The sequence below is a fragment of the Vibrio sp. QJM3NY_35 genome, assembly GCF_057785915.1.
Genome location: NZ_CM173507.1, coordinates 1,267,172 through 1,497,857, shown reverse-complemented (window position 1 = coordinate 1,497,857; position 230,686 = coordinate 1,267,172). Strand labels below are relative to the sequence as shown.

Annotated in this window: 194 protein-coding genes and 9 pseudogenes (2 of these 203 cut by a window edge); 89 read left to right on the top strand and 114 right to left on the bottom strand. The window is 43.8% G+C overall.

The genetic code is table 11. The features are described 5' to 3' along the window. Positions 1 to 33 carry the end of a cytidine deaminase gene (cdd, locus tag AC3CH3_RS06790; RefSeq protein WP_488538029.1) on the top strand. The gene continues 855 nt to the left of window position 1, outside the view, so the window shows 33 of its 888 coding nt (coding positions 856-888); its start codon lies off the left edge, out of view; the stop codon is at positions 31 to 33. A 167-nt stretch (positions 34 to 200) separates the two neighbouring features. Next, complete coding sequence (gene purT, locus AC3CH3_RS06785; RefSeq protein ID WP_017077980.1) at positions 201 to 1,376, top strand: formate-dependent phosphoribosylglycinamide formyltransferase; 1,176 nt, start codon at positions 201 to 203, stop codon at positions 1,374 to 1,376. A 151-nt stretch (positions 1,377 to 1,527) separates the two neighbouring features. Here the strand turns inward: purT and AC3CH3_RS06780 are convergent, their stop codons facing one another. Together AC3CH3_RS06780 and AC3CH3_RS06775 are read right to left on the bottom strand one after the other, a co-directional pair. After that, positions 1,528 to 2,850 carry an IS4 family transposase gene (locus AC3CH3_RS06780; RefSeq protein WP_488537318.1) on the bottom strand — a complete coding sequence of 441 codons (1,323 nt, stop codon included), beginning with the start codon at positions 2,848 to 2,850 and terminating at the stop codon, positions 1,528 to 1,530. 140 nt (positions 2,851 to 2,990) lie between these two features. Continuing rightward, positions 2,991 to 3,644, bottom strand: a complete 654-nt coding sequence (locus AC3CH3_RS06775) for a thiopurine S-methyltransferase (RefSeq protein ID WP_488538028.1) — start codon at positions 3,642 to 3,644, stop codon at positions 2,991 to 2,993. A gap of 324 nt (positions 3,645 to 3,968) precedes the next feature. Between AC3CH3_RS06775 and AC3CH3_RS06770 the strand changes: the two genes are divergently transcribed. Together AC3CH3_RS06770 and AC3CH3_RS06765 are read left to right on the top strand one after the other, a co-directional pair. Next, positions 3,969 to 4,745, top strand: coding sequence for a RelA/SpoT domain-containing protein (locus AC3CH3_RS06770; RefSeq protein ID WP_017059130.1), 777 nt, complete (start codon positions 3,969 to 3,971; stop codon positions 4,743 to 4,745). A gap of 194 nt (positions 4,746 to 4,939) precedes the next feature. Continuing rightward, positions 4,940 to 5,935, top strand: coding sequence for an ABC transporter substrate-binding protein (locus AC3CH3_RS06765; protein ID WP_488538027.1), 996 nt, complete (start codon positions 4,940 to 4,942; stop codon positions 5,933 to 5,935). Positions 5,936 to 6,107: 172 nt separating this feature from the next. Here the strand turns inward: AC3CH3_RS06765 and ihfA are convergent, their stop codons facing one another. Then, entirely contained in the window at positions 6,108 to 6,404 is a 297-nt protein-coding gene (gene ihfA, locus AC3CH3_RS06760) for an integration host factor subunit alpha (RefSeq protein WP_004734853.1), read from the bottom strand. A 446-nt stretch (positions 6,405 to 6,850) separates the two neighbouring features. On the opposite strand from ihfA, the pseudogene AC3CH3_RS06755 reads away from it, so the two are divergent. Then, positions 6,851 to 6,991: pseudogene (locus tag AC3CH3_RS06755) on the top strand (GTP-binding protein); the annotation flags it as partial. 270 nt (positions 6,992 to 7,261) lie between these two features. Here the strand turns inward: AC3CH3_RS06755 and AC3CH3_RS06750 are convergent. Continuing rightward, a complete protein-coding gene (locus AC3CH3_RS06750; RefSeq protein WP_488538026.1) occupies positions 7,262 to 8,158 on the bottom strand; it encodes an EamA family transporter in 897 nt (298 codons plus the stop codon). A gap of 103 nt (positions 8,159 to 8,261) precedes the next feature. On the opposite strand from AC3CH3_RS06750, the gene AC3CH3_RS06745 reads away from it, so the two are divergent. Beyond that, a complete protein-coding gene (locus tag AC3CH3_RS06745) occupies positions 8,262 to 9,644 on the top strand; it encodes an aminotransferase-like domain-containing protein (RefSeq protein ID WP_488538025.1) in 1,383 nt (460 codons plus the stop codon). Between the two features lie 275 nt (positions 9,645 to 9,919). Next, on the top strand, positions 9,920 to 11,101 hold the full coding sequence (gene cqsA, locus AC3CH3_RS06740) for an alpha-hydroxyketone-type quorum-sensing autoinducer synthase (RefSeq protein ID WP_488538024.1): 1,182 nt from the start codon (positions 9,920 to 9,922) through the stop codon (positions 11,099 to 11,101). Between the two features lie 150 nt (positions 11,102 to 11,251). Here the strand turns inward: cqsA and AC3CH3_RS06735 are convergent, their stop codons facing one another. The 3 genes from AC3CH3_RS06735 to AC3CH3_RS06725 form a co-directional block, all read right to left on the bottom strand. Continuing rightward, the gene (locus tag AC3CH3_RS06735) at positions 11,252 to 13,300 is read right to left on the bottom strand and encodes an ATP-binding response regulator (RefSeq protein WP_488538023.1); all 2,049 of its coding nucleotides are present in this window, start codon (positions 13,298 to 13,300) and stop codon (positions 11,252 to 11,254) included. Between the two features lie 253 nt (positions 13,301 to 13,553). Next, a complete protein-coding gene (locus tag AC3CH3_RS06730; protein ID WP_019826015.1) occupies positions 13,554 to 14,369 on the bottom strand; it encodes a TauD/TfdA dioxygenase family protein in 816 nt (271 codons plus the stop codon). 293 nt (positions 14,370 to 14,662) lie between these two features. Beyond that, on the bottom strand, positions 14,663 to 15,562 hold the full coding sequence (locus AC3CH3_RS06725; RefSeq protein ID WP_019826017.1) for a Vmh family MBL fold metallo-hydrolase: 900 nt from the start codon (positions 15,560 to 15,562) through the stop codon (positions 14,663 to 14,665). A gap of 160 nt (positions 15,563 to 15,722) precedes the next feature. Between AC3CH3_RS06725 and AC3CH3_RS06720 the strand changes: the two genes are divergently transcribed. Continuing rightward, positions 15,723 to 16,616: a LysR family transcriptional regulator gene (locus tag AC3CH3_RS06720; protein WP_488538022.1), complete on the top strand. Its 894-nt coding sequence runs from the start codon at positions 15,723 to 15,725 to the stop codon at positions 16,614 to 16,616. Between the two features lie 166 nt (positions 16,617 to 16,782). Here the strand turns inward: AC3CH3_RS06720 and AC3CH3_RS06715 are convergent, their stop codons facing one another. Next, on the bottom strand, positions 16,783 to 18,375 hold the full coding sequence (locus tag AC3CH3_RS06715; protein ID WP_488538021.1) for a S8 family peptidase: 1,593 nt from the start codon (positions 18,373 to 18,375) through the stop codon (positions 16,783 to 16,785). 477 nt (positions 18,376 to 18,852) lie between these two features. Between AC3CH3_RS06715 and AC3CH3_RS06710 the strand changes: the two genes are divergently transcribed. Next, the gene (locus tag AC3CH3_RS06710) at positions 18,853 to 19,254 is read left to right on the top strand and encodes an ACT domain-containing protein (RefSeq protein ID WP_102543846.1); all 402 of its coding nucleotides are present in this window, start codon (positions 18,853 to 18,855) and stop codon (positions 19,252 to 19,254) included. A gap of 14 nt (positions 19,255 to 19,268) precedes the next feature. On the opposite strand, the gene AC3CH3_RS06705 is transcribed toward AC3CH3_RS06710, so the two are convergent. Further along, positions 19,269 to 20,105 (bottom strand): LysR family transcriptional regulator, encoded by an 837-nt coding sequence (locus tag AC3CH3_RS06705; protein WP_488538160.1) that lies wholly within the window; start codon positions 20,103 to 20,105, stop codon positions 19,269 to 19,271. A gap of 143 nt (positions 20,106 to 20,248) precedes the next feature. Here AC3CH3_RS06705 and AC3CH3_RS06700 point away from each other — a divergent pair, with 143 nt between their 5' ends. Continuing rightward, positions 20,249 to 21,094, top strand: coding sequence for an alpha/beta fold hydrolase (locus tag AC3CH3_RS06700; RefSeq protein ID WP_488538159.1), 846 nt, complete (start codon positions 20,249 to 20,251; stop codon positions 21,092 to 21,094). A gap of 120 nt (positions 21,095 to 21,214) precedes the next feature. Here the strand turns inward: AC3CH3_RS06700 and AC3CH3_RS06695 are convergent, their stop codons facing one another. Both AC3CH3_RS06695 and AC3CH3_RS06690 read right to left on the bottom strand, forming a co-directional pair. After that, positions 21,215 to 23,101 (bottom strand): methyl-accepting chemotaxis protein, encoded by a 1,887-nt coding sequence (locus AC3CH3_RS06695; RefSeq protein ID WP_488538020.1) that lies wholly within the window; start codon positions 23,099 to 23,101, stop codon positions 21,215 to 21,217. 342 nt (positions 23,102 to 23,443) lie between these two features. Then, on the bottom strand, positions 23,444 to 24,160 hold the full coding sequence (locus AC3CH3_RS06690) for a DUF1826 domain-containing protein (protein ID WP_488538158.1): 717 nt from the start codon (positions 24,158 to 24,160) through the stop codon (positions 23,444 to 23,446). Positions 24,161 to 24,437: 277 nt separating this feature from the next. Between AC3CH3_RS06690 and AC3CH3_RS06685 the strand changes: the two genes are divergently transcribed. The 6 genes from AC3CH3_RS06685 (at position 24,438) to AC3CH3_RS06660 (ending at position 30,063) form a co-directional block, all read left to right on the top strand. Beyond that, positions 24,438 to 25,010 (top strand): YceI family protein, encoded by a 573-nt coding sequence (locus tag AC3CH3_RS06685; RefSeq protein WP_488538019.1) that lies wholly within the window; start codon positions 24,438 to 24,440, stop codon positions 25,008 to 25,010. 327 nt (positions 25,011 to 25,337) lie between these two features. Beyond that, positions 25,338 to 26,033 carry a VC0807 family protein gene (locus tag AC3CH3_RS06680; RefSeq protein WP_019826031.1) on the top strand — a complete coding sequence of 232 codons (696 nt, stop codon included), beginning with the start codon at positions 25,338 to 25,340 and terminating at the stop codon, positions 26,031 to 26,033. A 383-nt stretch (positions 26,034 to 26,416) separates the two neighbouring features. After that, positions 26,417 to 26,692: an HU family DNA-binding protein gene (locus tag AC3CH3_RS06675; protein ID WP_017059113.1), complete on the top strand. Its 276-nt coding sequence runs from the start codon at positions 26,417 to 26,419 to the stop codon at positions 26,690 to 26,692. 25 nt (positions 26,693 to 26,717) lie between these two features. Continuing rightward, the gene (locus AC3CH3_RS06670; protein WP_019826034.1) at positions 26,718 to 26,861 is read left to right on the top strand and encodes a hypothetical protein; all 144 of its coding nucleotides are present in this window, start codon (positions 26,718 to 26,720) and stop codon (positions 26,859 to 26,861) included. Positions 26,862 to 27,189: 328 nt separating this feature from the next. Further along, positions 27,190 to 28,092 (top strand): VirK/YbjX family protein, encoded by a 903-nt coding sequence (locus AC3CH3_RS06665; RefSeq protein ID WP_488538018.1) that lies wholly within the window; start codon positions 27,190 to 27,192, stop codon positions 28,090 to 28,092. A 267-nt stretch (positions 28,093 to 28,359) separates the two neighbouring features. Then, positions 28,360 to 30,063 (top strand): FAD-dependent oxidoreductase, encoded by a 1,704-nt coding sequence (locus tag AC3CH3_RS06660; RefSeq protein ID WP_019826039.1) that lies wholly within the window; start codon positions 28,360 to 28,362, stop codon positions 30,061 to 30,063. Positions 30,064 to 30,215: 152 nt separating this feature from the next. On the opposite strand, the gene AC3CH3_RS06655 is transcribed toward AC3CH3_RS06660, so the two are convergent. The 3 genes from AC3CH3_RS06655 to pnuC form a co-directional block, all read right to left on the bottom strand. Beyond that, complete coding sequence (locus tag AC3CH3_RS06655) at positions 30,216 to 30,896, bottom strand: Crp/Fnr family transcriptional regulator (protein ID WP_019826041.1); 681 nt, start codon at positions 30,894 to 30,896, stop codon at positions 30,216 to 30,218. A 126-nt stretch (positions 30,897 to 31,022) separates the two neighbouring features. Then, positions 31,023 to 31,751, bottom strand: coding sequence for a nucleoside phosphorylase (locus AC3CH3_RS06650; protein ID WP_019826044.1), 729 nt, complete (start codon positions 31,749 to 31,751; stop codon positions 31,023 to 31,025). Between the two features lie 8 nt (positions 31,752 to 31,759). Then, positions 31,760 to 32,494 carry a nicotinamide riboside transporter PnuC gene (gene pnuC / locus AC3CH3_RS06645; RefSeq protein WP_017069647.1) on the bottom strand — a complete coding sequence of 245 codons (735 nt, stop codon included), beginning with the start codon at positions 32,492 to 32,494 and terminating at the stop codon, positions 31,760 to 31,762. Between the two features lie 365 nt (positions 32,495 to 32,859). Here pnuC and AC3CH3_RS06640 point away from each other — a divergent pair, with 365 nt between their 5' ends. Continuing rightward, positions 32,860 to 33,063 (top strand): hypothetical protein, encoded by a 204-nt coding sequence (locus AC3CH3_RS06640; protein ID WP_017065471.1) that lies wholly within the window; start codon positions 32,860 to 32,862, stop codon positions 33,061 to 33,063. Between the two features lie 42 nt (positions 33,064 to 33,105). Here the strand turns inward: AC3CH3_RS06640 and AC3CH3_RS06635 are convergent, their stop codons facing one another. Together AC3CH3_RS06635 and AC3CH3_RS06630 are read right to left on the bottom strand one after the other, a co-directional pair. Next, positions 33,106 to 34,197: a transporter substrate-binding domain-containing protein gene (locus tag AC3CH3_RS06635; protein WP_488538017.1), complete on the bottom strand. Its 1,092-nt coding sequence runs from the start codon at positions 34,195 to 34,197 to the stop codon at positions 33,106 to 33,108. Between the two features lie 220 nt (positions 34,198 to 34,417). Continuing rightward, the gene (locus AC3CH3_RS06630) at positions 34,418 to 34,855 is read right to left on the bottom strand and encodes a PaaI family thioesterase (protein ID WP_019826046.1); all 438 of its coding nucleotides are present in this window, start codon (positions 34,853 to 34,855) and stop codon (positions 34,418 to 34,420) included. A gap of 34 nt (positions 34,856 to 34,889) precedes the next feature. Between AC3CH3_RS06630 and AC3CH3_RS06625 the strand changes: the two genes are divergently transcribed. Further along, the gene (locus tag AC3CH3_RS06625; RefSeq protein WP_019826047.1) at positions 34,890 to 35,168 is read left to right on the top strand and encodes a DUF134 domain-containing protein; all 279 of its coding nucleotides are present in this window, start codon (positions 34,890 to 34,892) and stop codon (positions 35,166 to 35,168) included. Between the two features lie 52 nt (positions 35,169 to 35,220). Here the strand turns inward: AC3CH3_RS06625 and nqrM are convergent, their stop codons facing one another. Then, complete coding sequence (nqrM, locus tag AC3CH3_RS06620) at positions 35,221 to 35,418, bottom strand: (Na+)-NQR maturation NqrM (protein WP_488538016.1); 198 nt, start codon at positions 35,416 to 35,418, stop codon at positions 35,221 to 35,223. Next, positions 35,415 to 35,861: a NifB/NifX family molybdenum-iron cluster-binding protein gene (locus tag AC3CH3_RS06615; protein WP_019826048.1), complete on the bottom strand. Its 447-nt coding sequence runs from the start codon at positions 35,859 to 35,861 to the stop codon at positions 35,415 to 35,417. Before AC3CH3_RS06615 ends, nqrM begins: the two co-directional genes overlap by 4 nt. Positions 35,862 to 36,337: 476 nt before the next feature. Here AC3CH3_RS06615 and AC3CH3_RS06610 point away from each other — a divergent pair, with 476 nt between their 5' ends. The 11 genes and pseudogenes from AC3CH3_RS06610 to tsgA all read left to right on the top strand — a co-directional run bounded on the left by AC3CH3_RS06610 (position 36,338) and on the right by tsgA (position 48,098). Then, entirely contained in the window at positions 36,338 to 37,060 is a 723-nt protein-coding gene (locus AC3CH3_RS06610) for a DUF1007 family protein (RefSeq protein WP_488538015.1), read from the top strand. Between the two features lie 77 nt (positions 37,061 to 37,137). Then, positions 37,138 to 38,235, top strand: coding sequence for a nickel/cobalt transporter (locus tag AC3CH3_RS06605; RefSeq protein ID WP_488538014.1), 1,098 nt, complete (start codon positions 37,138 to 37,140; stop codon positions 38,233 to 38,235). Between the two features lie 858 nt (positions 38,236 to 39,093). Further along, positions 39,094 to 39,309: a hypothetical protein gene (locus AC3CH3_RS06600; RefSeq protein WP_488538013.1), complete on the top strand. Its 216-nt coding sequence runs from the start codon at positions 39,094 to 39,096 to the stop codon at positions 39,307 to 39,309. 12 nt (positions 39,310 to 39,321) lie between these two features. Beyond that, entirely contained in the window at positions 39,322 to 41,304 is a 1,983-nt protein-coding gene (locus tag AC3CH3_RS06595; RefSeq protein WP_488538012.1) for a choice-of-anchor X domain-containing protein, read from the top strand. Positions 41,305 to 41,771: 467 nt separating this feature from the next. Beyond that, entirely contained in the window at positions 41,772 to 42,266 is a 495-nt protein-coding gene (locus AC3CH3_RS06590; RefSeq protein ID WP_488538011.1) for a YcxB family protein, read from the top strand. Positions 42,267 to 42,345: 79 nt separating this feature from the next. Continuing rightward, positions 42,346 to 43,071, top strand: coding sequence for a metallophosphoesterase family protein (locus AC3CH3_RS06585; RefSeq protein WP_488538010.1), 726 nt, complete (start codon positions 42,346 to 42,348; stop codon positions 43,069 to 43,071). Positions 43,072 to 43,532: 461 nt separating this feature from the next. Then, positions 43,533 to 44,441 carry a LysR family transcriptional regulator gene (locus AC3CH3_RS06580; RefSeq protein ID WP_488538009.1) on the top strand — a complete coding sequence of 303 codons (909 nt, stop codon included), beginning with the start codon at positions 43,533 to 43,535 and terminating at the stop codon, positions 44,439 to 44,441. 128 nt (positions 44,442 to 44,569) lie between these two features. Continuing rightward, positions 44,570 to 45,289, top strand: a pseudogene (locus tag AC3CH3_RS06575) (MFS transporter); the annotation flags it as partial. 75 nt (positions 45,290 to 45,364) lie between these two features. After that, positions 45,365 to 46,285, top strand: coding sequence for an IS5 family transposase (locus AC3CH3_RS06570; protein ID WP_488538008.1), 921 nt, complete (start codon positions 45,365 to 45,367; stop codon positions 46,283 to 46,285). Positions 46,286 to 46,338: 53 nt separating this feature from the next. Continuing rightward, positions 46,339 to 46,848, top strand: a pseudogene (locus tag AC3CH3_RS06565) (phosphorylase family protein); the annotation flags it as partial. A gap of 77 nt (positions 46,849 to 46,925) precedes the next feature. Next, the gene (gene tsgA / locus AC3CH3_RS06560; RefSeq protein WP_488538007.1) at positions 46,926 to 48,098 is read left to right on the top strand and encodes an MFS transporter TsgA; all 1,173 of its coding nucleotides are present in this window, start codon (positions 46,926 to 46,928) and stop codon (positions 48,096 to 48,098) included. A 118-nt stretch (positions 48,099 to 48,216) separates the two neighbouring features. Here tsgA and AC3CH3_RS06555 read toward each other — a convergent pair whose 3' ends face one another. After that, a complete protein-coding gene (locus AC3CH3_RS06555) occupies positions 48,217 to 48,891 on the bottom strand; it encodes a Crp/Fnr family transcriptional regulator (RefSeq protein WP_065112309.1) in 675 nt (224 codons plus the stop codon). Between the two features lie 219 nt (positions 48,892 to 49,110). Beyond that, positions 49,111 to 49,449, bottom strand: a complete 339-nt coding sequence (locus AC3CH3_RS06550; RefSeq protein WP_009846986.1) for a hypothetical protein — start codon at positions 49,447 to 49,449, stop codon at positions 49,111 to 49,113. Positions 49,450 to 49,618: 169 nt separating this feature from the next. Here AC3CH3_RS06550 and folK point away from each other — a divergent pair, with 169 nt between their 5' ends. From folK to folM, 4 genes are all read left to right on the top strand, one after another. Beyond that, on the top strand, positions 49,619 to 50,116 hold the full coding sequence (folK, locus tag AC3CH3_RS06545) for a 2-amino-4-hydroxy-6-hydroxymethyldihydropteridine diphosphokinase (RefSeq protein WP_488538006.1): 498 nt from the start codon (positions 49,619 to 49,621) through the stop codon (positions 50,114 to 50,116). A gap of 96 nt (positions 50,117 to 50,212) precedes the next feature. Further along, the gene (folX, locus tag AC3CH3_RS06540) at positions 50,213 to 50,590 is read left to right on the top strand and encodes a dihydroneopterin triphosphate 2'-epimerase (protein ID WP_017096429.1); all 378 of its coding nucleotides are present in this window, start codon (positions 50,213 to 50,215) and stop codon (positions 50,588 to 50,590) included. Positions 50,591 to 50,600: 10 nt separating this feature from the next. Then, the gene (folE, locus tag AC3CH3_RS06535) at positions 50,601 to 51,239 is read left to right on the top strand and encodes a GTP cyclohydrolase I FolE (protein WP_017080608.1); all 639 of its coding nucleotides are present in this window, start codon (positions 50,601 to 50,603) and stop codon (positions 51,237 to 51,239) included. After that, entirely contained in the window at positions 51,236 to 51,952 is a 717-nt protein-coding gene (gene folM, locus AC3CH3_RS06530; RefSeq protein ID WP_019826095.1) for a dihydromonapterin reductase, read from the top strand. The genes folE and folM overlap by 4 nt, the downstream gene beginning before the upstream one ends. Positions 51,953 to 52,191: 239 nt before the next feature. Here the strand turns inward: folM and AC3CH3_RS06525 are convergent, their stop codons facing one another. From AC3CH3_RS06525 to AC3CH3_RS06515, 3 genes are all read right to left on the bottom strand, one after another. Beyond that, positions 52,192 to 53,112 (bottom strand): IS5 family transposase, encoded by a 921-nt coding sequence (locus AC3CH3_RS06525; RefSeq protein ID WP_488537951.1) that lies wholly within the window; start codon positions 53,110 to 53,112, stop codon positions 52,192 to 52,194. A gap of 542 nt (positions 53,113 to 53,654) precedes the next feature. Further along, a complete protein-coding gene (locus AC3CH3_RS06520) occupies positions 53,655 to 54,620 on the bottom strand; it encodes a viperin family antiviral radical SAM protein (RefSeq protein ID WP_488538005.1) in 966 nt (321 codons plus the stop codon). Positions 54,621 to 54,744: 124 nt separating this feature from the next. Beyond that, entirely contained in the window at positions 54,745 to 56,916 is a 2,172-nt protein-coding gene (locus AC3CH3_RS06515; protein ID WP_488538004.1) for a hypothetical protein, read from the bottom strand. 492 nt (positions 56,917 to 57,408) lie between these two features. Here AC3CH3_RS06515 and AC3CH3_RS06510 point away from each other — a divergent pair, with 492 nt between their 5' ends. Next, on the top strand, positions 57,409 to 58,563 hold the full coding sequence (locus AC3CH3_RS06510; RefSeq protein WP_102461521.1) for an IS110 family RNA-guided transposase: 1,155 nt from the start codon (positions 57,409 to 57,411) through the stop codon (positions 58,561 to 58,563). Between the two features lie 362 nt (positions 58,564 to 58,925). On the opposite strand, the gene AC3CH3_RS06505 is transcribed toward AC3CH3_RS06510, so the two are convergent. The 3 genes from AC3CH3_RS06505 to AC3CH3_RS06495 all read right to left on the bottom strand — a co-directional run bounded on the left by AC3CH3_RS06505 (position 58,926) and on the right by AC3CH3_RS06495 (position 60,604). Next, positions 58,926 to 59,294, bottom strand: a complete 369-nt coding sequence (locus tag AC3CH3_RS06505; protein ID WP_474355578.1) for a hypothetical protein — start codon at positions 59,292 to 59,294, stop codon at positions 58,926 to 58,928. Positions 59,295 to 59,309: 15 nt separating this feature from the next. Continuing rightward, complete coding sequence (locus AC3CH3_RS06500) at positions 59,310 to 60,182, bottom strand: patatin-like phospholipase family protein (protein ID WP_488538003.1); 873 nt, start codon at positions 60,180 to 60,182, stop codon at positions 59,310 to 59,312. An 83-nt stretch (positions 60,183 to 60,265) separates the two neighbouring features. Continuing rightward, positions 60,266 to 60,604, bottom strand: coding sequence for a hypothetical protein (locus AC3CH3_RS06495; protein WP_017074550.1), 339 nt, complete (start codon positions 60,602 to 60,604; stop codon positions 60,266 to 60,268). 496 nt (positions 60,605 to 61,100) lie between these two features. On the opposite strand from AC3CH3_RS06495, the gene AC3CH3_RS06490 reads away from it, so the two are divergent. Further along, positions 61,101 to 62,609, top strand: a complete 1,509-nt coding sequence (locus AC3CH3_RS06490; RefSeq protein ID WP_488538002.1) for a DUF3360 domain-containing protein — start codon at positions 61,101 to 61,103, stop codon at positions 62,607 to 62,609. 117 nt (positions 62,610 to 62,726) lie between these two features. On the opposite strand, the gene AC3CH3_RS06485 is transcribed toward AC3CH3_RS06490, so the two are convergent. The 12 genes and pseudogenes from AC3CH3_RS06485 to AC3CH3_RS06430 all read right to left on the bottom strand — a co-directional run bounded on the left by AC3CH3_RS06485 (position 62,727) and on the right by AC3CH3_RS06430 (position 80,490). After that, complete coding sequence (locus tag AC3CH3_RS06485) at positions 62,727 to 63,653, bottom strand: hypothetical protein (protein WP_488538001.1); 927 nt, start codon at positions 63,651 to 63,653, stop codon at positions 62,727 to 62,729. A gap of 298 nt (positions 63,654 to 63,951) precedes the next feature. Then, positions 63,952 to 64,817, bottom strand: a pseudogene (locus tag AC3CH3_RS06480) (alpha/beta fold hydrolase). Positions 64,818 to 64,932: 115 nt separating this feature from the next. Next, on the bottom strand, positions 64,933 to 66,027 hold the full coding sequence (locus AC3CH3_RS06475; protein WP_488538000.1) for a reverse transcriptase family protein: 1,095 nt from the start codon (positions 66,025 to 66,027) through the stop codon (positions 64,933 to 64,935). Positions 66,028 to 66,130: 103 nt separating this feature from the next. After that, positions 66,131 to 67,261: an ISAs1 family transposase gene (locus AC3CH3_RS06470; RefSeq protein WP_261875708.1), complete on the bottom strand. Its 1,131-nt coding sequence runs from the start codon at positions 67,259 to 67,261 to the stop codon at positions 66,131 to 66,133. Positions 67,262 to 67,530: 269 nt separating this feature from the next. Further along, complete coding sequence (locus tag AC3CH3_RS06465; protein ID WP_488537999.1) at positions 67,531 to 69,702, bottom strand: retron Eco8 family effector endonuclease; 2,172 nt, start codon at positions 69,700 to 69,702, stop codon at positions 67,531 to 67,533. Between the two features lie 195 nt (positions 69,703 to 69,897). Then, entirely contained in the window at positions 69,898 to 72,285 is a 2,388-nt protein-coding gene (gene pheT / locus AC3CH3_RS06460; RefSeq protein WP_488537998.1) for a phenylalanine--tRNA ligase subunit beta, read from the bottom strand. 18 nt (positions 72,286 to 72,303) lie between these two features. Beyond that, positions 72,304 to 73,287 (bottom strand): phenylalanine--tRNA ligase subunit alpha, encoded by a 984-nt coding sequence (gene pheS, locus AC3CH3_RS06455; protein ID WP_004734764.1) that lies wholly within the window; start codon positions 73,285 to 73,287, stop codon positions 72,304 to 72,306. A 332-nt stretch (positions 73,288 to 73,619) separates the two neighbouring features. Beyond that, a complete protein-coding gene (locus AC3CH3_RS06450) occupies positions 73,620 to 74,729 on the bottom strand; it encodes a diguanylate cyclase (protein WP_488537997.1) in 1,110 nt (369 codons plus the stop codon). Between the two features lie 245 nt (positions 74,730 to 74,974). Beyond that, positions 74,975 to 76,207: a hypothetical protein gene (locus AC3CH3_RS06445; RefSeq protein ID WP_019822508.1), complete on the bottom strand. Its 1,233-nt coding sequence runs from the start codon at positions 76,205 to 76,207 to the stop codon at positions 74,975 to 74,977. A 9-nt stretch (positions 76,208 to 76,216) separates the two neighbouring features. Continuing rightward, positions 76,217 to 77,023, bottom strand: coding sequence for an outer membrane lipoprotein-sorting protein (locus AC3CH3_RS06440; RefSeq protein ID WP_488537996.1), 807 nt, complete (start codon positions 77,021 to 77,023; stop codon positions 76,217 to 76,219). Positions 77,024 to 77,067: 44 nt separating this feature from the next. After that, complete coding sequence (locus tag AC3CH3_RS06435) at positions 77,068 to 79,521, bottom strand: efflux RND transporter permease subunit (RefSeq protein ID WP_488537995.1); 2,454 nt, start codon at positions 79,519 to 79,521, stop codon at positions 77,068 to 77,070. 183 nt (positions 79,522 to 79,704) lie between these two features. Further along, positions 79,705 to 80,490, bottom strand: coding sequence for a TetR/AcrR family transcriptional regulator (locus AC3CH3_RS06430; RefSeq protein WP_488537994.1), 786 nt, complete (start codon positions 80,488 to 80,490; stop codon positions 79,705 to 79,707). A gap of 499 nt (positions 80,491 to 80,989) precedes the next feature. On the opposite strand from AC3CH3_RS06430, the gene AC3CH3_RS06425 reads away from it, so the two are divergent. Together AC3CH3_RS06425 and AC3CH3_RS06420 are read left to right on the top strand one after the other, a co-directional pair. Next, positions 80,990 to 81,790, top strand: a complete 801-nt coding sequence (locus AC3CH3_RS06425; RefSeq protein ID WP_488537993.1) for a hypothetical protein — start codon at positions 80,990 to 80,992, stop codon at positions 81,788 to 81,790. Then, positions 81,711 to 82,493 (top strand): hypothetical protein, encoded by a 783-nt coding sequence (locus AC3CH3_RS06420; RefSeq protein ID WP_102321035.1) that lies wholly within the window; start codon positions 81,711 to 81,713, stop codon positions 82,491 to 82,493. Before AC3CH3_RS06425 ends, AC3CH3_RS06420 begins: the two co-directional genes overlap by 80 nt. Before the next feature lie 155 nt (positions 82,494 to 82,648). Here AC3CH3_RS06420 and AC3CH3_RS06415 read toward each other — a convergent pair whose 3' ends face one another. From AC3CH3_RS06415 to AC3CH3_RS06405, 3 genes are all read right to left on the bottom strand, one after another. Then, positions 82,649 to 83,143, bottom strand: coding sequence for an outer membrane beta-barrel protein (locus AC3CH3_RS06415; protein WP_010441347.1), 495 nt, complete (start codon positions 83,141 to 83,143; stop codon positions 82,649 to 82,651). Positions 83,144 to 83,286: 143 nt separating this feature from the next. Continuing rightward, positions 83,287 to 87,387 carry an ATP-dependent RNA helicase HrpA gene (gene hrpA / locus AC3CH3_RS06410; RefSeq protein WP_488537992.1) on the bottom strand — a complete coding sequence of 1,367 codons (4,101 nt, stop codon included), beginning with the start codon at positions 87,385 to 87,387 and terminating at the stop codon, positions 83,287 to 83,289. Positions 87,388 to 87,585: 198 nt separating this feature from the next. Beyond that, the gene (locus AC3CH3_RS06405; RefSeq protein WP_171314631.1) at positions 87,586 to 88,902 is read right to left on the bottom strand and encodes a MipA/OmpV family protein; all 1,317 of its coding nucleotides are present in this window, start codon (positions 88,900 to 88,902) and stop codon (positions 87,586 to 87,588) included. 81 nt (positions 88,903 to 88,983) lie between these two features. On the opposite strand from AC3CH3_RS06405, the gene AC3CH3_RS06400 reads away from it, so the two are divergent. The 3 genes from AC3CH3_RS06400 (at position 88,984) to AC3CH3_RS06390 (ending at position 92,211) form a co-directional block, all read left to right on the top strand. Beyond that, a complete protein-coding gene (locus AC3CH3_RS06400) occupies positions 88,984 to 89,544 on the top strand; it encodes a VC1380 family protein (RefSeq protein WP_488537991.1) in 561 nt (186 codons plus the stop codon). A 6-nt stretch (positions 89,545 to 89,550) separates the two neighbouring features. After that, complete coding sequence (locus AC3CH3_RS06395; RefSeq protein WP_488537990.1) at positions 89,551 to 91,614, top strand: metallophosphoesterase family protein; 2,064 nt, start codon at positions 89,551 to 89,553, stop codon at positions 91,612 to 91,614. A gap of 147 nt (positions 91,615 to 91,761) precedes the next feature. Beyond that, positions 91,762 to 92,211, top strand: coding sequence for a tellurite resistance TerB family protein (locus tag AC3CH3_RS06390; protein WP_146458138.1), 450 nt, complete (start codon positions 91,762 to 91,764; stop codon positions 92,209 to 92,211). Between the two features lie 126 nt (positions 92,212 to 92,337). Here AC3CH3_RS06390 and AC3CH3_RS06385 read toward each other — a convergent pair whose 3' ends face one another. The 6 genes from AC3CH3_RS06385 to AC3CH3_RS06360 all read right to left on the bottom strand — a co-directional run bounded on the left by AC3CH3_RS06385 (position 92,338) and on the right by AC3CH3_RS06360 (position 97,451). After that, positions 92,338 to 92,775 carry a hypothetical protein gene (locus tag AC3CH3_RS06385; RefSeq protein ID WP_171307716.1) on the bottom strand — a complete coding sequence of 146 codons (438 nt, stop codon included), beginning with the start codon at positions 92,773 to 92,775 and terminating at the stop codon, positions 92,338 to 92,340. Positions 92,776 to 92,777: 2 nt separating this feature from the next. Beyond that, a complete protein-coding gene (locus AC3CH3_RS06380; protein ID WP_488538157.1) occupies positions 92,778 to 93,482 on the bottom strand; it encodes a winged helix-turn-helix domain-containing protein in 705 nt (234 codons plus the stop codon). 418 nt (positions 93,483 to 93,900) lie between these two features. Continuing rightward, positions 93,901 to 94,596 (bottom strand): hypothetical protein, encoded by a 696-nt coding sequence (locus AC3CH3_RS06375; protein ID WP_004734745.1) that lies wholly within the window; start codon positions 94,594 to 94,596, stop codon positions 93,901 to 93,903. Positions 94,597 to 94,612: 16 nt separating this feature from the next. After that, a complete protein-coding gene (locus AC3CH3_RS06370; protein WP_004734744.1) occupies positions 94,613 to 94,969 on the bottom strand; it encodes an antibiotic biosynthesis monooxygenase family protein in 357 nt (118 codons plus the stop codon). 325 nt (positions 94,970 to 95,294) lie between these two features. After that, positions 95,295 to 95,825: a 3'-5' exonuclease gene (locus AC3CH3_RS06365; protein WP_004734743.1), complete on the bottom strand. Its 531-nt coding sequence runs from the start codon at positions 95,823 to 95,825 to the stop codon at positions 95,295 to 95,297. 87 nt (positions 95,826 to 95,912) lie between these two features. After that, on the bottom strand, positions 95,913 to 97,451 hold the full coding sequence (locus tag AC3CH3_RS06360) for a sensor domain-containing diguanylate cyclase (protein ID WP_114633305.1): 1,539 nt from the start codon (positions 97,449 to 97,451) through the stop codon (positions 95,913 to 95,915). 350 nt (positions 97,452 to 97,801) lie between these two features. Here AC3CH3_RS06360 and AC3CH3_RS06355 point away from each other — a divergent pair, with 350 nt between their 5' ends. From AC3CH3_RS06355 to AC3CH3_RS06345, 3 genes are all read left to right on the top strand, one after another. Continuing rightward, the gene (locus tag AC3CH3_RS06355; RefSeq protein WP_488518719.1) at positions 97,802 to 98,434 is read left to right on the top strand and encodes a DUF2760 domain-containing protein; all 633 of its coding nucleotides are present in this window, start codon (positions 97,802 to 97,804) and stop codon (positions 98,432 to 98,434) included. Beyond that, positions 98,434 to 100,398 (top strand): Hsp70 family protein, encoded by a 1,965-nt coding sequence (locus AC3CH3_RS06350; RefSeq protein ID WP_488537989.1) that lies wholly within the window; start codon positions 98,434 to 98,436, stop codon positions 100,396 to 100,398. Before AC3CH3_RS06355 ends, AC3CH3_RS06350 begins: the two co-directional genes overlap by 1 nt. 138 nt (positions 100,399 to 100,536) lie before the next feature. Beyond that, positions 100,537 to 103,377, top strand: coding sequence for an Hsp70 family protein (locus tag AC3CH3_RS06345; protein ID WP_488518717.1), 2,841 nt, complete (start codon positions 100,537 to 100,539; stop codon positions 103,375 to 103,377). 156 nt (positions 103,378 to 103,533) lie between these two features. On the opposite strand, the gene AC3CH3_RS06340 is transcribed toward AC3CH3_RS06345, so the two are convergent. From AC3CH3_RS06340 to AC3CH3_RS06305, 8 genes are all read right to left on the bottom strand, one after another. Further along, positions 103,534 to 103,749 (bottom strand): hypothetical protein, encoded by a 216-nt coding sequence (locus AC3CH3_RS06340; RefSeq protein ID WP_171307720.1) that lies wholly within the window; start codon positions 103,747 to 103,749, stop codon positions 103,534 to 103,536. Between the two features lie 256 nt (positions 103,750 to 104,005). After that, the gene (locus tag AC3CH3_RS06335) at positions 104,006 to 104,479 is read right to left on the bottom strand and encodes a DUF2947 domain-containing protein (protein WP_004734736.1); all 474 of its coding nucleotides are present in this window, start codon (positions 104,477 to 104,479) and stop codon (positions 104,006 to 104,008) included. Between the two features lie 140 nt (positions 104,480 to 104,619). Next, positions 104,620 to 105,207 carry a ribosomal protein S5-alanine N-acetyltransferase gene (rimJ, locus tag AC3CH3_RS06330; RefSeq protein WP_488518716.1) on the bottom strand — a complete coding sequence of 196 codons (588 nt, stop codon included), beginning with the start codon at positions 105,205 to 105,207 and terminating at the stop codon, positions 104,620 to 104,622. Between the two features lie 18 nt (positions 105,208 to 105,225). Then, complete coding sequence (tyrR, locus tag AC3CH3_RS06325; protein WP_017077872.1) at positions 105,226 to 106,770, bottom strand: transcriptional regulator TyrR; 1,545 nt, start codon at positions 106,768 to 106,770, stop codon at positions 105,226 to 105,228. 164 nt (positions 106,771 to 106,934) lie between these two features. After that, the gene (locus AC3CH3_RS06320) at positions 106,935 to 107,987 is read right to left on the bottom strand and encodes a YcjF family protein (protein ID WP_102453013.1); all 1,053 of its coding nucleotides are present in this window, start codon (positions 107,985 to 107,987) and stop codon (positions 106,935 to 106,937) included. A gap of 14 nt (positions 107,988 to 108,001) precedes the next feature. Next, the gene (locus AC3CH3_RS06315; RefSeq protein WP_488537988.1) at positions 108,002 to 109,375 is read right to left on the bottom strand and encodes a YcjX family GTP-binding protein; all 1,374 of its coding nucleotides are present in this window, start codon (positions 109,373 to 109,375) and stop codon (positions 108,002 to 108,004) included. Positions 109,376 to 109,579: 204 nt separating this feature from the next. Beyond that, positions 109,580 to 109,765: a hypothetical protein gene (locus AC3CH3_RS06310; protein WP_004734731.1), complete on the bottom strand. Its 186-nt coding sequence runs from the start codon at positions 109,763 to 109,765 to the stop codon at positions 109,580 to 109,582. Between the two features lie 163 nt (positions 109,766 to 109,928). Further along, positions 109,929 to 111,446 carry a fumarate hydratase gene (locus AC3CH3_RS06305; protein WP_488537987.1) on the bottom strand — a complete coding sequence of 506 codons (1,518 nt, stop codon included), beginning with the start codon at positions 111,444 to 111,446 and terminating at the stop codon, positions 109,929 to 109,931. 254 nt (positions 111,447 to 111,700) lie between these two features. Between AC3CH3_RS06305 and pabB the strand changes: the two genes are divergently transcribed. Next, on the top strand, positions 111,701 to 113,080 hold the full coding sequence (gene pabB / locus AC3CH3_RS06300) for an aminodeoxychorismate synthase component I (RefSeq protein ID WP_488537986.1): 1,380 nt from the start codon (positions 111,701 to 111,703) through the stop codon (positions 113,078 to 113,080). A gap of 162 nt (positions 113,081 to 113,242) precedes the next feature. Here the strand turns inward: pabB and AC3CH3_RS06295 are convergent, their stop codons facing one another. Together AC3CH3_RS06295 and AC3CH3_RS06290 are read right to left on the bottom strand one after the other, a co-directional pair. Further along, positions 113,243 to 114,961, bottom strand: coding sequence for an ATP-binding protein (locus AC3CH3_RS06295; RefSeq protein ID WP_488537985.1), 1,719 nt, complete (start codon positions 114,959 to 114,961; stop codon positions 113,243 to 113,245). Between the two features lies 1 nt (position 114,962). Next, positions 114,963 to 115,505, bottom strand: coding sequence for a heme NO-binding domain-containing protein (locus AC3CH3_RS06290; RefSeq protein ID WP_146491313.1), 543 nt, complete (start codon positions 115,503 to 115,505; stop codon positions 114,963 to 114,965). 302 nt (positions 115,506 to 115,807) lie between these two features. Between AC3CH3_RS06290 and AC3CH3_RS06285 the strand changes: the two genes are divergently transcribed. The 3 genes from AC3CH3_RS06285 (at position 115,808) to AC3CH3_RS06275 (ending at position 119,453) form a co-directional block, all read left to right on the top strand. Further along, a complete protein-coding gene (locus tag AC3CH3_RS06285) occupies positions 115,808 to 116,407 on the top strand; it encodes a CoA pyrophosphatase (protein WP_488537984.1) in 600 nt (199 codons plus the stop codon). A 310-nt stretch (positions 116,408 to 116,717) separates the two neighbouring features. Further along, the gene (locus AC3CH3_RS06280) at positions 116,718 to 117,971 is read left to right on the top strand and encodes an aromatic amino acid transport family protein (protein WP_048658418.1); all 1,254 of its coding nucleotides are present in this window, start codon (positions 116,718 to 116,720) and stop codon (positions 117,969 to 117,971) included. Between the two features lie 120 nt (positions 117,972 to 118,091). Next, positions 118,092 to 119,453, top strand: a complete 1,362-nt coding sequence (locus AC3CH3_RS06275) for an L-serine ammonia-lyase (RefSeq protein WP_060981746.1) — start codon at positions 118,092 to 118,094, stop codon at positions 119,451 to 119,453. 135 nt (positions 119,454 to 119,588) lie between these two features. Here the strand turns inward: AC3CH3_RS06275 and AC3CH3_RS06270 are convergent, their stop codons facing one another. Continuing rightward, positions 119,589 to 120,731, bottom strand: coding sequence for an amino acid permease (locus AC3CH3_RS06270; protein ID WP_488538156.1), 1,143 nt, complete (start codon positions 120,729 to 120,731; stop codon positions 119,589 to 119,591). Between the two features lie 842 nt (positions 120,732 to 121,573). On the opposite strand from AC3CH3_RS06270, the gene AC3CH3_RS06265 reads away from it, so the two are divergent. Then, complete coding sequence (locus AC3CH3_RS06265) at positions 121,574 to 123,196, top strand: methyl-accepting chemotaxis protein (protein WP_019822569.1); 1,623 nt, start codon at positions 121,574 to 121,576, stop codon at positions 123,194 to 123,196. Positions 123,197 to 123,281: 85 nt separating this feature from the next. Here AC3CH3_RS06265 and AC3CH3_RS06260 read toward each other — a convergent pair whose 3' ends face one another. Then, on the bottom strand, positions 123,282 to 124,772 hold the full coding sequence (locus AC3CH3_RS06260; protein WP_488537983.1) for a SulP family inorganic anion transporter: 1,491 nt from the start codon (positions 124,770 to 124,772) through the stop codon (positions 123,282 to 123,284). Between the two features lie 558 nt (positions 124,773 to 125,330). On the opposite strand from AC3CH3_RS06260, the gene asnS reads away from it, so the two are divergent. Beyond that, positions 125,331 to 126,731, top strand: a complete 1,401-nt coding sequence (asnS, locus tag AC3CH3_RS06255) for an asparagine--tRNA ligase (RefSeq protein ID WP_488537982.1) — start codon at positions 125,331 to 125,333, stop codon at positions 126,729 to 126,731. A 134-nt stretch (positions 126,732 to 126,865) separates the two neighbouring features. On the opposite strand, the gene AC3CH3_RS06250 is transcribed toward asnS, so the two are convergent. Next, entirely contained in the window at positions 126,866 to 127,072 is a 207-nt protein-coding gene (locus tag AC3CH3_RS06250) for a hypothetical protein (RefSeq protein ID WP_004734707.1), read from the bottom strand. A gap of 126 nt (positions 127,073 to 127,198) precedes the next feature. Continuing rightward, positions 127,199 to 128,602, bottom strand: a complete 1,404-nt coding sequence (locus AC3CH3_RS06245; RefSeq protein WP_488537981.1) for an aminotransferase-like domain-containing protein — start codon at positions 128,600 to 128,602, stop codon at positions 127,199 to 127,201. A 218-nt stretch (positions 128,603 to 128,820) separates the two neighbouring features. On the opposite strand from AC3CH3_RS06245, the gene AC3CH3_RS06240 reads away from it, so the two are divergent. The 3 genes from AC3CH3_RS06240 to AC3CH3_RS06230 all read left to right on the top strand — a co-directional run bounded on the left by AC3CH3_RS06240 (position 128,821) and on the right by AC3CH3_RS06230 (position 132,305). Beyond that, the gene (locus tag AC3CH3_RS06240) at positions 128,821 to 129,120 is read left to right on the top strand and encodes a hypothetical protein (protein WP_017060414.1); all 300 of its coding nucleotides are present in this window, start codon (positions 128,821 to 128,823) and stop codon (positions 129,118 to 129,120) included. 250 nt (positions 129,121 to 129,370) lie between these two features. After that, entirely contained in the window at positions 129,371 to 130,912 is a 1,542-nt protein-coding gene (locus tag AC3CH3_RS06235) for an HD-GYP domain-containing protein (RefSeq protein ID WP_488537980.1), read from the top strand. A 202-nt stretch (positions 130,913 to 131,114) separates the two neighbouring features. Beyond that, a complete protein-coding gene (locus AC3CH3_RS06230) occupies positions 131,115 to 132,305 on the top strand; it encodes an amino acid aminotransferase (protein ID WP_019822582.1) in 1,191 nt (396 codons plus the stop codon). A 124-nt stretch (positions 132,306 to 132,429) separates the two neighbouring features. On the opposite strand, the gene AC3CH3_RS06225 is transcribed toward AC3CH3_RS06230, so the two are convergent. Continuing rightward, positions 132,430 to 133,071 (bottom strand): outer membrane beta-barrel protein, encoded by a 642-nt coding sequence (locus AC3CH3_RS06225; protein WP_029405474.1) that lies wholly within the window; start codon positions 133,069 to 133,071, stop codon positions 132,430 to 132,432. A gap of 150 nt (positions 133,072 to 133,221) precedes the next feature. On the opposite strand from AC3CH3_RS06225, the gene AC3CH3_RS06220 reads away from it, so the two are divergent. Both AC3CH3_RS06220 and AC3CH3_RS06215 read left to right on the top strand, forming a co-directional pair. Next, positions 133,222 to 135,111, top strand: coding sequence for a DUF294 nucleotidyltransferase-like domain-containing protein (locus tag AC3CH3_RS06220; protein WP_019822585.1), 1,890 nt, complete (start codon positions 133,222 to 133,224; stop codon positions 135,109 to 135,111). 5 nt (positions 135,112 to 135,116) lie between these two features. Further along, positions 135,117 to 135,833, top strand: coding sequence for a 3'-5' exonuclease (locus tag AC3CH3_RS06215; RefSeq protein ID WP_019822587.1), 717 nt, complete (start codon positions 135,117 to 135,119; stop codon positions 135,831 to 135,833). A 210-nt stretch (positions 135,834 to 136,043) separates the two neighbouring features. Here the strand turns inward: AC3CH3_RS06215 and AC3CH3_RS06210 are convergent, their stop codons facing one another. From AC3CH3_RS06210 to AC3CH3_RS06195, 4 genes are all read right to left on the bottom strand, one after another. Beyond that, complete coding sequence (locus AC3CH3_RS06210) at positions 136,044 to 137,933, bottom strand: GGDEF domain-containing protein (RefSeq protein ID WP_019822591.1); 1,890 nt, start codon at positions 137,931 to 137,933, stop codon at positions 136,044 to 136,046. 20 nt (positions 137,934 to 137,953) lie between these two features. Further along, positions 137,954 to 139,102, bottom strand: coding sequence for a sugar ABC transporter substrate-binding protein (locus AC3CH3_RS06205; protein WP_029405475.1), 1,149 nt, complete (start codon positions 139,100 to 139,102; stop codon positions 137,954 to 137,956). A gap of 351 nt (positions 139,103 to 139,453) precedes the next feature. Continuing rightward, positions 139,454 to 140,548, bottom strand: coding sequence for a 3-phosphoserine/phosphohydroxythreonine transaminase (serC, locus tag AC3CH3_RS06200; RefSeq protein WP_488537979.1), 1,095 nt, complete (start codon positions 140,546 to 140,548; stop codon positions 139,454 to 139,456). Between the two features lie 163 nt (positions 140,549 to 140,711). After that, positions 140,712 to 141,974: a DUF945 family protein gene (locus tag AC3CH3_RS06195; protein WP_488537978.1), complete on the bottom strand. Its 1,263-nt coding sequence runs from the start codon at positions 141,972 to 141,974 to the stop codon at positions 140,712 to 140,714. 182 nt (positions 141,975 to 142,156) lie between these two features. Here AC3CH3_RS06195 and AC3CH3_RS06190 point away from each other — a divergent pair, with 182 nt between their 5' ends. From AC3CH3_RS06190 to AC3CH3_RS06180, 3 genes are all read left to right on the top strand, one after another. After that, positions 142,157 to 144,100 (top strand): ATP-binding protein, encoded by a 1,944-nt coding sequence (locus AC3CH3_RS06190; protein ID WP_488537977.1) that lies wholly within the window; start codon positions 142,157 to 142,159, stop codon positions 144,098 to 144,100. After that, positions 144,093 to 144,590 carry a response regulator gene (locus AC3CH3_RS06185; RefSeq protein WP_017065410.1) on the top strand — a complete coding sequence of 166 codons (498 nt, stop codon included), beginning with the start codon at positions 144,093 to 144,095 and terminating at the stop codon, positions 144,588 to 144,590. Before AC3CH3_RS06190 ends, AC3CH3_RS06185 begins: the two co-directional genes overlap by 8 nt. Before the next feature lie 287 nt (positions 144,591 to 144,877). Then, entirely contained in the window at positions 144,878 to 145,420 is a 543-nt protein-coding gene (locus AC3CH3_RS06180; protein WP_017065409.1) for a hypothetical protein, read from the top strand. A gap of 150 nt (positions 145,421 to 145,570) precedes the next feature. On the opposite strand, the gene AC3CH3_RS06175 is transcribed toward AC3CH3_RS06180, so the two are convergent. Continuing rightward, positions 145,571 to 146,152 (bottom strand): TfoX/Sxy family DNA transformation protein, encoded by a 582-nt coding sequence (locus tag AC3CH3_RS06175; protein WP_017060401.1) that lies wholly within the window; start codon positions 146,150 to 146,152, stop codon positions 145,571 to 145,573. 357 nt (positions 146,153 to 146,509) lie between these two features. On the opposite strand from AC3CH3_RS06175, the gene AC3CH3_RS06170 reads away from it, so the two are divergent. From AC3CH3_RS06170 to AC3CH3_RS06150, 5 genes are all read left to right on the top strand, one after another. Then, entirely contained in the window at positions 146,510 to 147,430 is a 921-nt protein-coding gene (locus tag AC3CH3_RS06170; RefSeq protein WP_065675162.1) for an HDOD domain-containing protein, read from the top strand. A 54-nt stretch (positions 147,431 to 147,484) separates the two neighbouring features. After that, positions 147,485 to 148,390, top strand: a complete 906-nt coding sequence (locus tag AC3CH3_RS06165; protein ID WP_488537976.1) for a LysO family transporter — start codon at positions 147,485 to 147,487, stop codon at positions 148,388 to 148,390. Between the two features lie 173 nt (positions 148,391 to 148,563). Beyond that, the gene (locus AC3CH3_RS06160) at positions 148,564 to 149,091 is read left to right on the top strand and encodes a hypothetical protein (protein WP_488537975.1); all 528 of its coding nucleotides are present in this window, start codon (positions 148,564 to 148,566) and stop codon (positions 149,089 to 149,091) included. Positions 149,092 to 149,209: 118 nt separating this feature from the next. Continuing rightward, positions 149,210 to 150,853, top strand: a complete 1,644-nt coding sequence (panP, locus tag AC3CH3_RS06155; RefSeq protein WP_488537974.1) for a pyridoxal-dependent aspartate 1-decarboxylase PanP — start codon at positions 149,210 to 149,212, stop codon at positions 150,851 to 150,853. Positions 150,854 to 151,212: 359 nt separating this feature from the next. Next, on the top strand, positions 151,213 to 152,067 hold the full coding sequence (locus AC3CH3_RS06150; RefSeq protein WP_004734686.1) for a MurR/RpiR family transcriptional regulator: 855 nt from the start codon (positions 151,213 to 151,215) through the stop codon (positions 152,065 to 152,067). A gap of 123 nt (positions 152,068 to 152,190) precedes the next feature. On the opposite strand, the gene AC3CH3_RS06145 is transcribed toward AC3CH3_RS06150, so the two are convergent. Then, the gene (locus AC3CH3_RS06145) at positions 152,191 to 153,483 is read right to left on the bottom strand and encodes an iron-containing alcohol dehydrogenase (protein ID WP_488537973.1); all 1,293 of its coding nucleotides are present in this window, start codon (positions 153,481 to 153,483) and stop codon (positions 152,191 to 152,193) included. A gap of 406 nt (positions 153,484 to 153,889) precedes the next feature. Between AC3CH3_RS06145 and AC3CH3_RS06140 the strand changes: the two genes are divergently transcribed. After that, the gene (locus AC3CH3_RS06140; RefSeq protein WP_009847069.1) at positions 153,890 to 154,153 is read left to right on the top strand and encodes a GrxA family glutaredoxin; all 264 of its coding nucleotides are present in this window, start codon (positions 153,890 to 153,892) and stop codon (positions 154,151 to 154,153) included. A 249-nt stretch (positions 154,154 to 154,402) separates the two neighbouring features. Next, positions 154,403 to 156,085 carry an aspartate:alanine antiporter gene (locus tag AC3CH3_RS06135; RefSeq protein ID WP_019822610.1) on the top strand — a complete coding sequence of 561 codons (1,683 nt, stop codon included), beginning with the start codon at positions 154,403 to 154,405 and terminating at the stop codon, positions 156,083 to 156,085. Positions 156,086 to 156,488: 403 nt separating this feature from the next. On the opposite strand, the gene fabV is transcribed toward AC3CH3_RS06135, so the two are convergent. The 4 genes from fabV to AC3CH3_RS06115 form a co-directional block, all read right to left on the bottom strand. Continuing rightward, on the bottom strand, positions 156,489 to 157,691 hold the full coding sequence (gene fabV, locus AC3CH3_RS06130; RefSeq protein WP_029405477.1) for an enoyl-ACP reductase FabV: 1,203 nt from the start codon (positions 157,689 to 157,691) through the stop codon (positions 156,489 to 156,491). A 209-nt stretch (positions 157,692 to 157,900) separates the two neighbouring features. Then, positions 157,901 to 160,183, bottom strand: coding sequence for an acyl-CoA dehydrogenase (locus AC3CH3_RS06125; RefSeq protein ID WP_048609220.1), 2,283 nt, complete (start codon positions 160,181 to 160,183; stop codon positions 157,901 to 157,903). Positions 160,184 to 160,238: 55 nt separating this feature from the next. Further along, positions 160,239 to 160,868 carry a TetR family transcriptional repressor PsrA gene (psrA, locus tag AC3CH3_RS06120; protein WP_488537972.1) on the bottom strand — a complete coding sequence of 210 codons (630 nt, stop codon included), beginning with the start codon at positions 160,866 to 160,868 and terminating at the stop codon, positions 160,239 to 160,241. A 444-nt stretch (positions 160,869 to 161,312) separates the two neighbouring features. Next, positions 161,313 to 165,122, bottom strand: coding sequence for a VCBS domain-containing protein (locus AC3CH3_RS06115; RefSeq protein WP_488537971.1), 3,810 nt, complete (start codon positions 165,120 to 165,122; stop codon positions 161,313 to 161,315). A 301-nt stretch (positions 165,123 to 165,423) separates the two neighbouring features. Here AC3CH3_RS06115 and AC3CH3_RS06110 point away from each other — a divergent pair, with 301 nt between their 5' ends. Both AC3CH3_RS06110 and AC3CH3_RS06105 read left to right on the top strand, forming a co-directional pair. After that, entirely contained in the window at positions 165,424 to 166,731 is a 1,308-nt protein-coding gene (locus AC3CH3_RS06110) for a TolC family outer membrane protein (RefSeq protein ID WP_019821320.1), read from the top strand. Further along, positions 166,731 to 167,342 (top strand): OmpA family protein, encoded by a 612-nt coding sequence (locus tag AC3CH3_RS06105; protein ID WP_029405367.1) that lies wholly within the window; start codon positions 166,731 to 166,733, stop codon positions 167,340 to 167,342. The genes AC3CH3_RS06110 and AC3CH3_RS06105 overlap by 1 nt, the downstream gene beginning before the upstream one ends. Before the next feature lie 191 nt (positions 167,343 to 167,533). Here the strand turns inward: AC3CH3_RS06105 and nhaA are convergent, their stop codons facing one another. The 5 genes from nhaA to AC3CH3_RS06080 all read right to left on the bottom strand — a co-directional run bounded on the left by nhaA (position 167,534) and on the right by AC3CH3_RS06080 (position 174,712). Further along, complete coding sequence (gene nhaA / locus AC3CH3_RS06100; protein ID WP_029405366.1) at positions 167,534 to 168,697, bottom strand: Na+/H+ antiporter NhaA; 1,164 nt, start codon at positions 168,695 to 168,697, stop codon at positions 167,534 to 167,536. Positions 168,698 to 168,972: 275 nt separating this feature from the next. After that, complete coding sequence (locus AC3CH3_RS06095; RefSeq protein WP_488537970.1) at positions 168,973 to 170,121, bottom strand: lipocalin-like domain-containing protein; 1,149 nt, start codon at positions 170,119 to 170,121, stop codon at positions 168,973 to 168,975. Next, a complete protein-coding gene (locus tag AC3CH3_RS06090; protein ID WP_488537969.1) occupies positions 170,111 to 172,564 on the bottom strand; it encodes an ABC transporter permease in 2,454 nt (817 codons plus the stop codon). The genes AC3CH3_RS06095 and AC3CH3_RS06090 overlap by 11 nt, the downstream gene beginning before the upstream one ends. Next, positions 172,545 to 173,216: an ABC transporter ATP-binding protein gene (locus AC3CH3_RS06085; protein WP_017060385.1), complete on the bottom strand. Its 672-nt coding sequence runs from the start codon at positions 173,214 to 173,216 to the stop codon at positions 172,545 to 172,547. Before AC3CH3_RS06085 ends, AC3CH3_RS06090 begins: the two co-directional genes overlap by 20 nt. Before the next feature lie 122 nt (positions 173,217 to 173,338). Continuing rightward, complete coding sequence (locus AC3CH3_RS06080; RefSeq protein WP_488537968.1) at positions 173,339 to 174,712, bottom strand: MATE family efflux transporter; 1,374 nt, start codon at positions 174,710 to 174,712, stop codon at positions 173,339 to 173,341. Positions 174,713 to 174,808: 96 nt separating this feature from the next. Between AC3CH3_RS06080 and AC3CH3_RS06075 the strand changes: the two genes are divergently transcribed. Then, complete coding sequence (locus AC3CH3_RS06075) at positions 174,809 to 176,239, top strand: DUF2867 domain-containing protein (RefSeq protein ID WP_488537967.1); 1,431 nt, start codon at positions 174,809 to 174,811, stop codon at positions 176,237 to 176,239. 134 nt (positions 176,240 to 176,373) lie between these two features. On the opposite strand, the gene AC3CH3_RS06070 is transcribed toward AC3CH3_RS06075, so the two are convergent. The 3 genes from AC3CH3_RS06070 to rsuA form a co-directional block, all read right to left on the bottom strand. Further along, positions 176,374 to 177,033, bottom strand: a complete 660-nt coding sequence (locus AC3CH3_RS06070; protein WP_010441495.1) for a DUF2913 family protein — start codon at positions 177,031 to 177,033, stop codon at positions 176,374 to 176,376. Further along, the gene (locus tag AC3CH3_RS06065; protein ID WP_019821313.1) at positions 177,033 to 178,250 is read right to left on the bottom strand and encodes a Bcr/CflA family multidrug efflux MFS transporter; all 1,218 of its coding nucleotides are present in this window, start codon (positions 178,248 to 178,250) and stop codon (positions 177,033 to 177,035) included. The genes AC3CH3_RS06070 and AC3CH3_RS06065 overlap by 1 nt, the downstream gene beginning before the upstream one ends. Before the next feature lie 200 nt (positions 178,251 to 178,450). Next, on the bottom strand, positions 178,451 to 179,146 hold the full coding sequence (gene rsuA, locus AC3CH3_RS06060; protein ID WP_029405364.1) for a 16S rRNA pseudouridine(516) synthase RsuA: 696 nt from the start codon (positions 179,144 to 179,146) through the stop codon (positions 178,451 to 178,453). Positions 179,147 to 179,243: 97 nt separating this feature from the next. Here rsuA and radD point away from each other — a divergent pair, with 97 nt between their 5' ends. From radD to AC3CH3_RS06040, 4 genes are all read left to right on the top strand, one after another. After that, entirely contained in the window at positions 179,244 to 180,986 is a 1,743-nt protein-coding gene (gene radD, locus AC3CH3_RS06055; RefSeq protein ID WP_488537966.1) for a DNA repair helicase RadD, read from the top strand. 180 nt (positions 180,987 to 181,166) lie between these two features. Beyond that, positions 181,167 to 181,565, top strand: a complete 399-nt coding sequence (locus AC3CH3_RS06050; protein ID WP_017066076.1) for a PepSY domain-containing protein — start codon at positions 181,167 to 181,169, stop codon at positions 181,563 to 181,565. 61 nt (positions 181,566 to 181,626) lie between these two features. Then, positions 181,627 to 182,286: a response regulator transcription factor gene (locus AC3CH3_RS06045; RefSeq protein WP_017060377.1), complete on the top strand. Its 660-nt coding sequence runs from the start codon at positions 181,627 to 181,629 to the stop codon at positions 182,284 to 182,286. Positions 182,287 to 182,390: 104 nt separating this feature from the next. Beyond that, the gene (locus tag AC3CH3_RS06040; protein ID WP_019821310.1) at positions 182,391 to 183,737 is read left to right on the top strand and encodes an ATP-binding protein; all 1,347 of its coding nucleotides are present in this window, start codon (positions 182,391 to 182,393) and stop codon (positions 183,735 to 183,737) included. Between the two features lie 77 nt (positions 183,738 to 183,814). Here AC3CH3_RS06040 and AC3CH3_RS06035 read toward each other — a convergent pair whose 3' ends face one another. Both AC3CH3_RS06035 and AC3CH3_RS06030 read right to left on the bottom strand, forming a co-directional pair. Then, positions 183,815 to 185,122, bottom strand: coding sequence for an LssY C-terminal domain-containing protein (locus tag AC3CH3_RS06035; RefSeq protein WP_488537965.1), 1,308 nt, complete (start codon positions 185,120 to 185,122; stop codon positions 183,815 to 183,817). A 14-nt stretch (positions 185,123 to 185,136) separates the two neighbouring features. Beyond that, positions 185,137 to 185,865 carry a glycosyltransferase family 2 protein gene (locus AC3CH3_RS06030; RefSeq protein WP_488537964.1) on the bottom strand — a complete coding sequence of 243 codons (729 nt, stop codon included), beginning with the start codon at positions 185,863 to 185,865 and terminating at the stop codon, positions 185,137 to 185,139. 369 nt (positions 185,866 to 186,234) lie between these two features. Between AC3CH3_RS06030 and rplY the strand changes: the two genes are divergently transcribed. Continuing rightward, positions 186,235 to 186,513, top strand: a complete 279-nt coding sequence (rplY, locus tag AC3CH3_RS06025; protein ID WP_010441516.1) for a 50S ribosomal protein L25 — start codon at positions 186,235 to 186,237, stop codon at positions 186,511 to 186,513. A 1,175-nt stretch (positions 186,514 to 187,688) separates the two neighbouring features. Here rplY and AC3CH3_RS06020 read toward each other — a convergent pair. Beyond that, a complete protein-coding gene (locus AC3CH3_RS06020) occupies positions 187,689 to 188,015 on the bottom strand; it encodes a hypothetical protein (RefSeq protein WP_488537963.1) in 327 nt (108 codons plus the stop codon). 587 nt (positions 188,016 to 188,602) lie between these two features. Here AC3CH3_RS06020 and AC3CH3_RS06015 point away from each other — a divergent pair. Beyond that, positions 188,603 to 189,631: an IS110 family RNA-guided transposase gene (locus AC3CH3_RS06015; RefSeq protein ID WP_017041084.1), complete on the top strand. Its 1,029-nt coding sequence runs from the start codon at positions 188,603 to 188,605 to the stop codon at positions 189,629 to 189,631. A 341-nt stretch (positions 189,632 to 189,972) separates the two neighbouring features. Here the strand turns inward: AC3CH3_RS06015 and AC3CH3_RS06010 are convergent, their stop codons facing one another. Continuing rightward, complete coding sequence (locus AC3CH3_RS06010; RefSeq protein ID WP_488537960.1) at positions 189,973 to 190,239, bottom strand: hypothetical protein; 267 nt, start codon at positions 190,237 to 190,239, stop codon at positions 189,973 to 189,975. A 176-nt stretch (positions 190,240 to 190,415) separates the two neighbouring features. On the opposite strand from AC3CH3_RS06010, the gene AC3CH3_RS06005 reads away from it, so the two are divergent. Further along, on the top strand, positions 190,416 to 191,570 hold the full coding sequence (locus tag AC3CH3_RS06005; protein ID WP_102461521.1) for an IS110 family RNA-guided transposase: 1,155 nt from the start codon (positions 190,416 to 190,418) through the stop codon (positions 191,568 to 191,570). 916 nt (positions 191,571 to 192,486) lie between these two features. Here AC3CH3_RS06005 and AC3CH3_RS06000 read toward each other — a convergent pair. The 3 genes from AC3CH3_RS06000 to AC3CH3_RS05990 all read right to left on the bottom strand — a co-directional run bounded on the left by AC3CH3_RS06000 (position 192,487) and on the right by AC3CH3_RS05990 (position 194,624). Continuing rightward, positions 192,487 to 193,101, bottom strand: coding sequence for a hypothetical protein (locus tag AC3CH3_RS06000; protein WP_488537962.1), 615 nt, complete (start codon positions 193,099 to 193,101; stop codon positions 192,487 to 192,489). Positions 193,102 to 193,236: 135 nt separating this feature from the next. Then, entirely contained in the window at positions 193,237 to 193,707 is a 471-nt protein-coding gene (locus AC3CH3_RS05995; protein ID WP_488537961.1) for a GNAT family N-acetyltransferase, read from the bottom strand. Between the two features lie 650 nt (positions 193,708 to 194,357). Continuing rightward, positions 194,358 to 194,624 (bottom strand): hypothetical protein, encoded by a 267-nt coding sequence (locus tag AC3CH3_RS05990; RefSeq protein WP_488537960.1) that lies wholly within the window; start codon positions 194,622 to 194,624, stop codon positions 194,358 to 194,360. 176 nt (positions 194,625 to 194,800) lie between these two features. Here AC3CH3_RS05990 and AC3CH3_RS05985 point away from each other — a divergent pair, with 176 nt between their 5' ends. Next, complete coding sequence (locus AC3CH3_RS05985; RefSeq protein ID WP_102461521.1) at positions 194,801 to 195,955, top strand: IS110 family RNA-guided transposase; 1,155 nt, start codon at positions 194,801 to 194,803, stop codon at positions 195,953 to 195,955. 430 nt (positions 195,956 to 196,385) lie between these two features. Here AC3CH3_RS05985 and AC3CH3_RS05980 read toward each other — a convergent pair whose 3' ends face one another. The 5 genes from AC3CH3_RS05980 to AC3CH3_RS05960 all read right to left on the bottom strand — a co-directional run bounded on the left by AC3CH3_RS05980 (position 196,386) and on the right by AC3CH3_RS05960 (position 201,380). Then, positions 196,386 to 196,982: a DJ-1/PfpI family protein gene (locus tag AC3CH3_RS05980; RefSeq protein ID WP_488537959.1), complete on the bottom strand. Its 597-nt coding sequence runs from the start codon at positions 196,980 to 196,982 to the stop codon at positions 196,386 to 196,388. Positions 196,983 to 197,601: 619 nt separating this feature from the next. After that, positions 197,602 to 198,048 carry a GNAT family N-acetyltransferase gene (locus AC3CH3_RS05975; RefSeq protein ID WP_150878564.1) on the bottom strand — a complete coding sequence of 149 codons (447 nt, stop codon included), beginning with the start codon at positions 198,046 to 198,048 and terminating at the stop codon, positions 197,602 to 197,604. 684 nt (positions 198,049 to 198,732) lie between these two features. Further along, complete coding sequence (locus tag AC3CH3_RS05970; protein WP_488537958.1) at positions 198,733 to 199,116, bottom strand: 4-fold beta flower protein; 384 nt, start codon at positions 199,114 to 199,116, stop codon at positions 198,733 to 198,735. 154 nt (positions 199,117 to 199,270) lie between these two features. Then, positions 199,271 to 199,705: a GNAT family N-acetyltransferase gene (locus AC3CH3_RS05965; protein ID WP_488537957.1), complete on the bottom strand. Its 435-nt coding sequence runs from the start codon at positions 199,703 to 199,705 to the stop codon at positions 199,271 to 199,273. Positions 199,706 to 200,969: 1,264 nt separating this feature from the next. Next, a complete protein-coding gene (locus tag AC3CH3_RS05960) occupies positions 200,970 to 201,380 on the bottom strand; it encodes a DUF1330 domain-containing protein (protein ID WP_102286336.1) in 411 nt (136 codons plus the stop codon). A gap of 231 nt (positions 201,381 to 201,611) precedes the next feature. Here AC3CH3_RS05960 and AC3CH3_RS05955 point away from each other — a divergent pair, with 231 nt between their 5' ends. Together AC3CH3_RS05955 and AC3CH3_RS05950 are read left to right on the top strand one after the other, a co-directional pair. Next, positions 201,612 to 202,586 (top strand): integron integrase, encoded by a 975-nt coding sequence (locus AC3CH3_RS05955; protein WP_488537956.1) that lies wholly within the window; start codon positions 201,612 to 201,614, stop codon positions 202,584 to 202,586. A gap of 427 nt (positions 202,587 to 203,013) precedes the next feature. Further along, complete coding sequence (locus AC3CH3_RS05950; protein WP_488537955.1) at positions 203,014 to 203,958, top strand: nuclease-related domain-containing protein; 945 nt, start codon at positions 203,014 to 203,016, stop codon at positions 203,956 to 203,958. Here the strand turns inward: AC3CH3_RS05950 and tnpC are convergent. The 8 genes and pseudogenes from tnpC to AC3CH3_RS05910 all read right to left on the bottom strand — a co-directional run bounded on the left by tnpC (position 203,948) and on the right by AC3CH3_RS05910 (position 210,036). Beyond that, on the bottom strand, positions 203,948 to 205,495 hold the full coding sequence (tnpC, locus tag AC3CH3_RS05945; RefSeq protein ID WP_488537954.1) for an IS66 family transposase: 1,548 nt from the start codon (positions 205,493 to 205,495) through the stop codon (positions 203,948 to 203,950). The genes AC3CH3_RS05950 and tnpC overlap by 11 nt on opposite strands. Positions 205,496 to 205,554: 59 nt before the next feature. Then, positions 205,555 to 205,908 (bottom strand): IS66 family insertion sequence element accessory protein TnpB, encoded by a 354-nt coding sequence (gene tnpB, locus AC3CH3_RS05940; RefSeq protein WP_261893880.1) that lies wholly within the window; start codon positions 205,906 to 205,908, stop codon positions 205,555 to 205,557. Next, complete coding sequence (gene tnpA, locus AC3CH3_RS05935) at positions 205,905 to 206,216, bottom strand: IS66 family insertion sequence element accessory protein TnpA (protein ID WP_488537056.1); 312 nt, start codon at positions 206,214 to 206,216, stop codon at positions 205,905 to 205,907. Before tnpA ends, tnpB begins: the two co-directional genes overlap by 4 nt. 243 nt (positions 206,217 to 206,459) lie before the next feature. After that, positions 206,460 to 207,721 (bottom strand): annotated as a pseudogene (locus AC3CH3_RS05930) (site-specific integrase). Beyond that, a complete protein-coding gene (locus AC3CH3_RS05925; protein ID WP_488537953.1) occupies positions 207,722 to 207,931 on the bottom strand; it encodes a MerR family transcriptional regulator in 210 nt (69 codons plus the stop codon). A 335-nt stretch (positions 207,932 to 208,266) separates the two neighbouring features. Next, a pseudogene (locus tag AC3CH3_RS05920) lies at positions 208,267 to 208,398 on the bottom strand (NTP pyrophosphohydrolase); the annotation flags it as partial. A gap of 60 nt (positions 208,399 to 208,458) precedes the next feature. Continuing rightward, positions 208,459 to 209,221, bottom strand: a pseudogene (locus AC3CH3_RS05915) (nucleotidyltransferase domain-containing protein). A gap of 152 nt (positions 209,222 to 209,373) precedes the next feature. Beyond that, positions 209,374 to 210,036 (bottom strand): DNA alkylation repair protein, encoded by a 663-nt coding sequence (locus AC3CH3_RS05910; protein ID WP_488537952.1) that lies wholly within the window; start codon positions 210,034 to 210,036, stop codon positions 209,374 to 209,376. A 239-nt stretch (positions 210,037 to 210,275) separates the two neighbouring features. Here AC3CH3_RS05910 and AC3CH3_RS05905 point away from each other — a divergent pair, with 239 nt between their 5' ends. After that, on the top strand, positions 210,276 to 211,196 hold the full coding sequence (locus AC3CH3_RS05905; protein ID WP_488537951.1) for an IS5 family transposase: 921 nt from the start codon (positions 210,276 to 210,278) through the stop codon (positions 211,194 to 211,196). 107 nt (positions 211,197 to 211,303) lie between these two features. Further along, positions 211,304 to 211,825 carry a type II secretion system protein gene (locus AC3CH3_RS05900; RefSeq protein WP_488537950.1) on the top strand — a complete coding sequence of 174 codons (522 nt, stop codon included), beginning with the start codon at positions 211,304 to 211,306 and terminating at the stop codon, positions 211,823 to 211,825. 87 nt (positions 211,826 to 211,912) lie between these two features. Here AC3CH3_RS05900 and AC3CH3_RS05895 read toward each other — a convergent pair whose 3' ends face one another. The 6 genes and pseudogenes from AC3CH3_RS05895 to AC3CH3_RS05870 all read right to left on the bottom strand — a co-directional run bounded on the left by AC3CH3_RS05895 (position 211,913) and on the right by AC3CH3_RS05870 (position 214,989). Next, complete coding sequence (locus tag AC3CH3_RS05895; RefSeq protein WP_488537949.1) at positions 211,913 to 212,446, bottom strand: GNAT family N-acetyltransferase; 534 nt, start codon at positions 212,444 to 212,446, stop codon at positions 211,913 to 211,915. A gap of 2 nt (positions 212,447 to 212,448) precedes the next feature. After that, entirely contained in the window at positions 212,449 to 212,985 is a 537-nt protein-coding gene (locus AC3CH3_RS05890) for a GNAT family N-acetyltransferase (RefSeq protein ID WP_488537948.1), read from the bottom strand. A 50-nt stretch (positions 212,986 to 213,035) separates the two neighbouring features. Next, positions 213,036 to 213,125: pseudogene (locus AC3CH3_RS05885) on the bottom strand (DUF3465 domain-containing protein); the annotation flags it as partial. Between the two features lie 47 nt (positions 213,126 to 213,172). Continuing rightward, positions 213,173 to 213,421, bottom strand: coding sequence for a TIGR03643 family protein (locus tag AC3CH3_RS05880; RefSeq protein ID WP_488537947.1), 249 nt, complete (start codon positions 213,419 to 213,421; stop codon positions 213,173 to 213,175). A gap of 126 nt (positions 213,422 to 213,547) precedes the next feature. Then, positions 213,548 to 214,360, bottom strand: a complete 813-nt coding sequence (locus AC3CH3_RS05875) for a hypothetical protein (protein WP_488537946.1) — start codon at positions 214,358 to 214,360, stop codon at positions 213,548 to 213,550. 203 nt (positions 214,361 to 214,563) lie between these two features. After that, positions 214,564 to 214,989: a hypothetical protein gene (locus tag AC3CH3_RS05870; RefSeq protein WP_488537945.1), complete on the bottom strand. Its 426-nt coding sequence runs from the start codon at positions 214,987 to 214,989 to the stop codon at positions 214,564 to 214,566. Between the two features lie 529 nt (positions 214,990 to 215,518). Here AC3CH3_RS05870 and AC3CH3_RS05865 point away from each other — a divergent pair. The 6 genes and pseudogenes from AC3CH3_RS05865 to AC3CH3_RS05840 all read left to right on the top strand — a co-directional run bounded on the left by AC3CH3_RS05865 (position 215,519) and on the right by AC3CH3_RS05840 (position 217,741). Then, positions 215,519 to 215,710, top strand: a complete 192-nt coding sequence (locus AC3CH3_RS05865; RefSeq protein ID WP_004734640.1) for a hypothetical protein — start codon at positions 215,519 to 215,521, stop codon at positions 215,708 to 215,710. Between the two features lie 206 nt (positions 215,711 to 215,916). After that, positions 215,917 to 216,336 carry a BLUF domain-containing protein gene (locus AC3CH3_RS05860; RefSeq protein ID WP_102310818.1) on the top strand — a complete coding sequence of 140 codons (420 nt, stop codon included), beginning with the start codon at positions 215,917 to 215,919 and terminating at the stop codon, positions 216,334 to 216,336. A 96-nt stretch (positions 216,337 to 216,432) separates the two neighbouring features. After that, complete coding sequence (locus AC3CH3_RS05855; protein WP_261875691.1) at positions 216,433 to 216,942, top strand: helix-turn-helix domain-containing protein; 510 nt, start codon at positions 216,433 to 216,435, stop codon at positions 216,940 to 216,942. Beyond that, positions 216,939 to 217,442, top strand: coding sequence for an IS3 family transposase (locus tag AC3CH3_RS05850; RefSeq protein WP_488538155.1), 504 nt, complete (start codon positions 216,939 to 216,941; stop codon positions 217,440 to 217,442). The genes AC3CH3_RS05855 and AC3CH3_RS05850 overlap by 4 nt, the downstream gene beginning before the upstream one ends. Further along, positions 217,436 to 217,522: pseudogene (locus AC3CH3_RS05845) on the top strand (hypothetical protein); the annotation flags it as partial. The gene AC3CH3_RS05850 and the pseudogene AC3CH3_RS05845, both read left to right, overlap by 7 nt. A 60-nt stretch (positions 217,523 to 217,582) precedes the next feature. Beyond that, positions 217,583 to 217,741, top strand: a complete 159-nt coding sequence (locus AC3CH3_RS05840) for an IS3 family transposase (protein ID WP_488538154.1) — start codon at positions 217,583 to 217,585, stop codon at positions 217,739 to 217,741. 102 nt (positions 217,742 to 217,843) lie between these two features. On the opposite strand, the gene proX is transcribed toward AC3CH3_RS05840, so the two are convergent. The 3 genes from proX to proV are packed head-to-tail and all read right to left on the bottom strand — an operon-like array spanning position 217,844 to position 221,129. After that, on the bottom strand, positions 217,844 to 218,851 hold the full coding sequence (proX, locus tag AC3CH3_RS05835) for a glycine betaine/L-proline ABC transporter substrate-binding protein ProX (protein WP_488537944.1): 1,008 nt from the start codon (positions 218,849 to 218,851) through the stop codon (positions 217,844 to 217,846). Continuing rightward, positions 218,844 to 219,938 carry a glycine betaine/L-proline ABC transporter permease ProW gene (proW, locus tag AC3CH3_RS05830; protein ID WP_371713229.1) on the bottom strand — a complete coding sequence of 365 codons (1,095 nt, stop codon included), beginning with the start codon at positions 219,936 to 219,938 and terminating at the stop codon, positions 218,844 to 218,846. Before proW ends, proX begins: the two co-directional genes overlap by 8 nt. Before the next feature lie 3 nt (positions 219,939 to 219,941). Next, positions 219,942 to 221,129, bottom strand: coding sequence for a glycine betaine/L-proline ABC transporter ATP-binding protein ProV (gene proV, locus AC3CH3_RS05825; protein ID WP_488537943.1), 1,188 nt, complete (start codon positions 221,127 to 221,129; stop codon positions 219,942 to 219,944). Positions 221,130 to 221,827: 698 nt separating this feature from the next. Here proV and AC3CH3_RS05820 point away from each other — a divergent pair. After that, a complete protein-coding gene (locus tag AC3CH3_RS05820) occupies positions 221,828 to 222,565 on the top strand; it encodes an HAD-IIB family hydrolase (protein ID WP_488537942.1) in 738 nt (245 codons plus the stop codon). 49 nt (positions 222,566 to 222,614) lie between these two features. Here the strand turns inward: AC3CH3_RS05820 and AC3CH3_RS05815 are convergent, their stop codons facing one another. The 3 genes from AC3CH3_RS05815 to AC3CH3_RS05805 form a co-directional block, all read right to left on the bottom strand. Next, positions 222,615 to 222,827, bottom strand: coding sequence for a TIGR02450 family Trp-rich protein (locus tag AC3CH3_RS05815; protein ID WP_019824233.1), 213 nt, complete (start codon positions 222,825 to 222,827; stop codon positions 222,615 to 222,617). Positions 222,828 to 222,970: 143 nt separating this feature from the next. Beyond that, positions 222,971 to 225,418, bottom strand: coding sequence for a molybdopterin guanine dinucleotide-containing S/N-oxide reductase (locus AC3CH3_RS05810; RefSeq protein ID WP_488537941.1), 2,448 nt, complete (start codon positions 225,416 to 225,418; stop codon positions 222,971 to 222,973). Positions 225,419 to 225,440: 22 nt separating this feature from the next. Beyond that, complete coding sequence (locus tag AC3CH3_RS05805; protein ID WP_132935848.1) at positions 225,441 to 226,535, bottom strand: NapC/NirT family cytochrome c; 1,095 nt, start codon at positions 226,533 to 226,535, stop codon at positions 225,441 to 225,443. Between the two features lie 306 nt (positions 226,536 to 226,841). On the opposite strand from AC3CH3_RS05805, the gene AC3CH3_RS05800 reads away from it, so the two are divergent. Both AC3CH3_RS05800 and AC3CH3_RS05795 read left to right on the top strand, forming a co-directional pair. Next, a complete protein-coding gene (locus AC3CH3_RS05800) occupies positions 226,842 to 227,117 on the top strand; it encodes a nitrogenase-stabilizing/protective protein NifW (RefSeq protein ID WP_065112208.1) in 276 nt (91 codons plus the stop codon). Between the two features lie 137 nt (positions 227,118 to 227,254). Further along, the gene (locus AC3CH3_RS05795; protein WP_488537940.1) at positions 227,255 to 228,379 is read left to right on the top strand and encodes a M14 family metallopeptidase; all 1,125 of its coding nucleotides are present in this window, start codon (positions 227,255 to 227,257) and stop codon (positions 228,377 to 228,379) included. Between the two features lie 155 nt (positions 228,380 to 228,534). Here AC3CH3_RS05795 and AC3CH3_RS05790 read toward each other — a convergent pair whose 3' ends face one another. Together AC3CH3_RS05790 and AC3CH3_RS05785 are read right to left on the bottom strand one after the other, a co-directional pair. Continuing rightward, a complete protein-coding gene (locus tag AC3CH3_RS05790) occupies positions 228,535 to 228,891 on the bottom strand; it encodes a hypothetical protein (protein ID WP_054546628.1) in 357 nt (118 codons plus the stop codon). 218 nt (positions 228,892 to 229,109) lie between these two features. Next, entirely contained in the window at positions 229,110 to 229,736 is a 627-nt protein-coding gene (locus tag AC3CH3_RS05785) for a LysE family translocator (RefSeq protein WP_488537939.1), read from the bottom strand. A 209-nt stretch (positions 229,737 to 229,945) separates the two neighbouring features. On the opposite strand from AC3CH3_RS05785, the gene AC3CH3_RS05780 reads away from it, so the two are divergent. Further along, positions 229,946 to 230,686, top strand: partial view of a DEAD/DEAH box helicase gene (locus AC3CH3_RS05780; protein WP_488537938.1) — the 5' portion only. 498 nt of this gene lie beyond the right edge of the window; the window shows 741 of its 1,239 coding nt (coding positions 1-741); it begins with the start codon at positions 229,946 to 229,948; its stop codon lies off the right edge, out of view.

The following is a 230,686-nucleotide window of genomic DNA, read 5'->3' as shown; positions in this document are numbered from 1 at the left end:
CCCGACATTCCAGTGACTTACTTAGCAATCTAAGTACATCTAATTAACAATATTTTAAATAAGCAGCCCTATTTAACGGGGCTGCTTTTTTTATACCTGTAATTAACACAACAACTTGCGCAAACGTTTGCTTTTATCATTGAAATAAGTATGATCACCCCGTTTTCAATCAATCGCTCAAAAGATCGGAAGGAATTTCTATGTTTGGTACTGCTACTCGTGAAAATGCTACTCGTGTACTTCTATTAGGTTCAGGTGAACTCGGCAAAGAAGTTGCTATCGAGTGCCAACGTTTAGGCTTGGAAGTTATTGCATGTGACCGGTACGCAGACGCACCCGCGATGCAAGTTGCACATCGTAGCCATGTATTAGACATGTTAGACGGCGATGCACTGCAAGCAGTCATTGAACTTGAAAAACCAGATTATGTGGTTCCTGAAATTGAAGCTATCGCCACCAGTAAGTTGGTAGAGCTAGAAGCACAAGGCTTAAATGTCGTTCCCACTGCAAATGCGACTAAGCTAACGATGAACCGCGAAGGTATCCGTCGCCTAGCTGCAGAAGAGCTGAAGCTGAGCACTTCTCCTTACCGCTTTGCAGACACCTTTGAAGACTTCGCTGCCGCTGTTGAATTCGTGGGCATGCCTTGTGTTGTTAAGCCAGTAATGAGCTCTTCAGGTAAAGGCCAAAGCGTTATCAAAACAGAAGAAGACATTCAAAAGTCTTGGGACTACGCACAAGAAGGCGGTCGTACTGGCGCGGGTCGCGTAATCGTTGAAGGCTTCATCGACTTTGATTACGAAATTACGCTTCTAACCGTTCGCGCTGTTGACGGTGTGCATTTCTGTGCGCCTATCGGTCACCGCCAAGAAGATGGTGATTACCGTGAATCATGGCAGCCACAAGTGATGTCAGACAACGCACTTAAAACCGCGCAATACACCGCTGAACAAGTGGTTAATGCACTAGGTGGTCACGGTATCTTCGGCGTCGAGCTGTTTGTTAAAGGCGACCACGTGATCTTCAACGAAGTGTCCCCTCGCCCACACGATACTGGCTTAGTGACTCTGATGTCTCAAGACTCATCGGAATTCGCACTGCACGTACGCGCCTTTACTGGTATGCCGATCAAATCAATCACGCAATACGGTCCATGTGCATCAGCGGTTATCCTAGGCCAAGGCACTTCAACCAACATTCGTTTTGAAGGTCTTACAGAGGCGCTAGACGCACCACAAACGCAAGTTCGCTTGTTTGGTAAGCCTGATATCGATGGTCGCCGTCGTCTAGGTGTAGCGCTTACTCGTCGTAACAGCACTGAGACAGCGATTGAAGATGCAATTGAGAGTGCTTCTAAAGTAAAAGTAATTTACTAGCTGTTAATTACCATTTTCTAGCTAATGACTACTAATTGGTAACGACTAACTCAGATCTGAACCATTACGTTCTCGCATCTGAACAATCACGACTTCAAATCTGAACAATAAAAAAGACGGGCTATCGAGCCTAATGCCGTTCGGATAAGCATTACTGCTTGAACCTAAACGGATATTTGGCTGGAACAAAGAGGACTGAACGTGGAAACGTTCGGTCCTTTCTTTTATCTGGAAGAATGAAGTGACTCAGACTTTCTCTCATTCTTTTAAGTTTGACTGGTAGGGTTCCGTCTGGACTTAAAGCTAGCCAACGTAATTGCGCATCAATAAGGTTAATTGCGGCGGTAAAACTGACCCTAGTAGCTCGAACCCCGGCTTCTGAAGCTATATTAACCATCTCTAATCGCACTAAGTTATAGGCAAGTAATACGCCCCAAAGCTCTTGCTTCACTCCGGCAGAAAAACGACTTCGTAAAGTGACGTGACTTTGCAGTTGAGTCTGTTTAATTTCACCATAACCTTCTTCTATCTCCCAGCGTTGCCAATAAATACGCAGCAGGCTTTCTAACGAGTATCTACTAGGGTCTGTAAGTGAAGTAATAAAACCTTTTATCTCACCTTTTGGCTCTTGATATAGGACTAATCTGGCTTCCCAACGTGCGGGTAAATTTGGGTTCTGCCGTTGAGCTTGAGGAGAGATAGGCATTGAAATGAGCATGTCGTTCTCAGCATATTTCTCCAACACTTCATAGCGTAGCTTACGTTTTGTAGGCATTAACCAGTGAGCATTTTCCGCACTCTCTTGCCACGACAACAAAAGGTCTGCCGAGAAATAACAACGATCAAATAAGGTCAATGAATGTGCGGGGACATCATTGAATAGACGCTTAGCTAAGGTCGTTTCACCGACATGACAACCATCAAAAGCTGCCCCCATAATCATTCGAGTTTCTGTTGACATCAAAGCGACTAAACGAAGTTGAGGATAAGGTTTTAATTTTTTAGAGATGAACCCAAATTCTTCAGCGTTCTCTGTGGAATCTTGACACCTAAATGTTGTCCCATCGACAGCAAGAACATTAAGCCCTAAGTCTTTGTCTTGTTGAAGGATATCTTCGCGCCAAGCCTTTACCGTTGTGTGAAACAGAGCCGCTAACGGACTCTCATCTAGACGTCGACGTGAATCAGTTAGGACACTGGGTGCAACACGAGACCAGCTATCTTCAGGTTTAGGCTGAAGTGCGATGTCTAATGAACTGCATACTTCTTTGATAGACATGTTGCGTTGCAGCCCCATCCAAATAACTAACCAGACAGCTTGCTGAGCGGGAAGTCGGCGTCGTCTTATGCTCGCTTTATTGGTTTCAAGAAGAGCTTGTTCTATCCACTCAATCTGAATGGCGTCGACGACAGATTCATAATTGTCGGCATCTTCAATGGTCTCGTGTGCCATTGCTAATTCTTGTTCAAGCATAAAAAATCCCCATCAACGTTGTTGATGGGGATTATCTGCTAACTGCAAGATCGTTCAAGTCTTCTTAAACGATCGGCATTAGGCTATAGAGCCCGTCTTTTTGTTGGTGTTATCTGTTGGCTTAACTAAGCAGACTGAACTTAAGCGTCTGACTCAATCAAATACACTTCTTCACAGAAGCGAGACAAACCTTTCTTCGCAATCTTGGGATGTTCATCGTCCGCTATATCTTGATTCAACAATGTGATTTTGTATCCAGCGAACAACTGAGTGATCTCTAGTTTAGGCACGCTAAACGGAGGGCCCACCATCTCGCTTTGGTCATAATCTAGAGTCACCAGAAGGATCTTACCACCCGGTTTCAGCAGTTGTTTTAAACGCTCTACATACTGCACTCGCATCTCTTCAGGCAATGCGACTAAAGACGCGCGATCATAAATGGTATCGACAGGCTGGATTGGCGCTGTAAAGTAATCGCCCGTGTAGATGTTCAGTTCATCGAATTGGTAGAGCTCGTGCTGACCGCTAATTTGAGTCACAGTCGGGGTGTAAAGGTGCTCTGCAAAAAATGCGCGAACCGCAATCTGGCTTAACTCGACACCTTGAACATCCTCATGCTTTGAAGCTAGCCAAATCAGATCTTCACTTTTGCCACAAAGTGGAACAAACACACTCTTCTCGTAGCTAGGCTCAGTCTTTTCCCAAAATTTAATCAGAAGTGGGTTTACATCTTCGAGGTGGAAACCAATTTGGTTGGCTGCCCATTTATTGGGCCAAAATTCAGGATTATTCATCTTTCGTTCATGTTAAACAGTCATAATGCAAGGGTACAGTATAGAGAAGTAAGAGCAACCTTAGCTTGGTTTAAAGTACCAAATTGGTTTCGATAAAATCAGAAACTGGCTAAGTTCAAAGTTCTGATAATTGCGGAACTAACGCTTGGATTATTTGTCTATATCTTCACATTTTAAAGCAATATTAAACGTTAGAGTTGGTTTCTGTCTTAGCTAGCCCCATTTAATATGTAGTGAGTTTAGTTAAGCTGTTTTTACTCTTGTGCGTTACTGGTTACCCCTTTTGACTACCCGTTTTTTGTAACCTTGTATTTTGGAGTTTGAATGAGTGTATTTCTCCGTACGACGGCCCTAATGCTTCTAGTATTGAGCCGAGCGCCTGCATTCGCAGCAGCACCTGTTTCAACAAGTTCAACTGATCAAACGCGCACTCCTGCGCAAAACCAAGTATCTTCAAACGTATTCCGTCATAGTTTGAGCGGCCTTTACGGCATCAAAGCCTTCGATTCACGCCCGACTCAGCCTTACACCGACTTCGATATTCTGTACAGCAAAGCGCATCAAGGCCAAGCTGAATTAGAAACTATCTGTAAAAGTACTGCCCTACTCACCAATTCTGAAGCGCTATTTGCTGGCGTTAAATCTCAAGCTCGTGCAGAAGAAAAAATCGCTCTTGAGCTTGATGGTGACGTAACAAAAATTACCGACTTAGCCCGTGCAACTATCATCGCGAACGATGTAGAGAGCTTGGTTGAAGTTTACGAAGCGCTAAGCCGCGAAGCAGACGTTGTTAAGCTGAAGAACAAGTTTAAATCACCAGCTGACTCTGGCTACCGTGACCTTAACTTATTGGTTCGCTTACCTAAAACCAACATCATTGCAGAGGTTCAACTTCACTTAAAAGCGATTGCTGATGTGAAAAGTGGCCCTGAGCACGAGCTGTACGAAATTATCCAAGGTATTGAGCGTCACGCAATTGCAGAACATCGCCCCATCAACGATATCGAAGCGGCACAAATTAATAGCCTAAGACGCCAATCTTTAGAGCTTTACCAACAAGCATGGCAACCGTACATTACAACGCACATTAAAGCGGCTTAACTGACTAAGCTATCATAAACAAGAACGACAAAGGGCTGCATAATCGCAGCCCTTTTTAGTATTTGTTGAGTAGCCTCTACACTTCCTATCCCAAATAATCAGATCGTTTAAATTTAGATCTCAGTCTCTTTTCTCCGTCGAACATTTCTGTTTCTATAGCGAATAAGCTTCTGACAAGAAAAGGAATTACGTCAATGCAGAATAACAAATCCATGCTTTCAATCGCGCTACTTGCTGCGTTTTCTGCACACGCTAGTGCTGACGAATGCGGAAAGATGACCATTGCAGACATGAACTGGAACTCGGCGAGCCTTATTGCTCATGTCGACCAATTCATTTTGAATAACGGCTATGGCTGTGAAGCGGATTTGATCCCCGGTGATAGCGTCCCTACAGGCACGTCAATGATTGAAAAAGGTCAACCTGATGTTGCGCCAGAGCTTTGGACTAATGGCATCAAAGAAGCGTTGGATAAGGGCGTTGCGGATATGCGTCTACGTTACGCAGGCAAGTCTTTGGTCAACGGCGGTGAAGAAGGTTTCTGGGTACCAAACTACCTTGTTGAACAGTACCCAGAGCTTACAACCATTGAAGGTGTCATCAAACACGCTGAGTTATTCGAACACCCAGAAGGCGATGAAAAGTTCGCATTCTATAGCTGCCCGGCAGGATGGACATGTCAGATAACTTCCGAACACTTGTTTAATGCGATGGGGTTAGATAAACATGGATTTGAAATGGTGGATCCGGGTTCAGGTGCTGCACTGGCAGGAACCATTGCCAAAGCTTATGAAGGTGGGAAACCATGGTTTGGTTACTATTGGTCACCAACACCTGTGTTGGGTAAATACGATATGGTGAAGGTTGATTTCGGAAGTGGTACCGACATTCAAGAGTTCCGTAACTGTACGACACAACCCGATTGTGAATCTCCTAAAGTGACCATGTATCCACCAGCACCGGTTCACACAATCACCACAGAAGCCTTTGCTAATAACGAACCTCTTGCCTACCAATACTTTGAAAAGCGTGGTTTTACCAATAAACAAATGAGTGAGTTGCTGGCCTGGATGGAAGACAACCAAGCCGACGCCGAAGAAGCCATGTATTACTTTCTAGAAAGCTCACCACAGGTATGGAAGCCTTGGGTGTCTGAAGACATCGCAAGTAAGGTTCAACAAGCCCTTTAGAGTGAAGATTCAAAGTCAGAGGCCTAGCCTCTGTTTTCGCATCTAAAGCAAGTTCTTACAGGACAGTAAATAGATGGAGTTTGAGAAAGGTTACTAAAAGTTAAAGAAATGCGTTTAGCTTAAACTCTATGCAGATACAAAAAGACCACGCTAGGCGTGGTCTATTGCTTGGCTACTTCTCGATTTTAATATTTTCGACACGGGCCTTTAGTTTTTGTCCCGGTCTAAAAGTAACAACACGTCGAGCAGAAATTGGAATGTCTTCACCAGTTTTCGGGTTACGACCAGGTCGCTCGTTTTTCTCGCGAAGATCAAAATTACCAAAACCAGACAGTTTTACCTGTTCGCCATTTTCGAGCGCCTTACGAACTTCTTCGAAAAACACTTCCACCGTTTCCTTGGCATCCCGCTTGCTGTATCCGAGTGTCTCAAACAGGTTCTCAGCCAAATCGGCCTTCGTGAGTGCCATAAAACTTTCCTCAAAGCTATGTTAAACATTGCTACCATCGCCAGTAGCGCCAAAGCATTTACCCTATTCAATCAATGAGATAAGGTCATTTACAAGGAAAGTGTATGCCAAGCTTCTGATTTTCGCCAACTTTTTTATCTTAACTATTTAATTATTCTTTCAAATCAGAAAGATAACTCGCTTCAAATTTCACATATATAGCTAAAAACCATCTACTCAACAGTAACTAAATGGAGTTATATTCTACACAAGCAACCCTTAATAGAATTTAAAACTTTAGCGAACTAAATAATAATTTTTGAGACTTTTCTCCGATACCCAATAAAATCAGCCACTTGATTTGATATGAGACTCAACAGAGGTTACTAAATAAGCGTTATTAAATATAAGATTTGTATCATTTCAGAATTTAATTCGAATTCACTTATAAAAGCCTATGTTCTTTTGGGGTTTTCGATTACAACTTAACAGAGGATGGCTTGACGGAATCAGAACTCGATGAGTGTATCGAAACCAGAATAGAAATGATCGGTCTAGAAATAGACGATTATCTTGAGAGCCAGTTACTTGCGTGTATGGTTAGTTGATTGCTTAGGGCGGGTTGACCTTTCGTGGTTAAATTTTGTTCGGGTGGGGACGCCTAGTCAAAAGCGTTTTAATCGCAGCGAGGGGAGATTTGCCTAATCACTCTAAGCAAATCTCCCCCAACAAAGAGTAAAACGCTTTTTGCGGGGGCGCCCAGCTCGAACCCTTCGGGCAGCGTTTGCTGGTCACTTCTTCGACATAGAATAAGACCTCACAAGTGCGAGGTCTTATTTGTCATTCAAAGCTGCTCATGCAATATCAGCTTTCTTCAATCATTTTTGTTCAGCAAGTGTTTGTGTCGCTTTGGTATTCGTTACATTCGCAGGTTTCACAATCAAACCAATCCCGACAAGAAACAGTATTGATGCAACAACCTGAGCCACAGACAGCACCTCATCATACATAAAGTAACCGCTAATCAATGCGAAGATAGGCACTAACAAGGTTAACGGCGCGGTCGTGCTTAAAGGGTATTGGATTAGCAGCTTATTCCATACCCAATAACCAAATAGCGTGGTTGGGTAAGCCTGAAACAGCACCGCAATCGTCGTGTTCCAATCCCATTGTTCGATGCCCTGCCAGATAATTTGGTCACCATGTAACATCACAGCAAACAACACCAACGGCACTGGCGCAAACAGCATTCCCCACACATTGAATGCAAAAGCCTGTTTAGTTTTAGACGCCTTAACAATCACGCCCATCAAGGTCCAACTGCACGCCGCAATCATAATCAAGATCACGCCATTAACGGTGACATTGCCCGTTGCTGCAGATACCAATACCGCCAACGCACACATGGCTAGCATCGCACCCAATAATTTACGAACGGAAGCACTCTCCTTGAACACCCACACGCCAACCGCCATGCCGATTAATACGTTGGTTGAAAGCAAGACCGATGAAAGCCCAGACGATAAACCAGATGTGATCGACCATGAAGCCATACCCCAGATACCCACACCGAACACAAAGCCATAACTGACTAAGTAGCGCCAAGCGACATTAGGTCTCGCTACAAAACATATCACCGGAATCACCGCTAGCGAGAAACGCGCGGCGGTTGCTAACAACGGATGAACATTAGTCACACCCATTTTGATCATCGAGAAGTTGAATCCCCAAATCGCCATGACGAATACCGCTAACAACAAATCATTTCTTTTCATACTGACCCCTCCTTTGTTTCGAATGAGTATCCCTTGAACAATAAAACCAGTACAGATACAATTTTTACAATTAAAACCAGTACAGTTAATAACGGTCGTGACAATGAGTATCTACAGAAAGCTAGCCAATCAGTTTATCGATGAGATAGAAACAGGCAAAAGACCGGAAGGCGGACGCATGCCTTCGCTACGTCAATTGGCCAAGCAACAAGCCATCAGCATGTCGACCGTGGTGAGCTGTTACCAAGAACTGGAATCACAAGGCTGGATACATTCTCGACCGCAAGCAGGGTATTTTGTCTCGCCTCACAAGCCGTCTCACTCAACGCCTGAGTGGGCACAGTTTGAAAGTAAGATATCGAGTGTTAAGCAAACCTCTTCGACCCACAACTCAATCAACGGGCCGTTAGGGGTTTCGAGCACCACCAATGATGAGCAGTCGATCGTAGAATTGGAACGAAGTTTTCGTCGCACTATCAAACGGATGGGAAGTAGGCTCAACCATTACCCAGATACACAAGGTGAGCCGATCTTGCGACAGGCATTATCCACTCACTTTGCCAAGCTCGATGTGCACTTTTCACCTGAAGAGATGGTGATCACCACTGGATGTATGTCGGCGATTAAAGCTGCACTTGAATCGTGTACCAAAGAAGGCGACACCATTGCGATTAGCTCGCCTTGTTTCAACGGTATTCTGGAGTTGCTTGGCAAGATGTCACGCCAGATCATTGAGATCCCGTCTTTGGATGATGGTGTCGACCTACAACAGTTGGAAACACATCTGAAAAACAAGCGTGTGGATGCCGCTATCTTCTGTACCTCACATATGAATCCTCAAGGGATCAATATGTCGGCCAGTCAAAAACAAAAACTGGCTGAATTGGCGAATCACTATCGAGTACCAATCATTGAAGACGATGTGTATCTAGAGCTCTCATATTCTTCACACACACCACTACCTGCAAAATACTATGACAAAGGTGGGTACGTGCTGTGGTGTGGTTCAGTATCGAAAAGCCTGTCGCCAAGTTATCGTTTAGGCTGGTGCTTGCCAGGAAGGTACATAGACGAGTACAAGGCTCAGTTTTCTGCTGCGAGTTATGGCGTTGCCCTGCCGACTCAGCTTGCGGTTGCTGACTTTATCAAATCTGGTCAATACGCAAAACACGTTCGAAGAAGGTGTGCTCAAATCCTTTCATTACGCCAACAATACCTAAGTTATTTGTCTCAGCACCTTCCTCAAGATGTGAAGATAAGTAACCCACAAGGTGGCATGGTGCTTTGGCTGCAAATCCCAAACTTGAACCAATCAACCTTTGCTCAGACAGTTGCCGACCAGAACATTGATATCAGGCTTGGACACCTGTTCAGCACTCTCGACCTTTACAGTAACTGCTTACGCATCAATATTGGGTATCCGTTAGAGGGTGAAACCAAGCAGCAATTGGATGCCTTAATAGAGCTTATCCACATGTACAGCTAACAGCTAACAGCCCGTAGCCTTTCAAATCAGCTTTTTTTAAAGCCTTTCGAACACCGAATTTTAATAGCCTTTTGTCATAAAAAAGAAGGCTATTATTCCTATCTTAATTCGGGTAAAGCCCCGAACCGTAAGGAAACCCACTCGCCTCAAAACCCTTAAATACTGAGTTTGCAAGCACCCACAAATTTATGCAACTTGGCTAATGACACATCACTTTTTATCGTCAATATACAGCCGTCAGCGCTGGCGTTTTCCTGTATTTGAAGAGAACTATTATGAGTGATAAAACAAAAAACAAACCACTACCTTCCTTTATCGAAGAACGCTTGAACTTCTATATTCAAGACCTGATTACCCAAAACCAAAGTCAGAAACACTTGGTGTTGGGTAAACGTCCACCGTGCAACGCCGTTGTCATGCAGAGCAATGATTACCTAGCCCTGTCGCACAACAAGCAGATCCAACAAGCTCACCAAGCGGCGATCAGTGAAAACGATGACAACGTGGTGATGTCTGCCATTTTCTTACAAGATGATCAGTCTAAACCTGCGTTCGAAACTGAGCTTGCGAACTATGTTGGAATGGAGAGCTGTTTGCTTTCTCAATCAGGCTGGGCGGCCAATATTGGGCTATTGCAAACCATCTGCCCACCGGGGACACCTGTGTATATTGATTTCCTTGCACACATGTCACTCTGGGAAGGCATTCGCGCCGCCGGCGCAGTTGCCCATCCGTTTATGCATAACAATATGAATCACCTACGCAAACAGTTAGAGCGCCACGGCTCAGGCGTCATTGTTGTCGACTCTGTTTACAGCACGATAGGCACCATTGCCCCACTACGCGACATCTACGAAATGGCGCAAGAGTTTGATTGTGCGGTCGTCGTTGATGAATCCCATTCACTGGGTACACATGGAGAAAATGGTGCAGGCTTAGTGCAAGCATTAGGACTCACCAACCAAGTCGACTTCATCACCGTTAGCTTGGCAAAAACCTTTGCTTATCGCGCCGGCGCAATCCTTGGTCCTAAACAACTGTCTAGAACCTTGCCGTTTGTCGCGTACCCTGCGATTTTTAGCTCGACGGTGCTACCACAAGAGGTGGTTCGTTTAGAGAAAACGTTGGAGGTGATCAAAGGTGCGGAAGACAAACGAGAAGCCTTATTCAATCGGGCAAAATCGCTGACTACGGGGCTAAAGCGAATTGGCTTTAATATCCGCAGTGAGTCTCAAATTGTAGCGCTAGAGTGCGGCAATGAAAGAAACACTGAACGGGTACGTGACTTCCTAGAACAGCGTGATGTGTTCGGTGCAGTATTCTGCCGCCCTGCGACTGGCAAGAACAAAAACATCATCCGTTTTTCAGTGAATGCCGACATGACACCAAGAGACATTGACCATGTGCTCACGGTTTGTCACGAAGCGTACCATCACCCCGAATTAGAGTTCGTGTAACCTTGTTCAAACCATATTTATAACCAACACCAACGGCAGGACTGAATGGACGCTATCATGTCGCGATACAAAAAGAGCCCAGCCATTCGCTGAGCTCTTTCTTGTATCTATATCTACCCAATGGCCGTGAACTTCAGACGATTACATCCGCTAAATCCAGTGAGCAATTTTATCGAATAGTCGGTTTTTGTCGGCAGGTTTAACAATAAAGTCCGACATACCTGACGATTCCATCTTTTCCAAGGTAACGGGAGAACTGTCACCCGTGTGAGCAATAATCGGCACCGAAGAGTATTCTTTGTCGGCACTTCGAATACGGCGAGAAGCTTCAACACCGTCCATGATTGGCATTTCAATATCCATTAAGATCAAGTCGATATCGTCAGTATCAAGCGCATCTAAGGCTTGTTGGCCGTCTTCTTTCTGCACAACATCAAAGCCCTGTTTTTCCAATAACATTGCCGTAAATCGGCGTAGAGACTCGTTGTCATCGACCACCATGATCGTACGTTTAGTGGTGGCCTCTAGCGGTTTTACAGCAATCGATGGCATCACATAGTTGGAGTCAAACAGTAAACGATCAATGGTCGCTTTGGTATTCAGTAGCCAAACTTGCGTTTCCACCCAAATAGGCTCGAAAGAGATGTTACGCACACGCTTGATAGGATGACGTTCATACAAGTAAATGATTCGAGCCTCAGTAAACGAAAGTAACGATTCAATCTTATCGAGGCAATTGGCTCTTAAATCCAAGCTCTCCATATCAACGAAAATCAAGTCGAACTCAAACTGATATTCCTTATTCTGTAGCGCTGACGCCACATCCAAAATCTCTAGGTCAAAACCCATAAAGCGAGAGATTTCAGTCATTTTCCTGGGAAGCACTGTCTGATCACTGATCATCAGCACCGTCTTGAGTTTAGTCAGTTCGCTCTTGATTTCCTCTACCGAATTGGAAGTCAAAGATGGGAAAATCATCGTGAACTGTGTCCATTGAGCCACTTCAGACTGGCATTTAATCTCACCACCAAACGAGCGCATGACCTTCTGACAAAATGGCAAACCTAAACCGTAATTACCCGACTGGCCTGTGGTGTAAAAGTCTTGGAAAATACGACGAATGATATCGCTCGAAATACCAGAGCCGTTATCCGTCACCATTATCTGGTTCGTCACTTCATCACTGAACATGGTGACATGAATATGAAAATCTTCAGGGCTACGATGATGGAACGCATTCTTGAACAGATTATACATGACGTATTTCAACAAGGTGTCACTACCCAAGAACTCAAAGTTACTCTGCACATCCAAGGAGATTGCTGACTTATCAGCAGAGCGCTTGTAATTGAAACTGTCTATCGCATCCTCAACCACCGCTTGCGCTGAATGCTTCTTAAACGTAGATCGAGAGACTCGGTTTTCATCAATTGAAGTCAGTAACAGATCTATCGTTTCGTTACCGGAATGAATGATCTCCATCGCTTCATCGCCCACTTCACGTAGCTGAATCACTTCCTCATTGCTTAACGCATATTGCCCTTTTTGATCGCCACTTTTAGGGTTCGGCAATATGGACTGCATGACATCAATAGAGGTAAGTAAACCGCTTAGAGGGTTTCGCATCTCATGGGCGATACCTGCACCAAAAGACTTCGCCAATGACACCTTGTTTTCATGTTCCACCTGATTGCGGAAGTAGAACAAGTTGCCGAATAAGTAGATAAACAAAAAGATTGGCACATGCGTCCAATCCATTGTGAGTTCGAGGTAGAAGCCTTGTGCAATCCAAGCGCACAAGGTAGCAATCCCAATACCTGCAAAGGTTTGTGCAAACATCACTCTCGTCACGTGCACTAATAAAATATGGAGAAAAATAGCCGACATGAATGACATAACCCAAACGTTGGACCAATTATTCATTAACAGCATGTAGAAGAAGAAACCGGGCAAACAGATAGTTACAGCAACTTGATAATAAGCCGGAAGGTATTTTCGCCATTCAAATGGGACGCGATTGCGAAATATAATGCCAAAGAACAATACCGAGCAAAACAGGCGGAGTGCCAAGTTTTCGTAGGGTTGCGGAAACAAAAACTCCCACACAATGTAGTAAATTGGAAAACCGACAAAGCCCATCCAACCCACGAGGGTTAGATTCGGTTCTGCGTACTGGTAAACTTTACGAATCGCGTTCATACGAAATACTTTGTTCTCTAAGCCCTGACGTTTATTAATTCTATGATTTAGTTTTTATACTTATATTTTGGCACCGATTATATTACACATCACCTCCGAGCAGTGAGGTTTCAATCAAATAACCAACGGATTCGTTTTTATTATTAAGCTTAGATGAATAAAGCCTCAGTTTTATAGTTTAATTCAGACACTAAACCTGAGTTCCTGAGACTTGTCCGCTAGCGCCTGCACCAATTACCCCTCTTACTTACTATTATGTCACTGTTACTCGATGCATTTTTCTTGGAGTATCACCGTAATCTATCACTGCGTAATGTTGCGTTACCCTGTTATCCCAGATCGCCATTGAGCCGTTGTCCCATTTGAAACGAACTTGAAACTCAGGGCGTCTCGCAATTTCAAACAGTTGGCTGAGTAAAACATCACTCTCTTGACGAGGCAGTTCGTTGATATAGCGAGTAAACTGCTCATTGATATACAGCGTTTCCTTACCCGTTTCAGGATGAACTTGAACAACCGGGTGAACCACTGGCGGATTATCCTGTGCTGTTTTAAGCAAGGATTTGTGCCAATCAAGCTCAATGTCTTCTGACTCTATACCTTCAAAGGCCACCAGCGAATGAGTCGCCGATAAGCCTCTCAACTTAGCTTTCATATCTTCATTTAGAGATTCAAAAACCGCCGTCATAGAACACCAGATCGTGTCACCACCGACGCTTGGAATGTGTTGAGCATGCAACAGGGAAGCTTTCGACGGCAAGCTGCGCCACGTTAAGTCGGTATGCCAATAACTTTCCATTGGCGCATTGCCTAGGGTTGTTTCAATCACACTCACCTGAGGCGCACTTTCCACGCGAGGGAAGAAAGGATGTGCAGGTTCTAACGTTCCAAAGCGTTCTGCAATCATCAAGTGTTGTTCTGGAGACAAAGTCTGCCCGTCGAGAAAGATCACTTGATGGGTTAGAAGCGCCTGATACACCTTATCGAGTTCATCAGCACTGCATGTAGAAATGTCTAATTCGTGGATGCGAGCTCCGATGTGAGGAGTAATGGGTTCTATTTTCAACATACTTTCGCTTATTGATGATATTGAGTTGCGGGACGGATCTGGCTACTAACAGTAAACCGGATAAATGCAGATTTTCTTTCCCACTTGAAATAGAAAATCGTCTCTCCGAAACAAAAAAAGAGCCCCTAAGCTGGAGCTCTTTTCGTTTTTTGATACTTCCTGTATCCATAGACAAGTCCAATCTGTAGTACTTTCACTGAAAGCCAGATCATCGATATCTCCAGTTGTGTATCACTAATAAATCTAGCATACAATCTTCAGACTGTTCTGCGACACAACCGAGATAATCAACTCTAGTGCCAAACCATCTCGCCACTCAGCACTTTCGCGCCAAGTTCTAAATCACCTTCCGTAGCCTCAAATTTCGAGTAGGCTTTCTTCATATAATCACTGATCTCGACCGATGTTGAATTACTTTTGCTCACCAATGCTTTTTCAATATCAGCCACATAATCCTGCGTGAACTGAACTGCATTTATCCCAGTTGGCATTTCACCTAAATAGTGACCCGGAATTACAACCTCTGGCTCAAGTGCTTTCATACGATCCAACGATTGTGACCACTGGCTACGAATCTCTTTCGATGCGGCATCTGCCATCCATACATGCACACCGCTATACACCGACACGCCACCAAATACAGTCTTTTCAGACGGAACCCAAAGGTAAGCTTGGTGTGTATTTATCTCTTTCACTTCGATGGTTTCACCTTCGATGCTTAATGTTGAGCCGTTCATCACGGTTGGAACAATCACCTTAGAGGGCGCATTGCCTGCTAATTTAGGCCCCCAGTATTCAAGCTTTGCATCTTTGGTGCGTTTGATATGTGCGACAACAGCTTCACTGGCAACGACCTTAACGTTAGGAAATGCCGAAACTATCGGTTCCAAACCAAAGTAGTAATCTGGGTCGCCGCTGCTGATGTAAACCATCGATAATTTTTTGCCTGTGGCTTTGATTTGCTCCACCAACTTTTGCCCGTCTGCGACACTAAATTGCGCATCAAACAGAATCACTTCTTTCTCACCCGAAACCAATACCGAGCTTGCGGGGAATATCGCGTTCTCGCCGGGGTTATAGTGAGTGATATTCAGATCCGCAGCTAAAGCAACACTTGATGCCAGCACCGTTCCTAGGCTTATGGTTCCTAAAAGCATGCTTTTTGATAACAGGTTTTTCGATAATGTATTCATGGCTTTATTCCGGTATTTGGAGTTGAACACCTGCCAACTCGCTGAATGTCCAAATATCTTATTTGATTGTTTTTAGATGAAATAGACATCAAATTGACTTTAACTGTTGCAGTTTTCGGACATATACTGAGGTCGGTTCAATTCTCTAGGCAATAAAACAATGGATAAACTCGAGGCAATGAATGTCTTTGTCACCATAGTGGAGCGTGGTAGTTTGAGCGCAGCTGCAGAGCACCTTGATCTCTCACGAACAAAGGTCACTCGTTATTTGGGTGAGTTAGAAACATGGATGGACACACGCTTGCTTCACAGAACAACACGAAGCTTAAGTTTAACCAGCGCAGGTAAAGAAACACTTGAGGTCGCCAGAGAACTTTTGGCTCTGGAAGCATCCCTAACTGGAATCAGAAACCAAAACCGAGAGCATTTAAAAGGTCAGCTGCGTATTACCGCGAGCTACTCGATTGTCGATAGCTTCTTGATGGACGTGATCGGTCGCTTCATCGATAAATGGCCAGAGGTCTCGATTGACATAGTTTCTACCGATCAAACGGTCAATCTTGTTGAGTCACGCATCGATTTAGCCATTCGCATAACCAACGAACTGACACCCAATATTGTCGCGAAGCAGATCGGTGAATGCCGCTCCGTGATTTGCGCATCGCCTCAATATCTAAAAGAGAACGGCACACCCACAGAAGCCCAAGATCTAGCGCACCACAACTGTTTATCGTTCAGTTACTTTGGCAAAACCGCTTGGACGTTCAATGGCCCCAATGGGCTGGAATCAGTCCCAATTAAAGGGAACATCAGTGCAAACACTTCAGAGGTTCTGCTTTCTGCCACACTCAAAGGCAACGGGATCTGCTTACTACCCTTTCCTTCGGTCGAAGGCTTAATTCAAGACGGATTGTTGGTTCCTCTGCTCTCCGAATGGAAACCTAAAACGCTGGGTGTACATGCGATTTATGGAACGCGTAAGCAAGTCACTCCACTGTTAAGAGCCTTTATTGATCACCTATCTGACGATATGGAACAGTCTAAGAGCTGGTAATGTCGCAACTCAACGTCCTCATAAATAACACGGCGACACAGTAGTAAGAATTACATTAGGACTCAAAAATAAAGCCCACAACAAGGTGGGCTTTAGCTACCAGTCTTTTGAACTGACTAAACTAGTGAGTAACTTGGCTTCCTTAAGCTGTGATTCAAACCTAAAGTTAAAAGTTTGCTTGGAGCGTCAAGCCACTGTAAGCCGAGTAAGCGTTCAACATCACATGATATCTGCCGCTTTGGGTGACATTCACCGTACAAGTCTCACTGTTACCCGAACGATAAGGTCGACAGTCCCAAGTACTGAGCGTTGGTTTGTCTCCAAAACGTAGATACAGATCCGCGTCGCCTGTGCCACCAATGGTGACCACTGTTAGCTGCTGGCCCTGTTGTAAGTCCATGTAGAAGTAATCCTTTTGTCCTCGGCTGCCACTTAATCCATTAACCGGCACGCCAGAGACTAGCTTTCCATCTGGATCCGGTCCAGGTGTTGGACCACCGCAATCCGGCTCACAACCACTGTCTGCCAAGCTATATAGCAGTTTATTGGTGGTGCCTCTTGTGTCAGAAACCTTATTCTCCGAGGCTCTTGAGTTCAGTAACCCTGTAAGCTGAAGCGGAGTTAAGCCGTTGTTTTCTTGTAAGTACAAGGCTGCAACGCCGGCAACATGTGGCGTCGCCATGGAGGTTCCGCTAATCGTTTTATAGCCGCCATCATACCAAGCTGACTTAATTTGAGACCCAGGTGCGAATAGGTCAACACAACTGCCCCAGTTCGAGAAACTTGAACGCGAATCAGAGCTGGTCGTTGAGCCTACCGTTACACCACTTGGTACACGAGCTGGTGATGTATTACACGCATCGGCATTTGAGTTACCTGCCGCCAACATAAAACTCACTCCAGATTGAATCGCGCCTTGCACCGCGCGATCTAATGCAGTGGATTGACCTCCACCTAAACTCATGTTGGCGACCGAAGGCCCTGATGCATTTTGTGCTACCCAATCCACACCAGAAATCACGCCGGATGTGGTTCCTGAACCCGAACAGCTAAGTACTCTTACCCCAACAATATTAACGTTTTTAGCCACACCATACTGGCTGCCGCCAATCGTTCCTGCAACGTGGGTACCATGCCCATTACAGTCACTCGAATCAGCATCATTATCTACGAAATCATAGCCAGAAACCGAGCGCCCGCCGAATTCCTCATGGTTGTTATTAACTCCCGTATCAATCACGTATGCTGTGACGCCAGAGCCATCAAAGTTAGCATTATAGTTTCGATCCAAAGGAAGGTTTCTCTGATCTATTCGGTCTAGCCCCCAAATCGCGTTGCTTTGAACGGCTTCATTTGAAACAACAGGATCGATACTGAGTATTTGGTCTTGTTCAATGTATTCCACCCGAGAATCACGTCTGAGTTGCTTTAATTGAAGTGCGTCTAGATTTGCCACAAAGCCAATAATGGAACTATCAAAAACATCGTCTGTTTTGATTGAAAACGAATTGGCCATGAGGCCTACTGTTTGTTGAGTGAACTGCTGTAATCCAGCCGCGTCATTCATTAGCATCTGCGGTTGTTTCAATACAACAATATAGCGATCAGTGATCGCATCATCTGATGAAGCCAACACCAGTGGAGCAATAGGTTGTTGTGAGTTTTCAGTCGAATTTATAACAGAACTTTGAGCCAGACTTGATGCGGAATAAATACCAAATGTGGCTGCAATACAACAACTTAATACTTTCTTTAACATAGCTTGTTCCTTGATATTTTAGGTTTGTTGGTTGTTACCTACGACAAACACGAAAATGCAGACAGCTAGCGTTATACGCTCAATACGTGAAGCAACAGTGTTACAAATTCAACCTAAGACAATACCAATGAGGTTGCTTATTAATTTATATTCATCTCACTAGGAACTTCGAGTTGGAACAAATTATTTTGAAAAGCTTATGCAAGCGCAATTTATATAATTTGATCAAAAGCTCTAATTTCAATAAAAGTTGAATGCATAAATAAAAATGGTGTATGAAAGCGGAATGATCTTCACTATTGACACATAACACACCAAAACGCTGCAAAATCCGGAAAATACAGAATTAAAATTACGGACGATTAGTCATGCTTATAGTGAATAAATATTATTAATTGTACTCGCCGACAGCTTACCTCTATCTTGGCTGCACTATCCAACACCATAAACAAACGCGATTACGCAGGGAAAAAGACGATGACCGCCATTACCGATTTAGACATTTTGTTAAAGTCCATGTCACCAGAGCTCATTGAAGGTGATTATGTTTTTTGTACTGTAGACGGGGGATTAGCAGATTATGTTCAACTCGAACCAATCGCGACGTTTCGTGAAAAAGAAGGCTTAACCTTGGTGCTCACTGAGGATACCGCACGACAAACTCAACTCGATTTCGATGGTGTGTTTAGCATGATCACTTTATCGGTACACTCGAGCCTAGAAGCGGTTGGACTAACCGCAGCCTTTGCCACCAAGCTAGGCTCATATGGCATTAGCGCCAACGTGATTGCTGGCTTTTATCACGACCACATCTTCGTTCAGAAAGACAAAGCTGAAGCCGCAATGAGTGCGCTTAGAGAGTTTTCAGAAGCCGAATAACTCGATCAGTTTACTCATTCACGTATGAAGTTGATTAACAGCTTAGTTAGATGTGTGTGATAACTCATCGAACGGTAATGAATATATATCGTCAAGGGCGCTAATTGGTGATCCAAGTGTTGTTCAACCAATGTGCCCTGCTCTATTTCCTCACGACAAAACTCTTTCGGTAACGCAACAAAACCAAGCCCGCGAATCGCAGCGGCTTTCGCAATAAATCCACCATCAACATTAATGTTTGACTTGATATTCAGCCCCTTTGAGTCGTCTTTTACCCCACTAAATACCCAAGGATTGCCACCAAAAGCTTTATAACTAGAGATACATGGCAACGAGATTAAGTCTTCAACTTTACTTGGTGTTCCATGTTCCTCCAAACAAGTTGGAGAAGCCAAAACTACGCTCTCCCATTGGCATAAAGGGCGAGAAACCCAATCCCTATCATCAAGCGCTCCTCTCTCAAAGCTGATCACGATATCAGGGTCACTATTGAGAGCACTTTCTAAGGACGTACTGTGTTCGCAGAACAGAGAGATATTGGTATAGTCGACCACAAAGTCAGCAAGAATATCGCCAATAAACGGAACGTCCGGCGTGCTTAAGCGAATACTTCCTTTTACTGATTCAGTGGAAGTGGTGAGATTTTGCAACGTCTGGCTCAAGTGGCGAAGCGGCTCTCTTATCTCGTTATACAAAGTCTCACCAGCCGAGGTTGGCGTAACCTTACGTGTAGTCCGATAAAACAGTTTATTACCAATCTCATTTTCTAGTTGTTGAACATGACGACTGACCGTAGAGCTCGGAATTAGCAAGCGCTCCGAAGCCTTGATGAAGCTGTTCTGCTCATACACACAAAGGAATGAGTTTAACCAAGCGTTATCGATTCTTTCCAATCCTATTATCCCAAAACCATCAATAGTGAATCTTATATTAGCTTATTTATCAGGATTATCTATCACGATAAAATTCGAAAAAATGATGGGAGTGAATAATGATGAAAAGTAAGAGCCAAGCAATTTTCGAGCGCGATGGGTATCAGCTTAAAGCCGAACAACACGGCGAAGGACCAAACTTATTAATTATTGGTAGTGTTGATTACTACAAGCGAGTGATACCGAAGGCGCTACACGACCACTTTACTTGCCTATATCTAGATCATCGTGGGTTTGCTTTAACGGGAAAAGATAACCAGACAATTAATTTGGATATTATCTCTGACGATATTGAAGCTATCTGCGAGAGTTTTAATATACAGAAAGCCAGTATTCTTGGTCATTCAGGACATGCTTACATGGCTCTTCACTTCGCCAGTTCTACCAATATTCGTATTGAGAAGGTTATGGTTGTTGGAGCACCACCAAGCTTATCTGAAGAGATGAAAGCCAATCAGTTTTCACACTGGGAAAGCCATGCGTCAGATGAACGAAAGCGCCTATTTGAACAAAGTATTGAAAAGCTCGAACACGACATAAACAAAGAACCACATAAAAAGTTTGTCCATCTATGTAATCGATTAAGCCCTATGCGCTGGGCAGATCCTAGCTTTAATGAGCTTTCTCTCTGGGACCAAGTACCCACCAATACAGCGCTACTTGACACACTTTGGGGAGATATTTTTAGCAGTATAGATTTAACAACTCTACCTAAGGCTAATCAACTGGAGGTTATTGTTGCTATTGGTGCACTCGACTTCAGTATCGCACCTTTGAGCACTTGGCTAGAGGTAGAGGTAGCGTTTAAATCATTAGAGCTTATTGAGCTTGAAGGTGTGTCGCATACCCCAATGCTTGAATCTCCAACCCGTTTTGTTGAACTGAGTTGCCACCATCTACTCGATTAAGTCAGCGACTTACCTTGTTCTACCATCTAACAATCGCCACAAAAAAAGCGACGTAATCTACGTCGCTTTGGCTTATTGCTTACTGTTCATTCACTGATCAGGCATCAGAGAACAAGACCATTAAGCAAGCTTAAAAGTCGCCACTTTGTCACTTAAGCCAGCGGCTTGACTCTTAAGTTCGTTCGACTCAGTTAAGCTGTCCTGTGCGCCCACAACTAGGTGGTCAGTGACATCTTTAATGGTCGTAATGTTCTGGGTAATTTCACCTGTCACGTGTGTTTGCTCTTCAGCAGCCGTCGCGATTTGAGTCGCCATGTCGCTGATCAAAGCAACTGCAGTATTGATCTCTTCAAGCGCATGCGAAGCTCGATCGGCATCTTCTACTGAATGTATCGCCAGTTTAGAACTGCTCTCCATAAGCTCAACCGCTTGCGCCGTTGTGCGCTGCAAGATATCAATGGTTGATTTGATCTCTTCCGTTGAAGAGTGGGTACGCTGCGAAAGCACACGTACTTCATCTGCTACCACAGCAAAACCACGACCTTGTTCACCAGCACGAGCCGCTTCAATCGCCGCATTCAAAGCAAGCAAGTTGGTTTGCTCTGCAATGCCTTGGATTGTCGCTAATACTGTTGAGATCTCTTGAGCGTGCTTGTTAAGTTCGCTGATCACATTGCCCGCTTCGTTCACTTCATTGGCCAAGTTATTAATCGAACCTTTAGTGTCGACTACCAGAGCGTGACCACTGTTAGTGCTTGTCGCTGAGTCTTGTGCCGCTTTTGCTGTTTGCTCGGCATGCGAGGCAATCTCTTGAGTTGCACAGGCCATTTCCGTTACAGCCGTTGCCACCATTGTGATTTCTTGCTGTTGATGATTAAGCTCGTCCACAGAACGGTTCGCACGTTGAGTACTTTGCTCTGACTGGCTATTTAGCTGTTCTGACTGCCCACGGATATGGCCAATCAACTGCTGTAAGCTTCCAACAAAGGTATTGAAGTTATGAGCCAACTCGCCCACTTCATCTTGGTTTTCTACATGAATACGTTGAGTTAAATCACCACTACCATTCGCGATTTGCGCCAATGCTTGAGATACGTGGTTCAACGGACGGAATAGAATCGTACACAAAAGGTTAAACAGTATGGTACATACAATAACGACCAGCAGTGTCGCCAAAACTTGACCAATCACAGCATCAAATAACGGTGCAACCAGAGAGTCATGATTAACAACACTCACTGTAATCAGGCTCGTTCCGTCAATAGCACGTGCGTACAGAACATAGTCGCTGCCATTCAGTTCGATAGAAGTATCTTTACCGCTAGTCAGAGCCTTTTGTACATCGGAGAAATTTAACCCAAGTGAACTGATATTCTTGTTCAGTAACTTAGTGTCAGGGTGCGTGTAAACCGTGCCTTTGTTGGTCGCGATGAACATGTAACCTTCACCTGGAAGAATCACCTGCTCTAGACTGTTTAAAATGTCTGTAATTTCTACATCAGCACCCAACACAACCTGTTGCCCATGCAGTTGCATTGCTGTTCCTAATGAAACAACGTTCGCCCCAGTTGCTGCAGCAACCGTTGGGTTATCCATGAATACCTTACTTGGGTTCGCTACCGCATTGGTGTACCAACCCCATAAACGGGGATCATCATTGCCCAGCGGCAGTACTACTCCGTTCGCGTTCTTTTGCGAACCATCAGGAAATGCCAAGAAGACATTATCAAAAGAGGCTGAGTCACGAACCTGTTTTAGATGAGTCACCAAGCTGTCTTGTTTGGACTCTTTCGAAAGAGAAGTAAGCGCACGCTCTTTGGATAAGATCCAATCCGATACATATTGGTTGTACGAAGCCGATGCGCCCTCTAAGCGCTGTTCAACTTCAATATCCAACCTTTGCAGTGAAGCACGAAAAGAAAGGGCCTCAACCAAAATCCCCCCCAGGATAATGGCCATACTGGCTGAAATCGCCAGTTTATTTTTAAGCGAGAGTTTCTTGAACATAGGAAACCTATAATTTGGAAGTAAAGAACCGTGGCGAACAAGTTGGTTGCCAAAGCGGTTTGCAAGCGGGATATATTTTACGCTTTAAAATAAATTAAGAAACCGATGAGGAACTGAAATCTTGATATATGTGAGTAAGTGCACGCATCATATCCATTGATTTAGAGAATGGTGAACTCTAAGTTTTGAATTCATACACTAATTGAGGTCGGCTGATGGGTGTCTTTATTTGGGAGTAACAACGGCATAGATCGCCCTATACCGTTAGCTCATTAGGAAGTTATTTAAATGAGTTGAACGTCTGAATAGAAACAGGTTGCGGACTAAATAGTCAAAAGTTGATCAACCAAAGTCCAACGTTAACAGCAATCGTGTCTCGTCAGATGAAGTGACTGGTGAACGGTGAACAAGGCCTCTATTCTCATTGCCACTCCAACGCTCTCCTTTTAATAACGCAACATCACCACTGGTCATTTTCTGGATGTCAGATTCGTCGTTGTACAGGCCTGAAACAGAATCAGGCTGTCCGTTACTTCCACGACCAAGCTTAGAACGGTCGACTAAGTCGTTTGGCAACCATTGAGTCGCAACACCATGATAAGTTGTCACCAAGCGGCAAGGCACTTGATCAAAATGGAAACGTGGGCACATCGCTTTGTTCAAAACCGCTAAACGCAACCCGACTTCTTCAAGATCGAACAAACAACAGAACATATCCACCAGCTCTGCCATGTTTTCTAATAACGCTTTAGAAGCGGTTCCATCGGTGGCAAATTCCAATTTATCGAGAGCATTTTCAGGTGACACGCTAACAGACTTACTAAAGTTTGGATTCAATGCGATAAATTCACTGATTGCCGTCCTTAAGCCTTCATCAAACTGTCGCTGCCATACCGCTATATTAATATCGCTTTGGTAGATATCCGCTAATACCGTTGGCTGCTCAGAAGCACTAAAGCTTGGCTTGTGATTCGCCGGTTCCTGAATACTCACAGCTGAACTAATGTTGAGTGGCTGGTTGCTATTGGTTGCCAACGGCTTGGTTAACACGGCATTCATTACGTCGTCTCCTTGATACATGCTCATCGCTTCCCTTTTACCAACAAAATAATTATTCTTGGCAAGAGTGATTTTTAGTTATGTTATAACATAACTAAAAATAAACAAATCACTTCGTCGATCATGATTACAGTAATACAGCAACGCCCTTCTTTGCCTGCGGTAATTTTTCGAATGCTGAACTAAGCTTCTATCAATTACTCTTTCCAAAAAGTCATTTTAAAAACGTACGACTCAACAACGTTAACCTGTGAATTCATCAATCTGGTGACAACTTATGAAAAAACTAATCTCTACATTCGGCCTCTTATGCGCCGTTATCTCCGCTCAATCTTTCGCGGAGTCGGGCTACACATTAGATCCGAAGTTATCGAACATCACATTCGCGACCATTAAAAAGCAGTTTGTTGTCGAGCCTGCATCCATCAAGCCAATGTCTGGAGGGCTTACCGAAGAGGGTCATTTTTCAATAGTATTGGACTTGAAAAGCGTGAGCACCGGAGTCGCTATTCGTGACCAGAGACTCAATGAACTCTACTTTGAATCGATGACTTTTCCTGAAGTGAAGATCTCTGGGAAGGTTGAACCGTCGATGCTATCTGGTGATCCAAAAAGAACAACAGTAGCAGCGGAAGTTACTTTACACGGCGTAACCAAAACGATCGATTTCCCAGTTGTGGTGGTTCCATCAGAAGGATTTGTCATGGTTAGCTCAGCCTCGACAATCATCGTCAACGGCGCTGATTTCGGGATATCGACAGAGAATTTAAACAAACTTTCAGCAACCGTGGGGGGATTAGCGATTTCCGACAAAATTCCCTTAAACTTCAATCTACTTTTTGACCAGTAATGGTTTATATCTCTCCTTTTGGACCACCTCATTTCACATTCACCAATCGTTTAAGAATGGTGAATGTGAGTAACATACCGATCCATACGAGAAACTCGCCTGCTTCAGGCTAAGGTTTGAATCGACTTAACCGACTCCTCCGTTCGATTCCCCTAAACAGGTCGATAGACACCTTTCACAAAGCGTAAAATTGAGCATTAGTTAAGCTCTGAGATATCGTTGATGTCACATGTCGTTACACAGCATGACGCCTTAAGGCTTTACATCTTGGGCGAGGTAAACAACAATCCCTGAGAATAAATCCATAACATAATGTATTTAGAAATTATGAGTAGCACAGAAAACAAAAAATCGAGTCCTCTTTTTGAAGTCGTGTTTAACGTCTTCCTCCCTTCATTCATCTTAATGAAGTTCAGTGGAGAAGAGCACCTTGGAACAGGCTTAGCACTGCTTGTCGCCCTTGCCTTCCCTATTGCTTACGGTGGCATGGAGTTAATCCGTAATAAGAAGTTCAACTTTATCGCAGCGCTTGGCTTTGTCAGCGTGCTATTAACCGGCGGTATTGGTTTCTTTGAGCTAGACACTCGTTGGTTAGCACTAAAAGAGGCATTAATCCCCGGTCTAATTGGTTTGGCGGTTCTTGGCTCAACCTTCACCCGCTACCCGTTTATCCAGAAAGTTATCTTCACACCGGCCCTGTTAAATATCTCTCTTATTGAAGAGCGCCTAAAGCAGTTCGGTAACCAAGCAAAGTTTGATCGTTGTCTAATGACATCGAACTACCTATTCGCAAGTACCTTCGCTTTCTCTTCTGCGATGAACTATTTCCTAGCGACTTGGATTGTGACAAGCCCTGCCGGCACTGCAGCCTTTAATGAAGAGTTGGGCAAACTCACGCTATACAGCTACCCAGCCATAGCTATCCCTAGCATGCTGATGATGTTAGGTATTTTCTATTACATTTGGCGCCAAGTTCGCGCTATGACTTCGCTAGAAACAGAACAAATCTTTATTACTAAGTAGTTCTCGTTACGTTAGCTTTAAATACAGAACCGCTTCAAATACTAGATTTTTTTAAACGCTATAAAGCCCAGCCCTGTCGCTGGGCTTTATAGTTTTTGCTATCTAAATTCATGAACTCAATCGGCGCACGTTTGATTGATACTCTCAATCAACCAAGACATTCACCGCCACTTATCCGTCGTGAACTCAACTAACTCGCTTTAAATCCATAATAATCAATGAATTCCATTGATTGAGCCGACAGATGCTTTTATAGTCGATTCTGTTGGTTACTTTACAAAGCTCTACCCAACCACTGACAATATTTCAGTTGCCGTTGATAAGATCGCATAAGCTAGGTGCTAAAGGTAGACGCCAGCCGTACTCAATAAGGAATATAGATTATGAACAAATCTCAATTAGTTGAACACATCGCGACTTCTGCAGACATCTCAAAAGACCAAGCAGGCACGGCGCTCAATGCGCTTGTTGAAGGTATCTCTACTTCGCTTGCTAACGGTGATGACGTATCGATCCTTGGATTTGGTAGCTTTAAAGTTAACTCTCGTGCCGCTCGAACTGGTCGCAACCCGCGTACCGGAGAAGAGATTCAAATTGCAGCGTCAAAAACGCCAGCATTTAAAGCAGGCAAAGCACTGAAAGAGACGTGCAACCTGTAATACAAAAAATACAAGGAAGGTTACGATGACGACTAAGGAAAAAGCGAAAACGAGCCGAAGCAAAAAAGCAGGTAAGTCGACTAAAGCGCAAGCCGAAACGCCTAAGACTCGTCAACGCATTGAAGAGCTTCTCGAACAGCGTGAATTGGCCAAACTGTTAGAGCTATAGTTTATATAAGAACTAAAGTTTAGGTTTGAGCAAAGTGATAGTTTGTTATCGTTCTAATGCCACTGCAGATTTGTAGTGGCATTTTTGGTTTTAGAAACAGATTCCTAAAGTAAATACCAATCGCGACCTACGCCTTCTATCTACTAAGACACAAACACATCTGCCCAAAATCTGAGCTCTAAGTAACTGATTAAGTTACATAGCTATACATATCCATACTTACCCAAATCGCCTTTTTCACTATCATCATTTTCTTGTTATTGGTGAGATTATTGGAAGGGTTCGTGACACGACTGTGTTCGAGCAATCCTTCTTCTTTGAGGTGATTATGAATGTCGTTCGCATGGGGATTGAAGCAAATACCCATAAAAATAAGGGTAAGTACAAAGCGATACTTAAGTTTACTATTCGAGCCCTGTTTTATTATTCAGCCACTCGAAAAATGAGTGATAATTTCAACTCTGAAGAGAGAAAGTTGTTATTTATCAAGCAACCCAACTTCCTTTCTAAATTTGTCACTCCCTACTTATGCACTGGCTTTAGCAATAAAGAAAAGATAGAAATCTTATCCAAGCACTACGACTGGTTTGAAGAAACCTTCGCAACAGAAGCTAGACACCAAATCTATAATGAAAGACTCAATCTTTTAAAACTAGAGATAGATGACAACGTTTATCTGGTTAATCTCAGCTTTGAAAGAAACGCGAGAAAAGAAGGTGAACTGACAATTTCATTGACCAATTCTCTACTCGAAAAAATGTATAGCATCTCGTTCACTGTTTTCGACAACAGCATCTACATCGGTGGTATTCAAGGTGGGGCCAATGACAATGGATTTAGCCGCACATTCACAAAAGCTTTCTACGGTTTAAGACCTAAATCCTTCATGGTAGAAACACTAAGACTGTTAGCCATTAACTTAGGTATCAACAATATCTATGCGGTAAAAGAGTCTGGTCATGTGTCGAACTCATTACGCTACGGCAAGAAAAACAAAGACATCAGCCTTAAGTACGATAGTTTGTGGGAGGAGCACGATGGACAGGTGCATAATGACTATTTTTATCGTCTACCAACCAACCCCAACAGAAAAGATCTTGAGGCTCTAAAACGCCAAAAGCGCAAGTTGTATCGCGAGCGTTACGCTTGGTTAGACCAATATGAACTAGATCTAAAGAACGTAATCAGTCAGCACATCCATGATCCTATTCATTATGCTCATGACAGTTAATTTGGCTAACCTTTACTCGACTCGCTAACGCGTATTACCTTTACTAGCGTGCTTTAGTCTAATCACAACCCTTGGACCAAACGCTCAATCCCGAGGTGATAGCTTTAAATTAATATTAGACAATGCTAATTTACATCTTTATAGTATCTAGGTATTTCGAAAACTACTCAATCGCCGGCGACCAGCCAGTACTGATCATTAAGAAGATACAAGCTCTATGCTCGGCAATTTGTATAGTTAAACTTAGAGACAGTAATAGGTAAACGTATGACTAAAATTGTAATCATCGGTGGCGTAGCTGGAGGTGCTTCAGCTGCTGCACGCGCTCGTCGTCTTAGTGAAGAAGCCGAAATCATAATGTTTGAACGAGGACCATTCGTCTCTTTTGCCAACTGTGGATTGCCATACCACATAGGTGGCGATATCGAAGATAGAAGCAAGCTTCTGTTACAAACACCTGAAAGCTTCTTAGCTCGCTTCAACGTTGACGCACGAGTGATGAACGAAGTTACCTCTATTGATCGCACCAATAAAACCGTTACAGTCAAAAATCTTGTTGATGGTAATCACTACAGCGAGAGTTACGACTTCTTATTACTCAGCCCTGGAGCCGGTGCCGTCGTTCCTCCCATCTCAGGAATCGATAACCCCCTCACCCATTCACTACGCAATATTCCAGATATGGACCGCATCATCGAAACAATCCAAATGAATAAACCTGAGCACGCGACAGTTGTTGGCGGTGGCTTTATCGGCTTGGAAATGATGGAAGCGTTTCATCAGCTTGGGATCAAGACTTCGTTGATTGAGATGGCTGACCAAGTAATGACGCCTGTAGACCGGGAAATGGCCGGCTTTGCCCATGCGGAGATTCGTGACAAAGGCATCGACCTAAAACTCGGCGTCGCGCTTGAGTCTGTGAAATATATACCTAACGAACACATCGCCAGTTTTGATTCAGGCGAGAGCGAGAAGCACCAACACATAGAGGGTGAATTAGAATTAACACTTAATAATGGCGAGTCATTAACTACTGATATCTTAATCATGGCTATCGGTGTGCGTCCTGAGACTAAGTTAGCAAAAGAAGCAGGACTTCAAATTGGCGAACTAGGTGGTATCTACACCAATGAAATGATGCAGACTAGCGATCCTAGCATCTACGCTGTGGGGGATGTGGTCGAAGAAAAAGACTTTGTCACAGGTGCACAAACTCTAGTTCCGCTTGCTGGCCCTGCTAACCGTCAAGGTCGTATGGCTGCCGACAACATGCTCGGACGCAATGAAATCTATCAAGGTACACAGGGCACAGCTATCTGTAAGATTTTTGACCTAGCCGTTGCCTCAACAGGGAAAAACGAAAAACAGTTGAAGCGTGAAGGCGTCGACTATGAAAAAGTCTATGTGCATACCGCAAGCCACGCTAGCTACTATCCTGGCGCTGAGATTGTCTCATTCAAGATGTTATTCGCCCCTAAGACAGGGAAAATACTAGGTGCGCAAGCCGTCGGTAAAGATGGCGTTGATAAACGCATTGATGTTATGGCAGTAGCTCAACGTGCAGGTATGACCGTTGATCAGCTTCAACACCTTGAATTAACCTATGCACCACCTTACGGGAGTGCCAAGGACGTGATTAACCAAGCCGCATTTGTTGCCAACAATATTATTAAAGGTGACGCGACACCTATTCATTTCGATGAGATTGCAACATTAAGCGACAACCAACTCCTACTCGATGTTCGTAACCCTGGCGAACTAGAAAATGGTGGCTTTATTGAAGGCGCAATCAACATTCCTGTCGACCAACTGCGTGATCGAATGAGTGAGCTCCCAGCAGACAAAGAGATTGTAATCTACTGCCAAGTCGGGTTACGTGGTAACGTGGCTTATCGCCAACTCGTCAACAACGGCTTTAAAGCACGCAACTTAATCGGTGGTTATAGAACGCTCATGTATGCAAGAGCTTAAGGATTAATACTTAGTCGCCGGTAATGGTGCGCGGACACTTACGGGCTAGTTGCTAGTTGCTGAGAGAAAGTCGCTCATATATAGATGCGAGTAGTTAATAGTAAACATTGAAAAACCGAGCTTGGCATTTAAGTAAGTGCCAAGCTCTTTTATTATTCGTAGGAGTCAATAAAAGCTTGCAGTGCTCGCTGATCGACAATTTCTAACCCTTGATCTCCTTTTCTGATGAACCCCTTGTCTAGTAGGTCTTTAACCGCTCTTCGATACACTCTGCTCGATGTACCAAATCGTTCTGCTTCTTGATTCACTTTATCGAAACCGCCTAACACAGTGTTAGTCTCGCTTTGAACCAATAAATCATAGGCAATATTGTAGGTAATTGAGTGTAAAAGACGGTTAGTATAAATACCCATAGAGTCTTGATAATCTTCCGCTAATGCAGAGGCAAAGAAGAACATCATCTCCGGATTTTCATGTAGTGCTTCTGCTAATCTCTGAATGCAAATAACATCAACTTGCATGTGTTCATCAGCCACTACGTTCCACTGACAAGGGGTCTGCGTGAAAAACTCCATCTCACCGAAGATATGGTAATCACAATTCACTTCGCCCAATTGAAAGCGTCGCCCATTAGCCGCGGAAATACTCATAGAGACTCTTCCTGCGGGCACGACATAAAGATACTGAAGCTGCTCACCTTGACGTAGGATTTCATCATTTTGATTGAAGTAACGAGAGTTAACTTGGTGTTGGTAGATGAGATCTCTAAATTCAGAGCTTTTTTGTTCTAAGTAGTTTTTAAAGCGTCCGCTTGAGTATGGTGCAATCTTCATACTTACTCTCTCATTACATTACTGCTGTTTATATTCAAACGATTGTAACCACTTAAACCACAGGAGAGAACACAATAAAAAAGCGACGGTCTCCCATCGCTTTTATTGTTGTTTTTCGCCAGAACCTTATTGTGCAATTAATGCTTCCAGTGCCGCTAAAGATGCTAGCCGCTCTCCTTGCATCATTGCCTCTGCCTCATCGACATATTGCCCAACGCCCTCTTTTACATCTTGTTCATACAAGACAACATTGTTCAAGATAGAAGCTACATTAAGCCCTCTCAAGCGTCCAACGGTAAACAGCGCGGATGTTTCCATGTCTGCACCTAAAATGCCTTTGCCATTCCAGTACTGACAAAGCGCCTGTTCATCATCGGTATAAAAACTGTCGTGTGAGCGTACCGTGCCCAAATAGTAAGGTGTTATTTGCTGCTGCAAGAACTTGTCTAGCTCTTTAAGCAGAGAGAAGCTTGCATAAGCGGGATACGACGGTTTAACGTAAGCCGCAGATCCCCCCTCATCACGAACCGCGCCCTCTGCAATAATTAGCTCACCAAGCCCGATATGTGACTGCATTGCGCCTGCAGACCCTACTCGGACAATATGAGTCACACCACAAAACTTAAGCTCTTCTACCGCAATGATCATTGAAGGTGCGCCAATGCCAGTGCTACAAACCGATATCGCTTTCCCTTGATAGACACCCGTGAAGATTCGATACTCTCGGTTCTCAGAAACCAACTCTGCCTCTTCAAGTAAGCTCGCGATACGATTCGCTCTATCAGGCTCACCACAAACAATGACCAACGAAGCAATTTGCGTTTCATCAACGCCGATATGAGGTTGCTTTGCCATCTTCACTCCTAAGAAGCCGTTGCTTGAGTGAGTGATTTATCACTGTTTCGTTTTGCAGTTCGCGCCCACTCACGAGTACCATTTGCCGCAATAAACATTAAGATTGCGTATTGAACAGACATTGCGTAAACGCCCTGTGTCGCATAAATACCAACACTAATAATGTTAATCACAATCCACAGTATCCAGTTTTCAACATACTTACGTGTCATAAGAACTTGAGCAACAATAGATAGAATGGTCATCGTTGCATCCCAGAATGGGAACGCATCCGGTTCAAGCACTGGCTCCGCTAAATCCGCACCAAATAGATTCAGGCTATCTACCGCGATGTTTGCTAGCGCAAAGAAGAATGGGTCGATGTACATAGTTAACAAAGCAATAGAAATCGCACACGCTACGGCCGTTGCTACTAGTTTATTTTGGCTCAACCAACGAACTTCTAGCGTTTCACCTTGCTCATTAGGACGTGTCCATGCGTACCAACCGTAAATGTTGGCGCAAAAGAAAAAGAGTTGTAGAAGTAACAGTCCGTATAACTGAATTTGGAAAAAGATAACCGCGAATAAGGTGACATTCAGCAATCCGAACAGGTAGTTAATGGTTTTTTCTTGGCTTGCAAACCAAATACACAACAAACCAAACACGGTGCCGAATGCTTCAATCCAGCTCATTGCGTAGCCATCCCCTATTGGGATATTGACTAGAGTATTGTTGATATCAAGTAGGGCGAATAGGTCCATAGGGATGTCCTTTATTATTTGATTTTTGTAGCACCTATCTTATTGCGCCGATAGAAACAAAGAGGAGGACATTTGTCCCCCCTAGAATGCATGCGATCATAAATCAGAATATTAATCCGGAAAATCAATTTCACGGGAAGGTGTCATAGCCCTACCACAGTCTCGAACTCGAAACTCCAGCACCAGAACAGCCCCCCTTCCAAAAACGAAATTTTAGCTTACTGGCTTAACGCCGATATCGCGTTGACGATACCATTTGAGAAGCGCATGCTTTTATTTCGAGCAGAATAGTTGTCTAGGGTGTTAACCGTGTAATCGCCCCATAACTCGTTCTGTCCAACGTACTCAATTGAATGGCAGGTCACATGAATAAAATTATTATGTTAGTAATGGGGCTGCTTTTTACCAGTCGATTGTTTGCCAGTATTGTTCCGCATGTTGGTCAGCTTGAGCATGATGCGCCTATTCTCCTTCGCTCGGCATTGATTGTGGGTGTTGCGGCTTACGCGGTTTGGAGTGCATTCAAATACTTCAAAAAGACCAAGGCCTCAGGTTCAGATCAACTGTAACGGCGAAAGTCCAAAAGCTTTTGAATAAACCTCTAATTTCGATTACTGATCCGCGAAATAATCGACCAAGATTTTACGCCACTTTCGTGACTCACGAATCTTCAACAGGGCGCGGTTAATCTCTTCTTCGTACACGTTATTTTCAGTGATGATAAAGCCATAATTCTGCTTTTCTAGCTGATACGGCAACACTTCCAGATCTTCAAACTGCCCGCTTATTCTGCCATTACCAATCATATATTTGAGCACCACATCATCGGCAACAATCGCTTCTACTTCACCGTCCTCTAAAGCCGCCAGAAGCCTTGGCATATCGACGTAACTCTTGTGTCGAATACCGAAGCTTGTGAGCATCAAAGAAGACGTCGTTGCAACCTTTGCACCCACCTCCACATTTGCAAGATCATTCACACCTTCAATATGGGAATAGCCTCGGCTGAGAGTCAATTTACTTGCTAAAACAGCGGTAATACTGGCAATAAACAGCATACTAAACACACCAATGAACACCGTGGCAATTCGTCCAGTTAAGCTCTTAAACTCAAAGTAATTGAAAGGGCCTCGTGTGATAAAAAGTAAGCCCATAATAAAGCTTTCCAACAAACGTCCCGTTCGGCTTTTCATCGAGTAGAGCTTTTCATTCTCGCCATGCTCCAATAAGTAGAAAAACGCGCCAATTACGCCAGAGATAAAGACGACGGCACCAATGATCAACCACAGCGCGGGATTGAAGAAAATGGCATGTAAGGTTTGAAGGTAGCCCTGTTTTTTAACTGCAATAGCGAGGTGAGTTTCGTAAAAAGAGTGAGAAAAGTCAGCAAATAACTCTCGCTCTGGGGTGATTGAAATACAAGATACACCGACATCAATTTGCTCGGTTTCAATCGAATTGAGTAAGTTATCTAAGCGGTGAGTCTCTAGCGTGTACTCAACGCTCATCTCTTTGGCGATCTGCTCCCAGAGCTCGACACTAAGACCACTCCACTCGCCTTCCATAGAGCTGATGACAAAAGGAGGACATGGATAAACGCCGACTTTAAGCGGGGCGGAAGAAGCATAGCTACTGAAGAATGGAAAAAGTAAAACGATTGATAGAGCACAATATTGGAATGTCGATTTGAAGAATTTTGGCATCAGCAGCCCTCCCAAAAAAGGCAGTGATGAATTGAATCGAGTGCGGGGAACTCGCTCTAATGAACGGATTCAAGCGTGCTCAGGAAGCTCAAAGATGGATAGTGAATTCAATACTGCCTTACTAGTTTTTTCGTTATTACATTAACTATAGAAAACCTCTATTTATTGTGCAAAACAGCGGAATCAACAAACTAGCACCATCCAAGCTGTCGCTCGATAACTAGGGTGATGACATGAACTGACTTTGTGCCGACGAACATAACTTTCCGCACTGCGTAATTTGGCTTTCTAGGAAGTAGATATTACGTCTGCTTTTGACCCATTGGGCGCAAACTTCCAGTTCTTGACCAATCAAAATCGGATGGTGAAAACGAGACGTTAAACTCACCGTCATCGCTTTGATACTGTTCTGAAATAGACAATGCAGCATCGCGCTATCATGCAGTGTGGTGACTATGCCACCCTGCATAATGCCATCGTAGCCCTCAGCTTTATCTGTTGGTACAATCTTGGCCTTGGTTTTATATTTAACTACTGCCTCATGCTTAGTTAAAGTCTCATGCTCGCCAACAGCTTCAAAACAAATGGCGCTGTCGTTGAAAAAACCTTGGCTGCACACTTGGCAACGCCGATGATTGTGTGGAATGAAAACCTTCATACTTACCTTTACCCATAGATTGCTAGAGATTGATATGGCTCGACCAAAAAAACATCGCCAGTTGTGTACCCGTACGGCTTACTCTTGTTTTAAGCCCAATGGTGTTCCTATGGACGAGCTTCATAAAGAAGAATTGCTATTAGAAGAGTTAGAAGCCTTACGCTTGGCTGATCAAGAAGGATTGAGCCAGCTTGAAGCCGCCGAGCAGATGCAGGTGTCTCGCCAAACGTTCGGCAACATCATCAAGCGTGCAAGAGCCAAAGTCGCCAAGTGCATCGTCAACGGCCATGCGTTGGTGATTCAAGGCAGTTAATTCACGTGTTAGCCAGAAGTTATTTAACTCAGCGAGCGAGAACTCTTGATACTTAGCTTGATGGCTCAGTAATCTGAGATAACTTTCGGCTTTGCCCTTCACACACATCCTTGCAATTGCATTCGCGCTCAATGTCTAACTGTGCGAGTCCTCCACAACTGCCTTTGATTGGCTTGCGCGAAAAAATCACGCCTATCGCCATCAGTGTAACGACTCCGACAAACCCCAATAGCGTCAACAAAAAGGTCATTTACGGAACCCTCGAATAGCGCCTAACTGATTAGGCTGTGCCATTAAAATCGAAGCTTGTTTTTTGTGCCCTTTCTCGCCGCACATTTTATTGCTACACCCGCTATTTCGCGACTCGCGACCATAATCGAGGTCGGTTACTTCTTGTAGATTGCTAAAATCCAGAGTGGTAACTTCGGCTTTTCCTTTAGATTTAAAAACGCGAACATCATGATTGAACAAGTGCGACAGCATTTTCTTCCCGATGTGACGAACCACAACAGCTTTCACATCATAAGATTTAACTACGGACATCCATTGCTTCTTCTTATTGCACGGGCTGTCTGACTCAACCAAAGGAATAAGATGCTTTATTTGTTGTTGCTCATCGACAATCGCGATCTGTGGAGAACGGGCAAAATGGTTGCCGACATGAAGGTCACGACAAGGTATTGCGTATAACATAGTAACTTCCTGTTATTGATGATCAGAAGTTCAGCATACGCCCCGTTATTGGCATATGCCAACAACTATCATGTGAAAAATAAGATTTACTGGATCGATAGCTAAGATCACAAGCACCCAAACTTACCGTCATCTTCAGCCTATCTCAGTTACCTTTCAAATAACCATATATACTAGGGGGTAGTATTTTATGCTGGGGGTATTTTTTGCGTTGTTAATGCCTGTTATCAAGAGCCAAGCTCAAACCCATTACAAAAAGGCCTCGCACAACCGAGAGCTTAATCGACTATTCAACGTCACACACTAGTCTGAATAATGTCGAATCAGGGACCAATCAAAGATGTTTATAGGAAAAATAGGTTGGATTGAAAATCAAGGATTACAGTCGGCTTCAATGTAAACAAGCTTATAATTTGAAGTGAACAACGCATCGAGTTGTTATAGTATAACATCACACTAAATTACCATCATTTCTTATGAAACAGCCATTTATTCTAATCGATGTCATCAATCGCCTCTCCACACGCTATGTAAGCCGTTTCTCGACATGCTTTCGCTCTCTCAAGGGCTTGACTGTTGGCCTAGCATTATTGTGTTTTGCGCCAAATCTATATGCCCACCCTCACTCTTGGATAGAGATGAAAACTCACATTGAGGGCGAGAATGGCATGATTACCGGATTCTCAATGGAGTGGTCTTTTGATGCAATGACCTCGATGTACATGTTGGATGGAGAAGACGTCTCTACCGATACAGAAACTGAAACATTCAAAAAGCTCGCTGCGTCTGTAATCGAAAACATGATGTACGAGCACTACTTCACGTATTTTTATGATGGTGAAGAGCCCATCAAATATCAGGTGGTTGAGAACGCAAAGTTTGAGCGTGATAAAGCCAAGATGGTTCTAACATTTGACCTACCACTTTCTAAACCTAAGCCAGTGACACGAGACTCGCTTCGCGTATTGATTTTTGACCCTAGTTACTTTGTCGACATGTCGTGGCTATCCAATAGAGACGTGACATTGTCACCTAAACTAGCGAGGCAATGTCAGTTGGAACTAATCGAGCCCAACACGACGCCAGAACAGATGAGTTATGCGATGTCTTTACCTGTCGATGCAGATCCAGATAACACGTTAGGCCAACTGTTTACTCAATCGGTCAAGCTTCATTGTGCGGCAGTTCCTACACCCTAATAAAGCAACTCTTTACCGCCATGACGTAAGCCTCTCAATTCATTTAGAGAAAAATATCTGATATAGGTTCTTGTGAAATGCAGACAAATCAAATTAAAACAAACTATTACCTTATTAGCGCCGGAGCTTTATTGCTTGTTGCTGTCGGTGCATATCAACTGTGGTCTATGTGGCCATCGTTAGTTATCTCTAGCATCCAATGGCAAAGAGAAATCAATTCAGAGCTTGCAGACCTACTCTATGAAGCTAAGTCCAACCCTTGGGGTGCAGGCAGTTACCTTATCGGGTTCAGCTTTATCTATGGCATGCTTCATTCTCTGGGGCCTGGGCATGGCAAAGTTATCGTGTCTACTTACTTAGCGACTCACCCAACCAAAGCCAAGGCGAGTTTAGTGCTGACAATCGTATCTGCATTTTTACAAGCATTAGTCGCAATCTTATTAGTAAGCGTGTTGCTATGGGGCTTTAGCGCTTCTATGCGAATGGTGAATGACAAAGCAAATATGTTTGTTTCATTAAGCTTTGCCTTAGTCTCGGTCGTCGGCGCGCTTATATGTTGGAAGACTTTGAAAATTATCTATACCACGTTTCGCAAACCTAAACTGAAAGTGAAAGCGATCACCACATTAGCTGCCGATACGTCTTCGCCAATTACAGTCCAATCCCCAATGGCGCTTCGCTCATCAGTACCAGCTGGTTCAATGATGTTGACCCCATCAAACGCATTACAACCTGCAGAACACACTCATTCCGACCATTCACATGCCAACTGTGGGTGCGGCCACCAGCATGTTGCCGATGCAGACTCAATCAACAAAGCCTCAACGCTCCGAGAATATGCGGGAATCATCGTGACGATAGGCGTGAGACCATGTACTGGCGCGATTATGGTTCTGCTTTTCGCAAACATGATTGGTCTATATTGGATGGGTGTTGTCAGTGCTTTTGCCATGGCGATTGGTACTGCTTTCACAACCTCGGCGATTGCTATAATGACACTAACAGGCAAGAACTTGGTAAAACGCTATTTGGCAGCAGGTAACAAGAATAACAGTGCTTCACTAAAAGCCGCAGGTCATTATTTACAGCTATTCGGGGGTGTTTTACTTGTCTTAATTGGCTTGTTGCTAATGAGTGGACAAGACAGCGGTATGTCGCCTGTTTTCACTATGTAGCGAACGATGTAATAACAAACCTCAGTTTGTTGCGACCTTTACCATTTTTACTAAAAAACACTAGCCCTTATCTCTCAAATCTGAATTAACAGCCACATAATTTCTACTAACCTAACTTTGCACTGCCAGTTAGGTTAGTAGTCAGCCATTCAGAACAGCGCGCTCTATGTAGTTCTGTAACAAACCTACATCCAACTTTGATTTTCCTATTCTTAGCTACTCTTTCATAAACTAACTTAGATTGTTCTAACAATATTAGAGCACTATCCCCCTCCTTTTGAAAATAAGGACATAACTTCCGCAATCCAGAAACTGCGATCGCACTCTTCCTATTTTGAAAAAAATAGAGCAGCAGTTTTATCAATTGAGTAACAAGCCGAAATTATACCCAATAAATTTCACATCAAACTCCAAACCTTTACCTTACAACTACAGATAGAGCTTTCTTCAACCAAATTCTTGGATAACCTATACTCAAAGGTAATCAAATGAAACTATACATTCCGAGCGCCACGCTCAGTGTTTTGTTACTTTCTCCGAGTTTCGCGAGTGCCGAAGATATACCTGATTCATACGAATTGCGTAATTTTTCGATGCGCTCACAAAGCTCTGGGATAGCCCCACCGCAAGAAGAACTCGGCGTTTATGTTGTGAATTCGGGTCCTTGTCTGGATACCGGTTGTACCTATGCTTCTGGCGGACCTCTACTTATCTCTTTACCTGTTCCTATGGTCGTCAGCCCCAACGTTTTACAAAGTGACGGGAGAATTGCTCCGAGTAAACTGGGCGATATGCAGCAAAAAGGCGTTATCGGTTCTAACGCAAGGATCAGCATGCCGGTCTTCGACATAGACTCCAATGCCAAGTGGGTATGGACCACAAGCTCATCCAATCACCATAGTCAGTTACCAAGCCATTCAAACAGTACCGCAAGAAAATGATGTTGTTGTAACCTTGGCAAGCGCTAACCCAAGTTATACCAATGCATTGGGTAACGTATTGGCTAACCACTCAACAATGAAAACGGGACAAAACGTTGAACGTTTTCTACAACAAATTATTTCAATGCGCTAAGGAGTGGCCACAATGAAATTCATCAAGCAATTAGTGATGGTGTTCAGTCTTTTCTGTACCTTCATCACACCGGCTATCGCCAGTAATGCAATACCCGTTGGGATGAGTACAAGCACGACACTATCTCAACCAGTGACTAGTAACGATAACGAAGTCACAATGCTATTTACCATCGACAAAGCGGAAGCCCTAAAAGCAGAAATCATCGTGCCGTTGGATGATGCAACCGTATATTTAGTCAAGCCTAACGGGCAAGTCGCAACATCATCCAATGATGTGCAAGCGAACATACTTTCAGGTGACACACAAAGTCCGCCGCTACCGGGCAGCTATTTATTTTTGCCTGAAGTAACTAACCCTGAACCTGGCGAATGGAAGATCGTCGTTGATTTTCCAAACCCAAGTTACAACACAGTAATTATTGCTCAGGTTGCGATCCAATCCCCTATTGCGTTTGGCATGGCGATAGCTGCAAACCAATTTGTGGTCGGTGAACCAGTTCCCGTTTCTGCATTACTGACAAACAAAGGGAATCCAATCACAGGTGCCCAAACCAGCGCAGTGATCATTGATGAAGCTGGAATAAAAACACGCCTGACGCTTAAAGATGAGGGTGTCAATTTCGATGCTATTGCTAAAGATGGTGTCTACAGCAATATTTTCGTTCCACCCGCTGAAGGGGATTATCTAATTGAAGGCATAACGTCTTTTGAAGAATATGGAACAACTATCACTCGCCAGACAAGTAAAAAAATCCACGTACTACCCTCTGACATTGAATTTGTCAGCCTCTCACTCGCTCCACTGTTTTCCTCTGAAGGCTGTGTTATTGCCTTAGAGCAGCGCTTGGAACTTGATGTTAAATCCGCGGGGGATTTTGCCATTCATGGTTACCTCACCGATGGAATTGACGAGCTGAACACAAGCAAACGTCTGCAACTCAAACCTGCGAAGCAAATCGTCAATCTACAGTACTCAACTGAAGATATTTTTGGCGCGTTTGATTCAGCGTCTACTTTGACCTCCAACCCGACGATCATCTACGCAATCACTCAAGATGACATACGAATTTCAGCTCCTCGAATTCAGTTTGAAGAATTTATTGATTTAGCATCTTTTGAGCGTTGCCGCGAACCGATTGAAGTCACGGGGAGTTTAGTCACCACACCGACTATGTCGCAAGATGGAACCTACATTGATTCGCTTAGTTTTGAGTTTCCTATCCATGTTACGCGCAGTGGAACTTACACAGGTTCGGTAAATATCGTTGGTGCAGCCGGAGAGTATTTAGAGCTAGTGAGTTTCCAAGAACCGCTTGAGGCTGGCGAAAACACCATCAAGTTTACCGTTCCTGGTGACACGTTTAAGCAAGCCGATGGTCCTTATGAACTGAACGCACTGCTAATCTACAGTGGCGTTGACTCCTATCGACAAGGAGTTCTCGGTCAAACTCCACCATACCAAGCCTCTGATTTCAGTCCGCCAGTGAATGTGACCCTCCCCTCTAACCTATTCGGTTTGGAAAGAGAAAACTGGCAAGCAACCCCGGCAACACAAGTCACGCAACATCGTGTCGGTGGTTACTTAAGAGCGGGGGCTTCAATCCCATACGACTACGAAACACTAGCGAGTTTTGACTTAAGTGAGGTTCGAGGGAAAATTAAACAGGCAACGCTTATTGTTGATTTCGGAGATTCAACTCTTCAATTTCCATTCTACAATGTAACTGCGCATATCGTTAATCAAACTTGGTCTCCAAACACACTGGATTACGACACGTTCTGTGAGTCTTTTACAATATGTGCAGCATGGAGTAATCCACTCACTACATTCAACAACGTAGAAGCAAGGTTTACCAACTCTAAACTATTAGAAGCATTAAATGAGAAGAGAGTGTCTGGGTTGAACAAACTAGATATTGCTCTTACCTCTTCTCCCTATGAAAGAAGTTTCTTCATTAACGTTAAGCAGGTGTCATTATTCATCGAGTACTGATCCTAAAACTGAAATAGAATAAGGCCATGCCCAAGGTATCGCTTTGGGCATGGCCTCTCAGAGTGAACGGTGATGAACTTTGCAAGCTTCATATGTTTATTCTGTTAGAGCAGACTATGCCAGCCCCTCAACAGTAGTGATAAAACACGCTAATCACTATAGACTCCATCAACCAACAAAATGAGATCGAAGTTTTATCCAAAAAGGCCAGTAGTCCCAACAACCGGGTGACTCCACAGATCTATCCATCCCATCACCAATTTTTTAGGTGACTTAAAAGATGCCCCTACACTAGTCTGATAGCTAAAGTTAGAATAGACTCGTTAAGTATCATCGATTTACAAAACAGAGCCAAAATATCTAAATAAAAACAGTGAGAAGCGATACAATAATCAAGTTGCAAAATTGCAGCGTGGGACACCTGCCCACTGACAGCCCATTCACAGAGAACCATAAAGTAGCCTCACATGTCTAAAGAACCCGGTTTCACCACAGAATACACCCTCGACAAGACGTTTTTTGCAGAGTGTTATGATCAAACTAGCCTTCCGACTCAGTTTCCAAAAGCCTATCTAAAGGGAATATTGTTTCTTATTTTTGGTGTGGTTCTACTAGAGTTTGAACTATTACCTAATGGCTACGTTGGTTGGTTCTTCATTGTTTTGAGTGTGATTGAAGCATTCAGTGTGTACTGCAAAAGAACCTGGTGGTTATGGCGACAAAAGATCAGCTCAGGTGCAGGCAGCAAAATCGTCTTTCAAGGTGATGCTAACGGAGTAAGTTACAAAAACCACAAAGCGACCAACACCATCGCGTGGAGTGACATCGACCAACTTGAGCAGACCGATCTTGGTTTTATCCTGCATATCGGTAAACAGCGCCAATATGTGAGTAAATCTTGTTTAAGCGATGAAGCCATTGCCTTCATGATTGAACACCACGCCGCATCAAAAGCGAGCTAACACCAATAAATGCCTGCTGACTTAGCAGGCATTTTTCTATCACCTTTAATTCTATATATCGAATGACCAGACCATAACAATGAATACCGTGTACCAAATCAGTGATTGTCACCTTTCCGATGATTCCAGCTATGAGAACCTGCGTAGAGCTCTGGAATACGTCAGCAAAGACACAGCATGCAAGACAATTTTTCTGACTGGTGATATTTGTTGTAACCCAAAGTCTGGCGACTACGTTCGATTAGAGGCGTTCATTAGGCAACACATTAGCGACCAATCCATTTACGTGATTGCGGGTAATCATGATGACTCTCGCTTAATGCGCACAGAGCTAAAAGGCTCGACGATTTATGTCACCGACAAAGCCACCATCGGTGAACGAGAGTTTGTGTTCCTAGACTCAAGCTTCAAGCCGCTAGACAGCCGCCACCCACTTGGTTCAGGGCGTATTGATAACCGCGGCATGGCTCAGCTAAAACAACAATTGAGAAAGGCCAATGATCCTATCGTGGTTGTTCACCACCCTGTTATTCCAGTCGGAGCTGAGTGGATGAAAGCCATCCGTCTAGAGAACGATACTGATGTGATGAACATGCTTCGGAAATATCGCGTTCGTGACGTGATCTGCGGTCATGGCCATGATGGAATAACGGCGACACAACAAGGCATAACTCAATATATGGGCCCTTCGACAGCCTATGGCTTTGACCACTCGATCAATGAATACAATCGCAGCGAGAGGATAGGATTAAGTCGAATTTCGTTCTCTGCTGATTCCATCGACTACCAAGCTGTCTATTTTTGAACCCTCTGTCTTACTGTCTTAAACCTTATAGATTCGCTTTCAAATAAACCAAGCTATATAGAGAGCTATACCAATAGAAGAGACTTACAGCGATTCAATTATGAATCTGTGATTGAAGCCCACACCCCAACTTCCACAACGGGTCAACGTTCAGTAGAAGAAATTATCTGGTTAGCACTGATGACAGTAAAACAAATGCACGATTTAGTTCGGCACAATCTCGAAAACGAAAAGTTTAACAACGAAGAACTTGAAAACTAAAAGCTCGAAAACGAATAAGCGAGAAAACAGAAAGCTTGAAAGCTGAATACGTAGGATTATCGCCCCACTCTCACAAGTGACCAAAGCCTTGCAAACGTTGTTACCCTAAGGTTTGCTAGCAAGGTCTTTGTGATTGATAATAAAAGCAATATAGGCGCACGTAAGCGCTTTTTTATCACCTAGGTTTATATTGAGGCTATATGGAAATCAAAGTACTAAAAAGCTTTGTGGCTGTCGCGACACATTGCAGTTTTTCAAAAGCCGCAAAAGAGTTGAATACCGTTCAACCTGCCATTAGCCGCCATATCACAAGCCTTGAACACGAACTTGGAGTGAGCCTATTTTTCCGTACATCTCGCGAAGTCGTTATTAGCGCAGCAGGGCAGCACTTACTTAAAGATGCGATTAGACTCATCGAACAAACGGAACAAGCAAAACAGTCCGCGATTCGAGCTTCTTCTGGTTGTATTGGTACTTTAACGATTGGTTATCTTGGAGGCGCAACTCTGAGTTTTCTGCCTCGTTTAGTTCGACAGTATATTGCTGAAAACCCCAATATAGATGTTGATCTTGTTGAGATGACGGCTTCTGAACAGATCGAAGCTCTGGACAAAAGAGAGATCGATATTAGCTTCTCTCGTCCACTGCCGAACCTGCTTGTGGATGATTACACCTCGGTGACGATTTATACAGATAAGCTTGTTGCTGTTTTGCCCGTCACCCACGAGCTGGCGCAATACTCCACCATTCAAATAAAACAACTGCAGCAAGACCCTTTCATCTTATTTGAACGTGAACAAGCGCTAGGATTATTTGATTCCGTCATTACTCAATGTGACCTATCTGGCTTCTCTCCAAATATAAAAAAACAACCCAACAACATGCAAACCGTGTTAACCCAAGTATCTTCTGGCTTAGGTGTCTCTATCGCTCCGCATGCAATTCGTGATTTACGCAGTGAGGGCTGTGTATTTGTTAACCTTGAATCTGTGGATGTACAAATGCCATTAGTGATGACACACCATTCACACACTCTATCCCCAACGGCCAGAGTATTTGTTGCCGTAGTACAGAGTGAAATTGAGGCGATTCAACAAAACATGGCTTAGAAAGTTATCTATACCTGATTCGTATAGAATTTAAATCAAATGGTTATTTTTGTTATTCAATCGCTAACCTTAGACTTAGCTCATCGAAATCATTCATTAAAACGATGAACCAAAGTTAAGGTGTCACCATGTCAAAAGCGACTACAGAAGTGTTGAGCACAGGACGTTTGTTACTGATGTCGAGCGCTGTCTCGGCAACTGCTGCAAACCTTTATTATAACCAACCCATCTTACCTAAGATCGGCGCAGAGCTAGGGTTAACAAGCGAACAGCTAGGCGCAGTGCCAGCTGCCGGTCAGATTGGTTATGCCGTGGCACTGCTGTTCTTATCGCCCTTAGGAGACACGTTACCCCGCAGACGCCTAATTGCGATCTTGTCTGTCATGTTGGTGTTGTCATCTTTTGTCGCGTTTACTGCATCTAACTTAGTGGCTCTGGTTGTTGCGTGTTTTGCGATTGGCTTGAGCGCCAACATCACTCAGCAACTGATTCCATTTGCAGCTTCACTAAGTACTCCAGAAACGAAAGGGAAAGTCATTGGCACATTAATGACAGGCCTAACTGTGGGCATCTTGCTTTCGCGTACACTCAGTGGGTTCATCGGTGAGCAATTTGGGTGGCGCGCGGTATTTATGATGTCAGCAAGTATTGCGATGGTCTTTGGTGTGTTGCTGTATGCCTTTTTACCGACGAACACGCCGACAACTAAAATACCTTACCTTAAACTGGTTGCGAGCATGGCCACGTTAATCAAGCAGCATGCGACATTGCGTACTTCCGCTTTAACTGGCGCGCTTTGGTTTGCTTCGTTCAATGCGCTGTGGGCGACGTTAGCTCTGCATGTGGCTTTGTTGCGTAATTCAATGGAACTAAATCAAGAGCCTACGATCTGATCAGCTACGTTCACTCCTTCTCGTAGCTCTATGCCTAAACCTCGTTACAAAACAACCAACTGGAAGCAATACAACCAATCACTTATTAACCGTGGCTCTCTGACCTTTTGGATTGATGAAGAGGCAATAAACGGGTGGGCGCAAAGCAAACAGAGTAAGCGCGGGAGGCCACGTCGGTTCAGCGATTTAGCTATCACGACAGCGCTCATGGTGAAACGAGTTTTTTCTATGCCACTGAGAGCTCTGCAAGGGTTTATCGACTCAATATTTAGGCTTGCCCATGTTCCATTAAGTTGTCCGCATTACACCTGCATCAGTCGTAGAGCAAAGCAAGTTGAGGTCTCATTTAAGACTAAAGCGAGAGGAGCAATACAGCACCTGGCCATTGATGCAACTGGCCTAAAGGTTTATGGCGAAGGTGAATGGAAAGTCAAAAAACACGGGACAGATGGTAAGCGTAGAGTTTGGCGAAAGCTGCATATTGCCGTTGATACAAGCACTCATGAAATTATCGCAGCCGAGCTAAGTTTATCGACGGTTACAGATGGAGAAGTCCTCCCGAACTTACTGAAACAAACACGCCGAAGTATCCTTGAGGTGTCTGGTGATGGAGCTTACGACACGAGATTGTGTCATGCTGCTATTAAGATTAAGGGAGCCATTGCGCTTATTCCCCCAAGAGAAGGGGCAGCCTTCTGGGAGCGTGGTCATCCTCGAAACCTCGCCGTGGTTTGCCAGAAGTTATACGGCTCAAATAAGTATTGGAAAGAGCGGTATGGGTACCACAGACGTTCACTATCAGAAACAGCGATGTATCGAGTAAAACAGTTACTAGGAGGACGATTGAGCTTAAGACATTACAATGCGCAGGTGGGTGAGACTTACGCGATGATAAAAGCGTTGAACAAGCTTACTGGGTTAGGTATGCCTGAAACTTGTCGTATTGACTAAGAAACACACGAAATGGGGTAGCTCTATCTATAAATTTAATTACGCAACAAAGCCCATCCATGGTGCTTTACGGACACGAGTTAATTAATGATTTCGACGTGAAACGTATTATTCGCATTGGCAGTGTGGGCGCTACGCAAAAAGACGTACACATGCGTGATGTAATTCTGGCTCAAGCGGCAGGTACCGATTCGCCAACCAACGCAAAGCGCAGCAGTGGTTACCATATGGCGACATCAGCAAGCTTCGAATTACTACACAACGCGTATATGTCGGCGAAAGAAAAGAACATTGATGTCAAAGTTGGCAACGTATTTACTGGCGATCTTTACTACGATCCAGATGAAGATTTGATCCCTGCCCTAGAACGTTTTGGCGTATTAGGTATAGATATGGAAGTGGCTGGTTTGTACGGGCTAGCCCACCAATTTGGTATTGAATCTTTAGCGATATTAACTGTATCTGACCACTGCATAACGGGCGAAGAAACCACTGCAGAAGAGCGTCAACTTTCATTCAATAACATGATCGAGATAGCGTTAGAAACTGCGATTAAAGCCTAACTCTACATTGAGAGCCAATAGATTTGGCTCTCCATTATTCTAATAAAATCTTACCCTACGAGCCCTCGGAGTAATCAATGAACAACAAAATGATACTCACTGCAATAAGCTTCCTTGCCAACTTCATTATGGCAGGCTTTGCGACCCAATTTGGCATGCTAGTTGAACCGATTGCTAATGCTTTCAATGCCAACATTAATGAAGTAGCATCGATTTTCTCGCTATTAAATGGTGGCGCACTCGCCGGTACCATTGCTGCTTTCTTCCTAATTGAAAAAGTTGGCATCAAACGCATGACCGTGCTTTGTTACGGCGCAATCGCTGTGTCTGCTTTTAGCCTGTACATAGCACCATCATTATTTATTGTAATGCTATGCATGACTGTGATCGGCTTCTGTGGTGGCGTAGGTCTTTGTATTGCTGGCACAATTGTTGTTGCACTGTGGAAAGAAAAAATCCAGAGCACCATGTTGGTGGTACAAGACGCGACCTTTAACATTGCAGGTGTCGTGTTCCCAATGATCACCACTTATGTACTCACGAACTCAATGAACTGGAGTATCAGTTACTTAAGCGTAGGTATTGTGGCATTGGCAACCATGTTTGTTGCACTGCTGACTAACTTTAACCAATGTAGTGGTGAAAGTGGCGATGAGCAAGAAGTAAAGTCGGAGTGGAACTTCGGTATCATCAGTGGTGGTGTCGGTTTATTTCTGGGTATGTTGGCACTGTATACCTTCCTAACGTGGGCACCAATATTCGTAAAAGAGAAGTTCGATATCCCATTTGAGCAAGCGGGTAACATCATTACACAATATTGGTCAGCAGCACTGATTGGTGCATTAATTTCGACTGTGATTGTGTCTCGCATGAGGATTCAATACTTCCTATTGACGATAATTTCACTGGCAATGATTGTCACCAGCGTCATCGTGACGACAGGTAAATTAGAATGGTTGTCATATCTGACCTATGGTTACGGGTTCGCTTGTGCAGCTTTATACAATGCATTTATCGCTTATGGTGTGTCTTTTGTACGCAATGCAACAAGTAAAAATGTTTCTTACATTCTAATCAGTGGTAGCGCAGGTGCTATGTTTAGCCCAGCAATCAATTCTGTAATGAAGAGCATTGTTGGCTTGCAAACGGTAATGTATGCGATTCCTGTTATTTACGCAGCGGTTCTCGTGATGTTGGTTTTTTCAATGAAATACAAACCAACCGTTGGGAATCAAACGCAAGCGGCATAATCACCCATAAGTCAGCTTGTAAAAAGAAAGGTCTACACGCTGTAGACCTTTACTTAAATCGCTCCAATAGTCTTTTACTGCTTTTCTAGAAGCGGTTATAACTCTCTGCAATCTCGCCTTACTCTTCTACGAACTTTCGCAAACCTTCTAAATTCAGGATGCGAAAACCATGTTTTTCTTTCGCAATAAACCCTTTAGCCTCAAGATCTTTTACTGCACGCCTGTAAACACGATCAGATGTGGCAAATCGCTCCGCTTCAAGGTAGTTCTTTTGAAAGCCATCAACAGGAAGATCATTTAGATATTGGTGGTAAATGTCATACGCCACATTGACGCTGATAGGATGGAGTAACCGTCGAGAAAGGATCTCCACTGTATCTTGATAGTCAATTGCGATAGCACTGGCGAAATAAAGTGAGAGACGTGGTTGTTCTAGCAAACAACGCTGCAACTTTTGTGAGTCGATGATCGCCACTTCAACGGGTTCAATAGGTACTATATCCATCTGGCAACGATAACCAGTAAAAAACTCCATCTCTCCAAATACTTGCTGTTCACACTCTAGTGTTCCAAGCAAAAACGTCTTCCCATTACGAGCCGTCACACCCATAGAGATTCGGCCTGATTCAACAAGGTAAAGATTATCAACATGCTCACCTTGAGTCAGGAGCTTTTCGTTCTCATCGAAAATACGACGTGTGCAGATACAGTCACGAATAGCCTGTTCAATAAGCTGTTTATCTTCTTTCCATTCGGCTTCGAAACGTCCTTTGCCTAAAGTTTGTAATTGCATTTATTTACCATGAAAACTGAATTCAGCATACCACGCACATGCTACCACAGTATGATGTTACTACTGATATAAGAGGTAGTAAGGCACCGATGACTTTAATATCTACGCTTCCATTTAATAACCAACACCACCCTACTTCAATGGTTTATTCGCTTTCATCAGCGTTGTAATGAACGGCTAGAGCTACCAATCAACCGCTCTAAAACTACTGAATCACTCTCAGTCCATTCGAGTAATGAAGGTTTGTTCGTCATCGACAAAAGCCACATAGTCGCCGTGATAAATAAACACTCGACCTCGCCCTTCAACGATACACGCAAGCTGTGGGTTCAAATCTTCGTCAAGATTTTCACTTTGATACGTGCCAGTATCGGTGATCACACCGCGGAGTTTAGGTAAAAATCCGTAGCTGCGCTTGGCTTGATCAATCAGGCTCAATTCACTGGCGGTCGAGAAGTAAGATGGGATTGGGCCTGCATCTTCGATAAACATAGTTTTCAGTTCTTCAAAAGCTGTAATCACCAGCCAGTCGATGCCGTTAACGTGATGGATAAACATTGTCTATAAATACCTAGATTCTCGATAATTCTGATGCGGGGATTCTATCACTATCAGAGGCGATTTGCGGCAGAACCCTATTTTCTTTTATCTTCCTGTCTCTAAGAGGATGCATTTCTGATCTTCATCGCGAGTTGGACGTATAGGCTGATTAAAAGGAAGGAAAACTATGGCCACTGTCTATGTCAGCATCGGAAGCAACATTAACCGCGAACATCACGTCACAGAGTCTCTCAAAGCATTGCATGACCGCTTTGCACCGCTGCACATTTCCAAATTCTACGATTGCGAGCCTGTCGGTTTCAAAGGGGATAACTTCCTCAACCTCGTCGTTGGGTTCGAATGTAACCTGCCTGTCGCAGAGCTGGTTAAGGTTCTGCATCAAATCGAATTAGAGAACGACCGCAAGCGTCAGACCAAAGCCTATGCTTCACGCACGATGGATATCGACATCCTTCTTTATGGTAATCAAGTGGGCGTTATCGATGGTGTAGAGCTGCCTAGAGGCGAAATCACCGAGTACGCTTTTGTGCTCAGGCCATTAGTCGATATTGCTGCGCAAGAACGCCACCCCACTCTAGACATCTCATATCAGCAGCTATGGGAAAGCTTCGATCAGTTGAGCCAGAAAACCGAACCTATCCCTTTCGAGCTTAATTTTACTTAGCCTTCACATTACGGCAGAAAGAACGACTGAACTTTACTGATCTTTTCTCAAAACAATCACGTAACTGACTTCACTTTCTAAGGAATGGACACTGTTATGAACCACAACGCCATTATCACCATTACAAACCTGAGACTAAGAACCTTCATCGGCTTCAACGAAGAAGAAAAGTCTAAGCAACAAGACATCGTTATCAATGCAGAAATCCACTACCCCGCTAACAACCTTTGTCTCTCAGATGATGTGGAGAACGCACTTAACTACAAAAACATCTGCAAGAAGATCATTCAACACGTCGAATCCGGAAGGTTTCTTCTTTTAGAAAAATTGACCAGCGACGTACTCGGCATCTGTATCGATCATCCATGGGTGAAATACGCTCAAGTGAGAATCGACAAGCCTCATGCGCTACGTTTTGCTGACTCTGTTTCGCTCACCCTGAGTTATGAAGCAGACAACGACAATAATTCATAAGGATAGAGTCATGCTGAATACAGAAGCCGAAAAAGTAAGAGAAGCTTTGCTCGCAAAAGGACTTGAAACCCCAATGACTCCGAGCGAAATGAACCCTAGTCAGAAGTACAACCGCATCAAAGGGCTTTTAACAGAAGTGGTCAGTACGCTTGGGCTGGATTTAACCGATGACAGCCTTGCTGAAACACCTCATCGCATTGCAAAGATGTATGTCCATGAGATATTTTCAGGACTAGATTACGATAACTTCCCGAAAATCAGTGTTATAGAAAACAAAATGTCGGTTGATGAAATGGTCAAGGTATCGAACATAGATTTAACGTCGACGTGCGAACATCACTTCATTACCATCGATGGTTTAGCAGAAGTGGCCTATATACCTGAAAACAAGATTCTTGGGCTGTCTAAAATCAATCGTATCGTTCGATTCTTTGCTCAGCGTCCTCAGGTACAAGAACGCCTTACTCAGCAAATCCTAGTCGCGATACAGACTCTAGTGGAAACAGAAAACGTGGCCGTGACGATTAAAGCCACTCACTATTGCGTTAAATCCAGAGGCGTCATGGATGCAAACTCTGAAACCTCAACAACTGCACTCGGTGGTATTTTCAAAACTAACCCTCAAACCAGAGCTGAGTTTTTACGATGAGCGAAACGATACTAATAACCGGCGTGGGAAAGCGACTCGGCTTCGCACTGGCGGAGCAACTTTTAGCGGATGGATACAAAGTGGTTGGCACTTACCGAAGCGACTACCCTCAACTGCAATTACTGCGCGACAGTGGAGCCGACTTGCAGCAGGTAGATTTTTATCAACAAAGCAGCTTAGAGGGCTTTCTTCATTACGTGGGTCAAGAATATAAGACACTTCGAGCCATCATACATAACGCTTCTGACTGGAAGCCGGAGAACAAGAAAAACCCCAGTGAAAATGCATCCCAAATCATGCATCAGATGATGACGATTCACGCTACCGTGCCTTATTTGTTCAATTTAACACTCAAAGACCAACTGATGTCTGGCGATAAAACGTCAGACATCATCCACATCAGTGATTACGTTGCGGAAAAAGGCAGTAAAAAGCACATCGCTTACGCGGCCAGCAAAGCTGCGCTCAACAACCTAACGTTGTCATTTTCAGCAATGCTGGCTCCCAAGGTCAAAGTAAATACCCTCTCCCCAGCCATGATTAAGTTCAATGAACATGACGATGAGGCATACAAAACTAAAGCGCTGCAGAAAGCTCTGATCCCTACAGAAGCGGGCTTTGAGGAAATAATAGACGGCATCAAGTATGTTTTGGCCAGTCACTACATGACAGGAAGAACCTTACACCTTGATGGCGGAAGACATTTGAAGTGAAGCTCTTGAATTGTCGGCTTACGGTAGCATCGCAAACGTATAAACCTGATTGACTGAGCACAATCCAACATAAGGCTAAATACTATGCCGTGTCAGGAGGAACTGAACCAGGCAAATTTCCAACATGAAAAGGGCCGAGTTAGAGTTAGAGTTAGAGTTAGAACACTCCACTAAAAGCAAAAAGGGGCTTTGTTGCGTAATTAAATTTATAGATAGAGCTACCCCATTTCGTGTGTTTCTTAGTCAATACGACAAGTTTCAGGCATACCTAACCCAGTAAGCTTGTTCAACGCTTTTATCATCGCGTAAGTCTCACCCACCTGCGCATTGTAATGTCTTAAGCTCAATCGTCCTCCTAGTAACTGTTTTACTCGATACATCGCTGTTTCTGATAGTGAACGTCTGTGGTACCCATACCGCTCTTTCCAATACTTATTTGAGCCGTATAACTTCTGGCAAACCACGGCGAGGTTTCGAGGATGACCACGCTCCCAGAAGGCTGCCCCTTCTCTTGGGGGAATAAGCGCAATGGCTCCCTTAATCTTAATAGCAGCATGACACAATCTCGTGTCGTAAGCTCCATCACCAGACACCTCAAGGATACTTCGGCGTGTTTGTTTCAGTAAGTTCGGGAGGACTTCTCCATCTGTAACCGTCGATAAACTTAGCTCGGCTGCGATAATTTCATGAGTGCTTGTATCAACGGCAATATGCAGCTTTCGCCAAACTCTACGCTTGCCATCTGTCCCGTGTTTTTTGACTTTCCATTCACCTTCGCCATAAACCTTTAGGCCAGTTGCATCAATGGCCAGGTGCTGTATTGCTCCTCTCGCTTTAGTCTTAAATGAGACCTCAACTTGCTTTGCTCTACGACTGATGCAGGTGTAATGCGGACAACTTAATGGAACATGGGCAAGCCTAAATATTGAGTCGATAAACCCTTGCAGAGCTCTCAGTGGCATAGAAAAAACTCGTTTCACCATGAGCGCTGTCGTGATAGCTAAATCGCTGAACCGACGTGGCCTCCCGCGCTTACTCTGTTTGCTTTGCGCCCACCCGTTTATTGCCTCTTCATCAATCCAAAAGGTCAGAGAGCCACGGTTAATAAGTGATTGGTTGTATTTCTTCCAGTTGGTTGTTTTGTAACGAGGTTTAGGCATAGAGCTACGAGAAGGAGTGAACGTAGCTGATCAGATCGTAGGCTCTTGATTTAGTTCCATTGAATTACGCAACAAAGCCGCAAAAAGGCCTCGCAATCGAGACCTTAGTTTTATTTAAAAACTACCGCATTATCTCGTTGATTTAGCTGTTTTGTCATGGCAACTCATTGAATTGATATTGATACCTTGTCAGTAATTTCGTGTTTTGGTTAGATGCCAACCGTTACCATGCCTGCACTTATAAACATCTAACGCAATGCCTTGCTCTTCGTAAATTATACTTGCTCTGATTTTCGCTTCCTTGCTTGTTAAGTACGAATTTTTATACTCATTGGTAGCAGATGTACACTTGCTACACTTTTGACTGGGAGTCATTCTGCATTTTGGCGATAAATGCCAGTAATTGCACCTTTGACATTTATACGGTGCTAACTCATTGTCATAAACATTCTTGGAGTATTCAGCTGCGCTTTGTGCTTCAAACTCCGTGTAATAAAATCTTAAAGGTTTGCCGGATACTTTCCCTAAGCACGTTTCACTTTTCATGCCAGCACCTCACCACGAATGTTGGATGGGTTTCCAGCATAGTAACGAGACTTAAAACGATTACAATTGAAGTTTATTTGGTTCAATGCAGTCTCTACGCCCACATCAGTAATGCGTTCACTGTAACTATAACGACCAGACATACCTTTAGAGTTTTGATAAAAACGTCCGTTTGGGTCAACCATCAAGTATGATTCAGTCATTGTATTGTTTGATTCAGCTGAGATTGGTAAGCCTTTGCCTGAATGTCGTTCAACAAAACTACTAAATTGTTCATCTGAAACTAGCAAGTCACTCCTACCAGTCGGCATGACTTGAAGAACTTTCCATTTATATAACGATATGCTGGAGATTAGCTGAGAAAAGTCTTCTTCCCAATTTAGAGCATTTACAACGGTGTTTATTTTGGTCTTTAAACCTTTTTGGGTGCGCGATAGATGTTGGATTGCGAGCTTAAGTTCATCTATGTTTAACGAATTGCCTTTTCTATCAATACGACCTAACTCTCTTCTTACTGGATGTTGTTGACTATCGAAGCTGATACCAACCATATCTAAAGTATTAAGAGGTAACTCAAAACGGCTTCTTAGCAGGAGGTAGCTGCCGTTAGTGATGATTGAAGTTTTGAATCCTTTTTGTTTTGCCATTACTAAGGCCGTAGAGAACGAACTACCTAGCATCATTGGCTCACCGCCAGCGAAATTTAAACGTACATCTTGGTAACCAAGAATTCTTTTGATCTCTGGGTCATCATGAATGAAATAGTTAGCTAACTTGTCGAGCAGTTTTTCAATTGCATCCAATGATTGATGCAATTCATTGGGTCTTCCCCACTTAGCAAAGCAATAGGTACAGTTATAGTTGCACGCCTCTGTTATGTGCCAGTTGATTACGAGTTCATTTAACTGACTAGAGGTCGTTTCGTTCGTTGTGTTAATAACAAGGTGGTTTTCTGTAGACATACGTATACTCCTTGACAGGCCTACTCTTGTAGGCCGTAAAGTTTTTACATGGCGGACGGTAAGCGTCAGAGTAGGAGCATCGGGCTCCAGTACACCAAGATTGGATGAATGAATTAAATGTAGTTTATGGGTTGCGCATTAAGTTGCGTCTCGCTTTGAGGGCGCCCTCATGGTTTATTACCATACCAAGTTTTTGTCGTTGGCAGATAAGTAGCCACCATTCAGCTGCAATAATGCCTCGCTTCAAATCAGGAATAGTAGAATTCTTTTTTGTTCTTCTGCGGACTGCTTTGTAACATTCACTTGCGATTGCACGTACATCAGGATCAGGATCTGATTGTTTGATGAAATACACTGCCTTATGAACTTGACCGTTAAGGTCAACCCCTAATTCAGTTAATGCCTTTAAGTACCCTTGTCGCCAAACTGAAGACTGCTCAACTATTTGTTCAACTGTGTATTGTTTATCTCTCGCTTTTTCACCTTTACGAAGGCGTAAACGACTTAGGCAGAACTCTGCTAACTCATTAGTGCATGTGACATAAGGTTCCATCAAAGCTTTCAAACGGCTTTCAGCTGGTTCGGTCAACTTAATATCTAGGTGTTTCTCAAACAATCGAGTAGCTAGATCACTTACTGGAATATACCATTGAGTTAAATTACTTTGGTTCAATGAGTTCCCCAAAGAAATCGATTCATCAGATAGCGGTAGAGTATAGGAGCGCATTAGTAACAACCTATGACGAAAGGATTTGTTAGGATGTAAACGATCAAGCTCTTCTAGTAGTTGTTTGAGCTGGTTATCATGCCTTTTCTGCTCTTCAGGCTGACATGCTCTGGTTACTTCTTTTCTTAAAATACCTATACTTTTATCGATATATGGAAGCAAGTTATGCTCGCGTAAACAACGAGTGGCGGTGATTGTCCATTCCGGGATTAACGTTTTAAGAAAGTCATCTGTTTCTGGAAGCTGGCTAAACAGCCCGCGCCACCATTCAGAACAGGCACTGATAAACTCGGATGATTCTCCCCTTCTTGCAGGAGAAGTAGCAGATAAAACATGAAGTTGTTCACTAGCTTCTAACGTAGTCAGGTTTGCTAAGAAAAGAGCTTTCCAAACACCAAAGAAAGATTCACACACCCATTTCTCAGAGCTATTAGACAATTCTGGCAACCGTTGTTTATTGTTCAAAATACGGTCAAAATCTTGCTGGATTGACCATTGGATCCATGCTTCTAATTGTTCACGAGTTAACTGAGAACATAAATCCTCGAGCTCTTTTTTCAGACGAATATCAAACTTATCGTGTTCGTATGTTTTCCAGTCAATATCGCTCTGAATATGATGGTAGATATCACTAAAATATCGGTCTATGTGGTTAGCCCACTCTTTCGCTTCTAGACCTTCAACATTGTCTGCGTTAAAATTAAGAATTAGAACCTTCTTAAGATCTCGCTTTATGGTGCTGAACCAGTTAGTTAGAGAGCTTTTGACCTCTTCGTCATCAAAGTCTTTCTGCCAAACTAGTGACTCAAGCTGTTCCCATGGGGTGCCCCAAAAAAAACTAGATAAGTCAAAAGAAATTCGTCCCATTTCAGCATCATATTTGATCCATACTCGTAAGAATTCTAGGCCTAGTTGGATTGATTGAGCGTGTTCGCAAGGGAAGCTAGAATCATCGTTTGATGAAGCTAGTGATAGTAATCCATTAACTAAGGTCGAGTCGTCTGTACGATATTTTAAACAGTCAAACGGTGGTGCGATAAAGTGGAAGCAATCCCAAAGAAAGCGCATTCTCTCGTTTTCATTTAGAGAGCTAAATGTTTCATCACTAAAGAACTCTTTGGTGAAAAAAAGATCATCACCATAGTGATTTCGAACAAACCAAGCATATGAGTGAAGATGTTTTTCTATCCCCGCCTTATAGAAACCGTAAGGAGAGGTTGGAAAATATGCGCTTGCCACATCAGTCAAAAACTTGAAAAGTAATGACTCTCTATAAGATTCGTCAACACGAAATGGCTGTAACTGAAAACGTATGTTTACGTTTTGGCAAAACGCTAGCGCTACGCATTTTTCTGGTTCAGAGTTCTGCTCGTTAGCAGTAGTCAACGCTTCTTCAAGACGTGAAGAGTTGTCAAAAATATCAATCCAGTTTTCTGAAAAGTGTTTAATCAATAACGTTCGAAAATTGCCTTGAACTTCAAATTCGTCAAGTGCTTGCACGAAACGTTCGACGGGATCTTTTTTTTCATCGAGGGAGCGATTGCCAAATGGCGCATCTATCCTGCACATAGTTTTCTCCAATAAGAATGGGAGTTAGGTTTCACATATAGAATTAACCGGAGCAGTGTCCGGGTTTGCAGCTGAAACCTCCCGTGCAATAGAGGGGAGCGGAAAAGTGAGTAACGTACTCGATAGCCGACTGCAATTTAGTCATATTCACCATAAATCGTATTGTGCTGCATTGTCAATAGCTTAGGTCATTTAATATCTATACGTGTTACCTTGGTTTGAAGTGAGGGAAAGGGGTGAGTTTGTACTTCGATTCCAAAAAGCTTGTTGCAAGTTATGAGTTAAACCCTTACTCCTTTCCCATATCGAAAAAAAGCCTCGCAAACACGAGGCCTTAGTTTTATCGAACAATTACAACCACCCTACTTCACTTACTTAACTGCTTTCATTAGACATAATGACCCCCACGAGGTGCTAGCCTCCAATTTCGTGGGTTAGCGTAAAGCCAGAGCCATAATTAGTGTGTTCAAACAACTAAATTTGGAGGCTAGCATGAATAACGATAGCATAATTTTCATTGGCTTAGATACGCATAAGTCATTTATCCAAGTCGCCGTCTTGCAAGAGCAACGCGGGGCTACACCTGAACATTTGGGACGGATAAAGTCTAACAAGTCCGCCCTCATTAAACTCACACAACAACTGCAATCTAAATATCCAAAAGCCACCCTCCATTTTGTCTACGAGGCTGGGCCATGTGGATACTGGACATACCGATTGCTCACCAGCCTTGGCCACTGCTGCTGTGTCATCGCTCCTTCCCTTATTCCAAAGAAATCAGGGGATAGAGTCAAAACAGATAAGAGGGATGCTGCAAAACTTGCCAAGCTTTTTAAGGCTGAAGAGCTTACGCCTATTTATGTGCCTGAATCTGAAGACGAGGCGATAAGAGATTTATCAAGGGCTCGAGAAACCGCGATGAAAGATCTTAAAGATGCAAAATTCCAACTCAAAGGCTTTCTTCTACGTAATAATGTACAAGCGACGGTGAATGATAACTGGTCTAAAAAGCATCTACGGTGGCTAACCGACCTCATTCTTCCCCATCACAGCCAACAGATTGTATTGCAAGAAATGATCATCACCATCAGTGAGCGGATGCAAAGATTACAACGGTTAGATAACGAGTTATTACACCAAGTCAAAAACTGGCGTTACTACCCTGTTGTCAAAGCCATTCAAGCTATGCGGGGGGTGCGACTCCTTGTTGCTCTCGGCACCATTGCCGAGCTCGGCGACCTACGTCGCTTCGACCATCCCAGAAAACTTATGGCTTATGTTGGCCTCGTACCGACTGAAAGCTCCAGTGGCGGTAAAACGAAGCGAGGGAGCCTCACCAAATGCGGAAACAGTCGAGCACGACGGTTGCTTATTGAGGGCGCACATACTTATAAGCACAAAGCTAATATCTCCGTCGAACTGCAACTGCGACAAGAAGGACTGCCCAAAGAAATTGTCGATATTGCTTGGCATGCTCAGCAACGATTATGTCGCCGCTATCAACGATTACTACAAAAAGGCAAACATCGAAACGTTGTCGTCGCCGCTATCGCAAGAGAAATGATCGCGTATATCTGGGCTATCGCAAGAGAGGTGGTCGTTAGCGCAGTCGAACCAAAAACACGGATTGCAAGGCTGCCTGTATGAGAAAAGAATTAGTGTTAACGCATTGGATAGAGCATCGGGTGTGGCACAAACACCGACGGCGTTAGGATGGCAATAAAGCTCGCGCTTTATTGAACCACGAGCATAGACTGAAGACAGGTGCCACGACGAAATAAGTAAGGTAGGCGCTGCTCATCTCGCGATGAGTAATCCACGTATATCAGCATGAGAACCGACGAAATTACTTGCTTCATCTATGCGTTAACACTATCTCAAAATAAACAAAAGGCTCTGAAATGTGGGAGCAGAAACTTCTACGTTTTAATTGACAGTGGGGGTCATATCAACGTTTCGTTGAGCTGCACTAGTTGCTCTAGCATTAGGAAGCCAGAAGCTACTATGACCTAGAAACTGCTAAAAGAGTGAGGAAGGCGTTTTTCTTCGTCCCAGCCGGATAACTCAATATTGGTCAATGACTTGCGCTTCTCATTACACAGTGAAGCGAGATTGATGATAGGCAGTTGGCTGCGAAACTGCGCGGTAAGTATTACCTTTTTACTTTCACTCAGGCTGTTTCGACATTGCGCCAAAATCGCTTCAGTATCTAGCTGCTGTGCGTTCTCGATAATTTGGATATCAGCGTTCTCTTGATAGCAATCTATCAGCCAAGATACAGCAGGCTCTTCTATGCTGGTGAGCACGATGACATCTTTTGTTGCCATAAGCTCGTGGAGTTCAAGCTCTTTTAGTTCAGTTTCCATAAATACTCTCATTCAGCAGCAAATACATTAAAGCCGGTTGCCCAGTTTAGCCTGTGCCAAATGGTAGCCTCTGTCTATCATCTCTTGTGAGCGATCAAACTCTAAGGTGCCACAAGCATTACGTGGGATCTCAAGCGTAATATCGGCGGGATAAGCGGCCAGCTTCTGGCGAGCAATGGTCGATTGCATCGCATCAAACGCTTGGTTGGCAATGTCGTAGGCAGCAAAATTGAAGCTCATTTTACTTTTTACACTACTACCTAGATTATCGATAAAGTGAACAACCTTCTCATGCAGGTTACTCTCTTTTGTTGGTAGGGAAACCGGTATCACTTCCTGTTGAAGCATCTCAGGTTCACCACCTAAGTTCACAGCTAGCGTAAAGTCTGTCTTATCACTAAAGGTAGGCGCAATCGGTACGGGATTGAGTACTCCGCCATCAATCAGCACTTCACCATTGATGACATGAGGTGTGAAGAACAGTGGCAAAGAGATGGAGGCGCGAATGGCATCAAACAGAGAACCTGATTGCAGCCAAACCTCTTTTTCATCGGCGACGTTGGCAGCAACTGCGGTATAAGGGATAGGCAGATCTTCAATTGAAATCTCGCCGATCAATCCACGCAGTGTGTCGATGATCTTGTCCCCTTTGAAGATACCACTCGATTGCCATGAAAAGTCCAACAACATCGCCATATCCGATTGGTCGATACTGGTGACCCACTCTTCAAATTCATCCAACTTGCCCGCCGCATAGACACCACCGATAAGTGCGCCAATTGAACAGCCAGAGATGGATTTTATCTGATAGCCATGCTCGATTAACCAACGGATGATTCCAACGTGAACCAAGCCTCTTGCGCCACCACTGCCCAGTACCAATGAGACCGTTTTTGCCATCGTATTAATCCTTTAGTTTTTAATTCTAGGGGAGCTAACTCGCCGATTTACCAATTCGTCGATCTCAACTCACTGAATCACTCTCAGTTCATTCGGGTAATGAAGGTTTGCTCGTCATCCACAAAAGCCACATAGTCGCCGTGATAGATAAACACCCGGCCACGCCCTTCCACTATACACGCAAGCTGTGGGTTCAAATCTTCTTCAAGATTTTCACTTTGATACGTGCCGGTATCGGTGATCACACCGCGGAGTTTAGGCAAAAATCCATAGCTACGCTTGGCTTGATCAATCAGGCTCAATTCACTGGTGGTAGAGAAGTAAGCTGGGATAGGACCAGCATCTTCGATAAACATCGGTTTCAGTTCTTCAAAAGCTGTAATCACCAGCCAGTCGATGCCGTTTACGTGATGGATAAACATTGTTTATAAATACCTAGTTTCTCGATAGTTCTGATGCGGAGATTCTAACACTATCAGGGGCCAAACGTAGGAGAAATTGAGTTACTAGAGGCAATCCCTCCCCCTGCTTATTACCCAATATATCCAGCATAAAACTGGAAAAGATGTTCACCATCAAATCACACAAAGAATGCAGCCAAACGTAAGTCGTTGGACTTTTTTCTGGGTCTTTAGAGTCGAACTATTTGTTGTTGAAAGTGACTTTGTTGTTCCTGAGATTAAGAGCCTACAAATAAACAGACACATACAATCTACAGCGTCTAATACTCGTCGGCTTGCTCTACGACTAATGTCTAACTACCTGAGACTATTTGTTTTTTTTGGTTTGGTATAAGGTACTAACAACCAAATGTTAATGAATTTTTAATGATAAGTTGACGCATTGTTTGCACCTCTGCGTGAGTCAACAACGTTTGTTGGAATAACACACCTCAGAGTGTGAACGAAAGGAATCAACATGAGCAGTACTTTAGAGTCCGTACATATACAAGCAGATAAGCCTCAAGCCAATGAGGATGAACTCACTTATGAACAACAACACAAACCAAGATCGGAATTTGATTCCCGCGACCAATATTTAGAGCATGAATTACAAATCATGGCGCCTAAACGCTGGCGTCCAAATTTACCGTTTAAAGATTATCGATTCGAGATAGAAGACACCATCCCAGCGATGGCCGCGACCATTGGTAAAGTTGTTATGGTAGGCGCGATTGCTGCTACCTTTGCGGGGGCTCTCGGATTAAATGAAGACTTCATTCTAGAAAACGTTCGTTATGAACTCCTTATCGCCTCTGTTTTCATTATTATTTTCTCTGGCTTCCTATTGCCGACCGCGAACCTCGCAGGTACACACGGCCCACTCATCCCTTTAATTCCCATTGTCGTTGCAGCAGGCGGACACCCTATGGCCTTTGGGTTACTGATTGGTGCTTTTGGCCTCATCTTAGCCATCAGTAAAGGTGGCAGTATGTTGGCCAACCTCACCAGTAAAGGCGTGTGTGGCGGCTTATTACTCTACCTCGGCTTTGTTGGAACCGCCTCTCAAGTGAAAAAGCTGTTCGCTTGGGCTGAAGGAATCGGCATGAGCCACATCGCGTTTGTCGTGATCTTTTGCACCATTATCTTGTACGCACTATTGGAACACTTCCGCAAACGTTGGTTAGCAGTACCTCTTAGCTGCTTATTGGGTGGTACGATTGCATTTGCCATGGGTGCACCATTTGCTTTCCACACCGAGCCAGGCTTACCTAACATGAACCCTATGTATTGGTGGGGCGAAGATACAGGTTGGATGCTAGGCCTACCGACGATTGAACACTTCATGGTGGTATTGCCGTTTGCTATTTTAGCCGTGGCGATGTGGTCGCCAGATTTCTTAGGGCATCAAGTATTCCAAAAGATCAGCTACCCAGAACGTACCGAAAAAGTACACATGAACATTGACGACACCATGACCACGGCTTCAATTCGTCAAACGTTCGGTTCTCTGCTTGGTGGTACTAATTTTACGTCTTCATGGGGTACTTATATCGTACCGGCGGCGATTGCTAAACGCCCTATTCCTGCTGGCGCTTTGCTAACGGCTCTGTTCTGTATCATCGCCGCGGTTTGGGGCTACCCGATGGATTTAGCTATCTGGCAACCTGTACTGTGTGTGGCGCTAATTGTTGGGGTATTTGTGCCATTGCTAGAAGCTGGAATGGAAATGACTCGTGAAGGAAAAACCACACAATCAGCAGCGATTGTTGTATTTTCTTCAGCGCTCGTTAACCCAGCATTTGGTTGGGCTCTCACCATGCTGTTGGATAACTTAGGCTTAGTCGGTTGTAAAGAACGTAGTAGTGAGCTGAGTAAAATGAGCCGCTGGGTGTTGCCTGGCACTATGTTTATTGTGCTAAGTGGCGTAATGGCGTTGGTTGGCCTTCTACCGGGGATTCCAGCGATTATCCCGAGCTTTCGTTAACCTCGATTAATATTGAGTTTTAGTCGGAACACAAAAAGGCCTCGCAATCGCGAGGCCTTAGTTTTATCTAAGTTTCAATGAACGAGCAGCGAAGCAATTTACGATGGTAAAACCAAATCAACTAGAGAGCCATTCATCCAATACTGCAATAAACTTGGGGTTAATGAGATAATCGATGGAAGCATGGGGATTGCTTTTTCCGTTGCGAATATTGAGGTTGTAAATGGGGTGGATGTCTTCCATTCCGCCGGGTATCAGATCCAGTTTGAGCATATCTTTAAAGTCATTTCTAATTTTGCTGTCATGAGAGATAAAATCATCTTCTGCCGATATGTTTATCCATTGCTGAATGTTTAAAGGGTACTTCTTCTCATCTTTCAAGCGGCTCCCTTTTAGCCTATCTTTTACGTTTTCATCGCCTAACGGTGACCCGAGCGTTAGCAATAAGTTGACCTTCTTGTGCGCACCATAGTCGTGTCTATACTCTCCGTAATGAGACAGCTTCCATAACACGTCATAACTGATCATCGACCCGAGACTGTGCGATATAATCATCACATCATCTTGATTATCGAGCGCTTCCTTCAGTTCAACCATTAGCCTATGCCTAACATCGCTGCCAAAATAGGTATCTTCATACCAATAATGCGCCATGTCCGGCGCGACCTTAGTTATGAGTGTCTCAGCCACTCCCAGCTTTCCAAATAGTGACGAAAAAGTATCTGCTAACGCCTCTTTTAGAAAACCAATTTTAGATACCTTGTTATACGTTGTTTTATTGAACTGGCTTGTCTTGTACTTTTTGAGTTCAGACAGCGCTTGCTGTCGACTTTCAGGGTATTCCGTTGGTTTCTCTAACAATGTGTTCGATAGTTCACCGTAATAGACAAACCGTTTATCGACATCTTTAAAAGCTTGTAATGAACTTGAGTCTCCACAATCTCGCTGCAAGCCATGTTCTATAGCCTCGTACCAGAGTGCTTGAAGGGGAGCTTTATCGGGCTTTTGAGCGCGACCATGAATGAATATTATTTTTTTAGCCATAGCAGGACATCCTAAACACATAGTTAAAGTGATTATCAGTAGAAAGCGCCACTAGATTCGGTCAGCCCTTGCTAATAACAGTGCTGCTAATTACGTATCTAGGAGTGGTTGATAGAGCATTTATATAACTATGAGGCCGTCGTTTAAGGACCATAAACGAGTGAACGATGCGATCATTACTCGCAAATTGAAATGAATGTAGCTAGCAAAACCTCCAACGAACAAAAAGGCCTCACACACGCGAGGCCTTAGTTTTATCTATCAACGATTACATTCATCCTTTAACAACTACAGCGCCCTACTTCACTGACTTAACCGCTTTCATCAACGTTGTGTTGCACTGCTGTGATTGCTCTAGCATTGGGAAGTGGCCTGAGTCTTCAATGTAGTAAATGCTGTAATCCTTAATGTGTTTCTTGTTCGCTTCTGAATCCGTTGGCCATAGGCGAGCGTTCACTAAGATTACTGGCACATTCACGTTCTCATACACGCGGTGGGCTTCACCTGTCACGTATTGGCCTAGATAATGGCGGAACTGGTTTATCGCGATAGCTGGCGGTGCTGATGCCATGTCTTGCGTTACCCAGTAAAGTAAATCTGCGTCTACGTCTTTTGGTAGCGAGTCTTTCACGAACATAGCAATGCCCGCTTGGAATTCTGCTTCAAACGGTTTGGTCATTGCATCTAGGTCGCTTTGTGAAACCGCTAGCGCGACGTTTTGCGATGTATCGACACCAATAATGCCCTTCACTCTTTTCGGCATCAGTTTAGCGGCTTCTGCAATAACACCACCCGCCATGGAGTGGCCAACTAAGATGACTGAATCGAGTTGTTCTTTCTCGATTACCGCTTTGATGTCTTCAGCGAATGCAACCATGGTGTACTCTTCGCGATTAAACGATGAGTTGCCGTGCCCTGCTAAGTCCATTGTGATGACTTGGTACTGCTTTGAAAACTCACTCACTTGGTTTTGCCACAGCCTACTGTCTAAGCTCCAACCGTGAATGAAGATCAGTGCCGACTCCCCACTCCCACTCGTGCCATACGCAATTTGCTCACCATCGTGAGATATCGCAATACCGTACTTAACTGTTGAGTCATGGCATTCATGCTACCAAGCGCCATGAATACCAAGAGTGTAATTTTTAGAATTAAACGTTTCATAGTGTCTCTCTACTTACTTTAAAGGGAACACAGAAAGCGCCCCTCTCAATCAATATAGCGACTATAAAGTGTGAAGTTGTCGACGGGTCAAGAGCTATTACCACCAGCGGTGAGTTTAGAAAGTGTACTTATCTATAACTAATTCTAAGCGCCTGACTAATTTAGAGTACTTATTTATATAATTTTCTTCCACACACTTATTTTTAGAGTCATAAATAATTAAAGAAAGTAAATAAGATCGATAACCTCTAGCTTTATTTAAAACTTGATCATTACAATATTTCGTATAGAAATCGACATTAACACCATAGATAATATTGTTCTTGCTTGGTGTTATTTTCAATACTTTATTGGCTATATAATCTGAAGAGTGTCCTTTCTCCATCAAGTAAATTAACTTAGAAATGTTTTTTGTCTTTTTATTTGAAACCCACAAACTTCCCGTAAAGTACCTCTTCTTTTTAGAAAAAAACCAAGGCTGATCTGGAGATTTATTACATATGACGTAACCGTTAAGTGAAATGAGACCTTTTTTTCTCTTTGTTTTTCTTACATTTAGTTTCAGAGATAATATTGAAACAAGTTTTGATATTTCGTTAATAAATTTATCGTCTAATATTTCAGGGTTATTACTTGAAGAAAAAAGTAAGTCATCTGCATACCTAGTGTACTTCACATTCTTGTCCAAACAAAGCTTTTCAATCAATACATCAATTTTTCTAAATATAATATTAGACAGTATTGGAGAAGATGAAAAGCCAACCGGAAGAAAAGGAGTAGATTTAGGTTCAACGCTATGCGTAATTAAATTCATCGCATAATCGAGTGTTGATATTTTATCTTTCTTATTAACTTTATAAGAAAGGTATTGACTTAAAATATTTCTAATATTAACGTGACTAATTGAAGGGAAAAACTTTTTAATATCAAGCCTTAAAAAATAATATCCATCTTTATGCTCATATAAAAAGTCTAAATATGATTTACCTTTAACAAAGCCTTTAGCTGAGCTATTAACGCTAATCTTAGATAAGATATTCTCATTTATTGCTTTGTTAGCATAATAATGTAATGTTTTTTCAACGATACTATAGGTATCTTGATTCTTAATTTTATGATATTTAACTGAGAGCGTAGGCGAATCTAAAGATGTGGATACACTTAAGCCTAATATATCTTTTACAAAATCATCTCTGCTAATTTTTTTCATAATGTTGCTTCAACCCGATACAAAAGAACAAAGTTACACCGAAGGTGACCATATGATAACATTTACAAATTGTAATCATTTGATAATTCTGGGCAGGGCAAGATTACGAAGCCCCTTGTACTGCAAGGACTTGCGAAAGGTAGCTATTGCTACGGTTTGCTTTTTTCTGCTTTCTTTTGATCCCTGCTTTGAAGCTAGTTTCTTCCGTCAGCAGATTTAAAGCTATATGTCTTATAACTGCTAAATTCTCACCAGCTTGCTCTCGACGAATCCGACATTCATCTTCTTTAAAACCTACGTCTAATCGCCAGTGCATCTGATTTTCAATGCTCCAATGTGCTCGCGTGCTCTCTAGTAAAGCTTTAGCCGTCAGTTTTGCTGAGCTTATGTAGTGCTTGATTTGCATTGTTTCTGCTGGCTTATCACCTTCTTGACGAATTGAAACGACCATACCAATGGTGGAGAGTCCCGCCCAATCAAGCGCTATATCGCCTAAGAAATCTGTATTGTGAACAACCATACTCAAACGCGTTTCTGTACGACCATGTCCTTTCTCTTGAGTGACGTATTTATCACCTTCAAAACTATTAAGCATACTAGAATTAAACACTTGGCTAATCGCTTGCTCCAATCGTTTTTGATTACCTTTTACCGCTAAGAGGTAATCTGCATCTTGGCCGACTATCTTTTCAGCTATATCCTTCTGGCATCCCATAGCATCAATCGTCACTAAGCAACCTCGTAAGGAAAGCATTTCAAGCAGTTCGGGGATCGCTTTGATTTCATTGCTTTTGTCTGCTGTTTTAACCTGCCCTAACACAACTTGATTTGCAGCACTAAACGCACTAACCATATGGATTGCACCACAACGCTTGTCTTTGTTGTATGTGCCTCTGAGAGTTTTGCCGTCGATAGCAATCACTTCACCCTCAGTCACCTCATGACAGTCTTTCATCCACGCTGTAAAGCATCGTTGTAGTTGCTTGGCGGAAATAAGATTGATAACTCGGGCAATGGTATCGTGTACTGGTATGCCTTGTTTGAAATCACCATACTGTCTAAGCCATTCCAAGTTATCTTCACCAAAATCTTCAATATCCTCCCAACCTTCAGCACCAGCAATCACTGCTGCAATTGTTAAGAAGATAATGTCGGTTAGCGTGTGCTCTATTTTCCAAGCTTGGCGAGGGTCTCGAATAACTGAAATATGGTCCAAAAGGCTTAATCCGTTCATTAGGCTAAATATCTGCTGTTAAAAAACAGTATATGATCACACCTAAATCTGATCATCAAATCGATCTTGGATGTATTGAGATTATTGTGACTTCAGTGTACAAATTAGTGGAAACATTACTTCACGCTACCCCTTATTCCATATGGGTTTTTCATGATCTTGCCCTGTAATTCTGGGACTCGGAGGAAAAAACAACCTGAATGAAGGTTATTCTAACCTCGTGGAAGGGCTTTACCCTCAAATGGGTGGAGTAAACCACTCGTTTCCCTTTAACTATCGGGTTGAAGCCTCCGCAATATATCATGCAACTCAGGAAAGTAAAGCTTAAATTCATCTTTAAAATCAATGCCTTTTGATCTAGCACTCAGTTCAATCTCTTTTATGGAGAAGTCCATAAATCGACTAACCCACCCATTCGTTTTTTTAAGAGAGGCATTTTTTATAGTCTTTTTTTCGAGTTGCCCCATCAACAATTTCGAAAGATAGCTTGTCTTTCTAAGCTTATCATTTTCATATTTGTTACTCATTCCTAATGAACACTTAGCACAGTTGCAGTTACAGTTACATTGTTGGGTTAACTTATCATTTTCAGCTTTCCACTTATTATAAAGTCCTATATTAAAAAGTTTATAATCAGTTAGTGTTTCACTCTTCCCGTTGAATATCACTCTCATATATTCAAAAAGAAGATCATCTGTAATATATTTTCTATTTTCTAATCTTTTTCTAATGTCACTTAAATCTACGCTGATTAAGCTATCTAAAGCCATCCATTTAGCAAACAAATCCTTTGCATTTTTATTAATTAGAACACCTTCTATCGTAGTACTAATCAAGTAGCAATTTTTCATTAACGCATATTTTTTTACGTTATTTTGAAATTGCTCATAAACCGATCTATCTTTGAAAGATTGCTTTGTTTTACATATTTCTGGGGGGGTTACCCCAAACTCAATGATTTCGTAAACTAATTTAGAATTATCTCTTGCCTCTCTACTATATCCTTTATTTAGTTTATTAAAATCATTTAACAAATTATCATTCTTGAAGTTTAGTAACGTGCCGTTTTTTTTGAAATTAATCTTTGGCTTTGAGTTAGATTCAAACTTAAAATCCCAAGCTTTATCAGAATCGAATAAAAACAAATATGGTATAGAAGTATTCAAATAACTTGGGTTTATTTTTTCAGAAATATTATTATTTGAAGATGCATATATATCTATATCTTTAAGGTTATCAAAATGTTTAGAAAGAAATTTATTCCCGAACAACTCCAACTCGGTTGCTCCCTCTACAAATAAAATAAACTTGCTGAAAAACAACCTAGATTCATTATCACTGAAAATATTTTTAAATGTCGTATCTTCATAATTTGAATTCATCACATGTAAACGGGTATGGGGCTTTGATGAGTTCTTATCTAAATCAAATGATATAACTTTTTGTTTATCATCAAAATTTAAAATTACTTCTTTAACTATATTCGGAGAATGTGTTGTAATGAAAACACTAGGTTGCCTTACCGACAACTTCACGCCTTCTGGATAATTATAGCTATCACAGATGTTTTGAATTAGCTTTTCACACATTTTAGGGTGAAGGCCCACTTCTGGCTCATCAATGAACACAAAAGGCGTAATGTACTCCCTCTTTGAAATTCTAATTAGAATATTTAGGTATGTTTCAATATAATGGTATGAGTTTGTACCATCTGACTGAACCATTAGAGACGAATTATTTATTTCAAACTCTCGACCTTTAATCCCTGCATTGATATAAGACATAATTCTTTCTTTATGGGAACTATTTTTTGTCGACATAAAATTGTCAATGAAGGATAAATATTCACTATAAGACTTCTTGTTTCTTTGATTTAGGTGATCATCAAAAAAACTGTGTATTTCTTTCCTATCAACATGTTTCAGGTTAAAAGACTTAATCCTCGAAACAAGATCCCACAAATTTTCCCAGTTATGTAATGACATATGACGAGGTTCAATATAAAAAAATGGATATAGATAGGATATTAAATTTAAAACTTGATTATCTCTAGTCGACCAGTATGTGGATTGGTCATTTTTTATGTATAAAGAAAGAGTAAACTCTGTAGAAAGCTCTGAACGAAACAAGTCATCGGTAGGAGTCAACTTTCTGACAGCAAAGCTATAAAATGGGTTCGCTATGTTTGCCTTGTGAATCTTAATCATTCTAGATATATCAAAGGTCATTGATATACAACCTTGAATATCGTAATTGGAGAACAGTTCAGGAGGAAGCTCTTTTACTCCCTCTAATTTTTTATAAAAGAAAACAATAGACTTTAATAGATTAGATTTTCCAACATTGTTTTTTCCTACAATGCAATTCATATCACCAACATCATCAATCACAATACTTTTAAATGATAATACATTAGTAATTTCTATTTTCTTTATCGCCATTAGTCGATCTTTAAATAATTATTCTGGTATGCAATATTAACACTATACAAGTCATTTTATATAGAGTCGGACTAGATATTTAGGTTTTGTTCTTATGGTCTGTATCGCAATATCTCTGTTTTGGGGATAAATTAATAACAAAAACAAAAAGGCCTCGCAATGCGAGGCCTTTGATTTTCTATCTATCAGAAGAGATTAGTCGCGAAGTGCTGCGCCGAATTTCTCTGAGATTGAAGCTACGATAGCATCTACTGAACCAGCGATGTCTGCATCTTCAAGTGTGCGCTCTACAGACTGTAGGCTAAGTGCGATAGCTAGGCTCTTCTTACCTTCTTCAACGCCTTGACCAACGTATACGTCGAACAGTTTAGCGCCTGTTAGGAATTCACCACCAGCAGCGATACACGCTTCTACGATGTCGCCAGAAGCAACTGCTTCATCAACAACAACGGCGATATCACGACGGTTTGCAGGGAACTTAGATACTGCTACTGCTTCTGGAAGCACGCGAGTGTTGATAGCTGCCCATTCGATTTCGAATACGATAGTACGGCCGTTAAGACCAAACTTACGCTCTAGTTCTGGGTGAACAGTACCAATGATACCCACTTCTTTGCCGTCTACTACGATAGCCGCAGTTTGACCTGGGTGAAGTGCTGGGTGCTTAGCTGCTTTGAAGCTGTATGCGATTTCGTTTGCAGAAAGCTCAAGAACTGCTTCTAGGTCACCTTTAAGATCGAAGAAATCTACAGTGTTAGTTGCAATGTCCCAGTGCTCTTCGCCACGAGTACCAGAGATAACGCCCGCAAGCATCATTTCTTGGCGCATGCCGTTTTCAGCCGTTGCTTCAGGGATGAAACGTAGGCCTGATTCGAATAGACGAACGCGAGACTGTTGACGCTTCTGGTTGTGAACAACTGTGTTTAGTAGACCTTGGATTAGGCCAAGACGCATTGCTGACATGTCCGCAGAGATTGGGAATGGCAGGATTAGCGGCTCAACACCAGGTACAACAAGTTTTTGCTGTTCTGGTTCTACGAAGCTGTATGTGATTGCTTCGTGGTAGCCACGGTCTACAAGAAGGTCACGAACGCGCTTAAGCGGTTGGTCAGCTTCTTTGTGGTCATTCATTTTAAGTGCCGCTTTAGGCGCTTGGTTTGGAATGTTATCGTAACCGTAGATACGACCTACTTCTTCAATTAGGTCTTGCTCGATTGCGATATCAAAACGCCAAGATGGAGACGTTGCCGTCCAACCTGCGTCTGTCGTTTCAACGTTACAACCTAGGCGAGTAAGAATTTCCACTACGTCTGTAGATGGGATTTCGTGACCTAGTAGGCTGTCTAGCTTAGCGCGACGTAGAGCAACTACGTTTGCTTTAGGAAGATCAGCTTCAGATTCGCTGCCGTTTACTGGCGCAACTTCACCGCCGCAGATTTCAACTAGAAGCTGCGTTGCACGCTCCATTGCTGCTGCTTGAAGTGTTGAATCAACACCACGTTCGAAACGTAGAGAAGAATCTGTGTGAAGGCCGTAAGCACGCGCGCGACCACGGATGTGATCCGGTGCGAAAAATGCAGCTTCAAGAAGTACGTCTGTTGTTTCAGTAGTCACACCTGAATCTTGACCGCCAAAGATACCAGCGATTGCTAGTGCTTTGTTGTGGTCAGCGATAACAAGTGTGTTGCTGTTTAGTTCAGCTTCGTTGCCATCTAGAAGTGTTAGCTTTTCGCCCTGCTCTGCTAGACGAACCACGATACCGCCTTCGATCTTAGCTAGATCAAATGCGTGCATTGGTTGGCCTTGCTCTAGCATCACGTAGTTTGTGATGTCTACAACTGGGTCGATTGAACGGATACCACAACGGCGCAGTTTTTCTTGCATCCAGATTGGAGTGTCCGCTTTCACGTTTACGTTCTTAACCACACGGCCAAGGTAACGTGGACAAGCATCAGCTGCTTTGATTTCAACAGATACTGTGTCTTCAATGCTTGTTACAACAGTTTCAACTGTTGGCTCTGTAACGTCTGCGCGGTTTAGTACGCCAACTTCACGAGCAAGGCCACGGATGCTGAAGCAGTCTGCGCGGTTTGCTGTTAGGTCTACGTCGATAGTTACGTCGTTAAGCTCTAGAAGCTCACGTACGTCCATACCTAGCGTTATGCCTTCAGGCAGCTCAAGGATGCCGTCTGACTCTACGTCGATACCTAGCTCAGAGAAAGAACAAAGCATGCCGTTCGATGGAACGCCACGTAGTTTTGCTTTCTTGATTTTGAAGTCACCAGGAAGTACTGCGCCAACTGTTGCTACTGCTACCGTTAGGCCAAGACGACAGTTAGATGCACCACAAACGATATCTAGCAGCTCTTCTTCGCCGATATCAATTTTTGTAACTTGTAGTTTGTCTGCGTCTGGGTGCTGACCGCACTCAACCACTTTACCTACTTTAACGCCGGTGAATTCACCAGCAACAGGTTCTACATCGTCAACTTCCAAACCAGCCATAGTGATTTGGTGAGCTAGCTCTTCGCTGTTAATTGCAGGTTTAACCCACTCGCGTAGCCAAGATTCACTGAATTTCATAGTTTTGACTGCCCCGGATTACTTGAATTGTTTAAGGAAACGAAGGTCGTTCTCGAAGAACGCACGAAGGTCATTTACGCCGTAACGAAGCATCGTTAGACGCTCTACACCCATACCGAATGCAAAACCAGAGTATTTCTCAGGGTCGATGCCAACAGAGCGAAGTACGTTAGGGTGAACCATGCCACAGCCTAGAACTTCTAGCCATTTGCCATCTTTGCGTTTCACGTCCACTTCAGCTGAAGGCTCTGTGAACGGGAAGAATGAAGGACGGAAACGCACTTCAACTTCTTCTTCAAAGAAGTTACAAAGGAAATCGTTAAGAATGCCTTTAAGTTGTGCGAAGTTTACGTTCTCATCAACTAACATACCTTCCACTTGGTGGAACATTGGCGTGTGAGTTTGATCGTAGTCGTTACGGTAAACACGACCCGGAGCAATGAAGCGGAATGGCGGTTTGCCGTTTTCCATCGTACGGATTTGAACACCAGAAGTGTGCGTACGTAGCATTAGATCAGGGTTGAAGAAGAAAGTATCGTGATCAGTACGAGCTGGGTGATCGTCTGCGATGTTTAGTGCATCAAAGTTGTGGAATGCATCTTCGATCTCAGGGCCAGACTCAGTGCTAAAGCCAAGCTCACCAAAGAACTGTTCGATACGCTCAACAGTGCGAGTCACTGGGTGAAGACCACCGTTCTCAATGCGACGACCTGGTAGGCTCACATCGATAGTTTCTTCAGCTAGTTTCGCTTCAAGCTCTGCACGTTGAAGTGCGTCTTTGCGAGCTGCGATCGCTTGTTGAACAGCACCTTTCGCTTTGTTGATCTCTTGACCAGCAGTGCGACGCTCTTCAGGTGGAAGTTTACCTAGGCTTTGTAGTTGAAGAGTTAATTCACCCTTCTTACCTAAATACTGAACTCGCACTTCATCAAGTGCGACTAACGAATCTGCTGTATCAATAGCAGTCGTTGCATTAGCAATGATCTCTTCTAGATGTTGCATCATTTCCTCATCTACCAGTTGGTAGTGTCCGTATCGGATGATTAGTTTTTTTAGATAGCTACACATACTAATCAAACACGCAACCAATGCCAAATTGAATCGCTAAAAGAACAAGTTATTGACTAAAAACACGGCAAATTTAACAGGATATTAATGAGGAGGAAGAAGAAGTGGCACAAATACGGGTGCCACTTGTTTATTTTGAAGTGGATAGCGCTTAAAAACTAAAGCGAGCTAGGTTTTAGATTTAAAGCTGCTAGGTTCCAGACTTGAAGTGAGTAGCGATCAAAGACTAAAGCGAAAGGTGCTCTCGTTCTCAAGTAAACCGAGCTCTAAATCTGAATCGAACAAACGCTGTTTTTGCCTGCGTTTTTCGCTAAATAGACGGAGTCATCGGCGGCTTTAATCAAATCGTTCATTGAGCCGAATTCTTCGGTTATTTCAGCGACACCGACACTAATACTGCCAATCCAAACTTGATTACTGGTTTCAACCTCTAATTCAGACACTTTCTGTCGAGCGGTTTCCGCGATGTACATCCCACCTTTAAGGTCGGTGTCAGGGCAAATAACCAAGAACTCATCGCCACCTAACCGGCAAACAATATCATCATTACGGAACGTGTTTTTCAGTTCACGGGAGAGGGTTTTTAGCACCAAGTCGCCTGCATCATGGCCGCTGGTGTCATTAATGCGCTTGAAGTGGTCGGCATCAATCATAATGCACACTAAAGGTATGCCCAGTTCTTTGGAGTCTTGCCAATGCAGCGCTAACTGTTTAAAAGCACTACGACGGTTATGCAAATTAGTAAGAGAGTCGGTTAATGACAGCTCTTCAAGTCTCTTGTTCGCTCGTTTTAATTCTGCCGTCCGTTCTTCGACTTTGTCTTCGAGTAGCTGGTTGAACCGTAACAACTCTTTATTACGTTCGGAGACTTGCTCAAATAGGCCTTTAAGAGCAGCTAATAGAGGAATGGTTGAAGAATCGTTCTGTTTTCCTTCGGCTTCAAACGCTTGTTTAGGGGTCGCTCCTTCCTCTATCGCGGCCACTTGTCGAGCCATGTTTTGGTCAATACCGAGGATATGATACGCAAGCCAATGAATTAAGAAATCGAGTAGCTGCCGTGCAGACGCCTGATCTTCTTCTAAAATGAAAGCTTGCATGCTGTAGATATCTTGCATAAAAACACGATGCACTTTGATGTGTTCTTCGATGTGAGAGCGATATAAATTACGAGCTCTCATCAAAGATTCTTCTTCTTTAAAGTGAAACTCTGCATAGCTCGTAAGATCGAGTAAAGCGATGCTAATATCTTCGATTGAGATAGTGTTTTCAGACAGCAAATTGCCATAGTGGTTGATAAAACCGACGAGGTATTGATGTTGTTCATCTACGACACCAATGCCTGTTTCGAAGTATCTATTCCAAGTAAATGAATTCATAAATCCCTTAACGCCCAAATCACACTTGTTTACCGGCAGTTACCAGTAGTCAAAAGCGTGCATATGTAGAGGTTATATATACATGTAAAATATAACCATACTACCTGTAGGCCTACCTGATTGCTTACTCCTTTTATAAAAAGACGACTTCGATCTCTACAAATATAAATTAACACTGGGTTTGGGGCGTTCAATTCAACAAGAACACCCCAATAAACCAACATTAACTTAACTTATTGAAAATACTAAAAGTAATATTCCAACGCCATCTCAACAAAATCATCTTTGCGAGCGAAGAACAATAAGTCTTCTGGGGTTTCGTTCTCAAACAACCACGCGTTCAGTCGCCACTTTAGGTTGTTGTTGATGCGGCTTGATGCTTCGAGCTTTGCACTGTAAACATCACTGTTATCTAGATCCTGAGTGATGCCCGTTAACACCTCGGTCCCGTCTTCATCATTTAAGGCGAAACGCGCCCCAAGGAACACGTCGTTTTGACCGACACTCTGCGCATTGTTGCCTCGACTGTCGTACAAGTATTCAGCAATAAAACCGATATCCCAATACGACTCTAGCGCCCCAACCCATGTATACTCAAAGCCTGTTGCTACGCCTGTGTGGTTGTCGTAGCTGTCGCGATAAATGCTTTCAAGCTTCCATAACCAATCACCCATAATCCCCTGAACATCAAGGCCGAAATGCTGCATTTGCGCGTAATAGGGCTTGAGCTCATTACTTTCAACACGGTAATAAGGGTCACGGTTCGTACCTCCTAAATAGCTTAAGCCGACATCCCAATCGCCGTACATTTGGCTATAGCGCAGCGCTACATCGACATGCTTTTCTTCTCGCGAGGATTCATAAAGCGCATCGTCCGAAACTGGCACCGTTGGCCTTAGTCGACCGTCTTCCCCTGCAAAGGTGCGTTCACGAAAATACGGCAGTAACATGGCATCGATGGTTCCCCAGTCTTTAATCGAGGTAAAGTGCACCATAGGCTGACCTAACTTGGATTCACCATCGACCGATTCAATGGCATCGGTTTGGTTTACTACATCGACCAAGTGCGCCGATTCGGTTACGCCCCAAAACACCTTACCGACACCGGCTCGCAGTTCATAATCGTCCCAATAATTGAGATACAGAGCTTCACGAACGTCGCCATGGGTACGCTCATCATCTTCGCTGTCTAGGCGATAAAACGGGGTGAAGGTAAAGCTGCCGCTGCCTTCTTGTTGCTCCCAGTAAAACTCCGGTTGTAACACCAGTGAGCTTTGTCCTTTGTTCTGCCCCTGTAAACCCTCGCTAAAGAACTGTCTGTGTTCAAGGTTAACTTGCCCTGCGAGTTCTGGGGTGATCTGTTCTACGAATTCAGAGCTAAAGCCTGCCGCCACACATGGCAACGACACCTGCATAAGCCCGACGGTCGCTGCCAAAGTTAAGGATAACTGGGTTCCTGTTGCCACAATCCTTTTCATATTCCTGCCTTACTTTGCACGTTTTAGTGTGTTCTTTTGGAAATCCTTGTCTTTAAGACCGGTCTGGAACGCTAAATCTGTCGTAGTTAATACCGTACTTTTGCCTGTTTGGTGGTTTTGCATCGACATGGTGTGTGCGCGCCAGTATTGGTTTAGGTATTGTTTGTAGTCTTGGAACGATAGAGTTTTCAGCAATGCGCCTTTACGGTCGTAAAATTCGACTTTCATTGGGCGGTAGTGCTGTTGGTCTAGCCATACTTTTTGCATGGTGTAACCGGAGTTTTTGTCGGTCGGTACTTGCTCCAATACAAAGGTATCCACACCTTCAATTTTGGCGTCTTCAATGTAGTTGAAGGTGTACTTTCCTAACTCGAACGAGCTCAAATCTTCGTAAGCAAATTCACTGCCCATAAACGGGCCCGATTTGTTGCGTGAAGATATGCGTTTTACACGTTTCAATGCAGGAAAATACAGCCATTGGTCATCAGATTTAGTGATGTGTGAATGGTTTAGAAAAGCCGTGCCTTTTACGTCGCGTGGCTCATCAAAAATAGTCAGCCCTTTATCACCATCGTCGTCAACCTCTAGCGACTTCAATCGCATTAGACGAGAGCTGCTTTCACCTTGTTTATTGCGAAGTAGCATTTCCATGGTCGCGACAGAATCGCCCCACCCAACATCGACCGCTTTACGTTGCTCGGCAATTTCTAAGCCTTTCGCTGGGTCTGCTAATGCTGGGAAAGCGGCGAATGTGCTGATGCTTAACGTGCTCACAGCAAATAATGTAGTAACGAATGATTGTTTAACGCTTTTCATAAATATCTCCTTGAGTCAGCCCACCGCAGCAGGCTGACGATTCCTTATTTGGTCGATGTAGTCAGTTCGCCTGTCGAGCTAGGCTGCGACTTGGTGTCAGGCTTTGATTCGTGCTGAGTTTGAACTGAATAGTGGGTCTGCTTGTCGAAGATCATCAGTAAGCTTGGTAACAAGATGAAGTCGACCACCAGCGCAATGAAAATCACAATCGCGCTGATTAAGCCCATGTCGGAGTTGAGTCTGAAGCTCGACATCGCCAGTACAGAGAAACCCGCCACGAGTACCACTGTGGTGATCCACAATGCACGCCCAACCGTGTGGAAAGCGTATCGCACCGCTTCTTCTGCAGATTTCCCTTCAATTCTTGCGCGCTGGTATTTGCTTAAAAAGTGCACCGCATCATCAACTACGATACCTAGAGTGAGCGTCACAACTACGGACAAACCAAGGTTGATCTCACCAGAGATAAGCGCCCATAAACCAAAGCCAATAATCGCAGGCGCAATGTTGGGCACTAGGCTTATCATGCCTAAGCGAACCGATCGCAATGCGAAGATCATCAAACCAGAGATAAGCACTAAGGTGATTGGCAGAGTCGATAGCATGCTCGCCATGTTGGTTTCACCAATGTGAGCAAACATCAATGATGGGCTCGACGCGACCACTTCATACTGAGGTGCATTGGCGGCAAACCATGAGTAGATACGCTCTTCGAGTTCAACCAATTCCACACTGCCGAGGTTGTCTACCGTCAGTACCATTTTGATCGATGATTTATCGACGTTGATCTGGTTATTCAAATCCAAACCGTACGGCAGAGACATCTCGTAAAGCAGTAGATATTGCGCGGCTAACTCTCGGTTAAGTGGCAGTTGGTAATAGCTGTCATCATCGCCATGCATGTTCTTATTCAGACGCATGTAAACATCAGAAAGCGTAGCAACATGGTCGGTTTCTGGTTGAACACGTAGCCAATCGGTAAAATCACCAATCGCTTGTAAGAACACAGGATCAGCAATCGCTTGAGACTCGTTAGTTTTGACCGCAATACTGATGGTCGTCATACCGCTTACAGTCTGTTCCATGAAGTCGGCTGCTTGTCTGAATTCGCTAGAGGTATCGAAATACTTCACCGATTCATCATTCACTTTGTTCAGTGGAATTAATGCCGCGGCGCCGACGATAACTAGAGTAGAAATAGGCAATAACGCTTTGCGATTAGTTACCACAAAGTCACCGAGCTTATCCATGAAGGTCACTTTACTTTGTGCCACTTCATTCGTTGGTAAAGTCTTAACTGGTAGCAGTTTTAATAGCGCAGGCAGCATAGTCACGGATAGGAAACATGCGATGATCACGCCCAATGCCGATAAGTTACCGAAGTCTCGTAATACGGGGGAGTCCGACATGTTCATCATCAAGAAACCAATCGCGGTGGTCACTGAGGTAATCAAAATCGGCATCGCATTAAGCTTGATGCTGTATTGAATAGCTTGTGCTTTTTCCATGCCACGCTGCATGGCTTGTCTCATGGTCACAATCACATGAACACAATCGGCCACCGCCAAAGTTAAAACCAAAGTTGGGACGTTAACCGTTGCGGTGCTGAGGAACATCCCTGCCCAGCCAGACAACCCCATGGTCGCGACAATCGAAGAGATAATCACAACTAAGGTCGCCACCACGCTAAAGAATGAGCGCAGCATAAAGGTCAGGAATACCAACACCACCAATAGCATTAATGGCACCAGTGTTGAGCTGTCTTCTTGAGCCGACATCATGAAAGCATTGTTCATAGCAATGATGCCCGCTTTATGGAATTCGACGTTAGGATAGTCCGCTTGATACTTGGCGATCATAGTGTTGATTGCTGCTATGACTTCTTGCACTTCCGCGGTTTTATCTACTTCAGGTAATTGCACGGTCACGTTAACAATGGTCACATCACCAGAAGCCGACACCAACGCATTCTTAAGCAGAGGTTCGTTTAGCGCGATCTGTTTCACTTTGGCGATTCGCTCGGGCGTATGTTCGTATTCTTCATACAGCAGATCTTCCACCAATAAGTCGTCTTCAACAGCTTCGGTGTGCTGATAATTGGCCAAAGAATCGACACGGCTTGAGTACGGGATCTGCCACGCATCAACGGTGAGATTTTGAATCAGGGTGAGAGTTTCAGGGGTGAAGACGTTGCCATCTTCAGGGGCGACAACAATCGCAAGGTTGTCGGTTTTTGCAAAGGTGGTTTGAATCTCATCGAACGCCATCAACTGCTTGTTGGTGCCTTCGAAGAAGATGTTGTAATCCCCTCTAAAGTAGAGGTTCTTAGCCCCTAATGCAGAGAGAATGATGATTGAAAACACCACCAGCAGAACGATAAACGAACGCTTGGTCGGTATTGAGTGCCAACTGTTATCTAGATCTGCGTTTGCGTTATCGGCATTACGGTTATCTCGATTTTGCTGATCGAAAGCGGGCTTCTGGCTGTCATGTTTCATCACAGTCTCCATTTGTGACGATTCGTCATATATGTGTCATAAAAAGCCAGCCGAAGCTGACAAAAGACACAATGCTTAGTCAAATACTCAAGAAAACAGCAACCACAGTCGGTTAATCTCAAGTTTGTGACGAATCGTCAAAAATGGTTATTAATAAACCCACATGTGTGGGCTTAATGGAAGTTATCGACCTACAGATTCTAAGTAAGCGATCTCTTCACTGAACAGTTCTTGTTCTACACGACGCCACGTTTTGCGGTAATCCCAATCGCTAGAAAGGGGCTGCCAATTGAGGCCGTCTAGAATCATGTTCGCATTGTGTAATACTGAATACGGGTCTTGTAACCGCTTAATACAATGACTGTTTGATGCATTCTGTGACAAGGCATTTGAACCAAATGCAATTGACCAGTTAGCAAACACGATGGCATCAGAACCCACACCAGAAGAGAACTTTAGGTCGCCCGCCTCTACCGCTTGGTTAACCATAGTGTCGGCTTGTTCAATCACCAACTCTTCCAGTTCATTCATCTCGGCTACGCGTGCACTAGACGCTTTCTCTAGTACCCACGGGCTTTTCGCCATGATCGCACAGGTTGATAAAACCGGTTCCATGCGTGCATAGATTCGGTAAGCAACGTGCAGTGCGACGATCTTTTCACGTGTATTGCCTTCAAACTCTCCAGAGCGAGCAAACATCACTGCTTCTGTTTTAAGAGAATGAATACATAACGCCAAAACCACGTCTTCTTTGCTGCAAAAGTGATTGTATATCGTACCTTTAGAATAAGAACTTGCTGCCGTTAGCCTATCCATCGTGAGGTTTCCGAACCCTTGTTCTCGAACCAGATCTTTCGCCAACAACATCAACTCTACTTCTCGGTCTGCAATAGACTGCTGCTTTTTAGACAACACGCCTTTGCACCCAAAGATACCTTGTTTATCGCCTTTACAACCAAAGCCAAACATAATTTCTCAGTCCGTATTTGAGCTTAGCTATCATCTAAGCTTCGCCAGTATTTGAAACACTCCTATTCAATATATTAACACGAATAGTAAATTCATGTAGTTAACCATTTTGTGACGCTTCGTCATTTTTGACTCATCGTCATAATAGCGCAAATATTGATCATATCAAGATGTTTTATAAATTAAATTCAACTTGTGAATGGGTAGGTAAATGAATGGGGAGTCGATAAGAAAAGAATCAATAGTCGATCTTAGGGGAAAACCTACACTTTGTTGTAGAGATAACGAAGGTTTCAGCGCTGTTTTTAAGTTGCAAATGAGCCTTACTATCTAAAGCTGATATGCCTATTCAAGTCCAATAACTCCAAGCGTAACCCACGAGAATGAATGAGTGTAGGCTTACTTTTTGGGGCAGACCTCTCCTTATGGTCAATATTTGGCTTACTAATGTCGTTTTCTGTTAAGTTGCTATAAATTCGGTAAGGGGTGACTTACAATAGTGACAACGACTTACCTTTTTGAGAACACGATATTGAGCGCCAAATATTCTTATTTAGCTTGGCAAGTGAATACTTCTAGCCCAGCAGAAAAACTGGTTTTATTGATGCTTGCAGATGGTGCTGATGAGTTCGGTTTCACCAATGTGTGCCTGCAATCAGCAAGTCAACTTTGTGCTCTCTCGACGTTCGGTTTAGCCGATTGCCTTAAGTGTCTAGTCGACCAAGGTTTCCTCGATAAAGTAAAAGTAGATTATCGAGACAAGAAAGAGATACACGTTTTCAAAATGCTCATTGAGCAAGAGCAAGCTGCGGTTCAAGTTGAAACTCAACCGGTCAATAGTATTCCGGTTTACTCTACTGCACCTGCACCTGCACCCAAGTTTCAGCCTGCTCCGGCACCAATGCAAAACACGCAATATGCTCCTCGCCCACAAGGCCGAGGCTCAATGAACAGCAACACCGTTTCTACTCATGATCTCAACGAAGAAGAGATCCCATCATGGGCAGAACGTGCGTTTAAATTCTCCGGCTTGGCCGGTGACCATAGTTTAGTATGGAAGAAATTTGTCCTTTGGTATAAAGCCAAAGCTAATGAATTAATGCCACTATCTCGGATTGAATCCAAGCTGCAGTACTGGCTAGTTAACGAGAAGCAAAATGAAAGACAACAACAGCAGAAGACCTCTCAATATTCAGGAAATGCAGGACAAGCTAAAGGAAATGGGTATAGACAAAAGCTTAGCCCATCTGAACGCTTCAGGCAGCAGCTCATTCAAAAAGGCAAAAAGCCAACCTTCTGAGCCAGCTCAACCTGTTGTACCTGACGCTACAGGTCCATTAGTACCTGAAGTGATTGAAGCGCAAAGTACCGAAGTGAAAGTAGCGGCTGCACAAGCTGCGGATTCTGGTGCGTCTCAACAAGTGCCTGTTGTTGATCAAGATCCTGCAGAGCTGGAACTAACCGATTGGTGTATTCACGTATTTGGCTCTTTCTTGAGCGTTTACGAAACACAATGGGAATACCAATACGGGAGCGAGCCGAGCGGCAAGTTTATTGAATTTGCTAACTCAGTCGATTCAGACGGCCTTAACCGCGTGCTAATGCACTGTCATGAACGTATTCAACTTGGCAACAGTTGGCCGCCGCAAATGGGTGAGCTTTGGATCCTGAAAGATTCTTTGACTGAAGAAGAGTTGTTGGATAGCCGTATTCGAGTGTTGTCACGCTCTGCAGATAATAAGATTGAGCAATGGTTAATCCAGAATAAACTGTACGATTTAAAGCGTACGGCTGAAAACAAACTCGATGGCCTGTTCAAGAAGTATTACTTGGAAGCGAAACGTTTAGATGAGAAAGGCATGCTTGAAACTGAGTTACCAGAATTCCTTCTTGCCGCTAACTCTGTAAAGAACCTGAACGATTTAAAACGCGAAGAGTACGAAAGTAAACACGGTAAAGCGATTAACCCAAGAATTCAGCGTATTCTCAACAGTAAAAAATAACCATCCGCTTACTATCTGTTATAAGAAAACAGAGTAGCGATTACACGGTTAACAGATACAAAAATGCCAGCTATCAAGCTGGCATTTTTTACGAATTCTTACGAACTCTACAAATATCCGTGACCAACGGTACGTCTGTCACTGACTGCAAGTAATTACAGTAGGTGGATAGTTGCGTTTAGCGTGAATACGCCAGAGTCGTCATCTTTCATTTTGAAGTTTTGGTAGCTAGCGCCTACAGATAGTGGACCAAAGATGAAGTATTCAGCGCCTACACCGTACATGATATCAACATCGTCTTGCTTGAAGCCATCAGCTTTAAGCTCGTAAGAGTGAAGACCACCCTTCGCGTATACGTGAAGAGGACCAAAATCGATGCTTGGTTTAATCGCTAGGTAAGCAGTGCTTGCGTCTAAATTCTTAAGATCGCGGTTGCCGTAATTAACGCTGCCGAAAGAACCAAGATCCCAATAACCCGCTTCAACGCCGATTAATGGAAGAATACCAGTACCTACGTGGATACCCATCGCTGTCTCTTCTTTATTGCCTAATGAGTTTTGACCACCCATTACACCACCGTACAACCAAGAATCAGCCATTGCTGTTGAAGATGCACCTAGTAGTGCTAATGCCAATAACGTTTTTTTCATATTCGACCTTTTTCGTCCTAGTGGCAGGCCTTGAGTGGTAATAAATTGCCACCAAGTCGCCCTGTATGTAATAACTATTCAATTAGTAATGCAATAAGCAAGATTTATACCCAAACCTTGCTATTGCGTCTAGCTTTATTCCTTTAGCAAGCATCAATCGCGTTTTTAACACGCTTATCTGATACTGGGTAAGGCGTACCGAGCTGCTGTGCGAAGAAGCTTACACGAAGCTCTTCAATCATCCAACGCACCTCTTTTACATTTTCTGGAACCGCGATCCCTTTTGGAATTTTATTCAGCAATTCTTTGTAATCATTCATTACCGACTCAACTTTGATCATATGTAGGCGATCTTTGTTAGGGTCAATCGGCAGTTTTTCCATTCGACGCTCAATAGCTTTCATATAGCGTAGAATATCCGGCAAGCGTTTCCACCCGCATTCTGTGGCAAACCCCTTAAAAATCAAACCTTCTACCTGAGCTTTGATGTCTGAAAGTGCAAATGCCATCGAAAGATCTACGCGGCCCTTCAGCTTCTTACTGATACTGAACGCCGTAGTTAGAATAGTTTCTACCTGTTGAGCAATCTCAACAACCGTATCGCCTAACTCTGCACGTACGTGTTCTTTCAGTGCTTCAAACTGCTCTGGTTCCCAAACCAAACCGCCCTTCTCTTCAATTAGCTTATCAATACCACAAGCGATACAGTCATCGATTAAATCAAGCACCTGTCCGTATGGATTGAAGTACAAGCCAAGTTTCGATTTGTTCGGTAGGTTCGAGTGCAAATATTTGATCGGCGATGGCACGTTCAACAAGATTAAACGACGCTGACCCGATTTCATTGCCGAGATCTGCTCTTGCTCGGTTTCGAACAGTTTGATCTCTACGCTGTCTTTGGTATCCACCAGCGCAGGGAAGGCTTTAACATCGTAGCCGCCGCGCTTCTGTTGATAGACTTTTGGTAGCTCACCAAAGCTCCACGTGTGCAGGTTCTGCTGCTCAATGTCATCATCTGCGACTTTAGAAAGCGTTTCTTGAACTTTGTCTTTCAGGCTCTCTTTAAGTTCATGCAGGTCTTTCTGTTCTTTCAGCTTACGCTTTCGATGATCTACAGCGCGGAATGTTACCTTTAAGTGCTCTGGAATCTGGTCTAACTTCCAGTCATCACGCACCACTTCCACACCCGTCATGCGGCGAAGCTCTTTCTCAAGAGAATCCAATAACGGTGCTTCAAGTGGTGTCACACGTGCCAAGAATGCATCCGCGTAGTTTGGCGCAGGTACAAAGTTACGGCGTAGCGTTTTAGGTAACGACTTAATCAGGCTAATCACTAGCTCTTGACGTAGACCCGGGATCTGCCAGTCAAAGCCGTTCTGGTCGATCTGGTTCAAGATAGGTAACGGAATGTGTACCGTTACACCATCGTTGTCGTCGCCCGGCTCAAATTGGTAGCTCAGCTTCAGCTTGATACCGTTTTGGTGCCAGAAGTTCGGGTAATCCAAATCGGTAACGTGGCTAGCATCGCCTCTGAACAGCATCGACTTTTCAAAGTTGAGTAGCTCTGGTGTTTTCTGGCTAGTCTTTTTCCACCATGTATCGAAATGACGGCCAGAAACTGCCTCTTCACCAACACGTTGGTCATAGAAATCGAACAACTCATCATCGTCGATTAAGATGTCACGACGACGCGATTTATGCTCAAGCTCTTCCACTTCTTGCAGTAGCTTGCGGTTCTGCTTGAAGAAAGCGTGCTTGGTTTCCCACTCACCTTCTACAAGTGCACTGCGTACAAACAACTCACGGCTGATGGTTGCATCAATCGCGCCGTAGTTAACTAAGCGTTTTGGAATGATTGGGATTCCGTAAAGCATCACTTTTTCGTGTGCCATTACCGCCGCTTGCTTCTTCGACCAATGTGGTTCGCTGTAGCTACGTTTAATGAGGTGTTTCGCTAGCGGTTCAATCCATTCAGGTTGAATTTTAGCGATAACACGACCCCATAGTTTTGAGGTTTCCACCAGCTCAGCAGACATGATCCACTTAGGCTGCTTCTTGAATAAGCCAGACGCAGGGAATATATGGAAGCGTGCGTTACGAGCACCTTGATATTCATTCTTCTCTTGGTCTTTCATACCGATGTGCGAAAGCAGACCTGATAGCAAAGACATGTGAATGCCATCGTAGCTACCCGGTTCAGTGTTCAGCTTGGTATCCAATTCACGCATCGCTTGGTGAATTTGGAAGTACACATCTTGCCATTCACGAATACGTAAATAGTTCAGGTAATCCTGCTTACACTGTTTGCGGAACTGGTTACTCGACAGCGCTTTTTGCTGCTGCTTGATGTAATCCCATAGGTTCACAAACGTGATGAAATCAGATTCTTTATCGAAGAAGCGTTTGTGCTTGTCGTCAGACGATTGTTGCTTGTCTGACGGACGCTCACGTGGATCTTGAATCGACAACGCAGACGCAATAACCATCACTTCATGCAAACAGCGGTTGCGTGGCGCTTCAATCACCATACGCGCTAAACGTGGATCGATAGGTAACTTCGCTAGCTTACGACCAATTGCTGTTAGCTTCTTCTTATCGTCGCCATGATTCTTGTTTTTATTCGCTGATGGTTCAACAGTCGCGATCGCACCAAGCTCTTCAAGCAGCCTTACACCATCTTGAATGTTGCGCTTATCTGGCGCTTCAACAAATGGGAATGCTTGAATGTCGCCTAAGCCAAGCGCTGTCATCTGAAGGATTACAGACGCTAGGTTGGTACGAAGAATCTCTGGATCAGTAAACTCTGGGCGTGACTCGAAATCTTCCTCTGAGTACAGACGAATACAGATACCTTCTACCACACGACCACAACGACCTTTACGCTGGTTAGCACTCGCTTGAGATACTGGCTCAATCGGTAGGCGTTGTACTTTGGTGCGGTAGCTGTATCGGCTAATACGTGCTGTACCCGGATCGATTACGTACTTGATGCCCGGCACTGTTAACGAGGTTTCTGCCACGTTGGTTGCCAGAACGATGCGTCGACCAGTGTGAGACTGGAAGATCCGGTTCTGCTCGCCCGCCGATAGACGTGCGTAGAGCGGAACAATTTCAGTATCACGCAGGTTACGTTTACTTAATGCATCTGCGGTATCACGAATCTCTCGCTCACCGTTCATGAAGATCAAGATATCGCCTTGCCCTTCATCACACAGCTCATCTACGGCTTCAAAAATGCCTTCGATTTGGTCACGGTCTGAATCACTTTCATCACCACCTAATGGGCGGTAACGCGTATCTACAGGGTACGTTCGACCTGATACTTCAATGATCGGTGCATTGTTAAAGTGCTTCGAGAAACGCTCTGGATCGATGGTCGCCGATGTAATGATAACTTTAAGATCAGGACGCTTTGGCAGCAACTCTTTCAGGTAACCCATGATGAAATCGATGTTCAGGCTACGTTCGTGTGCTTCATCGATGATGATGGTGTCGTACTGATTTAAGAATCTGTCGTGTTGAATTTCCGCCAGTAGAATACCGTCGGTCATCAATTTGATTTGGGTGTTGTCAGAAATCTGGTCGTTGAATCGAACCTTATAACCAACGAACTCACCAAGCTGTGTTTCCATCTCTTCAGCAATACGGTTCGCAACCGAACGCGCCGCAAGACGACGAGGCTGAGTGTGACCAATTAAGCCAAAGCGGCCGCGGCCAAGCTCAGAACAGATTTTTGGTAACTGAGTGGTTTTACCCGAACCCGTTTCACCCGCCACAATAACCACTTGGTTTTCGGCGATGGCTTTCGCGATGTCGTCGCGTTTTTGGCTAACAGGGAGAATTTCTGGGTATTCAATCGTTGGTTTTTGCGCAGCACGCTGAGTTGCCGTCATCATCGACTTAGCAATGTCTAACGCAATCTCATCAAAGACAGCATGCTTAGATTGTTCGTTCTTAATTTTGCTCGCACCAGCAATTCGCTTACTCAAACGGAAGCGATCGCGCATCATACATTCGTTGAGCGCTTTACGAAGAGAGGCTGGGCTATTCTGAGATGCTTTTGTATTGGCTGCTGCTGAATGATCGGCAGGTTTAGCTTTTGGTTGATTAGTTTTTGGTTGTTTAGCTTTTAAATGCTTAGCAGGTCGGTTCGATGCAGGTTTGTTCGATTGCGCTTCGTTCTTTGGAGAACTCGGCTGTGCTGCATTCTTGTTGTTGTCTGCTTTTTCCGGAGACGAAGTCAAAGCGTGTCCTATTCTTGTACTTATTAAACTCGCGCGATTGTACCACAAGTCTCAAACAAAAAAGCCTGACAACAAAGGGAAAACCTTTTGCTATCAGGCTGATTCTTTAAGCTAACACTAGCGAAGGCTATGAAAGCAAGGTCAAATGTAAGTCGTTCTTTGTAAACTACGGCTAAAAGCCACCGTTACAAACTGCGCTTAGAACTCATATTGGAAGTAAACGGTGTTGTAGTTACTGCCGCCTTTGATACGCCCGAACTGGGATGCGTTTTCAAAGATTGCAGAACGGTGATGCAATGAGTAACCGAACCATAAATTGTTCAAGTCATTCTTACCAATCAAGTCGCCGACGTTTACATCGAATGAGAAGTCTAAGTAATTCAACAGATGGCTTGCTGTGTAACCTTTACGGTCCATCTCAGAGCCTTCGATATAGGTAATCGAATCGATGTAAGACATACCTTCTGCCACACCAACACGCCACTGGGTTGGCCAATCAAAGGTGTAATACGCTTTGATCGCAATAATGTACTCGGTGCTACTCGATTGAACCTCTGAACTCCAGTGGTGCGCGATACCTGGCGTTAAGTAGATGTCCAATGGGAAGCCGAAGATCTCATCGGTTAACGGGTGGCCATAGAAGAACGAGGTCAACTGGTTGTTGTATTCGTCTTTCTCTCTATTGAACTTCATGATGTCGCCAATATTGGATGGCGTAGCCCAACCGTGTGCGACACGTAAATACGGCGCATTGCTCAGCTTAGGTTTCGGTGCTTTCTCTTTGTCGTTAAAGAAACCAAAGCCAAGGTAAAGTTCGCCTTGATAACGGTCTTCTACTATCGACGAGTCGTAGGCGTTGTCGTCTAATCGAGTGACACTGGTTGAACCCAATAAATACAAGTTTGAAACCACGTGGTAACGCGCTTCAACGCCAACATTAAGGTCTACACCCGCACCAATCGACTCGCCTGCCGAAGAATAGTACTCACTATTGAAGTCCGCGCTTTTGTAACGAAGTGTCGCACTCGGAGTGAACTCCCAATCGCCCGTTTCATATTTTGCTTTTGCACGCAGGTTACCGTGGAAGTTGTATTCACTGTCACTCATGATCTCCGTTTCAACAGCCCATTGCTCATCAAGTTGATAAGTAAATTGAGCACCGAAATCGGCGGTATCACCTTCAATGGCGTTCTGCTCTGAAGCTGGAATATCAATAAAACGCATACGAGAAATAGCGTTCAGTGACCACTTTTCATCATCGGCTTGATACAGGTATGCGCCCATTTCAGTGCCGTCGATAAACACGTAATCGTTCTTGAAGAATAACATCGGTACAAACGAGTTAACCGATTGGTCACCGCCAGACGTGTCGTAAGGAATACTCGCAGTACGGAACATTGCGGCAATGCCCCACTCTTGCTCTTCCGCAGCCCACGCCACGCTATTACCTAAAAAAGCGTTACTTAATAAAACCGCTCCATACGAAATGAGCTTCGGTGAAAATTTGTGCTTCATTCTTGTGTAATTACTCTTTGTAATAAATATTGTGTTACTGAATAGACATTTATTGGCCATGCCAGCCAACTAATTTTAGGTTTGATCGACATTGACCGTTACAATGTAGAATATTCTCGGTTAAATGAAAGTATTGTGAAAGTCTCCGAATTACAAAACATTATAGATCAGTTACCCAAAGATTCCGATCCAGATATTGTTGTGGGTGAGGCATGGCTGCCTGAGCGTTTGGTGGATACCAACCTAGACGGCGACATGCTATTTCTTGAATTCGATAATGCCCCTGAAGACAATCAAGGGGATGAAGAAGGCCGTGGCTTTGTTGAGCACGAGATTGCTATGATTCGAGAAAAGCTCGAACTGTTGTTAGACGAGCCTTCCGATACCAAGACCAAAGCCGATGCCCTATTGGCAATATTTCTAATGGGTCATGAACTTTCTAGCTCGGAAGTTATCGAAGTACTTGAATCAACAGAGCTTGAATCAACAGAATCTGAAATGACAGAATTTGAACCGTTCGAGTTTGAGATTGCAGAGCATAAAACAACAGAATCTGACTCAGTAGAACTTGAAGCATCAAAGCTTGAAACCACAAAGCCAGACACGAACAAGCTCGAAACAAAAGAACTCCACGACGACTAACCACCAATGATTTTAGGTACCGTATTGAAACCCTCTACGACATCATCTCTTCCCCTGTTACTCGCCGGACCCATTTTAAGAAAAACCACCGCGACTGAAGTGGTACTTTGGTTAGCCACCAGCTCGTCTCTTGTTGGCCGGGCTGATCTTTATATTCGAGAAACTGAGCATAGTCGTGAAACAGGCTTTTCTAACGAAAAAGAGTATTCTGACGTAGAGCAAGACCAACCGTTTTACACCTCATCGCTTGAAGAGCATGATTCGATTCAAATCGGTACACATGCGTGGATAACGCTAATTCGCTTACAAGGTGAGTTTCCGACTAATACGCTTCTTGAATATGACATTCACACAGAGTCAGGTTCACTAAAAGAGCTCGCCCCTCACCTTGTTTACAACGGTAAATCTCGCGTTGAGTTTAAAATATCTACATCGGCTGATTACATTCTGCATGGCTCTTGCCGTAATCCGCATCATCCAAGCAAAGACAGCCTAGTCGCAGCCGATAACAAGATCGCCGATCAAACCGTCGCTGAAAGACCTGACATACTGATGATGAGCGGCGATCAGATCTACGCTGACCATGTGGCAGGCCCAACACTTGATGCTATTCAGCAAGTGATTCAACTGCTTGGCCTTGTTGGTGAGAGCTTACCGACCGACTCACAAATTAAGCAAATCAACAATAGTGACGCGCTGTATAACAGTGAGTATCACTTATATCAGCGTCATCATTATTTGCCGCACCACACCGTTTCAGAATCCATGATCGATAAGTTATTCCCGAATCGTGGCGTGCCGATTTTTAGTTCTACCGATTGTGAAAACCACTTGGTCACGCTGTCTGAGTTTATCGCGATGTACTTGTTGGTTTGGTCTCCAACACTGTGGCAATGCGTCAATCGAGAACGTTTGATTGAGAATAACTTCACTCAAGGTGGACGCCAATTAACACCGACTGAGCAGCAACAGTGGCGTGATGAAAGCGTCATCATGGATGATTTCATTGCTGGCTTGCCGCAAGTGCAACGTCTGTTCGCGCATATTCCAACGTACATGATCTTCGACGATCACGATGTGACTGATGATTGGAACCTTACCGTAGGCTGGGAACATGCCGTCGACCAAAACCAGTTCGCAACTCAAGTCATTGGTAACGGGCTCGCGGCCTACTGGATGTGTCAGGGTTGGGGTAACAAACCGGAGAGTTTCGACGAAACGTTTATCGAGCAAGGAAAACAGCTTTTTGTCGATCAACCGCGCATTACTAAACAAGCGCATAATGAAGCCGATGATAGCAATACTATTCACTCTGTTAGCAATATCGAGCCAGATAAGCATCAAGCCTTTATTGAGATGCTGAGTCGCTTTGAAGAGTGGCATTACACGATAGACACCTCACCCAAAGTCATTGTGTTGGATACTCGAACGCGTCGTTGGCGTTCAGAGTCTCGCATGAATAAGCCTTCGGGTTTGATGGACTGGGAGGCCTTAATTGAGTTTCAACATCAATTGTTGCATCAAGAGAAAGTGGTCATCGTTTCTGCTGCGCCTATGTTTGGCGTGAAGTTTATTGAAACACTGCAAAAAATGGCGACCACAATCGGCAAGCCATTAGTGATTGACGCTGAAAACTGGATGGCACATCCGGGCAGTGCCAATACGCTGATCAGTATCTTTACCCACACCAAAACACCGACCAACTTCGTAGTGCTTTCTGGTGATGTTCACTACTCCTTTGCTTACGATATCAAGCTTAGGTATCGTCGCAACAGTCCGAACATCTATCAGATTACCTGTAGTGGCATTAAAAATCAGTTCCCTGCTTCGCTGCTTAAATTCTGTGATGTGTGGGACCGCCTATTATACAGCCCTCGCTCAGTTTTGAACTATTTCACCAAGCGTAAGCGCTTGAAGATAGAAAAGCGAAGCCCTGATAATCAGACCTTCTATCGCCTTTCAAACCGCAGTGCGATTGGGGAATTAAGGCTAGATGGGGATGGTAAACCACAGTCGATCACGACACTCAGTGGTGATGGTAAAATTACCCGTTTCCCAGAGCCAGATTGATAAAGTGCTCCTTATCGCTCGCCTATCCGTAATGTCAGTTTTTAGTAAAGACGCTTGCGATCACAGTCTGTAGACCCAATAGTTGTAGTTATAGTTGATAGCTATCAGCGTTACGGAACCCGATACAAATTTTAACTGGAGCTCGTTATGTTCAATTCTCTCACATCAATGTTTAAACAATTGATTGAAGGCCAGGACCTAAGCAAAAACCAAGGCGCATCACCTAATGTCGCCATTGCGAGTTTATTGTGTGAAGTCGCGGGAGCCGACCATCAGATCAATGAATCAGAAAGAGTCGCTAAGCTACAGCTTCTGCAACGTTTGCTGGATTTAGATGAAGAACAAGCAAAGGTTCTGCTAGCGCAAGCAGAACCGAAAGTAGAGCAATCAGTATCGCTGTATGACTTTACATCACAACTCAGAGACCTATCTCAGCCAGTCAGAATCGACTTAATCAAAGCAATGTGGGAAGTGGCGCATGCCGATGGAGAAATTGACCCTATCGAAGATTCTGTGATCCGTAAAACAGCGGAACTGCTCTACGTTGACCACAGTGACTTTATCAAGACTAAGCTGAACGTCCTCGGTAAAAGCTAACCAAAGGCTCTTTAATCGTGTTAATGGTCGCTAATCGTGTTAATGGCACCAATAGCGTTAATGGCCGTCAATAGAGCAAAAAAGCTCTACTAGGCAGTTAACTATCGATTAAACCGACGGTATCTATCAGCGTAATCGATCGCCATGCATGATGCCTTTGAGCTCTAACGGCGTGCCCTTCTTAGTGACATAAAGACCGCGCTGATTTGATACCAACACACTGCGCTTGCCTTCCGTTTGTTGAATGTATAAGTGCTTGATATTGAATGTCTGCTTATCTTGGGCCTGATCCTGGTCCAATTGATAAAGGTAGTAATGATTCCCCCAGCGCAAGAACACACCAAACATCTGCTTAGTTTGAGCGACATTCCCATCCATGTCATAGCCAATGTACTGCATTTTGACTCGACCATTTTCCAATCGGAGCGAGATTCTCTCCCACCCGACCATCGGGTATTCCGCAGAAAATCGATAGGTACTTTTGGTTGCGAGCCCAGAGATCAGACCTACATTTAGAATCACAAACAGCGTCAATAAGATAGGCATCCAAAACTTACGATTCATACTTATTGCCCTCGCTCATTGTTATTGTCGCCTTCGCAAGAGACAGTTTTAAACTGATGGCTTATCTCTCTCCAATGTCCATTTATCAAGGCGACGGCTTGGATATTTTGACACCCAACGCCAATGCGATGCAGATAGAGCGAATCAACACCGAGCTCTGACACGGTATCCAACTCTTTTATGACGGCTTCATCAAAATTCAAACTGTCGTGATAAACATCCATACCTCGGTAGGCACTCTTATCTATAAAAAATGCAAACTGATAAAACAGCATGAGAAGAAGCGCGCTGACTACAATTCCGGCAATACGAGATTGGTGACGAGCGATAAAGTGCTTCGCCTTAAACTGACGTGATAGTGAACCCTGTTGCTTTGATTGCCCAGCTTGTTGGTTCATGCCAGAAGGCTTAAACGGTGTCGCTGATGTTAACTCATCGACGATGGCACCTTTCTCTGAAAACGCAGCTTCAACATGCGCTTCAGCGGTAGATGTTGGCATCGATAAATAACTACCTACCTGTTTCAAACCATTGAAGCTGTACCCTTCCTTTTGAACCGTTAAGATTTTGCAATCACACTCAAACGAATTTAATGCAGTGCGAATGTTCTTAACCGCGACATTAAGTGAACTGCCCGTCACAACCCTGCCCGGCCAGCAATGCTCAAGTAAAAAGTCTCGACCAACGGCTTTTGGGCTGTTCTTCACTAGATGCTCAAGGATCAGACCTTCTGAGGGGGATAAGGTGACCCGCTTACCAGATTCCGAATCAATGAGTGTGTTATTAATCAACTCGATGCCCGAAGCGTCTAAGGTGATTTTTTCATGGCTATTGGCGTTCATTTCGCGAGGTGTTCATAAATAAAAAGGTCATCAAAAAAGTGTTTGTTTGGTCGAACTAATAGCAAACCATACATAGAAAAGAGTAGTGACAAGTTTAGCCAATAATTAAGCCAAATATAAGCTCAGCGAGTAACAATATAAAATAACAACAAAGTGAGTCAGTCACGTAAACTAACTCACCTTTGAACATAGCCAAGGTTTAACTCTAAACTGGTCATGCCCTATATTAAAACCTCGTCGTTACGCAATCTAAAAACGAGGTCACAATTCTGTTCTAGCGAAATTAGAGTTCCAGTTTGAATCCAAGTTCACTTACCATAACTTCAGCGAAGCCTAACTTTACTGCATTCAACTGATTGGCAACTTCGCGCGCTTGCTCTTCGTTTTTAGCCAATATTGCCATTGAATAGACTGGCCTGATCATCGCTTTTTGGTTTGGCTTCTCTTCTGCTATTTCTTGATGTTTTAAATAAGCAGACGTAATCACACCTTGAGCACTCCAATCGACAACCATTTGTAAATCTTTGCTAATAACCTCATCGACAATGAATTGATTCTCAGGCTCTTTCCAAGCGAGTTCTACTGCGTAGTTTGTGAAAGCTACGTCCGTGTTCAACCACTTATTACCGATGTCTCGGATTTCAGTCACCTCTACAAGCTCTTTAAATTGGAATGGTAAGTTACCAATCAAGTCTCTAACGTGCTGCTCACTGTCCGCTTCAATCACAAACTTAATCATCGGAAACTTTTTATCCCCAATAAAGCTTTGTGATACGAACATATCGTGGACCAAGCCCGCATCAATCAGGTTGGCAAATGCTTTTTTCTGATGAGGCATTGCTTCAAATACGGCTTGGGCGTCATCGGTTTTCCAAGCCACTGACACGCCGTATGCCGCTGCGTGGGCATGGGTTGAAAAAAGAATGGCTGAAAATAGAAAGCTAAAAATAGCTAAAAAGGTTCCTAGAGTTGTTTTCATTGTGGTGGCTTCCTAATTAGTCGCGAATAATTTCATACAAGTTAGGGTCAGCAGAAACCCCTTCAATTTTTAAAGGTGGTAATTCTTTTCTCATCGCCTGTATCGCATCATGGAAATGCTTTTTACTTTCCCACTCTGCAACATTAATAAAACGGTATGTCGCATCCGAGCTTAACGAGCGGTGCAATTTGGTAGAGATATATCCTGGTTGCTTCACCAATACGTCTCGCGCATCTTCCCAATACGTTAACGTAGCGGCTTCATGGGCTGGCTCGACTGAAAAAGTGTTTATCAATACAACGGGTTGTGCCGAAACCAACGCACTTACGCTTAGCGCCCCCAGTGCCAATCCATACTTAATAATGTTCTTCATCCTATTCTCCTTGTTTTGGGTGAGCTAACGCTACCACCTAGCCCTACCCAATCAAGGTCGAAACCTGAGATTTAATATTAATTAAAAAGCTAAATTTCAAACGAATATTATTCACTCGTAAAATAAGCGATGTAGCCATTCACTATTGATAAACCACTTGTTGAAATTAGGTTTTTGAGGATCGTCATTACCCTCAAATAACAGGCACAAAAAAACCACCTAATAAGTAGGTGGCTCTTCATTTTAATAACTCACAAGATTCAGGCTAACTTTAAGTGTTTAACCTTTCAGTATTTAACCAAGCGCCTCTCTGAAATACAAACGATCACAACATCGTCAGCGCAAGCTTTGCCAAGTTATAAGCGTCAACATAACCAGAGTGCTGACGACCTTCCCACTCAATGTTTTTCGCTTCTTGAGCAGCACGGTGACCAATACGTTTCTCTTTCAATCGATTCTGAACTCGATAAAGTGTGGCGATGTTCAAGAACTCGCTAAATGGCGGTTCGATGCCTTTCTCAATACACTCTTTGTGTAAGATAAGGTCGTCACGTCCCCACGCTGCATAGATTTTCTTTGGGCCACCGAAGTTCTTAATCATCGACTTGATAACAGACTCTAATGGGCGACCCTGTTTTTCGATTTTACGAGGTGTAATACCCGTTAACTCGGCGCAGAATAGAGAGACTTCGTCTTTTTCGGGCTTAACGTAATATTGCGCGCGCTTCACGATGGTTCCAGATACAAGATCGATCTCAGCAAGACCAATTTCAATGATCTCCCCTGTTGTTCCTACACCGTCTTCGCTCCAACAGCACATTTCCAAATCGAAACACACCACTCGATTGTGATTCATACGTCGCCTAATTCTCTCGTCAAAAATTTCGTGAAATTGTACATGAGCCTAATAAAGAACTCGACCCCAGTTGCATCAAGTGCTCATTTAGCCTGCAATTGTGACTCGATTTCGGCCATTTGACTTACTTAGGTATAACATGCTGTCAGTTTTTTGAAGGAGCGCTTCAATGTCTTCATTAGTGCGGATGGTAGCCCCGATGCTTAGAGTACAACTCAATAGCTGGCCAGAATGCTCGCAATGAGACTCACTCACCGTCTCCAAAATACATTCTAAATAGCGAGACAATGAGTCATGTTCAGTGATGCTCGAAATGATACCGAACTCATCCCCTCCCATCCGAAATAGGTTATCTCCAGACTTCAAGCTCACTGAGATAACCTTAATCACATGGATAAGTAACGCATCACCGGCTGGGTGCCCAAACTTATCATTGATCTCTTTAAACTTATCAACATCAAACACTATTAAGCTAAACGGCTTATCGCTTTGTATCGATTGACCAAGCATCTTATTAAAAGCTCGGCGATTATAAATTTCCGTTAAACTGTCATGATTGGCAAGAAAGCGAAGTTCTTCTGTTCTTTCATCAATCATTCGATACAAGCGCTCTTTCTCTCGAATTTGCAGGTTCACAATATAAGCAAGCAGTAACGAGATAGTAGTACCAACTATGCCGATTCCCGCCAACACTAAGTAACCATTAAATGAAATACATGCATCTATCTTGAAGTCGATGATCCATTCACGATTAGTTAATGTAATCGTCTTTGTAATGTGCTGCCCAGTTACCGCTTCATAACCATTGGTTTCGAACATTATCGGGGCATCTTCAGCTTCAAAACCGCTATCGGTAACACGCACATAAACGTCCATATCGCCGACAGTAGATGCCAGAAGTTTCTCAAAATAGTATGTGGTACGAACAACACCAATCACAACCCCTAACAAATTGTCAGTTTGACCATCAAACACAGGGTGGTAAACCAACATTCCGCTCTTAGGTGTATTGCTGTCTAAACCATCTTGCAATAGACGAACTTTGTCTGAAATATTCGCTTCACGTGTTTTTTTAATGTTATCAATGATCAGATTAAACCGCTCACGAGAAGAGTAAAAACCCAAAACACCGTTGTTCACTGGATCATTCGGATATATATCTGTCGCGATAAATACGGGCTCGCCATCCAAGATATAACCATAAGTTTTTGGCCCATGTTTAGGGATAGTAAACATTCTATAGGATGGGTATTGAGCTTTCATTTTGGCGGTGTGCTCGGCAAGATCTTCTACCGCTACTTTTTGCATCCACTGCAATCCGATCAGGCTTTTCGAACCGTTAATCGTTTGCTGAGCAAAACGATCAAATCGATCCCGACTATCGACATCATTAGAATAGAAAAAATTTGCACCGGAACCGATATAAGCAACATCGTTATCAATAAACGCTTTTAAACTGAGCGTTTGATGCTGTGCAAAGCTATCTAGATTCTCATTCAAAGACCTATTTTGATTCAACGCAACCAAAACAAAACACAACACCGTCATCAAAAATGTGGCAAAAAAGACAACTAACGGCAAAGTTCGTTTCTTCAACCCTGTTATAGGGTCGGTAGTGTGGGGCATACAGCTTCCCATATGATGTTATTTTGAGTCGAAAGTATACACTGCCGGAATGCTAGGCTCTATTTATCTTTGACTCTCACAATGGGATAAAACTAACACTATTTACAACCCATGGACATTTGCGGCTAATAAACCAACAAATCTCGATTAACTTTCAAGCTAACTCACCAAAAAGCCAGTTTATTGAAAACATTAAATAAAGCCCTTAAGCCTTGAATATGCTAGTATCCACCCATATTTATAGCTTGAAAGTGACCATTTCGGCCTTATGCGACTGAGTTTCTTTCCAACCTGTATATTCCTTTAAACCGACGAATATACCGTTAAATCAATTTTAAAGAGAAATCACTATGATCGTTGATTTGAACCTAATCCCACAAACGTTTGATATGCTTCACGCAGGCCTAACGGCATCAAGCGTTTTACTACTGCTAATTGCCGTTTCTCGTAAAACCAAAGTGGTTGAGAAAGTCGTAGAAAAACCAGTAGAAAAGATCGTTGAAGTTGAAAAGCCAGTTGAGAAAATTGTCGAAGTAGAGAAAGTTGTTGAAGTTGAACGTGTGATCGAAAAAGTAGTAGAAGTTGAATCTAAGCTGGCAACAGCACCAACAGATTCTGCAATGCAGCTACTGTCTATCATGCAGCAAGAAGCTCGTTTAATTGACTTCCTAAAAGAAGACCTAGCGTCATTCTCTGATGAAGAAGTTGGCGCAGCTGCTCGTGTTATTCACACTGGCGGTCAAAAAGTATTAGCTGATTACGTAACGCTTTCTCACATCCGCACTGAAGATGAAGAAACACGTATCACTATTGCTGAAGGTTTCAACCCTCAAGAAATTCGCCTAACAGGCAACGTAACGGGTAACGCACCGTTCAATGGCACATTGGTTCACAAAGGTTGGAAAGCAACTGACATGAACCTGCCTAAGCTTGCTGAGAACTACGATGCGTCTGTGATTGCACCGGCAGAGGTGGAGCTATAATGGAACACCAAAGTCATTCAGCTCAAGAGCTATCTTCTCAAGAGCAACATCAAGCGCCTAAGTTCAGTATTGGTATCGATTTAGGTACCACACACTGCGTTTTGTCTTACATCGACACAACCAATGAAGATGCTCGTGTAGAGGTGATGCAAATCCCTCAGCTAACGGCACCAGGTACAGTAGAAACTCGCAGCCAACTTGGCTCGTTCCTATACCAGCCGCACGAACATGAAATGAATGCGGGCTCTCGCGTTCTTCCTTGGTCTTCTGAGCCAAAAGCGCTAGTCGGTGCGATTGCTCGTAACCTTGGTTCTAAAACCCCAATCCGTTTGGTAGCAAGTGCAAAATCTTGGTTATGCCACGGTGGTGTGAATCGTCGCGATGCGTTCCTTCCTGCAGGCAGCCCTGAAGAAGTTGAAAAGGTATCTCCGCTTAAGACAACTGAGTTGTACCTTGAGCACCTTAAAGATGCTTGGAACCACGCTAACCCAGAACACAAACTGGCAGACCAAGATGTAACGATCACGGTTCCTGCTTCGTTTGATCCTGCGGCTCGTGACCTAACGGCTGAAGCTGCGCGTAATGTTGGTTTTACTCACCTAACGCTTCTAGAAGAGCCACAAGCGGCTCTTTACAGCTGGATTGATAACAGCAACGACACGTGGCGTGATGAAGTGAACGTTGGTGACATCGTTCTTGTTGTCGATATCGGCGGTGGTACGACTGACCTTTCGTTAGTTGAAGTCACACAAGATGAAGGCAACTTAAGCCTGAACCGTATCGCTGTAGGTGAACATATCCTACTGGGCGGCGACAACATGGACTTAGCTCTGGCTTACCGTCTGAAGATGAAACTGGCTCAAGAAGGCAAAGAACTGGCTCCTTGGCAGGTTCAAGCGATGACTCACGCGTGTCGTGATGCGAAAGAAGCATTGCTTAATGATGCTGAGTTGCAATCAGTGCCAATCGTTGTACCTAGCCGCGGTTCTAAACTACTGGGCGCAACACTGAAAACAGATCTGACTCAGCAAGAAGTACAACAAACATTGGTTGATGGCTTCTTCCCGAAAGTAGCGGTGACTGATCACCCAGTACAAAAGACGCGTGGCGCACTGACTCAAATGGGTCTGCCTTACGCTCAAGACGCAGGTATTACTCGTCACATTGCTGCATTCCTTTCTAAGCAAGCGAACGCGCTTTCTGGAAATAGTGAAACCGCTCAACAAGATTTCAACCCGTTTGCAAATATGCCCGGTATGCCCGGTACAGAAGCGCAAGGGTCAGAAGCGCCGGCGGCAGACTTCATCAAACCAACAGCGGTATTGTTCAATGGTGGTGTTCTAAAATCTAATCTACTTGCTGACCGTCTATCAGACACGATCAATGAATGGTTGATTAACGCAGACGCAGAATTCGCTAAACAGCTTTCAGGCCTAGATCTAGATCTAGCAGTTGCAAGTGGCGCTTCTTACTACGGCGCAGTACGTCGTGGTCAAGGCGTTCGTATCCGCGGTGGTATCGCTTCTTCTTACTACGTAGGAATTGAAAGTGCGATGCCAGCTATCCCAGGTATGGCTCCTCCGATGGAAGCTTTGTGTGTTGCACCATTTGGCATGGAAGAAGGTTCAAGCGTTCAAGTTCCTAGCCAAGAGTTTGGCCTCGTGATTGGTCAGCCAGTACACTTCCAATTCTTCGGTTCAACAACACGTCGTGAAGACCAAGCGGGTACGCACCTTGATCACTGGGCTCCAGAAGATCTTGATGAGCTTCCTGAAATCCAAGTGACACTGCCAGTTTCTGAAGGTCGTCGCGAAGGTGAAGTGGTTCCCGTGACTTTGGCTTCTCGCGTTACTGAACTAGGCACGTTATATCTAGAAGCCATTGCGACTGACAATGGTCAGAAGTGGCACGTTGAGTTCGATGTTCGTGAAGACTCGAATAACGACTCAAACGAACAAGCATAATGAATCAACGGCACCTTAACGGGTGCCGTTATTTTATCAATGCGATTCCCTAGCCCTGTATTAAAAGCATTCCAAAGACAATAATAAGACCAAGACTATCCATTAACTGGTCATCACTTTGGCAGAATAAGGTTTTGTATGGCATCTCCTCGTTTTTTAGTCGGCATTGACTTAGGCACAACCAATACCGTTGTTGCTTACTGTGAAATCAACGACGACCTACAACATGCTCCCGTTTCTCTTTTCGATATTGACCAACTCATCGGCCCCGGTGAAGTGGTTCGCAAACCGCTACTTCCATCCTTTCGTTACCATCCTGCACAAGGTCAGATCTCCCCTTCCGATCTCACTATGCCTTGGGAACCGAGCTTGGTTGAAGGCGATATTCAAAACGTCATCGTAGGTGAATGGGCACGCGAACTGGGCGCAAAAGTTGAAGGCCGCCAAGTATCGAGTGCTAAGAGCTGGTTATCTCACCAAGCGGTTGATCGTAACTCCGACATTCTGCCTTGGGCAGGCGCAACTGACGTCGATAAGGTGTCTCCTGTTGTCGCAAGCGCAAGCTACTTAAACCACATCCGCCAAGCATGGAACTACCGTAACCCAAGCAACAAGCTTGAAGACCAAGATGTTGTAGTCACCGTTCCCGCTTCATTCGATGAGACAGCACGCAAGCTGACACTCGAAGCGGCAGAACTGGCGGGCTTAGGTAAGATTCTGTTACTCGAAGAGCCGCAAGCCGTTTGTTATGACTGGTATGCACGTCATCAACAAACCGCTGCCGATGAACTTCAGCAAATCCCGCTGATTCTAGTGTGTGATGTCGGCGGTGGTACCACCGATTTAAGTTTGATCGAAGCAAGCTTCAACTCAAACAATGGCGATGACCAAAAACTCGCACTCGACCGTATCGGCGTTGGTGAACACTTAATGCTCGGTGGTGATAACCTAGATTTAGCCCTTGCCCACCTTGCAGAGCAACGCTTCAATCAAAACAAAAAGCTGAATGCCTCAAGCTTAACCAAACTGATTCAACAGACTCGCGCCGCAAAAGAGAGCCTGCTTTCTGCTAACGCGCCAGACGATGTGAAGATCACCATGCTGGGCAGCGGTTCAAAACTACTTGGCGGTACCAAAAGTATTGGTTTAACGAAACAAGAAGTTCATCAGATTGCACTGGAAGGTTTCTTCCCACTTTCTGAGTTTACGGAAGTACCCGACAAACGACGTAGCGCGGTGGTTGAGTTCGGCCTACCCTACGCTGCAGATCCTGCGGTAAGTAAGCACGTTGCCGAATTCCTAGCGACACATCAGCAAGTATCAAAAGCGGCACTAGAAAAATCTGGCGCAATCGAATTTGATGAGACAAAACCAGCGATACCTGTCGGTGTACTACTCAACGGCGGTGTATTCAACAGTGAGCTTGTTACTGAACGTATTACTCAGTTACTTGGCAATTGGAACGGTGCGCCAATCACCGTCTTAGATAACCCTCATCCTGATTGGTCTGTAGCATTGGGCGCAGTGGCCTTTGGTAAGGCTCGCCGCGGTGCGCAACTTAAAATTGGTGGCGGTGCGGCTCGTTCTTACTTCTTACATCTGCAAGAGAAGAACAAGATGGGTAAAGCACTTTGTCTGCTTGCCAAAGGGACTGAAGAAGGCCAAGAAATACGTTTGAACAGTCGTCGTTTCTCACTAACTTTGGGTGAGCCGGTACGTTTCAATCTACTGACTTCAACGCACGATCAAATTGCTCATGACACTGCCATTCAAAATGGCGTGATGGTCAATGTCGACGCTGACTTGTTCTCCCCTCTTCCACCGTATATTTCTACGCTAGAAGGTTCAGGTACTGCAGAGCTCCAAGCCAACCAAAAAGAACGCGTCGAAGTATTGCTCGCGTGTCAATTAACAGAAGTCGGCACACTGAAAATGGAGTGTGTGAGCACGGAAGATGACACTAAGCGTTGGTTGCTTGAATTTGAAGTAAGAAACAAGCAAGGCGATGAGTCTGATACCGCTAAACTTCATCCAAGACTGGATGAATGTAAGGAATTGATTTCTCGTCTGTACAGCGGCAACAAGAAGAGTGCTGAATCGAAAGAGATCAAAACACTATCGAAAGATCTTGAGAAGCGACTTGGTAAGCGTGATGAATGGGATTTCACGACCCTTCGCCATCTGTTTGATACCTTTTCATTAGGTCGTAAACGCCGCCGTCGCTCTGAAGCACACGAGAAGAACTGGCTGCGTTTGGCGGGTTACTCGCTGCGTCCCGGCTTTGGCGATCCGACTGACTCATGGCGTATCGAACAAATTTGGGGGCTTTACCAACAAAACATTCAGTTCCAGAACCACCAAGGTTGGACAGATTGGTGGGTATTCTGGCGTCGTGTTGCGGGTGGCCTGAATCAAGAGCAGCAAGAGACCATCTTGGCTGATATCGCGAAGTACCTTCACCCAGGTGCAATGAAGAACCCTAAAACGGCTAAAGATGCGCAAGACAATGGCTATGAAGCCATGGTTCGTTTAGCGGCGTCACTTGAGCAACTTGAAGTGGAAGACAAAGTGCTGCTGGCAAGCTGGTTCTTGAGCAAAGCGATTAACCATAACCAATTTGAACAAGCTCACTGGTGGGCGCTAGGTCGATTAGCATCAAGAACGCCTTTGTATGGCAGCCAACACAGCGTAATTCCTAGAGAGCAAGCTGAACAGTGGTTACCAAAACTGCTTGAACAGAACTGGCAGAAAGAGCAGATGATCGCCTTCGCTGCTGTGATGATTTGCCGTAAAACCGGTGACCGTCAATTTGATATCTCTGACGACTATCGTAATCAAGTGATTGAGAAGCTGAAGCAAAGCAAGGTACCTGATTCATGGCTAACGCTAGTGAGTGAAGTCACTGAACTTTCTGAGAGCGAGTCTAAGCGCGTATTTGGTGATGCATTACCAAGCGGGTTAAGCCTGATTAATAACTAGTTTCAGGGGTCATTAGATTGGATCTCTAACTAGTAAAGAAAAAGCCACTTTCGATTCGTTGAAAGTGGCTTTTTTATTGGTGGCTTAAGGCTGGTATGTTTAGTCGACTTATCGCATCTTGGTTAAGAGCCTTAGCCGTATTGCAGTTCATCATTGTTAATGTTTCGTTCCTGTTGGGTTAATAGGAAAATCCGTATTTTCATAAATATCAGATAACTTTTTCGGTTTCTTCTCTTTAGCTCCTTTGTTCGATTGATTATGAGTTTCGCTTAAAAGCCATTGCTCATGCATTTTTGCTGAATCCAAAAACTCTGGATCTTTCATTGCTTCCTTGCGAAGTTTATTTACACGTTCGAGAGTATCCCAAATCATAATACTTCACCTCCACTAAGGCAGTACTATAAAGATAACCCAAACCCACAAAACTTCAACCAAGCCAATGAGATAGCGATCTCAATTTCGAAAATTACTAGCTCTAAGCTAATGAAAACCCTCGTCAGAAATCGGCTTCAAATGGCGTGTATTTATCGATGATCCTCGACGATCTTTAGCCACAAAAAAAGCGAGCTCAGAGCTCGCTTTTTATCAATCTTTTGTTCAACATTCGCTTGATTAAGTAGTGTCTTACTTAAGCTCTGTTGCCAATTTTAACGGTACCATTTGTTGCAAACCAAAGTGCTTCTGAACGGCGGCGGCCTAGTAGAATCGGGCCATCATCGTAGAACAAAAAGTTCTTCCAGTGTTTCTTGAAAACTGACCACTTGGTTTCTAAAACATTGTATTTTTCGTAACAAAAATAAACAGTTACGTCATCTTGCCAATCAATAAAGTTCAGAATCTCTTCTGGCATTTCAGGCTCATCCGCTTCCCAATTCGCCATCCAGCTAATCTCTTCATTCCAGTTCGATGCTTTGCTTGGCCAATCTTGCGAACTTAGTCTTTCCGCATCAGGGCTTTGAGGGCTCACGTTCTCTTTCCAAAACTGAGATGCTCTCGCCTGTGTCATTGGTTTAATCTTTTCCAAATCTTCTGCCGGCAGCGGCATTGACTGGTGAGTGAAAATCCATTTTCTTTGGTATTCGTCCAAAGTTGTGTATGACATCAAAATTCCTCAAATATCTTCTCAGGCTGATGGATCTACCATGCCTATATGTTCTTTTTGATACAGCGGCGACTAGAGGTCGCTTGATATTCGCTGCCTTTAAATTCATTACCTGTTCTTACGCCTAGATACTATTTAGTCTAGACATTGCGTTTGTCTTCCCAGTTAGGGTTAACTAACGCGGTCAGTATATGGTCTTCCCATTTACCGTTAATCTGTAAGTAATCTTTGGCGAAGCCTTCTCGAACAAAGCCAAGATGTTCCAAGACATCCGCACTGCGTTCATTGTGAGGCATGTAGCCCGCCATTAAGCGGTGCATGTTCTGCACATCAAACATGTAGTCTTTTGCCATGCTCAAGCCTCTGCGCATGTAACCGTGGCCTTGTGCACTTTCAGCAAGCGAATAGCCCACGTTACACGCATAGAAAGGGAATCGAGACAGATTGCTGAATGAAATGGTGCCCAACATTTCGTTAGTGTCATCATTAACAAGCAAACAGTAATAACCTAGCCCCATTTTATGAAGCTCATTTAGCTTAATCAGGCGCTGCGCCCAACCCGTTCTATCAAAAAACACATCTTCACGAATTGGTTCCCAAGGCTTAAGGTACTCTCGGTTAGTTTGAAAGTAATCACTGATCATATTCGCATCGTCTATCTCTGCGGTGCGTAGAATCAGGTTTCCATCGCGCTTATAAATGCGTTCTGGTGTGCTCAAATCTTCCATAATCTTGTTCTTATTCGATCAGTTCTTTCTAATACCGTAATCACGAAGCTTATTCGCAATTGAGGTGTGAGATACATTCAAACGTTTTGCAAGCTTACGGCTTGATGGGAAAGACTGGTAGAGCTTCTCTAGAATCTGAGATTCATAGTCTTTCATGATCTCGTCAAGCGAGCCGTCTAAGCTCAAGTTCGCCATTCCAGCCGTCATGGTTTCAAGCTGTGGCAGGTGGAATTGCTCAACCGTTAACGTATCTGAATCCAACTCTGTTAGAGCACGTAGAACCATGTTGTCTAACTGACGAATGTTGCCCGGCCATTGGTAGTTACCTAATTGGTCGATTAGTTCTTGAGTCAGCTTTGGTTTCAACATGCCTAATTGCTGTGCGTACTTTGCAACGAATAGCTCCAGTAATGGGGCAACATCGTTTGAACGTTCACGCAAAGCAGGAATCGATAAAGTCAGCACGTTCAAGCGGTAGAACAGATCTTCACGGAACGAGCCCGAGTCGGCTAATTCAGAAAGACGGTGGCGCGTTGATGCGATAATACGAACATCCGCGTGCATCTCTTCTTCTTCACCAACACGACGGAATGAACCATCTTGTAGGAAACGCAGCAGTTTGATTTGTAGATGCGGGCTCATCTCGCCAATTTCATCTAAAAATACGGTACCGCCATTCGCTTGTTCGAAAATGCCTTTATGACCTTGTTCATGGTTAAATGAACCCGGTGCATGACCAAACAATTCCGTCTCCGCTACGTCATCAGGCATCGATGCACAGCTTAGAATCAAGAATGGGAATGACGCTCGGTTCGAACGGTTATGACACGCTTTAGCCAGCATCTCTTTACCCGTGCCTGTATCCCCTTCAATAAGCAGAGGTTGATCCAGCATAGCCAGTTTCTTAGCTTGGCTGATCAAGGCTTTATGGCGATTAGAGACACCAACAAAGTGTTCAAAACCTAGGTTATTCTGTTCAGGGATTGCGTCTGGCGTGTTCATCTCTTGGTTGCAAGAACGAATTGTCATTACCGCGCTAGCCAGTACCGCTTCGTTCACATCACCACCAAGGTAAATCGGCAGGATCTCAATAGAGAAATCTAAACCATCTAACACCACAACTTCACGATGGCGCGTTACATCGCCTTCAATCCAACGAGCGAAGTTAAAGCTAGGAACGAACGTCGCTAGCGGCTCACCGATCACTTCGTCTTCTTGCTTGTTAAAGAGGTTCAATGCAGCGTGGTTTGCCATATCGATTGAGCCTTTAAGGTCAATCGCTATCACAGGGTCAGGTAGGTTTGCCAGCAGAGCAATCAACTCTGTGTTATGCCTTTCGCTTGGCATAAATTGGATTTTACGTACATCCTTCACACCTGAAATTCGGCGAATTTCAGCCATAAGTTCACTAAAAGCATCAAAATTAATATCAGGGCAGTTTAAGTAAATAATGCCTTTAACATCAATTTCGATTCCTCTTAAATCAATGCTTTTTGAGGCCAAGATATCGAGCAACTCACGCGTTAAGCCGAGTCTGTCTTCACACAATACTTCAAGACGCACAAATAGTCCTATTATAAGTGTCAGGATAAGTTGACAGTAGTGTGGATTAAGCTCTGAGTTCAGTCAAGAAGAAGAGTAAACATATGTTTACTCTTCACTCGCAAACGACTCAATGTCATACACTTTGTTGGTCAGTAGATCGCTTTGTTGATAAGCAACTCACTCTATTTAAGCGTAATGCGCTTTATTTCAGAAAGGACGGCTTTGCGAAGATCTGATATTTTTACTTTTCGCTCATTATGCCAAGGCATAGGACGCAGCAATGTCATGGCTTTTAAACCCAGTCTCGCAGTGAGAATACCGACACCGAGCCCCTGCCCTGCTCGAGCTGAAACCTTGCCTGCAAGATCCATCGAAACGAGGTCCATACTCGCGTCTATCGCGAGTTCACTAGCACCTGCCGCTGCCATGTTGATCAACACCAACTTGAACAACTTAATACGCGACCAGTAACCAAGCTCAATGCCATACACATCAGCAAGCTTGTCTATCATGGTGAAATTGCGCCACGCCACCAGCAACATATCGGCAGCCGCCAATGGGCTCACAGCAACCAAAGCGGCCGATTCGGTCGAGAATTTAGTGACAATTTGAGTCGCCACTTTATCTTGTTGGGCAACAACGAGTGCATCATACATATCCAAGACTTCAGCATCGCTGTGCGCAGGGTTAATGCTGTTTCGCCATTTATCATAAGCGGGTGATTCAGCGACAATACCGCCCTGCTTCGCAATGTGTTCACAGAACGCTTTGCCTTTACCGACACTCTGGCTTTGCAGTAGCTCTTCACTCTGCTCTTGGACACTGAAATGGTCTTTCAGCGAACGCAGCTTCCACAACTCTTTGCCTATTGCGCCTAAACCTAATGAAGCAATGGCAGCGATAAAGCCAGCCCAGCCTAAAGCTAGCCAGTCAGCGGTTTGAATAGCAGTAATGACAGAGTCAATCGCCTGCCAGCCCACCAGACCGGAGAAAGCGACAAGTAAGCCCGTTCCAAACCACTTCTTCTTTTTGCTCGGTCGAATCACTTGCTCCAATTGCTGCTCAGCTTCACCATCAAGATCGGCTTCCACTTGCGGTGCGACAGGAACAAATTTCTCTTGCTCTGTGAACAGTTGTTGAGCGCCTAAATCCGGGCTAACTTCGCTCTTGTCTTGCTCATCAAAAGAGGTCTTCAACGGTTCATTAAAGACCTGCTTTGTTTTTAATTCACTCATTTTGATTGCCTCAATTACTTCAACTTGTCGCCAATGAGATACTCTAAAACCTTGTCGACTCTTAGATGTTGGCAAGGCTCATCGGAATGTTGCTCCATCGGCCTAAAGCTCGTGAAATCAAACTGGTTGGTTTCCCAATACTGTTTATTGGGCAACTTACGCGGCACCTCTCCCGGATACATGGTTTGAGGTACGTTATCTAAAGTCACACCTTGCAACGCCGGAACATTGTCTGAGCCCGACGAGATATAACCCGCGCTGGTCGCTTGAATAGACGCGATGCTCATGCAACTCATGTCGATGTGTTCAAACGCCGCCTGTTGCCAAGCCGGATGTACCATCTGTTGTAACAGCGATACCAAGTTCGGATGTTGATCCGGTGTCACGTGGTCAGCCTTGGTGGCTGCAAATAAGATCTTGTCGATCTTCGGCGCGAATAAGCGTCTTAGCACATTGCTTCGACCATACTTAAAGCTTTTTAGTAGCTGCTCTAATGCGCCACGCATATCCATGAAAGAGTCATAGCCCGCATTGAGCGGCTGTAAGCAATCCACCAGCACGATTTGTCTGTCGAACGTCGCGAAGTGATTCTTGTAGAACGCCTTTACGACCTTTTGTTGATACTCTTCATAACGCGCTTTTAAAACCGCATAGTTACTTGTTTTAGAGAACTTGCCCTCAGGTGCGGTGCACGGGAAAAATTGCAGCACAGGCGCACCTTCAAGCTCACCCGGCAATACGAATCGACCCGGCTGCACCCAGTGCAACCCGTTATCCTTACAAGTGTGAAGGTACTGAGTATAGCTATCGGCAATGGCGACCAGTTTCTTTTCGTCTGCTTCGGCTAACAAGTCAACGTCACCACGCATGGCGTTCCACTGTTGCGAGTAGGTTTCCCTGTCGCCTTTCAACGCTGCAAATTGAGACTGACTCCAAGTATCAAAATCCATATCCAGTAAAGGTAAATCAAGTAGCCACTCTCCCGGATAATCAACAATATCGAGATAAAGGGTGCTGTTTTTGCTCAGTAGCTTCTTTGCGCCTTTGGCTGGCTTATATTTGATTGCTAGACGAATCTCACTGACATCACGCGTCGGCACTGGCCATTCTGGTGGCTGAGCATTCAACGATTCCATAGCTTCATCATAAGAGAAACGTGGGATCATCATGTTGTGTTGAGGAATGCGCTTAGCGCCAATAATTCTTCCGTCTCTCGCTGATGCAAGTAGAGGCAGATTTTTGTGGGTAGACGTATGAAGAAGCTGATTAACCAGCGAAGTAATGAATGCTGTCTTACCCGCACGAGAAAGCCCCGTGACCGCGACTCGAATGTGAGAATCCGTTCCTCTGCTTATAAAGTCACTCATTTCTTGAGTTAGGTGTTTCATTTGAACGACTCCGTGATAGTTAGGCTAGCTGATTATGATAATAGAGAGGCAGCCTATGTTCTTTCCCTGTTGGGATAGTATGTATGCTTTTTCTTTTTCTAATAGTAGTGAGTATGCAATACACATTCTTAATGCTAGATGAATAAAAGCCCCTGACTACATTCATAATCAGGGGCTTTAGAATTTTTCTGCGGTATCCGACGTTTAATCGTCTTCAATCAACTTGTAGATAACAAACAGTGCAATCTCTGCAATTAGCCAAAGCGCACAAGTAATTGTCACGTATTTATTATCAAAGATACTGATCCCTTTCAAGATCAGGTCATATCCAACAAAAGCACCAATCACCACTGCCAAGATAATCTGTAGGATCTGAATAAAACGAGGCATTCCTCTCTCCTATATTCTTATATCAAACGATGTGTTTATCACTATATCATTGATAATAAGACAAAAGTGCAAATAATGCTGCACTTTTGTCTTCAACTTTCTGTCAAGAATTGCAATTCAAACGCTGAAGCTAGCGCCTGTTACGACTTTTGACTTCGGTAAATTATGCTTTTTCAGCTTCAGCAATTTTCACTTTCCACGTATCAGGGCCGATCTGGTGCGCGTTCACGCCGTTAGAGTCAACCGCGACCGTTACCGGCATGTCTTCAACTTCAAACTCGTAAATCGCTTCCATACCGAGATCTTCAAACGCAACCACGCGTGCTTTTTTAATTGCTTTCGCGACTAAATAAGCTGCACCGCCAACCGCCATCAGGTAAACCGATTTATGTTGTTTGATTGACTCTACCGTTGCAGGGCCACGTTCTGCTTTACCAATCATGCCCATAATGCCTGTTTCTTCTAGCATCATGTCAGTGAACTTATCCATACGAGTAGAGGTTGTTGGGCCAGCAGGACCAACCGCTTCATCGCGTACCGCATCAACAGGGCCTACGTAATAAATGAACTTACCTTTCAGGTCGACGCCTTCTGGTAAACCTTCACCACTTTCAAGCATGCCTTGAATACGCTTATGAGCAGCATCACGACCGGTTAATATCTTGCCTGATAGAAGAACCGTTTCGCCAGTCTTCCACTCTTGAACGTCTTCTTTGGTAATTTCATCAAGGTTAACACGGCGTGTATTCGCGCCAGCTTCCCAAGTAATGTCTGGCCACTCTTCTAACTTAGGTGGTGTTAGCTCTGCAGGGCCGCTGCCGTCTAGCGTGAAGTGAACGTGACGCGTTGCTGCACAGTTCGGGATCAAGCAAACAGGCTTTGAAGCTGCATGCGTTGGTGCTGTTTTGATTTTTACGTCCACGACAGTGGTTAGACCGCCAAGACCTTGTGCACCAATACCAAGCTTGTTTACACGGTTGAAGATGTCTAAACGAAGCTCTTCTTCTGCGTTCTCTGGACCTTTCTCGATAAGCTCTTGGATATCGATATGTTCCATCAAAGATTCTTTCGCTAGAACTGCTGCTTTCTCAGCCGTACCGCCGATGCCTATACCTAGCATACCCGGTGGACACCAGCCCGCCCCCATTGTTGGCAGCGTCTTCTCTACCCACTCTGCAATATCATCAGAAGGATTCAGCATAACCATCTTGGTTTTGTTCTCAGAACCGCCGCCTTTTGCCGCGATTTGAATTTCAACTTTGTTGCCTGGAACCATATTAATGTGAACAACCGCTGGTGTGTTGTCTTTGGTATTAATACGCTTACCTGCAGGGTCCATTAGGACAGATGCACGCAATGGGTTATCTGGATTGTTGTAAGCTTGACGAACGCCTTCATCAACCATCTGTTGTACTGTTTGATCCGTTTCCCACCTAACATCCATACCGATGTTCACGAAACAAGTAACAATACCCGTATCCTGACAAATTGGACGATGGCCTTCCGCAGACATGCGTGAGTTGATAAGAATCTGAGCAATAGCATCTTTAGCTGCTTGGCTCTCTTCTTTCTCGTGCGCTTTTTCTAGGGCTTGGACAAAGTCTAAAGGGTGATAATAAGAAATGTACTGAAGTGCGTCAGCGACACTGCTGATCACATCTTGCTTACGAATAACCGTCATTGCATGCCTCTTTATTGTTCTGGTTCCATGTGGGGTCTTGGTTTGACTGTTTTTGTCTAACCGGATTAGTTGGCTTAGCTTTTTATTATGTTGAGCTGTATTTAGTTGCTTTAGCAATCGCTTGCATAGCTGTAAACTAAACCATGTAGTTTGCACCGTTCTAATCAAGAACCCATTTTATTTTCAATTTATGATACTCTTGCTTCCTCTCACACGCCATGCAGTGATCGAACTCTTTGTCACAAATTAAACAAATGAATAACAACGAATTTCGCTCTATCCAAATCAAGCCGCTTGAATATCAATCAACTTTAGCTAAACAGCTGTTTTCCCATATTGAAAACCTGCCGTGGGCAATGCTATTACGCTCCGCTTCAGAAAGCCACGTTGATAGTCGATACGATATTTTAGTTGCTCAACCCATCGCCACCTTCGAGACAATCGGTGCAAAAACGACCGTTAATGTTAATGAGACGTGCGAGGTTTCAGACTCCGATCCTTTCGAACTACTCGACCAATATCAGCAACAGTTATTACCTGCGACTAAAGAGCACACTGAGTTACCATTCGTTGGCGGCGCTTTAGGCTATTTTAGTTATGATTTAGGGCGCAGAGTCGAGACACTTCCTTCACTCGCAACGCGTGATATTGAAGCACCTGACATGGCGGTTGGCTTATATGAATGGGCTGTTATCGTTGATCACCAACTGAAAACGGCGTGTATTGTCGGCAGCAATATCGATGAACATCATGATTGGCTGATGCAGAAAATGGGTCAATCACACCTAACACATGCGCCCTTTGGATTAACCACACCGTGGAAATCCAATATGAGCGAAGAAAGCTACGCCACTAAGTTCGATAGTGTTCAAGAGTACCTGTTATCCGGGGACTGCTATCAGATCAACTTAGCTCAGCGCTTCAATGCTCAATACCAAGGCAGTGAATGGTTGGCTTATGACAAGTTAGAGCAGTACAACTCAGCGCCCTTTTCGGGTTTTATCCGTTTGGCCGACTGCGCAATCATCAGTGTTTCGCCAGAGCGTTTCTTAGAACTCAAAGACAACGTCATTGAAACCAAGCCAATCAAAGGCACACGACCTCGTTCTGATGACCCGATGATTGATGATGCCAACGCGCAAGACCTAGCAAGCGCCGATAAAGATCAGGCCGAGAACCTGATGATCGTCGACCTGCTTCGTAATGACATTGGCCGAGTGGCAAAACCGGGCACAGTGCATGTACCAAAGTTGTTCGATATTGAGAGCTTCCCTGCCGTGCACCACTTAGTAAGCACGATACGAGCAGACCTTGATGATCAATATTCTGCGACTGACCTTCTGAGGGCTTGTTTCCCTGGAGGGTCGATTACTGGCGCACCAAAAGTTCGCGCGATGCAGATCATTGAAGAGTTAGAACCGCATCGACGTTCAGCGTACTGCGGCAGTATTGGCTACATCAGCCGAAATGGCAGAATGGATACCAGTATTACCATTCGTACATTAGTCGCCGAGAACAATACGCTTTATGCATGGGCTGGCGGTGGTGTGGTGTTTGATAGTGATTGTGCTTCTGAATACCAAGAAACACTGGATAAGCTGAGTCGAATTCTACCGGTACTTGAAGATTGCTAAACCTAATGTCATTAACTGCTAGTTCCGCTACTTAATGACGAGTTCCGCTGCTTAACGGCCAGAAAAAGCTTTATATAAGAAGAAACCGAAGGATCGCAAGATCACTTCGGTTTTTTAGTCTTTAAGTTAGAGTACATGACTCACAACGCTTTATTCGCGTGTTTAAGCGACCTTCGCCGCAGAGAGCCCCCACCTCTTAAGCATCTCTTTAAGATCGTTGGCGGTGTAAGGTTTACTCAAAATGTCATCCATTCCACACTGAATACAACGTTCGCGTTCTTCAAGTGTCGTTCCGGCGGTCAGAGCCACAATAGATTTAACGTAACCCTTCTCTCTTAGCTTCTCTGTCGCTTCAAAGCCGTCCATAACGGGCATTCTGCAATCCATGAATACAATGTCGTATTCATTGTCTGACGCGAGCTCAAACCCTTCGACACCATTACTTGCAATAGCAGGTTCAATTTCATGTTTACGGAGCATCTGTTGGATGATGATCTGGTTCATCTTAATATCATCAACCACCAGCACTTTAAGTAGTGACAATTCCGCCTCAGACTCAAAGCCCTTGGTAACACTATCACTCTCAGCCGGAACATCGACAACTTGAAGAGGAATCGAGATGGTAAACGTCGTGCCTGAACCAACGACACTGGTCACCCCAATATCACCATTCATCAGAGCCACCAGCTTGCGACAAATCGCCAACCCAAGCCCGGTGCCTTCATAGTTCCGGCTACTTGAGTTATCTGCCTGCGTAAAAGGTTCAAATAGCGTCTTATGCGCCGATTCAGCAATTCCGACTCCGGTATCTTCTACAGAGAAAACAAATTGGTTTTTGTCCCACTTAATATCAACATTCACATGCCCTTCTTCTGTAAATTTAATCGCATTACCGATTAAGTTCACAAACAGCTGAGTGATGCGCTCTAAATCGCCTTGAAAATGGGAAGGAACGTTCGACGCAACACTGATATTGAATTCAAGCTGCTTCTCTTTGGCTCGATTAATAAAGATGCTTTCAATGGTATTTCTTAAATCAAGCAGTGCAAACTTCTTTGGAATCAACTCCAACATTCCCGCATTGATTTTACTGTAATCCAGTAGGTCATTAATGATGGTTCTGAGAAACTCTCCAGACTGGCGCAGGTTGTTCACTATTTCACGTTGAGAGCTGTTCAGTTCCGTATCACTGATCAATTCTGCACTACCTAACAAGCCATTAAGCGGAGTTCTTAACTCATGGTTAATCATGGCCACAAAGTCACGCGTTGCCCTTTCGGACTCTTCCGCTCGTTTACGTGATTCAATATTTCGGTTGATTGCTAGTTGATGGGTTAAGGCACTGCAGATAAGGTCCGTTACTAACAACAGTTGGCTTTGTATAAACTCGTAGTCTTGGTCTAACAACCTGACTCTGACGATTAACGCGCCAACTATGACTTTTTCAACCTCTAAAGGCACGGTCAGCAGGTCGTCTTGCCAATGAGGTTCTTGAATGTCTTGATCTAACACCTCGACAGTCTCATCGCCATAATCATAGGTCTGTAACTGAGGGATGAGCTTGGGAGGTAGAATCAAACGACTGGCTTCGATTAAGTAACTGCTGGTCACGTTGGTCGTTAATTCAGATAGCATGACATCATCGAGATCATTTCTTAGAAACGCGCGCCCAAAATCAATCAACAGGTTATCAATCTGTTCTTGGAATTCAATCCGACGTAAATTTGCGTTGGAGCGCTTTTCTAACTGACGCAGCGCAAGCTCAAGTTGTTGGTTTGCCTCAAACAGTTCGAGACTTTTTTGTTCCAACAATGCTTCGGCCACTTTCCGTGCAGCAATTTGACGTTTAAGCTTTTTCTCTAGGGCTGATACCAGATCCATATCACTTTTCTACTTTGAGATTAAACCTAACCACGCTTTGGTCATCATTTTGTGGCGTCATTTCTACCACAATAGATTCACCATGGTATTCAGCACACCCTTCGATAAGCCCTAAACAAACGTGAGACATACACCTTGCGCTTTTGTAGTCAAAAACAAGTTGTGCTTCGGTCGTAGTAATAAAACTGAATTCAGGTGGCTCAGCATCCGGATAGAGCTTCTTCACTTCAACGTGAATGTAGCGCTCTACGTGCTGAATAAATTGAAAGGTGGTATTGCTATGAGCAAGGCTCGCTTTATTAGGTAAAGAGGCGAGTAAGTTCTTAAATACAGACTGCCCGAAAACGCGTTGCAAGCTTGCAGCATCGATATCCGTTTTTTTGCTCAAGTTAATGATGAGCTTAACCAGATCTCTGTGATCATAACTACCAACGGACGTGTAGATCCCTTCATCTTCTGACATTTCTAGAACTTCTTCCAAAAGCTCTAAACCAAACTTGTCTTCAACAAGCTCTAAAAATTCGGTGAATATGATTCCTTTCATCTCATACCTTTTCTTCTATTTCTTTTTAGAATGGGCCACTAAGTTATTGTTATCAAATTATTAAACGAAAAATCTACGTTTCGTCACCCAATTTTATGACATGGATAACGCTTGCTCGCCTGTATACACATATTGAATATAGCAAAAATCGTCATTTCGAGGAGATTCATCGGTAAACAACCCCTCATGACGCCCAATTCATAATTAAAGAGGGAAAGTAAATGAAGAAAAACTCAGTATTGGTAATCAACCCACTGTTATGTCTATACTTAAAATCATAACAATCAATATATTGGCTTGATATGAATAAAGAAAACTTCCTTCAACAATTCCAACTTAACCCTACCGTTGGCTATCACCCAGAGTCAGTAGAGCGTGTTTCGCATATCAATGGCGATCAATTACGTAAAGCGGCGGTGGTGGTAGGTTTAGTTGAAAGAGAAGATGGTTTACATGTCATTTTTACTAAAAGAGCGGCTCATTTAAAGCATCACCCCGGCCAAGTCAGCTTTCCTGGTGGTAAACACGAACTTTCTGACCCTTCTATGCAATTCACTGCACTCAGAGAGCTCCATGAGGAGGTGGGAATTCGATCGGATCAAGTTAAAATTGTTGGGCAATTACCTGCATTGAGTACTATTAGTAAATTTTCTGTGACGCCGATTGTTGCCATGGTCGATCCTGACTATAAAGCCATCATCGATGAGAACGAAGTTGCCTCAATTTTTGAGGTGCCCGCTACCTATGTTTTAGACCAAGCCAAGTTACACAGCCACACTGTTAACTTTAAACAAATCAAGCATCGAGTTTTTGCTATGCCCTTCCAAGAGCACCTAATTTGGGGCGTTACGGCGCAAATCATCCAATCAATGCAGCAACATGTAGTGCAACAGATTACATAGCAACTACGTTTTGTTTAATCTCTGTTAACAAAAACCAGTCTTTCCATGGAACAGATTTATTAATGCAATTTTACGCAAACGTTTCCCTGGTATAAATCTATACAACACCCCCCTTTCGCATTAATAAAACTAATACCAAGCATAAGCATAAATCACCTGTGGCACGCTATTTTCGTGATCAAAAATCCGTTTTTCGCATATCATGTGACACGCCGTTTCATTACATGATTTAGATCTATTTTTTGTAGAAGAAAATTCTGCAGAATTAGCCCCGACTTATTTCCTGTTCCCAAAAAATGAGTAATTTAACATGAACACAACAACTTCTTCGGCAAATGCCGTTAAAGATTCAAGCAAGTTTAACTACAAAGATTTTACCTGGTGTTTATCACTATTCGGTACAGCAGTTGGTGCTGGCGTACTATTCCTTCCAATCAAAGCTGGTGCGGGTGGTTTTTGGCCATTAGTTATCCTAGCTTTAATCGCGGCACCAATGACTTGGTTCGCACACAAATCTCTAGCTCGTTTCGTACTGTCTGCTAAAAACCCTGAAGCTGATATTACAGACACAGTTGAAGAGCACTTCGGTAAGACTGGCGCAAACATTATTACTTTTGCTTACTTCTTCGCTATCTACCCGATCGTTCTTATCTACGGTGTTGGTATTACAAACACGGTTGACTCTTTTCTAGTAAACCAAATGGGTATGGAATCTATTCCACGTCCTCTCCTTTCTGGTGCACTTATCCTTGCTATGACAGCAGGTGTTGTATTCGGTAAAGAGCTGATGCTTAAAGCAACGTCAGCAATGGTTTACCCACTAGTATTCATCCTACTAGCGCTATCTTTCTACCTAGTTCCTGATTGGAACACTTCAATGATGGACGTAAGCCCAGAATGGTCAACAATGCCTTCTATTATCTGGCTTGCTATTCCAATCATCGTGTTCTCTTTCAACCACAGCCCAATCATTTCACAGTTCTCTAAAGAGCAACGTCGTGTATACGGTGAAGACGCAGTTAAGAAAACTGACCAAATCACTGGCGGCGCAGCAATGATGCTGATGGGCTTTGTAATGTTCTTCGTATTCTCTGTAGTGCTTTCTCTATCTCCAGAGCAACTAGCAACAGCACAAGCACAGAACATCTCTGTTCTTTCTTACCTAGCTAACGTACATGAGTCTCCACTTATCTCTTACATGGGCCCTCTTGTAGCGTTCGCAGCGATTACTTCTAGCTACTTCGGTCACTTCCTAGGTGCTCACGAAGGTCTTGTTGGTCTAATCAAGTCTCGCTCTGGTTCTTCAATCTCTAAGATTGAAAAAGCATCTCTAGCGTTCATCGTTGTTACAACTTGGATTGTTGCGGTAGTTAACCCAAGCATCCTAGGTATGATTGAAACAATGGGTGCTCCAATGATTGCAGCTATCCTGTTCCTAATGCCTGTATTCGCAATGAACAAAGTACCAGCAATGGCTAAGTACAAAACTTCAGCACCTGTACAAATCTTTACAGCTTTATGTGGTCTAGCGGCTATTAGTTCTGTAATCTACGGCGCTCTTTAATCTTAAGCACTTTTTATAAGATGGCTTGCATCTTATATCGCGAGATTAGACACAAAATATAATGATAATAAATGAGCCTCCCTACTCCCCTTGGGAGGCTCTCTTTTTGAGGTAATCGCTATGATTAGTGTATTTGATATCTATAAAATCGGTGTTGGTCCATCGAGCTCACACACAGTTGGACCAATGAAAGCGGGTAAAGAGTTTATTGATGACCTACGTTCAATGGGAAAATTGCGCGACATCACTAAAATCACCGTGGACGTATATGGATCACTATCACTGACAGGGAAAGGTCACCACACAGATATCGCAATCATCATGGGTCTTGCTGGCAATACTCCTGAACGTGTTGATATCGATTCTATTGCTGGCTTCATTGCTCGCGTAGAAGAAACTGAGCGCCTTCCTGTTGGCATGCACTGTCATACAGTATCGTTCCCACGCGATGGCGGTATGAACTTCCACACTAGCAACCTTTCTCTACACGAGAACGGCATGAGCATTCACGCTTGGATTGGTGATGAAGTTGCATACTCAAAAACGTACTACTCAATTGGTGGCGGTTTCATCGTTGACGAAGAGAACTTCGGCAAAGAAGAAGAAAACCCAATTAAAGCACCTTACGAATTCACAACAGCTGAAGAGCTGGTTAATCAGTGTAAAGAAAGCGGTCTTTCTATCAGTACACTGGTTATGAAAAACCAAGCAGCATTCCACTCAGACGAAGAGTCTCGCACTTACTTCGCTAACATCTGGAAAACGATGCGTGAGTGTATGGATCGCGGTATGAATACTGAAGGTATCCTGCCTGGTCCACTACGTGTTCCTCGCCGTGCAGCAGCACTTCGCCAACAGCTAATGACTTCAGAAAAAACAACCAATGATCCAATGTCGGTTGTTGACTGGGTAAACATGTTTGCTTTCGCAGTAAACGAAGAAAATGCAGCTGGCGGCCGTGTAGTAACGGCACCAACAAACGGTGCTTGTGGCATCATCCCTGCTGTATTGGCTTACTACGATAAGTTCATCCAAACAGTGACAGAGAAAGATTACATCCGTTACTTCGCAGCTTCTGGCGCGATCGGGGGTCTTTACAAGCGTAATGCTTCTATCTCTGGTGCTGAAGTTGGCTGTCAGGGTGAAGTTGGTGTGGCATGTTCTATGGCTGCTGCTGGTCTTGCTGAGCTTATGGGTGGTAGCCCTGAGCAAGTATGTATGGCTGCGGAAATTGGCATGGAACACAACCTAGGTCTAACGTGTGACCCAGTTGCTGGCCAAGTACAAGTACCATGTATCGAGCGTAACGGTATTGCTGCAGTTAAAGCAATCAACTCAACTCGTATGGCACTTCGTCGTTCTTCTGCTCCTACTGTTTCTCTAGATAAAGTTATCGAAACAATGCTAGAAACCGGTAAAGACATGAACGCTAAATACCGTGAGACATCTCAAGGTGGTTTGGCTGTTAAGGTTGTTTGCTAATAGCCTCTAACACAGCTTGCTTGGTAACGAGCAAATAATAAAAAAGGAACGCCGATGCGTTCCTTTTTTCTATCTAAATTCCGGCCACTTATATCTAAGATGCTCGATTTGCATCTTAGATAATGGGCCAAAGAACTAGATCACTTGTGAGATAAGCAGGAAGCAACCAAACAGCAGTGAGAACAACATCATTGCGCTGCCACCTTCTGCTCGGTATCTATCATCAGCAACTTTCATGAAGCGCTGCTTGTGGACCATCACCAGAGGAACAAACACCGCGAGGAACACCAAGATGATGCCTGCGTAGTTCAGCACTTGTAGAAACTTATCCGCAGCAAGCAATGATCCCGCCAACGGCAAGATGAAGCTGATGCAGTAGGTTACTGCTGTGTTTTGGTTGAACATGTCTTTGTTTTGGTTGAACAACGCCATTGCTACACCAAAGAAAGAGGTCAACAAAGCCAAACCAGTGAAGGTAGACAGAACATTACCTACCCAAGGAGATTGAGCCTCAAACGCCGCCATCAAATCTGATACGTTCTCAAAGCTTCTGAATTGCTCTTCACTCAAGTTACCCACTACCGTAAACAACCAACACAAGTAACACACCAATGGGATCAGAGAACCAACAATCACCATATTGCGTAGCTGTTTGTCTGTCGCTTCGTGGTTGTAAGACACCAAAGTAGGAATCACCACCATAAAGCCAAAGCTGGTGAACAGAATTGCGCTGGTTTTGATCAGATCAACGTGATTGTGGCTGGTTACCTGCATCAAGTTTTCTTGCGTCATGCTTGGCGCCAAAAAGGCCATGGTTGCAAACAAGCTTACTAGCATCACGAAGAACAGTGCACGGTTGAGCTTATCAATTACGCCTGTTCCACTCGCCACAACAGCACCGGCAATCAAGGTAAAAGTAATTTGACTCGTTGTTGCAGTAATATCGACACCGAGGTTAGACAGCAGCTTACTCAGCAAGTCACCTGCACCTAAGATGTAAGCCATTAGCAAGCAAATCAGTAAGGCGTAAAGCAGACCATTGGTGATCAGCTGCCCTTGTTTGCCTAGTGTCTTTCTAGCGATAGAGTTTAATCCTAAACCGCCACCCGCTTTGATGGTCGCTTCTAGAAGTAGTAATGCTGCGTAAGTCGTACCGAAGCAGATCAGTACCATCAGCAGTGTGCCGTAAAGCAATCCGAATTGAGCTAATACCATTGGGATTGCAAGCATACCAGCACCAAGAGCGGTACCAGCGATAATTAGGGAGCTACCCATCATTTTAATATTCATTGTCTTTAACTTATTTATTTAGTTTTTAATAGGTGTAGTTCTCTGTCATCAACCAAGATGCAAAGAAAATTCGAAAGAAGTTAAGCTTTAAAACGAATATCGATAGGAGCGATAAGCGGAGTTAAATCGCGAAAAGGCAGTAGAAAACGAGTAGTACAAGCGAGAGTATAGAGAGGTGTGATCAGATGAAGAAGCCATCTTCTGATGTGGTGACCCTTCTGTGGGTTCGATGATCGGTGATGTAATCTTGAATTTCATGTATGTGTCCAATATCAATAAGTCACATTCCATATTATTTAAAGCAGCGTATCCGTTGCTGCCCTTCCTCTGTCATTAGAGGTCACTTCATATTATCGAATGAACTCTGAAACACAACGCCATAACCACATTTTTTGCTATTAAATTGAACAAAAAAGCCGTTTGGATATAAATTAACCGCTAAGCCATCTAAAACAATAGTCTTTATTGATAAAAGACAAGCTGACAAATACATCGAGCTAATCAACAACCAAGGCTCTTCTAACTATCAGCAGACTCACAGCCCGTTGCTGCACTTCAATAACAGCGCTCTATTCCCAAAACAGCAGTCTGTTTCAATAAAAGCTGTATTTTTCACAACACGATGTTTTAAGAACCACACTATGTTTTGAGAACAGTGACGAGCTTGAAGCGCGTTCCATTTCAACATCAGACACGACACAAACTCGCTACATCACAGAAACATAACCACAACCGGAGTATGGTCACACAATTCGTTATACCCCATAGGTGGTAGGAACTCTTACTAGTACAGTATTTGCGTCATTATAATTAATAAAAACAAACACCTTATGCGCTCAACAATCACCTTTAAAATCCTAGTGGCCCTCGCCATCGTGTTCACCTTTTTGCTGGCAATATCGACCTATTTCCAATATTCGCAACAAAAGCAACTTGTAAACTCAGTGTTAAGTGAGCAGCTTCACGACAAAGCAAGTAACTACTTCGATAGCCTCAACATGATGATGCTCACCGGCACCATGGCACAAAAAGAGACCCTTCGTCAGAAAGCACTGGCTCAAGAAGGCATTGAAGACGTTCGTGTTTTACGCGCCGACGCTGTCAGCAAGTTATACGGCCCAGGTGATGACAACCAAACACCGGTTGACGATATTGATAAACGAGCGCTAGCGGGCGAAACCGTTATCGAACCTTTTTCTGCTGATTGGGGCAAAGGCTTGGTTATTGCTCTGCCAATGAAGTCGAGTGAAGATTACCGAGGAACCAATTGTGTCGCCTGTCATATGGCACCAGAGGGTAAAGTCTTGGGTGCGATTCGCCTCGAATATAACCTCAACCATGTTAACTCGTTGATCAACACTCAAACCATGGCTGCTATTGGCATTATGGCAGTGATCTCGTTTGCCGGATTTGTCCTTACGATGGGATTAATTCGTAAGATTATCGTGCGCCCGCTGCAACAGACTTCTCGCTTTATGACCCAAGTCAGCGACGATAAAAACCTATCCACTCGCCTGCCGGAACAAAGCAAGGATGAGATTGGCACGCTGGCTAATTCCATCAACTCGTTCATGGGAACCGTATCTGACAGCTTAGAAAAGGTACAAAGCACCTCGCACAAGTTAAATGCCTCGGCAAACCAACTGACTAGCGTCGCGCAAATTACCGAGCAAGCCGCCAGCGACCAGCAAAGCGAAACCGCAGAAGTGCAACACAATATCGAAGGGATACAGGCGCAACAAGTCAATGTAGAACAAGCCACTTTAACCGCTTCAGAACTCATCAATCACACCGCCGATGTAGCGTGTAAGAGTGCTAACCAAGCTCATGATGCAAGCAGTGAAATAAAGAACCTAGTCAGCAGCATAGAAGAAGTGAAACACAAAATCCTGACACTCAATGAGCAAACCGGAGAGGTCTCTTCAATATTGAGTGTGATTCGTGGTATTGCTGACCAAACCAATCTTCTAGCCTTGAATGCAGCGATTGAAGCGGCGCGAGCGGGAGAACAAGGCCGAGGCTTTGCGGTAGTCGCAGATGAAGTTCGCCACCTTGCATCGCGAACCGCTGAAGCAACAGGCAGCATTGAGTCAATCATTCATCAATTCCAACAAGGCAGCGAAGAGTCGCTGACATCTGCCGATCGCGTTTGCGAACAAGCCCATCAAAGCTCAACCGATATCGACGCACTGTCCGTTGAAATGAATGGTGTCGTTGAAGAGATGAAACAAGTACTGGCTCATGCGAAAAATATTCAACAACAGACGCAATCCACTACACACGCGACCGAAGATGTTCAACAAAAGGTTGAGACCATCACTTCTCACGCCGACAACACATCGCAGTCTGCGGCTGAGACTCGTGGAATCAGTAATGATTTAGAAGAGCTGTCTGATCACCTTGAGTCACTGATTAATCAGTTCACTTTGTCGAGTACAAAGAAGAAGTCATAGATCGCCAACAAAAAAGCGCTCAACAATGAGCGCTTTATCTTCCTAGCAATGCCTAGTGAGGCGTTCAAAGAACCTTAAACAATGATTAGTGTGTAATGGAAACCGCGGTTAAGTCTTTATGCTTGTGATACATCGCGTGTTTGACTATCAGGTTCGCACTCACGCTATCCATTCCAGAGACTTCAACGTAAGCGCCCTTTTTACGGAACTTGAACACAACCTTATCAAGCGCCTCTACCGATGTATTATCGAGAAACGATGCATCAGATATGTCGATGGTCACTAAAGAGGTCGCGTTGTCGTAATCGAATAGGTCAACAAACGCATCTGAAGACGCAAAAAATACATGCCCTTTTACTCGGTGAATGGTGTGCATTTCGTTGGTCACCACTTCATCTGATATAAAGACCATAGACTTGCTAACATGCGCATAAAACAGAGCCGATAAAACCACGCCAACCGCAACCCCAATCGCTAAGTTATGAGTAAACACCACAACCGCCACGGTCGCTAACATGGTTACGTTAGTTGGAAGTGTATGGTCTTTAAGTTCAACAATAGAGCGCCACGAGAACGTACCGATTGAAACCATAATCATCACAGACACTAAAGCCGCCATCGGTATCAACTTCAACCAATCCGAAACAAACACCACCATTAACAACAAAACAACCCCGGCGATCATGCTAGATAATCGGGTTAAGCCGCCTGATTTGATGTTTATGATCGACTGACCGATCATCGCACACCCCGCCATTCCACCAAACAGTGAAGCCACAATATTGGCTACTCCCTGCCCTTTACACTCATTGTTTTTGTTACTTTCAGTATCTGTCAGATCATCGACTATGGTCGCTGTCATCAAAGATTCCAGCAAGCCAACCAGAGATAGAGCAATCGAATATGGCAGGATGGTCGCAAGCGTATCAAACGTGAATGGAATATTAGGGATCAAAAACACAGGCAGTGAATCAGGAAGCTTACCCATATCGCCAATCGTTCTCACATCTAACCCAAACAACAAACTAATGATTGTCAGAGTAACAATCGCGACCAATGGAGAAGGTATTGCACGACCAAACTTGGGAAAATAAGGAAGCAGATAAATGATCACCAAACCCAAAGCGACTAATACGTAAACACTTGAAGGGACATTGATCAATTCAGGGAGCTGGGCCATGAAGATTAGGATGGCGAGCGCGTTAACAAATCCAGTAATCACCGATTTGGAAACGAAATTCATCAGGTTACCAAGCTTGAGATACCCAGCCGCGATTTGAATGACGCCAGCTAGGAATGAAGCTGCGAGTAGGTACTCTAGTCCGTGCTCTCTCACTAATGTGACCATTAACAGCGCCATAGCGCCTGTTGCACCGGAAATCATCCCCGGACGACTGCCAACCAAAGCGGTGACAACACAGATACAAAAAGATGCATAGAGCCCTACCTTAGGGTCGACGCCTGCGATAATTGAAAATGCGATGGCTTCAGGGATCAATGCGAGTGCAACCACAATCCCAGATAATGAATCTCCTTTAACGTTTGATAACCACTGTTTTTTTAAATAATTAAGCATGTAATTCTCTTTTACTTGTACAGCCAGTCCTGCCTTGTTGAGACATAATTTGATCGACTGTTTTTCTTGAATGAGCGAGCGCTCGAAAAGTGCGGGTGTAGAGAGAATGCAGGGGCTAAGGCGGCGTAATTAACACGTAAATATTAAACTCCTCTTGTTGCTTTAGTGGGAAATTAAGAAAGTGATCAAGTCCAATATGACTGAATCCGCGCCAATATAGAGTGAGTCTCAATACAATCACACTCCCATTATTGAAAACAAAGGTTTCGATTACGCCTTGCTCGTTCAACAGCTCACATAGGGTCAAAGGTAAGGCTGACGCTAATATCGAACAAAAAACACACCCTCAAACCTATTTATCGTCAGTAGACACAATATTTCTTTCACCAAGCAAGAATAAAGGTTGAAGCTGTCGGTATGACAGGTAATATGTTCAATCGATTTAAAAAGTTTATACAACTCGATGTTTCGGCTAATTATTGTGCGAATATCTATATATTTGCAGTAACGCTAGTAACTTTGAGTTGAATTTGTCCCTCAATGGAGAATGAAATCAACATGACTTACGCGCCTGTAACAGACGTACTTGGCGGCAAGCTAGCGGTAGACAGTGAAGTAACTGTTCGCGGCTGGATCCGTTCACGTCGTGATTCCAAAGCTGGAATCTCTTTCCTTGCCATTTATGACGGCTCTTGTTTCGACCCGATTCAGGCCGTGGTTCCTAATAATCTTAATAATTACGAAGACGAAGTATTAAAGCTAACAACTGGCTGCTCTGTTGAAGTAACAGGTAAGATTGTTGAGTCTCCTGCGAAAGGTCAAGACTTCGAACTAGCAGCAACTGACGTTAAAGTTGTAGGCTGGGTTGAAGACGCTGACACTTACCCAATGGCTAAGACACGTCACTCTATCGAATACCTTCGTGAAGTTGCTCACCTACGTCCACGTACAAACGTGATTGGCGCAGTAGCACGTGTACGTAACTGTCTATCTCAAGCGATTCACCGTTTCTACCACGAGCAAGGCTTCTTCTGGACTTCTGCTCCGCTTATCACTGCATCTGATGCAGAAGGCGCTGGTGAAATGTTCCGTGTTTCTACGCTAGACATGGAAAACCTACCACACACTGAAAAAGGCGACGTAGACTTCAACGAAGATTTCTTCGGTAAAGAGACGTTCCTAACAGTATCTGGCCAACTTAATGCTGAAGCTTATGCTTGTGCACTAAGCAAGGTTTACACGTTCGGTCCTACGTTCCGTGCTGAAAACTCAAACACAAGCCGCCACCTAGCCGAGTTCTGGATGGTTGAGCCTGAAGTTGCGTTTGCAGACCTTAACGATGTAGCGAAACTGGCTGAAGACATGCTTAAGTACGTTTTCGCTGCTGTTCTTGAAGAGCGCCGCGACGACCTTGAATTCTTCGCTTCTCGCATCGACAAGCAAGCAATTACTCGTCTAGAGCAATTCGTTGACGCTGACTTCGCACAAGTTGACTACACTGACGCAATCCAAATCCTACTAGACTCTGGTAAGAAATTTGAGTTTGACGTTGAGTGGGGCATCGACATGTCTTCTGAGCATGAGCGTTACCTAGCTGAAGAGCACTTCAAAGCACCTGTTATCGTTAAGAACTACCCGAAAGACATCAAAGCTTTCTACATGCGCTTAAACGACGACGGCAAAACAGTAGCAGCAATGGACGTACTTGCGCCAGGCATCGGTGAAATCATCGGTGGTGCACAACGTGAAGAGCGTCTAGACATTCTAGACGAGCGTATGATTGCTATGGGTATCGACCCTGAGCACATGAGCTGGTACCGCGACCTACGTAAATACGGCACAGTGCCACACGCTGGTTTCGGTCTTGGTTTCGAGCGTCTAGTATCTTACGTAACAGGTATGGGCAACGTTCGTGACGTGATTCCATTCCCACGTACACCACGCTCTGCAAACTTCTAATTCGAAACCTATTCGATATTAAAAGTTAAGAACAAATAAAAACCTCCGCACTTGCGGAGGTTTTTTTATGTTCGGAATAAAACGAGACGACGGCTGTTTCTGCGTGCCACCATCTAAGACTCGTTACTCAAAAGCTAATCAACATCTTGGTCGATAGCGTATTTTATTGCGAGACCGCAGATTGCCATCATAACGAATGGGATCGCGGCAGTGGTGTATTCTGCCCACGCCATATCAGCGAATGCTTTTGCCAGCAGTACGTGGCCGAGAATAAGCAGAAGCGCACACACAATCGCGACAATAATCAGCTTAACTTCATTTCCCATAGTCATTTTCAACATAACGGTATCTCCAATATTTGGTCTACCGTTATTGAATCACAACTCTTTGGTCAATTAGGCGTACAGTTACCCCACAAACAACCCGTACAGTTGGAATGATTGTTTTTTTATGAGGGACTTAAGGTTTTACGAGTGCGTAAGTTGATGTGCCAGTTTGCCAAGCCAGATGAGCGCCTGTTCTTTCTCTTCTGTCAGTTCGTAAGAGAAGTTCAATCGTATCGCGTTATCTACTCTGCCCTGCTCACTGAACAGATCGCCAGATGCGACGCTAATGCCTTGTTCGATAGCTAGTTGATGAAACTGATGGCTGTCGAATTTTTCAGAAAAGCGAATCCATATCAAGTAGCCACCAGCCGGTTCTTCAATCTCGATTGAATGCGGAAAGTACTGCTTAATGACATCTATAAATCGCTCTTTCCTGACGACAAGGTTTTTACGCAGTTTACGAAGGTGATTGTCGTAGCTTTCATGTGTTAAGAAATGGGCGACACCAAGTTGAACGGGAGCGCTGCTCGATAACGTAGAAAGAAGCTGTAACTTTTGAATCGCATCGTTAAAACGCGTGTTCACAACCCACCCTACTCGATAACCGGGACACAAGCTTTTTGAATACGACCCACAAAGTAAGACGGAATCGGTCTTATCGAAAGCCTTTAATGGCTTCGGCTTGTGCCCTTCATAATAAAGATCGCCATATACGTCATCTTCAATAATGTAGGTTTCGTGTTGTTCTGCAATCTCAACCACACGGCGCTTCGCTTCTTCAGACAAACTTGTCCCTGTCGGGTTTTGAAACGTCGTCATCAACCAACACGCTTTTACATCTTGGTTTTGTAGTGCGCTTTCAAACTGCTCAATATTCAATCCATTGATTGGACAAACGTCCACTTCGATAGGGTTAAGCCCTAGCCTCTCGACAGCCTGCAGAGCACCATAAAATGCGGGAGACTCTATCACGACGTTATCACCCGACTTAGTGACCGTTTGCAGGCTCAAGTTGAGCGCTTCCATAGCACCCGACGTAATCACGATGTCTTGATGATTAACCGTAATCCCTTGCTGCAGGTAACGCTGCGCGATTTGTCTTCTCAAGGACTCACTGCCCGGTGGCAAATTATTGATCACACTGGCACCAGTCATCTTCCTGCCAGCACTGGCTAGATTTCGAGTCAAGGTAGGTAATGGGAAAAGATCAGGATCTGGGAATGCAGAACCGAAAGGAATCACACCCTCGGCTGAACTCGACTTCAAGAAATCAAATAAGCGGTCATTAATGGCTTTCTTTTCACTAACGAGTGGCTGTGCGTAATCAACACCGTCCAGTCTTAGCGCGACAAAGTAGCCCGACTGAGGTTTAGCGATGATCCACCCTTCGCTTTCTAGCAGCTGGTAGGCTTGTAAGACAGTACTATTGCTGACGTTGTAATTACGACAACTCATGCGTACCGAAGGGATCTTCTCTCCGGATCGCCACGTATTGTTGGCTATCTGAGTTCGAATATCCTTTGCAAGCTCTTCATAACGCGCCATCTAATTGTACTACCTAGAGAAATTCTGTGAGCCGGTGATTTTATCACTTACGCCAACAACTATTGCTGCTATCCATATGATCGCACCTAATTTCCACAATAGTGTGAATTAGTTCACAGATAACTTTGTAAGCTTTGCTAAGTTTGTACCCAAGGTAGGAACTAAGTTGGCTTTCTACCTCAATAATTTGATGTAACCCAAAAACATGCGAGATAACAATGAAAAAAATAGAAGCAGACCAATTAAGTTATAAAGGAGAGTCAAACGGTGTTCACAGTTGGACAACACCGAGCGGCCAGCCATATTACTGGCACCCGGATTGGCTCCATATTGCTGAAGATGCGACAGGCTCACATCCAAAGCAAAAGATCGATGTCGAACAAGACCAAGCACCAACGGAAAAACACGCGGTGTCTGCTATTCTGAAACACATCAACCAATGGGCTGCAGACAAACTAGCGTCCCACCCTGAGATTGAAACCGGATCAATCGAAGCTGAAATCAATCTGAAAAAGTAACGGGTTAAAGTAGATAGCGAACTCAATCATTTGCGATTCTAACCCAGTACACAGACTGAATAGCCTCGAACCTCGACCGAGGCTATTCAAGTATCTTCATAAAAATGCTGCAATAACCCCCACCTAGCTAACAAATCTCTAACACAAACCAGTTTCTTGTATCAATCCACGAAAGCTATCGATAGAATTTCCGGTCTTATTCACGTCAGTTATGCTAATCATTCGCAGTTCTAAAGTCGTGAATCAATGAATGCGTAAATCTAATAAGAATGAGAACAAAGGCTTATCGATGGATACTTTAAATTACAATCAATCGCTAACGACTAAGTTATACGTCATTGCTGGCGTGCTGTTTGGCACCTATGGCAGTCGGGTGTGTCCTATGCTCGAGAGCTTAACGACGTTAGAGATTTTCACACAAGTCAGTATTGTGTTTGTCTTATTATGGCTCGCGCGTCGTTACCTATTCGCTCAACATACCTTGGTCAAGCAAGGCCGATTCGCGCAACTCGATACCCTGCTATTTTTTGCTACAAGTGTGCCTTTCGCGCTCTACTACAACTTAAGCTATGAATTCACCATAGATAGTAATTTGAAGGTGCTGTTTGGAATGAGCCTATTCGGCTTCTTTACCGGAACCATTCTTCAATTGAACGCTAAGCTCAGCCAAATGGATAAAATGGAGACGACTGGACAATTCGACTTCCAACTGGTTGGTGAAAGAAGTTCACTAGTCAAGCAGATGATAGGCTTGGTTATCGTGCTTCTGGTAACACTGACGACTATGTTGACGATGATTGCTGTCAAAGACATCTTCTGGTTAGAACATAACCCTGACCGCTTATTGGATGGCACCGGCAAGATCAGCGTGATCAAAGAGTTTATTTATTTGGCTGTGGTACTGGGTGGCTACGCGATAACTACCATGACGCTTTGGAGCAAGCTAATTAAGCGTATTCTCCTAAGCCAAGAGCACGCATTAAACAAAGTCACCAATGGCGAGCAAGGCGTTCGCTTACCTATTTTCGGCTACAACGAGCTTGGCTCAATGGCATCTATGACCAATACCATGCTTGATAGCCTCGAAACCGCGCAAAACGAAGTCAAAACCACACGTGACGTGGCCATTGTGAGCTTATCGGCATTGGCTGAATCTCGAGACAATGAAACGGGTGCTCACATTTTAAGAACTCAAGAGTACGTCAAAGTTCTCGCACAAGAGCTCAGCAAATCAGAAACCCACTCGAGCTTGTTAACACCAAACTACATCGAGTTGCTCTACAAATCTGCACCTTTGCACGACGTGGGCAAAGTCGGTGTGCCTGATAGCGTATTATTGAAACCGGGTAAATTGACGGACGAAGAGTTTGAGATAATGAAAGGTCACCCCGCGATTGGGGCTGAAGCGTTATCTATTGCAGAAAAGCAGTTGGGAAGTAGCTCTTTCTTAAGAGTCGCAAAGGAGATATCTCTGACTCACCACGAGAAATGGAATGGCAGTGGTTATCCTAATCAGTTGTCTGGTGAAGATATCCCGTTATCTGGCCGTTTAATGGCATTAGCTGATGTTTATGATGCGCTCATCTCGAAGCGAGTCTACAAGCCAGCCTTTACTCATGAACAAGCTAAACAGATCATCTTAGAGGGCAATGGGACGCATTTTGATCCGCAAGTTGTCCAAGCTTTTCTAGCCGTCGAACAAGCGTTTGTTTCAATTGCCGCGACCTACAAAGATGGTAAAAATGTAGCGAGTGAACTCGAGCGCGAAAGCTTTATTGCTCAACCAGCGTAATCTATTCAAAATCCACTAACTTCTTGCACCCTATAGGTTAATCCGTAGGGTGTTTTGTTATCAAATACCCTCTTTAGTCAATAAATCTGATTGAAATGGATTTTTTTTGGTCTTTCTGTTCACTTCGTATTGTCTTAAAAATTCCATACAGGTATAACTACCCATAGATACTATCCCCTCTCAATTGACATGGATGAAGATTATGTTTGAAAAAGTGTTAGCTGCTCCCGCCGATCCTATCCTCGGCCTTACTGAAGAGTTTAAAAAAGACTCTCGTGCAGAGAAAATCAACCTTGGCGTTGGCATCTACAAAAATGAAGATGGTCAAACACCAGTACTTAAAACAGTAAAGAAAGCAGAAGCTGCACTTCTTGAAAACGAAAAAACCAAATCTTACCTAACGATTGAAGGTACAGCTGAATACGGTCTAGCGGTTCAGAAACTTCTTTTCGGTTCAGACGCAGAGATCGTTGCATCTCAACGCGCTAAAACAGCACAAGCTCCAGGTGGTACAGGTGCACTTCGCGTAGCGGGTGAATTCATCAAGCGCCAACTGGGCGACGTAAAAATCTGGATCAGTAACCCGACTTGGGCGAACCACAACGGCGTTTTCGCTGCTGCGGGTATCGAAACTGCTCAATACAGCTACTACAACGCTGAAACTAAAGACAAAGACTTCGCAGGCATGGTTGCTGACCTAGAGAAAGCTTCTGAAGGCGATATCGTTCTTCTTCACGGCTGCTGTCACAACCCAACAGGTATCGACCCAACAACTGAAGAGTGGGAAGTTCTGGCTAAATTGGTTGCTGAGAAGAAACTGCTTCCTCTATTCGATTTTGCTTACCAAGGTTTTGCAAAAGGCGTTGAAGAAGATGCTGCTGGCCTACGTATTTTTGCTCAATACAACAAAGAGATCCTTGTTGCTAGCTCGTTCTCTAAGAACTTCGGCTTGTACAACGAGCGTGTTGGCGCATTCACTTTGGTTGCTGAATCAGCAGACGTAGCAACGACAGCGTTCTCTCAAGTTAAGAGTATTATCCGCTCTATCTACTCTAACCCACCAGCGCACGGCAGTGCTGTGGTAACTCACATCCTTGGTGATGCTGATCTACGTGCTGAATGGGAAGCAGAAGTAGCAGAAATGCGCGACCGTATCCAAGAGATGCGCGAACTATTCGTAACGACACTGAAATCTGAAGGTGTTGATGCAGACTTCACATTCATCGAACGTCAAAACGGCATGTTCTCTTTCTCTGGCCTAAGCAAAGAGCAAGTAACTCGCCTAAAAGACGAATTCGCAATCTACATTGTTGGCTCTGGCCGTATCAGTGTTGCTGGTATGACTAAGTCAAACATGGGTCCTCTATGTAAAGGTATCGCTGCGGTTCTTTAATCGAAAAGCGAAACCTGTATTTGCAGACCAATAGACATGCAAAAGCCAGCAATCAAGCTGGCTTTTTTGTGTCAGTCTCTTTGTATATAAGAGCTATTAGGGCACGTAGCCTTTTCGTTACTGGCTAATACTCTAGGAAAAATTCCACTCCCAGCTCATTGGTTCGTTCACTGCGAATCTTACCTTCACCATCTCGATGTTGGTATGACCCACCAATCGCAAACTTGTTGGTCACTAGATAACGTAAACCTAAGTGATAAATCTCTTCATCAAACAGGTCACTCCGATTCACCTGCACACTCCCGTTAGCTATCCAACGTTTCGCAAAGCCATAGTTAAGCTCAGCTTTTACCCCTTGGATGAACTCAGTGTCTGAAGATTCAGTTCGGTTGGTGTCATTATCTTCAACCTTACCTTTAGTGATACCAAGCAGGTAGTAAGCCACTATATCTAAATCTTTCTTAATGCTGTAACGGTAACCAACACCTGGCATCAGCGTATCAATTCGAGTTGTGGTGTCATCAGGGTGAATAAAGCGTGCGCTGTAGTCTCCCAGCAACAACCAATCATCCGTCATCGCGTAACTGACGCCTAATCCATACGACGAGGCATTGTTATTACTGCCTGCATCTTCATTTAAACTGCCCGAATGCGCCGTGGCATAAATATGGTCGTAATCCAAAATATCCACCGCGTTAGTGTCCGCCCACAAACTTGGAGAAAACATAAAAACCGCAGATACAAAACTAAGCTTCCACTTCGACATTCCTATCATCCTTAAACTGTCACTCCATTAATTGAAAGGTTAGTCTATCCATAAGACTTTAAAAAGGTTTTAGCTCACAGATTGATTTGTGACGGCAAAATATTATCAAATGTTGTACCATGAAATCATACAAACCAATGGATGATCATTATGGATGCTGAGTTATTAGAGATTCAAAACTTTCTGGCACAATACCCCCCTTTCACAGAACTCCCTGAGGAGATGTTGGCGAAAGTGACCAGTAGCGTGGAAATTTCTTATTACCGCCAAGATACCCCTATCATTCACTTTGGTGATCAAATTCATGACTTATACATCGTTCGAAGTGGCGAAGTCGAAGTCTACCGTCGTAAAGGCGAACTCTATAACCGCCTTGATGAAGGCCACTTGTTCGGTCAAATGGGCCTACTGACCAACAACAAGGTGCGTTTCCCAGTTAAAGCGACTGAAGACACCCTACTCTACTGTATTCCTGAGCCTATCTTTCAAGAGCTCTACGACAACTACGACTCCTTTGCCGATTTCGTAGAAGTAGAAGATAACGCGCGACTGCGCCAAGCCAACTCAGACAGCAACGACGCTAACGACCTAACCACATCAAAGGTAAAAACGCTGCTGACCAGCGAAGCGCCAATGATCGAAAAAACGCGCACCATTCAGCAAGCCGCGACCATGATGGCACAAGATAATGTTTCCTCTTTGCTGATCATCGACCCAGATATCGTTGAAGATGATGAAGATGACTCAACACCCGTGATTGGCATCATCACCGACCGAGATTTATGTACGCGTGTTCTCGCCGAAGGTCTTGACCCATCGGATGAAGTATCCAGCGTAATGACACCAGAGGTTATCTCACTCGACCATAATGCTTACGTATACGAAGCTATGATGACCATGCTTCGCTATAACGTGCATCATTTACCAGTGCTTAAAGATAAGAAGCCGATTGGTATTATCGAAGCGACCGATATTGTTCGTTATGAGTCTCAAAACTCGCTGTTATTGGTAAGTAGTATCTTCCAGCAACAAAGTATCGAAGACCTGAAGGTGCTTTCCGAGCAAGTGAAAGACAGCTTTGTGCGCTTAGTTAACGAAGATGCCAATGCCCACATGGTGGGTACTGCAATGTCGGTAATTGGCCGTAGTTTTAAACAGCGTATTATCGAGTTGGGTGAAGAGAAGTTAGGTAAATCACCAATCCCATACTGTTTCCTTGCGTTAGGTTCGATGGGACGTGATGAGCAACTACTGGTTACCGACCAAGATAACGCCATCATCCTCGATGACACATACGACGAAGCAAAACACGGTAAGTACTTTGAAGAACTTTCAAAATTCATTTGTGACGGCTTAGACCAATGTGGTTATGTTTACTGTACTGGCGACATCATGGCGACCAACCCGACTTGGCGTATGACACGTCGACAGTGGGAAGAGTGCTTTGCCGATTGGATTGATGATCCAAACCCGAAAGCCTTGTTGAACGCATCTATCTTCTTTGACTTAGATGGCGTTTATGGTCGCCTGAAATGGGCCGAGCAATTGAACAGCTTTATTGTTCGACGCGCACGTAAGAACAACCGCTTCTTGGCGTGTCTTGCTCGTAACGCGCTCAACCGTACTCCACCACTGGGCTTTTTCAAAGATTTCGTGATGGAGAAAGATGGCCGCCACAACAACTCAATCAATCTTAAGCGTCGTGGTACTGCACCACTGGCCGATTTGATTCGTGTTCACTCTTTGGCTGTCGCGTCTCGCTCGAAAAACTCTTTTGAACGATTGGATGACATTATCGACGCTGGTATTCTGCCGAAAGGCCGAGCTCAAGATTTGAAAGATGCGATGGAGTTTATCTCTTTGGTTCGTATTCGCCACCAAGCACACGATGTCGACAACAACATCGAGCCTGATAACAACATCGAGCCAGAGAACCTGTCTGACTTCGAGCGACGTAACCTAAAGGATGCATTCCAAATATTAAGTAATGCGCAAAACTTCCTTAAGTTCCGTTATCAAGCCAGCAACAAGTTTAAGTAGGGCCTATGAACAAACTATTCAGATCACCTGCGGTCGATTGGCCATTTAAGTTTGCTCAGAAGCTGGAACGAGCGAGAGACGCGCGCTTAAAGCACTTTTATAGCCAGCCTCTTCCTGCGCCTGATACGCCACTTTCAGAAGTGATGTTCTTGGCTGTCGACTTTGAGACAACGGGGTTAAACCCAAACAAAGACGGCATCATAACCATTGGTTTAGTGCCATTTACGCTCAATCGCATCTACTTGCGACAAGCCAAACACTGGACTCTAAGACCAAAACAGAAACTTGAAGAAGAGTCTGTCGTGATTCATGGCATCACTCACAATGACATCATTGATGCGCCAGACCTTAGCGAAGTGTTGGGCGAGATCTTAGAATCAATGGCGGGACATATCCCTGTGGTTCACTATCGTCGTATCGAACGTGACTTTTTGGACAATGCATTGAAAGTGCGACTCGGTGAAGGCATTGAGTTCCCAGTCCTCGACACGCTGGAGATTGAATCTCAGATCCAAAATAAACTGGCTGGCGGCTTGTGGAATAAGCTGAAAGGTAAGAAGCCAGCTTCAGTGAGACTGGGTCAGAGTCGTCGTCGATACCATCTGCCCGACTACACGCCGCATCATGCATTAACTGACGCTATTGCGACCGCTGAGCTACTCCAAGCGCAAATTGCTCATCACTTTGACTCTGAGATGCCTCTGAAGAGTTTCTGGCTCTAGCTGAGTTACGTAAGCTAAATACAAACACAAAGCCCATCAACTTCCATTGGTGGGCTTTTTCATTTTTATCGTCTGTGTTTAAGCAACGGTTGGCCCGACTAAGCGCATTTCCCATAAGCGTTTAAACATATTATAACGTCACACCGCAGCAGTTCCGCTCTAATGTGCGTCGAAAATCGTGATCGCTATTTGTCAGCGTGATTGGCATTATTACTTCCCAACCACAGACAACGTTTGGTAATAAAGACGCTTTTGCTGATACATATTCTCATCAGCGACTGAGAACAATTGCTCAACGTCTGTTGAATCACTAGAGGCTGCACCAATCGAGAATCTGACAGGAATAGAGATACCCGCTTTAGTCTCGATTGCCTGTTGCTCCTGAGCAATGTACAACTGCTCAGTCATCTTTGCGACATTGAGCGAACTCGACTCACCAGACGTTAAGGTAAGCACCGCAAATTCATCTCCACCCAAACGATATAGATTACTGGCAGGTGTCAATTCGTGGCTGATTACGTCTACGCAGCGCTGTATCAGCTCATCCCCGATCTCATGCCCATGAACATCATTGGTCGTTTTCAAGCCATTGATATCAAAAATGATCAAAGAAACCTGATATTGATTGTCGTTAATGCTGCGTTTACTGAATTCAAGATCTTCATTAAAAGCTTTACGGTTCAAACAGCCAGTCGGCATGTTAATCCGTGTAATATTTTCGAGCTCTAGCCAACCAGCTAACTGTTTTTGGTACATGTCAAAAATCAGAAGATCTTCTTCACTGAGGACATCAAATGAACTTGAACAAAAATACCCGATCGCCGTCCCCTGTGAGTCACAGAGTATCAGGTCAGCCTCGCCAGTCCGGTTAAAATGAAACTGAATCGAATGTTGAACAAGTAATGTCTTTAACTCTTGATCGACCATTTGAGGAATCAACCGATATTCAGCCGCGTGTCTTGATGATGCAAACTGAACGATCTTCAAAATACGATGCTTCTGGGATTCTTCACGCGCGAGCGAATACGTTAACTTGCTGGTTTTCTCTTCAACTAAGTCCTCTAGCTGAACATTAAATCTTTCGAGTTTATCGTTGCTTTCGGTCAGTTCACGGACTTGGTATTGTATACGGCCCCACATGGTTTCCAATAAACGACTCAGCGTGACGAACTCTGTAAAACGATGTTCATCCACACTATGAGTCGGTGACTGGTTATGCGAATACGACGTAACAGATTCAGCCAACAGGTTTAATTGCCCTGAGAACCAGCGGCTTAGGAACAGAGCAAACACAATCGAGATGGCAAGCGTCGCCACCAATATTCTGACAAAGACCACCTGAGCTTGTTGCATCTCTAATAAACGCGCACTGTCGGAAATATGATGTTTGACGTTCAGTACCAATTTGTCGGTAAAGAATGTGCTGTCGATAGAGATAATGTTCGCACTTTGTTTAGAAGACTGAGCATCCGTTGAATCAACATAGTTAAACTCAACCGACTCATTTTGATAAAGGAAAGGCGTCACTTTAGTGTTAAGTCTGTCATACCCCATAAGAACCACAAGATAACCCTGCGGCGTGTATGTAGAACCTTCAATCAAACGATAAGGTAAAATCGGCGCGACAAAAGCAATACCGGCAGTGGCATTATCCGCCACTTCCGTTTCGGTAAACTCGGTGTGAAACAATTTCCCTTGCCCATAAACCGATTGAGGACGTTTCAAGCTTTCTAATAACTGGCTCTGCTCAAAATGGTACAAGCTGCCTTTGCTGTCATAAATGGGCTTCCAGTTTTGGTCCAGAATATAAGTCGCGGACACACTCTCCGCTAGCGCATTGAAGCTATCCATCTTGTCCCAAACCACACTCGAGAAAAAGATGTTACCGCCCGCTTTAATCAGTGATCGGTCTTGCGAATACCATTGGGTTAGGCTCGCCGTCAGCTTAATTTGCTCCTGTACAGTTTGACGAATACCGGTCGTAGAGTTGTCCAGCTTGGTTTCTTTTTGCTCTAAAGAACTTTGGTTTTGTTTATTGAGAATCAACTGCCCCGCTAGGTAAACAGGGAGCATTGAGCAAGCCAACAACACCAAGCCCATGGTATATTTTAATGATAGCTTCAATCTCTTACCCTCATATTCGCCGAGTAATATTGAACAAAATCATTGTAAAACTTATGCAGTTCACTCTTTGGCATCCCAGACTTGTAACGCTGATACGCCCGAGCCGATGCCTCCCAAACGATCGCCATCTTGTAGTCACTCGACATCATTTGCGACGCTTGAAACTCATCGTACATATTTGAAAATGTCTGGTTACCTTCCTTAACACGACGTTGATTAACCTCATAAAACGGCGAAACCATGGCACTCGAGTGAGCTAAATAGGTGAAACTGTTTGATTGCAGGTATTGAATGACTTCTTTCAAAGCTAATTTCTTATCTGGGTTCTTCATGCCTTTTTCCGTGACAGCAAAAATCTTCGCGCCACTAAATGAAGACATACTCTCACCACGATAGGTCGGCAACGAATTGATGTACAAATCTCGACCAAAAGCAGCATCGAGTTCACTGAAAGCCCAATCGCCGTCAATCAAAAACTCGACTTCCCCATTGATGAATCTCTGCCTCGCGCAAATATCACTGCACGATGATTCGATGACTTTTTTCTGCTGCAACATATCGATGAAATCAAAGATAGCAACTAACCCTTCACCGTTAACATTCTTAGACGATAATAAGTCTTCAGAAAAAAGCTGATAGAAAGCTAGATAGAAGTACATGTTTGGGTTGGGAAAAAGCACACTCACTTGATCGGACTGAGCAGAGCGTTCAATTAGGCTCTCCCATGTAACGACTTGCGCTTGAGGTTTGCTCGAATACAGAACGACCTGGTTTCCAATGCCAACCGGTAACGCCTTAAGCTCACCGTTAATGACCACCGCATCGAGCGCCTTTTTCTCATAGCGTTGGGTATCAACCCAAGCCTCGGGAAGTGTCGCTAATTCGATATATTCAGTTAGACCTAAGAAGTCCGAAGGAACCCAAATGGCGTCGGGAAAAGTATTGTCTCTAGGGTCAGCAACAAGAAGTTCAGAACGAATACTGTTGACGTCAAACGAACGAATTTCTACGCGATGATCCGTCATCGCTTCGATATGTTCTTTTACATAATCGGCCGTTTCATAATTAATACCAGCCCATATTTCAAGTGTGGACGAACAAGCAACGGCTGGAAATAGCATCGCAAATAGACTCAATAACCTCACTCTTGCTTCCTTGTGGTAAAAATTAGACGTTGGATTTTAATCGCCAATCAATAAACCGGGCGATGCGACTTATCGCTCGCTGCTCATGATTAGAGACCTAACTTTGGGCGACACGTTATATAGTAAAAAGTGCCTGAATAACAGTTGCAACTCTCGCTTTAAGAGAAAGGTCTGCTCATTCCGATACATCCGTCATATCTCTGGATGACTGTTCTTACAATAAATCAACATACCATACCCTTTATTATTAACGACAAAAAAAATGCCGCAAAAGCGGCATTTATCTCGTTTGGTGCATTCGACACAATAAAAATCAAATAAGCAATTTATCGGTCAAAGCCCTGTCATCGATTAAGCGTACTTCTCTTCGAAATCTTTCATGAAGCTAACCAGTGCTTGAACGCCTTCCAGAGACATTGCGTTGTAAAGTGAAGCTCTCATTCCACCTACAGCTCTATGACCTTTTAACGATTTCAGACCTGCAGTATCAGCCAGATCTAAGAACTTGCTGTCTAGCTCGGGTTTCGCCAACTGGAAAGGTACGTTCATTCTTGAACGGTTTGCGGTGTGAACATCGTTTTTGTAGAAAGCAGAGCTATCAATCGCATTATAAAGCAACGCCGCTTTCTCTTTGTTCACCAACTCCATCGCTTCAACGCCACCTTGAGCTTTCAGCCACTTGAATACAAGGCCTGATAGGTACCAAGCGTACGTTGGCGGTGTGTTGAACATTGAGTCTTTTTCAGCAAGTACTTTGTAGTTCAGAATGCTCGGCAATACTTCGTTTGCTAGTTCTAGTAGATCATCACGTACGATAGCAATGCAGATACCAGCTGGGCCGATATTCTTTTGAGCACCCGCGTAGATAACACCATACTGAGAAACATCGATCTTACGAGACAGAATGTTAGATGACATATCCGCGACGATTGGCTTATCCGTTTGAGGAAGCTCACTGATTTCAATGCCATCGATGGTTTCGTTTGGACAGAAATGTACGTACGCAGCTTCTGGGTCGATTTTCCAATCTTTAGCCGGAACAACCGCCGCTTTGCCATCAAGAGATGTCTTCGCGTTAAATACATCGATTTCGCAATATTTGCTCGCTTCAGTCACTGCGCTTTCTGCCCAGTAACCCGCATCAATGTAAGTTGCTTTCGTCGCGTCACCTAGAAGGTTTAGAGGAACAGCAGCGAATTGAGCACGAGCTCCCCCCTGACAGAAAAGAACTTTATAGTTGTCTGGGATGTTCAGAAGATCACGTAGGTCTTGCTCAGACTCATCGGCAACTTGAATAAACTCTTTGCTGCGATGGCTGATTTCCATAACGGAAGTGCCTAAACCATTCCAATCAATGAAGTCTGCTTGCGCTTGTTTCATTACCGGTTTAGGCAGTGCCGCTGGGCCAGCACTAAAGTTGAATACGTTATCTAATGTAAGTTCCATGGGGATAATTGCTCCTGCTAAATAATAACTATGAAAGTAATACCATGTTTTACCCAACATAAAAACAACAAAAGAGGTCTTAAGACCTCTTTTGTTTTGTACTGTATAAAATGTTTAAGCTTAACCTGCTAAATCACCCTATCAGTATTCAAGCCTGTTCTGTTTATTGAACAAAAACCGGCATAAGTAGAGCGATTAATGGAATTTCTTGTCCATTTTCGAACACTAGGTTTCCATTTTCTAAGTCAGCGCTGATTTCATAACCACTTTCTGTTTCCTTGATCATTTCCATCACAAGCAATTCATCGATACCTTCACGGATGAATGGGTACTCTTCAACAAGCTCATTTGAGAAGCTAGAGTGAACGTTACCCGTTAATGCCGGCATGATCATCGAAGGGTTGCTGCTGATGTTTTTGGTCCCTTCCGGTACGCTCACCAACCACTTAGATTCGAACTGCCCTTTACCTAGCTCTAGTGACATGTTGTTCATTGAAAGGTCGAAACCTTTAGCAAACAGGATATCGATAAATGGAATGATCTCTGCAACGTCTTCTTGCGTCATCACAGGATTAGATTGGTAAATCTCAAAGATTTTCTCAAACGACTCGCTATCCAGCTTCGACATTTCAAAATCGACGTTTAGGTTGTTCAACTGGCCTTCACTGGTCTCTATGTTGGCGATATCCAGCTTGAGATTGCTGCGCAGACGCTTAGTTGCTTCATCTAAATGTGATTCAAAATCGTACTTAGAATTTTCAATGGTCATGAAAGGCTGCATTGCAGAGTCTGAAACCAAGAAGCTATCGATAGTAAAATTCTGAGTACCTAACCAGTAGCCTTTCGCTTGTTGGCCTGAACCCACACCTTTCAGATTAGACAACGTTACCTCTTCACCGGTTTCAAAATCAATTTGAACTGAAGGGATTGAAAGCTCGTAATCAACTTGGCCTAAAACAGTCGCATGGCCAGAAAGGTTCGATTTAGTGATCGATACCGACGTACCATTCTCATCAGAACCTTGATGATTGAACTGGCTTAACTCGAAATTGAAATCTGTGTTGCCGTTTAGTTCCGTGCTGGTAGTCAGAGTAAGGGGAAGAATGTCAGCGTTCTCAAACGTTGATAGCGCGTTTAAGCTTACTAAACCGTGGCTAACCGCACTATTAATGACAAACTCACTGGGTAAGCCATCAATCGCGAGTTGCTCTTTCAGGTTTTCATCCGTCACAGTTAAACGAGTGGTTACGTTGGAAGACAAGTAACCTCTATCGTATTCCACGATCTCAGCTTGAATGCTTGAATTGTTAAGCGTTGCAACGCCATCAGTAATCGCATTTTGTCCAATTTGGCCAACCGCTAAAGGCCAGCAAAGAGCCAATGAGATTGCGCCGCCAATTGCACCAATTTTTCTTAACTGTTCCATGAGTTCTCTTTCTACACGTGTCTGTTTTTTTAGTCTAACCCATCAGTAGCAAACAAGAAACATTGAGTTAAATCAGTCTATTGCTCGATACTTCGATTGCCTCAATAAATTAACGGCTAGCTCTCATCCTTATTAGGCGGTTCTTGCTAGGCTAGAGACGTCGCTACTATTAAGGTTGAGCTGTGAATCAATACGCTGTTATCTGTTTGGACAATAATCCGGTTAGCATTGAAAGAATACGTTCGGAGCTGGCTCCGTTGGCTTCTGTATTCGATATTTATACTGCCGAGAACATAGAAGACGCACATCACGCATTAGAAGATATTCATGATCACAACCAAACCGTAGCCTTGGTGATCACTCATCATCATTCTGAATTTAATGGCGTGCAATTTCTGATTGAACTCGAACAACTGCCCCATAGTAATACCGCAAGAACGATATTAGTCAGCGCTTCGTCAGACATTCAATCCATTCTAACCGCTGTAAATGAAGGCAGGCTTAACCACTGTCTAACCAAGCCGGTTCAAGATCAGGTTCTATTCAAATCAGCGCAAAAAGAGCTGACTTCTTTTGTTATCCAATACGACTCAGAAAACCTGTTGTCTTACAGCGACGCACTCGACCAGCAGCGCTTACTCAGAGCGCACATTGAACAAAAGATTCACTCTTTCCAATCGGGTTTCATTCACGATTACCACCAGCTTTCGGATAACGCCCTTGCAGAGCGTGTCGTCAGTGCCTTACAAGATGTGTTTTCAAAAGATGATAAAACCAAGGCCATTCGTGACTATTCCCCCGAGCATCTGCTCACTGTGGAAGGCGAAGACAATCGCTTTTTATGGCTGATCATTGAGGGTGAAGCGGCTCTTTATAAGAAAGATGAACTTGGGCAACAACGGGAAGTGGTACGTCACTCCAAGGGGAACATTGTCGGCGGGATGTCATTTGTGACAGGTGAGCCTTCGTTTTCTACCGCGATCACCCTAACGCAAACACGCGTTATCAAGCTGGATAAAGATAGCTTTGCTCAGGTGATGCATTCAAACAATACCCTGCTGCCTTTGTTTACCAATCTATTGCTTCGTCATTTCAATCGACGTTTGCAACGCAGCATCACCAATAAGATCAAACTCCAGCAAACACTGGAATCGTTAGAATCAGCCCATCAACAACTGATCGAAAAAGAGAAAATGGCGATGCTCGGGCAGCTAGTCGCGGGAGTCGCACATGAGCTAAATAACCCGATTGCAGCCATATTAAGAAGCATCGAAACTCTGTCAGAACATCTCGACCAGATATTGGCCAACCTATCCGTTCCTGAGTCCAATAAAGGGACTGACGTACTGGCACATTCAAAGTTAGCTAAGCCACTATCGACGGCTCAAGAAAGACAGCTCGTAAAGCATCTTACGTCGACGATTGATGACCGTGCTTTAGCAAAAAAAGCCGTGAGACTAAACCTAAGCCAAGACTCTACGGTTCTAAACACATTAAAAGAGTCCCCTGTCGCAGGCAAAGAGCTGCTCAATGACTTAGAGCATTACCATTATGTTGGAAACTCTATCCGCTCAATTCAAGTGTGCAGCAAGCGTATTGCCGATATGGTCAAAAGCCTAAAAAGCTATGCTAGAGAAGATGAAGAAGTTCGCCACTACACAGATATCCACGAAGGGCTTGAAGATACCTTAGTGATCTTTGAAAACAGGCTCAAACATCACCAATTAGAGAAGCATTACGACACCGACTTGCCACCTTTATTGTGCCAGTCGCTCTCGCTACAACAAGTGTGGACCAACCTTATCTCCAATGCGCTCGATGCCCTATCTGAACGAGGAAAAGTGTCCATCACCACTTCTCAACAGACAAAAGGCGACGACACGTTTCTTGTGGTGCAAATCTCCGATACTGGCCACGGCATTGCCAAAGAAGACATCAACACCATTTTCAACCCAAACTTCACCACCAAAAAAGAAGGCAACTTTGGTTTAGGGATTGGGTTATCCATTTCTCAACAAATCGTTTCGGCTCATCAAGGACTTATTTTGGTGGAGTCAGAGGTAGGCAGTCATACAAACATGCAAGTGTGGCTTCCATTCAAACAAGAAGGAGCACCTCATGAATAAGTACCTAATTTTATGTGTCGATGATGAACCTGAAGTTCTCAATAGTGTCCTTCAGGACTTGGCGATATTTGAAGAGAACTTTCTGGTTGAAGGTGCTGAGTCGGTCGATGAAGCCAAGCAAGTCATCAAAGAAATGGGACAAGATGGTATTAAGCTCGCGTTAATCTTGTGCGACCACATCATGCCAGAAGAAACCGGCATTGATTTTCTGATCGAACTCAACCAACACGACGCGACTAAACCAACGCGTAAGCTGTTGCTCACCGGGCAAGCTGGGCTAGAAGATACCGTCACAGCCATTAACAACGCAGCACTTGATTTCTATATTTCAAAACCTTGGCAAGGCGACCAACTGAGAGACACGATTACTCAACAATTGACTGACTATGTCATTGCCAACGACAAGCAATTGCTTAACTGGACTTCGATCTTGGATACCGAGCGCATACTGACTTCAATGGCGGATAAACGCACCAGTTTTGGTGAATAGCACTGATTGGTTAATGGATACTGAGAAAAGCGGCATCCGATATAAGAACCGTCCGAATGCATACAAATTTTGGATAATTCGCTCGTCTATTTTTCTCATTCGCCCTAAAACATGAGATCTCCGTTACATACTGATCCTTAATTTGCTTGTTTTTTAACTAAATGAGTAAGGTTTTACATTTTAAAGGATTACTTTTCCGTGAGTTAGATTAAACTGTCTCAATGTTTATGGTTTGCCGATTTGTCTCAAACCAAAGGAATTAACACTAATATAGGTTTACGGTCGTTATGCGCAAAATTCTACTTACTACCGCTATGCTATTGGCTTCTGGTCAAGCACTAGCTGTTGATGAACAACCACAGGTAATGAGCAACTTTAACTATGATTACTTTGAAGCACGTATCGGTGCTAGCCCAGTAACATTTGGTGGTGCGTTCAGTAAGTCCATTCACCCGAACGCTCACGCTATAGCACGTATCGATTCAGAATTTGAAAGCGATTACGACTCAGCTGTAGGTCTTGGTTTCCACGCTCCATTAAACAACTGGGCAGACCTAACAGGTGAAATGCTAGCTCGTATCGTTCAACCTGAGAACTCAAGCTCTACTGATATCGGTATGGAAATCAACATTGGTGTTCGCCAATGGCTTGGTCCACAACTAGAAGTTGGTGGTAAAGGTGGTTACGTTTCTATCGATGACAACGATGATTGGACAGGTTCTGTTTACGCGCGTTTCCACTCTACAGAGCTTTTCTCTCTAGGCGCTGAAGCTCGTATTAACGACTTCTACGGTGACCAACTTATGTTCACTGCTCGCTTCAAGTACTAATACTTAAAGCCAAGCTAGCTCTTAACGAGCACTTAGCCTTTTGATACTTAGTCTTTTAAGAAATCCGGCTAAGACAGAAACAAAAAAAACCGAGGACATTCCTCGGTTTTTTTTATTGACAGTAATCTTAAGCATATAAGGCAAACTTCTTTAGTGGCAGCTCTTCAGTAATTGCTGCTTGCGTGGCTCTTGTAATAGTTTCCAGTGAATACCATCAATTGCACCCGCAAATTTCCAAAGTAGTTTTAGGTCAACATCGTTTCCGTACGCTTCGCGAACCTTATTAAACACTTCAGGTGCGCCCAACTGCATAAACATTGAAACATCATCCACACCCGCCTTTTTAACCATGCGCTCTAACGTAAGCTGCATGTTTGGTAGATCTCTTAATCTACGGCTAGCTGATGACTTCTTGAAGCTACGCTGCTGAATTGAATTATCGATTGAAGTACGAATAATACTATCCAATTCAGGATGTTCACAGGTAAACAGATCCGTAATGTCGTAATAGTTTACGGTTGCTGTTGTCTGCTTCTTTACATGACGATACTTTTCACAATCAAGATCGGTCAGTTTTTTATCTAATGATTTTCCACCTCTAATGAATAAACAACCTTCACTCAATAAAGCGAACATAGCGTCATTTTGAAAGAGGCCAATACCTCCGAACATAGAACGTTTTTGATGCTCACCAAATTGATTCACGTAATTAATAAATGCTGTCTCGGTCATATCCGTTGATCCTTAATCAAATTACCCCGATTAGGTTGATCACCAGACAAGCAGCTTGTTATGCGAAAATTTTAAATCTATTTTGTTATTCTATAGGTGAATATTATGGTTTCGTTTTTCACCTTTAAATAAATCATACTTCGAAAAGAAAAATAAGTCTGGACTTAGTTCACATCAATCAATTGAGTATTCTGGTTTTTCATGATTGACGTCACAGTAAACTATCAAACCATGCTTGAATTTGGACACCTAGTGATACACCGGTTCAAATTATTAAAGGTTATGTGGACGGATGAGTATTGCCTCGCAGCATCGCGGCTTGTAAAATGGCAGGACATACATGTTTTTACTTTTTATATGAATCATTTATCGTTTTTCTGGCTACCTCAAAATAAGGCTCTTCTCTTAAAGGGTCTAGAATCAGAGTTTGCCCAACTTGTTGGACATTCTATCTCAGCGGGAAAAATAACACTTCCTCCTATCCCTAACGTTGTACTGAAGATTCAATCGCTTTGTACCCTTGAATCAACTGGGATTGCTGAAGTTGCCGAGTGCTTACTCGAAGACCCAGGCCTCGCTGCTATTGTCATTCGTGTGGCCAATTCTGTCGTCTTTAACCGACGCAATATTACTTGTGTTGATATTATGACGGCTGTGTCGCGCCTTGGCATATTAAGAGTACGTGACATCGTGACGGCTCAGGCTATTGAACAACTCAAACACTCAGTCAACCTCAGTAAAGAGTGTAATAAATTATTGGTTCAGAGCGCGTCTGTATCAAAAGAGCTAGGCGCCACTATGGTACTGGTGACCAACGGCTTCAAAGAGCTCTCCCCTATTGAATACCGTTACCTTGAACATGAAAAATCACTGCTTGTTGGATTACTGGCTGACATTGGTTTGTTCTGTTTGGTTAGCGAATACCACCTCTACCTCGAAAATGGCAATTACCTAGATCACGACATCGCTTTACAAATCTTCCAAGGTCAATGTTCCGCTACCAGTAAATTGGTGCTTAATCGTTGGGGCTTCGACAGTGACTTTATTGATGTGTGCAGCAATACCATCAATAACCAAGAACAACGTGAAGTGTCTTACTTGGATATCGCTCGAATCGCTAACCACCTGCTGATGTTCAGAAACAAGGATGAGAACATCGATGATCACGAAGTTGAACTAAACGTGACAGGTGCAGAGGTGCTTTATAAATTAAGCAACTTGAGCAAGCATGATTTTAATGCAAAGCTAAGCGACGTGATCAATACTAGCGGCTTCTAAGTCACTGTTAAATTACAAGTAAGTGTAATATGAAGTAAATGCAATGGGGAAAGCATGTTTACAGGGATGATCTTTATATTTGCGCCACTCGTCGTGGGGTATCTTTTTGCAATTTCGAACGCTCAGACATTAGAATTTATCAACCGCTCAACATCGCGGTTGATCTACGTGATTCTGGCGTTGATGGGACTAAGCTTAGCCGCCCTCGATAACCTAGGCAGTAATCTGCAGACAATCCTTCTATATACCGTCACTTTCTTTGTCTGCTTAAGCGTTTGTAACCTAATGGCACTGCCCGCTATTGATAAGTTATTGCCACTCAAAACCGACAGTAGCAAGAAGAAGCTTCCCCTCTCTTCTATGGCGATGGAATCTGCCAAACTCATCTTAGTGGTGGGTTCAGGGCTAATCGCTGGCTTGGTGCTGCCTATTGGCCTTGATTGGGTTGATACCGCAAGCGAATGGATTTTGTTTGTTCTCCTGTTCTTTATCGGCATTCAACTGCGTAATAGCGGACTCACACTTCGTCAGATCTTACTCAACAAGCACGGCATGGTTATCGCAATCACCATTATCATCACCTCAATGTTAGGTGGTATTATCGCGGCTTACATCCTAGATATCCCTCTGTTCAAAGCCTTGGCAATGTCTTCCGGATTTGGTTGGTACTCTCTGGCTGGCATCTTAATGGGTGACGCCTTTGGCCCTGTCTATGGTGGCACTTCTTTCATGCTTGAACTGTTAAGAGAGTTAGTTGCCTTGGTACTGATTCCAGTGCTGATTCGCAGTTATCCATGCACTTCCATTGGTTATGCTGGTGCGACTGCGATGGACTTCACCCTACCGGTCATTCAAACAACAGGCGGCGTTCGATGTGTGCCTATCGCTATCGTCAGTGGCTTTATCCTCAGTTTGCTTGTTCCGATATTGATGTTGTTCTTTGTATCTCTTGCTAACTAGATCGCAGGAATAGCGTTTGTTTTAGATTAGAATGCAACTCGAATACCAATGCCCAGACACCGATACAGTTACCGAAATAAAAAGACACTAAGTGTCATTGCTCAACAAATAACGATCACGGTAACCTGTAACGACAAAGTTATAAAAAGAATAAACTTACAAAAGGAACTACTATGAAACGCCTTTGCGTCGCATTACTGCTAGCTTCAACTTCTACTTTCTCTTTTGCAGCAGATTCAATGTCTGAGACAAACCAGTGCCAAGCAAAAAAATATGATGCGTACATCGACGCTTCTTTGAATTGGTATGCCGACCTTGCTGCATTAACCTCTGAGCAATATCCAGAGCTAACAGAAGTGAGTGAGTGGTTCCTAGAAGGTCGTAAGCACCACTTTGAGCTGAATCGTGCTGCGGTTAACTACTACATTGTTAACGATTCAAGCAAAGTGGCAACAGAGCAGCCTGTAGAAGGCTGGTTGCAACTTGAGCAACACGACATTAAAACGCTATCAACACGTGATGATGAGCTTGGTAAAATCGCGAAAACAACGTTCGACGACCGCCAATCAACGCCTCACGCTCAAAACTACGAGCTACGTTCTGCCTTTGCAGAATTGCTTAGCCACCCTAAGCAAATCGACTCGGCGCTACAGCGTTACAACCAGTCGATCAGTAAACTTGAAGCGATTAAGTGTAAATAACCCCGCATTTAATATGCTTTTTTGAGAAGTTGGATTTCATAATTAAGACGGGACATTGTTCCCGTTTTCGTTTAGATTGTCCCGCTCGCGTCAATATTAGAAAAATAACTCGCTTGCTATGGTTACGGAACAAAAAACAGCAGATGTTAGCTTCGACAGTCTTCTACGTATCTTCACGGTACCTGAAGGCCCAGATTCAACACTCACTCAAATTGAAGACAAACTTTCACGAAACCTGAATCAATTCTTACGTGAACATATTGTGGCTGAAGAAAAGCCGCTGCGTGAAATTGAGAAAGATTTTTCAAATGCTCATATCCCAGAGCAGCCTGAGTTTGTTTCTGAACATACTGAGCATCTCCTCGATTCTCTTGTGTCTCATTCGGTTCACACGTCTTCGCCAAGTTTTATTGGCCACATGACCTCTGCGTTGCCGTACTTCCTGATGCCGCTTTCAAAAATCATGATTGCGTTGAATCAGAATCTAGTAAAAATCGAGACCTCAAAAGCTTTCACTCCCCTAGAACGTCAAGTTCTGGGCATGTTACATCGCCTGATTTATCAAGATAGTGACCAGTTTTATTCTCGTTGGATGCACAGCGCAAACCACTCTTTAGGTGCGTTTTGTTCTGGCGGTACCATCGCGAACATTACGGCGCTTTGGGTTGCACGTAACAACGCACTAAAAGCACAAGGTTCGTTCAAAGGTGTGGAAAAAGAGGGCTTGTTTAAAGCCATGAAGCACTACGACTACGAAGGGCTTGCCATCTTAGTCTCTGAACGTGGTCACTACTCTCTGAAAAAAGCCGCGGATGTCCTTGGTATTGGTCAAGAAGGTCTAGTGTCTGTTAAAACAGATAATGACAATCGTATTTGTACTGATGATCTAAGACTCAAGATTGAGCAACTCAAGCAGAACAAGATCAAACCTTTCGCTGTCATTGGTGTGGCTGGTACAACCGAAACCGGTAATATCGACCCGCTAAGAGACATTGCTGAGGTGTGTGCCGAATCCGATTGTCATTTCCACGTTGATGCTGCTTGGGGCGGTGCGACTCTAATGTCCAACAATCATCGTCACCTGCTTGATGGTATTGAACTGGCGGATTCAGTCACGATTGATGCGCATAAACAGCTTTATATCCCAATGGGTGCGGGCATGGTTCTGTTTAAGAAGCCAGATGCGATGACAGCGATTGAACATCATGCTCAATACATTCTTCGTAAAGGCTCAAAAGATTTAGGTAGCCATACGTTAGAAGGTTCTCGTTCAGGTATGGCAATGCTGGTTTACGCCGCAATGCACATCATTAGCCGCCCAGGTTATGAACTGCTAATCGACCAAAGCATCAACAAAGCGCGCTACCTTGCCGACCTAATTAAAGATCAAAGCGACTTCGAACTGGTTTCAGAACCTGAGCTTTGCCTACTGACTTATCGCTACGTACCTGAATCAGTCAAAGCTGCACTCCTTAAAGCTGAGCCTGAACATCGTGTCGAACTGAATGAGTTGCTCAATGAACTGACTAAGTTTATCCAGAAGAAGCAGCGTGAAACAGGTAAGTCTTTCGTGTCACGTACACGCTTAAACCCTGAAGCATGGGTACATCAGCCAATCATCGTTTTCCGCGTGGTGTTAGCAAACCCACTAACAGGCAATGACATTCTTTCGTCAGTGCTTGAGGAACAACGTGAGATCTCTAAACTAGCACCAAACTTGATGGGCAAAATCAACAAACTGGTTACGCAAATCAACGCATAGTCATTCAATTTTAGTTGCATCAAATTGAAAATTTCTTTCTTTTTGATGTAACTAACCTGTCAGTTCATACTCATTTTGCATTCTTTTTGCTCAAACTCTCTTCCAATTCTGTAGTTTTCTAAAATTTTGTTGAGGTTTGTCATATTCTTAAGCATTCATGCCCTGTTTTTGTATTAGTAAATAGTATGTTGGGTTTATACTGACTCTATGGTGCTAGTTAGCTTGATATCTATTTGACGCAGCAGTATTTACGATACTGAATATACATTTGGCTTTGTGTTTACTGATATTTGCTTCAGCCATACCCCCTGGTAAAAGATATTAACTAGCAAGTTGTTCTCTATACCCTTGTGAACACTATGAATACATTAGAAAAAATACAAAAAAACCTGGAAAATTTCAGCAAGTCTGAGCGTAAGGTAGCCGAAGTAATCATGGCTTCCCCTCAAACTGCAATTCATTCTAGCATTGCTACCTTAGCTAAAATGGCTGACGTGAGTGAGCCTACAGTTAACCGCTTCTGTCGTCGTTTAGACACAAAGGGCTTTCCTGACTTCAAACTTCACCTAGCTCAAAGCTTGGCGAACGGTACACCTTACGTGAACCGTAATGTTGAAGAAGATGATGGTCCAGATGCTTACACGCATAAGATTTTCGAATCAACTATGGCTTGTCTAGACGTAGCTAAAAACAGTCTAGATGCGATGCAAGTTAACCGTGCGGTTGACCTGCTGACTCAAGCAAAACGCATTTCATTCTTCGGACTGGGTGCCTCTTCTGCTGTAGCCAAAGATGCTCAAAACAAGTTCATTCGTTTCAATATCCCAATCACTTGTTTCGAAGACATCGTGATGCAACGCATGAGCTGCATTAACTGCAGTGACAACGACGTTATTGTTCTGATCTCTCACACTGGCCGCACAAAAAGCCAAGTTGAGATTGCGAACTTAGCTCGCGAGAACGGCGCAACAGTTATCGCTATCACAGCCAAAGACTCTCCATTAGATAAAGCGAGCTCGCTGTCTATCTCATTGGATGTACCGGAAGACACTGACGTTTACATGCCAATGGCAAGTCGCGTTGTTCAGATGACGGTTATTGATGTGCTAGCAACAGGCTTTACGCTTCGTCGTGGTTCTGGTTTCAGAGAGAACCTAAAGCGAGTGAAAGAGTCACTTCGTGATTCACGTTACGAGAAGTATTCTCAGTTCTAATCTGTTAAGGCATGACCTGAAAACACATAAACTGAGAACAAGTTGAATTAAAAAACGGAGCCTAGTGCTCCGTTTTTATTTATCTGTTTATAATAGTTTATGCCGTGAACTGTTCGAAGACCGTTAGATCGTCCAGCTATTGCCTTTCTCTACAACATTATTCTCAGACGCATAAGAGTTAATAATGGTAAAACTCGACTCGGCAGCCTGTTCTTGCACAACTTGCTTCATTTGAGCTCCCTCATGATACCCCTCTCCACAACTGCACTCCTCGCAAACCTGCTTCAGAATATGTACAAGCCTCTCTTGATTCAACGGTAAAGGGTTTCCTTTAATCGCCACTGATTTGAGCGCATCGGCAGACACCTCATCAAACTGAGCTTCGCAGACACCAAATTCAAGTAAGCTTGGTAGCTTGAGTGTATCCAGCACTTCAGATAACCAAGCAATCGCCTCTTCTTCTTTTGCTTCTACGTTACCCGTCACTATCTGAGCGATTCGCTGATAACGCGCTAATATGTCGTTTCTTTGCTGCTCTTTCGCTACTGCTATGTTTTCTAACATCACAAATGGTGCCAAGCGCGCTGTAATCACACTGTGCGGCGCAGAAATTTTACCTCCTAACGCAGAAGCTAACCCGTGCGCAGCGCCGAGCTTAGCATTGGTTATCGCCATTCCTCCGAGCATAGAAGCGAAGGCAAGATCAGAACGCGCTTGAGGTTCATCATAGATACACGCCTGAATGACAGAGCGACTCAGCTTACGCAACCCTTCCTCGCAGATCATATCGGTGAGCGAATTAGGCTCACCACACACATATGCTTCCATGAGATGCGTAAAGGCATCCATCGCTCCACGTCCTGACAAATACAAATTGGTGCCGTACGTTAAGGTCGGGTCGACAATCGCCACGTCGGCTAACATATCGGGGCTTCGAAGGCTGATTTTGACTTGATCTTGTCCAGACTTAAGCACCGCATTTTTAGTGACTTCGGCACCTGTACTGGCCGTTGTAGGAATCGCAATGAACGGTAGTGGTTTAGTTTTAAGAGGAACATTACGCCCAACCACTTCAACATAGTCGTATAAATTACCTTGGTTAGGTAAAACCGCAGCTAACGCTTTCCCCATATCAATGGCACTGCCGCCCCCCATGGCGACAACCATATCTGGCTTAAATCGACGAGCAGAAATAGCCGCCTCTTCAACCATTTTGATATTAGGTTCACCGGAAACGGCAATGTGCTGATAACGCATACTCTGCGCATCCAGATAGTCAGTAACAATTGAAGTGCGCTCTAATGTATTGCCTGTAACCAATAGCACGCTGTAGCCATATTGATTAAAGAGAGACAATGAAGCGGAAAGTGCTCCATCACCAAAGATGATCTTTGTAGATGTCATAAATTGAAACATGGTGCCTCCTGCGCCTATGACCGAACAAAACTGCGAACTCTTGGTTATTGGAATTTAGCCTTTATATAGTGCATCAGTATTAAGATGCCTCGTTCTGTATGCGCTTTTTTTGACGAGGTGCAACTTGTCGCATTAAAGATGGATTAAAGTCCTATTCTTAGGGGTAATTCACACTCTTAAATTATGGGTACTCAACCTAGATACCCATCAAAAATCATCACGGATCCTTTTTGTGACCATTATTTGCTCTGATAGGCAAAACCTATTGTATTAAAAGGCAATTCCATCTTTATTTCCCCATAGCATTGAGGCATAGTTGGTTTTAAGAAATTTTGAGTGGCATTCATAAAAGAATAGTTAACATAAATGAGTTAACGAGCCTCATCCCGTATTTAGGAGAAATTAAATGTTTGTAGTTATTTTTGGTCGCCCTGCTTGCCCATTCTGTGTTCGTGCAAAAGAGCATGCTGAAACTCTTAAAGCTAAACGCGATGACTTCAACTACCGTTACGTTGACATCCACGCTGAAGGCATCAGCAAAGCTGATCTAGAGAAGACTGTTGGTAAACCTGTAGACACAGTGCCACAAATCTTCATCGACCAAGACCACATCGGCGGCTGCACAGAATTTGAAGCATACGCAAAAGAAAACCTAGGTCTTTTCGACTAAGCTAGGATTTCTCAAACGAGAATCAAGGCTAAAGCCTTAAACAGCTGCCCCATTTAGTCGTTAGACTGTACGATTTATAGAAAGCCCGCTCACTGTAGCGGGCTTTTTTATAACCAGTTTTCATACGGAATAAGAATAAGGTCAAAATCAAGTAAAATAGCAAAATATCGCTTATAATTTATTTATATTTAGATACAATTCACCCCTCAAACTTACCCTGTGTTTCACGCCAATTATTGAGCGACCACTGTGAATATCGACGTTGTTTTTCTGTTAGAACAAAACCCCATTCTCCTCATCTTTGTTGTTTTATCGATTGGATTAGCCATTGGTAAAATTCGTTTCGGTAGTCTCCAACTCGGCAACTCAATCGGTGTTCTGATTACTTCCCTCGTTATGGGACATCTTGGCTTTTCTTTTAATGCAGATGCACTCACCATTGGCTTCATGCTGTTCATCTACTGTGTTGGCATTGAAGCGGGTCCAAACTTCTTCGGTATCTTTTTCAGAGACGGTAAGCACTACCTCATTCTAAGCCTTGTGGTACTTTCTACTGCGATTGCCTTAACCTATTTCAGCAGTCATTACCTTGGCCTAGGCTTTGGTTTATCTGCAGGCATGATGGCAGGTGCCTTAACAGCAACGCCGATATTGGTAGGTGCTCAAGATGCTCTGAATTCTGGGCTTGCAGAATTACCAAGAAATATGGATTTGAGCCTGATTATCGAAAACCTATCAGTGGGTTACGCGATGGCTTACTTGGTTGGCTTAATCAGTATGATCATGTTCGCTCGCCTGATTCCAAAGCTGCAGAAAGTGAACCTGCACGACTCAGCTGAACAAATCGCTCAGGAACGCGGTCTAGGTGCTTCAGGTCAACGTAAGGTTTATCTTCCTATCATTCGTGCTTATCGTGTGGGACCAGAGCTTATCTCTTGGACTGACGGTAAGAACCTGCGTGAATTGGGTATCTATCGCCAAACAGGCTGTTACATCGAACGTATTCGTCGTAATGGTATTCTTGCCCACCCAGATGGTGATGCAATTCTGCAAGAAGGTGACGAAATCGCATTGGTTGGTTTCCCAGATAGCCACGCTCGTCTAGACCCAAGCTTCCGTAACGGTAAAGAGGTTTTCGACCGTAATCTTCTCGATCTACGTATCGTAGAAGAAGAGATCGTCGTTAAAAGTGATAGCATCGCAGGTAAACGTCTATCTGACTTAAACCTGTCTGAATACGGCTGTTTCCTTAACCGCGTAGTGCGTGCTCAGATTGAAATGCCGATGGACTTAAACATCGTGCTTTCTAAAGGTGACGTCCTACAGGTGAGTGGTGAAAAGAGTCGAGTGCACGGCCTAGCTGAAAAAATTGGTTTCATCTCAATCCACAGCCAAATGGCGGATTTGATGGCCTTCTGTAGCTTCTTCATTTTGGGTATTTTGTTTGGTTTGATCACCATGACATTCGGTCAGGTGTCTTTTGGACTAGGCAACGCGGTTGGCCTTCTTCTATCAGGCATCATGCTGGGCTTCTTACGAGCGAACCACCCTACTTTCGGTTATGTTCCTCAGGGTGCGTTAAACATGGTCAAAGACCTCGGCTTGATGTTCTTTATGGTCGGTATCGGCTTAAGCGCCGGTGGTAAGATATTTGAGCACTTAACCCAAGTTGGCCCACAGGTAATAGGTATCGCCCTAGTAGTGAGTGTGCTGCCAGTATTCTTTGCTTATTTGGTTGGCGCTTACGTGTTGAAGATGAACCGAGCGTTGCTGTTTGGCGCGATCATTGGTGCGCGAACTTGCGCTCCAGCGATGGACATCGTAAATGACCACGCTCGCTCAACCATTCCAGCTCTGGGTTACGCAGGTACATACGCAATAGCCAATATTTTGATGACCTTAGCAGGTACTTTCATCATCATAATTAGCTAGCTTACTCAGCGTTATAGATTAGATATTTTTAAATGCACTAGTTCTTGTTTGGATTAGTGCATTTTTTATGGCTTCTTTTCTTTCACTTGTTCTTAGAGATCGTCGAACCTCGAACTCCGTATCTGCTCTTAAATCTCTTCGAGTCTCGACATCCGAATCTCTCATCCGCTCTTAAAGCTCTTCGCATCCCGCGACTCGAACCTCTCACCTGCTCTTAAATCTTTTCGCATCTCCCCACTCGAATCCCACACCCGCTCTTAAAGCTCTTCGCATCCCGCCACTCGAATTTCTCATCCGCTCTTAGATCTTTTCGAATCTCGACACTCGAATCCCGTATCTGCTTTTAAGACAAAAAAATAGGCGCTCAGTGAGCGCCTATTTCGTTTAGATTCGATTGTTTGAATTAGATGTCAGCTACATCAAACTCAACAGCTGGGTTAACCTCAGCTTCGTAATCAACACCTTCAACACCGAAGCCGAATAGCTTCAAGAACTCTTCTTTGTACTCTACGTAGTCAGTCAGTTCTTTTAGGTTCTCAGTTGTGATTTGAGGCCATAGGTTACGACAGTGATCTTGAATGTCTTCGCGAAGTTCTAGGTCATCTAGACGTAGACGGTTCACTTCATCCACTTCTGCTGCGCTGCCGTCTTCTTTGTATAGACGTTGGCTAAACATACGGAAGATCTGTTCCATACAACCTTCGTGAATACCCTCTTCACGCATCTTCTTGAACACCATAGCGATGTAAAGAGGCATTACAGGGATTGCAGAACTTGCTTGAGTCACTACAGACTTAAGAACAGCAACGTTTGCAGTACCGCCAGTTTGGCCTAGCTTCTCGTTAAGCGCTGACGCTGCACGGTCTAGATCCATCTTAGCTTTACCTAGCGCGCCATCCCAGTAGATTGGCCACGTTAGTTCAGTACCGATGTAGCTGTAAGCAACAGTTTTACAACCGTCAGCTAGAACACCAGCTTCAGATAGAGCGTTAATCCAAAGTTCCCAATCTTCACCGCCCATTACAGTAACAGTGTCTTTGATCTCTTCTTCAGATGCAGGCTCAACACTTGCTTCGATGATCATGTCTTTGTTGGTATCAACAGCCGTTGATGTGTACGTTTCACCGATAGGTTTTAGAGCTGAGCGAATCACTTCGCCAGTCTCTGGCATTTTACGCACTGGAGACGCCAGTGAGTACACAACCATATCGATTTGGCCTAGATCTTCTTTGATCAGGTCAATCGTTTTCTGTTTCGCTTCGTTAGAGAAAGCGTCGCCGTTCAGGCTTTTTGAATACAGACCTTCTTCTTTAGCTAGCTTGTCGAACGCTGCTGAGTTGTAGAAACCAGCTGTGCCCGGCTTTTTCTCAGTACCGGCTTTCTCGAAGAAAACACCGATAGTTGAAGCGCCGCCACCAAATGCAGCCGCAATACGTGAAGACAAGCCGTAGCCACTTGAAGAGCCAACAACTAGTACACGTTTAGGTGCGTTTGCGATTGGGCCTTGAGCTTTTGTGTAAGCAATTTGTTCTTTTACATTAGCTTCACAACCGACTGGATGTGTTGTAGTACAGATGAATCCGCGAATTCGAGGTTTGATGATCATATTCAACTTCCTTAAAAAATCAGGTTAAGGATAAAAGTTTCGTACGCAAATGGCATCTAATTTCTGTAAAAATGTGGTGAAAATGCAAGTGGTTGGAGCACTCAGCTGATATTTGCTGACTAAGTCACCATTTGTTAACGCATCTATTGCGACTTCTACGACAAAAACAAAAAAGGCACCTAATTAGGTGCCTTTTATCGTTTCTTTATCTAAGCAACGCTATTTAGCTTAGGCTTTAACTCTTTTCGCGTCAAAGTTTCACTAAAGTCATGACTGAAGTGGTCAACTTGAATCGCAGCGTAACGCAGTTTATCGGCAGCCACAATTTGGTCGACTTCTTCTTGCGTTAGCACATCAGCAGCAAGTGCTTGAGCAAGTTTGTCTTGCAGTAAGCCTTTACGAGCCACTTTGCCCTCTTTCACTGCTTTGAAGATCTTACGTTCGAGAGGCTTGATGCTGTACATCGCATTGAACGCGTTCTCCATCAGGCCAACACTGTCCTCTTCTTCCTTGCCAATGTAGCAAAGGTGAGTCAGACGTTCACGGTGTGCACCCGGAGTCATCAAGCTTTCTGCCAGTTGTACCGTTAGATTGTCACTTGGTTTTTCAAAGTGGTTACCGACAGGGAAAACTAGACCTTTAAGTACTTTACCTACCATCTTGTTCGGGAAGTTTCTGTACGCTTCTTGTAGCGATTTAGCCGCGTTATGGAAACAGTGTTGAACCGCGTAGTGTACGTAGTCTAGGTCAGCTTGTTGACGACCTTCATCTTCATACTTCTTAAGCGCTGCAGACGCCATGTATAGGTAACTTAGACCATCACCTAGACGTGCAGAGATAAGCTCTTTACGTTTCAGTTCGCCACCTAGTGTAAGCATTGCGAAATCCGCACTCACTGCAAGCGCACGGCTCAAACGAGTTAAGTCTTGGTAGTAAGGCTTAGTTGGACCGCTCATGTCGGCCTTAATGAACTTAGAGCCAGTTAATGCTGCGCCAAACGCGCCGAACGTGTTCTTAGTTGCGTGAGAGATGTGCTTGAACAGCAAGCTATCAAAGTCTTTAGCACCTTGCTTCTCATCTGGATTTGCTGCCGCTTCCATTTCGCTCAACACGTATGGGTGACAACGTGTCGCACCTTGACCAAAGATCATCAGGTTACGAGTCAGTATGTTCGCACCTTCTACTGTGATAGCAACTGGAATACCTAGATAAGGCGCAGCCAAGTAGTTCATTGGACCATCTTGAATTGCACGACCAGAGTGAATATCCATTGAATCATTCAGGATAGTACGTGCCATCTCTGTCATATGATATTTCGCGATAGCCGTGACGATACCCGGCTTCTCTTTCATATCAAGTGAAGTAGTTGTCAGTGTACGAGTCGCTTCTAGTAGATACGTTAAGCCACCAATACGGCCTAAACTCTCTGCAACACCTTCAAACTTACCAATCGACATACCAAACTGCTTACGAACATACGCGTATGCGCCAGTTGTTCTTGCAGTTAGGTGGCCCATTGCTGTACCCAGTGCGGGTAGTGAAATACCACGACCTGCAGACAGACATTCCACCAGCATACGCCAGCCTTTACCTGCGTAATCTGCGCCACCGATTAGCCATTCCATAGGGATAAACACATCGTGACCGCGTGTTGGACCATTCATGAATGCAAGACCAAGTGGGTCATGACGTTCACCAATTACAACACCTTCGTGATCTGCTGGGATAAGCGCACAAGTGATGCCAATGTCTTCTTTATCACCCAGTAGCTTTTCTGGATCGTGCAGTTTGAAAGCCAGACCAAGTACCGTCGCTACTGGTGCTAGCGTAATATAGCGTTTGTTCCAGTTAAGCTTGATGCCTAGTGTCTCTTTACCTTCGTGCATGCCCATACAAACTGTACCGACATCAGGGATACCACCCGCATCAGAACCTGCTTCAGGGCCTGTTAGTGCGAAACATGGGATATCTGTACCGTCAGCAAGACGAGGCAGCCAGTAGTCTTTTTGATCTTGCGTTCCGTAGTGAGAAAGCAGCTCACCAGGACCAAGAGAGTTTGGAACCATTACCGAAACCGCAGTACTGATACTGCGAGTCGCAATCTTAGTTACGATAGTTGAGTTGGCGTGTGCTGAGAATTCACGACCGCCGTACTCTTTCGCAATAATAAGAGAAAAAAAACGCTCTTTACGTAAGAAGTTCCACACTTCTTCAGGAAGGTCTCGATCTTCTTTTACAATTTGGTGGTCATCAAGCATAGCCAGCAAAGTTTCAAGCTCATTATCCATGAACGATTGCTCTTCTGCTGTCAGCTGAGGTTTAGGGTATTGGTGCAGCTTAGTGAAATCTGGTTTGCCAGAAAACAGCTCTCCGTCCCACCACACGCTACCCGCTTCCATCGCTTCTTTCTCGGTGCTAGATAGTGGTGGTAGTACTTTTTTAAAGAGTTTAAAAGCTGGGTCACTTACCCATTTTTGTCTTAGAGAGCTCATAGTTCAGATCCTTTTGTTCACTATATTGGTTGTGAATGTTTCGCTTTTTATTGTTTTATTCTTCTGCTGACATGCCAGCGGCTAAATATGGAATAAGAATATCGACCACTGCCTTAGCATCTATCTTTCTGTCATAGTCATTCTCTGCAATTTCTACCAGAGCCTGACTTGATGCCATGGTGAATACACAAGTCCCTAGGGTGAAGTGTAATCGCCAAAATAACTGTTCTTGAGTGAGGTTCGGATTCGCCTTCATTACTGACGTTGTAAACAAAGAAAGTACTTCGCTATAACGGGTAGTAATGAACCAACGCAAGTGTCCTTGCACATCTGTATAGCCTCTGCCGATAAGTAACATGAACCGGCTTGTACCATTTGGCCTAACATCATTAAGTGCTCTTAGTGGCTGTCTCAACGACTCAAACACGTCACTCATAGAATACGTTTCGTTCAAGTTTAAGTTCACTAATACATCTTGCAGTGCTGGCATAAATGCTTCTAAGTAACGATTGAGTACCGCACGAACCAGAGTCTTCTTATCGCCAAAGTGATAGTTCACTGAAGCTAAGTTGACATTCGCTTTACTCGTAATCGTGCGTAAAGAGGTGTCATTAAAACCGTGCTCAGCAAATAAGCCTTCAGCCACATCTAAGATTTTGTCTTTGGTTGTACTTCTTGGTGCCATTTCAATCACTCGTATTAAACAACTGTTTGAAATATACGCTTAGTACATTTATTTAACAAGCAAGCAACATCACATTTTCACGAATTGGTCGTACCAGTTAATAAAACTCAGCACTAACCGATTGAATCGCTGTGTGTTTACAAAAAAAGAAAAAAATAATGAATTTTCTTGGAACTGAAATAGAAATGGAGAGTCATAAATTAGGTAGAAAACAGCGTATTTAGAAGTTTAACAGGCCGTCAAACTTGTTCTTCTCACTGCTTTCTTAATTACTGCATTTTCCTTATTAACTCCTATACTTGTATCCGCCCAAACCACGTTGGTTTGGGCTTTTTTTTGTGTGTTGTTCCGATACCTTTTCTTTAGCGGGTACTCGACACAAAAAAGCCCCCGAAATCGAGGGCTTTTCTTACGTTAAACGTTAGAACCTTTCACATTATCTAATTAAGCAGCATCATTTTTTATCAGCTCTCCCAGCACGGCTAGGTCATTACCTAGGTCAACCGAACCACCTAGTTCAGTCGCAATCCCCTCAACAACGATAGTTTGGACATCATCCCCTCCATTGATTGGAATGGACAACGCGATATCTTCTCCGTCGACAGAGACCTCAATCGCATCAAGTAGCTCGGCCATTTGAGTCTCATCTTGAGGGTCTTCGACCAAATCATTGAGGTCAATCAGATCCCCAGAACCACCTGTATAAAGCTCGAAATCTTTAATAATATCAGTACCGTTGTCGAGCGCAGAGTCTAGCCAAGTGAAAATGTTGTTTCCGCTATCTCCAATCAGCAGATCGTTGCCTGACTCCGCATACAAAGGTTCATTACTCGCAGCACTAATAACGTTATATTGCTGCGGTTCTTCGATATCTATGGTGACCGTCTCTACCGTGCTTTCTGCACCATTAGAGTCGACCGCGACATAATCAAACTGCGGGTCTTCGGTTACTGCCTCGTTACCTTGGACATAGCGTAACTCCCAACTGCCCCCTGTCGATGACAGCTCCATCCCAACAATCGGATTGTCTGGTGAAGAATAACTAAAATCATACAGAATTTGGCTATTCCCCGTATCTCCTGGATCTTTTTGATATTGCTCCGTCTGAGTCGTGCCATCAGCAAAGGTATAGAGCACTTCAACATAAACATTGCTATCAGTGTTAAATGAACCACCCAACCCATCTAAACCAAAGTCAACAACCTCTAATGGATTATTAGTAAAGTCGAGGACCAAGGTCTCCTGTTTGTTCATGCCTCTACCGTCTGTATCACCGATACCAAATCCGACATGAGGTTGCTCACCTTGATACTGTTTCAACGGTTTATTATTGTTATCTTCGATCGTTAATGTAATCGTATTACCGTTATCTAGCGTAATAAGTCTCTCTGTTGGTGAAACTTCCACACCCCAATTATAGAAACCATCAACAAGCTCTGGCATATCCTCAGGATCGCCACTAAAGCCCATTTCAAACATTTCTCCAGGCCCGGCAACGAAGCTGATATTGTTCGGAACAAACAACTCACCGTTATCAACATCAGACTGTACAATTTCTCTCGTGACGCCATTTTCGTCGGTATACAAGAGGCTGCCGTTAGTTGGCAAACTTTCGATTCGAATATTAAGTGGAATGTCGTCATGGTCATCTTCTATATCTGAGATGTAATCAGGCATGCCGCCATCTTCAGAATCGAAGAGAATAGGTATAATCGCGTCCTCATCATTAACGACCGTAAAGCTGGTCGCTTCAGGTGCGTCATTGACACCATTGATTGTTATCTCGATAACATGCTCTACACCATCGATCGCGGTTACCACATATCTTTCAATAACCGTGTCATCATCATTCAAGTATTGAACCGCATCGTTATCAACGACATAACTCCATGCGCCCTCTGGAGTAATCGTTAACATACCCAAAGCAAGTGCATAAGTAGACCCAATAGGGGTAAACACACCATTAGGTTTAAAGGCGGGCATGTCACTCGTGTCGACATCAGTAATCGTTAAAGTGCCTGACACTGAAAGTTCGTTAGTATCAGGATCGACATTAACATCTTCCGTCACCTCACCCAGGTCAGAATCACCTTCACCAACGGTAATCTCAGATGGATCATCGGCACCATTGATGGTGATGGTCACTTCGCTTGTGGTTCCGTCAATCGCAGTAACCGTGTAAACCTCAGTAACGAACTCATCGTCATCAAGATATTGCACATCATCGTTATCTACAACGTACGTCCATTCGCCATCATCGGTTATGGTCAACATACCTAACGCGGTATCATTGGTCGAACCTTCTGGATTAAACGTTCCGTTAGGTTCAAAGGCCGCAACATCATTGGCATCTACATCAGTAATCGTCAGTGTTCCCGTCGCCATCAAGTCATTGCTTTCAGGATCGACATCGACATCTTCCGTCACCTCCCCCATATCAGAGTCACCTTCTCCAACGGTGATCTCCGATGGATCATCGGCACCGTTGATGGTGATGATCACTTCGCTTGTGGTTCCGTCAATCGCAGTAACCGTGTAAACCTCAGTAACGAACTCATCGTCATCAAGATATTGCACATCATCGTTATCTACAACGTACGTCCATTCGCCATCATCGGTTATGGTCAACATACCTAACGCGGTATCATTGGTCGAACCTTCTGGATTAAACATTCCGTTAGGTTCAAAGGCCGCAACATCATTGGCATCTACATCAGTAATCGTCAGTGTTCCCGTCGCCATCAAGTCATTGCTTTCTGGATCGACATCAACATCTTCTGTCACCTCACCCATGTCTGAGTTACCTTCCCCGACAGTAATTTCGGATGGATCATCAGCACCGTTGATGGTGATGGTTACTTCACTGGTGGTTCCATCAATCGCAGTAACCGTATAAATCTCGGTGATAAACTCATCGTCATCAAGATATTGCACATTGTCGTTATCTACCACATAAGTCCATTCGCCATCGTCGGTAATGGTCAACATACCCAACGCTGTATCATTGGTCGAACCTTCTGGATTAAACGTACCATTTGGTTCAAAAGCAGCAACGTCGTTGTCGTCTACATCGGTGATGGTTAGCGTTCCGGAGGTTGTTAAGTTGTTGCTCTCTTGGTCAACATTAACATCCTCAGTCACTTCACCAGTGTCTGAATCACCTTCACCTACGGTTATATCAGATGGGTCATCGGCACCGTTAATAGTGATGATCACCTCACTCGTAGTACCGTCACTTGCTGTCACAGTATAAACTTCAGTAACGAACTCATCGTCATCCAAGTACTGAACGTCATCGTTGTTAACTAGGTAAGTCCAAGCACCATCAGGGTCGATGCTCAATACACCTAGCTGTGATTCGTTTGTTGAACCTACGAGGTTAAACTCACCGTCAGCTGAAAAAGTAGGAGTGTCGCTGTCTACATCTGTAATCACAATCTGACCGGATGTCACTAATTGATTGGTGGTTTCATCTACATCTATGTCCTCAGTCACACTGCCCGAGTCATCAGTAGCCAAAGCTGAATCATCAGTACCAATTATCGTTACTGTAATGACTTGTTCGCCTCCATCGGAGGTTTGTACTGTCGTCGAGTCTTGAATTTGCTCACCATCCGCAAGCTCATCATAAGGACTGTTGGCCACGAAGGTCCAAGTACCATCTTCGTTTACAACAAAAGTACCGAGATCATTATCCCCAGCGACCTCTTTAACAATAAAGGTAACGTCTGGGTCTTCACTCGTTAAAGCGCCCCCAGTTTCAATAGGTTCATCCTGCTCAAACTCAATAACATTAGTTTCACCTGAAATAAGCGCAAAGGCGATAATATCAAAAAGAGCAAGACTTTGAGTTTCCGACAGACCTTGAGACTCAAACCCGTCAGTTTCAAAATTTGTGGCAGCTTGAGTTTCAGCCCCAGTACGTTCAATCCTACCGCTGTTGGTCAAACTAGAGCCTTCCTCACCAGCGGCAGTATCAAACTCATCTCCTAGTTCCGTTGGATCAAATCCTTCTTCAATAGCACGCTGAACTTGAGCGATCGCGTCATCAGTATCTAGCACATTTTGTTGGCCCTGGTTATCTACAAAACGTGCAGAAACACTTGGCACATTTTCTTCACTAGTATCAAAACTGATAATTATGTCGCTGGCCGCTGGTTGTTCGCCCGGAGACAAACGTCTAACTTGGCCTTGAGCGTCGAGCACTACACTCCCACTAGCAAGACCTAGTATATTTAGGTTGATATTTCCCATATCCATATTCCCACTTCTGCCCAGAACACGCCAAACGCGGAATCAATCCCTCCCTGCGCTGTGGCTATTTCCTACAATAAATCTAGTAGTGGCACTACTGATAATCAACTCACTAAAAGTTGATAAATCTGGTACTTTTTAAATTAGTCAATGGCAATAGCGACTTACATTCAAAAAAAAACCAACAAACTTCGCATTTTTTTGCAAATGTCCTAAGCTTCGTTTAATACCCTTCTCTCAATTCAGCGGTAAACGTAGGTTGGGAAACGGATGAGACATTGAAAGTAGAAGGAGAGCTACTTTGAAATTGTTTAAGTTATCCATTATGTGTTGCTTAGTTGCTTCAACACCACTCACCGCTCAAACTCTGGAACAGTCTGTTGCTATTACTTTGGCGACGAATCCAGAGATAAAAAGCATCTTCAACGAATATGTGAGCGTGAAAAAACGTAATGATGCCTCTGGAGGAGCGTACAAGCCCAGCATCGACCTTGATGCTGGTATTGGTTACGAAGGCATAAACCCTGCACCAAATAACGGCCCCGATACGGATCTAACACGAAAGGAAGCGACGATTTCCCTCACTCAATTGCTGTGGGATGGTTCTGCGACGCTGAACGACATTGATCGTACCGCCGCAGAAGCCGAGTCGGTACGTTTGCAATTGATCGCGGATGCCGAAGACAAAGCGCTGGAGGTAACACAAATCTATCTAGATGCAGTGAAAGCCACTGAAGTGCTGGCACTGTCAGAAAGTAATCTTTCAATACACAAGAAAATCTATAAAGACATAAAGAAACGAGCGAATTCAGGCATAGGTTCGACAGCTGATGTATCGCAGGTAGAAGCTAGGATTGCGAAGGCTCATGGTAATTTGTTGGCCGCACAGAATAATTTGATCGATACCCACACCCAGTTTAGACGAGTGGTGGGTCAAGAACCCCTAGGCTTAATTTACCCAAGAGCCGATATTTCTAAAATTCCTTTGTCGTTAACTGACGCCATTGTTGATGCATTAGACCAACACCCAGTGATCAAAGTTGCAAACGCAGATGTCGATTCAGCCCACTTCCAATACAAACAATCAAAGGGCGTGAACTACCCTACCTTCTCCATCGAGGCTTCTCAGTCGTGGCGTGATGATGCAGGTGGCGATGAAGGCTCAAGTCAAGAGACCCTCGCGATGCTACGCATGCGATATAACTTGTACAACGGCGGAACAGACAGTGCTAATTCAGAAGCTGCGGCATACCAACTGAACAAAGCAAAAGATCTGAGAGATCGCGCTTATCGACAAGTGGAAGAAGGTCTTCGCCTCTCATGGAGTGCATTGGATCTAACGTTACAACAAAAGAACTTCTTATCAGATCATGTTGATTCAGCTTCGGAAACCGTTATCGCATATGAAAAACAATACCGAATAGGTAAGCGTACTCTACTTGACTTGCTCAACACTGAGAACGAACTGTTTGAAGCCCGTAAAGATTACCTCGATGCGCATTACTCCGAGCAGTACGCTAAGTACCGTGTGATGAACGCTACAGGTTCTTTATTGAACGCTCTACTGGTCGACATTCCAGAAGAGTGGACTACGCCCGTGGAGTATTAATGATGAAAATACCTTACTTATTACTTCCCGTGTTAACGATGACTTTACTTGCCTGTTCGAACCAGCAGGAAGAGACCTATATCGAGACACCTGAAGCAGAACAGATTGCAGACCTTCAAGACGATGATAGAGATGGTGTGGTGAACGCTCGTGATATCTGTCCAGGTACGCCTGAGACATCACAAGTCGACAATGATGGTTGTGGAGAAACGATTCGTGCGGAAGAAGTCAGACAGCTAAAAATACTCTTTGCTCATGACTCATTTGAAGTGAACCCAATCTTCTCAGACCAGATCAGCACGATGGCAGAGTTTCTTGAAACCTACAAAAGTGCATCGATTGAAATACAAGGCTATGCGAGTAAAGTGGGCTCCAACGAGTACAACTTAGACCTTTCAAAAAAACGAGCAAACAATGTTCAAGACGAGTTACTGTCGAATGGTATCGAACCAGAACGTGTGAGAATTGTCGGCTATGGTGAAGAACGATTAGAAAACGATGGTGATGACCCTACTTCACACGCACTAAACCGTAAGGTAACAGCGACAGTAGTTGGGTTAAGTGAGCAAATCGTAGAAGAATGGACCATTTTTACCACGCTAGAAAAATAGCGTGACATTGTCACTGAAAGTGTAACGTGGGTTATCTTACAAAGATTGCTTAGCTACAAGATCAATAAAGCCGTGATAGGGTTGCCTATCACGGCTTTTTGTTCTTTGTAACCACTGAATCTCGGGAATGACTCAGTGGCTCTTCTTGCTACACAGGAATCGGCTCGATCGTTAACCGAACCAATTACCGATTATAGTTTTACTTCTTGGTGCTTAGTTTTCGGTAGAGAAATACTTAGCAGGAAGTAACCTAAGATAGCTGCTGTCGTAGATCCCATTAGGATGCCTAATCGAGCTAGCGTATCAAAATCTGCGTTCGTTGGACCAAATGCCAATGAAGAGATGAAGATAGACATCGTAAAGCCAATACCACACAACACAGAGACCGCGAAGATGTTCATGAAGTTCACACCTTCAGGAAGCTTAGCTACGCCCGTTTTCACAGCACCCCAGCTGAATAGGAATATACCCAGTGGCTTACCAACCAATAGACCCATAGCAATACCAAGCGGTAGCATGCCTGTAAGGTTTGAAATTGAGATGCCTTCCAGTGAGATACCTGCGTTTGCAAATGCGAAGATTGGCAAGATTGCAAAAGCGACGTATGGGTGCAGAGCATGTTCTAGATGTTTCAGCGGAGAATGTTCTCCTTTATTACCTTTCAGTGGGATAGCAAAACCAATGACTACACCAGCCAATGTTGCGTGAACACCAGACTTCAATACAGCGAACCACAGGATCGCGCCAACAATCAGGTAAACGCTTAGTTTAGTAACATGCTTGTTGTTTAGCATGAACAACACACCAGTCGCGATGAAGCCAACTGTAAGTGCAAGCGTTGATAGGTCGCCTGAGTAGAACAGTGCAATGATAACAACAACACCTAAGTCATCGATAATTGCTAGTGCTAGTAGGAATACCTTCAAGCTTACCGGTACACGGTTACCAAGAAGAGCCATGATACCCAATGCGAATGCGATATCCGTTGCAGCCGGGATAGCCCAACCTTGAAGCGCTTCAGGGTTACTTGAGTTAAATAGCACGTAAATAAGTGCAGGAGCTAGCATACCACCTACAGCTGCGATAGCTGGGAAGATTGCCGTCTCTTTAGACTTTAATGCGCCTTCTAAAAGTTCGCGCTTAACTTCTAAGCCGATTAGAAGGAAGAAGACAGCCATTAAGCCATCGTTAATCCAGTGAGACACAGACATACCAAGAACGTAACTGTGAAGTACACCTTGGTACATTTCGTTCAGTGGTGAGTTTGCTACAAACATTGCGATCGCCGCAGCGATGACTAGGATGATGCCGCCAGCAGATTCCAATTTAAAGAAGTCACGGATGACGTCGGTCATGATTTCGCCCTTATATTTATTATTTAAATAAACGAATAACAAAGAATAACCCAGAGTTTATATCCAAGCTTTATTGATAGATAATCACTTCTTCGGATGTTTAACTTCGGTTTTTCCTACAAATACTAAACAATACGTCGTATATTCCATAATGTTGTTATGCATCATAAAATAAGTATAGATGAGATCACCAAGGCTGTATGCACAAATAATTCGAGTCTGGTATGAATAGAAAACATAAAAAAAGGCTATCAAATGATAGCCTTAGGTGTTTTTTAGTAACCTGTTAACTGCATAAAGCCTGTTGCTTCATGGCTTCCACTCGCCATAATCGGCCCTTCCCAATATGGTATGACAAAAGGTAGCCACATATCCCTACGTTTGATACGTGTCGTGAGGTTGATATTGTGTTGAGGCACATTAATAATCCATTGCAGTGGCATTCTTCTACCATTCAGTAGCGTCGTATTCAACAAAGGCTTGATAGAAATATCGGAGTCCGTGAGCTGATACACTTTGCCAGAACGAGTGGCTAATGTTCCGAATACATAAGGCAGCTGTTGATTATGGCGGTAGCGGTTAATGCTCAGCGCTGTACCATCATCAAGATTAAACACGAACCAATCCCAGCCTTGCTGACCCACTCCGAGTAAGCCACTACCCCACTCTTTATGCACCCAAGCAGTGCCTTCGACTTCCTTGGCAACGCCATCCAGATTCAACACGCCACTTAGAGACAAGAACGGAGCGCTGAAGTTATAAGACGCGACAGGTAATAAGTCGTGTTTTTTCTGATAGCCATTATCGCCGTTGAGCACATATGGACCTTTCGCTATAGTGTCGAGTTCAAGGCCAAACGTATCAGTTTGCACTTGAAGGCGACCAGGAAATGGTGTGCTACCAAGTGCACGCCAGTTCCAATTATCAATCCAAATTCTAAACGGACGACTGGTCATTCCCGCCTGACCAATACCACCACGCGCTAAACGCTGTTCTTTCCAGACTTTGGAATCAGAAGAAATCACAACATTTGAAATATAGACCTGAGGACTTTGCCATCCCGGAGTCTCACGTTCGTCAGTAGCTATACGGAAGAAGCTCCACTGTACTGAGTACTTTTTACCGTCATTCCCTTTAAGAGAAGCAAAGTAATGCCACCACTCATGCTGGAATTCTGGGTGGAACTGGAAGTCGCGAGGCAATGAAACACTGCGATCTGGAAGCACAGGCTCAAACACATTGAAATGTTCGCTAACCAGTACTGAGTTAACCTCGTTAACCCCCTTCTCACCAACGTCAACAAAATAAGAGTAGTACGCCCAGACACCTAAAATAGTACCAAAGAAACCAATCAGTAATAGAGATGAAACAAATCGGTGTCTGAGTTTCGTTGAGCCATTTCGTTGAAGCATCTTAAAGCGCATCCCTCAATGATTTCATCGGGGTGTTCCGAATCATTCTCATCACTGGTAAAGCACCAGCTAACATCAATGCTGCCATAGCCCACGCAAATGTCTGTAAATAGTCCCAAGGAATCACTTGTAACTCGAGTGACCACCCAAAAGACTGCTTAATAACGATATCAACAATCAAGCTTGCTAACGCTAAACCGAGCGGAATCGCAATCAAGGAAGAAATAAGTCCAAACACAAACAGCTGTAAACTACCTGTCAGAATCAGCTCTTTTGCCGAGACACCTAAACAGCGCTGCAGCGAAATATGCCTTTGTCGAGACACTTCACCCGCCACGGTTGCGAAAAAGATACCGAAGACTGCAATTACCAATGTGATGTTGCCCAATGTATCAGCAATCGCGAACGTTCTATCAAACACACGCATTGCTTGGCTGTGAATATTGTTGTTATCAAAAACCCGCTCAGAACCAAGCCTAAATACACTTTCTAATCGGCTGCGAATTCCAACTGAATTGACATCATCTTTGAGTATCACGCCAAGGCCTACATTACCGCGCCCTGCAAATCCATACAGCCAGTTTCGATGTGACATCATGACTTGATGATAAGGGTTACCATAATCGTAATATACACCGACAACTTGCCAACCAGAGCCGAGGCTATCATAGAGGTCAATGTCATCGCCTGGGCGAATCCCCAACTTGAGAGACATCGATTCACTGATCAACACACCTTTAGAGTGATGTAAGTGGTACCAGTAATTCGGAATGCCTAATTTTATCGTCAGCGCTTCTAGTTCGCCTTCAGAAGGGCCAGTACTGACCACCTGAATACTGCCGACTGGAGACGCAACATCTTTCTCCCAACGCCACCAAACCGAATCCACTTCAGGTTGGTCTGACAGCCAGTTACTCATACGAGCAGCGGCATTGTTGGTTGGGTAGATATAAAGATCTGCGGCCAGGCGCTGTGTTAACCATTTATCAGTAGTATCTCTAAAGCTACCAACCATGGTTTCTACCCCAATATTGGCTGTTAAGGCCAACATAAAGGCCATCGTCGCCACGCCACGATAGCTCATGCTTGAAGCGGCATCAGCAAAGAACCAGCGAGCTCGAACCCAGCGCAATGAATAAGATAAGCTATTAAATAACTTCCACATCAAGAATGGCGTAAACAAAGCCACACTAACGAGCATCAATGCAATAATCGCAAAGCCAGACTCTTGAGTCTGAGGAGCTTGATACACAGCGACAGCTGCAACCAAGAAGCCACAACCGATCAATGCTTGCCAAGTAAATTCCGTACCGGCAAAACGCATCAAAGACAATCGAGAGGTCAAACGAATAGGTTGCGACCTTAGTAAACGAACCAATGGCCAAGCACACGCTAGGAATGCACCAAGTAGTGCCATTAGCAAGCTGTAGCCGCTCCATCGCCAATTCCAGTCGATAGTTAGGCCAACGTTGGCGTCATATAAGTCACCTAAGCTTGAAGATACCGCCGGTAACAATTGGTTAGCCAACATGACACCAAATACATTACCGCAGATCCAACTCAGTACCACCAGTAGCAGCAATTCTAAGCAAAGCGCTTTAGCCAGTTGCCAGCCAGACACCCCCGTCTGTCTTAAGATTCCAACTAACGGCTGACGTTGAATAAACGACAGTGACATCGCTTGATAGAAAATAAACAAGCCAACCACAAACGACAGCATACCCATCGCTTTAAGATTTAAGTGAAAAGCACTGGTCAGCGACTCTAGCTCCGCTTTAGAGCTGCGGGTGATCGTCAACCCATTCGGCAACATATTTTTTAGGCGCTCAAATTTCTCAGTAGACATGTCAGAGCAAGCAATCACTGAGAGTCCTGCACTGCGTTTAAGCATGCGGAGCAAGGAAATATCTGCTATTAACCTGGTGCCATTAATCAGGTTATTTTGATCGACAACCACAGGACCAAGCTCAGAGCCGTCCATTAGAGGAATGTAATCACCGTTGTTCCATTCCATATGTTCAGCAAGATCATCACTTACAAGGATTGGATATGGCGGTTTCATGAGGTTTAAAGTGGTGAGATCTTTTAACGCAATACCCGGCTGCAACTGAAGCATAGAAACAGGGTCTATGCCGATAAGCATGAAGTTCGCGCCGTTTTCATCAGTGATACGATGGTGGTCAAAAGGAGAGCACTGTTGAAAGCCTTCACGGCGAAGCTGGATATAAAAACCTTGTGGGATCTTATTAGCGTTGTGTTTTGGTCGAATACGGTAAGGAAGAGGATTCGAAAAGAGTTTTTCGCCATGTGCATAGCTTTGCTTGGCGTGTTGATTGATAGCAGTAACACCAACCAAAAGTGATACGCCGAGGGTTAAACCAAGCCATACCAAAATAATCTGCAGTGGGTAACGTCGATAGTGACCGAGTAGTGCCTTAACTACGGGCCATAACATGCAGTTGCCCTCCTTGTAGACGGATCCTACCATCCATGTGCAGTGCTACTTTTTCACTGTGTGTCACCAGCAACAAGGTACATTCTAATTGGCGAGCCAAAGAGGTCAGCAAACGCATTACGGCTTCTGCATTACGCTCATCTAAACTACCGGTCGGCTCATCGGCCAACAATATTTTTGGTTCCATATACAGTGCACGCGCAATTGCCGCACGTTGTTGTTGACCACCAGACGCTTCTTCAGGGTAGCGACCAAGCAAAGGCATAAGGTCTAAAGCAGAGAGAATTTGTCGCCACAATCCTTTGTCTTCAGGCAAGCCTTTTAACTGACGGCAAAAGCGGATGTTATCGGCAATATTAAGCGTCGGCAGTAAGTTGAATTGCTGAAAGATATGGCCAATGTTGTTTCTGCGATAAGCGGTGCGGTCACGCTCAGTAGAGTCGTGCATATTGAAGTGAGGGAAAGCGATTTCGCCTGAATCCGCTAGGTCTAACCCCGCGATAAGGTTCAGTAAAGTACTTTTACCTGAACCGCTTTCTCCCATTAATGCTAGCTGGTCACCTTGGTTTAATGTTAATTCAGCACCTTGCAAAACAGGGTGAAACTCCCCCCCATCGACATAGCCTTTACATAGGTCTGACAGCTTTAACATTAAACAGCTCACATTAGTTAGAATTTGGAAGGAGAATCTACACTAATTCCCTGTTAGGAGGAAGTATTTTGAAAGATAGATCACACACCAACGATAAAGTGATGTGATTGGTGCGCCCTACTTCAACTTCCTATCAAGTTTTTAATCCATTTTCTTGTTTTCATGCGATAGAGCGACCCGCCCCACTTAATCACTTCTTCGGTAAGGAAAAGCAGATACACCCATTCAGGCGGAAACTTAAGATAGATTGCGGCAATAGCCGCTAGTGGAATACCAATCACCCACTGAGCAATCACATCTTGATAGAGGCAGAACTTTACATCGCCGCCCGCTCTCAACACACCAACAATCACAGTCAACGGTACAGAACGAATAATAATACCCACACTCAGAATCAGAATGAACTTTTCTGAGAGAGCTCTAGTTTCTTCGGTCAGTGCGCTAAAGGCATTAAGTATTGGCGTTTGAACGAAGTAGAGAAAAACGGCCACAACGATACTGGTTAAGAAACACAGAATCGTTAAGCCCAACGCTTGATAGTAAACCGCTTCATTGTTTTTCGCGCCAAGTTGGTTCCCCACAAGAACCGCTGCCGCATTCGATAAACCAATCAATAAACTCAAGGAGATAGATTCAACTGGCGTCATCACCGAAAGCGCCGCTAAGCCTTGTACACCTGACTGTCCCATAATAGCGTGATAAGCGAACAACCCACCAGCCCAAGCTAAGAAGTTGAAGGTCGTAGGCAGGGACAACTTCAAGAAGCGAATCACCTTATCAATCGAAGCTGCTGCTTTAATATCGCAGAACTTAAAAGCTAATAAATGCTTAGAGAAATAGAGGTAGCCATATAAGGTCGCCACTTCAATGGCACCGCTCAATACCGTGGCAATCGCTGCGCCTTTAATTCCAAGCGATGGAAAGCCTAAGTTACCGAAGATCAGCACCCAGTTTAAGAACACATTAGACAGAATGCCGATACCGCTGAAGAAGGTGCTTAGCCCGGGTTTGTGCATCGCTCTCAAACCTACAGCCATACTGCTGACACACGATACCGCTAGCATGCTAAATGAGGTAATTACGATGTATTCAACGCCTAAGTTGATGACCTCTTGAGAGTCAGTCGTCACGCCCATGATTTGTGCAGGAAATGAAACGAAAAACGCAATGGTCAGTAATGCAAACAGTGTCGAAACCAGCCACGTCAGCGCAGTACTTTCTCTCACACCTTGTCTGTTACCCGCGCCCCAATATTGAGCAGTAAGAAGAGCACCGCCCGTGGTAACACCCACCAGCATAATGGTCGTCACAAACATTGCACGGCTCGCAACCCCCACTGCCGCAATGTCTGCTTCCCCAAGCTGACCTAACATCAACACATCGACTAAGCCTCGGCTTGAAAACATAATGCTCTGCAAAGCAATAGGCAAAGCAATCGCAATAAGCCTACGAACAAAATCACCTCGAGTGTGATGAATAATTGAAGAGAGCAACATAGAGATACCTAAACGGAACGTATTGATGAATAAAGATAAATATCGCGCTATTATATCAATGTTCGGTTTTTAACCACAGATATAAATGGAGTAACAATGAAGAAAGTACTGGTTTTAGGCGCTTCTGGATATGTTGGTTCGCAACTCCTCCCTCTCCTGCTTGAGCAAGGCTATCAAGTCACGGCAGCAGCAAGGCATATCGACTATTTAAAGGCACGGACCGAGCCTCACGAAAACTTATCGCTTGAGTATCTTGATCTGGCCGATCAAGCTGCGACACAAGCCTTAGTCCCCGACTTTGATCTTATCTTCTTTCTCGTCCATGGCATGGCAGAAGGCCACGACTTTATCGATTATGAGCTGAACTTAGCCCGTAACTTTGTTTCGGCTCTTGGCCCAAAGAATCAACACGTCATTTACCTGAGCTCTTTACAGCCTCAGACAGGTGACTCAGAGCATCTTCAAGCGAGAAAGAAAACCGGTGAGCTGCTTCGTAAAGGACCCGTTCCAGTTACCGAGCTTCAAGCAGGCGTCATCATAGGACCCGGCTCTGCAGCATTCGAGATCATGCGAGATTTCGTATACAACTTGCCGATCATGATTGCGCCAAAGTGGGTCGACTCTAAAGCGAACCCGATTGCCTTGCAGAACCTGAACCATTATTTACTAAAACTCGCACAAGACACGCCAAACGAAAGCCAAACCTTTGAGGTTGGCGGGCCGGATATTGTCTCTTACCGAAACCAGTTCGCTCATATTGCCAGAACTGCCGATCGTCCACTCAGGCTATGGGCTACATCGCTGCTCACACCCAAGATTGCTTCATATTGGCTAGGCGTAGTGACCTCTGTACCATCCAACATAGGCAGAGCCCTGCTTGCAGGCTTAAAGCACGACTTCATCGCCAGTTCGACCATCATTAGAGAAAAGTACCCTCAGAAGCTTATCTCGTTCGAAAATATGGTTGAACAAGCCATTCACGCTGAAGGAAACTTTGTCAAAAGCAATGTATGGGGTTTCGATAAAACTGCCTTCAAACGCTGGCAAGCGGGATACGGTTATTACCCGAAGAAAACAGGCGCTAGCATCACGTCTACAACCTCACTAGAGTCTCTTTGGCAAGTAGCTCAACAGATAGGAAGCCCGAAACAGGGTTACTTCTTCGCTAATGCTTTATGGCGCACACGCGAATGGCTCGACCTTTTATTTGGCGGTGGTATTCCGATTCGACAAATGCCAGAAGGGCCGAATCTAAAAGTCGGTGACAAAATTGACTCTTGGAAGGTTATTCGTTGTGAAGAGAATCAGTTTTTATCCCTGCTTTTCGGTATGAAAGGCCCTGGGTTGGGGCGACTCGAGATTACCGTCTCTGACCTCGGAGACTCTCGCGAGCTGAACATTTCAGCGTGGTGGCACCCTAAAGGCTTTCTAGGGTTACTGTATTGGTTTGCGATGATGCCTGCTCACCTATTTATCTTTAAAGGCATGGTAAAGGCGATTGAGAAGCAAGCTAAAGAGCAGGATTAAAAGCAAATTCGAGGTTCGGGTAACGGGATGCGAAAAGACTAAAAGCAAATTAGCGACACGCGCCATGAGAGGCAAAAATAAAGAGCGGATAATTCCGCTCTTCGTATATCTCATCTCGCATCCCGAATCCACGACTAGCCGATAACGCTAATTGGGATTTCAGCCAACTGGTTGCCTTGGTTAGCTGGGTATACGATGTATTCACCGTGGTACTTCACTGCAGACTTATAGTCCGTCACTTTGTGAAGCATAAAACCCGCTTCCATCGCAGCTTGGATAAACTCAGCGTGGTTACCACGAACAAACCAGTTCATTGGTTTAACCATCAACTCACCGTCAAAAGAGTCGTCGCACTGTTTACCACACAAGGCAAAAGAGTGCTCACCATCGGTGAAGAATTGAATCTTACCGCCAGTTGTTAGCTCATCTTCACTCGATACGCTCCAACCCATCTCGTACATTTTGTCCATGAACGCTTCAACATCACTGTCTTTTAGCGCTTTAGGCTCTTCGCCTTCAGGGAAAAAACGTCCGTAAAACGCAGAAATACGTTTAAAGGTAAAAGTTAAATCAGAGTTGTTGCCTTTTGAGCGACCCTGTTTCTGCCAGCGAACCAAGTCCGGCACAATCACACGATCATAAGCTTGAGATTTAATCGCTTTTGTTACCCAACGAACAAGGTAAAGGTTGTTCGCGATAGGCGCGTCAATGGCTTTGCCTGACTTATGTAGAGCGTACAGCTCGCCTAACGCATCATTCACTAACTTCTGAATTTCAATATAGTATTTTGACATTATGCCTTCTTTCCTAATGTCCAATATAGTAATGCTGACAGTATTGCACATGCTGCCATCACCATAGCCATTGGTCCTGCAGTGTCACTTGGTAGCATGGCAACAATTGCCCCCACCACAGAACCAGTACCAAATCTTAATGTGCCCGCAAGCGAAGACGCTGTGCCGGCCATATTCGGGTATCCGCTTAAAAGCAGCGCCATCGAGTTACTACCAATAGTAGACAGTGTGCCGATAAACAGCATCACGAATGGCACAATACCCCACAAACCGATATCTAACATCCAACCGACTAACAGACCTAAGCCCGCAAACAGTTGAATGGTTAAACCTACTCTGAGCATAGCGTGAGAGCCCACTTTCTTAACGATTCGACCGTTGATGCTTGTCATCAAGATCATAGCAACAATGTTCAGACCAAACAGGTAGCCAAACAGATCAGGGCGAACACCATAGATATCAATGTAAACGAATGATCCAGCCGTTAAGAACGCAAACATCCCTGAAAAAGAGAATGCACCAGAGAAAATCAAGCCCATCGCCGTTGGGTTCTTACACAAACGCGCGTAATTACGAATCGTTGTTTTAAAGCGCAGTGGCTGTCGCTTTTCTACAGGGAGCGTTTCAGGGATCTTCATCGAAACCGCTAGAATTACGATCACAGCGAAGATAGCCAGTACCCAAAAAATAGAGCGCCAACCAAACCATAATGCCAAGTAGCCACCAATCATCGGAGCCACCAATGGCGCTACCGTCATCACCAAGGTAACGAAAGACATAGTTCTCGCGAAATCTTCACGATCGAACATATCTCTTACCACCGCTTGGATGATAACGGCCGCAGCAGCACCAGCAAAGCCTTGAGCTGTACGGATGTAAGTCAGCGCTTCAATGCCGTGCGTTATCGCACTCACCATAGAAGCGATAGCAAACAAGAGCACACCAATAAGCAGTACAGGTTTACGACCGTAGCTATCCGCCAACGGACCATGCAGTAACTGTCCCAGAGCGAAACCTGCGGTATAAGCTGTTAGCGTGATTTGCACCTCACCCGCCGTCACACCAAGATCTTTGGCAATGGTCGGCATCGCTGGCAGATACATATCAATGGCTAGCGGAGTAAGTGCACCAATCGCACCAAGAATCAAAAACAGCATTAAGCCTAATTGAGGGGTTTCTGGTTGGGAGCTTGGGCTCTGTGAGGTCGATGTTTGCATGGTTCTCCGAATGTTCAACTGATAGAGCTAGGGACTAGCGTGAGTACGCGAGTCAAAGATTGGCTGAGACTTTCCTAGTACCAGTCAACATCATCAGCCGACGCTATCCATGGTCGGCTTTACAACGAAAGGGCTATTTCCAGCAAAAGTTGTTTCTTGCTAAGAACAATTTCTTATTAAGAGCAACTTCTAGCTAAGGACTACTTCCAGATTGAATCGACTTCTTCTTGCGTTAGGTAACGGTATTCACCTAACTCTAAAGATTCGTCCATCTCAATTTCGCCAATACGTTCACGGTGTAGTGCTTCTACCTTGTTACCAATAGCAGCAAACATACGTTTAACTTGGTGGTATTTGCCTTCGTGAATCGTTAGCAGCACTTCACGCTCTGCACGAACTTCTAGGTGTGCAGGAAGTGTTAGGCCATCTTCGCTCTTAAGCTGGATGCCCTCTTTGAATTTTTCAACGTAATCGTCTTCAACAGGTTCAACCAACCACACACGGTACGTCTTCTCGCACTTGTGCTTTGGCGAAGTGATACGGTGAGACCACTTACCATCGTCGGTAATCAACACAAGACCTGTTGTATCAATATCTAGACGGCCAGCAAAGTGCAGCTTGTCCATTTTGATTTCATCAAGTAATTCAAACGCGATACGATTTGCGCCATCTTCATGCGAACAAACAAAGCCTTCTGGCTTATAAAGCATGATGTAACGTGGGCCGTGAACATTCAGTTCATTGCCTTGCCATTCCACAACGCACTCTTCAGTTACCTTGAGTGAACCGCTTTTTTGAATGACATCATTTACTGTCACTGCCTTGGATTTTAATAAGTGTGTTGCTTCTCTTCGAGTGACGCCTAATGCATCGCACAGAAATTTATCTAAACGCATGAATACCTCAACTAATCTAAGTCGGGTATTATAGTCACCTTTGCTCAATTAGTTGAGCTATTTCACACTATTTGTTTTCTACCCTACAAGACGCGATATGTATACACTCCGCCCATACCAAGCTGATTCTGTAAAATCAGTGATTCATTACTTCAGAAAACACCAAACTCCGGCTGTTCTCGTGCTTCCGACAGGTGCAGGAAAAAGCCTTGTGATTGCTGAGTTGGCAAGGCTTGCGAAAGGTCGAGTGTTGGTACTTGCTCACGTAAAAGAGTTGGTTGAACAGAACCATGAAAAGTATGAAGGTTATGGGCTGAAAGGCTCAATTTTCTCTGCGGGTTTAGGACGCAAAGAGACCGACCAACAAGTCGTGTTTGCTTCGGTGCAATCTGTGGTGCGAAATCTCGATTCATTCTCTAACCAATTTTCACTGTTGGTTATCGACGAATGCCACCGTGTTCCCGATGAAAAGACCAGTAGCTACCAGAAAGTCATCACTCACTTGCGCGAGAATAATTCTGGCATCAAAGTGCTTGGATTAACGGCTACCCCGTATCGTCTTGGGATGGGTTGGATTTATCAATACCACACTCGCGGTCAAGTACGTTCAGATGAGCCACGCTTCTTCCGCGACTGTATTTTTGAGCTGCCGATTCGTTATCTGCTCGACGAAGGTTTCTTAACTCCTGCACGTATGATCGATGCACCCGTGTTGAGCTACGACTTTTCCCAGTTAAAGGCAGCGAGCACTGGTCGCTATAAAGAAGCAGAACTCGACATGGTTATTGAGCAATCGAAACGCGCGACCCCGCAGATTGTCGACCAAATCATTCACCTAGCCCAAGACAAACTCGGCATCATGGTATTCGCTGCGACCGTTCGACACGCGCAAGAGATCCTCGGCTTATTGCCAGAAGGTGAAGCTTCAATTGTGATTGGTGATACACCAACTCTCGAACGTGACCAAATTATCAGCGACTTCAAAGAACGTAAAATCAAGTTCTTGGTTAACGTATCGGTATTAACCACAGGTTTTGATGCGCCACACGTCGATTTAATCGCGATTTTGCGCCCGACAGAATCCATCAGTTTGTATCAACAAATCGTTGGCCGTGGCTTACGCCTATCTCCGGGTAAAAAAGAGTGTTTGGTGCTCGACTATGCGGGCAACAGTTACGACCTTTACCAACCTGAGGTCGGCGATCCAAAACCGGATTCAGACAGTGAAATTATCACCATCCCTTGCCCGGCGTGTGGCTTCAATAATAACTTTTGGGGCAAACTAGACAGCAATGGCTTCTTGCTGGAGCACTTTGGTCGTAAATGCCAAGGCTACTTTACCGATGAAGACACGGGCGAACGCGAACACTGTAATTATCGCTTCCGAGCGAAATATTGCGGTGAATGTGGTGCTGATAACGACATTGCTGCGCGCATTTGTCATGAGTGCGATGCAACCTTAGTCGACCCAGACAAAAAGCTAAAAGAAGCACTGAACCTAAAAGATGCCTTGGTATTTGAATGCTTGGAAATGGATCTCAACGTGCTCAAAGACGAGAAAGGTAAATCACAACTTAAGGTCACCTATCGCGGGGAAAACCAAGCGCAAGTGCATGAGTTTTGGTCATTAACCACCAAAAAGCAGAAGCAAAACTTCAAAGACCAGTTTGTTCGCCCTCACCTTGCAGACAGACATCGCCCTTTTGAAGAAGCCTCACCGACGAAAGTGGTTGCTCACCAACATAGATTCCGCCCGCCTCAATTCGTGATTGCACGTAAAGTCGGACGCTTTTGGAAAATGAGAGACAAGATATTCGAAGACGAACTACAGCAGCGTTAAGGTTAAGAATAAAGGTAAGTCTTACGTTCTTAACACTTGGCAATTAATCTTATGTATTAAAGCCTGCGCCATTTAAGCGTTAAGTTTTTCGGTATCAAATTCTCATTATTAATCAGGTTCACTTTCTGTTCAGAATTACTTTTTTATACTGAACGCTATCAACCTTCTCTAGGATTCGCTATGTTTAGTAAAGCTATGATTTCTTTGTTTTCTATAAGCTTAGGCTTATTTGTTTCTGCTGGCGCATGGGCTGACTCACATCATAATGGTCATGAATTAGTGCAGGACGTTCATAAAGCAGGAACCAGCATCGAATTTGAAGAAGATCAAGACGAAGTCTACGAAGCCGTACGAGAAGGCTACATTCGCCCTTTCTCAGAAATGTATGCCGCGGTTGAAAACGATCTTCATGGCAGAATCATTAAAGTAGAACTAGAAGAAGATGACGACATTTGGGTGTATGAACTAAAAATCAATTACCAAAACAACATCATCAAAGTCGAATACAACGCTGAAACGTTAGAAATGCTTATGATCAAAGGCCGCAACTTTAAAGACGCAATTAAACACGGCGACTAGTTACGTACGACGAAGAGCTAAGCACGACGAACAGTCATTACAAGAATTAAGAAGAACAATTATGAAAATTTTAGTCGTTGAAGATGAGCCTCGTTTGGGCCAACAAATTATTGAAACACTTGAGGGAGCCGACTGGGTTCCAGAGCTTTCTCAAGATGGTATCGACGCACTCTACCGTGCAACGTCAGAAGAATGGGACGCGATTGTCCTCGATTTAGGTTTACCTAAGCTTGACGGCCTAACGGTATTAAAAGGCATTCGAGACGAAAATATCAACACACCTGTGATTATCTTAAGTGCTCGTGACACACTAACTCAACGTGTTGAGGGCTTGAACGCGGGTGCTGATGACTACCTAACTAAGCCATTTGAGATGGTCGAACTGATTGCCCGTATCCGTGCTCAACTGCGCCGCGCATCAGGCAGTGCTGCTCCAATACTTCAAATCGGCGATCTAAGCCTAGACACACGCAGTTCCAAAGTGTTGTGGCAAGGCCAAGCGGTTAGCCTTACCGCGCTAGAATATAAAGTCGTTGCGTACTTCATGCATAACCAAAACAAGGTTATCTCGCGCACAGAGCTAGTTGAACACATCTATAAACAAGACTTCGACCGAGACTCAAACACTGTTGAGGTGTTCATTGGTCGTATTCGCAAAAAAATCGCACCAAAGATCATCAAAACCGTTCGTGGCCTTGGCTACCAACTGAATGCCGAATAACTCAGTCGTCAATCACGCCAAGAGTAACCATCAATTAAGTGGACAGCCTGTTCTGATCATCGCAATACGATAAGTCACGATGAGCAAAGGCAGGTTGGAAATACATGAATCTAAAGAAACGAACACTTAAAAACATCAGTCTAAAAAGCCGCTTGCTCCTTGCTGCGGCTTTTTGGCTAGGTGCGATGATATTAGCGGCAGGTGTCGGGATTCCGAAACTGGTTAACGACTACCTCGTCGATGACATGAAGCAGCAGCTTGGCTTAACCATGGATGAGTTAACCGCCAATATCGAAACCAATGACAGTGGTAACCTGATCATGGCAGAGCGTCTGTCTGATCCTAGGTTCAACCAACCCTACAGTGGTATTTATTGGCGCGCCGCTACCCAAGAGCAGATCATCCGATCTCGCTCGCTATGGGATAAAGACCTCACCATCAAGCGTTCGCCAATTCACACATCAGTCAAAGGGCCTGAGAAAGAAAAGCTGATTTACATCGAGCAAGATATCTACCTGCCTGAATTGAGCGACCCTGTCACGATCACCATTGGTATCGATGAAGATCCGCTAGAATCGACTCTGACCGAACTGACTGGCCAAGTCTGGTTGATTCTCATGTTGCTGTTTGTTGGCGTGCTGATGTTGATCGGTATTCAAGTCAGTTGGTCGCTATTACCGCTCAGCAAGATGCAACGCGAACTGGTGATGCTAAGAAACGGCGAGCAACAAGGGTTAAGCGATAACTACCCAAAAGAAGTTTCTCCATTAGTCTCGGACCTCAATGCCCTACTCTTCCACTATCAAGAGTTATTAGAACGAGCTCGTAACCACGCGGGTAACTTATCTCATGCGTTGAAAACTCCGCTGTCGGTTCTGAAAAATGAGATAGAGCGACTTCCAGAGAATGACAAGGCACTGCTGCAACAACCCATTCATCAGATTCAAAGCCAAATCGATTATCACCTTGGCCGCGCTCGCATGGCAGGTGCAATGAACATTCTTTCGGTGAAGTCTTCACCTTGTGAGCGTGTCGAAGCTATCTCAATGGCGTTTGATAAAGTCTACGCTGCCAATGAAGTCACCATGATTAACGAGCTAGACTCTGAGATTGAAGTGGCAGTAGAAAAAACCGACCTTGATGAAATGGTCGGCAACCTACTCGAGAACAGTTACAAGTGGGCGGGCAGTATTATTCGTGTCCATGCAAACGAACTCGACGATGGCAACATAGAGTTGGTGATCGAAGATGATGGTCAAGGCATTCCTGAAGAGAAGCTTGAGCAAGTGACCAAACGTGGCGTTCGACTTGATGAAACCACGCCAGGAACAGGCTTAGGGCTTAATATCGTAAATGAAATGGCACACAGTTACCGAGGCAGCCTAACGCTCAGCAAGAGCTCAATGGGCGGCTTAAAAGCTTCTCTGGTGCTTAAACTAAGTAAAGGCTAACCACATCCAGTAAATATTAAACGCAATAAGCCCTAGCGCAATGCTAGGGCTTAGTTTTATCGACCTTATATACAACTCTATATATCGTTCACAGCAACATCTAAAGCTTGCGAATCATTACTCAGGCTCGTTGCTCCAATCATTAAAATTCTACCATCAGTATAATAATCATGATCTTCATTGAGCACTTCCACAGTTGCCAGTGAATACTTGTCTAGTTCAATATCTGGTAGTGAAGTTCGTATCTGATTAGCGAGCCTATCTCGCTCTTCATCAACGTTAGGGTCAATATTATGAAGTACGGTCACAATGCCTGAATAAGGCGTGATTTTAAGGCCATCATCATAGCTAATTGCGCCTAACCACTGAGGCTGGTTAGTTTTAATATCAACACCTGCGCGCCACCAGCGAATATGGCTGCGCTTCATCAAATTACCAGGTAATTGAAACGCCATATCTTGCGGCTTGTCTCGCCAATATAAATCGGACACAGGTGGCGTTTTTTCTCTAAGCAATGCGAGATAACCAGCCCATTCAATCTCATTTCGAGAGAAGGTTTGATTCTCTATCCAGCCTGGTTGCTTCATTAAGTCTCTTGGGGTTGCTCCAACATAAATGACGTTGATCGCTTGTGCTGAATAGAATGACGATTTCCCTGGGAATGCTTTATAGGTAACCGAGTTCCAGTCTACTTTGTTTATTTGAGCCGTCTCTTGTTGATTCTGAAAGTCATCCGCTTTCCAAAAAAAGTGGGCGTAGTTCGCAAACAATATCCACGCTAACAACAGCGCACTCGACTTAAGAACCAAGCGTCGCCACTTCATTCGATAACCAATAATAGTGAAAACCAATACCGCGAACACACCGACGATCAAACTATTATGCTCAGAGATAGATATCTTAAGGCTATTAAGCCACGGAAAGTTTTCAACGCCGTGCGCCAATAACATACCCCAAGCAATGAACTGCCCTCCACCAAGGGCCAAGCCGATAAACGCCAACACACTGAAATTGCGCCACGGTACACGATGCGAACCCGCTATAAATGGCACTACCCAAGCGATAGGCCCTAATAAGCGAGCAAAAAGAATGATGTATGTACCTTTACGAGCAACCAAATAGCGGCAGCGCGCAATTAGTCTCTTGGTTTTAGGGCGAAACTTAATAAGCCTTCGTTGCGCCTTAGCACCGTATCTATAACCAATGAAATAACTGAGTTGATCACCAAGCAAACCACCTAGCATTACCAAAACCAACGCCATCCATGCACCTGAATACAGTTGAAAGCCCGCAGCGATAAAGAAGGGCTCTCCCGGTACAAATAGGTTTGGGCCAATGAGAGCATCACCCAATGCTCCCAGAAACAGCCCTATTCCATCAAACATAACAACCTCAATGCTTACTGTTCTTTGTAGTGACCAAACTTGTAGTTCATCTCGTTGTTACGCATTTCGCCTTTAAAGAAGCGTCTTACATTGGCTTTAAGATAAGTAGAGCCTGTCTTCACAACGCCATCTTGGTCTAAACGACGTGGGTCAAAGCCAAATGTCATATTCAAGAATCTAAATCGCCATGTTTTGCTCGAACGTTTTACGTAGTCACAGTCTTCACACAGTACGATCTCTTCATCGAAACCACCGATCTCATCATGCGCTCGTTTCGTCGAGAAAATACACGCGCCAATCGCCGTTGGGAAAAAGAACTGGGTAGTAAACAAGCCTGCGTTAAATAGCCCGTAACCAAACTTGTGCACAAGCGGCAGACCTTTCGAACTCATGTACACTCCGGCCACCTCAAGCTTGTTCTCTTCTAGTTCATAAAGCGCTTTCGCAAGGAAGTTTCGAGGCAAGCTCACATCGGCATCTAAGAAAAGAATTCTGTTATATTTCGCCAATGAAGCACCTGTGTTTCGACCAAGGCTCACACCACGATTTTCCATATGATGGACAGTTAACTTTGGCAAGGCGTTTTCATAAGCTTGTGCCACTTCTCTTGTGTTGTCTTCACTGTTCGAGTCGACAACAATCACTTCAAACTCTTGGTGGGTTTGCGCGCTCAACTCTTCCATTAAGCGGCTAATACGTTTCTCTTCGTTTAGCGTAATTACGACAATGCTTACCGGTTCCATATTTTCACCTATTCACTCTGCTGTTTAATTAACACTAAGATTAACGAACCAAGCCTTAACCAAGTCTTAGGCGAACATTCATTTTCCGTTCATTAACTTGATGATTTAGCAGTGATATAAATAGAGAAGAGTGACGATGAAAAAGGGGGTAAAATAGGCTAAACAAGCGTTAGCGGACGTTTTATCTCCAAACGAACCAATTATCGAAGGAAATTCACTTTGAGGTGGGCTTCTGACTTGCTCATTTTGGAATGTGATGTTAGTATCCGCGCTCGCTTAAGCATGAACTCGTTTATGCCTAAGCATTACCACATACTCAAGGTCGCATTGAGGTGTGAAGTTAATTTTTACTAATTTGAGAGTAAAACTATGAAATTTGAAGCAGTAGTACGTACTGAACTAGGTAAAGGTGCGAGCCGCCGCCTACGTCACGCTGGTAAATTCCCAGCTGTAATCTACGGTGGCGAAGCAGCAGCTGTAGCTATCGAACTTGTTCACGCTGACGTGATCAACCAAATGGATAAGCCTGAATTCTACGAAGCAATCACTCTACTGATTGACGGCGCAGAAGTTAAGGTTAAGCCACAAGACGTTCAACGTCACGCGTTCAAGCCAAAAGTTGAGCACATGGACTTCATCCGTATCTAATTCCCTACCAAGGAATAAGATTGGATTAATCCAAGCCTTCTGCATAGAAAAGATAATCGATCTTACCAGTCGAGAAATCTAGAAATTCGAAACCCCGATGCTACCAACATCGGGGTTTCACCGTTTTTGAGCCCTCAAAAACGTCATAAATCTCGCGCAATGCACTGAAAATAATCAACTTTCCTCTTCCCCACTTTATCCCAGTCTTGCTTGGGTGGATTAAGGGTGGACGAAAGGTGGACTTATACAGTAGTTTTTCTAACAGTAAGACTAGACCGCTTTTTCGCTAGGTTCAACACACTACTCAAACAAAAAGACAAAACCGACTAGCATCTAGAATGTTACTTGTATGGTCTTGTACGCACTTCTAAATGAATAGAGCAATCAAGAATAAGAACTACTCCTTTGGCATAACTCGCTAGCGCTGAGAGCCGCCTACTTACATTCATGTATATTGGATTGGGCTTTACCACCACGTAATACACTCCAGGCCAATCAAACAACACTGAAAGGCGATCAAGAAAACACTTCTAGCCTTTCGTTCATTCTTAACACCATCTTCCAACCTAATCACTGCAACTCTCCATAAGAAACCCGAACTCCTATCCTGCAAATAACCGACTAATCCAGTATTGAGAGATTAAAAAATTCAAAGGCATTCACATAGCCCAACACTCACTTTTCAAAACACGACACTCTACTTCCCTGGCTCAAATCACGAATTCGGAATCCGAATAACAACTCGAACACACATACAAAACCATAAATATTAAAGCATTTGGGGCCAAGAATTTGTGATGGTGGGGCTCTGGTCGCATCACAAGCATAAACTCCCGCAACCCCCACCCTCATGCACTCTAGGTGACACTTTCAGTTCACCTAGAGCGCACGAATTTAAAGGGCTAGCGAGAGATTTTATTGACCAAGTAATGTTGACACTTTTTTGGAAGAAATCTCAATCCAGATTCTAGTGCTAATTCTTAAAAATCAACGGCATTTTGAAGGAGAAAAAAACGAGTAACTCTACGATTTTCAATACAACTCGTATAATAAACTCGTAAAAGTGAGGTTGCCGAAGCAAAATTGTAGCGGATATCCGAATTCGCGAATAAAAAGGAGTAATATTGAGATGGTTGCAGCTATGAAAAAGAAGCGGCCTGATTAGCTAACTTTCCTTAGGCTCTTCTTTCTAGAATACTCGTAATGTCTTTTTTGAGTTCCTCTGAAAGGCGTTCGAATTGTTCTGGTGCAACCAAACCTTCCTCGCACATTTGCATGAGCTGGATAAATGCACGGTTTCGAGAATGGCCATCAAAAATAAGCTTCATTTGCTTTTGAGATTCTTTGGAGTGCTGGCACATAAAGTTATACCTTTCCCCTACAGGTTCTGCTTCATCAGTAATCGTTTTGATGACTTCATCTAGCTGTCGAGTACAAAACACTTGCGCTGCTTCACTCTTTATCTCGCAAAAGATTTTCCAATCAGACTCTTCGATATTCATACCAACCTCCATAAAGTGTTACTTCTTAGGGTAGAACATGGCGCCATAGTCTCTTGTTATGTGCGATTTTTCGAGGTGAGAAATATAGCAGGAATGTAAAACACAGCCCAAAAATACACAATAAACAAGGTATAAAGAAATGTTGTTAGATAGACCGAATTTTTGTCACTCTGGCTCAGTAAAAACGAGACGGCAAGTACCCCAGCACCAGAGATCAATACTCCAAGCGCAACCCAGAAGTGCTTAGTATCAAACATAGACCATGGTTTACTGTATATGCTATGAACATAAGTAAAGCCTACATTGCCCGCGACAACAGATACCGCAATAGAGACAAACTTGTCCCAATGACTATCAGATGCGTATAAGTATGAAAACGCCCACACATATATCGATGTAAACATACACCAGAGGAAGATACTAATTCCTTTGAGATAGAACCTTCTATCACATAGATGTTTATATGCCATATTTACCCTCTGAATTTTCCTTCAATGACAAGCACTTAACGAATGATATGGACTCCCTCTACCTGACACTCTGCGTGCCATACTTACTTAGTACACGCTGAAGAACTAGAGGTTACTATGTCCACCATTCAAACTATTGGCGTTGACCTCGCCAAGAATGTATTCAGTATTCACGGCGTTGATGCATATGGCAAGTGCGTCCTACGCAAAACTGTCAAAAGAAACAAACTCTTAGACACATTCGCGAAGTTACCGCCCTGCCTCATCGGTATGGAGGCGTGCTCTGGTGCACACCACTGGGCGAGAGAGCTACTGAAACTAGGTCATAACCCGAAAATTATGGCGTCCAAATTCGTTATTCCATATCGACAAAATGAGAAGAACGATGCCAATGACGCAGAGGCCATCTGTGAAGCGGTATCTAGACCCAAAACACGATTTGTCTCTATAAAAAGTGAAGAGCAACAAGCTGTGCTTTGCCTACACCGTATTCGACAGGGGCTAATTAAAACAAGAACGGCGACTATTAACCAGCTCAGAGGTTTGCTTTCCGAATTTGGCATTGTGATGCCGCAGGGTCGCTACTCGGCTCAAAACACCATTGGTAGCGTCCTTGAAGATGCAGAAAATGGTTTGCCTATACTCGCTCGAGAGCTACTTCAAGATCTATCGAACAAGATTCAACACCTTAACCTAGAAGTATTGCATTATGATCGTAGAGTCTCTGCTTTAGTTCGTGAGATGGCTTCAGCCAAAGCCCTCATGGATATTCCAGGTGTCGGTGAACACAGTGCAAGTGCCATTGTCGCGACCGTCAATGACGCCAAACAATTTGGATCTAGCCGCCAATTTGCCGCTTGGATTGGGTTGGTTCCAAGACAATACTCAACAGGTGGTCATGTTCATCTTGGTCGCATCAGCAAAAGAGGCGAAAAACATATTCGCACTCTACTTATTCATGGCGCAAGAGCCGTTATTGCACGATGTAAAGAGAAAACCGATCGCAACAGTATTTGGTTAAATCAACTCGTTGAACGACGAGGTTATAAACGAGCAGCTGTCGCCCTAGCAGCAAAAAACGCTCGCATAATATGGGCGTTATTAACAACAGGAAAAGAGTATAAGATTAACTATGTAAACGGTTAACACTCACCGAGTCAAAGCAATAGCAAATGATGACAATACGACCAGACCGAGATGCCTAAACCTGTTTAATTGGGAAGTAATAAATACTGTTTAACGAATGAGGCTGGCATCAAGCGAATATCATCAAGGTGACGGAACGATTCCGATTAAACACCGAATGTAGAGCTGCTGTCCGATCCACTGTTGTCAGCGGGAGCTATTGTTGACAAAAGAGGGAGTCCATGTAGCCCAATTAAGGGGTGAACAACGCCTCCACCCAACCTAAAACATTGTGACATAAACACTAAATTTGAAGTAGAAACAAAAATGCCAAGCGTTGTGAATCCCTCTTAAATTGCTTGTTAGGCATTTGCCAACGGGCGCAGCCGATCTGCTGGAATGTTCCAACGCTCACCATTTACAGTTGACACTGATATTGTCTTTTTATTGAACTTAACAACAACACAGACATGAACTATGCCTTTACCATCAACAAATTCCGCTGGAGAACCAATTATGAACTGTTGCCTTTTAGCCTCAATTTCAAGTTCATCTAGGCGTTCCAAGCGAGCTACGATTCGGTTATTTAACTCAATCAATTCTTTTCGAGTTAACTTGTCAATATCCATACTTACAAACTCTGCTACATTGAAAATAAAGGGTATTGTATCAGCTAAATTTGAGAATCTAACGATTAATGCCTAGACATAATGACCCCCACGAGGTGCTAGCCTCCAATTTCGTGGGTTAGCGTAAAGCCAGAGCCATAATTAGTGTGTTCAAACAACTAAATTTGGAGGCTAGCATGAATAACGATAGCATAATTTTCATTGGCTTAGATACGCATAAGTCATTTATCCAAGTCGCCGTCTTGCAAGAGCAACGCGGGGCTACACCTGAACATTTGGGACGGATAAAGTCTAACAAGTCCGCCCTCATTAAACTCACACAACAACTGCAATCTAAATATCCAAAAGCCACCCTCCATTTTGTCTACGAGGCTGGGCCATGTGGATACTGGACATACCGATTGCTCACCAGCCTTGGCCACTGCTGCTGTGTCATCGCTCCTTCCCTTATTCCAAAGAAATCAGGGGATAGAGTCAAAACAGATAAGAGGGATGCTGCAAAACTTGCCAAGCTTTTTAAGGCTGAAGAGCTTACGCCTATTTATGTGCCTGAATCTGAAGACGAGGCGATAAGAGATTTATCAAGGGCTCGAGAAACCGCGATGAAAGATCTTAAAGATGCAAAATTCCAACTCAAAGGCTTTCTTCTACGTAATAATGTACAAGCGACGGTGAATGATAACTGGTCTAAAAAGCATCTACGGTGGCTAACCGACCTCATTCTTCCCCATCACAGCCAACAGATTGTATTGCAAGAAATGATCATCACCATCAGTGAGCGGATGCAAAGATTACAACGGTTAGATAACGAGTTATTACACCAAGTCAAAAACTGGCGTTACTACCCTGTTGTCAAAGCCATTCAAGCTATGCGGGGGGTGCGACTCCTTGTTGCTCTCGGCACCATTGCCGAGCTCGGCGACCTACGTCGCTTCGACCATCCCAGAAAACTTATGGCTTATGTTGGCCTCGTACCGACTGAAAGCTCCAGTGGCGGTAAAACGAAGCGAGGGAGCCTCACCAAATGCGGAAACAGTCGAGCACGACGGTTGCTTATTGAGGGCGCACATACTTATAAGCACAAAGCTAATATCTCCGTCGAACTGCAACTGCGACAAGAAGGACTGCCCAAAGAAATTGTCGATATTGCTTGGCATGCTCAGCAACGATTATGTCGCCGCTATCAACGATTACTACAAAAAGGCAAACATCGAAACGTTGTCGTCGCCGCTATCGCAAGAGAAATGATCGCGTATATCTGGGCTATCGCAAGAGAGGTGGTCGTTAGCGCAGTCGAACCAAAAACACGGATTGCAAGGCTGCCTGTATGAGAAAAGAATTAGTGTTAACGCATTGGATAGAGCATCGGGTGTGGCACAAACACCGACGGCGTTAGGATGGCAATAAAGCTCGCGCTTTATTGAACCACGAGCATAGACTGAAGACAGGTGCCACGACGAAATAAGTAAGGTAGGCGCTGCTCATCTCGCGATGAGTAATCCACGTATATCAGCATGAGAACCGACGAAATTACTTGCTTCATCTATGCGTTAACACTATCTCAAAATAAACAAAAGGCTCTGAAATGTGGGAGCAGAAACTTCTACGTTTTAATTGACAGTGGGGGTCATATCAACGCCCTGCTAAGCGGCAAATAAACTAGCCACTTAACTTAAAATTTGCACCGTAAACACTTTAGCTAACCAGACCAAAAATGCCACGCGTTTATTTGTCCGTTTAAGCAGTTTGTTAAGACTTGCTTTGAAAACCGACTTCGGATTGACGCTGTAGTGAACGGCCAATGATAAAGCTGAAATCACCGCTAAACGACCAGACCGATTTCAAACGAAACACTCATAAGCGGTGACCCACGAAACCCGATATGCACAGAGCTAAAAGCCGCCTACAAAACTGACGCGTTCAATAATGAACTGCGGAAAAATCCAACTCAACAAGTACGTGAGAGTTTGAGAGCAGATAAAAACCATCGGTTCGAGAAACGCCCTTCATAACGGTTGCCATCAAACTTTGGATTACGCCCAAACTGGCTTTTGCAGCGCACATTGTGAAAGCCACAAAACCACACGAATTTCAAAGTGCGACAAACTTAAAGTGGCCGATTGCAGAGCTATCTAGCCAAAAAATCACAGCGAGTCTTAACGCCGCATTAAGCGGAATAAAATAGTTGGCTAAACTTGTTGAGGCACGAAACATGGCCAACTGTTTTAGTTCCGTTTAAATGCCTTGTTATGTGTATTTTTGCTGTAACTCTTTTCGAATTTCTTCTCTAAGAGCCGGTGGCATTGGGTCATACCACCTTAAGTCCATTAACTCAGGGTCATAGACAACGCCAATGGAACGTCTAGGTAACACTCTTTCGAGCTCCACGCCTATAGCTTCTAGATTTGTAAGACCAAGTTCTAAGTCTCTTAAAAAGTCGAAAAAACAAGCTACTGCATCTACATGTTTGGATTCAGTAAACCCAACAGGAAACATTAATTTTAACGTACGATTGTCAAATATTTTGGCTGAAAATGACAACTCATGAGAAAATTTACGTTCGATTTTATTTAAACCTAAAGTAGGCTCAATACGCTCTTTCTTTTTTGTTTCGCCACTAAACGATGCAAATTGAGCCTTAATTTCAGCGTAAGCATCTTTTCCTAATTCCGATACAATAGACTTAAAAAACGGAGACACTATGTGCACAGTAACCAGTGTTGGTATGATCCAATCCGCGCATGCAAATGGTCCATATTGCCCCAATGATTTATGCTCGGTAACCTTTGATAGGTTCCCGCTTAGCATTAACTCTGAAATTTCAGAATCTAGCTTTCCTTCATAATTTGCAATTTTGATCATATTACACCTTACACATAACGCCGCATTAAGTGGTGAGCAACGCACGACCACAGAGCCTAAACCATTGTGCCGTAAACACTAAATTCAAAGCAAACCAAAAATGACGAGCGTTGCGAATCCGTCTTAAATGCTTTGTTATACGAATTTTTCCACCAATTCCCGTGTCATAAAGTGACTATGTGGATCGAGTTCATAGTTGGCAAATGGTTCACAATAAGTAAACCCAAATTTCTCATACAGGTTTCGAGCTGGTTGGAAGAATTGCTGAGTACCAGTTTCAAGGCTAACTTTGCAATACCCCTTGTCGATAGCAGTATTCAAAGCATGAATTAGCAGCTTAGTTGCAACACCGGACTTTCGGGATGAATTAGAAGTTCTCATTGACTTCAATTCAACATGACGAGGAGTGAGTTGCTTGATAGCAAGGCAACCTTGTAATTCACCATTAACCCAACCGCTGAAAAATGTAATATCTGGTGATTTAAGTGCATCAACGTCTAAAGCATGTACACTTTCTGGAGGTGACGTTGCATACATATCAGCCAAATGCTCTTCAAGCAATTCAATGACTTCACCACCCGATAGATCGTCTATTTTAATTTCCATATTCCGAACTGTCCTTATTCGTATAACGCCTTACTAAGTGGCGCTGCCACTGAATTTACCAAGCATAACAAACTCCAAGCCGAGAGTGCCAAGCGTTTGAGCGTCCACTTGAGTAATTTGTTAAGACTTGCTTTGAAAACCGGCTTCGCATTAACACTGTAGTGTACGGCCAATGACAAAACTCAACAACACCGCAAAACGAGCAGACCGATTTCAAACGTAATACTCAAAAGCGGTGAACCACGAAACCCGATATGCACTGAGACAACAAGCCGCCCACTGAATTCACGCGTTCAATAGTTAACTGCGGGGAAATCTAACTCAATGAGTACGATGAGAGTTTGAAAGCAGATAGAAACCATCGGTTCGAGAAACGCGCTTCAAAACGGTAGCCGCTAAACTTTGGATTACGCCCAAACTGGCTTTTACAGCGCACATTGTGAAAGCCACATAACCGCCTAAATATCACAGTACAACGTACTTAAAGTGGCCGATTGCATAGCTATCTAGCCAAAAAATCACAGCGAGTCTTAACGCCCAATTAAGGGGTGAACAACGCCTCCACCCAACTTAACGCATTGTGCCATAAACACTAAATTTGAAGTAAAAGCAAAAATGCCAAGCGTTGTGAATCCCTCTTAAATTGCTTGTTAGGCATTTGCCAACGGGCGCAGCCGATCTGCTGGAATGTTCCAACGCTCACCATTTACAGTTGACACTGATATTGTCTTTTTATTGAACTTAACAACAACACAGACATGAACTATGCCTTTACCATCAACAAATTCCGCTGGAGAACCAATTATGAACTGTTGCCTTTTAGCCTCAATTTCAAGTTCATCTAGGCGTTCCAAGCGAGCTACGATTCGGTTATTTAACTCAATCAATTCTTTTCGAGTTAACTTGTCAATATCCATACTTACAAACTCTGCTACATTGAAAATAAAGGGTATTGTATCAGCTAAATTTGAGAATCTAACGATTAATGCCTAGACATAATGACCCCCACGAGGTGCTAGCCTCCAATTTCGTGGGTTAGCGTAAAGCCAGAGCCATAATTAGTGTGTTCAAACAACTAAATTTGGAGGCTAGCATGAATAACGATAGCATAATTTTCATTGGCTTAGATACGCATAAGTCATTTATCCAAGTCGCCGTCTTGCAAGAGCAACGCGGGGCTACACCTGAACATTTGGGACGGATAAAGTCTAACAAGTCCGCCCTCATTAAACTCACACAACAACTGCAATCTAAATATCCAAAAGCCACCCTCCATTTTGTCTACGAGGCTGGGCCATGTGGATACTGGACATACCGATTGCTCACCAGCCTTGGCCACTGCTGCTGTGTCATCGCTCCTTCCCTTATTCCAAAGAAATCAGGGGATAGAGTCAAAACAGATAAGAGGGATGCTGCAAAACTTGCCAAGCTTTTTAAGGCTGAAGAGCTTACGCCTATTTATGTGCCTGAATCTGAAGACGAGGCGATAAGAGATTTATCAAGGGCTCGAGAAACCGCGATGAAAGATCTTAAAGATGCAAAATTCCAACTCAAAGGCTTTCTTCTACGTAATAATGTACAAGCGACGGTGAATGATAACTGGTCTAAAAAGCATCTACGGTGGCTAACCGACCTCATTCTTCCCCATCACAGCCAACAGATTGTATTGCAAGAAATGATCATCACCATCAGTGAGCGGATGCAAAGATTACAACGGTTAGATAACGAGTTATTACACCAAGTCAAAAACTGGCGTTACTACCCTGTTGTCAAAGCCATTCAAGCTATGCGGGGGGTGCGACTCCTTGTTGCTCTCGGCACCATTGCCGAGCTCGGCGACCTACGTCGCTTCGACCATCCCAGAAAACTTATGGCTTATGTTGGCCTCGTACCGACTGAAAGCTCCAGTGGCGGTAAAACGAAGCGAGGGAGCCTCACCAAATGCGGAAACAGTCGAGCACGACGGTTGCTTATTGAGGGCGCACATACTTATAAGCACAAAGCTAATATCTCCGTCGAACTGCAACTGCGACAAGAAGGACTGCCCAAAGAAATTGTCGATATTGCTTGGCATGCTCAGCAACGATTATGTCGCCGCTATCAACGATTACTACAAAAAGGCAAACATCGAAACGTTGTCGTCGCCGCTATCGCAAGAGAAATGATCGCGTATATCTGGGCTATCGCAAGAGAGGTGGTCGTTAGCGCAGTCGAACCAAAAACACGGATTGCAAGGCTGCCTGTATGAGAAAAGAATTAGTGTTAACGCATTGGATAGAGCATCGGGTGTGGCACAAACACCGACGGCGTTAGGATGGCAATAAAGCTCGCGCTTTATTGAACCACGAGCATAGACTGAAGACAGGTGCCACGACGAAATAAGTAAGGTAGGCGCTGCTCATCTCGCGATGAGTAATCCACGTATATCAGCATGAGAACCGACGAAATTACTTGCTTCATCTATGCGTTAACACTATCTCAAAATAAACAAAAGGCTCTGAAATGTGGGAGCAGAAACTTCTACGTTTTAATTGACAGTGGGGGTCATATCAACGCCCTGTTAAGGGGTGAGCAACGCAATACCGAAGTCGCCGCATACCGCCTTAAACACTAAAACCAACGCATAGTGAAAATGCCGCGCGTTGCGAATCCCTCTTGAACAGTTTGTTAGGCAAATTTTACAGATATGCACCGACTACTGACATACAGTGCTGAACCGTGCTTTCTTTTTCACCGACTGGCGCGACATAATGAATTGCTGATTCAGCATCCCCCCTACTCGACAACTTACTAATAACCCAAGCAGCTAAGTACTTTGATGACAAACAACCACCTGCTGTTGCAAGATTGCCATCAGCGTAAAATGGCTGCTCTAAAACAGTCACTCCTGATTCTACAACCCAAGGTCTCGTTGTTAAATCGGTACAAGCTGGTATTTGATGCAGTAAACCAAGCAAAGACATGAGCAAAGTACCTGAACATTGTCCACCAATTAACTGAGTTTCAGGGTTTAGCTTTAACCTAGAAAGTATATCTCTGTCTTGAGCAATATCACGCGTTAGTACACCGCTACCAAACAATACAGCGTTGGCTTGATTCGCAAATTCTAGAGGCTGTTGAGATTGAATTGTAACTCCGTTCATTGAAGTGACGTACTGAGATGGACTCGTTATTTGTACATTCCAGCCAGCGTCTTTCATTCGGTTCAAAATTCCCGCGGCTATAAATGAATCAAGTTCATTAAATCCGTCAAATGTTAGTACCGCGATGTCCATATCTACTCCTATTTGCCTAACGCCCACTTAAGCGGACAAAAATTGTTGGCTATAATGTGGAGCGAAGCGGAACGTAGCCAACTGTTTTTGTTCCGTTTAAAGTGCTTGTTATATGCTCGCGATCAGTTTAAAAGCTCTGATAATACAAGTACATAACGAAATGGAATAATAACGCAAACCAACAACATTTAAAGTAACTTAAGTATTAACTTTGAACTCCGCAGAAAACACTCTCCGATAGTTACTTAAAGCTAATAATTAAACAGTTTACGAACGTATGAAACCACCCTTTGATATTACAAATCATCAATTCAAAAACTAGCTGACGAAATGGAAAAACCAATAATTCAGCAAACCAAAACACCGCAACTTTCAAATTGATGAAATACAAGTAAACCAAACGAAGTTACGGCACAATCGAGGTTACTTTTAAACATTTCTAGTTTAGAGAAAGCTTCGAAAACAGCATGGTTAAACAGTGATCAAAGCGTATATGAAAAACTAAAACATAACCTAAAAGGTAGCGACATATAACGCCGCATTAAGGTGTGAGCGACGCTTGGCTATACTTGAGCGAAGCGAAAACGCCAAGCGTTGCGAATCACTCTTAAATGCTTTGTTATGTGCGTACTAAAGACATGGGTACGAACCTAATTCCGTTGAACTCGGCTTCTTCACCTGTTGCTACGAAACCATTACGATTGTAAAAACCAACAGCATTCACCGATGAACGTAGGCTAACTTCACGAGCGTCTGTCTGATCAAGCAAATGATTCAATAAAGTACGACCTAAGCCTGAACCCTGCTGTGAATTTGCAACAAACAAATGGGTTAGATAATTTCCACCACGCAAAGCGGCAAAACCTAGAACTTCCCCACCCGATACCGCCTTAATTGATGAAAATTTCTCATCATCAAGAGTAGACGCTAGGTCAGGTAATACTCTGTCCTTATACTCTTGTTTTCCTTGTTCATTAAGCAATGGAAGTACATCCTTGGCGGAGACCTCTGAAACAAGCCTTGTTACTGCGTCTAAATCCGTTTTTAGAACCTTCTGAATTTCCATATTTCCTCCGAGCACATAACGCCCTGCTAAGCGGCAAATAAACCAGCCGCTTAACTTAAAAATTAATACCGTAAACACTTTAGCCAACCAGACCAAAAATGCCACGCGTTTATTTGTCCGTTTGAGCAGTTTGTTAAGACTTGCTTTGAAAACCGACTTCGGATTGACACTGTAGTGAACGGCCAATGACAAAATTCAACAACACCGCCAAACGACCAGACCGATTTCAAACGAAACACTCATAAGCGGTGACCCACGAAACCCGATATGCACTGAGCTAAAAAACCGCCCACTGAACTCACGCATTCGATAATGAACTGCGGGGAAATCTAACTCAACGAGTACGATGAGAGTATGTGAGCAGATAGAAACAACGGTTTCGAGTGCCACACTTTAAACGGTAACCGCTGAACTTGGGATTACGCCCAAACTGGCTTTTACAACGCACATCGTTTAAGCCACATAACCGCCTAAATTTCGCTGTACGACAAACGTGAAGTGGCCGATTACAGAACAATCTGGCCAAAAAATCACAGCGAGTCTTAACGCCGCATTAAGGTGTGAGCAACGCTATCACCAAATCTAAACCATTGCGCCGTAAACACAAAACCCAACGAGGGAATGAAAAATGCCAAGCGTTGGGAATCACTCTTAAATGCTTTGTTAGGCTTGTACTAACCACCCTTAAAGACCAAAAAAACTCTCATTACTGCGATCACTCCAGCAAGTTTTTCGAGATGGCTTTGTTGGACGACTTCTCCGACTTGATTTAGAAGGTCGACTTCTTTTTGCTGACCTAGATGGACGAGATTTACGACTAGGTCTAGAAGGTCCGCCACTACTGTATTGGGTAAAAAATGCATACTCACCCGTTTTGTAATCAATAATGCTACCGTTATACAGCCACCCCAAATATTCGCCAGAATACGACACTACATAAACATCGTTATATAAGTATGCGAGTGGAGTACCGTTATAGTGATAAAAGTGCTCACCGTTACTATATAAGTAAAAAAGTGGTGCACCTGCTGAATTATAAAATGGAACAATTTCATTTTGTGGATACATATTGTACTACCTCTACTTATTTCGTCCGAAAAGCCTAACGCCGCATTAAGGTGTGAACAACGCGACCACTGAACTTAACCTTACCACCTTAAACACAAGACTCAACGATGGAATGAAAAATGCCAAGCGTTGAGAATCACTCTTAAATGCTTTGTTATGCGGTTGGTTCACGGTAAACGTTTGGATGCCAAATTTGCATTAACATCTCAGGATTTTCAATGGCTTTAAAACCATATTGTGAATACAACCCATGAGCATCTCTAGTCGCCAAAACCATACGTCTTAGCCCTTGCAGTTCCGGATGTTCAACTATTGTCTCGACTAGCCATTTGCTCAACCCTTGACCTCGATGATCTTCCAAGATGAAAACATCAGCTAAGTACGCAAACGTTGCTTTATCAGTGATTAAGCGAGCAAAGCCGATCTGAGCCCCTGCATTATCAAATACACCAAAACAAAATGAGTTCGATAGAGCCTTAGCTAGAGTGTTCCGGGGGATATCTTGAGCCCAATAACTTGTTGAAATGAACTGATAGATGACCTCGATATCTAGATCATTATTGTTTGTACTTATCTTATATCCGTTCACTTAATATCCTCCTTGATACATAAGCTCAGATTTTGTGAAACCGCATAACGCCTTGTTAACTAGTGACAAAACTATACCACTAACCCCAATATGACCACCTTAACCACAAAAGCGGACCATTACAAAAGTGCCAAGCGTTTTGGAATCTAGTTGAACAATTTGTTATGAGCCGAGTTTTAAGTAAATGCCTTCTTGTCTAAGTTGTGCACGTAAATCTAGCAACTGTATGTGTGTAGATATGATGAAAAATAGATTTCCGATAGCTACACCGAACATTAAGCCTGCGAAATATCCTGACCACAACTCTGAGTCTGGCTGATGAAGCGTATTAAACGCCATGCAAAAAAACACTATGCTAGATAGAAACAGACTCAATTCACTGCAGTTTACTTTGTAATTGTTGGTAGCATAATCGTAGCTAATTTTGACTTTTGAGCAGAACCCACCGAGCTTAATGTACATCTTTGTTTCACCGCTGTCGTATACGATGTTGTTGAGGTCTAGTATTTTTTCTATACGTTCAAGCATGAATATCAATTTTGTAAGTTTGAAGTTTTCCTAGCCTATTCTTTAGCTCAATCAGATTCATATAGTGATAGTAATTACTCGGCTAGCTTCACATTTCAGTTTAGGCTCATAACGCCCTGCTAAGCGGCAAATAAACCCGCCACTTAACTTAAAATTAATACCGTAAACACAATAGCCAACCAAACCAAAAATGCCACGCGTTTATTTGTCCGTTTGAGCAGTTTGTTAAGACTTGCTTTGAAAACCGACTTTGCATTGACGCTGTAGTGAACGGCCGATGACAAAGCTGAAATCACCGCTAAACGACCATACCGATTTCAAACGAAACATTCAAAAGCGGTGACCCACGAAACCCGATATGCACTGAGCAAAAAAGCCGCCCACAAAACTGATGCGTTCAATAATGAACTGCGGAAAAAACCAGATTCAACGAGTGCGATGAGAATTTGAGAGCAGACAGAAACAACCGGTTCTAGAAACGCGCTTCAAAACGGTAGCCGCTAAACTTTGGATTACGCCCAAACTGGCTTTTACAGCGCACAGATTAAAAAGCCACAGACCCACATGAATTTCAAAGCACGACAAACTTGAAGTGGCCGATTACAGAACTACATAGCCAAAAAATCACAGCGAGTCTTAACGCCTCGTTAAGCGGCGAAAAATTGTTGGCTACAATTTGTGAGGCACGAACAAAAGCCAACTGTTTTTTGTCCGTTTAAACGACTTGTTATGTTGCTTACTCAGGAATACGAGTCTCGATATTTAACTGCCCTTCTAATCCGGCTTCACGATGAACACTTAATTCCTGAAATTCGTTAGATGAAGTCATTTTTAACAGAGCCTTACGAGAAGGGTATTTAACAATTACCATTTCATCCCAAAGCTCATCAACTTCACCAATTATTAAACCAGTAACCTCAGAAAAAAACACGACCTCTGCCCCGTGTTTCTCTAATACTTTGAGCATTGGCTGTCCATATAAACGGTAAGCTTCCAGTCCAGTTAGATCAGTTAGTCTGCCATCTTCATAAACAGCCTTTTCTTTAAACTTGAAAAGGTTAACCAATTGGATAGGTCTATCATCACAATCACTTTTTAACATCTCTGTTTGGTCAGGTGTCGGGTAAAGTCCATTTACAACTTGCATAAAACTCCTTGCAACATAACAGCTATATTAGACAGAAAAATTCTGCACTTAAATACAGAATTATTCTGTCTAGTATCTCAATGACGTAAACGATACCCCGTTTTTATGAAAACTAACAGTAACTTAAGCACTATAGCTCCCTTCCTACATCCCAAAATACAGAATTTTTCTATATAGCATGAATTGATGTGCCAAACTGAAACTCATGTATGCATAACCAGTTAAAGTTTAATGAAAAAATCACCATTTCTATCGTATATACAAGAATATATGCTTGGACGGCACTATGCCCTTCGTACAACGGAGGCGTACATTTATTGGATTCACCAATACATTCTTTATCATGATAAAAAGCACCCAAAGAGCTTAACTTCTAGACATGTAGAGGATTTCCTAACGCATCTGGTTGTTAACAAAAAGTCGGCGAGGAAAACGCAAAGTCTGGCTCTCAATGCGTTAGTCTTTTTATACAAAGAAATTATTCAAGAACCCATAGAGCTTGATATGCAGTTTCGACGCTCAGATAAATCACGAAAATTGCCAACAGTCATGACTCCAGAAGAGATTGGAAGGCTATTCAATCACTGTTCACCTAACTACAAATTACCTTATCAATTAATGTATGGGTCAGGGTTGCGTTTAATGGAGTGTCTACGCCTACGTATACAAGATATCGATTATGCATATAAATCTGTACGTGTATGGCAAGGGAAAGGAGGGAAAAACCGCATAGTGACAATAGCACCAGAGCTTTTCCCCGCTATCAAACAACAGCAACAGAGATCGGCGAGTTACTATCATCAAGACATGAATGACACAGTTTTTTCTGGTGTATACATACCTGAAGCTCTCGCTAGAAAATACCCGAGCGCAGAAAGGTGCCTAAATTGGCAATTCCTCTTTCCCTCTAGTCGTTTGTCGCCAGATTTACAAACAGGAGAGCTACGTAGACACCATATTCATCCAACTGCGCTTCAAAAACACATTAAGGTAGCAGGCAAAAAAGCCAACATTGAGAAAAACATCTCGTGTCATACTTTAAGGCACTCATTCGCTACGCACCTTCTTCAAAGCGGAGCGGATATCAGAACAGTTCAAGAACAACTTGGGCACACCGATTTGAAGACAACGCAAATCTATACTCACATCATTGATAGAGGCGCCAATGGTGTTGTTAGCCCATTATCAAGAATATTCGTAAAATAACGATAAATGAAATTCGGATTCCGAATTCTGAAATGACTTCATAATCACGAAACAGGGCACTATCACCTGCTCTTAGGGCTGAGGCCTCTAGTCACTCCAAAAGCTCAATAACAATTTATGTGTGTGTTTTTCTCTGCAGCAATGGCTGCGTATCACCTCTTATTGTTAAGCCACCATTGCCTATTTACAACTTTCATGGCGCTCACAACGCCCTAACACGTACAATAACAGGATGCCTAACAAACACATTATTAAACAGCGGCTTGCATGTTTCCCATTCTCTACTTCGAGCTTTCGAAAAGAGATATTTCACAATTTTCATCAATAACAGTGTTCGAAAAAGAACATATGTCTCAAAAACATACACACCATCAATATGAATAAGACTGCATGGTAAACTGCTTTTATAAAAAAGCAGGAATAAAGAATGATTACTAAGGATAGAGATTCAAAAATCGACAACAGTCTTCAACAGAAAGCTGGCGCAAAAGTAGAGCAAGATGTCGCGTTTTACTTACGCAGAGAGTTTGGAGATGCAAATGACGTTTTCATTATTAATGACCTACGCATACAGTTTAAAAATGAAACTGCTCAGATCGATCACTTAGTCCTTTATAACAAAGGATTTATCATTATTGAGTCGAAATCGATTCGTGGTGAGGTTAAGGTCAACAATCAACTCGAATGGAGTCGAACCGTAAGAGGGAATTGGACAGGAATGCCCTCGCCTATCGAGCAAGCTAAGTTGCAAACCAAACTATTGAAAGCACTGTTAAATGACAACGCTAAGTCGTTGCTAGACCGAATTGCGTTTGTACAAGCGTACTTTGGTGGTCGCTGTTGGGATCAACTCTGTGCCGCATCCAATGACGCTCTAATCGATCGAACTTCTATCCCTAAAGATATATCGAAGAAGCTCATTAAAGCCGAATCTATTGGTAGCTGCGTTAAGAGTCTCATCAAAAAACACCGCGTAGGTTCAATACTAAATCCGAATCCTACGTTTAATCGTGATGAACTGTACCGCCTAGTTCACTTTCTAAACGAACAACATGTGCCTACGTCTTCTCCGGCTCCCAAAGAACATCTCGCAGAATTGAGCGAAACTGAAAAGGTAGACTTGGTTCCAGCTCAAGAAGCAATTGAAAAGGCCAAAGTTCCACAAATAAGGCATGGTTTTAATTGTAAGAAGTGTCAAAGCCCGCAGACCGAGCCGAGGTATGGAAAGTATGGGTATTACGTCTACTGCCCACAATGTAAGGTGAATACTGCAATGCGTATTAGTTGCCATTCTTGCCAATCTAATTCAGCTAAAGTCAGTAAGAAAAGTATCCGCCCCATGAACCCACGGGGCGATATTACTAATGTTTGAAGTTCCAAGGTAGGAGTGCGTCGATATCAGGCTCTGCTTTCGCCAACTCTTTCATGCACTTGACCAGATAGTCGTAGAGGATAAGTCCGTTGGCTTTCGCGGTCTCGACGATGCTGTAAAGCATCGCGCTCGCACCAGCACCGTTTGGTGTGTCAGAGAACAACCAATTTTTTCTGCCAATGACCAGCGGTTTAATTGCGCGTTCAGCGCGATTATTATCGATAGATAAGTGACCATCGTCGATATAACGAATGAGCTTTGGCCATTGTCCGAGCGTATATTTTATCGCTTTACCTAGTGCACTAGAGCCTATCACTTTCTGGGTCGTCATCCATTCGTAAAGTTCATCCAGTATCGGTTTGGCATACGCTTGACGCTCTGCTTTTCTTTCTTCGACAGACGCACCTTTTAAACGTGATTCTATCCCGTAGAGTTTTTGGATTTTAGCCAGCGCCTTATCGGCCTTGCCCGACTTACCTTTGCCTTGAAGCTTCTTAGCGTCCATGAACTTTCGCCGAGCATGAGCTAAGCACCCCACATTTGTCACTTGATGAAGTCCATCATAAGCCGCGTAGCCATCGGTTTGTAGATAACCGTTGTAGCTGCCTAAAAAGGCAATAGGGCACACCCTCGCTCGACTGTTTTGGTAGTCGTACAAGGCGATATTTTTCATATTCGGTAGTGCGGCTTCGGGTGAGTCGGCGCCCGAGCAGTAGAGCCACATGTAACACTGTTTCTCTTCTTTGAGCACATTAAGCGGCGTTTCATCCGCTTGAACCACTACTTGTTGAAGAAGATGGTCTTTCAGCGCTTCATATAAAGGTTCGAACTTCTCACTGACTTGGATAATCCACCTTGCCATGGTGGTGCGTGATAGCTCGATACCCGACTGATTAAACAGCGACTCTTGCCGATAAAGTGGCATCGCGTATTGGTATTTACCCAGAATGATATTGGCAAGCAAGCTTTCTGTCGCGAAGCTCTTAGGGATAAGACTCTGCGGGGCTGGCTTTTGAACGATGCGGCTATTGTCTTTTGTTTTCTCGCACTCGCGGCACGCATATTTAGGGCGGACATATTCCAGCACTTTAAGCACTGCTGGTGTGAACTCTAATTTCTCACTGCGGTCTTCGCCGATTTTATGTAGGTTATGATTGCAGCATGAACACTGCTTTTCATGGTCGTCTAAATCGAGTTCGATAACCTCTCGAGGCAAGGTCGTTGGAAGTGGTTTACGTTTACCACGCTTCTTCGTTATGGTCGTGGTCGTGGTCGTGACCTCAACCTCTTCTTCCTTAGCGGCTTCACATTCCACTTCGTTGAAGAGATCTCCTTGAGATTCATCGTAAGGCTTTAACGCCTCCGAGCGTTTCGCGAATTGACGGTCGAAGGCAAGCTTGAGTTGTTCAAGCAGCGATTGACGCTCTTGTTGCCATTGTGATTCCTTCTGCTCATTCGAGAGCATCAGTGCTTTCACCATCGCTTGTAGCTCGGCAATATCTTGACTTTCTGGGTCGATATTTAGTGTCTTTTTCATGACATTGATTATACTAAAATCGTGCCGTTAACGCTTGGTGGATAAGGCTTTATTATCGTTTAAGTCATTGTAAAATCGTTTATTGTGACAGGTTTATGGCCGATAATTGTGAAGCCAGAAAGCAGCCTATCAAGCTCAAATTGAGTCAAGGTAAATACCTGATTTTTCTCTTTTGATGGCCACTTGTACTTGGCTTTTTCGAGGCGCTTATACCACAGGGCGAAGCCTGTTTTATCCCAGTACAACACTTTGATTTTGTCGCGCTGTTTGTTGGTGAACAGGAACAGTGCGCCACTCCCCAAGGGTAAATCGGTGTCACTTTCGATAATTGCAGCGAGGCCATTGATGGACTTTCTAAAATCGACGCTCTCACGATACAGATAAATGTCTGGTGCGCTCAGCATGCGTTTCATGACAGCGCCCCGATGAGCTCTGCTAGGTAGGTTGCAGGCGTGCCTTGAGGAATACTCAGCTCAACATCATTGACGAGAAGGGTCATGTTAGCGGTTGCTATTTGAGCTTGGTATTTCGTTGTCTTTTCGACGACCTCTGCTCGGACAAAGCCTTGAGATACATCCGCTTTTTTGAGTTGTTGGCGCTTAGCATAAAACGTTGAGGGATTGAGTTCATTGAGCTTACAGAATGCGATCGTTGACAATGAACTCGATTCAGATTGTTCGATAAGCGTTTGCCATTCTTGTTTAGTGTGTCGTTTTCCCATTTCAAATCTCCTCATGGTTGGAGACTTGATCTTATTATTCGTGTTAGGCGATTAGAATGCGGGGTTTATGGAGCGCTTACTAAGAAAAAGAACACGTACTCAATTGCATGCTCTTGTGGTGAAGGAACTCAAGTCGTATTTCCTTAATCTAATAATTCGGAATCCGAATTACAACGCAATTTAAAGCGATGCGGATTCAAATTCGGATTCCGAATTCCTCCAAAACTAAAGAACTAACACAAATCACTTCTGGCCACTTTTCGGCATAACCTCAACAGGTGGTACTTGGTGCCAAATAATGTCACTTGTGCCTGTATAGATTTTTGTTGTTTTAGCGTTCGCGTGTGCCATTCGCTCGGTAGCACTCTGCCCTTGCTGTTCAATCATTCGAGCAGCTAGTCCTCGAATTTCATGATAGGTCGGCCTTAACGATTTCTTTAGGTGGCTATAAAGCCCTAATGAATCTCGAACCTTACTGAACTCTTTACTTATATTGTGGTGATGTACTTGGTAAAGATGGTCGGTCTCTTTTGAAATGCCACGTTGCTGCTGTTTCGGTTTACGATGAACGATATAAGGACAAATCAATCTCGATGTTTTAGAAAGATCGACAATGTCTTTAATCGTCTGAGTGACAGGAATGGCGACAGTGGAAGCATCGGACTTTTTCACCTTTTCTCGGTGAACATAAAGCATTCCATACACAGCATGCCCGTCAACATACTCCACCTCTTTGTCAGGGTTCCAAAGAATCCCACAAACGCCTTCACGTGGTTTGTATATCCGATAACGAAGCCTATAGATCTCTCTCACAGCATGAGTCGTCTCAAGAGTTAAGCTCATTGCGACCTTAAGAAACAGTGGCGCTGCATCGTAGACCTTTTGGTAGTTTTCGATATCTAGGTCGTGGCGAGCTTTGGTGTAATCTTCTCTGGTCATCGACGCTGTTTTTTATTGAGTACAAAATTACTCTCAATAGCGCTCTCATCGGCAAGGTAGGAAAATACCTTTTTAAGATTACTGATCTTATTGTTGAGCTGGCGATTACTTAACTCTGAATAGTATTTCGAAAGGAACTCATTGATGTGCTGTAACTTGATCGATTTGGTTGGCAACCGCCTCATAAACTCATCAAAGCGGTAACAGTCCCTCTCCAAATTTCGATAAACGTCTTTGGAAAGACGTTCTTCTTTCTTCACACGAGACAACACTAATGGAAGCCACTCTTTTAAAGGCCGATTGAATTTATCCTTGCGACCTTTAGAGACAGCTTTGCGAAATGGGGTCATTTCTGAAAGCGAAAATGCGCTTCCTAGCTCAGGACGATATTGCAAGTTGTAAACATGCGCAGCTTGTATCGCTTCTTGCTCTACAGTCCCGATAGGAAATAGCTTCTTCACACCATCTACGGTCGTAAACCGAAATCGAGATTGCCCCCTATGGCTCATTTTCACCAAGAATGGAGGATAATGAGCCGTTTCTTTGCTTCTAGCTCTACCAACCATTTATGACTCCAAGAATCTTAGAAGTTCACTCACCCTGTCTGCAGGGTTCCCTATCTCGTCGTCAACACAGACTAAATATCGGCCCGTTGGCGTTCTAGTGCCCTTGAGCTTGCCGTGTTTAATCCAGTTTATGATGGTGGTATTGCATATCCCTGAGTCAGGGTAAAACTCATCAATAAATTGTCTAGGTCTGATTTTACGCGTCGCCATGTCGTTCTCCTTACCTTTCTCACTACATGAAAATTAAGATTTTTCATCTACTGGTAGAAAAACTATGCACGATTTTTTCAGTGACATTCTATTTGCGCAGCAATTAACGAAAAGGATTCCCGAAGCGTAAAACGATTCAACGAATCGATTTCAAGCCCACTTTAGGGTGGACTAATACAGTAGTACCAAGTTGCTAATCTATTGATTTTATTTGACTATTTCATTGACCTTTTTAACCGTTTTTTAGGCCAATTAGAGCTTAACCACCAGCTCTAAATACATGAAATTCATATAAATCAATATCATACAGCTAAGATTACTACCAACATCGGGGTTTCACCGTGTTCAATATGGCCGTCAGGTATAGTGATTAAGCAGGGATCGGTCTCCTTAGACTCACTACGCTTTTCTAGCAATACTTGTGATTCGTTCAGCAAGATAAAAGAGACACACTCATATACATCCATCGGATTTTCCTTAAACCGTTATAACGGCAGCTAAGTTTGTTTTCTAGCTTGTATTAATGCTTAACTTACAACAAGCTCTTTGCTCAGCCTTTCATACAATTCAAAAGCTTCTGTTTTTGATATCAAATTTCCGAGAGCGTATTGATAAGCTAGCTCAATATCGTCGCTTTGATTTGGGTAGTAGCGCTTGGCGACTGCAGCGCATAGGGTCAAGTTGGTGTACCAACTGCCGTCTTTCTCAGCCACAAAGTAATACGCCGCTCGAACTAGCTTCTTGCCAATCACCTTAACAACATCCGCATCTGTCATTGTTTTGAAACTCAGGGTCATTTGCTTAAGAAAAGTCGATAAATCGCCATTAAGAGCTTGGGCTATTTCATTACTGGGCTTATATCGTGGAAACTTTATAGATAAATCATTCCCCCAAATACAACAGCAACAATGCTTGAGCCAAAACTGCCAATGGAATTCTTCGCTGGGCTGCAGAACCTCTGAGAGAGATCCTGGATCAATATCAAGCTTAGTCACTTGAGTGATAGATTTGGGGTATGGTGTCGGAAATTCGGTTAAATACTTCCTTTTCTCTCTGACCAACAGGCGTAGCGAGTACGATAGAAACATCCAAATCAGAGCGACCAACAATGGCAGTTCCTCTAGGCACGCTTCCATACAGGTAGATACCATCAACTTGACCTGGGAGCTCTCTTAGCAACGAATCAACGACTGCTGACACCACGTCTTGAAATTCTGGCGCTATGTTCTTTGGCGAATAAAGATTTTGGATAATCCCTTCTCTATCGAGCCCTCTAGATTTCTCCTGCATACCGCTTTCCTATTTGAATAGGTCTAATAAATCTCACCGGATTCTGATGACGATATGAGACGGGCCATCTGATCATTCGATAGATAAAGTTGATTGAGAGCGTTCATATTCTCTCCTGTAGTGTGGTTAAGGCAGCTTTCGAGTACCAGTGGTTAAAGTGACATTAACTCTCGCTTAGCTTTATCATCCAATTTTTCAATCGCGTAACGAAAAGCGACTCTTGGCATTACGATATGCTTGGCCTTTAAATAACGAATAACCAATTCAGGCTCTTTTTGACTGAGCACTTTTAGCATCCAACCATAGCCTTTTTGCACAAGATCATGTTCATCTTTAATCAACAAATCAGCCACTTTAAAGGGGTTCAAACTTGAGTACCTATTCTTATTGATTGGATAAATTAAGACAACAGCTGCTGCTCGTCGCACAGCGAAATTAAAATGGTCGACCCATTTAGTTGTCATCTCGAACAACTCATTGTATTGAGACAATAACTCACCAAACGCATGAGTGCAGAAGTCATCACAATCATTCCAGTCGGTAACGTAGTGGAATAACCATTGTTCAAATATGAAGAACGTTTCTTTTGAATATTGTTTTCTTACTCTAAAAGCCCAGTCGTAAGCAATAACGCCTAACGCCCAATCCCTCTCTTCTAGCAATTGAGTACACAAAGACAAAACATTGGAGATATCTTTGTTTCTAATAGTTTTAAAAACGAGCGCCGATATAGATCGAACCTGCCCTGTTTTAACACTAGCCTTTGGATAACCAACGTCTGAAAGATGAAGCTTTACCGTTTCAACGATATTCATTAATTGCAAAACCTTCATAGAACTAAAATTAATATCAAAGTGTGATACACAGCACTTAAGCCATGCGTATTGGATTTATAAAATACAAGTTACCTCAATCACAACATTCATTATTGAGCATTTAAATTACCACTAAAACGAAGATATTCCCTTTGGTAAGGGCTTTGTCGCGTAATTCAATGGAACTAAATCAAGAGCCTACGATCTGATCAGCTACGTTCACTCCTTCTCGTAGCTCTATGCCTAAACCTCGTTACAAAACAACCAACTGGAAGAAATACAACCAATCACTTATTAACCGTGGCTCTCTGACCTTTTGGATTGATGAAGAGGCAATAAACGGGTGGGCGCAAAGCAAACAGAGTAAGCGCGGGAGGCCACGTCGGTTCAGCGATTTAGCTATCACGACAGCGCTCATGGTGAAACGAGTTTTTTCTATGCCACTGAGAGCTCTGCAAGGGTTTATCGACTCAATATTTAGGCTTGCCCATGTTCCATTAAGTTGTCCGCATTACACCTGCATCAGTCGTAGAGCAAAGCAAGTTGAGGTCTCATTTAAGACTAAAGCGAGAGGAGCAATACAGCACCTGGCCATTGATGCAACTGGCCTAAAGGTTTATGGCGAAGGTGAATGGAAAGTCAAAAAACACGGGACAGATGGCAAGCGTAGAGTTTGGCGAAAGCTGCATATTGCCGTTGATACAAGCACTCATGAAATTATCGCAGCCGAGCTAAGTTTATCGACGGTTACAGATGGAGAAGTCCTCCCGAACTTACTGAAACAAACACGCCGAAGTATCCTTGAGGTGTCTGGTGATGGAGCTTACGACACGAGATTGTGTCATGCTGCTATTAAGATTAAGGGAGCCATTGCGCTTATTCCCCCAAGAGAAGGGGCAGCCTTCTGGGAGCGTGGTCATCCTCGAAACCTCGCCGTGGTTTGCCAGAAGTTATACGGCTCAAATAAGTATTGGAAAGAGCGGTATGGGTACCACAGACGTTCACTATCAGAAACAGCGATGTATCGAGTAAAACAGTTACTAGGAGGACGATTGAGCTTAAGACATTACAATGCGCAGGTGGGTGAGACTTACGCGATGATAAAAGCGTTGAACAAGCTTACTGGGTTAGGTATGCCTGAAACTTGTCGTATTGACTAAGAAACACACGAAATGGGGTAGCTCTATCTATAAATTTAATTACGCAACAAAGCGCTTGGTAAGAGTAACTTATAATGCATACTAGCGGCCTTTAAAAGAGGTGCTAAATGAAAAAGAACGGTTTTACACTTATTGAGCTTGTTGTCGTTATTGTGATCCTTGGAATACTCGCCGTAACTGCTGCTCCAAGGTTCCTCAACGTAAGTACTGATTCTCATATTGCAGTTGTGAAAGGCACTGGCGCTTCTTTTAAAACAGGTGTCGATCTTGCCTATTCAAAAAATTTAACCTCAAACGGTGGTGGTGCTTCCACGAACGTCCCTATCTATGATGACTCCGCGACCGGCCAGCTTGACTTCAATGAATGGGGATATCCAGCCCAACAATGGCACTTACCCGAAGAATCTCCAAGATTAGATAACGCTGAAGACTGCATTTCGGTATGGGGCGCACTGCTCCTCGATCCACCTAGTGTTTCGAGCTTCAATTCACCAGAAGCAACCGACTACATAGCTGAGTATATACAGACGGATCAGTGTATCTATCATTATCGAGTCGTACCGGGAGTATCCATTAACTACAACTCAATGAATGGTGACGTCACTGTAGACGATGAGCCAGGTAACTAAGCGCTAAATGTTGGTCTTTCAGAGTACTTGGGAATTTACGGTTTCTCTCAATAAAAGTGCCACACATTAAGAATCAACAGCACACATTTAAGACTGACTTATTTTGGCGTAAACGAGCGTGCTGTCCATATCTCCTGATGGCAAACGTCGATCATTGGCTAAGCGATCTTCAAGTTGATAGCCACATCGTTTGGCCACGGCCTGACTTTTAAGATTCGAGCCTGCCATCCTAATTTCGACTCTTTTCGCACCTTTTTGAGTGAATGCATATTCTTCGATAATTCGGACAGCTTCACTCACGTAACCCAAGCCCGTTTTTGATGTTCGCAACCAATAGCCGATTTCAAAGTAAGGGACAGTATCGTCTCTGATCATAAAACCAATAGCCCCGATAAATACCCCTGTTTGCTTTTCAATAATATTGAACCAGAACTCGTCAGTAAAGTTGGCGAAATTATTGGTAGCATCTTGAATGTTAAGTTCTAGCTGCTCTTTAGTTAGAGAATCAGAAACCCAAGGTAAGAATGGGGAAAACTCGGCCTTGCACTCATTTATCACCTCAAACATCTCTTCGCTGTATTTTAATGATGGAGGGGTTAATTTGAGCCTTTCACTTTCCATTGCTATGCCTTTTCCCATTCAGAACGCAGAACCGCCAACACAACGGTATCCCACCACTTTCCTTTAAAAAATCGGTGTTGCTTGAAATACGCTTCTTGCCTCATTCCGAGCACCTGACACAATTTAATCGCAGCCAAGTTTCTGCTGATGGTTTCCGCGTAAATACGGTGTATGCCTAACTCTGAGAAACCAAAATCAGCGAGGGCTTCAGAAGCTTCTATAGAAAGCCCTTTTCCCTGAATTTCCCTCGAGAAAGCACAGCCCATTGAAGCTTGTTTATCGCGTTCAAGGCGTAAACAAACTGTTCCAATAAACTTCCCCGAGTCTTTGCTTTCAACCGCTAGTTGAAAAGACTGGCGTGGTACTTCCAAAGCCTGTGCAACAAACAACTGAGTTAGCTCTCGATATTTGTTAGGTTCACAATCACTTTCGTCATAGAAACGCTGATACTTTACGTCTTGAGACATAGCAACAAACGTAGACTCATCTTGAGGCGTCATATCTCGAAGAATCAACTTGTCAGTTTCTAGCTTAAACATCAAAATTCCTTTTTATTTTATAGCCATGAAGGGGAAAGTCTCGGAGGTGTTTACTCGTATACTTTCCCGTTATGCTTCAACCAACCATGAGTGTGATGATTACGAGGGTCTTTGTGCGTCCAGTGCATTACGCCACCTTTCTAATTCCAAAATGAAATGTCATTGGACTGACTAAATAAGTCCCTATCTAGCGGTGCTTGTACTGAGTCGGACAATAACCTCTCGAAACGTCCGAACTGCGCAGTTTTACGTGCTTGGTCGAGCGCCCAGAAACACGTGAACGCCACAGCTTAAAACTGCCAAGCTTGAGATGGCTACGCATAAAACGAATCACTTGTGATTCATTTAAACCAAATTGGTGCTCTATTGCTTCAAACGGTGTTCGGTCTTCCCACGCCATTTCAATAATTCTTGATTCGTTCTCTTTAGATAACATCGTGCATACTCTTCCTTAATAAACTGGGAGAAATACGCTCGTTCTAAATTTAAAGATCACAGGACAAACACTTTGAATTGAACGCGTTATAACGTTCGATAAAACAGCAGGCTAGCAGCGAGGCAATCATGGGGTTAAATAAGCTTGTGCGAACTCTCTAAGCACTCTCGCATTATTGTGATGCGCGTTATCTCCACATTGCTGTCCGTTCACTCTAATTTCAGGACTAGAGTAGGCAGGAATAATATCACGCTCATAAGACATTACAGTGCCTCTCTCTGCACATGTAGCACCGAATGAATATGCAGGCGCTTTCGGGTACCTGTCAGCGATAAAATGTTCAATAGTCGCGTAATCTTTTAACACCGTTTTATAGTCATGGTTAGCACCACTCAAATGACCAACTTCATGTTCCATTGTCGAGTCTGGGCAGTTTATCGCTAAAGAGAAAAAATAGGATACTGGAGATGAGGTACCACAATATCGAGACTCGAACGCAGAATGATAATTAGAAAACACAACCCCTGAAAAAACAGGATGACCGTCTTCTGTGATTTCTTTAATTGGCTCTTCCATCGATAATTTGAGTAGCCTCTCTGCTGCGCTCAAATCTTGAAACCAGAGGCTATCGATTACCGAGCTATAAGTCACCTTGGTTACTTTTCTCGTCATAGGAATGCATGAGTTTTTCAACACCAAATTCGAATAGCTTTCCCATGTCGCTATTTTAGAGGCTATAAATTCTTTGGAATATTCGGCTAACACAGATTCATCAACATAAAGGTGGATCTCTGTATTCAAAGCCTCGCTCTGTGCACAAGTAGGAAACTCTATGGTTTGAGCATTGGAAAATCGGCTAAAGCTCAACACCATAATCAAAGCGTAACCAACTAGCCGGATAAGTCTCGTTAAAAAACTCTTATTTACTCGCGTATTCACCGCCACCCTCTCCCTAAATTCAAAGCCCTAAAGACCACTATAAGTACCGTGACTTAAAATTCATAAAGATCACCATTACCAACATCGTCGTTGGCGTACAAAAGTAACCTGCTCTATCTATGTTTTTCAGAAAATAAAAAGCTCGCCAACGAGTGACGAGCCTTGTTTATTATTGAACCTAACTTATTACGACACCTTGCTTACTAAGAAACTTGGTCTCGTAACGTCAATTCGACGTTTTTCAAAATTTTGAACTCTTCGCGAGTACAACCGCGCGCCACGGAAACCCAATGGTCGCCAGTTTCATCGGCTCCTTTAAACTCTGCACGCAACTCATATCTTCGCCATGTAACAAACGCCAAAATAAAGGTCAGTGCGAGCATCGGTAAACCGAACTGAGGCACGAATGCCCAAGTCGCAGCCGAGAGGACTAAAGCCAACGAAACAATATTGATTACGTTTTCTTTAAGACCCAATTGACGAATTTCTAACTGTTTGATTTTACGTAAGCTATACACATCTTTTTTAACTCGGAGTTCATCAGAACTCACCAGAAAGTCTGATGCTTTGTATGACCTACGAAGTCGCACTAAATTCGCTAACCTGTTGCGTGTTTGGTTCTTATTCATCGCCTTTCTCCATGTTATTTAAAGGTTAGTAAAAACTAATATAATCATGAAGTTATTGATGAGTAGGGAATTTATAAATCAAACAAATATTAAAATCAAGCTTATGCAATTAATAACACTTATAACAACACAGCTTTAGCATGCAATATTTCAATATAAAGAAGGTCCATTAGCGTATTTTTGCATCACAAATCAATGTACTTTAGCCAAGCTGGTTATCAGCCAATAATTGACTCAATCCCACCCTCTGACAAGCCAAACGGCAGGCATGATTCCTTCTGCTTTGTAACCACTTATTTCAACGAGATTTTTACAATGAATATCGCGCTCTAGGAACGTTGAACCACCGTCACATAACGCTCTATTTTACATAATCAGCACAACCATAAACCCTCTTACTTATTGAATTTTTGAATACCAAAATCATTCGATTGAACATATCAACACAGCTTATCGATTAAGCAATTGATCTCATAATAAAGAGGTTGTACGCTTACATTATGCACACGGTTACCTAATGGAGATCACGATGAATGAACTACTGACATGCGCTATGGAACAGAAACAACGAACAACAGTGACGAGTTTATTCGCAAGGAATGGATTCAAGATCGCAGCCACTGATTTTGATGACGTGACTTTCGAACGAGAGAGTGTATTGGTCAATGTTCGTTTTGATGCGTCTTCAAACGTTGAATCGATTTCAATTCTAAACAACTAACGAGATCACTAGCAGGACGCTGAAATGATTGAATGGTCAACATTTGAGTCATTTTAGCGTATCTAGCGACCCGTTCTTTTCTACATCCCCCCACCCTCTTCTCTTCCCAAAAGCCTCCGAGTGACAATTAGATCAATAACTCGCAATTCCATCAGCTTGGCTTATATTTATTAATACCCTTTGAACAAAAATTCGAAATAATGCCTATGTTCCTAACTCGGTTAATTTATGTCAGTACCCTTTCCGAATGTTGTGATTCCAAAGCATTGGAGGAGATACTCGCTATCTCGCGAGATCATAATCGGCAGAGCCATTTAACGGGGCTTCTCAGCCATAACCAAAAGTACTTTCTTCAATGTATTGAAGGTTCTAGAGAGGCAGTTAACCATACATACAATCACATCCTTAATGATGAGCGGCACGAGAAAGTGGCCATACTCTATTTTAAGGAGATTGATTGTAGAGAATTTGGGGATTGGTCGATGGGTGACATTCCACAGTCCAATTTAACCGAACTGTTGAATTTACAGTTTTCAACGTCTGATCAATTTAACCCGTACGAAATGTCTGGCGAAAGTGCTTATCGAATGCTTCTGGAGTTGAAGCAGAATTTGCCGTCAGAGTAGATGCTTGCCCCTAGTTTGTCCATAGAGCAAAAATAAAAAGCCCCAATGTATGAACTGACCCCCAATAGTTGGACACCAATTATTGGGGGTCTTTTTATGTCCAAATATAGCCGAGAACTAAAATGTATCATTGCTAAGCAATACTTAGATGGCACGTCATCTCTCTACTTAGCAAAACAATATTCAATTTCTTCAAGGCAGATACGGTATTGGGCTCAAGTCTTTGCCATCCATGGTACTGATTCATTTTTACCAACTAAGCATGCGGCTACTGCTCAGACAAAACGAAAAGCATTGAATTTAATGTGGACGAATGAATGGTCTCTCACGCACACTAGCGCAGTATTAAACCTCTCATCCCCTGGGACACTGTCTGCCTGGCTCAAACGATTTAATGAGCTCGGTATCAAGGGGCTCAAAATGCGCCAGAAAGGAAGACCCTCAATGAAACAACAACCTCAACGTACCACTAAGCCTGATAATGAAATGACACTTGAGGAGTTAAAAGAGGAGTTGGTCTACTTACGAACCGAGAATGCCGTTCTAAAAAAGTTGGAAGAGTTGGAGCAGGAAAAAAACCGTCGAACAAAGAAAAAGCGGTCATAGCTCTAACTCTTAAAGGCAAGTACCCGTTGAAGCACTTACTGCAGACTCTACAGCTGGCAAAAAGTGTCTTTTATTATCAGGCTCAAACGAGCAAGCGCCCAAATAGCTACGAACGTGAGCTGCGGTTGATAAAGTCAATTTATCATGAACATAAGGGCCGATACGGTTATCGTCGTATTCATTTAGAACTAAAAAATCAGGGGGTCGCGCTTAATCACAAAACGGTTCAAAGGCTTATGGCTCAGCTAAACCTTAAATCGACGGTCAGGATTAAAAAGTATCGTTCATACCGAGGAGAGTCAGGGAAAGCTGCTCCCAACGTGCTTGAAAGAGATTTTAGTGCGACTCAACCCGATGAAAAGTGGGTAACTGATGTCACGGAGTTCAAAGTCAAAGAGCAGAAAGTATACTTGTCTCCCGTTGTCGACTTGTTTACTCAGGAAGTGGTAGCTTATAGAGTGGCCAAAAATGCCTGCTGCCGCTTGTCACGGATATGCTGACGGAGGCTATATCAAAGCTGAAACCCAACTCAAAGCCAATTATACACAGCGATCAAGGTTGGCAATATCGCCATCGACAGTATCAGAAAAAGGTAGCGGAGAGTGGGTTAACGCAAAGCATGTCGAGAAAAGGTAACTGCTTGGATAATGCTGTTGCTGAAAACTTTTTTGCTTTACTCAAAACCGAGATGTATCACAACCAAAGCTTTGAAGATGCAGATGCTCTGATAGAGCAAATTAAAGAATACATCGAGTACTACAATACCAAACGTATAATAATGTTTGACTCTGTCGCCTAATCACTTGATTTGAAGGTGATTCAGTGACTCTACACAATCACTCAACACGCTCATCATTTCAAATCAAAATGTCTAGTCAGACAGAGCAAATACAAGTCAAAGTTACAGTGCTGCTTTCTTCGCTTCTGCAATCCAAGCATCAAACGTATTTTGGTTCGCTTTAATCCAACCGTTTACGTGCGCTTCGATATCAGCCGAGCTGTTCTTACCTTTACTCATCATCATGTTCTGAGCACTTACATCGTTGATGTTCAGTTTGATGATTTCGAAAAGCTTAGCCGCTGATGGGTTGTTCTTCGCAAACTCTTTATTCGCGATGATACGCATTGAGTTCATTTGGAAGCCATAGTTTTTGCCATTAGACAAAGTAGTATCGACATCCGAACGCTCGCCAGGAAGTGAAGAGAATGGTACTTCTAGCCATACTACGTCTTCGTTAGGAACCAATACACCACTTACCCAGTACGGTGTCCACGTGTAGTAAAGGATTGATTCACCCTTTTGGTAACGTGAAATCGTGTCTGCGATGATAGCCGCATAGTTACCTTGATTATGAGTTACCGTATCGTCCAGTTTGAATGCCGACAGTTGGTGTTCGATAACCATTTCACAGCCCCAACCTGGGTTACAGCCTGTTAGATCTGCTTTGCCATCACCGTCTGCATCAAACAGTTTCGCGATTTTTGGATCAGTTAATTGACCAATGTTAGTGATGTTGTACTTTTCTGCCGTTTTCTTATCAATCAGGTAACCTTGCGCTGCACCACTTACATATTGGCCTTCGCGGTAGAATTTTTCATCGCCGCCCGCCATTGTGTATTTGTCTGCATGAAGTGGGAACCAACCTACCGTTAGGAACGTTGCGTCACCTTTTGCAATTGAGGTGTAGCCTACGTTGTAGTCCACTTCTTGCGTCGATTTCACATCGTAGCCAAGTTCTTCTAGAGCACGGTTAACAATCAACGTTTGGAATGTTTCTTCTGCTACAGACGATTGAACAGGCTGAACCGATACACCTTCACCCGGCAGGCTTGCTGCCCACACGTTCGCTGATACAGCCAGTGTAGAAACGATGCTCACTGCAAGTTTGCTCTTCCATGAATTATTCATTGGTGTTTTTCCTTAATTGAAGTTCTGATTTGTTACCGCGATTAAGTACATTCAGTACAAGGGAAACGGGTCCCATGCGATACCAGCGTAATTTTGTATTACCTGCGTTGACACCCAGCACTTGGGTGATTCGGTCTAATAAGATGGCTAAGATAACGATGCCTAAGCCACCGACTGCGGCCAGCCCCATATCTAAGCGGCCGATACCTCTCAGTACCATTTGACCTAAACCACCAACCGCAATCATTGATGCGATAACCACCATAGATAGCGACAGCATCAGTGTTTGGTTTACGCCCGCCATGATGGTTGGCAATGCTAATGGCAGTTGAATTCGATAAAGCATCTGCTTTTTGCTCGCGCCGAATGAGTGACCTGCTTCGATCAACTCTTCCGGAACTTGTTGAATACCCAAAATGGTTAAACGTACCACTGGTGGCAGTGCGAATATGATGGTCACAACAACACCCGGTACGTTACCGATACCAAACAACATTACGATTGGCACGAGATAAACAAAGGCTGGCGTGGTTTGCATTGCATCCAGAATTGGACGAACGAACTTAGCCGCCGTGTTACTGCGGGCGAGCCATATCCCCATAGGTAAACCAATCAACAAGCAGAAGAAGACCGATGTCATCACCAACGAAAGCGTGGTCATGGCTTCGGACCAAGCGCCAATCAAGCCAATGAACGTCAAGGATACTGCGGTAGCAACACCAAGCTTCAGGTTTGAAAACTGCCATGCGACTAAAAACAAGATGATCAGCATGAATGGTGCTGGCGTAGAAACCAGAGCTGTTTCAAATGAACTTAAGATGAAATCGATAGGCACACGTATCGCCTGAAACAGTGGGCGTCCGTGTTCAACCAACCAATTCAGACCAGACTCAACCCAAGTATCGACTGGTAGTACAGCTTCAGCAAAAGGGTTCAGTGGGTCAAAAGGCGTCACCTCAACGGTTTCGCTGCTTAGCCAATCCGCAGATGGTGCAGTTTCCGTTGTTTGGCCCCAAGGATCACTTGCTGGCTGAGTAGAGGGAGCGGCTTGCGACCATGGGTCATTATTTGTTTGTTCCGACGACATGATCTATCCCTTATCTAATGTTTGTAGCAATCGTGACTTAGTCACAACGCCAAAGTAATTACCTTGCTCGTCCACAACAGGAACGGAATAAGGCACACCGCCAACAAGGCCAAGCACATCATTGATTGGTAAATCTGGATTCAGAGTTAGGCCATCACTTAGCTGAGCGCTCACCAACGATTTGTTCTCTTTGTGGGCTTTGCGAAGGGAATCGATAGAAACAATACCTGAGTAGTGACTGCTCTTCTCAACAACGATGCCGTATTCACGGTCGTTATCCATTAAGATTTGCAGAGCCGAAGCTGGACCATCGTGCTCAGATTTCTTAAATACCGCTGCAGGTTTCTTGCGCGCGATGTCTTTAACCGTAAGAACGCTTGCGACATTCACACCACGGAAGAAGGCTTCAACATAGTCGTTCGCAGGGCTATTCAAGATTTCATCAGGAGTACCCACTTGAACCACTTTACCATTTTGCATAATCGCGATTCGGTCACCGATACGCATCGCTTCATCCAAATCATGCGAGATGAAAACAATCGTTCGTTTATCGTCATTTTGAAGTCGGATTAACTCGTCTTGCATTTCGGTACGAATCAGTGGATCGAGTGCAGAGAACGCTTCGTCCATTAACAGAATGTCTGGGTCACATGCTAAGGCGCGAGCCAAACCAACACGCTGCTTCATACCACCAGACAGTTCATCTGGGTAAGACTCCGAATACGCGCCAAGGCCAACTCGTTCTAACGCGGCCAGTGCTGACTCTTTTCGTTTATCTACATCAACACCAGCAAGCTCAAGGCCAAACGCGGCATTCTCGATGACAGTCATGTGAGGCATCAATGCGAAATTTTGGAAAACCATGGAGATGTTATTGCGGCGAACTTCGCGGAGTTCATCTTCTGAGATGTGGGCAATGTCTTTGCCTCGTAGAAGCACATTACCTTTGGTAGGTTCAATCAAGCGGTTAAGAAGGCGTACTAGGGTTGATTTGCCAGATCCTGACAGTCCCATTATTACGAAAATCTCGCCTTCTTGAATACTAAGAGAAACATCGTTAACGCCGATCGTTAGACCTGTTTCTTCGAAAACTTTGTCTTTGTCCGCACCTTGATTAATCATCGTAAAAGCACGGTCGGTGTCTTCACCAAACACCTTGTACAGTCCCTTAACTTCCAGTATGGGATCCATGTAATCTAATCCTTTCTTAGTTATCTAAACTTATAGTTATTTAAGCTCAAATACTGTTATTTAAACTTAAAAACGGTCCTTTAAACTTAAAAATGACTTATTTAAACTCAAAAAACGATTAGCACTCTAAGTAATTAACCAGTGTAAATCAAGGGGCTTCGTACTGTAAGCTACCTGCAAAACCAGCAATCCCCTAGAAAAAATAATGATTAAAAACAAAACAACAAACACCCAAGACACTGAAAATAAAAGACATTAAAACAACAAGACAGCTCGCAATATTATGTATTACTTACTGATAGATTATTGAATATTTATTTTACATTTGAGCAATTAATACGCTAAACAGACCAAGAATAGCATCAAATAGTTCGTGCACAAATAATTCGAATACAAACTATTTATTAAGATTTCGTGACGCTTTAGATGCAAGCACTCAGCCTATTGTAAGGATCACATCCCCCACTCTTCATAGTCTAAAAACCAAAGGGAAATAAGCTAAAACCAGCGAGACAAAAGCGAGTTTTTCAACCCAGAATTTCAAAACATCACACCAACTGTGATACTTGCTGCAAACTGTTCAATATCGATTATCTAAGCCACAAGACAACTTGTAGAGTGCTCACTGCTGAGCCATTCTTTATAAAAGAAATAGACATTTCCCCGCGATGAATGAGAGAAAAAGACAAGGAATTCGAATGATAAAAATGCTGGTGTGTGACTTTGACGGGACGCTAGATGGAGGATCTTCTCATGGCGTTAATCAGTTATTTGACTACCTAACCGAACAACCTGATATCCGTTTTATCATTGCGACAGGAAGAACTCTGCCGTCAATTCGAGTTGGGTTGGCGTCTGATAACTACCCTAAACCACACAGCATTATCAGCGATGTTGGCACTAGAATTCATCACGTTCATTCCCAAAAACCCGATCATGTTTGGCACAATCAATTAGAAGCTTCGTGGAACAAATCCAAGGTCGAGACAGCACTCGCACCACTCGACTTTATGGGCGAACGCTTTGAAAATCATCAAGGTGATTACAAGATTACTTTTGAAGGGAAGCTGTCTGAACCTCAACATGAGTTAATCGAATCAAGTTTGGAGTCGCACGGATTGGATGTGCATCTCACCTACTCCCACGACTGGTATTTAGACATCACACCAAAGGGCGTCAATAAGGCTACTGCGATTCATCATCTACTCAAGCAACATGATTTGAGCGTAGAAGAAGTGTGTGTCGCGGGCGACTCTGCAAACGACACATCCATGCTAACGATAGAGGGTGTAAATTCGATCTTAGTGGCTAACCATTATCCAGAGGTGGCTCATCTGTCCGATAGAGACAATGTATACACCAGCACCGCAACACACGCTGCGGGTGTGTTAGAGGGGCTCAAGTACTGGCAAATGAGAGCGTCGAATATCCGATAAACGCCAGTTCGCCATTAACACCAGATTCTAATCAAACAGGCTTCTGGCCCTACTTCCAGCCTGGGAGCCAATTTTGATTATCGGTGAGGTCTCGCCAATTGATGTCTTCTTCTCGTTTGGTCATGACCGCCTCTATCATGCAGCGCACTACCTCCCCTTCATCAAATTCGACTTCTGTCACCATGAAGTGCTTTTCTTTCTTCACAGGGCTAACAGCTGTCCATTTGCTACGAAATAACTTCTTTGGGTTGATTCGATTCATGGGATTCTCTCTTGCTTTGATGTCGTTGATTATTATCAGGTGTCTACTCGACACACAGTAATAGTCTTTCCATCGCAAAAAAGATCATAAAAAAAGCCAGCGGTTAGGCTGGCTTCGTTCAATTAGCTATTTCTCGTTAAAGATTAGCCATTTTTAGGTGGATCAAATGCTGTCAGTTCTAATACTGGGCCTGTGTATTTTTCAATTTTCACAAGCGCAGAGTTCGCTGCACAACCATTTGCCAAACGAGAGGTCGGAATATCCAACGTAAGTACGTTACAGCCGCCGTTTTTACATAGGCCTGTATCTTTATCTAAATCTGGCCAACCGCCTTCATGGATACATACAGAGCCTTGTTTGATGCCATCTGTCACTAGTGCTCCAACCAATACTTGACCACGACCATTGTGTGCGCGAACCAAGTCACCCGTTTTAATGCCACGCGCTTTTGCGTCTTCAGGGTGAATTGAAATCGGCTCGCGGTCTGCAATCGCGTACTCTTCACGAATCTTCGCGTAGTTGAACTGGCTATGTAGACGGTGCGCTGCGTGCGCTGTCATCAATTGCAGTTCGCCATCTTTAGCATTACCTGTGTACTCTGTCGGCTCTAACCAAGTAGGGTGCGGTGGACAATCGTCTAATTGGTAACCTTCAATCGTTCTTGAGAAAATCTCGAACTTACCACTTGGTGTACCTAGTGGGTTCATGATTGGGTTCTCACGAAAATCAGCGTAACGAACAAACTGTGCGTTCTTCTCGTTCCACTTCATCTCGATCAACTGATTATCTTCCCAGAACTTGCTGAAGTTAGGCATTACGATACGCTGACCACGACCACCTTGCTGTGCGGTTTTGTAGAAACCATACAGCCATTCCATCTCGGTCTTGCCTTCGGTGTACACATCACGACCACCCGGAGCAAGTAACTCAGACATGTCTGCAAACACATCGAAGTCATTACGCGCTTCACCTTGAGGCTCAACGACTTTCTTCATTGGCACTAGGTGTTGATTACTGTAGTCACCGGTCATCGTCATATCATTACGTTCAAACGATGTCGTAATTGGCAACACAATATCCGCATGTTTAGCTGCAGCTGTCCAGTAAGGTTCTGAGATAACAATCAGCTCTGGCTTTTGCCAAGCTTTGATCAAGCGGTTGGTATCTTGGTGGTGAGTAAAGTTCGCACCGCCTGCCCACCAAATCATTTTGATCTCTGGGAACGTTAGGTTGTGGCCATTGTGATGGTAGCTTGAACCCGGATTTTCTAGCGCTTCAACAATACGCGCGACAGGGAATGCGTTCACAGATCCTGAAACTGCCCAGTCGTTACCCGCCGAAGAACCACCGCCAAGCGACGCTGAAATCGCAGGAAGTACGCCTGCATCACGAGCAGGGTTACCACCGTTTGAGTAGTGGTAAGAAAGACCGAAACCACCACCAGGTAAGCCAACTTGACCTAGCATTGTCGCTAGCGTAACCAACATCCAGTGACGTTGTTCACCGTATTGTTGACGCTGCATACCCCAGCCAGACATCAGCATAGTACGGTTCTTACTAAAGATATCAGCCAGCAGTTCCAGTTGCTTCACAGGCACACCACAGATCTCAGACGCCCACTCAGCAGATTTTTCAATGCCGTCTTCTTTACCCATTAGGTAAGCTTCGAATACGTCATAACCTGTTGTGTATTTGCCCAAGAATTCTTTGTCGTGTTTACCCTGCTTCACTAATGTGTGCGCAATACCCATCATCATGGCTACGTCAGTCATTGGGTGCGGAGCAATCCACTCAGCGTTGTCGCCAAAGAACTCAATAGTTTCAGAACGCATTGGATCAATCGCGATCACTGTCTTGCCCGATTTCTTCAACTGGTGGAAGAATTCAAGACCTGCACAGTCCGTTGAGCTCCAGGCGATCTTCAAGGTATTGATTGGGTTTAGACCCCAAAGTACCACCACATCACTGTGTTCAAGGATGACTGGGTAAGTCGTTTGTTGTTCATACACTTCAATCGAGCCCACCACGTGCGGCATGATGACCTGCGCAGCACCTGTTGAGTAATCACCTAAGTGACCAGAGTAACCACCAGCCATGCTCATGTAACGTTGTAGAAGTGTTTGCGCTTTATGCAAAACACCACTTGAACGCCAACCGTAAGAACCTGCGAATACCGATTCTGCACCGTGCTCTTTACGAATACGTGAATGTTGTTGATGAATCAGTTTGTACACTTCATCCCAAGAGATGCGAACAAACTCATCGCTGCCACGTACACCTTCAGGTGCTGATGGGTTAGCCAAGTAGCCTTTACGAACCATAGGGTATTTAACACGCGCTTTGGTGTGTACTTGGTCAGGGCCTGTAGTTTGTAGGCTGTTTGGAACGGTTTGTGCCAGTGCATTCGTGGTCGATACTAACTTGCCATCTTTCACTTCACACAGCATTGGTCCCATACGGCCTGATGTTAGAACACCAGAACCGCGCTTGTCAGAAGCCATTGCGCTCATCGGCGTCAAGGATGTGAATGCCAACGCACCAGCAGTAATACCTGTGCCTTTCATAAATCCACGACGGGTCATATTAGTCATAATTTTATCCTTCTAATTCTCTTTAGTGACCAACAACGTCTTTCGCGTGGTTTTGGAAGTACTTAGTCAACAGCTCAAGGTTTTGCTCAGAAATGTCGGTACGGTCTCCCATACTTTTCGCAACAGGTCCCCAAGCATTCACAGTGAAGTGATTTGAAGGAATCTTCGCGTGACACGTTGCACAATAAACATTGTCCAACTCTTCTGCGTAAGACCAGATTGGGTCTAGGCTATCGACAACTGGATCAGTAATGTCACCCGTTAACGCAACAGAACGCCACTCGTTACCGTAAGCATCGGCTTCGTATTCACCAGTAGTCAGTGCTTCTTGACCTTTGTCTGTCAGTGTCGCAACGATTGCACGTTGACCTTCACCGAAGTAAAGCACTTGCTCTGCGCCTTTCATTTGGAAGGCATTCAGAGTCACCGTACGGTTGTCGCCTTCAGCTTTAACTACTTCAAGTTCAGCCGTTGGGTTTACGCTACCGAATTCGCCCATTGCGATATCGGTTACTGGGTAAACCACTTTCGCATCTGCTGGCGTGTTTTTGGTAAAGGCAATCAGGGTATCGAATGCTTTGCTGTCTAGCTGAGCTTCAGGGGCAAAGTGCGCAACGCCTTTGTGGCAGTCGATACACGTTTGGTTGTTCTCTTTACCGTAAGCGTGCATTTTCGCTGCATCACGAGATTGCTCAAACTCTTCCATTGCATCGAATTCGTGACAAGAGCGACACGTCGCTGAGTCATTCTCACGGAATTGAGCCCATACTGTTTCAGCCATCTCTTCACGATGTGCTTCATATTTCTCAGGCGTATCGATCTTGCCTGAGATGAATTCGTGGTAGATGTCTTTAGACGCTCTTACTTTAGTGATCACATAGTCAATCGGATCCGTTGGGATGTGGCAATCGGCACATTCAGCTCGTATGCCTTTTGCGTTACTGAAGTGAACTGAACCTTGATACTCTTTGTGGGGTGCTTCCATCGTGTGGCAAGAAACACAAAACTCAGTGCTCGATGTATAGTGCATAACGGCTGCAGTTCCCCCTAAGGTTAACCAGCCAATACCTATACCAACCGCCGCTATTAGTGCGATATAACGTTTTTTTATTGTCATAATTCTTAATCATCTTCAACAATTGGTTACAATTGAGATCAGAATAGTACTTTAGGGGTAGATCCGTTTGATTTGGATCATCAATCGCAACCTGAGGAACAAAAAATGGCCCTTTCTGAGAGCTTGATTTCACTTTGAAAAATTAGCGCACCAAAAACCAATTCACCCAGAAAATGCAGTGTGCACATTGAATTTCAATAACTGATTAATTCAACAATAAAGAAGTTAAACTCGCTCCCAAATCAAAGAAGTAAATTGTAAATCTAATACAATGTCGGCTAACTCTTTTCATAAACTCTTCACTCCATGAACCAGACAGAATTCCAGCAAAAAATAGCGAGTTTCACCTCCATCGAACAAGCGCTTGATTACTTTGAAATTGGCTTTGATAGCAAGTTTATCGACCAAAATAGAATAGAGCTCGTGAAGCGCTTTAATGGTTATCTGATCCTCTCGAAACCCGATGATTGGTTTTCTGGAAGAAGAGCACTGAAAAACGCGTACTGTAAGGTTCAACGCAGTAAACTGGATCGCTACACACGATCAGCCTGTCGTGGCTGTACGACTTGCCAACGCCGCTAGTTCAAAATCAGAAAGCTTAAACGTAGATAACAAAAAATAGAGAATTGAAATAACATCTCATTACGATTTAGTTAGTGGTTTGCTCGAAAAAAAGTGTGCTAGTCTTACGGCAACTCAACTACGAGATAAAAACTACAATGAAAATTTTCAGCAATTTCGAAAGCGGCAACATTCACGTCGTTTCAGCAGATTCACCACAAAATATTCAACTGACTATCCCAGCAGACAACCAGACTGAAATCTCTCAGTGGTTTCACTTCCGTTTAGAAAGCGAAGCTCAACAAGCTCACCACTTTGAAATCGGCCAATTGGCAACATCTGCTTACCCTGATGGGTGGAAAGATTATGATGTTGTAGCATCTTATGACCGTGAAGAGTGGTTCCGAATTCCATCTCAGTTCGATGGCGATACATTAAGCTTTGATATCATCCCTGAACACGATTCAATGTACTTCGCGTACTTCGCGCCGTACTCATACGATCGTCACCAGGATCTTCTGCACAGTGCTCAAACGCACCCGGCTTGTAAGCTTGAAACTCTAGGTCACACGCTAGACAACAACGACATCACCTTGCTAACCATTGGTGAGCCAAGTGAAGATAAGAAAAACATCTGGGTTATTGGTCGCCAACACCCAGGCGAGACTATGGCTGAATGGCTAATCGAAGGTCTGCTGCAACGCCTGCTTGATGAGACAGACACAGTCGGTCGCTCTCTTCTAGACAGCGTTGTTTTCCGTGTTGTGCCTAACATGAACCCAGATGGCAGCATCCGTGGTCACCTGCGCACTAATGCGATTGGTGTAAACCTTAACCGCGAATGGCAATCACCTTCTCTAGAGCGCAGTCCTGAAGTTTTCCTTGTGCGCGAGCGCATGCTAGAAACTGGCGTTGATCTGTGCCTAGACATTCACGGTGATGAAGCGATCCCGTATAACTTTGTTGCAGGTAGCGAAGGCAAACCTTCATACAACGAGCGCATTGCAAAACTGGAGAACCACTTCAAGCAAGCGCTTCTGACTATCACGCCAGAATTCCAAGATGAATTTGGTTACGATAAAGACGAACCGGGCAAAGCAAATATGACCGTCGGCACAAACTGGATCGGCGAGCAGTTCAAATGTCTGGCTTACACTGTCGAGATGCCGTTTAAAGATCACATCAGCCACGCTGACGAACTTTACGGCTGGTCTCCAGAGCGCAGTGTTGCATTTGGTCACGACATGCTAGCAGCGGTTTGGGCAACAGTAGACGAGCTATAAAACGAACCATAGACAGGCTAAGCGCCTTAGTTTGTCCGTATAGTTAGTTTGCTTACATATATAGCAAAGCCCAGCACTTGTGAAAGTGCTGGGCTTTTTAATATCGGATCTAAATGAGTGACTTGGGCTTTAAGGCATCTAACTTTAAAAGCTTTCTAAGCCACTCTGAGGCTAGCAAAAAATACTGGGTATCTTTGTCTAATGTGTCTTTGTTCTGACACCATATCTTTGAAGCTTGGTCCTTCTAACAACTGAACGATCACTTCATCGCCTTCTTGTCGCAGCACTGCACCACTAATATCAATGGTGTTGTTATCGTGCAGTCTTAAACTGCCCGCCATTGAGAAGCCTCGATAAACAGGAATGATGTTACGCATCATCAAGCGCACACCCTTTTCAGACACTTCACTCACATGAAAAAGCTCATCCTTAATTCGCATCACTGGACGTGCCTTTTTTGGGTACTTCAAGCGGTAATATTTGCGTTTCTGGGTGAATGACTCTTCACTCATCTGTGACTCCCTGTCTCTGTTTATTCGGTCAAGCAATAGCCTTTAGCTTCAATTGGATTTCGAACGAACACATTCACTGAATTGATATCTGACCATTATATCGACTTTACGAGCTAATGCTTTAGAGATTTATGCACAGAAACAAGGATTGTTGAGTATTCAGTAAAAAGTGAGATATGAGTCGTAGATGCTAGGGGGTCGATTATTAACTATGAACCCTAAAGCTGAAACAGCGCCAACTGAATACTGAAGCCAACAAACAACAACCCGCACACAATGTTCATCCATTGAGACGTGCGCTTTTTCGTCAATAATGTCTTAAACGTATCAGCCATCAAAATGACAACCAAAAACCATGTAGCAACCACTGTCGCCTGTATCGCGCCCAGCATTAAACTGTCGGACACAATGTGATCCTTAGAAACAAACTGAGGGAATATCGAAAGGTAGAATAGAACGATTTTAGGGTTAAGTAGGTTAGTGAAGAGTCCTTTGAAAAACTGGTTATAAAGCTTACTGCCCGATGCGCTCACTATAGCAAGCACGCCCTCTTGAGCTCGCAATGCCGCCCGAAAATGGTTGTACCCAAGCCATGCTAAGTACAATACACCCACCCACTTCAGTCCCTCAAAGGCCATTGGAGTCTGAGATAACAGTAAGCTCATGCCATTCGCAGAAACAAACGCATGAAACAAGAACCCGCATGACACACCCAACACGTTAATAAACGCAAACAACTTTCTTTGAGTTAAAGCCGTGCTCAATACCAACAGAGCATTTGGGCCTGGAATGATCGCAATAAAAAACACGATGACAATAAACAGCCAGATACTTTCCCAACTCATTTCGCTCTCATTTCATGAACATTTTTAGGGCAGACATTGTACGTCCATTCAGTACCATTACAATATGACAAACGCTTAATTATCTCGTATGGCTAACATACATAATTCAAGCATATAATGAGAGCGTTTATCGTGTTACGAACAAAACTAATTCTCTAACATTTGCTGCCCTGTTAGACTCCACCTCCCTTTTGATACTTGGTTCATTTATGTCATTTGATAGCCTAACCCTTAACGCAAAAACCGTCTCCGCCCTCCCAGCTCAATTCAATAAGCCGACAGAGATACAGCAAGCGGTAATTCCTACCATTATTGCGGGGAAAGACGTACTTGCATTGGCTCAAACGGGCAGCGGTAAAACATTGGCGTTCGGCTTACCTTTACTGAATAACATCAACCAAGATGTAAATGAACTGCAAGCACTGATCATTGTTCCAACCCGTGAACTTGCGTCTCAAGTCGCTGAGTCTTTAGAACCGATCGCAACGGCTCTTAATATCAGTACGATTACGTTGACGGGCGGTGTAAATACGGATGACCAACAACAGCAATTATTAACGAAGCCACAGATTGCTATCGCAACACCGGGGCGCTTGCTGGCTGTGATCAAGAGTGGCGAATTGGAGTTAACTCAATGTGTGTCATTGGTTCTTGATGAAGCAGACCGATTGATGGACATGGGCTTTTGGCCAGATATTCAAGCGATCACCGTAGCTCTGCCAGCGAAGCGCCAGTCACTGCTATTCTCGGCAACACTTCCTCCAGAGTTGGTTAATCAAGCTGAAACGCTGTTATCAAGCCCAGAGAAGATCACGACTCACCAAGAAAACAGCGTTGTCGAAACCATTGAAGAAACACTGTATCTCGTGAACAAAGGCAGTAAGGCTCAAGCATTGATTGCCCTTCTTAATCAAAAGCAATGGTCACAGGTGTTGGTTTTTATTGGCGCG

Excerpts from the sequence above, each read along its gene's own strand:
- purT (WP_017077980.1), top strand. The coding sequence starts at position 201 with ATGTTTGGTACTGCTACTCGTGAAAATGCTACTCGTGTACTTCTATTA.
- AC3CH3_RS06780 (WP_488537318.1), bottom strand. The coding sequence starts at position 2,850 with ATGCTTGAACAAGAATTAGCAATGGCACACGAGACCATTGAAGATGCC.
- AC3CH3_RS06775 (WP_488538028.1), bottom strand. The coding sequence starts at position 3,644 with ATGAATAATCCTGAATTTTGGCCCAATAAATGGGCAGCCAACCAAATT.
- AC3CH3_RS06770 (WP_017059130.1), top strand. The coding sequence starts at position 3,969 with ATGAGTGTATTTCTCCGTACGACGGCCCTAATGCTTCTAGTATTGAGC.
- AC3CH3_RS06765 (WP_488538027.1), top strand. The coding sequence starts at position 4,940 with ATGCAGAATAACAAATCCATGCTTTCAATCGCGCTACTTGCTGCGTTT.
- ihfA (WP_004734853.1), bottom strand. The coding sequence starts at position 6,404 with ATGGCACTCACGAAGGCCGATTTGGCTGAGAACCTGTTTGAGACACTC.
- AC3CH3_RS06750 (WP_488538026.1), bottom strand. The coding sequence starts at position 8,158 with ATGAAAAGAAATGATTTGTTGTTAGCGGTATTCGTCATGGCGATTTGG.
- AC3CH3_RS06745 (WP_488538025.1), top strand. The coding sequence starts at position 8,262 with ATGAGTATCTACAGAAAGCTAGCCAATCAGTTTATCGATGAGATAGAA.
- cqsA (WP_488538024.1), top strand. The coding sequence starts at position 9,920 with ATGAGTGATAAAACAAAAAACAAACCACTACCTTCCTTTATCGAAGAA.
- AC3CH3_RS06735 (WP_488538023.1), bottom strand. The coding sequence starts at position 13,300 with ATGAACGCGATTCGTAAAGTTTACCAGTACGCAGAACCGAATCTAACC.
- AC3CH3_RS06730 (WP_019826015.1), bottom strand. The coding sequence starts at position 14,369 with ATGTTGAAAATAGAACCCATTACTCCTCACATCGGAGCTCGCATCCAC.
- AC3CH3_RS06725 (WP_019826017.1), bottom strand. The coding sequence starts at position 15,562 with ATGAATACATTATCGAAAAACCTGTTATCAAAAAGCATGCTTTTAGGA.
- AC3CH3_RS06720 (WP_488538022.1), top strand. The coding sequence starts at position 15,723 with ATGGATAAACTCGAGGCAATGAATGTCTTTGTCACCATAGTGGAGCGT.
- AC3CH3_RS06715 (WP_488538021.1), bottom strand. The coding sequence starts at position 18,375 with ATGTTAAAGAAAGTATTAAGTTGTTGTATTGCAGCCACATTTGGTATT.
- AC3CH3_RS06710 (WP_102543846.1), top strand. The coding sequence starts at position 18,853 with ATGACCGCCATTACCGATTTAGACATTTTGTTAAAGTCCATGTCACCA.
- AC3CH3_RS06700 (WP_488538159.1), top strand. The coding sequence starts at position 20,249 with ATGAAAAGTAAGAGCCAAGCAATTTTCGAGCGCGATGGGTATCAGCTT.
- AC3CH3_RS06695 (WP_488538020.1), bottom strand. The coding sequence starts at position 23,101 with ATGTTCAAGAAACTCTCGCTTAAAAATAAACTGGCGATTTCAGCCAGT.
- AC3CH3_RS06690 (WP_488538158.1), bottom strand. The coding sequence starts at position 24,160 with ATGAATGCCGTGTTAACCAAGCCGTTGGCAACCAATAGCAACCAGCCA.
- AC3CH3_RS06685 (WP_488538019.1), top strand. The coding sequence starts at position 24,438 with ATGAAAAAACTAATCTCTACATTCGGCCTCTTATGCGCCGTTATCTCC.
- AC3CH3_RS06680 (WP_019826031.1), top strand. The coding sequence starts at position 25,338 with ATGAGTAGCACAGAAAACAAAAAATCGAGTCCTCTTTTTGAAGTCGTG.
- AC3CH3_RS06675 (WP_017059113.1), top strand. The coding sequence starts at position 26,417 with ATGAACAAATCTCAATTAGTTGAACACATCGCGACTTCTGCAGACATC.
- AC3CH3_RS06670 (WP_019826034.1), top strand. The coding sequence starts at position 26,718 with ATGACGACTAAGGAAAAAGCGAAAACGAGCCGAAGCAAAAAAGCAGGT.
- AC3CH3_RS06665 (WP_488538018.1), top strand. The coding sequence starts at position 27,190 with ATGAATGTCGTTCGCATGGGGATTGAAGCAAATACCCATAAAAATAAG.
- AC3CH3_RS06660 (WP_019826039.1), top strand. The coding sequence starts at position 28,360 with ATGACTAAAATTGTAATCATCGGTGGCGTAGCTGGAGGTGCTTCAGCT.
- AC3CH3_RS06655 (WP_019826041.1), bottom strand. The coding sequence starts at position 30,896 with ATGAAGATTGCACCATACTCAAGCGGACGCTTTAAAAACTACTTAGAA.
- AC3CH3_RS06650 (WP_019826044.1), bottom strand. The coding sequence starts at position 31,751 with ATGGCAAAGCAACCTCATATCGGCGTTGATGAAACGCAAATTGCTTCG.
- pnuC (WP_017069647.1), bottom strand. The coding sequence starts at position 32,494 with ATGGACCTATTCGCCCTACTTGATATCAACAATACTCTAGTCAATATC.
- AC3CH3_RS06640 (WP_017065471.1), top strand. The coding sequence starts at position 32,860 with ATGAATAAAATTATTATGTTAGTAATGGGGCTGCTTTTTACCAGTCGA.
- AC3CH3_RS06635 (WP_488538017.1), bottom strand. The coding sequence starts at position 34,197 with ATGCCAAAATTCTTCAAATCGACATTCCAATATTGTGCTCTATCAATC.
- AC3CH3_RS06630 (WP_019826046.1), bottom strand. The coding sequence starts at position 34,855 with ATGAAGGTTTTCATTCCACACAATCATCGGCGTTGCCAAGTGTGCAGC.
- AC3CH3_RS06625 (WP_019826047.1), top strand. The coding sequence starts at position 34,890 with ATGGCTCGACCAAAAAAACATCGCCAGTTGTGTACCCGTACGGCTTAC.
- nqrM (WP_488538016.1), bottom strand. The coding sequence starts at position 35,418 with ATGACCTTTTTGTTGACGCTATTGGGGTTTGTCGGAGTCGTTACACTG.
- AC3CH3_RS06615 (WP_019826048.1), bottom strand. The coding sequence starts at position 35,861 with ATGTTATACGCAATACCTTGTCGTGACCTTCATGTCGGCAACCATTTT.
- AC3CH3_RS06610 (WP_488538015.1), top strand. The coding sequence starts at position 36,338 with ATGAAACAGCCATTTATTCTAATCGATGTCATCAATCGCCTCTCCACA.
- AC3CH3_RS06605 (WP_488538014.1), top strand. The coding sequence starts at position 37,138 with ATGCAGACAAATCAAATTAAAACAAACTATTACCTTATTAGCGCCGGA.
- AC3CH3_RS06600 (WP_488538013.1), top strand. The coding sequence starts at position 39,094 with ATGCCAAGTGGGTATGGACCACAAGCTCATCCAATCACCATAGTCAGT.
- AC3CH3_RS06595 (WP_488538012.1), top strand. The coding sequence starts at position 39,322 with ATGAAATTCATCAAGCAATTAGTGATGGTGTTCAGTCTTTTCTGTACC.
- AC3CH3_RS06590 (WP_488538011.1), top strand. The coding sequence starts at position 41,772 with ATGTCTAAAGAACCCGGTTTCACCACAGAATACACCCTCGACAAGACG.
- AC3CH3_RS06585 (WP_488538010.1), top strand. The coding sequence starts at position 42,346 with ATGAATACCGTGTACCAAATCAGTGATTGTCACCTTTCCGATGATTCC.
- AC3CH3_RS06580 (WP_488538009.1), top strand. The coding sequence starts at position 43,533 with ATGGAAATCAAAGTACTAAAAAGCTTTGTGGCTGTCGCGACACATTGC.
- AC3CH3_RS06570 (WP_488538008.1), top strand. The coding sequence starts at position 45,365 with ATGCCTAAACCTCGTTACAAAACAACCAACTGGAAGCAATACAACCAA.
- tsgA (WP_488538007.1), top strand. The coding sequence starts at position 46,926 with ATGAACAACAAAATGATACTCACTGCAATAAGCTTCCTTGCCAACTTC.
- AC3CH3_RS06555 (WP_065112309.1), bottom strand. The coding sequence starts at position 48,891 with ATGCAATTACAAACTTTAGGCAAAGGACGTTTCGAAGCCGAATGGAAA.
- AC3CH3_RS06550 (WP_009846986.1), bottom strand. The coding sequence starts at position 49,449 with ATGTTTATCCATCACGTTAACGGCATCGACTGGCTGGTGATTACAGCT.
- folK (WP_488538006.1), top strand. The coding sequence starts at position 49,619 with ATGGCCACTGTCTATGTCAGCATCGGAAGCAACATTAACCGCGAACAT.
- folX (WP_017096429.1), top strand. The coding sequence starts at position 50,213 with ATGAACCACAACGCCATTATCACCATTACAAACCTGAGACTAAGAACC.
- folE (WP_017080608.1), top strand. The coding sequence starts at position 50,601 with ATGCTGAATACAGAAGCCGAAAAAGTAAGAGAAGCTTTGCTCGCAAAA.
- folM (WP_019826095.1), top strand. The coding sequence starts at position 51,236 with ATGAGCGAAACGATACTAATAACCGGCGTGGGAAAGCGACTCGGCTTC.
- AC3CH3_RS06525 (WP_488537951.1), bottom strand. The coding sequence starts at position 53,112 with ATGCCTAAACCTCGTTACAAAACAACCAACTGGAAGAAATACAACCAA.
- AC3CH3_RS06520 (WP_488538005.1), bottom strand. The coding sequence starts at position 54,620 with ATGTCTACAGAAAACCACCTTGTTATTAACACAACGAACGAAACGACC.
- AC3CH3_RS06515 (WP_488538004.1), bottom strand. The coding sequence starts at position 56,916 with ATGTGCAGGATAGATGCGCCATTTGGCAATCGCTCCCTCGATGAAAAA.
- AC3CH3_RS06510 (WP_102461521.1), top strand. The coding sequence starts at position 57,409 with ATGAATAACGATAGCATAATTTTCATTGGCTTAGATACGCATAAGTCA.
- AC3CH3_RS06505 (WP_474355578.1), bottom strand. The coding sequence starts at position 59,294 with ATGAGAGTATTTATGGAAACTGAACTAAAAGAGCTTGAACTCCACGAG.
- AC3CH3_RS06500 (WP_488538003.1), bottom strand. The coding sequence starts at position 60,182 with ATGGCAAAAACGGTCTCATTGGTACTGGGCAGTGGTGGCGCAAGAGGC.
- AC3CH3_RS06495 (WP_017074550.1), bottom strand. The coding sequence starts at position 60,604 with ATGTTTATCCATCACGTAAACGGCATCGACTGGCTGGTGATTACAGCT.
- AC3CH3_RS06490 (WP_488538002.1), top strand. The coding sequence starts at position 61,101 with ATGAGCAGTACTTTAGAGTCCGTACATATACAAGCAGATAAGCCTCAA.
- AC3CH3_RS06485 (WP_488538001.1), bottom strand. The coding sequence starts at position 63,653 with ATGGCTAAAAAAATAATATTCATTCATGGTCGCGCTCAAAAGCCCGAT.
- AC3CH3_RS06475 (WP_488538000.1), bottom strand. The coding sequence starts at position 66,027 with ATGAAAAAAATTAGCAGAGATGATTTTGTAAAAGATATATTAGGCTTA.
- AC3CH3_RS06470 (WP_261875708.1), bottom strand. The coding sequence starts at position 67,261 with ATGAACGGATTAAGCCTTTTGGACCATATTTCAGTTATTCGAGACCCT.
- AC3CH3_RS06465 (WP_488537999.1), bottom strand. The coding sequence starts at position 69,702 with ATGGCGATAAAGAAAATAGAAATTACTAATGTATTATCATTTAAAAGT.
- pheT (WP_488537998.1), bottom strand. The coding sequence starts at position 72,285 with ATGAAATTCAGTGAATCTTGGCTACGCGAGTGGGTTAAACCTGCAATT.
- pheS (WP_004734764.1), bottom strand. The coding sequence starts at position 73,287 with ATGCAACATCTAGAAGAGATCATTGCTAATGCAACGACTGCTATTGAT.
- AC3CH3_RS06450 (WP_488537997.1), bottom strand. The coding sequence starts at position 74,729 with ATGAATTCATTTACTTGGAATAGATACTTCGAAACAGGCATTGGTGTC.
- AC3CH3_RS06445 (WP_019822508.1), bottom strand. The coding sequence starts at position 76,207 with ATGAAAAGGATTGTGGCAACAGGAACCCAGTTATCCTTAACTTTGGCA.
- AC3CH3_RS06440 (WP_488537996.1), bottom strand. The coding sequence starts at position 77,023 with ATGAAAAGCGTTAAACAATCATTCGTTACTACATTATTTGCTGTGAGC.
- AC3CH3_RS06435 (WP_488537995.1), bottom strand. The coding sequence starts at position 79,521 with ATGAAACATGACAGCCAGAAGCCCGCTTTCGATCAGCAAAATCGAGAT.
- AC3CH3_RS06430 (WP_488537994.1), bottom strand. The coding sequence starts at position 80,490 with ATGTTTGGCTTTGGTTGTAAAGGCGATAAACAAGGTATCTTTGGGTGC.
- AC3CH3_RS06420 (WP_102321035.1), top strand. The coding sequence starts at position 81,711 with ATGGGTATAGACAAAAGCTTAGCCCATCTGAACGCTTCAGGCAGCAGC.
- AC3CH3_RS06415 (WP_010441347.1), bottom strand. The coding sequence starts at position 83,143 with ATGAAAAAAACGTTATTGGCATTAGCACTACTAGGTGCATCTTCAACA.
- AC3CH3_RS06405 (WP_171314631.1), bottom strand. The coding sequence starts at position 88,902 with ATGAAGCACAAATTTTCACCGAAGCTCATTTCGTATGGAGCGGTTTTA.
- AC3CH3_RS06395 (WP_488537990.1), top strand. The coding sequence starts at position 89,551 with ATGATTTTAGGTACCGTATTGAAACCCTCTACGACATCATCTCTTCCC.
- AC3CH3_RS06390 (WP_146458138.1), top strand. The coding sequence starts at position 91,762 with ATGTTCAATTCTCTCACATCAATGTTTAAACAATTGATTGAAGGCCAG.
- AC3CH3_RS06385 (WP_171307716.1), bottom strand. The coding sequence starts at position 92,775 with ATGAATCGTAAGTTTTGGATGCCTATCTTATTGACGCTGTTTGTGATT.
- AC3CH3_RS06375 (WP_004734745.1), bottom strand. The coding sequence starts at position 94,596 with ATGAAAACAACTCTAGGAACCTTTTTAGCTATTTTTAGCTTTCTATTT.
- AC3CH3_RS06370 (WP_004734744.1), bottom strand. The coding sequence starts at position 94,969 with ATGAAGAACATTATTAAGTATGGATTGGCACTGGGGGCGCTAAGCGTA.
- AC3CH3_RS06365 (WP_004734743.1), bottom strand. The coding sequence starts at position 95,825 with ATGAATCACAATCGAGTGGTGTGTTTCGATTTGGAAATGTGCTGTTGG.
- AC3CH3_RS06360 (WP_114633305.1), bottom strand. The coding sequence starts at position 97,451 with ATGCCCCACACTACCGACCCTATAACAGGGTTGAAGAAACGAACTTTG.
- AC3CH3_RS06355 (WP_488518719.1), top strand. The coding sequence starts at position 97,802 with ATGATCGTTGATTTGAACCTAATCCCACAAACGTTTGATATGCTTCAC.
- AC3CH3_RS06350 (WP_488537989.1), top strand. The coding sequence starts at position 98,434 with ATGGAACACCAAAGTCATTCAGCTCAAGAGCTATCTTCTCAAGAGCAA.
- AC3CH3_RS06345 (WP_488518717.1), top strand. The coding sequence starts at position 100,537 with ATGGCATCTCCTCGTTTTTTAGTCGGCATTGACTTAGGCACAACCAAT.
- AC3CH3_RS06340 (WP_171307720.1), bottom strand. The coding sequence starts at position 103,749 with ATGATTTGGGATACTCTCGAACGTGTAAATAAACTTCGCAAGGAAGCA.
- AC3CH3_RS06335 (WP_004734736.1), bottom strand. The coding sequence starts at position 104,479 with ATGTCATACACAACTTTGGACGAATACCAAAGAAAATGGATTTTCACT.
- rimJ (WP_488518716.1), bottom strand. The coding sequence starts at position 105,207 with ATGGAAGATTTGAGCACACCAGAACGCATTTATAAGCGCGATGGAAAC.
- AC3CH3_RS06320 (WP_102453013.1), bottom strand. The coding sequence starts at position 107,987 with ATGAGTGAATTAAAAACAAAGCAGGTCTTTAATGAACCGTTGAAGACC.
- AC3CH3_RS06315 (WP_488537988.1), bottom strand. The coding sequence starts at position 109,375 with ATGAAACACCTAACTCAAGAAATGAGTGACTTTATAAGCAGAGGAACG.
- AC3CH3_RS06310 (WP_004734731.1), bottom strand. The coding sequence starts at position 109,765 with ATGCCTCGTTTTATTCAGATCCTACAGATTATCTTGGCAGTGGTGATT.
- AC3CH3_RS06305 (WP_488537987.1), bottom strand. The coding sequence starts at position 111,446 with ATGACGGTTATTCGTAAGCAAGATGTGATCAGCAGTGTCGCTGACGCA.
- pabB (WP_488537986.1), top strand. The coding sequence starts at position 111,701 with ATGAATAACAACGAATTTCGCTCTATCCAAATCAAGCCGCTTGAATAT.
- AC3CH3_RS06295 (WP_488537985.1), bottom strand. The coding sequence starts at position 114,961 with ATGGATCTGGTATCAGCCCTAGAGAAAAAGCTTAAACGTCAAATTGCT.
- AC3CH3_RS06290 (WP_146491313.1), bottom strand. The coding sequence starts at position 115,505 with ATGAAAGGAATCATATTCACCGAATTTTTAGAGCTTGTTGAAGACAAG.
- AC3CH3_RS06285 (WP_488537984.1), top strand. The coding sequence starts at position 115,808 with ATGAATAAAGAAAACTTCCTTCAACAATTCCAACTTAACCCTACCGTT.
- AC3CH3_RS06280 (WP_048658418.1), top strand. The coding sequence starts at position 116,718 with ATGAACACAACAACTTCTTCGGCAAATGCCGTTAAAGATTCAAGCAAG.
- AC3CH3_RS06275 (WP_060981746.1), top strand. The coding sequence starts at position 118,092 with ATGATTAGTGTATTTGATATCTATAAAATCGGTGTTGGTCCATCGAGC.
- AC3CH3_RS06270 (WP_488538156.1), bottom strand. The coding sequence starts at position 120,731 with ATGATGGGTAGCTCCCTAATTATCGCTGGTACCGCTCTTGGTGCTGGT.
- AC3CH3_RS06265 (WP_019822569.1), top strand. The coding sequence starts at position 121,574 with ATGCGCTCAACAATCACCTTTAAAATCCTAGTGGCCCTCGCCATCGTG.
- AC3CH3_RS06260 (WP_488537983.1), bottom strand. The coding sequence starts at position 124,772 with ATGCTTAATTATTTAAAAAAACAGTGGTTATCAAACGTTAAAGGAGAT.
- asnS (WP_488537982.1), top strand. The coding sequence starts at position 125,331 with ATGACTTACGCGCCTGTAACAGACGTACTTGGCGGCAAGCTAGCGGTA.
- AC3CH3_RS06250 (WP_004734707.1), bottom strand. The coding sequence starts at position 127,072 with ATGTTGAAAATGACTATGGGAAATGAAGTTAAGCTGATTATTGTCGCG.
- AC3CH3_RS06245 (WP_488537981.1), bottom strand. The coding sequence starts at position 128,602 with ATGGCGCGTTATGAAGAGCTTGCAAAGGATATTCGAACTCAGATAGCC.
- AC3CH3_RS06240 (WP_017060414.1), top strand. The coding sequence starts at position 128,821 with ATGAAAAAAATAGAAGCAGACCAATTAAGTTATAAAGGAGAGTCAAAC.
- AC3CH3_RS06235 (WP_488537980.1), top strand. The coding sequence starts at position 129,371 with ATGCGTAAATCTAATAAGAATGAGAACAAAGGCTTATCGATGGATACT.
- AC3CH3_RS06230 (WP_019822582.1), top strand. The coding sequence starts at position 131,115 with ATGTTTGAAAAAGTGTTAGCTGCTCCCGCCGATCCTATCCTCGGCCTT.
- AC3CH3_RS06225 (WP_029405474.1), bottom strand. The coding sequence starts at position 133,071 with ATGTCGAAGTGGAAGCTTAGTTTTGTATCTGCGGTTTTTATGTTTTCT.
- AC3CH3_RS06220 (WP_019822585.1), top strand. The coding sequence starts at position 133,222 with ATGGATGCTGAGTTATTAGAGATTCAAAACTTTCTGGCACAATACCCC.
- AC3CH3_RS06215 (WP_019822587.1), top strand. The coding sequence starts at position 135,117 with ATGAACAAACTATTCAGATCACCTGCGGTCGATTGGCCATTTAAGTTT.
- AC3CH3_RS06210 (WP_019822591.1), bottom strand. The coding sequence starts at position 137,933 with ATGGGCTTGGTGTTGTTGGCTTGCTCAATGCTCCCTGTTTACCTAGCG.
- serC (WP_488537979.1), bottom strand. The coding sequence starts at position 140,548 with ATGGAACTTACATTAGATAACGTATTCAACTTTAGTGCTGGCCCAGCG.
- AC3CH3_RS06195 (WP_488537978.1), bottom strand. The coding sequence starts at position 141,974 with ATGGAACAGTTAAGAAAAATTGGTGCAATTGGCGGCGCAATCTCATTG.
- AC3CH3_RS06185 (WP_017065410.1), top strand. The coding sequence starts at position 144,093 with ATGAATAAGTACCTAATTTTATGTGTCGATGATGAACCTGAAGTTCTC.
- AC3CH3_RS06180 (WP_017065409.1), top strand. The coding sequence starts at position 144,878 with ATGCGCAAAATTCTACTTACTACCGCTATGCTATTGGCTTCTGGTCAA.
- AC3CH3_RS06175 (WP_017060401.1), bottom strand. The coding sequence starts at position 146,152 with ATGACCGAGACAGCATTTATTAATTACGTGAATCAATTTGGTGAGCAT.
- AC3CH3_RS06170 (WP_065675162.1), top strand. The coding sequence starts at position 146,510 with ATGAATCATTTATCGTTTTTCTGGCTACCTCAAAATAAGGCTCTTCTC.
- AC3CH3_RS06165 (WP_488537976.1), top strand. The coding sequence starts at position 147,485 with ATGTTTACAGGGATGATCTTTATATTTGCGCCACTCGTCGTGGGGTAT.
- AC3CH3_RS06160 (WP_488537975.1), top strand. The coding sequence starts at position 148,564 with ATGAAACGCCTTTGCGTCGCATTACTGCTAGCTTCAACTTCTACTTTC.
- panP (WP_488537974.1), top strand. The coding sequence starts at position 149,210 with ATGGTTACGGAACAAAAAACAGCAGATGTTAGCTTCGACAGTCTTCTA.
- AC3CH3_RS06150 (WP_004734686.1), top strand. The coding sequence starts at position 151,213 with ATGAATACATTAGAAAAAATACAAAAAAACCTGGAAAATTTCAGCAAG.
- AC3CH3_RS06145 (WP_488537973.1), bottom strand. The coding sequence starts at position 153,483 with ATGTTTCAATTTATGACATCTACAAAGATCATCTTTGGTGATGGAGCA.
- AC3CH3_RS06140 (WP_009847069.1), top strand. The coding sequence starts at position 153,890 with ATGTTTGTAGTTATTTTTGGTCGCCCTGCTTGCCCATTCTGTGTTCGT.
- fabV (WP_029405477.1), bottom strand. The coding sequence starts at position 157,691 with ATGATCATCAAACCTCGAATTCGCGGATTCATCTGTACTACAACACAT.
- AC3CH3_RS06125 (WP_048609220.1), bottom strand. The coding sequence starts at position 160,183 with ATGAGCTCTCTAAGACAAAAATGGGTAAGTGACCCAGCTTTTAAACTC.
- psrA (WP_488537972.1), bottom strand. The coding sequence starts at position 160,868 with ATGGCACCAAGAAGTACAACCAAAGACAAAATCTTAGATGTGGCTGAA.
- AC3CH3_RS06115 (WP_488537971.1), bottom strand. The coding sequence starts at position 165,122 with ATGGGAAATATCAACCTAAATATACTAGGTCTTGCTAGTGGGAGTGTA.
- AC3CH3_RS06105 (WP_029405367.1), top strand. The coding sequence starts at position 166,731 with ATGATGAAAATACCTTACTTATTACTTCCCGTGTTAACGATGACTTTA.
- nhaA (WP_029405366.1), bottom strand. The coding sequence starts at position 168,697 with ATGACCGACGTCATCCGTGACTTCTTTAAATTGGAATCTGCTGGCGGC.
- AC3CH3_RS06095 (WP_488537970.1), bottom strand. The coding sequence starts at position 170,121 with ATGCGCTTTAAGATGCTTCAACGAAATGGCTCAACGAAACTCAGACAC.
- AC3CH3_RS06090 (WP_488537969.1), bottom strand. The coding sequence starts at position 172,564 with ATGTTATGGCCCGTAGTTAAGGCACTACTCGGTCACTATCGACGTTAC.
- AC3CH3_RS06085 (WP_017060385.1), bottom strand. The coding sequence starts at position 173,216 with ATGTTAAAGCTGTCAGACCTATGTAAAGGCTATGTCGATGGGGGGGAG.
- AC3CH3_RS06080 (WP_488537968.1), bottom strand. The coding sequence starts at position 174,712 with ATGTTGCTCTCTTCAATTATTCATCACACTCGAGGTGATTTTGTTCGT.
- AC3CH3_RS06075 (WP_488537967.1), top strand. The coding sequence starts at position 174,809 with ATGAAGAAAGTACTGGTTTTAGGCGCTTCTGGATATGTTGGTTCGCAA.
- AC3CH3_RS06070 (WP_010441495.1), bottom strand. The coding sequence starts at position 177,033 with ATGTCAAAATACTATATTGAAATTCAGAAGTTAGTGAATGATGCGTTA.
- AC3CH3_RS06065 (WP_019821313.1), bottom strand. The coding sequence starts at position 178,250 with ATGCAAACATCGACCTCACAGAGCCCAAGCTCCCAACCAGAAACCCCT.
- rsuA (WP_029405364.1), bottom strand. The coding sequence starts at position 179,146 with ATGCGTTTAGATAAATTTCTGTGCGATGCATTAGGCGTCACTCGAAGA.
- radD (WP_488537966.1), top strand. The coding sequence starts at position 179,244 with ATGTATACACTCCGCCCATACCAAGCTGATTCTGTAAAATCAGTGATT.
- AC3CH3_RS06050 (WP_017066076.1), top strand. The coding sequence starts at position 181,167 with ATGTTTAGTAAAGCTATGATTTCTTTGTTTTCTATAAGCTTAGGCTTA.
- AC3CH3_RS06045 (WP_017060377.1), top strand. The coding sequence starts at position 181,627 with ATGAAAATTTTAGTCGTTGAAGATGAGCCTCGTTTGGGCCAACAAATT.
- AC3CH3_RS06040 (WP_019821310.1), top strand. The coding sequence starts at position 182,391 with ATGAATCTAAAGAAACGAACACTTAAAAACATCAGTCTAAAAAGCCGC.
- AC3CH3_RS06035 (WP_488537965.1), bottom strand. The coding sequence starts at position 185,122 with ATGTTTGATGGAATAGGGCTGTTTCTGGGAGCATTGGGTGATGCTCTC.
- AC3CH3_RS06030 (WP_488537964.1), bottom strand. The coding sequence starts at position 185,865 with ATGGAACCGGTAAGCATTGTCGTAATTACGCTAAACGAAGAGAAACGT.
- rplY (WP_010441516.1), top strand. The coding sequence starts at position 186,235 with ATGAAATTTGAAGCAGTAGTACGTACTGAACTAGGTAAAGGTGCGAGC.
- AC3CH3_RS06020 (WP_488537963.1), bottom strand. The coding sequence starts at position 188,015 with ATGAATATCGAAGAGTCTGATTGGAAAATCTTTTGCGAGATAAAGAGT.
- AC3CH3_RS06015 (WP_017041084.1), top strand. The coding sequence starts at position 188,603 with ATGTCCACCATTCAAACTATTGGCGTTGACCTCGCCAAGAATGTATTC.
- AC3CH3_RS06010 (WP_488537960.1), bottom strand. The coding sequence starts at position 190,239 with ATGGATATTGACAAGTTAACTCGAAAAGAATTGATTGAGTTAAATAAC.
- AC3CH3_RS06005 (WP_102461521.1), top strand. The coding sequence starts at position 190,416 with ATGAATAACGATAGCATAATTTTCATTGGCTTAGATACGCATAAGTCA.
- AC3CH3_RS06000 (WP_488537962.1), bottom strand. The coding sequence starts at position 193,101 with ATGATCAAAATTGCAAATTATGAAGGAAAGCTAGATTCTGAAATTTCA.
- AC3CH3_RS05995 (WP_488537961.1), bottom strand. The coding sequence starts at position 193,707 with ATGGAAATTAAAATAGACGATCTATCGGGTGGTGAAGTCATTGAATTG.
- AC3CH3_RS05990 (WP_488537960.1), bottom strand. The coding sequence starts at position 194,624 with ATGGATATTGACAAGTTAACTCGAAAAGAATTGATTGAGTTAAATAAC.
- AC3CH3_RS05985 (WP_102461521.1), top strand. The coding sequence starts at position 194,801 with ATGAATAACGATAGCATAATTTTCATTGGCTTAGATACGCATAAGTCA.
- AC3CH3_RS05980 (WP_488537959.1), bottom strand. The coding sequence starts at position 196,982 with ATGGACATCGCGGTACTAACATTTGACGGATTTAATGAACTTGATTCA.
- AC3CH3_RS05975 (WP_150878564.1), bottom strand. The coding sequence starts at position 198,048 with ATGGAAATTCAGAAGGTTCTAAAAACGGATTTAGACGCAGTAACAAGG.
- AC3CH3_RS05970 (WP_488537958.1), bottom strand. The coding sequence starts at position 199,116 with ATGTATCCACAAAATGAAATTGTTCCATTTTATAATTCAGCAGGTGCA.
- AC3CH3_RS05960 (WP_102286336.1), bottom strand. The coding sequence starts at position 201,380 with ATGCAAGTTGTAAATGGACTTTACCCGACACCTGACCAAACAGAGATG.
- AC3CH3_RS05955 (WP_488537956.1), top strand. The coding sequence starts at position 201,612 with ATGAAAAAATCACCATTTCTATCGTATATACAAGAATATATGCTTGGA.
- AC3CH3_RS05950 (WP_488537955.1), top strand. The coding sequence starts at position 203,014 with ATGATTACTAAGGATAGAGATTCAAAAATCGACAACAGTCTTCAACAG.
- tnpC (WP_488537954.1), bottom strand. The coding sequence starts at position 205,495 with ATGAAAAAGACACTAAATATCGACCCAGAAAGTCAAGATATTGCCGAG.
- tnpB (WP_261893880.1), bottom strand. The coding sequence starts at position 205,908 with ATGAAACGCATGCTGAGCGCACCAGACATTTATCTGTATCGTGAGAGC.
- tnpA (WP_488537056.1), bottom strand. The coding sequence starts at position 206,216 with ATGGGAAAACGACACACTAAACAAGAATGGCAAACGCTTATCGAACAA.
- AC3CH3_RS05925 (WP_488537953.1), bottom strand. The coding sequence starts at position 207,931 with ATGGCGACGCGTAAAATCAGACCTAGACAATTTATTGATGAGTTTTAC.
- AC3CH3_RS05910 (WP_488537952.1), bottom strand. The coding sequence starts at position 210,036 with ATGAATATCGTTGAAACGGTAAAGCTTCATCTTTCAGACGTTGGTTAT.
- AC3CH3_RS05905 (WP_488537951.1), top strand. The coding sequence starts at position 210,276 with ATGCCTAAACCTCGTTACAAAACAACCAACTGGAAGAAATACAACCAA.
- AC3CH3_RS05900 (WP_488537950.1), top strand. The coding sequence starts at position 211,304 with ATGAAAAAGAACGGTTTTACACTTATTGAGCTTGTTGTCGTTATTGTG.
- AC3CH3_RS05895 (WP_488537949.1), bottom strand. The coding sequence starts at position 212,446 with ATGGAAAGTGAAAGGCTCAAATTAACCCCTCCATCATTAAAATACAGC.
- AC3CH3_RS05890 (WP_488537948.1), bottom strand. The coding sequence starts at position 212,985 with ATGTTTAAGCTAGAAACTGACAAGTTGATTCTTCGAGATATGACGCCT.
- AC3CH3_RS05880 (WP_488537947.1), bottom strand. The coding sequence starts at position 213,421 with ATGTTATCTAAAGAGAACGAATCAAGAATTATTGAAATGGCGTGGGAA.
- AC3CH3_RS05870 (WP_488537945.1), bottom strand. The coding sequence starts at position 214,989 with ATGAATAAGAACCAAACACGCAACAGGTTAGCGAATTTAGTGCGACTT.
- AC3CH3_RS05865 (WP_004734640.1), top strand. The coding sequence starts at position 215,519 with ATGAATGAACTACTGACATGCGCTATGGAACAGAAACAACGAACAACA.
- AC3CH3_RS05860 (WP_102310818.1), top strand. The coding sequence starts at position 215,917 with ATGTTCCTAACTCGGTTAATTTATGTCAGTACCCTTTCCGAATGTTGT.
- AC3CH3_RS05855 (WP_261875691.1), top strand. The coding sequence starts at position 216,433 with ATGTCCAAATATAGCCGAGAACTAAAATGTATCATTGCTAAGCAATAC.
- proX (WP_488537944.1), bottom strand. The coding sequence starts at position 218,851 with ATGAATAATTCATGGAAGAGCAAACTTGCAGTGAGCATCGTTTCTACA.
- proW (WP_371713229.1), bottom strand. The coding sequence starts at position 219,938 with ATGTCGTCGGAACAAACAAATAATGACCCATGGTCGCAAGCCGCTCCC.
- proV (WP_488537943.1), bottom strand. The coding sequence starts at position 221,129 with ATGGATCCCATACTGGAAGTTAAGGGACTGTACAAGGTGTTTGGTGAA.
- AC3CH3_RS05820 (WP_488537942.1), top strand. The coding sequence starts at position 221,828 with ATGATAAAAATGCTGGTGTGTGACTTTGACGGGACGCTAGATGGAGGA.
- AC3CH3_RS05815 (WP_019824233.1), bottom strand. The coding sequence starts at position 222,827 with ATGAATCGAATCAACCCAAAGAAGTTATTTCGTAGCAAATGGACAGCT.
- AC3CH3_RS05810 (WP_488537941.1), bottom strand. The coding sequence starts at position 225,418 with ATGACTAATATGACCCGTCGTGGATTTATGAAAGGCACAGGTATTACT.
- AC3CH3_RS05805 (WP_132935848.1), bottom strand. The coding sequence starts at position 226,535 with ATGACAATAAAAAAACGTTATATCGCACTAATAGCGGCGGTTGGTATA.
- AC3CH3_RS05800 (WP_065112208.1), top strand. The coding sequence starts at position 226,842 with ATGAACCAGACAGAATTCCAGCAAAAAATAGCGAGTTTCACCTCCATC.
- AC3CH3_RS05795 (WP_488537940.1), top strand. The coding sequence starts at position 227,255 with ATGAAAATTTTCAGCAATTTCGAAAGCGGCAACATTCACGTCGTTTCA.
- AC3CH3_RS05790 (WP_054546628.1), bottom strand. The coding sequence starts at position 228,891 with ATGAGTGAAGAGTCATTCACCCAGAAACGCAAATATTACCGCTTGAAG.
- AC3CH3_RS05785 (WP_488537939.1), bottom strand. The coding sequence starts at position 229,736 with ATGAGTTGGGAAAGTATCTGGCTGTTTATTGTCATCGTGTTTTTTATT.